Source organism: Enterobacter nematophilus, from assembly GCF_026344075.1.
Lineage (GTDB): Bacteria > Pseudomonadota > Gammaproteobacteria > Enterobacterales > Enterobacteriaceae > Enterobacter > Enterobacter nematophilus.
Map to the genome: position 1 here is coordinate 57,672 of NZ_JAPKNE010000003.1, position 224,589 is coordinate 282,260.

Sequence of the window (224,589 nt, forward strand, 5' to 3'; positions counted from 1 at the left end):
TGGAGACGTTTTTCGATGCGGCGACGGGCAATAAACAGACGACGTTCCATATCGCGCGGACGCCAGCCCGCAGGCGCGTTAACGAAAATCTGCTCAATACGAGGCAGCGAGGAGAGGGCGATTTCACCGAGCACCCCTTCGTTGGTTGGCACATCGCGCCAGCCGACAATCGACAGGGTTTCGCGCTGAAGTTCTTCTTCAACGATGCGGCGTGAGGCGGCAGCCTTTTCAGGATCCTGATTCAGGAACAGCATGCCGACAGCGTAGTTTTTGGCTAAACGCCAGCCGCGCTCTTCCGCCACGATGCGGAAGAAACGATCCGGTTTTTGCAGCAGCAGGCCGCAACCGTCGCCGGTTTTACCATCGGCCAGGATGGCGCCACGGTGCTGCATACGGGCCAGTGCGTGAATAGCGGTACGCACTACCTTGTGGCTAGGTTCGCCTTCTATGTGGGCGATCAGGCCGAAACCACAGTTATCCTTCTCAAGGGATTTATCGTACAACATATCAGTGAACCTCCCCAGGCTCGTCGGGCTTCCCACTGAACTTTACCGTGGCGCACAGGCGCAGAAAGAGCATGGCGACGGGGTTTGCGTTTCATACGCGGACCTCGCATTCGCCCTCTTTTTCATCCTTTCGCGCAGGTAAACAAGTTTGAGGACTTGCTTCAGAGGGAATCTCAATTACTGCATAAATATGATGAGCAGGCCGCTCATCCAGAAAGCTTCCAGCGGATTTCCAACTTATCGAGAATTGGTACACAGGTCAAATGGCAATCTTATTTATACAAATATGTGCTAAAGACTACTTATCGCTTTGTTTTTAAATGATATTTAACTGTTTTTATAACCATCGAAAGGCCAGGGGAGCCGTGAAGGAGTGTGATCTGACTCACTATATGAAAGCGGTATTATTGATGCAGCGTGCTGAAATGCTGATTTATAGCAGAATAATAATCTGGTGATGTATTCAAAGCCGCATAAAATCACTGTTTTTCAGTGTTGCCGCTATAAATGAAAAAAACAATCAGAACATAAGGAAAAGTAATCACAGATAGCGTGAATGAAATTGCAGTAATCCTGAGTATTTATTCATATAGATAAAGGCCGTCCAGGGCGATTGATCCAGGTCATCGCCGACAGAGGCTAAAAATGGCAGGCTTGTCCCCTTTCTTCGGGACGGTCTATCAGATTATGCAGTTACAGAAATTAGTCAATATGTTTGGTGGGGATCTTTTGCAGCGATACGGCGAAAAGGTTCATAAGCTGACGCTGCACGGTGGCTTTAGCTGCCCGAACCGCGACGGCACTATCGGGCGCGGCGGCTGCACCTTCTGTAACGTCGCGTCGTTTGCTGACGAAGCCCAGCAGCATAAATCCATCGCGGAACAGCTCGCCCATCAGGCAAGCCTGGTGAACCGCGCGAAGCAGTATCTGGCCTATTTCCAGGCCTACACCAGCACGTGGGCGGAGGTGCAGGTGCTGTGTTCCATGTATCAGCAGGCGGTCACCCAGGCCAATATTGTCGGTCTATGCGTCGGTACGCGCCCGGACTGCGTGCCGGAGGCGGTGCTGGATCTGCTCAGCGAGTACAAAGAGCAGGGCTACGAGATCTGGCTGGAGCTGGGCCTGCAGACCGCGCATGACAAAACCCTGCACCGCATCAACCGCGGCCATGATTTCGCCTGCTACCAGCGCACCACGCGGCTGGCCCGCGAGCGCGGCCTGAAGGTTTGTTCGCATCTGATTGTCGGCTTGCCTGGTGAAGGGCAGCAGCACGGCCTGGAGACGCTGGAAAAAGTCGTTGAAACCGGCGTGGACGGCATCAAGCTGCACCCGCTGCATATCGTTACGGGAAGCATTATGGCCAAAGCCTGGGAAGCCGGGCGGTTAAGCGGTATTGAGCTTGAGGAATATACGGTAACGGCAGGGGAGATGATTCGCCACACGCCGCCGGAAATTGTCTATCACCGTATCTCCGCCAGCGCCCGCCGCCCAACGCTTCTGGCACCGCTATGGTGTGAGAACCGCTGGACGGGGATGGTGGAAATCGACCGCTATCTTCAGGAAAACGGCGTGCAGGGGTCGGCGCTGGGCCGGCCGTGGGTTCCCCGCCTACCGGCGACGGCCGCCTAACAGACTTCCCAGCATGCCGCGCACAATCTGTTTAGTAACCTGCCGCGCGGCGCTTTTCGCCATGGTCTGTACCACGCCGTCGCGCTTGCCGCCGCGCGGCCCGGTTGTACCAAACAAAATGTCTTTTAGCCCGCCGAGAATGCCATCATCCACCGCGACTGACTGACCCTTCGCGGGTGGCGCATCCTGCGATTCGGCGGTTGCCTGTACCCCTTTTTGCAGCATCTCGAACGCGGATTCGCGATCCACCTCGTCCTCATACTTGCCGTACACCGGAGAGTGGTTAATCAGGCCGTTTCGCTCATCGTCGGTAACGGGCCCCATGCGCGAACAGGGCGCGATCACCATGGCGCGCTCGACGATGGAGGGGCTGCCCTTCGCATCAAGGAACGAGATCAGCGCTTCACCGGTGCCCAGCGCCTGAATCGCGGCTTCGGTATCAAAGGCCGGATTGGCACGCATGGTTTGCGCGGCGGCTTTCACCGCTTTCTGATCCTTCGGCGTAAAGGCGCGCAGGGCGTGCTGCACGCGGTTGCCGAGCTGGCCCAGCACATTGTCCGGAATATCCGACGGGTTTTGCGACACAAACCAGACGCCGACCCCTTTGGAGCGGATCAGGCGAATGACCTGCTCGATTTTATCCAGCAGCACCTGCGGCGCGTCGTTAAATAGAAGGTGCGCTTCGTCAAAGAAGAAGACCAGTTTGGGTTTTTCCAGATCGCCCGCTTCCGGTAACTGCTCGTACAGTTCGGAAAGCATCCACAGCAGGCTGGCGGCGTAAAGCTTTGGCATCTGGTAGAGCTTCTCTGAGCTCAGAATGTTGATGATGCCTTTGCCGCTGCTGTCGGTGCGCATCCAGTCCTTGATATCCAGCATAGGCTCGCCAAAGAAGTGTTCGGCGCCCTGTTGCTCCAGCGTCAGTAGCCCACGCTGAATGGCACCGACGGAGGCGCTGCTGATATTGCCGTACTGGTTCTGGAAAGATTTTGCGTTATCGCCGATGTACTGGGTAATGGCGCGCAGATCCTTGAAATCGAGCAGCAGCAGCCCCTGATCGTCAGCGATACGGAAGATGATGTTCAGCACCCCGGACTGCACGTCGTTGAGGTTGAGCAGGCGGGCCAGCAGCAGCGGGCCGAGATCGGAAACGGTGGCGCGCACCGGGTGGCCTTTCTCACCGAAGATGTCCCAGACCACCACCGGGTTGCCGTGCGGCGTCCAGTCCGTAATGCCAATATTCTTCAGCCGTTCGAGCAGTTTTTCAGAAGCGGTACCCTCCTGAGCCACACCGGTTAAATCGCCTTTTACGTCAGCCATAAAGACCGGCACGCCAATCTCTGAAAGTGACTCCGCCAGCTTCTGGAGAGTGACTGTTTTCCCTGTGCCGGTGGCGCCGGTAATCAGACCGTGGCGGTTCGCCATCGCGGGCAGTAGATACAGCTCTTTTTCCAGCGTCCGGGCAATTAACAATGGTGTACTCATGATGCGCTTCCTCTCTTAGTCCTGGGTGGAGTATAGGCAACCTGACGGCAAAATGGTTGAGTAAATTGATGACTTTGCGGCGCATTGTCCAGCGCGGGCTATGCTTTTGCATACGGTTCATAAAATAGTGGAAAACAATGTCCAGATTCTTCTTTAACGATCGCAAACAGCTGGTCAACGACGCCATTGAAGGCATACTGCTTTCTGCGCCACATGCGAATCTCGTCAAACTTGATATCGATCCCGCCATCAGGGTTGTCGCCCGCGGTGACTGGGATAAAAGCCGCGTGGCGGTGATCTCCGGCGGTGGCTCCGGGCACGAACCGGCGCACGCCGGATTTGTCGGTAAAGGCATGCTGACGGCGGCAGTGTGTGGCGATCTGTTCGCCTCCCCAAGCGTGGATGCGGTGCTGAACGCTATTGTGGCGGTGACGGGCGATCGCGGCTGCCTGCTGATCGTCAAAAACTATACAGGAGACCGCCTGAACTTTGGTCTGGCGGCAGAGAAGGCCAAACGCTACGGCCTGAAGGTCGAGATGGTCATTGTGGCGGACGATATCGCGCTGCCCGACAACAAGCAGCCGCGCGGCATTGCCGGCACGGCCCTGGTGCATAAGATTGCGGGCTATGCGGCGGAGCACGGAAAATCGCTGAGCGAGGTGCGGGATATTGCGCAGCAGGCCTGCGATAACCTCTGGAGCCTGGGCGTTGCGATGCAAACCTGCAACCTGCCGGGCAGCGACGATGAAGAGGGGCGCATCAAGCAGGGCCATGTCGAGCTGGGGCTGGGGATCCACGGGGAGCCGGGTGCCTCGGTGGTTGATACGCAAAACAGCAAAGCGATTATCGACACGCTGGTGACGCCGCTCAAAGCGCAGGCGGGCGAGGGGCGTTTCGCGGTGCTGATTAACAACCTCGGCGGCGTCTCTGCGCTGGAAATGGCGCTGCTGACCAAAGAGCTGGCGCACTCGGCGCTAAAAGAGAACATTGCCTATCTCATTGGTCCGGCACCGCTGGTGAGCGCCCTGGACATGAAGGGCTTTTCTCTGACGTTGCTGAAGCTCAACGATCTGTTCGAAAAAGCGCTGCATGAAGAGGTGGAAACGCTGGGCTGGCAGAAACCCGTGGCGTTTGCCCCTCTGCGTACCGTTCCGCAAACGGCTATTCACGATCGCGTGGAATATACCCCCTCTGACAATCCGCAGGTGAAGGAGTCTGTTTCACGGGTGACGAAGACGCTCATAGAGCTGGAAAACCGCCTGAACGCGCTGGACGCCAAAGTGGGCGACGGCGATACCGGCTCCACCTTTGCGCAAGGGGCGCGGGATATTGCGCAGCGTCTGGAGGAGAACGCGCTCCCGCTTGATGATGTGCCTGAGCTTCTGCTGCTGGTGGGGGAACGGCTGGCTACGGTCATGGGCGGATCGAGCGGCGTACTGATGTCGATCTTCTTTACGGCGGCCGGGCAAAAGCTTCACGAAGGGCAGCCGCTACCTGAAGCCTTGCTCAGTGGGCTGGCGCAGATGAAGCAGTATGGCGGGGCAGATCTCGGCGATCGCACGCTGATCGATGCGCTGCAACCGGCGCTGGAAGCGTTGCAGAAAGGCGATCTTCAGGCGGCGGCGCAGGCTGCGCAGCAGGGTGCCGAAGCAACGGCAAAAATGGCAAAAGCCGGAGCAGGGCGTTCATCGTATGTGAATAAAGAGAATCTGGACGGGGTAATGGACCCGGGGGCGGTTGCGGTGGCAGAGGTGTTTAAGGCCATGGTAGAAGCAAAACGGTAACAACCGTTACCGTTTTTAGTGTTTGCGCCCTCTCCCTGTGGGAGAGGGTTGGGGTGAGGGCATCAGGCTGCACATTCCCCGGCAATGTCACATCAAAAATCCGCTTTCAACACCACGCGGTAGCGGGCTTTGCCGTCGCGCACGTGCTGGATGGCTTCGTTGATTTTCGACATCGGATACAGCTCGGTGGTTGGCGCCACTTTGGTGCGTCCGGCGAACTTCATCAGCTTGCGCAACTCGTACGGCGTACCGGTCGCTGAGCCGGACACGCTGCGATCTCCGCCGATCAGGGTAAAGGCCGGAACCGGCAGCGGCTTCATCACCGCACCCACGGTGTGGAAGTTACCGCCGTAGGCCAGCGCTTCAAAGTACGGCTGCCAGTTGAGATCGACATTCACGGTGTTGATGATCAGGTCAAACTGGCCCGCCAGCGCGTTCAGCGCGTCCGGATCGCGGCTGTTCACGACTTTGTCCGCGCCCATGGCCAGCACTTCTTTTTCCTTCGACGGGTTAGAGCTGAACGCCGTGACTTCACAGCCCATCGCGTGCAGCAGCTTGATGGCGATATGGCCCAGACCGCCGATACCGATCACGCCCACGCGGCTGGTGGCGGTGACGTGGTGCATCAGCAGCGGTTTAAAGACGGTGATCCCGCCGCACAGCAGCGGACCGGCAGATTCAATATCAATGCTGTCCGGCAGCGGGATGACCCATTGCCAGTCGGCGCGCAGCTTATCGGCGAAACCGCCCTTATTCAGGATGGTGGGCACCGCGCCTTCAAGGCAGTTGATCTGGTTGCCGCTGATGCAGGCATCGCAGTGGCCGCAGCTGCGTGCCGTCCAGCCAATGCCCACGCGCTGGCCAACCTTCAGCCCTTTGTCCTGCGCGGCGCTGCCGAGCGCGACGACGCGGCCAATGACTTCGTGCCCGGCAACCAGCGGATAGCTGGAGAAGCCCCATTCGTTGTCGATCATCGAGAGATCTGAGTGGCAGACCCCGCAGTAATCAACCTGTACTTCGACGTCTTCTGCTTTTAGTTCGCCCGCATCGTACTCGTACAGCTCAAGTTCTGCACCCGCCTGCGGTGCGGCGTAGCTTTTTATCTTCGACATCGTGTTTCCCCCGTTGTGGTGTGAACTGAGAGTGTAGAGCATTCAGTTTACAGCCGCTTAACAGAAGGGGGCAGGAACGAAACTTACAGACTTTTCAGCATTCTGACTTCGCAGTCAACGTGGCCCGTGCAGCCCAGCGGCGCATCAATATGCTCAAAGCCCAGATGTTCATACAGGCCGATGGCCTCTTTGAGGAAGGCGGTGGTTTCGAGGTAACAGCGTTTAAACCCATGAGCGCGCGCGTGCTCCAGGGCGACCAGCGCCAGCTTTTTCGCCAGGCCCTGTCCACGAACCGACGGCAGGAAATACATTTTCTGCAGCTCACAGATATCCGGCTCGCTGCAGCTCAGCGGCGCTATGCCGCCGCCGCCCACGACATTACCGTCCTGTTCGATGACCCAGTAGGCATGTCCCGGCTGGCTATAGAGTTGGAAAAGTTCGTCCAGGTTTGGGTCGGCAACGGTGTAACCTTTATCCGCTGTCAGCCCATACTCTGCAGATACGGTGCGGATAACGGCGGCGATAGCCGGATTGTCCTGCTCAGTGATCCGACGCATCGTCGTCGCGACGGGGGTAATCACGCTCATGGCATTACTCATTACAAAAATTGACACACAGTTGCTGTTAATAGCACCGCGGAAAAGGGAGTGCAAGCGAGGAGTTTTCAGGAAGGTTACCCCTTACGCCCTGAAGCGTAAGGGGTAAAAGCATTACAGGGCTGCAATAACCGCCTGCTGCTCGATCAGCTTGGTCTTCGCATCGGCAAAGGCAACCAGACGCTCACGCTCTTTGGCGATGACCGCTTCCGGCGCGCGGGCAACAAAGCCTTCGTTCGCCAGCTTGCTTTCAATTTTGCCAATTTCCACGTCGACTTTCGCCACTTCTTTCGCCAGACGCGCCAGCTCCGCGTCTTTGTCGATCAGGCCCGCCATCGGGATCAGCAGCTCGGCGCCGTCGATGATTTTGGTCACGGAAACCGGACCTTTGTCATCCGCAGGCAGCACGGTGATGCTCTCCAGACGCGCCATAGTTTTCAGGAAGGTGTTGTTCTCGGTGACGCGACGAACGGCAGCCTCGCTGCAGCCGCGCAGCAGCAGTTCAAGCGGTTTACCAGGGGCGATGTTCATTTCGGCACGGATGTTACGTACCGCAACGATCGCCTGTTTCAGCCACTCGGTATCCGCAGACGCCGCTTCATCAACCTTAGCCGCATCGAATTCCGGGAACGGCTGCAGCATGATGGTATCGGCGTTGATGCCCGCAATGACCTTCACGCGCTGCCAGATGGTTTCGGTGATGAATGGAATGACCGGATGCGCCAGGCGCAGCAGACCTTCCAGAACCGTAATCAGCGTGTTGCGCGTGCCGCGCAGCTCCGCCTCAGAACCGCCGTTCATCACCGGCTTCGCCAGCTCCAGATACCAGTCGCAGAACTGGTTCCAGGTGAATTCGTACAGGATGCCCGCTGCGATATCGAAGCGGTAGCTGTCCAGCGCCTCGCGGAAGGCTTTCACCGTCTGGTTGAATTCCGCCAGGATCCAACGGTCTGCCAGAGACAGGGTCATTTCGCCGCCGTTGAAGCCGCAGTCCTGATCTTCGGTATTCATCAGCACGAAGCGGCTGGCGTTCCACAGCTTGTTACAGAAGTTACGGTAACCTTCCAGACGCTTCATGTCCCAGTTGATGTCGCGGCCGGTAGAGGCCAGCGCCGCCAGGGTGAAGCGCAGGGCGTCGGTACCGTGAGATTCGATCCCGTTCGGGAACTGCTTCTCGGTACGCTTGCGGATTTTCTCAGCCAGCTGCGGCTGCATCATGTTGCCGGTACGTTTTTCCAGCAGGTCTTCCAGGGAGATACCGTCAACCATGTCCAGCGGGTCAATCACGTTGCCCTTGGACTTGGACATCTTCTGGCCTTCGTCGTCGCGGATAAGGCCGGTCATGTAGACGGTATGGAACGGAACCTGCGGCTTGCCGTCTTCGTCTTTGATGAAGTGCATGGTCATCATGATCATGCGGGCAATCCAGAAGAAGATGATATCGAAGCCTGACACCATCACGCTGGTTGGGTGGAACTGACGCAGCGCGTCGGTGTTCTCTGGCCAGCCGAGAGTGGAGAAGGTCCACAGCGCGGAGGAGAACCAGGTATCCAGCACGTCTTCATCCTGACGCAGGGCTACGTCAGCGCTCAGGCTGTTTTCCTGACGCACTTCGTCTTCGCTACGGCCAACGTAGACGTTGCCTTCGTTGTCGTACCATGCCGGGATGCGGTGACCCCACCACAGCTGACGGGAGATACACCAGTCCTGAATGTCGCGCATCCAGGAGAAGTACATGTTTTCGTACTGCTTCGGCACGAACTGAATGCTGCCGTTTTCAACCGCTTCAACAGCCGGTTTCGCCAGCACGTCGGCACGTACGTACCACTGGTCGGTCAGCATTGGCTCAATAACCACGCCGCCACGGTCGCCGTACGGCACGGTCAGATCGTGAGGCTTAATCTCTTCCAGCAGGCCGAGCGCGTCAACGGCAGCTACGATAGCTTTACGTGCGGCAAAGCGCTCCAGCTTCTGGAACTCCGCCGGGATCTCGCTGGAATAGACGTCGGATTCGTTGCCTTTGGTGTCGTACACTTCTGCGCTTTCGCGGATATCGCCGTCGAAGGTCAGAATGTTGATCATCGGCAGGGCGTGACGACGACCCACTTCATAGTCGTTGAAGTCGTGCGCAGGGGTGATTTTCACGCAGCCGGTGCCTTTTTCCATGTCGGCGTGTTCGTCGCCAACAATTGGAATACGGCGGTTTACCAGCGGCAGCACCACGAATTTGCCGATCAGATCTTTATAGCGCGGATCTTCCGGGTTAACGGCCACGCCGGTATCGCCCAGCAGGGTTTCCGGACGGGTGGTCGCCACCACCAGGTAATCTTTACCGTCTGCGGTTTTCGCGCCGTCGGCCAGCGGGTAGCGGATGTGCCACATGGAGCCTTTGGACTCGCGGTTTTCCACTTCCAGGTCAGAAATTGCGGTGCGCAGTTTCGGGTCCCAGTTTACCAGGCGTTTGCCGCGGTAAATCAGGTCTTCTTTGTACAGACGGACGAACACTTCTTTCACGGCGTTGGACAGGCCTTCGTCCATGGTGAAGCGCTCGCGCTCCCAGTCCACGGAGTTGCCGAGACGGCGCATCTGACGGGTAATGGTGCCGCCGGATTCTGCTTTCCACTGCCAGATTTTGTCGATGAACGCCTCGCGACCGTAGTCGTGACGGGTTTTACCTTCTTCAGCGGCAATTTTACGCTCAACCACCATCTGGGTCGCGATACCCGCGTGGTCAGTCCCCGCCTGCCACAGGGTATTTTTGCCCTGCATGCGCTGGTAGCGGATCATGGTGTCCATGATGGTCTGCTGGAAAGCATGCCCCATATGCAAACTGCCGGTGACGTTCGGCGGCGGGATCATGATGCAGAAGGACTCTTTGCTTTCGTCGCCGTTAGGCTTGAAATAGCCCTGCTGTTCCCAGTGCTCGTAAAGCGGCTGTTCGATATCGCGTGGGTTATATGTCTTTTCCATTATTTCCAGGTTGCCGTATTCAGGTTAAAACCAGCCAGGCGGTACGCTTTATAGCGTTCGCGCGCCAGTTGTTTCAAGGATTCTTCGTAAGGGACAAAGTCTACCACTTCTGTGAAAGCGGTGGCAAAATCTGCAAAGTCTGTCCGCAGGCTAATGAGAATATCGCGCGCGCTGCTGTTGCGCTTTTGCGGCCAGGCTATTTCGACCGGGGCCCCGCCTCGCGGACCTTCGCCCGACAGGTTATGCGGCACAAAGCTCTCAGGCGGGCGCGCCCACAGCGCTTCATCAAGGCGAATCGCCTGCTGTTCATCTTCACAGGCAATCAGAACGCGTTTACCTGCGCGCCAACGTTCTGCGGCAATTTCACACACCAGCTGTTCAACGGCGCTGAGGCCATCCTGATGGGTGTCGTTGTCCAGAAGGTAGAACGTTGCATTCTTCATATATGGGGCTTCTTGTGCTCGCTTTAAATGCTTAAGCCGGGTGGCGGCTTCGCCTTACCCGGCCTACGGTTTACTGCCGTTTTGACTTACTCGTCGCCGTTGAAACCCGCACGATTGAGCAGGAACTGCGACAGCAGCGCCACCGGACGGCCGGTTGCGCCTTTGGCTTTACCGGAGCGCCATGCGGTGCCGGCGATGTCCAGGTGCGCCCAGTTGTACTTGCGGGTAAAGCGCGCCAGGAAGCAGCCCGCGGTAATAGCCCCGCCAGGACGACCGCCGATGTTCGCCATATCCGCAAAGTTAGACTCCAGCTGTTCCTGATACTCGTCGCCCAGCGGCAGACGCCATGCGCGGTCGCCGGCCTGCTCAGACGCGCCGATAAGCTCGTGCGCCAGCGGGTTGTGGTTCGACATCAGGCCGGTGATGTGGTGGCCCAGCGCAATCACGCAGGCACCGGTCAGGGGGGCCACGTCAATCACTGCTTCAGGCTCGAAGCGCTCAACGTAGGTCAGCACGTCGCACAGCACCAGACGGCCTTCGGCGTCGGTGTTCAGCACCTCAACGGTCTGGCCGGACATAGTCGTCAGGACGTCGCCCGGGCGATACGCGCGACCGCCAGGCATGTTTTCGCAGCCTGCCAGCACGCCAATGACGTTAATCGGCAGCTGAAGTTCCGCGACCATGCGCATCACGCCATATACCGCCGCCGCGCCGCACATGTCGTATTTCATCTCGTCCATGCCTTCGGCAGGCTTGATGGAGATACCGCCGGAATCGAAGGTCAGGCCTTTACCCACCAGCACGATCGGACGCGCATCTTCGGACGGGTTGCCTTTGTATTCGATGACCGACATCAGGGATTCGTTCTGCGAGCCGTTACCCACCGCCAGATAAGAGTGCATGCCCAGCTCTTTCATCTGCTGTTCGCCGATGACGCGGGTGATGACGTTTTTGCTGTAGGAATCAGCCAGCTGGCGCGCCTGAGAGGCGAGGTAGGCGGCGTTACAGATGTTTGGCGGCATGTTGCCGAGATCTTTTGCCGCTTTGATACCGGCGGCAATTGCCAGACCATGCTGGATGGCGCGCTCGCCGCTGGTCAGTTCGCGACGGGTTGGCACGTTAAAGACCATTTTGCGCAGCGGACGACGCGGCTCGCTTTTGTTGGTCTTAAGCTGATCGAAGCTGTACAGGCTCTCTTTTGCGGTTTCGACTGCCTGACGCACTTTCCAGTAGGTGTTACGGCCTTTGACGTGCAGCTCGGTCAGGAAGCAGACGGCTTCCATTGAACCAGTATCATTCAGCGTATTAATGGTTTTCTGAATAACCTGCTTATACTGACGTTCATCCAGCTCGCGCTCTTTGCCGCAGCCAATCAGCAGAATACGCTCTGACAGGACGTTCGGAACATGGTGCAGTAACAGCGTCTGCCCAGGTTTGCCTTCCAGTTCGCCACGGCGCAGCAGGGCGCTGATATAGCCGTCACTGATTTTATCGAGTTGCTCGGCGATCGGGGAGAGTCGGCGCGGTTCAAAGACGCCCACAACGATGCAGGCACTCCGCTGTTTCTCCGGGCTACCGCTTTTTACACTGAACTCCATGCACTACGCTCCTGAATCTTAAAGACAACGGCGGCTGCTACGGATAGAATTGAAACCTTTCGTAACTCATGTCCGCTGTTGTGGTGACTTCGTGTTAATCTTACGTTACTACGGTTTCGACACGTCAGAAAAAGTCCTGAAGCGTGAATCCGCCGGATGTTTTAATCTTAGCGACGATTTCGACGACTCAAGAGAATAAATGACGTTTAAGCCATGAAACAAGCGATTTTCCAGCAAAGAGACGGGTTTTTACGGGCGTATTTAAAGTGATAATCATAAGATATCTGGTGCGGGAGACGCTCAAAAGCCAACTGGCGATCCTCTTCATCCTGCTGCTGATTTTTTTCTGTCAGAAGCTGGTGAAGATCCTCGGTGCGGCCGTTGACGGCGAAATTCCAACGAATCTGGTGCTTTCCCTGCTTGGGCTGGGGATCCCGGAAATGGCGCAGCTTATTCTGCCGCTGAGTCTATTCCTCGGCCTGCTCATGACCCTCGGTAAGCTGTACACCGAGAGTGAAATTACGGTGATGCATGCCTGCGGCCTGAGTAAAGCCGTACTGGTGAAAGCGGCGATGATACTGGCGCTGTTCACGGGCATTGTTGCGGCGGTGAATGTGATGTGGGCGGGCCCTATGTCTTCCCGTCATCAGGACGAAGTGCTGGCCGAAGCGAAAGCAAACCCCGGCATGGCGGCGCTTGCGCAGGGGCAGTTCCAGCAGGCGACTGACGGAAACTCCGTGCTGTTTATTGAGAGCGTTGACGGCAGTAAATTTAACGATGTCTTCCTGGCGCAGCTGCGTCCTAAAGGTAACGCGCGTCCGTCCGTAGTGGTTGCCGATTCTGGCCAGCTTTCCCAGCGCAAAGACGGTTCTCAGGTCGTCACGCTGAATAAAGGCACCCGTTTCGAAGGCACCGCGATGCTGCGCGACTTCCGCATTACGGATTTCCAGAACTATCAGGCCATTATTGGTCATCAGGCGGTGGCGCTCGATCCGACGGATACCGAGCAAATGGATATGCGCACGCTGTGGAATACCGATACCGACAGAGCGAGGGCTGAGTTCCACTGGCGTATTACGCTCGTATTCACCGTGTTTATGATGGCACTGATTGTCGTTCCGCTGAGCGTGGTGAACCCGCGCCAGGGGCGCGTGCTCTCTATGCTGCCAGCGATGCTGCTTTACCTGATCTACTTCCTGCTGCAAACCTCGATTCGCTCTAACGGCGCGAAGGGTAAGCTGGATCCGATGGTCTGGACGTGGTTCGTTAACAGCCTGTACATCTTACTGGCGCTGGGATTAAACCTGTGGGATACGGTGCCTGTGCGCCGCATACGTGCCCGATTCTCGCGTAAAGGAGCCATCTAATGCAGGCGTTTGGCGTTCTTGATCGCTATATCGGTAAAACCATTTTCACCACCATCATGATGACGTTGTTCATGCTGGTGTCGCTCTCCGGCATTATCAAATTTGTCGATCAGCTGAAAAAAGCCGGGCAGGGCAGCTATGACGCGATGGGGGCGGGGATGTACACCCTGCTCAGCGTGCCAAAAGATGTGCAGATCTTCTTCCCGATGGCGGCCCTGCTGGGTGCGCTGCTGGGGCTGGGGATGCTGGCTCAGCGCAGCGAGCTGGTGGTGATGCAGGCCTCAGGCTTTACCCGTATGCAGGTTGCGCTGTCGGTAATGAAAACCGCCATCCCGCTGGTGCTGTTGACCATGGCGATTGGCGAGTGGGTGGCACCGCAGGGCGAACAGATGGCGCGTAACTATCGTGCTCAGGCTATGTACGGTGGTTCACTGCTCTCGACTCAGCAAGGTTTATGGGCGAAAGACGGTAAAAACTTCGTCTACATCGAACGGGTAAAGGGCAATGATGAACTGGGCGGGGTGAGCATTTATGCTTTCAATGATCAGCGCCGTCTGGAGTCTGTCCGACACGCCTCTTCAGCGAAGTTTGACGCGGAACATAAGCAGTGGCGTTTGTCGCAGGTTGATGAATCTGACCTGACCGATCCAAAACAGATTACCGGGTCACAGACGGTGACCGGCACCTGGAAGACCAACCTCACGCCGGATAAGCTCGGGGTTGTGGCGCTGGATCCTGACGCGCTCTCTATCAGCGGCTTGCATAACTATGTGAAGTACCTGAAGTCGAGCGGGCAGGATGCGGGACGCTATCAGCTCAACATGTGGAGCAAAATCTTCCAGCCGATGTCCGTGGCGGTGATGATGCTGATGGCGCTGTCGTTTATCTTCGGCCCGCTGCGTAGCGTGCCGATGGGCGTGCGCGTCGTGACCGGTATTAGCTTCGGCTTTGTCTTCTACGTACTCGATCAGATCTTCGGTCCGCTGACGCTGGTTTATGGCATCCCGCCGATTATCGGTGCGCTGCTGCCGAGCGCCAGCTTCTTCCTGATCAGCCTCTGGCTGCTGCTGAAACGCTCCTGATTGACCTCTCCTCGCTTCCGGTGAACCGGGAGCGAGGCTAATCTCCTGTTTCACCCCGCACTTTTTCTCACAACCTTCAACGTCCCGCCTCGAATTTGAGTATTATTGAGCGATAAAGTCGTGAAGGGATCCTCTATGAAGCAAATTCGAATGCTTGCCCAGTACTACGTCGACCTGATGATGAAGCTTGGGCTGGTGCGTTTCTCCATGCTGCTGGCGCTGGCGCTGGTCGTGCTGGCCATTGTCGTGCAGATGGCCGTTACGATGGTTCTGCATGGTCAGGTCGAGAGTATCGACGTTATCCGCTCTATCTTCTTCGGCCTGCTCATTACCCCCTGGGCGGTCTATTTCCTTTCCGTGGTGGTCGAACAGCTGGAGGAGTCCCGTCAGCGCTTATCAAAACTGGTCGATAAGCTCGAGGAGATGCGCGAGCGCGACCTGAAGCTCAACGTTCAGCTTAAAGACAACATTGCGCAGCTGAATCAGGAGATTTCAGATCGTGAGAAGGCAGAGGCAGAGCGTCAGGCCACGCTGGAACAGCTGAAAATCGAAATGAAAGAGCGCGAGGTGACGCAGATCCAGCTTGAGCAGCAATCCTCCTTCCTGCGTTCGTTCCTGGACGCTTCGCCGGATCTGGTGTTCTACCGTAACGAAGATAAAGAATTTTCCGGCTGTAACCGGGCGATGGAGCTCCTCACCGGGAAAAGCGAGAAGCAGCTGATTCACCTCAAGCCGCAGGACGTTTACTCCGAAGAGGCGGCGGCCAAGGTTATGGAAACGGATGAAAAAGTGTTCCGCCATAACGTCTCGCTAACCTACGAACAGTGGCTGGATTACCCGGACGGGCGTAAAGCCTGCTTTGAGATCCGCAAGGTGCCGTACTATGACCGCGTCGGGAAGCGCCACGGCCTGATGGGCTTTGGCCGCGATATTACCGAGCGTAAGCGCTACCAGGATGCGCTGGAGCGCGCCAGCCGCGACAAGACCACCTTTATCTCGACAATCAGCCACGAACTGCGTACGCCGCTCAATGGCATCGTGGGGCTGAGCCGCATTCTGCTGGACACCGACCTGACCGCAGAGCAGGAAAAATACCTCAAAACGATTCATGTCTCGGCGGTCACGCTGGGTAATATCTTCAACGATATTATTGATATGGATAAGATGGAGCGCCGTAAGGTTCAGCTTGATAACCAGCCGGTTGATTTCACCAGCTTCCTTGCCGATCTGGAAAACTTGTCTGGTCTGCAGGCGCAGCAGAAGGGGCTGAATTTTGTCATGGAGCCCACCCTGCCGCTGCCGCATAAAGTTGTTACCGACGGCACGCGGCTGCGTCAGATCCTGTGGAACCTCATCAGCAACGCGGTGAAATTTACCCAGAAGGGGCAGGTGGCGGTGCGTATCCGCTATGACGAAGGCGACATGCTGCACTTCGAGGTGGAGGACTCCGGGATTGGTATTCCGCAGGAGGAGCAGGACAAGATTTTCGCGATGTACTACCAGGTGAAGGACAGCAACGGCGGAAAACCGGCCACCGGCACCGGGATCGGCCTCGCGGTCTCTAAACGGCTGGCGAAGAGCATGGGCGGTGACATCACCGTTGCCAGCCAGGCGGGCAAAGGGTCAACCTTCACGCTGACGGTGCATGCGCCGGCGGTGGCGGAAGAGGTAGAGGATACCTTCGAAAACGACGATATGCCGCTGCCTGCGCTGCACGTCCTGCTGGTGGAGGATATTGAGCTTAACGTGATTGTAGCGCGCTCGGTGCTGGAAAAACTGGGCAACAGCGTGGATGTCGCGATGACCGGTAAAGCCGCGCTGGAGATGTTTAAGCCGGGCGAATATGACCTCGTTCTGCTGGATATCCAGTTGCCGGATATGACCGGGCTGGATATCTCGCGTGAACTGACGCGTCAGTACGCGGCTGATGAACTGCCGCCGCTGGTGGCGCTGACGGCAAACGTGCTGAAAGATAAAAAAGAGTATCTCGACGCCGGTATGGACGATGTACTCAGCAAGCCTCTGGCGGTGCCTGCTCTGACCGCCATGATCAAGAAGTTCTGGGATACCCACGATGAAGAGGAGAGCACCATGACGTCTGTTGATAGCGCAAAAGCCCAAACGATACTCGATACCGCGATGCTGGAGCAGTATATCGATCTGGTCGGCCCGAAACTGATTACCGACGGTCTGGCGGTGTTTGAAAAAATGATGCCGGGCTATCTGAGCGTGCTGGAGTCAAATCTGACGGCGCGGGACCAGAAGGGCATTGTGGAAGAAGGGCATAAAATCAAAGGCGCGGCCGGCTCGGTCGGGTTACGCCACCTGCAGCAGCTGGGTCAACAGATTCAGTCGCCTGATTTACCAGCTTGGGAAGATAACGTGGGTGATTGGGTTGAAGAGATGAAACAAGAGTGGCAGAACGATGTTGCGGTGCTTAAAGCCTGGGTGGACGCCAGAAAAAAATGACCCCGGCTAGACCGGGGTGCGCGAATACTGCGCCAACACCAGGGAAATCGTGGCTGCGCCTGTTTTTTAAAGTAATTTTCTAATGGGCGCCGCCGTAAAAATTTAGGCCGCACGCAGATAAGATAGCAAATCTTAAATGGTTTGTTACATGAATCAGTGAAATGTGTGAAGCATAGCGTTTTAATCAAAATTATTAATGTGCTTCAGCGAGTTGCAAAGAAGGATCGTCAAGATGAAAAAAATTGGTGTCGTCCTGAGCGGATGCGGTGTTTTTGATGGTTCAGAAATACATGAAGCCGTAATCACGCTGCTGGCCCTGGCGAAACAGGGAGCAGAGGTTATCTGTTTTGCGCCCGACAAAAATCAGGCGGATGTGATTAACCATCTGACCGGCGAGCCGATGGCCGAAACGCGCAACGTGCTGATTGAAGCCGCGCGTATTGCCCGGGGAGAGATTCATCCGCTGGCGCAGGCAGATGCCGCTGAGCTGGATGCACTCATTGTGCCGGGCGGCTTCGGCGCCGCGAAAAATCTCAGCACCTTTGCTGCCGAAGGCGCCGCATGCAAGGTGGACCCTGATTTAAAAACGCTGACGCTGGCGATGCATGCCGCGGGCAAGCCGCTGGGCTTTATCTGTATTGCGCCGGCCATGCTGCCAAACATTTTCGATTTCCCGTTACGGCTGACGATCGGAACCGATATTGATACCGCAGAGGTCGTCGAAGATATGGGTGGCGAACACGTTCCGTGCCCGGTCGATGACATTGTGGTGGATGAAGACAATAAAGTTGTCACCACGCCCGCGTATATGCTGGCGAAGAATATTGCGGAAGCCGCCGTGGGTATTGAAAAGCTGGTCGCCCGGGTACTGGTGCTGACGGAATGAGGCGTCAGTTTTCCGCAGGCGCATGGGTGAAACGCCTTCTTCTACGCATCGTTCTCGTGCTGGCGGTGTTATGGGGAGGCGGGCTGGCGGTGTTCAGCATTTTGCCGGTACCGTTTTCAGCGGTCATGGTTGAGCGCCAGCTTAGCGCGTGGTTCTCCGGTGATTTCGGCTACGTTGCCCATTCTGACTGGGTGAGCATGGATGAAATTTCTCCGTTCATGGGGCTGGCGGTTATCGCGGCGGAAGATCAAAAATTCCCGGAGCACTGGGGGTTCGATGTGGCCGCGATTGAAAAGGCGCTGGCCCATAACGAACGTCACGAAAACCGCGTACGCGGTGCGTCAACGCTGTCGCAGCAGACGGCTAAAAACCTGTTCCTGTGGGATGGCCGAAGCTGGGTGCGAAAAGGGCTGGAAGCGGGCCTGACCCTGGGAATGGAAACGGTCTGGAGCAAAAAGCGTATTCTGACCGTTTATCTTAATATCGCCGAGTTCGGCGACGGGGTATTTGGTGTCGAAGCTGCATCACAACGCTATTTTAATAAACCTGCCAGCAGGCTGAGCATGTCGGAGGCGGCGCTGCTCGCGGCTGTTCTGCCTAATCCTATCCGCTTCAAGGCCAGCGCCCCGTCAGGGTACGTGCGAAGCCGTCAGGCGTGGATCATGCGCCAGATGCGCCAGCTGGGTGGGGAAGGGTTTATGGAGAGAAATGCGTTAATGTAGGGCGGGTAAGCGCAGCGCCACCCGCCAGAATAGCAGGCCTAATCTTCGTCGAAGCCGGCGTTAAACAGCGCAATTACCGCCGCCAGGGCTTCCTCTTCCTGAGGTCCGGTGGCTTCTACCTCGATCTGACGCCCCTTGGCGGAGTCCAGCATCAGCAGCGCAATCACGCTGTTGGCTTCCGCTTCGGTGCCTTCGTCATTACGCAGCAGCACTTCTGCATCGAAACCCTGCATCAGCTCAAACAGCTTCATCGCCGGGCGCGCATGCATGCCCAGCTTGTTGGTGATCTCAACGGTTTGTTTTACGGTCATGTTTTACGTTTTTCCAGCGTGCGATGACGGGACTGAACGTTCTTACCGCGCGAGCGGAAATAGTCGGCCAGCTGTTCGGCGATATAGACCGAACGATGTTTACCGCCGGTACAGCCAATCGCTACCGTCAGGTAGCTACGATTGTTTGTCTCCAGCATAGGTAACCATAGCTCAAGGTAGCTTCGCGTCTGGTAGATAAAATTGTGAACTTCTGTGTGTCGGTCGAGGAACGCCGCCACGGGCTTATCCAGACCGGTCATTGGACGCAGTTTTGGATCCCAGTGCGGGTTCGGCAGGAAGCGCACGTCGAAAACATAGTCCGCATCAATCGGAATACCGTGCTTAAAGCCGAAGGATTCGAATACCATCGTCAGCTCGCGCTCGCGTTTACCCAGCAGGCGGGTACGCAGCATTTCCGCCAGCTCGTGAACGGACATCTCTGAGGTGTCGACAATCAGATCGGCACGAGATCGCAGCGGCTCAAGCAGATCGCTCTCTTCGTCGATGGCGCTCTCCAGCGAGAGATTCTTGCTGGAAAGCGGGTGCAAACGACGGGTGTCGCTGTAGCGGCGGATCAGGGTATTGCGGTCGGCATCAAGGAACAGCAGCTGAGGCGAGAACGCGTCAGGCAGGTTACTCATTGCCTGTTCGAAGATCTCCGGGGATTCCGGCATGTTACGCACGTCGATACTGACGGCAGCGGAGGTTTGTCTCTCCGCTAACGTGCGTGCCAGATCGGGCAATAACACGACCGGCAGGTTATCGACGCAGTAAAAACCCATGTCTTCCAGCGCGCGCAGGGCAACGGATTTACCCGACCCTGAACGACCGCTGACAATCATCAGCACCATGTTCCGTTTCTCCTCAGGACAACAGATGTGAAGGCCATCACCTGGTTATGCGTCATCCTGATTGCCTTCTGCTTCAGTGATAATTTGATAAAGCTCTTCATCACTTTGGGCTGAGCGCAGTCGACGGCAGATGGTTTTATCCGCCAGACGTTTAGCAACCAGCGAAAGCGTATGCAGATGGGTCTTGGTCTGGTCGGCAGGCACCAGCAGCGCGAAGAGGAGATCGACGGGCTGGTTATCAATGGCGTCAAAAGCGATTGGCGTTTCCAGCTGCACAAACACACCGACGGCACGCAGGGTGTCCTCTTCCAGCTTGCCGTGCGGGATCGCGATGCCGTTGCCGATACCGGTACTGCCCATCTTTTCACGGGTCAGAATTGCTTCGAACACCACCTGCGGCGGCAGGCCCAGCTGTTTTGCAGCCAATTCACTGATGATCTCCAGCGCACGTTTTTTGCTCTGGCAGTGAACGGCACTGCGGGTACATTCCTGGTTAAGGACATTGCTCAGTTGAAGAGCGGAATCGTTGTTCATCATAATTTCACCTAAGCGCTAACTGTACAAATGGCCTGTTGTGTTTCACAACAGGCCGTCCTGCACCCGTTAACTGCCCGGACAATTAGTGTTGTTTCAGTTTATCTTTATGTTTATTGAGCTGTCGCGCAAGCTTGTCAATCAAGCCGTCGATAGCCGCGTACATGTCCTGCCCTTCCGCACTGGCATGGAGCTCACCCCCGTTTACATGCAGGGTCGCATCCGAGATATGAGTCACTTTCTCCACTTTTAACACAACGTAGACCTGGTTGATCCTTTCGAAATACTGCTCGAGTTTCGCGAACTTAGCGTTCACGAAGTCACGTAAGGCCTCAGTAATCTCGACGTTGTGTCCTGTGATATTGAGCTGCATAGTGTCTTCCTTATCGGTTGTGTCAGACCAGCTGTTTACGCTGGTTAGACGGCGGAATGGATAAAGACTCTCGATACTTCGCAACAGTACGACGTGCCACCATAATACCCTGATCGGACAGCATGGAGGTCAACTTACTGTCACTTAGTGGCTTCGCGGGGTTCTCCGCGGCGATCAACTTCTTCACCAGGGCGCGAATCGCCGTTGAGGAGGCTTCGCCGCCACCCTCGGTGTTCACATGGCTGGAGAAGAAATACTTAAGCTCAAAAATACCGCGCGGACTGTGCAGATACTTCTGCGTGGTAACGCGGGAAATGGTGGATTCATGCATCTCGACGGCCTGGGCGATATCCGCCAGCACCATCGGTTTCATATACTCTTCGCCCTGCTCAAAGAATGCCTGCTGCTGTTCAACGATGCAGCGGCTCACGCGAAGCAGGGTATCATTCCGGCTCTCCAGGCTCTTTATCAACCATCGCGCTTCCTGAAGATTGCTGCGAATGTATTGATTGTCGGAGTCGTTGCGCGCGCTGGTACACATGGAGGCGTACTGCTGGTTGATTTGCAGGCGAGGGATGCTGTCAGAGTTCAGTTCAACGACCCAGCGGTCATTGTGTTTTCTGACCAGCACGTCCGGGATAACGTACTCGGGTTCGCTGGTCTGGATCGACTGACCGGGACGCGGATCGAGGGACTGGATGAGATTTACCGCCTCTTTCAGCACCTCTTCCTTCAGGCGCGTCACGCGCATCAGGGTGCGGAAATCGTGGTTAGCCAGAAGATCCAGATGATCGCTGATGATTAAGCGTGCCTCGTCGAGCCACGGTGTTTCTTTGCTGAACTGAGAAAGCTGGATCAGCAGGCAATCGCGCAGATCTTTCGCGGCCACCCCGACCGGATCGAAGCGCTGAATGCGTTTCAATACCGCTTCAATCTCCTCAATCTCAATCTCTTCATCGCCCATGCTTTCCAGAATGTCGTCCAGCGTGACGGTCAAATAGCCGGTGTCATCAACGGCGTCGACAATCGACGTGGCAATGGCGCGGTCGGTATCGGAGAAGGGGGTAAGCTCTACCTGCCACATCAGGTAATCCTGCAACGACTGGGTGGTTTCACCCTGGTAGACCGGTAGCTCGTCGTCCTGGTAGTCTGCACGCGTGCCGGAAGGGGTGCCGGCGGTATAGATTTCATCCCAGCTGGCATCCAGCGGAAGCTCGTCCGGCATCTCTTTTTGTTCGAGTGCATCCGCGGTGTCGAGCGCTTCTGTGTCCTGCAACTGCTGGGTATCTACCTCGTCATGAAGATCGGCTTGCTCCAGCAGGGGGTTGCTGTCCAGCGCCTGCTGGAGCTCCTGCTGGAGTTCTAAGGTGGACAGTTGCAACAGACGAATTGCCTGCTGTAACTGCGGCGTCATCGCCAGCTGTTGGCTGAGCCTTAATTGCAAACCTTGCTTCATGTTCAGAGCATTTTTCTCCGGTTCGGCGTTACGTTACCTCTACCCTATCAGAGTCTGAAGTCTTCCCCAAGATAGACGCGCTTAACATGATCGTCTTCGAGGATCTGCTGTGGCGTACCGTGAGCGATCAGATTGCCCTGGCTCACGATATACGCGCGTTCACATACCGCCAGCGTTTCACGAACGTTGTGGTCGGTGATCAGCACGCCAAGCCCGCTGTCACGCAGATGCTCGATAATGCGTTTAATGTCGATAACGGAGATCGGGTCAACGCCCGCAAACGGTTCATCCAGAAGGATAAACTTCGGATTGGCGGCCAGCGCGCGCGCAATCTCAACACGACGACGTTCACCCCCGGACAATGCCTGGCCCAGGCTGTCGCGCAGGTGCTCGATGTGAAACTCTTCCATCAGCTCGTTGGCGCGATCCTGACGCTGTTCGTTGGTCAGGTCGTCGCGAATTTGCAGGACCGCCATCAGGTTATCAAAGACGCTCAGACGACGGAAAATAGAGGCTTCCTGCGGCAGATAGCCGATGCCACGGCGCGCGCGCGCGTGCAGCGGCAGCAGGCTGATATCTTCATCGTCAATAATAATGTTGCCGGCATCGCGCGGCACAATGCCAACCACCATGTAGAAGGTGGTGGTTTTACCCGCACCGTTCGGGCCAAGCAGGCCCACAATTTCGCCGGAGTTGACGGTCAGACTGACATCTTCTACGACACGGCGGCCCTTATAGGCCTTCGCGAGATTTTTTGCAGTTAATGTTGCCATAGCGAATTAGTTACTCTTCTTCTGTGCCGGGGCCTGGCCCTTGCCTTTGTCCTGCAGCTGCGACGGAACCAGCACGGTGGTTACGCGTTTGCCTTTCTCGCTGGAGGCCTGCATTTTTTGCTCTTTCACCAGATAGGTAATCTGGTCACCGGTAATATTGCTGTCCAGCTGTTCCAGGTACGCTTTTCCGGTCAGGATGACCAGATCCTTCGCCAGCTCATAGTGCATATGCGAGGCGTGGCCCTTCACCGGCTTGCCGTTGTCCTGCATCTGGTAGAAGGTGGCCGGGTTGCCGTAACCATCAATGATCTCTTTGCCCTGCTCGCCGCCCGGACGGGTAACGACCACTTTATCGGCGTTGATTTTGATGGTGCCCTGCGTCACGACGACGTTACCCGTGAAGGTGACGACGTTACCCTGCATATCGAGAGACTGGGTGTCGGACTCGATATGGATCGGCTGGTCGGTATCGCCCGTTACAGCAAGCGCGGGGAGACTGGCCGCCAGCATCGCGCTGGCGATAATTACTTTAAGGCTGAGTTTGTTTGTTTTGAATTTCATAGGAGGTTCTAACCTTTTCAATCAGCTCGGCGTTCTTGCTGCGTAAGTTCCCGCGCATTCTTAAACCGCTGGAATTAAATGTTGTGCCATACAGTGTGACCAGATCCTGCGACGTCACGTCCTGGGTTACCAGGTTGATCTGGGCATTATCCGTCGTAATTTTTCGCAGTTGCGAGTCAGCGGTCAGGGCGTTGACTTCAACGTGGCCATACAGATAAAGCATACGGTCATTTGTCAGTTTGGCCCGATCTGACTTAATTGACCACGTCGGCACTTTGTCTTTATCGAAAGTGGTCATGACAGGTTGGGTAAACCACGAAACGCCGTCATCGGAAAAGTATTCAACGTGCTGGGCAATCAGGCGATAGTTCAGCGCACCTTCCGGGCTATAGACCACGGTGTCGCTGTGATCGCTTTTATAGGTTGGATCGTTATTGTTGACGACTTCCGTTTGCGTATCGTCGCGATCGGCAAGGTTAACGCCAATCAATACCAGTGCGACAAGCGAAAGCAGAATGATAACCCAACGTCTGGTTTTACTCATATCGATTGCCCTTTGGCTTCATCAAGCTTGCCCTGCGCCAGCAGAAGCAGATCGCAGACTTCACGGACGGCACCCCGGCCACCGTTGATGTGGGTAACGTAGTCAGCGCGTGGGATCAGCAGCGGATGAGCATCAGCAACCGCGATGCTAAGACCGACTTCAGCCATCACCGGCCAGTCAATCAGGTCGTCCCCGACGTAGGCCACGTTTTCCGGTGCGATAGCCAGTTTACCCAGTAAATCGTTGAACGCTGCCATCTTATCGGATTGACCCTGGTAAAGATGGGTAATGCCTAAGGTTTCACAGCGGTCTTCTACCAGTTTAGCTTTTCGTCCGGTGATGATAGCAACCTCGATACCTGAGGTGAGCGCACAGCGGATACCGTAGCCGTCGCGAACGTTAAACGCTTTCAGCTCTTCACCGTTATTGCCCATGTAAATCAGGCCATCGGAAAGTACGCCATCCACATCCAGAATGAGCAGACGAATATTTTCCGCCTTTGCCATCATCTGGGTACTGACCGGACCATAACAGGTTGCAAGGGATGCACCCGCATTACTCATTGTCTTATCCTTTATTACACTACGCCAGCGCGCAGCAGATCATGCATATGTACCACACCCAGCAACTGGTCGCCATCGGCAACCATAACGGAGGTGATATGGCGGGACTGCATCAGGTTCAGCACATCCACGGCCAGCGTACCCGGACGCACGCGAATGCCGCCGGGCGTCATCACATCGGCAATGCCGAGCGTGCGGACATCTACACCCATGTCGAACACGCGACGCAGGTCGCCATCGGTGAAGATACCCTGAATTTTCATCAGATCGTCGCACACGACCGTCATCCCCAGATTCTTGCGGGTGATTTCCAGCAGGGCATCACGCAGGGAGGCTTCTTTACTGACGTGAGGGATCTCATCCCCGGTGTGCATAATATCGTTTACCCGCAGCAGCAGTTTGCGCCCCAGCGCGCCGCCCGGGTGGGAGAGCGCGAAATCTTCCGGCGTAAAACCGCGGGCTTCGAGCAGCGCGACGGCAAGCGCATCGCCCATGACCAGCGCGGCGGTGGTGCTGGACGTTGGCGCCAGGCCGAGCGGGCAGGCCTCTTTCGGTACTTTAACGCACAGGTGAATATCGGCCGCACGCGCCATGCTACTTTCCGGACGGCTGGTCATGCAAATCAGCGGAACCTGCAGACGCTTCAGTACGGGGATCAATGCCAGAATTTCATTGGACTCACCGGAGTTGGAAAGCGCGATAACGATATCCTGCGGCGTGACCATCCCCAGATCGCCGTGCGCGGCTTCCCCCGGGTGTACAAAGAAGGACGAGGTTCCGGTGCTGGCAAACGTTGCCGCCATTTTGCGCCCAATGTGGCCGGACTTGCCCATCCCCATCACCACGACTTTCCCGGCACAGTAGAACATCTTCTCACATGCCAGACTAAAATCCTGATTAATGTACTGATCTAACTGCGCCAGACCTTCACGTTCAATCTCCAGAACCTCTTTGCCTGCTTTCTGAAAGTCAAAACCCGGCTGCAATTCTATTTGCGACATAATGCGTTTCCGTTTACCCAGAGAGAAGAGGCGAGAGCCAGTACAGCATCGCCATCCATACGATAAATCCACCCGTCAGCAGCGCGCCTGCGCCTTTGCCGATCTGGCGTTGCCGCCGCCAGCAGAGCAGGGCAAATATCACGCTGACCAGCAGCATCACCCCGTAATCGCGTGAAAACGCCAGGGGGTTAAACGGCCCCGGCGTAATCAGAGCCGGCAGGCCCATGACAATCGCGATATTAAATATGTTGGAGCCGATGATATTACCAATGGCGATGTCATCTTCCCCTTTACGCGCCCCCGCAATGGCGGTGGCCAGCTCCGGCAGGCTGGTGCCGATAGCAATCACCGTCAGGCCAATCGTCAGTTCGCTCATGGCGAAATAGTTCGCCAGCACCGTCGCGTTATCCACGACCATGCGCGTTGCCATCGGCATGATGATCAGCGCAACGCCAAGCCAGAGCAGGGCGACCGGCAGCGTACCTTCACGCGGGAGTTCGGCAACCTGCTCACGCGTCAGGCTATCCTGACCCTGCTTTTCCGCCTGGCGGGCAATTTTAACACTATACAGTAACCAGATGACGGCCAGCGCCAGCAGGAAAATGCCGTCGCTATAGCTCAGTACGCCATCATAGAATACGCATCCTGCCAGCAGGCTTACGACTAACATTAGCGGCAATTCACGTCGCAGAACATCAGAATGGACGCGAAATGGATGGAGCAGTGCCGCAAGGCCTAAAATCAGTAATATATTGACGATGTTAGAGCCAATTGCGGTACCAATTGCCAGGTCCAACTGACCATGCAGCGACGCCGAGACGGAGACGATGATTTCAGGAAGTGACGTGCCAACGCCGACCACGGTCATCCCGATGACAACAGGCGGTACGCCCGTCAGGCGACACAGGATAGATGCAGCAAAGACTAAACGGTCAGCACTGTAGACCACTAACAGTAAACCAATGATTAACAGTGCTGTTGCTAAAAGCATCAAAAGTCCTTTCTTCAGGTATACTTGTCGGTCCATCGCGCGGGAATGGCTGGACTGCATACGGTCTGAGGCGTAACGAATTCCTAATTTTGACTTTATGCGCCGGAAAAGTAAAACAAATGCCAGCTTTCGCTAACCTCAACGGCTAATATTCTGTAAAAATGCGGGGTTAAGGGCTGATTCAGGCTGCACGCCTTAACGTGAGCAGGGTAAGAAAGGAACTATAAATGAGCCAAACGATGGCGAATATTGTCGATGTCCGCGGTGTGAGTTTTTCTCGTGGCAATCGACTGATATTCGATGATATTTCGTTGACCGTACCGCGTGGCAAAATCACCGCCATCATGGGGCCGTCCGGGATCGGTAAAACGACTCTCCTGCGCCTTATTGGTGGTCAGATCCCACCGGATAGCGGTGAAATCCTCTTCGATGGCGAAAACGTCCCGGAGATGTCGCGCTCGCGCCTGTATACTGTCCGCAAACGTATGAGTATGCTCTTTCAGTCAGGGGCGTTGTTCACCGACATGAACGTCTTTGATAACGTGGCCTATCCGCTACGCGAGCATACCAGCCTGCCGCCTGAGCTTCTGAAAAGTACGGTGATGATGAAGCTTGAAGCCGTGGGGTTGCGGGGAGCCGCGAAGCTGATGCCTTCGGAGCTGTCCGGCGGGATGGCGCGCCGCGCCGCGCTGGCGCGAGCCATTGCATTAGAGCCCGATTTAATCATGTTCGACGAACCGTTCGTCGGGCAGGATCCCATCACGATGGGCGTGCTGGTAAAGCTCATCTCTGAACTGAACAGCGCGCTCGGCGTCACCTGTATCGTGGTGTCTCACGATGTACCGGAAGTATTGAGCATTGCCGATTACGCCTATATCGTGGCGGACAAAAAGATCGTTGCACACGGTAGCGCCCAGGCGCTGCAGGAAAATTGCGATCCGCGCGTGCGGCAGTTCCTTGACGGTATTGCTGACGGACCCGTACCGTTCCGCTACCCGGCGGGCGATTATCGTGACGATTTACTGGGAATAGGGAGTTAAGCCACTCATGCTGTTAAATGCGTTGGCCGCTCTCGGACACCGTGGCATAAAAACCATCAGGACGTTCGGGCGTGCCGGATTGATGTTATTCAACGCGCTGGTCGGCAAGCCGGAGTTTAGCAAGCACGCCCCTCTGCTGGTGCGTCAGCTTTATAATGTCGGCGTGCTGTCGATGCTCATCATTATTGTTTCCGGTCTGTTTATCGGCATGGTGCTGGGGCTGCAGGGCTACCTCGTCCTGACAACCTACAGTGCGGAAACCAGCCTCGGGATGCTGGTGGCGCTCTCGCTGTTGCGCGAGCTGGGGCCGGTTGTGGCGGCGCTGCTGTTCGCCGGGCGTGCAGGATCGGCATTAACGGCTGAGATTGGCCTGATGCGTGCCACCGAGCAGCTCTCCAGCATGGAGATGATGGCGGTCGATCCGCTGCGTCGCGTGATCTCGCCGCGTTTCTGGGCGGGGGTGATCTCGCTCCCGCTACTGACTATTCTGTTTGTCGCCGTGGGGATCTGGGGCGGTTCGCTGGTTGGGGTCCACTGGAAAGGCATTGATGCCGGTTTCTTCTGGTCCGCGATGCAGGACGCCATCGACCTGCGAATGGATTTGGTTAACTGCCTGATTAAAAGCGTGGTATTTGCCATTACGGTCACCTGGATTGCATTGTTCAATGGTTACGATGCCATCCCGACCTCGGCGGGCATTAGCCGTGCAACTACACGTACTGTCGTACATTCGTCGCTGGCCGTACTGGGTCTGGATTTTGTGCTCACCGCACTGATGTTTGGGAATTGAGTTCATGCAAACGAGAAAAAATGAAATTTGGGTCGGCGTTTTCCTGCTGCTGGCGCTGCTGGCGGCGCTGTTTATCTGCCTGCGAGCGGCGGATATCACGTCTGTGCGCACCGAGCCGACGTATCGCATCTATGCCACGTTCGATAACATCGGCGGGCTGAAGGCGCGTTCACCGGTCCGCATTGGCGGTGTGGTGATCGGCCGCGTATCTGACATTACGCTCGATGAAAAAACGTATTTGCCGCGCGTCGCGATGGATATCGAAGAACGTTACAACCACATTCCGGACACCAGCTCCCTTTCTATCCGTACTTCCGGCCTGCTGGGTGAACAATATCTGGCCCTTAACGTGGGCTTTGAAGACCCTGAGCTGGGAACGACTATCCTTAAAGACGGTAGCGTTATCCAGGATACGAAGTCCGCGATGGTGCTGGAGGACATGATTGGTCAGTTCCTTTACAACAGTAAAGGGGATGATAAAAAGTCTGACGATGCCCCTGCGCAGAGTGAAGACCATACCAACGTTGCGCCGACCCCTGGTGCTGCGAATTAATTCAGGAGAAGTCATTCATGTTTAAACGACTGTTAATGGTTGCCATGCTGGTCATTGCCCCTCTCACTGCGGCGCATGCTGCGGATCAGAGCAACCCGTACAAACTGATGGACGAAGCTGCGAAGAAAACCTTCGACCGTCTCAAAAACGAACAGCCAAAAATTCGCGCGAATCCTGACTATCTGCGTGACGTGGTTGACCAGGAACTGCTGCCGTATGTGCAGATCAAATATGCGGGAGCGCTGGTACTGGGGCGTTATTACAAAGACGCGACGCCTGCTCAGCGTGAAGCCTACTTTGCTGCATTCCGTGAATACCTGAAACAGGCTTACGGCCAGGCGCTGGCGATGTACCACGGTCAAACCTATCAGATTGCGCCAGAGCAGCCGCTGGGCGATGCCACCATCATTCCTATCCGCGTGACGATCAACGATCCTAACGGCCGTCCGCCGGTGCGTCTGGATTTCCAGTGGCGTAAAAACAGCCAGACCGGCCACTGGCAGGCGTATGACATGATCGCCGAAGGGGTGAGCATGATCACCACTAAACAGAACGAGTGGAGCGACCTGCTGCGCACCAAGGGCATTGATGGCCTGACCGCACAGCTGCAGTCTATTTCTCGTCAGAAAATTACCCTGGACGAGAAGAAGTAATGTCGCAGCAACTCCGCTGGTCGCGTGAAGGTGAGACGTTAAGGCTGTCCGGTGAACTGGACCAGGATCTGCTGAACCCGCTGTGGGATAAACGCCATGAAGCGATGCAGGGCGTGACGCTTATCGACTTAACCGACGTCACGCGGGTGGATACGGCAGGCGTTGCGTTGCTTGCCCATCTGGTTGCCGTGGGTAAAAAGCAGGGAACAAGCGTCATGCTTCATGGCGCGAGTGACAATGTCGTTACCCTTGCGCAACTCTACAATCTGCCTCAGGACGTACTGCCTCGTTAATATTTTCAGTGCGTTACTTCCGAAAGCCCTGACAGTTTCATCGTCGGGGCTTTTTGCTTGTTTAAGACGACGCCACTTTGCTCTAAGATGTTGGGCTTGTTTTCACTATCAGATGATTAAGAGCCCATGGAAAATCATGAAATCCAGACAGTGCTGATGAATGCACTCTCCCTTCAGGAAGCCCACGTCACTGGCGATGGCAGTCACTTCCAGGTTATTGCTGTGGGTGAGATGTTCGACGGTATGAGCCGTGTGAAGAAGCAGCAGGCTGTGTACGCGCCGCTGATGGAATATATTGCGGATAACCGCATCCACGCCCTGTCGATTAAAGCGTTCACCCCGCAAGAATGGGCACGCGATCGCAAACTAAACGGTTTTTGAGCTGAGGGCGACAGGCCCGCAGCACGGTTGAATTTATAAGAGAGCACACAATGGATAAATTTCGTGTACAGGGGCCAACGCGTCTCCAGGGCGAAGTCACAATTTCTGGCGCGAAGAACGCCGCGCTGCCAATCCTTTTTGCTGCGCTGCTCGCGGAAGAGCCGGTAGAAATTCAGAACGTACCGAAGCTGAAAGATATCGACACGACCATGAAGTTGCTCACCCAGTTGGGCACGAAAGTTGAGCGCAACGGTTCCGTCTGGATCGACGCCAGCAACGTGAACAACTTCTCTGCACCTTACGATCTGGTGAAAACCATGCGTGCATCTATCTGGGCGCTTGGCCCGCTGGTGGCACGTTTCGGTCAGGGTCAGGTTTCGCTGCCGGGCGGCTGCGCCATCGGCGCGCGTCCGGTTGACCTGCATATCTTTGGCCTGGAGAAACTGGGCGCAGAGATCAAGCTGGAAGAAGGTTACGTTAAGGCCTCCGTCAATGGCCGTCTGAAAGGCGCGCATATTGTCATGGACAAAGTGAGCGTTGGCGCTACGGTCACCATCATGTCTGCGGCGACGCTGGCAGAAGGTACCACCATCATCGAAAACGCCGCGCGTGAACCGGAGATCGTGGATACCGCCAATTTCCTCGTGGCGCTGGGTGCGAAGATTTCCGGCCAGGGGACTGACCGCATCACCATCGAAGGCGTTGAGCGTCTGGGCGGTGGTGTGTACCGCGTTCTGCCGGACCGTATCGAAACCGGCACCTTCCTGGTGGCTGCGGCGATCTCTGGCGGTAAGATTGTCTGCCGTAATGCACAGCCAGACACTCTGGATGCCGTTCTGGCGAAGCTGCGTGAAGCAGGTGCCGATGTTGAAACCGGTGAAGACTGGATCAGCCTCGACATGCACGGCAAGCGTCCTAAAGCGGTGACCGTGCGTACGGCGCCGCATCCGGCATTCCCGACCGATATGCAGGCGCAGTTCACCCTGCTGAACCTGGTTGCCGAAGGAACCGGTGTGATCACCGAGACGATTTTCGAGAACCGCTTTATGCACGTCCCGGAGCTGATCCGTATGGGTGCACATGCTGAGATCGAAAGTAACACCGTGATTTGCCATGGCGTTGAGAAACTGTCCGGCGCTCAGGTAATGGCAACGGATCTGCGTGCGTCTGCAAGCCTGGTGCTGGCGGGCTGTATCGCGGAAGGCACAACGGTGGTGGATCGTATTTATCACATCGATCGTGGCTATGAACGTATCGAAGACAAACTGCGCGCGCTGGGTGCCAATATCGAGCGTGTGAAGGGCGAGTAATCGTTCCGGCAGCCCCCTGCCAGAAATGACCGGGGGGTTGCTATTCCTGTCAAAAAAACCGTTATTCCTGCGGTTCTGTTTTTACTTTTCTCTGGCGCATCATGCGCGTTCTGTCGATAAATTCATGGGTAACAGGATCGTGATAACGCGAAGGCCAGATCACCCACGGGTGCGTTTCCAGCGCCGTCGCGATAATTAATTCCCCCTTTGGCCAGGGGCGGGTCAGGGCGTTGGCCAGGGTGGAAGAACTCAGACCATGGCGGCGCGACTCTGCTGCAAGTGACGTACCTCTTTTGCGCAGTGCCGCAATGATATCTGCCGTATGCCAGTCGATAAATTTCGTATCCATAACGCTGTCCTTAAGTTCGGATTCACCTACGCCGTTTCTTCTGAAACGACTGGCTTACTATACCCATTTCACATTCGTGTTCTAAAAAGTTCGCGTTACTTGAAGGGATATTCAGAATAAGACATGGCTTTATTCATGCGGGCTCTAACCCGATGAATTTACATGAATGCGGAATTTACTGGTGCGTTTTTGAACCTCCCCGTGAAGGATGCGGGGAGGTGGGGGGCAAGATTAACGGTCGCGCTGAACAGCGATGTGGGCAAGACCAATCAGGGCATCGCGCCACGGGCTGTCTGGAATAACCTGGAGAGCTTCGATGGCTTTGTCAGCCTCTTCTTCAGCACGCTGACGGGTCCATTCCAGCGAGCCGCAGATGGCCATGGTTTCCAGTACAGGTTCAAGAAGATGGCGACCATTTCCCTGTTCGATCGCCTCACGGATCATTTTCGCCTGGTCGGCCGTTCCGTTGCGCATAGCGTGCAGCAGCGGCAGGGTCGGTTTGCCTTCGTTCAGGTCATCGCCAACGTTTTTGCCGAGCGTTTCGCCGTCCGCGCTGTAGTCCAGCAAATCATCAATCAGCTGGAAGGCGGTACCCAGATAGCGTCCATAGTCCTGCAATCCTTTTTCCTGTGCCTCAGAACAGCCGGCCAGAATGCCGGAGCACTGGGCGGCCGCTTCAAACAGGCGCGCTGTTTTGCTGTAAATAACGCGCATGTAGTTTTCTTCGGTGATATCGGGGTCATTGACGTTCATCAGCTGCAGCACTTCGCCTTCAGCGATGACGTTGACGGCTTCGGACATCACCTCCAGCACTTTCAGAGAGCCCAGGCTGGTCATCATCTGGAAGGCGCGGGTATAGATAAAATCCCCCACCAGAACGCTGGCGGCGTTCCCGAAGGCAGCGTTTGCCGTGGCTTTGCCACGACGCATATCGGATTCATCCACAACATCGTCATGCAGAAGCGTCGCGGTGTGAATAAATTCGATCAGCGCGGCGATCGTCACGTGGGCATTTCCCTGATAGCCAACGGCTCTGGCAGCCAGAATGGCAATCATCGGGCGAATGCGTTTACCGCCGCCGCTGACAATGTAATAGCCCAACTGATTGATCAGCTGAACGTCAGAGTTGAGTTGCTCCAGGATTGCTGCATTTACACCCGCCATATCTTGCGCGGTTAACTCGTTGATTTTTTCTAAATTCATCGCAAAAGCCGGGCTTTTTATCCTGTTGATCCCATCTTCAATGGGGTAACGAAGGGTTTCGGTTTATCAATAGTAGTGCTGATTGTACTGAAAAAACGGCTCAGATAAACGTTACCGTACGTGTTGTGTTTTTTTTCTTCATGTATTGACGGTAGCACTTGTCAAAGGCTCGCGTTTTGCGTAATATTCGCGCCCTATTGTGAATATTTATAGCGCACTCTGATTCATACGAGGACGTGCGCGGAAGCGGAGTTTATATGTACGCGGTTTTCCAAAGTGGTGGTAAACAACACCGAGTAAGCGAAGGTCAGACCGTTCGCCTGGAAAAGCTGGACATCGCAACTGGCGAATCTGTTGAGTTCGCAGAAGTTCTGATGATCGCAAACGGTGAAGAAGTCAAAATCGGCGTTCCTTTCGTTGATGGCGGCGTTATCAAAGCTGAAGTTGTTGCACACGGTCGTGGCGAGAAAGTTAAAATCGTTAAGTTTCGTCGTCGTAAACACTACCGTAAGCAGCAGGGCCACCGTCAGTGGTTCACTGATGTGAAAATTACTGGCATCAGCGCCTAAGACCTGAGGAGAGATTTAAATGGCACATAAAAAGGCTGGCGGCTCCACACGTAACGGTCGCGATTCAGAAGCTAAACGCCTGGGCGTTAAGCGTTTCGGTGGCGAATCCGTTCTGGCGGGTAGCATCATCGTTCGTCAACGTGGTACCAAATTCCACGCTGGCAACAACGTAGGTTGCGGTCGTGACCACACTCTGTTTGCTAAAGCAGACGGTAAAGTGAAATTTGAAGTTAAAGGCCCGAACAACCGTAAATACATCAGCATCGTTGCTGAGTAAGGTTTTCTCGGTCCGGTAACGGATTAAAGCCCCGCAACGTGTTGCGGGGCTTTTTACATTGGAAACCCGGAAAATTTTCTGTAGGGAAAACGGGCATGAAGCAGCAGGCCGGCATTGGTATTCTTTTGGCGCTCACGACCGCAATGTGCTGGGGTGCGCTGCCAATTGCAATGAAGCAGGTACTGGAAGTGATGGAGCCGCCTACGGTGGTCTTTTATCGCTTTCTGATGGCAAGCATTGGTCTCGGGACCATCCTTGCAATTAAAGGTAAGCTTCCACCGCTGCGACTCTTCCGCAAACCTCGCTGGCTGGTGCTACTGGCCATTGCGACGGGCGGTCTGTTCGGTAACTTCATCCTGTTCAGCTCTTCCCTGCAGTATTTGAGCCCTACGGCGTCTCAGGTGATTGGTCAGCTTTCGCCCGTGGGCATGATGGTCGCGAGCGTATTCATCCTCAAGGAGAAGATGCGCGGGACGCAGGTTATCGGGGCAAGCATGCTGCTATGCGGCCTGGTGATGTTCTTCAACACCAGCCTGATCGAGATTTTTACCCGGCTTACGGATTACACCTGGGGCGTGATTTTCGGCGTGGGTGCAGCAACGGTCTGGGTGAGCTATGGCGTCGCGCAAAAGGTGTTATTGCGTCGCCTGGCCTCACAGCAGATCCTTTTTTTGCTGTACACTTTGTGTACAGTGGCATTATTGCCGTTAGCGAAGCCGGGCGTCATTACCCAGCTGAGCGACTGGCAGCTGGCGTGCCTCATTTTTTGTGGGCTTAACACGCTGGTCGGTTATGGCGCGCTGGCGGAAGCGATGGCGCGCTGGCAGGCAGCACAGGTGAGCGCATTGATCACGCTTACCCCGCTGTTTACGCTGTTATTTTCAGATTTGTTATCAATGGCCTGGCCCGATGTCTTCGTCAGACCGATGCTCAACCTGTTGGGCTATCTCGGTGCGTTTGTCGTGGTTGCGGGCGCGATGTATTCCGCCATTGGTCATCGTCTTTGGGGACGTTGGCGCAAAAATGAAGCGGTCGTAGTAGTCCCCCGCTCAGGCGAATGAGTTACGGAGAGTAAAATGAAGTTTGTTGATGAAGCGACGATTCTGGTCGTGGCAGGTGATGGCGGTAACGGTTGTGTAAGCTTCCGCCGTGAAAAATATATTCCTCGTGGCGGCCCTGACGGCGGTGACGGTGGCGATGGTGGTGACGTGTGGCTGGAGGCGGATGAAAACCTCAACACGCTGATCGACTACCGCTTTGAAAAATCCTTCCGCGCTGAGCGCGGCCAGAACGGCCAGAGCCGTGACTGCACCGGTAAACGCGGTAAAGACGTGACCATTAAGGTTCCGGTCGGTACGCGCGTTATCGATCAGGGCACCGGTGAAACCATGGGCGATATGACTAAGCACGGTCAGCGCCTGATGGTCGCAAAAGGTGGCTGGCACGGTCTGGGCAACAGCCGTTTCAAATCTTCCGTTAACCGTACCCCGCGCCAGAAAACGATGGGTACGCCGGGCGATAAGCGCGATTTGCAGCTGGAGCTGATGCTTCTGGCAGACGTTGGCATGCTGGGTATGCCAAACGCCGGTAAATCGACGTTTATTCGCGCTGTCTCTGCGGCGAAACCCAAAGTGGCGGACTATCCGTTTACCACGCTGGTGCCAAGCCTCGGCGTTGTCCGCATGGATAACGAAAAGAGCTTCGTCGTGGCTGATATCCCTGGCCTGATTGAAGGCGCTGCGGAAGGGGCTGGCCTGGGTATTCGCTTCCTGAAGCACCTTGAGCGCTGCCGCGTCTTGCTGCACCTCATTGATATCGATCCAATCGACGGTTCCGATCCGGTTGAGAACGCCCGCATTATCATCGGCGAGCTGGAAAAATACAGCGAAAAACTGGCGAGTAAACCACGCTGGCTGGTCTTCAACAAGATCGACCTGATGGATAAAGCGGAAGCCGAAGCGAAAGCCAAAGCGATTGCCGAAGCGATGGGCTGGGAAGATAAATACTACCTTATCTCCGCGGCAAGTCAGGTTGGCGTGAAAGATCTCTGCTGGGATGTGATGACCTTCATCATCGAGAACCCGGTCGTTCAGGCTGAAGAAGCGAAACAGCCAGAGAAAGTCGAATTCATGTGGGATGACTACCACCGCCAGCAGCTCGAAGAGCTGGAAGCGGAAGAGGAAGACGACTGGGACGATGACTGGGATGAAGACGACGAAGAAGGCGTCGAGTTCATCTACAAGCACTAATATCTGCCCAAAGCCCCCATCAGGGGGCTTTTTTTATTCCAGCGTTGAGGGCAGCCAGCAGCTTGCTATCAGCCCGCCTTCAGCACCGTTCTCCAGCATCAGCCTACCGTGATGAAGCTGCAGGATGCGCTGTACGATACTCAGGCCCAGGCCGCTGCCGCCGAAACGCTGATCAAGACGACGGAACGGCTCCGTGATCGACTGTCGGTGCGCTTCGTCAATACCAGGCCCCTGATCGATTACGCTGAGCTGCGTACCGCCTTCGACCTCGGTGAGCGTCACGGTAATCGTGGTGCCCGTTGGGCTGTAGCGCCCGGCATTCTCCAGCAGGTTGCGCAGCATCAGCCGCAGCAGTACCGCGTCTCCCTGTACCGTGAGCGGACTTTTGTCCGGCCATATCACCGTGTGCGCTTTGGCTTCATGCTCAAGACCAAGAGGCGTGATGATAGTCTCCATCCAGTTGATGGTTTCATAGTGGCCGCTCGCCATCGCCTGGCCGGCACGGGCCAGCATCAGCAGTTGCTCAACGGTATGCATTAGCTGGTCGATACGACTGATGAGCGTCGTAGCCTGCGGAGAGCCTGACTGGGCCATGAGCTCCAGATGGAGCCTGATTCCGGCAAGGGGCGTTCGCAGTTCGTGGGCGGCGTCAGCCGTAAAGAGACGCTCCTGCTGAATGGTACTGTCCAGCCTGGCGAGTAGCTGATTGAGCGAGGTGGTCACGGCGCCGATTTCTTCCATGTCGGAATACATAGGAAGCGGGGTTAAGTTATCCGCCGAACGGTTAGCCAGGCTCACGCGCAGTTTGTTCAGTGGTCGGGTTATCCAGGTGACCGCCCAGAACGAGAAAAATAGCGTAAAGCCAACCATCACCAGAGATGGAACCAGCAGCGAGGCAATCGCTTCACGGATCTCTTTCTCGACGTGGTTGTTACGTGATTTTGCCGACAGCGTTTCGTTCACCAAAAAGCCAATCTGCTCGCGGCTTTCGTGCCATAACCAAATCACGCTTATCAGCTGGAAAAATAACAGAATGACCGCCAGCAACACCATTAATCGCCGACGCATGCTGTTCATTTCTGGCTCTCCAGGCGGTAGCCAACGCCGCGGACGGTTTTAATTCGATCTTTGCCAAGCTTACGACGCAGGTTGTGGATGTGGACTTCCAGGGTATTTGACCCCGGATCGTCCTGCCAGGAGTAGATATCCTGCTGAAGGGTTTCTCTGTGTACCGTTTGTCCGCTTCGCATGATCAGACGCGTCAGCAAGGCGAACTCTTTTGGTGTGACTTCAACGGGCTGGGACTGGCGCAGTACCTGCTGGGTTTGCAGATTCAGGGTAATATCCCCGTCGGTTAGTAAGTTATCACTATGGCCCTGATAGCGGCGTATTAACGCTCGCACCCGAGCCTGAAGCTCTGCAAGCGCAAAGGGCTTCACCAGGTAATCATCAGCGCCAGCATCAAGGCCGGTAATACGATCTTCAATGGCGTCGCGTGCCGTCAGGATCAACACCGGATTAGCGATGCCGCGGCGACGCCACTGGGTGAGCAGCGTCGCGCCGTCTTTGTCCGGCAAGCCCAGGTCAAGGATCACCAGGCTGTATTCGCCGCTCTGGATCAGGGCATCGGCTTCTGCCGCGGTGCCGGCACAGTCCAGGGCATAGCCTTCATTGGCGAGTCCCAGAGCCAGTCCTTCCTGTAATAACAGATCGTCTTCAACTATAAGGAGTTTCATCGCTAGTTATTCTGGTAGATGTCTTTATAAAGCCTGCTTTCGAAGCGAACCAGCGGTATACGGCGGTTGCGCTGGTCGGTCGGTTCGACGGCATAGCCGGAAAGATACTGCACGAATGCCATGCGCTGTCCGCTGGCGGTCGTGATGAAACCTGCAAGGTTATACACCCCCTGCAGTGAACCTGTTTTAGCGGAGACTTTGCCGTCCACACCCGCCGCGTGAAGCCCGGCGCGGTACTGCAGCGAACCGTCGTGTCCGGCAAGCGGCAGCATTGAGATAAAGTTTAGCTCAGCGTCATGCTGTGCAATGTACTGAAGCACCTGCATCATGGTGGCCGGGGCAATCAGGTTATGACGCGATAATCCGGATCCGTCGACGGCGATAGTGTTGCCCAGATCGATCCCCGCCTGCTGGCGCAGGATCTGACGAACAGCGTCTGAGCCCGCGCGCCAGGTTCCCGGCACGCCGAAGCGCGCGTGACCAATCATGCGGAACACGGTGTCGGCAATCATGTTGTCAGACTTTTTCAGCATAATTCGCAGCAAATCGTGCAGCGGTGGCGACTGTTTGCTGGCAATGACCGTACCCGGCTGGTTGACCTGCGTCTGGCGTAGCAGCGTGCCGGAGTAGGTTATTCCCGCCTGCTTCAGCTCATCCTTGAGAATCGCACCCGCATAGCTTGCGCCATCCTGAATCGCGAAGGCCAGCGGCAGGGGATCGGCGCGCTGCGTCAGGCAGCCGGTGAGGGTGTAGCGGTTAAGATCGCCAGGCACCACGTCCAGTTCGCAGTACTGGGCATCCGGGGAGCCTTTTGCCAGCGTACGCACCTGGCTAAACATCGTCACCGGATAGTAAGATGCCACGCGAATAAACGCTAAATCATCCGGCTTGGGCGCACTGTAAAGGGAGATCGAGAAGCAGTTGCGGTCAACAATCGCGGCGGCTGGCGGGGCGCTAAAGCACTGCGTCATGTCGTTCCACGGCCAGCCTGGCGCTTTATCGTGGCTAGCAAAAATGGAGGTATCGATCAGCACGTTGCCATCGATTTTTGTCACGCCGGATTTTTTTAACACCGCCACCATGTTGCGGATATCCTGGCGCTTAAAGGTGGGATCGCCGCCGAAACGGGCGATAAGATCGCCTTTAAGTTCGCCACCCTCGATGTTACCTTTGGTTTCAAGCGTGGTAGTAAAACGGAAGTCAGGCCCGAGCTGGAGCAGGGCGGCGAGGGCAGTGATCACCTTCTGGGTACTGGCAGGCAGCGCCATCTGTTGACTGTGATAGTCAATCTCGGGAGCCTGTGCGCCAACCTTCTGCACCATCAGGGCAAGGTTCGCGCCTGCGGGGAGCTGATTAATGTATTCATCAACATTCGCGGCCTGGGCGGTGAACGTTATACTGGTAGTCAATCCGATGATAAAACTGGAAAATCGCATAATCTCGCGCTAACAACCCGAAAACAAACCGTCATACTACGGTGCATGGCACTGCAAAGTAAACGATGACCCATAGTGAACTTCGCGGTAAAATGCGTATCAAATTGAAAAATTGCTGCTGACCTGGGGCGTCGCTCCCGGGTCGGTTTTCTTTTTGCTTCTTGCCCGCTTCGGGGGGCAGGAGCAGGGAACACTGCTCCCAACAGGAATGTTTAAGAGGTATAACAAATGCAAGCTATTCCGATGACCTTACGTGGTGCCGAAAAACTGCGCGAAGAGCTGGATTTCCTGAAATCCGTGCGTCGCCCTGAAATCATCGCCGCTATCGCGGAAGCCCGTGAGCATGGCGATCTGAAAGAGAATGCTGAATACCATGCGGCGCGCGAACAGCAGGGTTTCTGTGAAGGGCGCATTAAAGATATCGAAGCGAAGCTGTCTAATGCGCAGGTTATCGATATCACCAAAATGCCTAACAATGGCCGCGTGATTTTTGGTTCTACCGTCAGCGTTCTGAACCTGGACAACGACGAAGAGCAGACCTATCGCATCGTGGGCGATGATGAAGCCGACTTCAAACAGAACCTGATTTCGGTGAACTCACCGATTGCTCGCGGCCTGATTGGCAAAGAGCAGGACGATGTTGTCACCATCCGTACCCCTGGCGGTGAAGTGGAATACGAAATTATTAAGGTTGAATACCTGTAATTCGCTTCTCCACTAAGATGTTGATACATTGTAAAGAAAAGAAAAAGGCCGCGTAGCGGCCTTTTATCAACTCAAGGAGCATGGCATTTTGCTCGCCTGCTGAAAGAAATCCCTCGTTTCACACAGAAAATGTGATTGATTCAGGATATCCTTAGCGTGGCAGCGAGATTTTACGCTCTTTAGATGGGCGATAGAGCACCAGCGTTTTACCGATGACCTGTACATTACAGGCGCCGGTTTCGCGCACGATGGCTTCCACGATCAGGTTTTTAGTGTCTCTGTCTTCAGAGGCGATTTTCACCTTGATCAGCTCGTGGTGTTCCAGCGCTTGTTCAATCTCGGCAAGCACCCCTTCGGTCAAACCATTGTTGCCAAGCATCACTACAGGCTTGAGCGGATGTGCCAGACCTTTAAGGTGCTGTTTTTGTTTAGTACTCAGATTCATCGTATATTTTTGCTTACGTTGGGATTGAAAACGGTTCATTCTACCGCCATCTCCCTTATATCGCCAAATAGCTGCGTAGAAATTTACGTCACAGGCAAGCAACGATGAACCAGGACGGAAATGTTAAATGACAGGTAAAAAGCGTTCTGCCAGTTCCAGCCGCTGGCTTCAGGAACACTTTAGCGATAAATATGTTCAACAGGCACAGAAAAAGGGGTTACGTTCCCGTGCCTGGTTTAAACTTGATGAAATACAGCAAAGTGACAAACTTTTTAAGCCGGGGATGACGGTTGTTGACCTCGGTGCGGCACCTGGCGGATGGTCTCAGTATGCGGTAACGCAGATCGGCGGAACGGGCCGAATCATCGCGTGCGATCTTTTACCAATGGATCCCATCGTCGGTGTCGACTTCCTTCAGGGCGACTTTCGTGATGAATTAGTGCTGAAAGCGTTACTTGATCGTGTTGGTGATAGTAAGGTCCAGGTTGTCATGTCGGATATGGCACCAAATATGTGCGGAACACCGGCGGTGGATATCCCCCGCGCCATGTATCTGGTGGAGCTAGCGTTAGAAATGTGTCGTGATGTACTAGCGCCTGGTGGTAGTTTTGTTGTGAAGGTGTTTCAGGGCGAAGGTTTCGAGGAGTATCTTAAGGAAATTCGCTCCCTGTTTGCGAAGGTCAAAGTTCGTAAGCCGGACTCTTCCCGGGCCCGTTCCCGAGAAGTGTATATTGTAGCGACCGGGCGAAAATGATAACCGGTAGATTTCAGGCGAAAGTTTGAATGAAACTGGATATAGAGTATCCTGACGCTGTTTTTAACACAGTTGTAATATGAGGTTAATCCCTTGAGTGACATGGCGAAAAACCTAATACTCTGGCTGGTCATTGCCGTTGTGCTGATGTCAGTATTCCAGAGCTTTGGGCCCAGCGAGTCGAATGGCCGCAAGGTGGATTATTCTACCTTCCTGCAAGAGGTCAATCAGGACCAGGTTCGCGAAGCGCGTATCAACGGACGTGAGATCAACGTTACCAAGAAAGATAGTAACCGTTACACGACTTACATCCCGGTGAACGATCCTAAGCTGCTTGATAACCTTCTGACCAAAAACGTCAAAGTGGTAGGCGAGCCGCCAGAAGAACCAAGCCTGCTGGCTTCAATCTTCATTTCCTGGTTCCCGATGCTGCTTCTTATCGGCGTCTGGATCTTCTTTATGCGTCAGATGCAGGGCGGCGGTGGCAAAGGTGCCATGTCGTTCGGTAAGAGCAAGGCGCGTATGCTGACGGAAGACCAGATCAAGACCACGTTTGCTGACGTCGCCGGTTGTGACGAAGCAAAAGAAGAGGTGGGTGAACTGGTTGAATACCTGCGCGAGCCGAGCCGTTTCCAGAAACTGGGCGGTAAGATCCCGAAAGGCGTTCTGATGGTCGGCCCTCCGGGTACCGGTAAAACCCTGCTGGCGAAAGCCATCGCGGGTGAAGCGAAGGTGCCGTTCTTTACTATTTCAGGTTCTGACTTCGTGGAAATGTTCGTGGGTGTCGGTGCATCTCGTGTGCGTGACATGTTCGAGCAGGCCAAGAAGGCAGCACCGTGCATCATCTTCATCGATGAAATCGACGCCGTAGGCCGCCAGCGTGGCGCAGGTCTGGGCGGTGGTCACGACGAGCGTGAGCAGACCCTGAACCAGATGCTGGTTGAGATGGACGGCTTCGAAGGTAACGAAGGTATCATCGTTATCGCGGCAACTAACCGTCCGGACGTACTTGACCCTGCGCTGCTGCGTCCAGGACGTTTCGACCGTCAGGTTGTGGTCGGTCTGCCGGATGTTCGCGGTCGTGAACAGATTCTGAAAGTGCATATGCGTCGCGTACCGCTGGCGCCGGATATCGACGCGGCAATCATTGCGCGTGGTACCCCGGGCTTCTCCGGTGCGGATCTGGCTAACCTGGTCAACGAAGCTGCACTGTTTGCCGCACGCGGCAACAAGCGCGTAGTCTCCATGGTGGAGTTCGAGAAAGCGAAAGACAAAATCATGATGGGTGCGGAACGTCGCTCCATGGTGATGACGGAAGCGCAGAAAGAGTCCACCGCATACCACGAAGCGGGCCATGCGATTATCGGCCGCCTGGTACCGGAACACGATCCGGTGCACAAAGTGACGATTATTCCGCGCGGCCGTGCGCTGGGTGTGACCTTCTTCCTGCCTGAGGGCGATGCGATCAGCGCCAGCCGTCAGAAGCTGGAAAGCCAGATTTCAACCCTGTACGGCGGTCGTCTGGCGGAAGAGATCATCTACGGGCCAGAACACGTTTCTACCGGTGCGTCGAACGATATTAAAGTGGCGACAAACCTGGCGCGTAACATGGTGACTCAGTGGGGCTTCTCCGACAAACTCGGTCCGCTGCTGTATGCAGAGGAAGAGGGTGAAGTATTCCTGGGCCGCTCCGTGGCGAAAGCGAAACATATGTCCGATGAGACGGCACGTATCATCGACCAGGAAGTGAAAGCGCTGATTGAACGTAACTATGGTCGCGCTCGTCAGATCCTGAACGACAATATGGACATCCTGCATTCGATGAAAGATGCGCTCATGAAATATGAGACCATCGATGCACCGCAGATTGACGACCTGATGGCTCGCCGCGAAGTGCGTCCGCCAGCAGGCTGGGAAGACCCTGGCGCTTCCAACAATTCTGACAACAATGGCACCCCGCGCGCGCCGCGTCCGGTTGATGAACCGCGTACGCCAAACCCGGGCAACACCATGTCAGAACAGTTGGGCGACAAGTAAGTCACTGCTGTTGAAGCGTTTGTCTGTACCTCAAACCCTGGAGCTTGCTCCGGGGTTTTTCTTTTCCGTTAAACCATACTAAAGGCAGGGATTTAACCATGAAACTCTTCGCCCAGGACTCGCATCTCGATCTTTCACATCCGCATGTGATGGGGATCCTGAATGTTACCCCTGACTCCTTCTCTGACGGCGGCACGCACAACACGCTTATCGACGCGGTTAAGCACGCAAATTTAATGATCAACGCGGGTGCCACCATCATTGACGTTGGCGGTGAATCGACGCGTCCCGGCGCGGCAGATGTTTCGGTGGAAGAAGAGCTGGCGCGCGTGGTGCCGGTGGTTGAGGCCATCGCGCAACGTTTCGAGGTATGGATCTCCGTCGACACGTCCAAACCAGAAGTGATCCGTGAAGTGGCGAGAGTGGGTGCTCACATTATTAATGATATCCGCTCGCTGACCGAACCGGGCGCGATCGAGGCCGCTGCAGAAACCGGCCTGCCGGTATGCCTGATGCATATGCAGGGGCAACCGAAAACCATGCAGGAAGCGCCGAAGTATGATGATGTCTTTGTCGACGTGAATCGCTTCTTTATTGAGCATATTGAACGCTGTGAGCGTGCAGGCATCCCAAAAGAGAAATTGCTGCTCGACCCGGGGTTCGGTTTCGGTAAAAATCTCTCACACAATTATGCGTTGCTTGCGCGCTTATCGGAATTTCATCACTTTGGCCTGCCGCTGCTGGTGGGGATGTCGAGAAAATCGATGATTGGCCAATTGCTGAATGTGGGACCGAGCGAACGCCTGAGTGGCAGCCTGGCCTGCGCGGTAATTGCGGCGATGCAAGGCGCGCACATTATCCGTGTCCATGACGTCAAAGAAACAGTAGAAGCCATGCGTGTGGTAGAAGCCACACTGGCAGCGAAGGAAAACAAACGCTATGAGTAATCGTAAATATTTTGGTACCGATGGTATCCGTGGGCGCGTAGGCGATGCTCCAATCACCCCTGATTTTGTTCTGAAGCTCGGCTGGGCTGCTGGTAAGGTACTGGCGCGTCATGGCTCACGTAAGATCATTATTGGTAAAGATACCCGTATTTCGGGCTATATGCTGGAATCTGCGCTGGAAGCGGGTCTGGCGGCTGCAGGGCTTTCAGCCTCTTTTACTGGCCCAATGCCAACGCCTGCGGTTGCCTATCTTACGCGCACCTTCCGCGCAGAAGCGGGAATTGTGATCTCGGCGTCTCATAACCCGTTCTACGACAACGGCATCAAGTTCTTCTCCATTGACGGCACCAAGCTGCCGGACGAAGTGGAAGAGGCCATTGAAGCCGAAATGGAAAAAGAGATCACCTGTGTTGATTCCGCAGAACTGGGTAAAGCGAACCGTATCGTCGATGCGGCGGGCCGTTATATCGAATTCTGCAAAGGAACCTTCCCGAACGAGCTGAGTCTGGCGCATCTTAAAATTGTGGTGGACTGTGCGAACGGTGCGACCTATCACATTGCGCCGAATGTCTTCCGCGAGCTGGGTGCGAAGGTGATCGCCATCGGCTGCGAGCCGGATGGTCTGAACATTAACGAAGAAGTCGGGGCGACGGACGTGCGCGCCCTGCAGGCGCGCGTGCTGGCGGAAAAAGCCGATCTGGGCATTGCCCTTGACGGCGACGGTGACCGCGTGATCATGGTTGACCACGAAGGCAATAAAGTCGACGGCGATCAGATCCTGTACATCATTGCCCGTGAAGGCCTGCGTCAGGGTCAGCTGCGCGGCGGCGCGGTTGGGACGCTGATGAGCAACATGGGTCTGGAACTGGCGCTGAAACAGCTCGGTATTCCTTTTGTTCGCGCGAAAGTGGGCGACCGCTACGTGCTGGAAAAGCTGCAGGAGAAAGGCTGGCGTATTGGTGCCGAGAACTCCGGTCACGTTATCCTGCTCGACAAAACCACTACCGGTGACGGTATCGTGGCCGCGCTGCAGGTGGTTGCCGCGATGGCGCGCAACCATATGAGCCTGCACGATCTGTGCAGCGGGATGAAAATGTTCCCGCAGATCCTGGTGAACGTGCGCTTCACTGCCGGTAAAGGCGATCCGCTGGAAAATGACAACGTGAAAGCGGTAATGGCTGACGTTGAAGCGGCTCTGGGCAGCCGCGGACGCGTGCTGCTGCGTAAGTCCGGTACCGAGCCACTGATCCGCGTGATGGTGGAAGGTGAAGACGAAGCGCAGGTCGCCGAATTTGCGCACCGTATTGCGGATGCCGTAAAAGCTGCATAATCCTTCACAGTAAGTGTTTAAAAAGGCGGCGCTTGTCGCCTTTGTTTTAAGCAATTAATGGCTTTTTGCTGTTTTTTTCCGCAGTTGATACAATGCGTCGAAAATGCCCTTGCGAAGGTGATTCGCTTTGGTTAGTATTCACACCCGCTTCAGTGGGAAACAAAAATCCTGCTAATTGGTCGAAGCATTGGTATGCGGCAAATCCGCAAGGAACAGGTTGATTATGTACGAAGCTCTTTTAGTTGTTTTCCTTATTGTAGCCATCGCTCTCGTAGCGTTGATCATGCTGCAGCAAGGTAAAGGCGCTGATATGGGAGCCTCCTTCGGAGCAGGCGCTTCCGGTACGCTGTTCGGTTCAAGTGGTTCTGCGAACTTCATGACCCGCACAACGGCGATTTTGGCTACGCTGTTCTTCATCATCAGTCTGGTACTTGGCAATATCAACAGCAACAAGACCAGCAAAGGAAGCGAGTGGGAAAATCTGAGCGCGCCAGCAAAAACTGAGCAGACTCAGCCAGCTGCACCGGCTAAGCCAACCAGCGATATCCCGCAGTAAGTATTCCGTACCGAGGTGGTGGAATTGGTAGACACGCTACCTTGAGGTGGTAGTGCCCTAACGGGCTTGTGGGTTCGAGTCCCATCCTCGGTACCAATATTCCAGAAGAAAGACGTCGAAAGACGTCTTTTTTTTCGTCTGTATATTGTGGTGGCTGGCAAAATGGCGGGTGGAGCTACGCTTGCCCGCCCTACAAATGCCCAATAAAAAAGGCGCCCGTGGGGCGCCTTTTGCATGTCTTGCTGTCGATTATTTCTTATCGCTGTGTTCCAGGTTCTCAACCTGCGGCAGGCCGTTACCGGAATTCGCGGAGAGCAGACCATTCTCAACGTAGTTGAACAGCTTCTCACGGGTATCGGTGATATCCAGGTTACGCATGGTCAACTGGCCAATACGGTCGTCTGGAGAAAACACAGACTCACCTTTCTCCATGGTCAGACGCTCTGCTTTATAGGTCAGGTTGTCCGACACGGTGTTCAGGATGGAGTAGTCGTTACCGCGACGCAGTTCCAGCGTCACTTCACCGGTGATTGCGCTCGCTACCCAACGCTGCAGCGCGTCACGCAGCATCAGCGCCTGCGGATCGAACCAGCGACCCTGATACAGCAGTTTGCCCAGCTGACGACCATGAGAGTGATACTGCTCGATGGTGTCTTCGTTGTGAATACCGGTCAGCAGACGCTCGTAAGCGATGTGCAGCAGCGCCATCCCCGGAGCTTCATAGATACCGCGGCTTTTCGCCTCGATGATACGGTTTTCAATCTGATCGCTCATGCCCAGACCGTGGCGACCGCCGATGCGGTTTGCTTCCAGCATCAGTTCAACGTCGTCAGAGAAGGTCTTGCCGTTCAGGGCAACCGGATGGCCACGTTCAAAACGCACGGTCACTTCTTCCGCCGGGATCTTCACGCTCTCGTCCCAGAACTTCACGCCCATGATCGGGTTAACGATCTTCACGCTGGAGTTCAGGAATTCCAGGTCCTTGGCTTCGTGCGTCGCGCCCAGCATGTTGGAGTCGGTAGAATAGGCTTTCTCGACGGACATCTTATAGTCAAAACCGCAGGCAATCATGAATTCAGACATCTCATGACGGCCACCCAGCTCGTCGATGAAGTCGGTGTCCAGCCACGGCTTGTAAATCTGCAGCTCCGCGTTGGTCAGCAGGCCATAACGATAGAAACGTTCGATATCGTTACCTTTATAGGTGCTGCCGTCACCCCAGATGTTCACGCCATCTTCTTTCATGGCGGCAACCAGCATGGTGCCGGTAACGGCACGACCCAGCGGGGTGGTGTTGAAATAGGTCAGGCCGCCCGTGGTGTTATGGAACGCACCGCACTGAATAGCGGCAATACCTTCAGCAACCAGTTGCTTACGGCAGTCAATCAGTCGCGCGTTTTCTGCGCCATACTCTTTAGCGCGACGAGGAATAGCATCATAGTCGTCCTCATCCGGCTGACCCAGGTTCGCAGTATATGCATACGGAACCGCTCCCTTCTGGCGCATCCACAGCAGTGCAGCGCTGGTATCCAGGCCGCCTGAGAAAGCGATGCCAATACGTTGTCCTACCGGAAGATGCTTGAGAATCGTCGTCATAGAATAAAACCCTGCTTGATTGACTGATTAGAGACCGCTTTCGCTCTCTTGTGCATTTTTATGCAAAATAAGTGAGTATTCATTTAATCATCTTTTATCGAATACCGGAAGAGACTCGTGCGTTTTTTGTAAAAAATTTGGTCTGTTCTGTCTGGCGGAAGCTGGGTTGACAGGTGGGGTCAACTATCAATATACTAAACGCCGATTTTACGTCCCGTCTTCGGTACCAAATCCCAGCATTATTTGCAAATTCTGTCCAAAACGCGTAGAATTTGCCACGTTTCAGGCGCGGGGTGGAGCAGCCTGGTAGCTCGTCGGGCTCATAACCCGAAGGTCGTCGGTTCAAATCCGGCCCCCGCAACCACTTTCCCATAAAGTTCTTTTTCAAATATACTGTGAAGACTTAGAGCCTTCGTAGCTGGATTTGAAAAAATTCTTTCGGAGAGTGCTCCAGGCCACAGTTGTGGCTATAGGGTTCAGTTATCTAAAGCCCCGATTTATCGGGGTTTTTTGTTATCTGACTACAGAATAACTGGGCTTTACGCCCTTTTTTTATGTCTTGGGGGTGGGCTTGTCCACATTAGAGCAAAAATTAACAGAGATGATTACTGCACCGGTCGAAGCACTGGGCTACGAACTGGTCGGCATCGAATTCGTTCGCGGCCGTACATCGACGCTGCGCATCTATATTGATAGTGAAGATGGCATCAATGTTGATGATTGTGCTGATGTCAGCCACCAGGTGAGTGCGGTTCTTGATGTTGAAGACCCAATTACCGTTGCGTACAACCTGGAAGTTTCCTCACCTGGCCTGGATCGCCCGATGTTCACGGCCGAGCACTATGTGCGCTTTACCGGTGAAGAAGTGGCTCTCGTTCTGCGTATGGCCGTACAGAACCGCCGTAAATGGCAGGGAATTATCAAAGCCGTTGATGGTGAAATGATCACGGTGACAGTCGAAGGCAAAGATGAAGTGTTCGCGCTGAGTAATATCCAGAAGGCGAACCTGGTTCCCCACTTTTAACAGTCTGGATTGAGGTGAAAAGCCCGCGATGAACAAAGAAATTTTGGCTGTTGTTGAAGCCGTCTCCAACGAGAAATCACTGCCGCGTGAGAAGATTTTCGAAGCGCTGGAAAGTGCACTGGCTACAGCAACCAAGAAAAAATACGAACAAGAGATCGATGTTCGCGTAGAAATCGATCGTAAAAGCGGTGACTTCGATACATTCCGTCGTTGGGTAATCGTAGAAGAAGTGACCCAGCCGACCAAAGAGATCACCCTGGAAGCCGCACGTTTCGAAGACGAAAGTCTGAACGTGGGTGACTACGTTGAAGATCAGATTGAATCTGTCACCTTCGACCGTATCACCACCCAGACCGCTAAGCAGGTTATCGTGCAGAAAGTGCGCGAAGCCGAGCGCGCGCTGGTTGTCGATCAGTTCCGCGATCAGGAAGGCGAAATCATCACCGGCGTGGTGAAGAAAGTGAACCGCGACAACATCTCTCTGGAAATTAAATCCGAAGGGATGCCGGGCAACGCTGAAGCCGTGATCCTGCGTGAAGACATGCTGCCGCGTGAAAACTTCCGCCCGGGCGACCGTATTCGTGGTGTTCTGTACGCCGTGCGCCCTGAAGCGCGTGGTGCGCAGCTGTTCGTGACTCGTTCTAAACCAGAAATGCTGGTTGAACTGTTCCGCATCGAAGTGCCTGAAATCGGCGAAGAAGTTATTGAGATCAAAGCAGCAGCTCGCGATCCAGGCTCTCGTGCGAAAATTGCGGTGAAAACCAACGACAAGCGTATCGACCCGGTCGGTGCTTGCGTCGGTATGCGCGGCGCGCGCGTTCAGGCGGTTTCTACCGAACTGGGCGGCGAGCGTATTGATATCGTTCTGTGGGACGACAACCCGGCGCAGTTCGTAATCAACGCAATGGCTCCGGCTGATGTTGCGTCTATCGTTGTTGACGAAGACAAACACACCATGGATATCGCTGTTGAAGCGGGCAACCTGGCGCAGGCGATTGGCCGTAACGGTCAGAACGTACGCCTGGCGTCACAGCTGAGCGGCTGGGAACTCAACGTCATGACCGTTGATGACCTGCAGGCTAAGCATCAGGCTGAAGCCCATGCGGCGATCGATACCTTCACCAAATATCTCGACATTGACGAAGACTTCGCCACCGTTCTGGTAGAAGAAGGTTTCTCTACGCTGGAAGAACTGGCCTATGTGCCAATGAAAGAGCTGCTGGAAATTGACGGTCTGGATGAGCCAACCGTTGAAGCCCTGCGTGAACGCGCTAAAAACGCACTGACCACCCTGGCACTGGCTCAGGAAGAAAGCCTTGGCGATAAGAAGCCGGCTGATGACCTGCTGAATCTGGAAGGTCTTGATCGTGCGATTGCGTTCAAGCTGGCTGCCCGTGGTGTTTGTACGCTGGAAGATCTCGCTGAGCAAGGCGTTGATGACCTGGCAGATATCGAAGGTTTAACCGACGAGAAAGCCGGCGAACTCATCATGGCCGCACGTAATATTTGCTGGTTCGGCGACGAAGCGTAATAAACTGTAGCAGGAAGGAACAGCATGACTGATGTAACTGTAAAATCGCTGGCTGCTGAGATTCAGACCTCCGTGGACCGCCTGGTACAGCAATTTGCTGATGCAGGGATCCCGAAGTCCGCTGATGACTCGGTGACCGCGCAAGAAAAACAAACCTTGTTAACGCACCTGAACCGCGAACACGGTTCTACGCCTGACAAGTTAACGCTGCAGCGCAAAACGCGCAGCACGTTAAACATTCCTGGTACCGGTGGCAAAAGCAAATCGGTACAAATTGAAGTCCGCAAGACGCGCACCTTTGTAAAACGTGATCCGCAAGAGGCAGAACGCCTTGCCGCGGAAGAGCAGGCACAGCGTGAAGCGGAAGAACAAGCTCAGCGTGAGGCGGAAGCAGCCGCCAAACGTGAAGCAGAATTAAAAGCTGAACGTGAGGCCGCAGAAAAAGCGAAACGCGACGCCAGTGATAAAGTGAAGCGTGACGCTGCGGAAAAAGACAAAGTGAGCAATCAACAGACAGACGAAATGACCAAAACCGCCCAGGCTGAAAAAGCCCGCCGTGAAAATGAAGCTGCCGAGCTGAAGCGTAAAGCGGAAGAAGAAGCCCGCCGTAAGCTGGAAGAAGAAGCTCGCCGCGTCGCTGAAGAAGCGCGCCGTATGGCAGAAGAAAACGAGAAGAATGGCGTGAATACCGCTGAACCGACTGAAGATACCAGCGACTATCACGTGACCACTTCTCAGCATGCGCGTCAGGCTGAAGATGATAACGACCGTGAAGTAGAAGGCGGCCGTGGCCGTGGTCGTAATGCAAAAGCCGCGCGTCCGGCGAAGAAAGGTAACAAACACGCTGAATCTAAAGCTGACCGTGAAGAAGCACGTGCAGCGGTTCGCGGTGGTAAAGGCGGTAAGCGTAAAGGTTCTTCTCTGCAGCAGGGCTTCCAGAAGCCAGCTCAGGCGGTTAACCGTGACGTCGTGATTGGCGAAACCATCACCGTTGGCGACCTGGCGAACAAGATGGCGGTTAAAGGCTCTCAGGTCATCAAAGCGATGATGAAGCTGGGCGCAATGGCAACCATCAACCAGGTCATCGACCAGGAAACCGCACAGCTGGTTGCCGAAGAGATGGGCCACAAAGTTATCCTGCGTCGTGAAAACGAGCTGGAAGAAGCAGTAATGAGCGACCGCGACACTGGCGCTGCGGCTGAACCGCGTGCACCGGTTGTGACCATCATGGGTCACGTTGACCACGGTAAAACCTCTCTGCTTGACTACATTCGTTCTACGAAGGTTGCCTCCGGCGAAGCGGGTGGTATTACCCAGCACATCGGTGCTTACCACGTAGAAACCGAAAACGGCATGATCACCTTCCTGGATACCCCAGGCCACGCAGCGTTCACCTCAATGCGTGCTCGTGGTGCCCAGGCTACGGATATCGTTGTACTGGTTGTTGCAGCAGACGATGGCGTTATGCCACAGACCATTGAAGCTATCCAGCACGCGAAAGCGGCGCAGGTGCCTCTGGTTGTTGCGGTCAACAAAATTGATAAGCCAGAAGCCGATCTGGACCGCGTGAAGAACGAACTGTCTCAGTACGGCGTTATGCCGGAAGAGTGGGGCGGCGAAGCGCAGTTCATCCCTGTATCTGCAAAAGCGGGTACCGGTATCGACGACCTGCTGAACGCTATCCTGCTTCAGGCTGAAGTTCTGGAGCTGAAAGCTGTTCGTAAAGGTATGGCGAGCGGTGCGGTAATCGAATCCTTCCTGGATAAAGGTCGTGGTCCGGTTGCAACGGTTCTGGTTCGCGAAGGTACGCTGAACAAGGGCGACATCGTTCTGTGTGGCTTCGAATACGGTCGCGTTCGTGCGATGCGTAACGAACTGGGTCAGGAAGTGCTGGAAGCAGGTCCGTCCATTCCAGTGGAAATCCTGGGTCTGTCCGGCGTTCCGGCTGCCGGTGATGAAGTGACCGTTGTGCGTGACGAGAAGAAAGCGCGTGAAGTGGCACTGTATCGTCAGGGCAAATTCCGTGAAGTTAAGCTGGCGCGTCAGCAGAAATCTAAACTTGAGAACATGTTTGCGAACATGGCTGAAGGCGAAGTTCACGAAGTGAACGTCGTTCTGAAAGCGGACGTTCAGGGTTCTGTGGAAGCGATCTCCGACTCCTTGCTGAAACTGTCTACCGACGAAGTGAAAGTGAAGATCATCGGTTCTGGCGTAGGTGGTATCACCGAAACCGACGCAACCCTGGCTGCGGCATCCAACGCTATCCTGGTTGGCTTCAACGTGCGTGCTGATGCATCTGCTCGCCGCGTGATCGAAGCGGAAAGCCTGGATCTGCGCTACTACTCCGTCATCTATAACCTGATCGACGAAGTGAAAGCTGCGATGAGCGGTATGCTGTCTCCTGAGCTGAAACAGCAGATCATCGGTCTGGCTGAAGTGCGTGACGTGTTCAAATCACCGAAATTCGGTGCTATCGCGGGCTGTATGGTTACCGAAGGTACCATCAAGCGTCACAACCCAATCCGCGTACTGCGTGACAACGTGGTTATCTACGAAGGCGAGCTGGAATCCCTGCGCCGCTTCAAAGATGACGTTAACGAAGTCCGTAACGGCATGGAATGTGGTATCGGCGTGAAGAACTACAACGACGTTCGCGTTGGCGATATGATCGAAGTGTTCGAAATCATCGAGATCCAACGCAGCATCGACTAATCCTTCAGGGATAAGTCCATATGTAGGCCGGGATCGCCTCGTGCCACCCGGCAATAATTTTAAAAGGGGCTTTTAGCCCCTTTTTTGTCTGGAGAATTTATTATGGCGAAAGAATTTGGTCGCCCACAGCGCGTGGCGCAGGAGATGCAGAAAGAGATCGCACTCATCCTGCAACGCGAAATTAAAGACCCGCGTATCGGTATGATGACCACCGTATCTGGCGTGGAAATGTCTCGTGACCTGGCCTATGCCAAAGTGTTCGTAACCTTCCTGAACGATCAGGACGAAGCGGCGGTTAAAAACGGCATTAAAGCACTGCAGGAAGCCTCTGGTTTCATCCGCTCTCTGCTCGGCAAAGCGATGCGCCTGCGTATCGTGCCAGAGCTGACCTTCTTCTACGACAACTCGCTGGTCGAAGGTATGCGCATGTCCAACCTGGTGACCAGCGTGGTGAAACATGACGACGAACGTCGTGTTAACCCGACGGACGACAGCAAGGAGGACTGATGAGTCGTCCTCGTCGTCGCGGTCGCGACGTGCATGGCGTGCTGCTGCTGGATAAACCGCAGGGTGCATCCAGCAACGACGTGCTGCAAAAAGTGAAGCGTATTTATAACGCTAACCGTGCGGGCCACACCGGCGCGCTGGATCCGCTGGCGACCGGCATGCTGCCGATTTGCCTGGGTGAAGCGACAAAGTTTTCCCAGTACCTGCTCGATTCCGATAAACGCTACCGCGTTATCGCTAAACTAGGCCAGCGTACGGATACCTCCGACGCGGATGGTCAGGTAGTAGAAGAGCGCCCGGTGACCTTCAGCGCCGAACAGCTTGATGCGGCCCTGGAGAGCTTCCGCGGGGACACAATGCAGGTGCCGTCGATGTATTCGGCGCTGAAATATCAGGGCAAGAAGCTCTACGAATATGCGCGACAGGGAATTGAGGTCCCGCGCGAAGCCCGCCCGATTACCGTGTATGAGCTACTCTTCATTCGCCATGAAGGCGATGAGCTGGAGCTGGAAGTCCACTGTTCGAAAGGGACCTATATTCGCACCATCATTGACGATCTGGGTGAAAAGCTGGGCTGCGGCGCGCATGTGATCTACCTGCGTCGTCTGGCGGTCAGTAAATATCCGGTGGAACGCATGGTGACGCTTGAGCAGCTGCGCGCGTTGGCTGAGCAGGCACAAGCGCAGGGAGTGGAACCAGCAGATTTGCTGGATCCACTGCTGATGCCAATGGACAGTCCGGCAGCGGACTTCCCAATCGTTAATCTTCCTTTAACATCGTCCGTTTACTTTAAGAACGGAAACCCGGTTCGTACGGCGGATGCGCCGCTGGATGGACTGGTACGCGTGACGGAAGGTGACGAAGGGAAATTCATCGGTATGGGCGAAATGGACGGTGAAGGGCGCGTTGCGCCGCGTCGTCTGGTCGTCGAATATCCGGTCGACGCGTGACGGCGATAACGGCTCACCTTGCGATAAGCAGGGGAGACGAGTAGAATATCGCCGCTTAACGCCCGGTAAATTGTTTAACAATCTGCGGGGCGTACATGGGGTCGCTGAATTAGAGATCGGCACCCTTACATTCTTTATACTTTGGAGTTTGAAAATGTCTCTAAGCGTTGAAGCTAAAGCTAAAATCGTTTCTGAGTTTGGTCGTGGTACTAACGACAGCGGTTCTACCGAAGTTCAGGTTGCACTGCTGACTGCACAGATTAACCACCTGCAGGGTCACTTTGCAGAGCACAAAAAAGATCACCACAGCCGTCGTGGTCTGCTGCGCATGGTTTCTCAGCGTCGTAAACTGCTCGACTACCTGAAGCGTAAAGATGTTGCACGCTACACCGCGCTGATCGAGCGTCTGGGTCTGCGTCGCTAAGTCTTGCGAGTTTCAGAAAAGGGGGCCTGATGGCCCCTTTTTTCAACCAGACGGCAGCAATTCAATGGAAACTATTGTATTGTTGCTATAAATGATCTTCATTGCAGAGGTTCGCGCGGCTAATGAGAGGCTTCACCCATGGGGGTGTCGGTTGTCATTAGTCGCGAGGATGCGAAGAAGGTCGGGTTAAATCGACAGCACGCCGGCGGTGTGCTGTCATACATTTAAGAAAGGACAGAATTTTGCTGAATCCGATCGTTCGTAAATTCCAGTATGGTCAACATACCGTCACGCTGGAAACCGGCATGATGGCACGTCAGGCGACTGCTGCCGTTATGGTAAGCATGGATGACACCGCGGTATTCGTTACCGTAGTTGGCCAGAAAAAAGCTAAACCAGGTCAGGACTTCTTCCCGCTGACCGTAAACTACCAGGAGCGTACCTACGCTGCCGGTAAAATCCCGGGTGGCTTCTTCCGTCGTGAAGGCCGTCCAAGCGAAGGCGAAACCCTGATCGCGCGTCTGATTGACCGCCCGGTTCGTCCGCTGTTCCCGGAAGGCTTCGTTAACGAAGTTCAGGTTATTGCGACCGTTGTTTCCGTTAACCCACAGGTTAACCCGGACATCGTTGCGATGATCGGTGCTTCCGCTGCCCTGTCACTGTCTGGTATTCCATTCAATGGCCCAATCGGTGCCGCGCGCGTCGGTTACATCAACGACCAGTACGTGCTGAACCCAACTCAGGAAGAGCTGAAAGAGAGTAAGCTGGACCTGGTTGTAGCCGGTACTGAAGCGGCTGTGCTGATGGTTGAATCCGAAGCTGAACTGCTGAGCGAAGACCAGATGCTGGGCGCTGTGGTGTTCGGTCACGAGCAGCAGCAGATTGTTATCCAGAACATCAACGACCTGGTGAAAGAAGCCGGTAAGCCACGTTGGGACTGGCAGCCAGAAGCGGCAAACGACGCGCTGAACGCACGCGTTGCGGCACTGGCAGAATCTCGTCTGAGCGATGCATACCGCATCACCGACAAACAGGAGCGTTACGCTCAGGTTGACGCGATCAAAGACGAAACCATCGCCACCCTGGTCGCTGAAGACGAAACGCTGGACGCTAACGAGCTGAGCGAAATTCTGCACGCTATCGAGAAAAACGTTGTTCGTAGCCGCGTACTGGCAGGCGAGCCACGCATCGATGGCCGTGAAAAAGACATGATCCGTGGTCTGGACGTGCGTACTGGCGTACTGCCACGTACTCACGGTTCCGCGCTGTTCACCCGTGGTGAAACGCAGGCGCTGGTTACCGCAACCCTGGGTACCGCACGTGACGCGCAGATCATCGACGAACTGATGGGCGAGCGTACTGACAACTTCCTGTTCCACTACAACTTCCCTCCGTACTCTGTGGGCGAAACCGGTATGGTTGGCTCACCGAAGCGTCGTGAAATTGGTCACGGTCGTCTGGCGAAGCGCGGCGTGCTGGCAGTGATGCCAGAAGCTGACAAATTCCCGTACACCGTTCGCGTGGTTTCTGAAATCACCGAATCTAACGGTTCTTCTTCCATGGCTTCCGTATGTGGTGCCTCTCTGGCGCTGATGGATGCAGGCGTGCCGATCAAAGCCGCTGTTGCGGGTATCGCAATGGGTCTGGTGAAAGAAGGCGACAACTTCGTTGTTCTGTCTGACATTCTGGGTGACGAAGACCACCTGGGCGATATGGACTTCAAAGTAGCGGGTTCCCGCGACGGTATCTCTGCCCTGCAGATGGATATCAAAATTGAAGGTATCACCAAAGAGATCATGCAGGTTGCTCTGAACCAGGCTAAAGGTGCGCGTCTGCACATTCTGGGCGTGATGGAACAGGCTATCAACGCGCCACGCGGTGATATCTCTGAATTCGCTCCGCGTATTCACACCATCAAGATCAATCCAGACAAGATCAAAGATGTTATCGGCAAGGGCGGTTCCGTAATCCGTGCGCTGACCGAAGAGACTGGCACCACCATTGAAATCGAAGATGACGGTACTGTGAAGATTGCAGCTACCGACGGCGAGAAAGCGAAATTCGCAATCCGTCGCATCGAAGAAATCACTGCTGAAATCGAAGTGGGCCGCGTCTATGCGGGTAAAGTGACCCGTATCGTTGACTTTGGCGCGTTCGTTGCCATCGGTGGCGGTAAAGAAGGTTTGGTTCACATCTCTCAGATCGCTGACAAGCGCGTTGAGAAAGTGACCGATTACCTGCAGATGGGTCAGGAAGTGCCGGTTAAAGTTCTGGAAGTTGATCGCCAGGGCCGTATCCGTCTGAGCATTAAAGAAGCAACCGAGCAGTCTCCTGCCGCTGCGCCAGAAGCGCCAGCCGCAGAACAAGGCGAGTAAGGTAGCATTTGCCCTCCGCTTCGGCGGAGGGTTTATTATCAGGCAGGACGCCTTGTTAAGCCGCCGGGGGACAGGACGTTCATCCAATAGTTGTCTTCGGGAGTGGGAAATGAAGCCTTTTTTGCGCTGGTGTTTCGTTGCGACAGCTTTAACGCTGGCAGGATGCAGCAACTCTGCCTGGCGTAAGAGCGAAGTCCTCGCAGTGCCATTGCAACCGACTTTGCAGCAGGAAGTGATTCTGGCACGCATGGAACAAATACTTGCCAGTCGGGCTTTAACCGATGACGAACGCGCACAGCTTTTATATGAGCGCGGAGTGTTGTATGATAGTCTCGGTCTGAGGGCATTAGCGCGAAATGATTTTTCACAAGCGCTGGCTATCCGACCTGATATGCCTGAAGTATTCAATTACTTAGGCATTTATTTAACGCAGGCAGGCAATTTTGATGCTGCCTATGAAGCGTTTGATTCTGTACTTGAGCTTGATCCAACTTACAACTACGCGCACTTGAATCGCGGTATCGCATTGTATTACGGCGGTCGCGATAAGTTAGCGCAAGATGATCTGCTGGCGTTTTATCAAGACGATCCTAATGATCCTTTCCGTAGCCTGTGGCTTTACATCGTTGAGCGGAAGCTCGATGAGAAGCAGGCAAAAGAAGCCCTGAAACAGCGCTTCGATAAATCGGACAAGGAACAGTGGGGATGGAACATTGTCGAGTTCTACCTGGGCAACATTAGCGAAGCAACGCTGATGGAACGCCTCAAGGCGGACGCAACGGATAACACCTCGCTCGCTGAGCATCTCAGTGAAACCAACTTCTATTTAGGTAAGTACTACCTAAGTCTGGGGGATATGGACAGCGCTACGGCACTGTTCAAATTAGCGGTTGCTAACAACGTACATAACTTCGTTGAGCACCGTTATGCATTGTTGGAATTATCGCTCTTGGGCCAGGAGCAAGACGACCTGGCAGAATCGGACCAGCAATAGCTGACGACATAAACATCAGCCCGTAATCTTTTGATTGCCATCACCTTCACTGGTGAGGGCGTTGTTGTTCGTCAATACACCTACTTTGAGCCGGTTCACACTTTTCAATGAAAATTGCTAATCATTTTCACGATGAGCTAAGTAGACTGGCCGCCATTGACATTGAGGCACTCGTACTACATGGCTGAATTCGAAACCACTTTTGCAGATCTGGGCCTGAAGGCTCCTATCCTTGAAGCCCTTAACGATCTGGGTTACGAAAAACCATCTCCGATCCAGGCAGAATGTATCCCGCATCTGCTCTCTGGTCGTGACGTGCTGGGCATGGCCCAGACTGGTAGCGGTAAAACTGCAGCGTTCTCGCTGCCGCTGCTGAACAACATCGATCCGGACCTGCGTGCACCGCAGATCCTCGTCCTGGCTCCAACCCGTGAACTGGCTGTTCAGGTTGCTGAAGCAATGACGGAATTCTCTAAACATATGCGCGGCGTAAACGTGGTAGCCCTCTACGGCGGCCAGCGTTATGACGTGCAGTTACGCGCCCTGCGCCAGGGCCCACAGATTGTCGTCGGTACGCCGGGCCGTCTGCTGGATCACCTGAAGCGCGGTACTCTGGACCTCTCTAAACTGAGCGGCCTGGTACTGGATGAAGCAGATGAAATGCTGCGTATGGGCTTCATCGAAGACGTAGAAACCATCATGGCGCAGATCCCGGAAGGTCACCAGACCGCTCTGTTCTCTGCCACCATGCCAGAAGCGATCCGTCGCATTACCCGCCGCTTCATGAAAGAGCCGCAGGAAGTGCGTATTCAGTCCAGCGTGACCACTCGCCCGGACATCAGCCAGAGCTACTGGTCCGTGTACGGCATGCGCAAAAACGAAGCGCTGGTCCGTTTCCTGGAAGCGGAAGATTTTGATGCGGCGATTATCTTCGTGCGTACCAAAAACGCGACCCTGGAAGTGGCTGAAGCGCTGGAGCGTAACGGCTACAACAGCGCAGCGCTGAACGGCGACATGAACCAGGCTCTGCGTGAGCAGACGCTGGAGCGTCTGAAAGACGGTCGTCTGGATATCCTGATTGCAACCGACGTGGCAGCACGTGGTCTGGACGTTGAGCGTATCAGCCTGGTTGTAAACTACGATATCCCGATGGACTCCGAGTCTTACGTTCACCGTATCGGTCGTACCGGTCGTGCGGGTCGTGCTGGCCGTGCGCTGCTGTTCGTTGAGAACCGCGAGCGTCGTCTGCTGCGCAACATCGAACGCACCATGAAGCTGACCATTCCAGAAGCGGACCTGCCAAACGCAGACCTGCTGGGCAAACGCCGTCTGGAGAAATTCGCCGCAAAAGTACAGCAGCAGTTGGAAAGCAGCGATCTGGATCAGTACCGTGCACTGCTGTCGCAGATTCAGCCTGTCGCTGAAGGCGAAGAGCTGGACATGGAAACCCTGGCTGCAGCACTGCTGAAAATGGCTCAGGGCGAACGTAGCCTGATCGTGCCACCAGATGCACCGATGCGTCCTAAGCGCGAGTTCCGTGACCGTGACGATCGTTTCGAACGTCGTGGCGACCGCAACGATCGTGGTCCACGCGGCGATCGTCCAGAGCGTGGTGGTGAAGACCGCCCACGTCGTGAACGTCGTGACGCGGGTGATATGGAACTGTACCGCATTGAAGTGGGCCGTGATGATGGTGTTGAAGTTCGTCACATCGTTGGCGCGATTGCTAACGAAGGCGACATCAGCAGCCGTTACATCGGTAACATCAAGCTGTTCGCATCCCACTCTACCATCGAGCTGCCAAAAGGCATGCCGGGCGAAGTACTGCAGCACTTTACTCGCACCCGCATCCTGAACAAGCCGATGAACATGCAGCTGCTGGGCGATGCACAGCCACGTCCTGACCGCGGCGGTGAACGTCGTGGCGGTGGTCGCGGTTTCGGCGGCGAGCGTCGTGAAGGCGGTCGCAGCGAAGGTCGCGGTGGTGAAGGTCGTCGTTTCTCCGGCGAGCGCCGCGAAAGCCGTGGCCCACGTCGTGAAGAAGGCACCAGCCGCCGTCGTTTCGGTGACGCGTAAGCATTACGCTTCTGACGTAAAGTAAAATATACAGCCCCGATACACGCTATCGGGGCTTTTTTTATTCCCTTTGTACTCTTGTACTGGTACAGTGCGTCACACTAAAATGCAGAACCGCATGATTAACTGGAGACAAGGCTGTATGGCGACACTAACCACCACCCAAACGTCACCTTCGCTGCTTGGCGGCGTGGTGATCATCGGCGGAACCATTATAGGTGCCGGGATGTTCTCCCTGCCCGTGGTCATGTCCGGTGCGTGGTTCTTCTGGTCGCTGGCGGCGCTGGTCTTTACCTGGTTCTGTATGCTCCATTCCGGGCTGATGATCCTTGAAGCGAACCTGAACTACCGCATTGGCTCCAGCTTCGACACCATCACCAAAGATCTGCTGGGCAAAGGCTGGAACCTGGTGAACGGCCTTTCCATCGCGTTTGTGCTCTACATTCTGACCTACGCGTATATCTCGGCGAGCGGCTCGATTCTGCATCATACCTTTGCTGAGATGTCGCTGAACGTTCCGGCGCGTCTGGCGGGGCTGTGCTTTGCCCTGGGCGTGGCGTTTATCGTCTGGATGAGTACCAAAGCGGTGAGCCGCATGACGGCGATTGTGCTGGGCGCGAAGGTCATCACCTTCTTCCTGACCTTCGGTAGCCTGCTGGGGCACGTGACCCCCGCCACGCTGTTTAACGTCGCGGAAGTAAATACCTCCTACACGCCGTACCTGCTGATGACCCTGCCTTTCTGCCTGGCGTCGTTCGGCTACCACGGCAACGTGCCGAGCCTGATGAAGTACTACGGCAAGGATCCGCGCACCATCGTGAAATGCCTGGTCTACGGCACGCTGCTGGCGCTGGGGCTGTATGTGATTTGGCTGCTGGGGACGATGGGCAACATCCCGCGTCCGGAATTTATCGGCATTGCGCAGAAGGGCGGTAACATCGACGTGCTGGTGCAGGCCCTGAGCGGCGTGCTGAACAGCCGCAGTCTGGATCTGCTGCTGGTGGTCTTCTCGAACTTTGCGGTGGCGAGTTCATTCCTCGGCGTGACGCTGGGCCTGTTTGACTACCTGGCGGATCTGTTCGGCTTTGATGACTCCGCGATGGGGCGCTTCAAGACGGCGCTGCTTACTTTCCTGCCGCCGATTGTCGGTGGCCTGCTGTGGCCGAACGGCTTCCTGTACGCCATCGGCTATGCAGGGCTGGCGGCAACCATCTGGGCGGCGATTGTGCCGGCGCTGCTGGCGCGCAAATCACGTCAACGCTTCGGCAGTCCAAAATTCCGCGTCTGGGGCGGAAAGCCGATGATTGCCCTGATCCTGGTGTTTGGGGTGGGTAACGCGGTGGTTCACGTGCTGTCGAGCTTTAATCTATTACCTGTGTATCAATAAATACCTCTTTTCACCCTCTCCCTGTGGGAGAGGGCTGGGGTGAGGGCAACAAAACGCACTACATTTCTTCTTTCACCTGCATCGCCAAATCAAACGAGTGCAAGCGCGCCTGGTGATCGAAAATCTGGCCGTTGACCATAATCTCATCCGCCTGCGTTTCACGCAGCACCGCTTCCAGCCCGTGACGCACTTTCGCCTTATCGCCCACCAGCGACATGCTCAGCGCCTGCTGTACGCCATACTGCTCGGAGGCGGACCACAGCTGATGCATATTCTCTACCGGCGGCGGAAGCTGTCCCGTCTCGCCGCGACGCAGCTTCACAAACGCCTGCTGCATGGAGGTGAAGAGGAATTCCGCGTCGCGGTTGCTGTCGGCGGCAATGATGTTGATACACACCATCGCGTACGGCTTCTCCAGACGCTCGGACGGTTTGAAGTTCGTGCGGTAGAGGTGCAGCGCCTGATGCAGCATATCCGGCGCGAAGTGGGAGGCGAACGCGAACGGCAGCCCCAGCTGCGCGGCAAGCTGCGCACTATAAAGGCTTGAGCCTAAAAGCCACACCGGAATTTTCTCGCCGTAGCCCGGCACCGGGCGCACGTGCGGGTTCGGATCGCGCGCGTCGAACCAGTCCACCAGCTCCGCCACGTCGCGCGGGAAGTTGTCGATATCGCCGCTCATATGGCGGCGCAGGGCGCGCATGGTCGGCTGATCGCTGCCCGGCGCACGACCAAGCCCCAGGTCAATACGGCCCGGAAAGAGAGTATTCAGCGTGCCAAACTGCTCGGCAATCACCAGCGGGGCGTGGTTCGGCAGCATTACGCCACCGGAGCCCAGGTGCAGGGTGGTGGTATTTGCTGCCAGATAGCCAATCAGTACCGAGGTCGCAGCGCTGGCGATGCCCACCATATTGTGGTGTTCGGCCAGCCAGTAGCGGTGATAGCCACGCTTTTCGGCCAGTTGAGCCAGATCGAGAGAGTGCGAAAAGGCTTCTCGCGCGGAGGAGCCTTGTGGGATCGGCGCCAGATCCAGCACTGAAAACGGAATGGTTTTGTCAGTCATAACAGCTCACTTTGTCGACGGTCAATCTTTAATACTGCATTAAAAAATGATAACCGTTGTTAACAAAGTGAGCCTTTTTTAGGCCTGAAGTTCCAGCCCGGCCAGACGTTTCCAGTAACCGTTGCAGTCGCTGTTTGCCGTCAGCGGCAGCGGCGACGCGCCGTTTTCGTTGGCGCGGAAGGCGTCCAGCATCGCGAACACGCTGGTATCCAGCGGCGAAAGGCGCACCATGTCCACCAGCCCGTCCATCGACGCCAGCTCGTTACCGAGGTTATAGACATAGCCGCTCATGGTCTGAATACCGTTCAGAACAAATACCTGCTGATTTTCCTGCGACAGCATGCTGCGCCCGTTCGGGTATTTAATGCAGCAGGTTTCGCATTCGTCTTTCGGGCGATCCTCCGAGCGCGCGGTGAAGCAGCGGGCGGAGTAGGCCAGCGGCAGATGGCCATAGCTCAGCACTTCCACTTCGAACTGATGGCGAATGCCCAGCTCGTCGCACTGGTTCAGCAGGTTTGCCAGCCAGTCGCGGGAGAGCTCCACCGGCATGCACCAGCGCGTCATTCCCTGTTTGAGCAGCAGGCGCAGGGTGACGGCGTTATAGCAGTTCAGCGCATGGCCCGCGACAAACGGCAGCCTGCGTTCGGCGCACATGTTCACCACGCCCAGATCGCTCGCTTCCAGCAGAAACTCACCGTTTTCGACGTAGCGCTTCAGCTCGCCCAGTTCGGACGAGGCCTGCACCAGCGCGAGCGTTGACAGCACAACCTGTTTGCCGCTGCTGGCCAGGCTTTTCGCCATGTCCAGCCAGTCGCCCACTTTGGTAGCGCGGCGTTTGCTGCATACCGCTTCACCGAGGTAAATCACATCGGCGCTGCTGGTGGCGGCCTGTTGGTAAAAATCTTCCAGCGTCTCTTTTGGCCAGTAGTAGAGCACCGGCCCTAATGAATATTTCATGGTTATCTCACTGCCATTTACGGTGATACGCGCCAAGCGTGGTTTGCGTACCTTCGGACATCGATCCGAGCGTCTCCATCCACGCCGCTTGCGGGGCATAGTTCTGCGGGTCCGCCATGCAGCGGTCGATGGCCTGACGCCACACTTTCGCCACCTGGCTCACGTAGGCCGGGCTGCGCTGACGACCTTCAATTTTCACCGAGGCAATATTGGCGGCCAGCAGCTCCGGCAGCAGCTCCAGCGTGTTAAGGCTGGTGGGCTCTTCCAGCGCGTGGTAGCGCTCGCCGTCGACCAGGTAGCGGCCTTTGCACAGCGTCGGATAACCCGCGTTTTCACCGTCCTGATAGCGGTCAATCAGCACTTCATTCAGACGAGACTCCAGCCCCTGCGGGGTTTGCTGCCAGCGGACGAAGCGGGCAGGGGAGCAGGCCCCGACGGTATTCGGCGATTCACCGGTTAAGTAAGAAGAAAGATAGCAACGGCCTTCGGCCATGATGCACAGGCTACCAAAGGCAAAAACCTCCAGCGGTACTGGCGTGACGCGCGCGAGTTGCTTAACCTGATGAATAGAGAGCACGCGCGGCAACACCACGCGGGCGACGTCAAAGTGTTGATGGTAAAAACGCACCGCCTCTTCGTTGGTGGCAGATGCCTGAACAGAGACATGGCGCTCAATATGCGGATAGCGTTCTGCCGCATACTCAAGCATGGCGAGGTCGGCCAGGATTAACGCATCGGCACCCAGCTGTGCTGCCATATCTACCGCGCGCTGCCAGCGGGCGTAACCGTCAGGATGGGCAAACGTGTTGATGGCAATATGCAGCTTGCGGCGGTGCTGATGAACGAAGTTAACGGCTTCCTGAAGCTTTTTCTCCGTAAAGTTGAGGCCAGCGAAATGGCGGGCGTTAGTGTCATCTTTCAGCCCGATATAGACCGCATCGGCCCCATTTTCGATGGCCGCCTTAAGCGCCGGAAGGTTTCCGGCAGGGCAGAGCAGCTCCATAAATTATCCTGATGTAGTCGATAGCAAAATTGTTAACGAGCTGGGATTTTAATTAACCCATACGCGACAATTTTTGATTTAAGGCAGCTAATGGCGTATTGATGGCACCAATAATGAGGTACATCGGACGACGGTTTGTTGATTTACGCCGCTATGTTCTGGAATGGATGTGGCAAAATAGCGGGACTATAGCTATCAGGGAGTAAAGCTCGTGCTGGATAAACTGCGTTCACGTCTCGTACAATTCGGTCCATCAATGCTGAGCGTGCCGGTCAGGCTGGCGCCGTTCGCGCTTAAACGCCAGGTGCTGGAGCAGGTCCTGAGCTGGCAGTTCCGTCAGGCGCTGCAGGACGGTGAACTGGAGTTTCTTGAAGGCCGCTGGTTAAGCATTGAGGTACGTGACATCGGGCTGCGCTGGTTTACTTCGGTTGAGAACGACCAGCTGATCGTTCGGGAGTCCGCCGAGGCGGACGTGAGCTTTAGCGCCAGCGCCAGCGACCTGCTGATGATTGCCGCGCGCAAGCAGGATCCGGATACGCTCTTCTTCCAGCGACGTCTGGTGATTGAGGGCGACACGGAGCTTGGCCTGTACGTTAAGAATTTAATGGATGCCATTGAGCTGGAGCAGATGCCGAAAGCGCTGCGCGTGATGTTAATGCAAATGGCAGATTTCGTTGAGGCGGGGCTGAAATCCCCGCCGGACAGTAAACACACTTCAGTAGGTGAGCCATGCTGATTCGAGTCGAAATAGGGATTGATGCACCGGGTATCGATGCGTTATTACGCCGCTCTTTTGAGAGCGACGCGGAAGCCCAACTGGTCCACGATCTCCGTGAAGACGGCCTGATCACGCTGGGGCTGGTTGCCACCGATGACGAAGGTCAGGTTGTCGGCTATGTCGCCTTCAGCCCGGTGATCGTTCAGGGTGAAGATCTTCAGTGGGTGGGCATGGCACCGCTGGCGGTGGATGAAAACTACCGCGGGCAGGGCCTGGCGCGCCAGCTGGTCTATGAAGGACTGGACTCGCTGAATGAGTTTGGCTATGCCGCCGTGGTCACGCTGGGCGACCCGGCGTTCTATGGCCGTTTAGGCTTCGAGCAGGCCGCCCATTACGATCTGCGCTGCCGCTGGCCGGGTACCGAATCCGCCTTCCAGGTGCACCGCCTGGCGGATGATGCCCTGAACGGCGTAAATGGTCTGGTGGACTACCACGATCATTTCAATCGCTTTTAATCAGGCTCTCGCGTAGCGCCTCAAAGGAGCCGTCACCGGTCACGAGGCGCTCTTTCTGGCGCTTCGTCAGCTGCTTGATGCGATACTCCAGCCTGAGCGCCAGCGATCTGTCCCCCACGGCGGCAGAAAAAGCCAGCTGCAGTTCGCCTTTCCCCCGCAGCGCTTTTGCCCCTTTCCCCGTTTGATGTTGTAAAAAACGCCGCGCCACATCAGTGGTGATCCCGGTGTAGAGTGCGTTATCAGCGGTTCGGACAAGATAGAGAAACCAGCACACGGTAAACAGATTCAGTATGTTAAGGTGAACGCACCATAGCATGAGAGAGAACGAAAATGGAAACACTGGCCGCCATTAACCGCTGGCTGGCGAAGCAGCATGTCGTGACCTGGTGCGTATATCGCGAGGGCGAAATGTGGTGCGCCAACGCCTTTTACTACTACGACCCTGAGCGCGTCGCTTTTTATGTGATGAGCGAGGACAAAACGCGGCATGCACAGATGACCGGCCAGCAGGCAAAGGTGGCGGGCACGGTGAACGGCCAGCCGAAAACGGTCGCGCTGATCCGCGGCGTGCAGTTCAAAGGTGAGATTCGTCGTCTGGAAGGGGAGGAAAGCGACGCGCAGCGTAAACGCTACACGCGCCGCTTCCCGGTTGCCGCTGCGCTAAAAGCCCCGGTGTGGGAAATCCGCCTCGATGAGCTGAAATTTACCGACAACACCCTGGGCTTCGGCAAGAAGCTTCACTGGCTACGCGCCGAGCAGGCGTAGCGCCTCGCGGTTAAACGCCGGGAGATCGTCCGGGGTCCGGCTGGTGATCAGCTGGTCGTTGTCGTTGACCACCTCCTGATCGTAAAACTCGGCGCCTGCGTTTTTCAGATCGATAACGATCGGTTTCACCGCCGTAAGCTTACGCCCGCGGACCACTTCGGCGCTGATCAGCAGCTGCGGGCCGTGGCAGATGGCAAAGACCGGCTTGCCGGTGCCGACAAAGTCACGGGTAAAGGTCACGAAGCGCTCGTCCCCGCGCAGGGAATCCGGTGAATGGCCGCCTGGCAGCAGCAGGGCGTCGAAATCAGACGGGCTAACGTTATCGATGGTTTCGTCGATGGTCACGCTGGCTTCGCCCTTATGGCCTTTCACCGTTTTGCCCGCTTCTTTCTCAATGGTGATAACCTCGTGTCCCGCCTTGCGGAACGCCTCTGCAGGAGAGGTGAATTCTGAATCTTCAAACTCGTCGGTAATCAAGACTGCGATTTTCTTGCCCATGCTTCCTCCGTTGTTTTGGCTTCAGACTGATTTTTCTCCGCTTGTGGTAAATACTTACCTGTAACAGACTTCTAAGTGTGGTCGACCACGCTGAGTTCGCAAACGGACAATTCTGTAAAGGGGATAAGATGAGTCAGGTATTGATTACAGGCGCAACCGGGCTGGTGGGCGGGCATCTGCTGCGGCTGCTGATCCAGGATCGCCATATTAACTTCATCGCCGCACCGACGCGTCGCCCGCTGTTGGACATCTCCGGCGTCTTTAACCCGCACGATCCACAGCTCACCGACGCGCTGGCGCAGGTGCAGGACCCGATAGATATCGCCTTTTGCTGTCTGGGCACGACGCGGCGTGAGGCGGGCAGTAAAGAAGCCTTTGTTCATGCGGACTACACGCTGGTGGTGGATACCGCCCTGACGGCGAAAAAGCTGGGGGCAAAACATTTCCTGGTGGTCAGCTCGCACGACGCCAGCACCGGCTCACCGTTTTTTTACAATCAGGTGAAGGGCAAAATGGAAGAGGCGCTGATTGCCCAGAAGTGGGAGCGTCTGACAATCGTGCGGCCTTCCATGCTGATGGGGCACCGCGACGAACGGCGTTTTAACGAATCCTTCTTCGCCCCGCTGTTTCGCATCCTGCCGGGTAACTGGAAGTCCATTGAGGCGCGGGACGTTGCGCAGGCGATGCTGAAAGAGGCGCTGGCACCGTCGCAGGAGGGCGTCAATATTATCCCTTCGGCAAAACTGCGTGAAATCGCGCAGGGCGAGGCGTAAACTTCTCCGGCTTATTAAATAACACTCTCCGGGGAATGGTATGACTGGTCAGTCTTCATCTCAGGCGGCAACACCTGTCCAATGGTGGAAGCCCGCACTCTTCTTTCTCGTGGTCATCATTGGCCTCTGGTATGTGAAATGGCAGCCGTACTACGGCAAAGCCTTCACCGCTGCCGAAACGCACAGCATCGGTAAATCTATTCTCGCTCAGGCTGATGCCAGCCCGCTGAAGGCGGCGTGGGATTACGCCATGGTCTACTTCCTGGCGGTGTGGAAAGCTGCCGTCTTAGGGGTGATCCTGGGTTCGCTGATTCAAGTGCTTATTCCGCGAAACTGGCTGGTGAAAACACTCGGGCAGCCGCGCTTTCAGGGCACGCTGCTGGGGACGATTTTCTCTCTGCCGGGCATGATGTGCTCCTGCTGCGCCGCACCGGTTGCGGCGGGCATGCGCCGCCAGCGCGTATCCATGGGCGGCGCGCTGGCGTTCTGGATGGGGAACCCGCTGCTCAACCCGGCGACGCTGGTATTTATGGGCTTTGTGCTCGGCTGGCATTTTGCCGCTATCCGTCTGGTTGCCGGACTGCTGACGGTGCTGGTGGTGGCGACGCTGGTACAAAAACTGGTGAAGGATACTGCCGTCGAACCTGCAGTCGTTGAACTGGACGTCAGCGAACCGCAGGGCGGTTTCTTCACTCGCTGGGGTAAGGCGCTGTGGCAGCTTTTCTGGAGCACCATTCCGGTCTATATCCTGGCGGTACTGGTTCTGGGCGCGGCGCGCGTCTGGCTCTTCCCGCATGCGGATGGCGCTATCGACAACACGCTGATGTGGGTGATTGCGATGGCCGTTGCAGGCTGCCTGTTTGTGATCCCCACGGCGGCAGAAATTCCGATTGTTCAGACCATGATGCTGGCCGGTATGGGGACCGCACCGGCGCTGGCGCTGCTTATCACCTTGCCGGCAATCAGTCTGCCGTCGCTCATCATGCTGCGTAAGTCTTTCCCGGCGAAAGCGCTGTGGCTGACGGCGGGGCTGGTGGCGTTGAGCGGGGTGATGGTGGGAAGTATTGCGTTGATGTAAAAAAAAGCCCGGTGGCGCTCGCGCTCACCGGGCCTTCAGTCAGGTGTGGATTACTTAATGTAGGTAAACGCGGTGGTGACGTGCTTCACGCCGCTCACCCGGCTGGCGATATCCGCCGCCGCTTTCCCTTCACGGTCGGTCACCAGACCCAGCAGGAACACTTCACCGTTTTCGGTCGTTACCTTCACGTTGGAGGATTTCACTTGGTCTGAACCCAGCAGCTGGGAGCGGACTTTGGTGGTGATCCAGGTGTCAGATGACGCGGTGCCCAGGCTGATTGGCTGACCCTGACGGATTTCATTGAAGACTTCCGTGGTGCCCTCAACGCCCATCGCGATCTGTTTCGCGCGGCTGGAGAGCTCGGTATTCGGTGCCTGACCCGTCAGCAGGACTTTGCCCTGATAGGCCGTCACGTTGATACGCGCTTCTTTCTTGATTTGTTCGTCTTTCGACAGCGCGCTGTTGACCCGCAGCTCCAGCGTACCGTCATCCACCTGCGTTCCCACAGAGCGCGGATCGGTCGCCGCTTTGGTGCCCACTGCGGCAGTACCCACAACGGCCGCAGCGATACATCCCTGAAGCAGTAGTGCAGACATAAGGACTGCGAGGGTCGATAAAGCCTTCATAAAAACTCCTTAATCATCCTGGTGAGGGAAAAGCGTGTTATCGATCAAATCGCATAAGCAGTTTACCGTTAGCATATGCATCTCCTGAATACGTGCGCTACGGTGAGACGGAATGCGGATTTCCACATCCTGCGGCCCGAGCAGACCCGCCAGCTCACCGCCGTCGTAGCCGGTTAAGGCGACGATGGTCATATCGCGGGTAACGGCGGCTTCAACGGCTTTGACGATGTCCCGGCTGTTGCCGCGCGTGGAGATGGCCAGCAGCACATCGCCGGCATGCCCAAGGGCGCGCACCTGCTTTGCGTAAATTTCGTCATGCAGACGATCGTTAGCAATCGCTGTTAAGACCACATTATCGGTATTAAGTGCAATGGCAGGTAAACTTGGGCGTTCGGTTTCAAAACGGTTAATCATGCTGGCAGCAAAATGCTGTGCGTTGGCGGCTGAGGTTCCGTTGCCACAACAGAGGATTTTGTTGCCGTTAAGCAGGGATTGCACCAGCGTCATTGCAGCGCGAGAGATCGCGTCCGGAAGGGCTTCCGCCGCGGCAATCTGAGTCTGGATGCTTTCTGTGAAGCACACTTTAATTCTTTCGAGCACGTTATCCCTTTTAAATCTTAATTATGCGTCTTCGCCAAAAGCGTTTTTAAGCCATTCGATCTCATTTCCGGTGAAGGCTATCACATCGAAACGGCAATCCACAGTATCAAAGCTCCCATTATGGCGGGCAAGCCACAAGTGGGCAGTCTGTAATAATTTATGTTGTTTGGCGAGCGTCACGCTGGCGGCAGCACCGCCAAAACGGGAAGACTGTCGAAAGCGGACTTCTACAAACACAATCACCTGACCGTCTTTCATGATCAGATCAATTTCGCCGCCGCGCCCGCGGACGTTAGCGGCGATAAAGCGCAGTCCTTTGCCTTCAAGCCAGCGACGCGCTTTTAACTCCCACGCATCGCCGGTCTCTTTACGGCTTAGCTGGCCGGGACGATTTGCCCCTGCTGGTATTTGAGCCATGATAACTTCCTGTTAATCACACAGTCCTGAGTGGCGGTCAGATCGCCGGTGTTGCCGTTAAGCTCAAAGCCCGGCACCTGACGCATCTGAGTAAAGTGGTTCGCCAGCGCCCACGCATCTACACCCATCGCATACAGACGCGCCAGAGAATAGTCGTTACGCACCGAGCTTAGCGCCTGCTGCATCAGCGCCGGGTTGCTGCCCGCCAGCATCGGGATTTCGCTGTACTGCAGGCCGTCCATTTCCAGACGGAAATCCGGGCCTGCGGTGCCCTGTGCGCTGCGGGAGCTGGCGTAGAGCGTTGCGCCGCTCTGGCTGCCGTTACGCATCGCAATCATCGGTTTGATAAAGGCGATCTCCTGCGGCGTGGCAACGATATAGGCCGCATCCACTTTACCACCGCCGCTTATCTGCGCGTCGGTAGGCGGGGCAGGGATGGTCAGGCCGCCAATGGTCACGCTCTGCTGCTGCGGCAGGCTGGCGGAAACCGGGCTGCCGCTGAGCGCGATACCCGCTCCACCGTTAACGCCCGCACGCAGTTCTGAGACGGAACCGAATTTCTGCTGCAGCACAATGCCGCCGCCCAGCTTCTGCCACTCGTCGGCAAAGGCATTAGCCACGCGATCGCCCAGCGTACTGCGCGGGATCAGCAGCAGCGGAGCCTGTTTACCCTGCTCGTGGATATGACGCGCCGCATCGCGGGCTTCATCTTCCGGAGAGAGTGCGAAGTAGCAAATATTGGCCCGGTTCTGAACCTGTTCCGGCTGGTTGAGCGCCAGCACGTTCAGCGTGGTGTTGCTCTTCATCAGCTCTTCCACGTTGTTCTTAAGCAGCGGGCCGACAACGATGCTTGCCCCGTCCTGCTGAACCTGCGCCAGCACCTGGTCAAGCGGCTTCGAACTGGTGTCGTAGATTTTCAGCTCAGCGCCAGGGTTCGCGCTGGTGGTCGCCACGGCCTGCGGCTGAGCGGCAGGCTGAGACGCTGGTTGTGCAGGCTGCTGTTGAGCCTGTTCTGCCGTTGCCTCTGGGGCAGGTGTCGCTTGTGTCTCCGCCGGGGCCTGTGTTGCCGGTGCGGCAGTCGCTGGAGGGGTAGTCGGTGCGGTAACCGGGTTTTGCATTGTGCCCTGCGCCGGGGTTTGCGCGGTGGTCAGGTCACTGGTCTCGGCCGCGGAGGGGCTGACAACGTCGTTTACGTTGGCCGCCTGCGCTGCCTGCACCGGTACCGCACTGCCCGTTACAGGCGTGGTGCCGTTTTTCGCCGCTTCAAAGCCCTGTTGAATCGTACGGCCAAACACGGCCGCCTGGCCGTTTAGCGGCAGAAGCAGCGCAATTTTGCTTGTCGACGCAGGTTTAAAGTTCTGCACGTTTACCAACTGGGTTGGCAGCATTTTCGCCCCCGGGTTCTGCGGGTAACGGGTCTGCCAGTCGGTAATACCGGCTTTCAGCATCTTAGGATCGTTGCGGTTGTTAAACCACATCTGCTGCAGATCGAGCCAGCCCTGAAGCACGTTTTCGTCCGCGTTAATGACCAGCGCCTTTGCCTGATCCTGGGTCATCGAGGCAAGCGCCTGCCAGGTGGCATCAATGTTTTTCTGCTTGTCGGCACCGGCGAGCAGCGGCTCCTGGGCAATCAAGGCGCGCAGCAGGGTCAGGGAAGGGCGACCCTGTTCAGCGGTGATGCCAGCCTGCCAGAAGCGCGCCTGCTGGTTTTTATCCAGCGCGCTCAGGTCGATGCTCCCCAGGATCTTTTTCGCGCCATCATAATCTTTCTGCGCGACCTTCAGCTCGGCAGAGAGCAGGCTCTGCTCAAGATGCTGGGTATCGTTAAGCTCTTTCGGCAGTTGGCCGAACAGCTCGGCAGCCTGCTGGGTTTTGCCCTCTTTCAGCAGTGCACGAATGGCGAGTAATTGCCAGTTGATCCTGGTATCATTTGTACTCTGCGACATTTGTTGCAGATAAAAGCCAGAATCAGCCTGAGCGGAGCCCTGAAGATGGGCGGTGCTCTGGTCAGGTGCCTGGGTGCCACAGCCTGCAAAAATCAGGGCTGCGAGCAGCAGCGGCACGCTGCGCGTGGCTTTTTTTCGAAGAAACGTTAACGGTACCATACTGTATCCAGTGATTTTTTTACGCAATGCTCAATATTAAATCGGCAATACGGACGAAACAATGAAACAACACGAAACGGCAGATAATTCTCAAGGCCAGCTTTATATTGTACCTACTCCTATCGGGAATTTGTCTGATATTACCCAACGTGCGCTGACCGTATTGCAAGCTGTTGATTTAATTGCGGCTGAAGACACCCGACACACCGGTTTACTGCTGCAACATTTCGCGATTAACGCCCGTTTGTTTGCTCTGCACGATCACAATGAGCAACAAAAAGCCGAAACGCTGGTGGCGAAGCTCAAAGAGGGGCAGAGCATCGCGCTGGTCTCCGATGCCGGGACGCCGCTGATTAACGATCCTGGCTACCATCTGGTGCGCACCTGTCGCGAAGCCGGTATTCGCGTTGTGCCGCTGCCGGGGCCGTGCGCCGCCATTGCTGCATTGAGCGCGGCGGGTCTGCCGTCCGATCGTTTCTGCTACGAAGGTTTCCTGCCCGCCAAATCCAAAGGCCGTCGCGATGTGTTAAAGGAACTGGAAGCCGAGCCGCGTACCCTGATCTTCTACGAATCCACTCACCGTCTGCTGGAAAGCCTGGAAGATATGGTCACCGTCTGGGGCGAATCCCGCTACGTGGTGCTGGCGCGCGAGCTGACCAAAACCTGGGAAACCATTCACGGCGCGCCGGTAGGAGAACTGCTGGCGTGGGTGAAGGAAGATGAAAACCGCCGTAAAGGCGAAATGGTGCTGATTGTCGAAGGGCATAAGGCGGAAGAAGATGCCCTGCCTGCCGATGCGCTGCGCACGCTGGCGCTGCTGCAGGCGGAACTGCCGCTGAAGAAAGCTGCGGCGCTGGCGGCGGAAATACACGGCGTGAAGAAAAATGCGCTGTATAAGTATGCGCTGGAGCAGCAGGGGGAGTGATCCATACTCCGCTTTTTTTGCCGGGAGGCGCTGCGCTTGCCCGGCCTACAAAATCTAGAGTGTCGGAATAAATGTCGTAATAAATGTCGGAAAAGAAAATTGCGCAGGTCATCCGCCGATCTGCGTCTTTCGCTAAACCGTAATGATCTCGGTGCCCGTTTTACCCAACAGTTCTTTTTCGTGCTTTCCGATCCCATCATCCGTAATCACACAGTCGATTTTTTCCATCGGCAACACCTGGTTGAACCCGCGGCGGTTGAACTTGCTGGCGTCCAGCACGGCAATCACCTTATGCGCGGCTGCAGCCATCACGCTGCTAATCGAATAGCCTTCATTGAACGTTGTAATGCCGTTGGTGGCATCAATACCGTCCGCGCCGACAAACATCAGATCCGCGGTTATCCCGGTCAGAGAGCGCTCGGCGATGGTGCCATGCATAGAGTGGGTTTTATGGCGCACGGTACCGCCACAGACCACTAGCGTAATGTCTTTGTTTTCCGAGAGGGCAAACGCGGCAGGCAGGCTATTGGTGATGACGGTGATATTGGCGCGTTTGGTCAGCGCTTCGGCGATGAGCATGGTGGTGCTCCCGCTGTCCAGAATGATCGTCATTCCCTCTTCGATCATGGCCGCGGCAGCCTGCGCGATGCGCTTTTTCGGGTCGCTCGCCAGCTGATAACGATCTTCCAGCACCACTTCCTGATTTTCGCTTTCTGCCAGGCTGCTACCGGGCCTTGCGGCGCCACCGTGAAAGCGGGTGACCAACCCCTTTTCTTCCAGAAGGCGCAGGTCCGTTCGGATGGTGACTTCCGAAATGCCAAACTTATTCGAAAGATCCAGCACCATGACGCTGCCCTGATCGTTGACCAGATCAACGATTTTGTTGCGACGCTCAAATGAGTTCATATTGAATTGCCTGATTATTAACTGCCTCTATTCTAATCGAAGGTATGCGAAAGATGTATGGTAATATTCGAAAGTAAATGTGAGCCAGCTCAGGTTGCTGGCTCGAAGCACTACGCGAAGCGCAGCATAATTTTGCCCTGCATTGGCGCACCGTTTAGTTCCTGCACGGCCTGAGCAAAGCTGTCGCTATCGCCGATATGAGCAATAAGGGGCTTAAGCTGCAGTTTTTTCTCTGTGAGCAGACGGGCCGCGGTTTCCCATTCTTCCCCCGGCCACGGGGCCGAATAATTCATCCAGCTTCCCAGAAGCGTCAACTCCTTACGCAGTATCTTGCCAAATGTCGCCGCCGGTAAGTTCAGGTCGTGATGCAGCGTACCCACCAGAGCGACCTGGGCGCGCGGCCCGGCGATATCAATGGCGAGCGTGACGGTTTGCGGTGTGCCAGCAGTCTCCAGAACCAACTGATCAAACGGGTTGTCGCTCAAGGCGTTGAGGATGTCGTCTGCGGCCAGAGCGCGGCTATTAAACACCTGAGTTGCTCCCAGCGCTGTTGCCAGCGCGAGCTTATCGTCATTGATATCGATCGCGGTAACGCTGTTGGCGCCCAATGCCAGCGCACATTGCATCGCCAGCAGGCCGATAGTTCCTGCGCCGACAATGATGACGTTCTTACCCTCGCAGCCGGAAGCGAGATGAAACGCGTGTAGCCCTACGGTTATGGGCTCAATAAATGCACCATCTTCAATTGCCATCTCTGCAGGAAGGCGGAACAGGTTTGCGCGCTTCACCACGATATATTCCACGTTGCCGCCTTCGCTGCGAGATCCGACAAACTGATACTGCTTGCAGAGCGAGTAGTAGCCTTTTTCACACGCCGAACAGGAAAAGCAGGGCAGTAATGGCACGCAAGCAACTGGATCGCCTGCCTTGAGATCGTGCACTTCGGTACCACAAGCTTCGACATAACCGCTAAATTCATGTCCCAGGGTGATGGGATAATAATGTGCTCCTCCGGCAAAAATTCGCGGGATATCGGAGCCACACAGTCCTGAGCAGGCAATGCGCACCTGCACATCATCCGCAGCCTGAATGTGAGGGATTGGGCGTTCTTCAACGCGCACGTTGCCCTCAGCGTGAATTACCACTGATTTCATATTCACTCCAGAAAAAGAGGGGGAGCTTGGCTCCCCGGATATCAAGACACCGTCTGGCTTTGTGGGTTAGCGACGTTCTTTTCTGCCGCGTTAAATACGCGGGCGCGTCGCCAGGTGAGCAGGACGCCGGTGAAGTAAATCGCGCCAATCACGATGAACCCCACCACGTTTTGCCAGGTGAACAATTGGATGAGCAGCCAGGTGACGGGTGAACCGCCCTGGTCCATGGAGGCCACCAGTCCGCCTGCTTTCAACGCGCCAGCATTTTGCGCAAGCTGGGTATGCAGGCCGATGGTCTGGGTCGCAATCCACAGCGTAATGCCCATGATGATGACGCCAGAGATAAGCGTGCGGAACAGGTTGCCCTGATGCACCGCAACCGCCATCGCCACAAAGAAGCCGATGGTGGCAAGGTCACCGAACGGCAGCACCTGGTTGCCAGGCACTAGAACAGCAATCAGGATAGTGAGCGGAATGAAAATCAGGCTGGCGGAGACGACGGACGTATGGCCCAGCAGGAGTGCCGGATCGAGACCGATCAAAAACTCCTGCCCACCAAACTTCGCCTGCAGACGTTTACGGGCATGTTTAGCAATCGGCGTCAGGCCATCCATGATCGGTTTGATAACGCGTGGCATCAGCAGCATCACGGCCGCGGTTTTTACGGCCAGCTGGAGAACGGATTTGGCATCGTAGCCTGCCAGCATGCCAATAGCCAGCCCCATAACAAACCCAACCGTGACCGGTTCGCCAAACGGGCCAAAGCGTTTTTGCACATCGTCAGCGCTAAAATGAATACGCTTCAGGCCTGGGATTTTATCGATAATCGTATCGACCAGAACGGCGATTGGGCCGAGGTAAGCTGACGAGCCGTGAGGGATGGCAATCCCTTCCAGACCGAAGAAGTCCCGGGTGTCTTTGGCAAACCAGTCTCCAAGCTTGTAAACAAAGGCTGCGTGCACCACAACGCCCAGGATCCCCAGCCAGTAAGAGCCGGTTGCCAGGTGCAGCATCGCACCGGTGAAGGTCATGTGCCAGATGTTCCAGATATCGACGTTTACCACCCACGTCATCCGGGTCACCAACATGACAACGTTGACGACAATCGCAACAGGGATTGCGATAAGTGCAATCTGTGATGCCCAGGTCATTGGGGATGAACCCGGCCAGCCGACATCTACCACGTGCAGGTTAATCTGGAACTGCTCAGCCATCGCTTTGGCCGCCGGGCCGATGGAGTCAAGCATCAGGCCGATAACCAGCCCGATCCCGACGAAGCCAATGCCGATATGAAGGCCGGATTTAAAGCAATCGCCCAGCTTCATCCCCAGAAGCTTCGAGAAGATAATGATGACGATTGGCAGCATTACGGTTGGCCCCAGATCGAGGATGTACCGCATGATTTCGGTAAACATGATCTTACCCCTCGAGGATGGTCAGAATTTTTTGCTGCAGGGCTTCGATACCGACGCCGGATACAAACGGCATGCCGTGCACCACCGGGATGTCGCCAAAGGCTCTGTCAACTTTCGCCGTGGTACAAATTAGGTCTGCGCCGTCCATATAGGTTTCGATTTCAGTCACCCGACACTGGACCAGATCCAGTTCAATGTGGTGGGTTTCACACAGCTCTTTGATCTCTTCTGCTGCCATGGTTGAGGTGGCGACAGCGCCGCCGCAGGCAACAATAATTTTGCGTTTCATAGGGCACTCCTTTTTTTATTATCAGTATGTTATGAAGCCTTGGCACAGGCGACAGGCTCAAGGATCGTCTCCCGGAAACGATCGGCCAGGCGCTCTGCGGGCACCGCCAGCAGCATGTCCAGCGTGTCCGGGTTTTGTAGCTCACTGAAAAGGCGGCGCAGCAATTTCATTTGCGCCGCAGGGTTTTCAACGATTAACGCGATGATGAGTGAGACGGCGACCTCGCCATCATCGTCAGCCTGCTGAAAATGCACCGGTTTGGCCGGGCTAATCAGGTAGATTGCGGGGCGTTTCGCATGTATGGCTTCGCAGTGCGGAATAGCGACCGCATGGCGTTCAAGAGCAATGCCGGTGGGATAGTTCACCTCCCTTTCCAGAAGGGCGGCGGGGTAGGTGGCGTGAACAACACCGTTAGCCAGCATCTCCTCGCCAATATGCGCCAGCGCCTGCTGGCAGGTTTCAAACTCAATTCCGGTACGGACAAAAATGTGACTCATACACTCTCCGGCATCAGAAGGGTTCAGGGGTGCAGCCAAATCGATAGGCGCGTAATACATCCTGTATTTTGTCGATGATGAGATTTTGCGGTGTTGCGGCGATCTCATTCATCGACAATCGTTCGAACTGGACGGGCATAAACTGGCTGATCAGCCCCAAAGGCAAGGAGGTTGCGCTCAGATTAGCGATTAACTTCTCAACGCTCTGGCGAATGCGCGGATGCGGCCAGTAGTAGCGAATGCGATCGGACAGGCTAAAGTGAATATCCACCATTGCCTGGCTCCAGGTGGGGCGGTAGTACTTCTTCCAGTAATCCGGTTCGTTCAGCATCACTTCGTCAATCACCTCCAGCACGTGGCTGCGTTGCTCAGGGGCGATGAGAGCCTTCTCCATTTGTGCGAGGGCAAAAATGGCTTCTCGCAGGGCAAAGGTAAGCGCCGGGCCGACTTTCAGGATCGCGAAGTGATCGCGAACCAAAGCGCGATAGGCCTGACGAGTCTGGTAGTCCGTTGAATGCGCCTCATAGACCATGGGTGTCTGGCGGATCCAGCCGGAAAGCGCCTCTGCCGCGTACGGCTGGTAGTGAATAATTTGCGTATGATCGAACTCCACGCCCGGTTGCACCACGATAGCTATCACGCGCGTCATAGCCTCATCCAGACCGAGCGCGGCAAAGGCCTCACGATGCGTTTCCAGCGTCTGCGCGGCATCTTCCACACGGGTAACATGCACGCTGTTAATGCTGCTGGCTTCACCGCCTGGAACGGGAACCTCAGTACCAATCACGTAGGTTAGCGCCGCTTTTTGTTCTTCAGTGGCCGTCTCTTCTGCCGCTTTGCACAGTCGGGCAGCACGCTGTGCCACCACCCCTGGCGGGAGTGGGACAGGATCGTCGGCACAGGACATTGAGGCGTCCAGGTGGATCTTTCTAAACCCTGCCGCAACATAGGCTTTGATCAATGCTATGGATTTCTCCATCGCCGCGTCTGCCGGTTCGTTTTGCCAGCAGTTTGGCCCCAGATGATCGCCGCCCAGGATCAAACGTTCATGCGGAAAGCCCACCTCTTCAGCGATCTTCAAAACAAAATCACGGAAATCAGCGGGTTTCATACCGGTGTAACCGCCGAACTGGTTCACCTGATTTGAGGTGGCTTCAATCAGTACCTTGTTGTCGGTATGCAGATCGAACCGCAATGCGGCTTCAATAACCAGCGGGTGCGCTGAGCAAACTGAGCAAATACCGAGATCTTCTCCCGCCTTATGGCGGGTAATAATATCTTTCACGTTTCCTCCGGGTCAGGACTTCAGGCTTTCGTATTTAGAGCTTTCCTTCACAACCACAATCGTTGATTACTTTACGCACCACCTCTTTCATGGCGCGTTTGGCGGGTACCATGTAATGTCGCGGGTCACTGGTTTCGGGATGTGAATCGAGATAGGTTTTCAGGGCATTCGAGAAGGCGATTTTGAGTTCTGTGGCAACGTTGACCTTGCAGATACCGAGGCGAATGGCCTGAAGGATATCGGCCGTAGATAAACCGGAAGCGCCGTGCAGCACCAGTGGGATATCGACCTGATTGCGGATCTCTGCCAGACGTTCAAAATCAAGTTTCGGCGTGGCAGTGTAGAGGCCATGCGCGGTACCGATGGCGACGGCCAATGAGTCGATACCCGTTAATTCAACAAACTCGCGTGCCTGTAGCGGGTTGGTGTAAAGCGCATCTTTGCTGTCGACCACAAGGTCATCCTCCTGCCCGCCAAGACGGCCAAGTTCAGCCTCCACGCTAACATCGTAACGGTGGCAGTAGTCTGTCACTCTCTTCACCAGCGCCACGTTTTCAGTGAACGGATGATGAGAGCCGTCGATCATTGCAGAGCGGATTCCACTCTGTACTTTTTGCGCGATATCGTCGAAATTTTCGTGATGATCGAGGTGGATCGCCAGTGGTTGGTTATACGTTTTGGCCAGATCGCTGGCAATGGCGACCACGTTCCCGGTTCCGGCATAACTGAATGTGCCGGGCGTACCCGCCACGATCAGCGGAGATCGCATCTCAGAGGCCGTTTCAACGACCACCTGCAGCGTTTCAAGATTATGAATATTGAATGCCGGTACGGCGTAACCTTCGCGCTGTGCTTTTTGCAGCATTGCTTTCGACGAGATGATGAACATCTTTCCTCCGAAACCTTTCGTTTTGTTTATGCGAAAGACAATATAGGGTTTCGGAATGTTATTTTGTGATTGGTATCTTAAAAATGAAAGAATCGAAATGAAAGGTAAGGATGCGAAAGAAATGAAAGAAAAAAAAGCATGGCCGAAGCCATGCTGAGCGAGGTTTACAGCAAACTCACGTCACCGGTGCCGGGTTAAACACCGCCAGCTGATTGTGCAGCCCCCACTGGTCCGAGAACGTTTTCTTCCGACCGCTCGCCACGTCCAGAATAAAATGGAACAGCTTCCAGCCCACGTCTTCAATACTCTCTTCCCCGGTGGCAATGGTGCCCGCGTTGATATCCATTAAGTCGTACCAGCGGTTGGCCAGCTCGGTGCGGGTCGCCATCTTGATCACCGGGACCGCCATCAGGCCGTATGGCGTGCCGCGCCCGGTGGTAAAGACCTGTACCGTAATGCCGGAGGCCACCTGCTGGGTGCCGCAAACAAAGTCGCTGGCAGGCGTAGCCGCATAAATCAGGCCGCGCTTCGTCGGGCGCTGGCCCGGAGAGAGCACTTCCACAATCGCGCTCTGGCCGGATTTGGCAATCGAACCGAGGGCTTTTTCCACCACGTTCGCCAGGCCGCCTTTCTTGTTGCCCGGCGAAGGATTGGCGCTGCGGTCGGTTTTGCCCATATCGAGATAGTTATCGTACCAGGCCATCTCCTCAAGCAGGCGTTTGCCCACCTCTTCATTAACGGCGCGTGGCGTGAGCAGGTGGATTGCGTCACGCACTTCAGTGACTTCGGAGAACATCACCGTGGCGCCGCAGCGAACCAGCAGATCGGACGCATAGCCCACCGCCGGGTTAGCCGTCACGCCGGAAAACGCATCGCTGCCGCCACACTGGGTGCCCACCACCAGTTCCGACGCCGGGCACGTTTCGCGCTGGCGGCGGTTGAGTTTATCCAGATGACGCTCTGCCACCTGCAGAATATCGTCGACCATTGACCGGAAACCAACGTGGCGTTCGTCCTGCAGGCGCACGATGCTGGCCCCGTCAGCCGGGATGGCTTTGACATCTTCGGTGCCCTGCAGCAGGCGCTCTGGCTGCAATTTTTCACAGCCGAGACCGATTACCATCACCTCGCCGCCAAAGTTCGGGTTAAGGGCGATATTGTGGATAGTACGGATCGGCACGACCGCCGCCGGGGCGTTGATCGCCACGCCGCAGCCGTACAGGTGGTTAAGACCCACCACGCCGTCGACGTTCGGATACTTCGGCAGCAGATCGCGCTCAATGATTTTCACCACGTAATCCACCACGCCCGCCACGCAGTGCACGCTGGTGGTAATGCCGAGCAGGTTTTTGGTGCCGACGCTACCGTCCGCGTTGCGGTAGCCTTCAAAGGTATAGCCCTCCAGTGGCGGCAAAGGTTCAGGGACGCGGGTCGCCAGCGGGAGCGTATTCAGCGGCGGTGCTTCTGGCAGCGCCACCAGAGACTCCTCAATCCAGCTACCCTGCGGGATAGCGCTTACCGCATAGCCGATGACTTCACCGTAACGGACGATTTCACCGTGGGCGGGAATATCGACCAGCGCGACTTTGTGCCCCTGCGGAATATGCTCAATCAGCTCCAGCCCGTCCGGGAAGCGGGTGCCTGCTTTTAAGCCATTGTCGTTGACAATAATCGCCACGTTATCCGTATCGTGAACTTTAATATAAAACGCCGTCGGCGATGCCTCTCTGATTGCAATATCGGCCATTATTCACTCTTCTCCGGCAAAGTTTCAGCTATGAAAAATAACTCGTTGGATAATCGTTTTCTTAACGCAGAAATAAAGCATGTCAGGAGAAGAAAAGTGAAAATGTGATCGCGATCGTTTCGGGCGGACTAATCCTTGATTCTGTGCATTAGCGCCCACTGCTTTGTGCATATGCTCAAAATAGCGTTGAGATGTAGCGTGATACTTGAGCATCAAAACAATGTGCTGCCGTGCAGAGCCGATTATACTGAATGACGATTTTATAACGCCAATATTCAGTCAGAGAAATAAATATAAAGAATCTGTTCTGGAAAAATAATACTGGCTAAAACTGCGGAATTAAAAAGGGTTAAGTGATGAATAACGATATCTTCCCGAATAAGTTTAAAGCTGCCCTCGCGGCGCACCAGATTCAGATTGGCTGTTGGTCCGCGCTGGCAAACCCTATTAGCACCGAAGTGTTAGGCCTAGCCGGGTTCGACTGGCTGGTGCTGGACGGCGAACATGCGCCGAACGATATCAGCACCTTTATTCCGCAGCTGATGGCGCTGAAAGGCAGCCCCAGCGCTCCGGTGGTGCGCGTGCCAACTAACGAGCCGGTGATTATCAAGCGTCTGCTGGATATTGGTTTCTACAATTTCCTGATCCCGTTTGTGGAAACGGAAGAACAGGCGGCGCTGGCCGTGGCCTCAACGCGCTATCCGCCGGAGGGGATCCGCGGCGTCTCGGTGTCACACCGCGCCAACATGTTTGGCACCGTGCCGGACTACTTCGCCCAGTCCAATAGCAATATCACCATTCTGGTTCAGATCGAGAGCCAGCAGGGCGTTGATAACGTCGATGCGATTGCAGCCACAAACGGCGTGGACGGTATCTTCGTTGGCCCAAGCGATCTGGCTGCCGCGTTTGGCCATCTGGGCAACGCCAGCCACCCGGACGTGCAGCGCGCTATCCAGCACATCTTTGCCCGCGCCAAAGCGCACGGCAAGCCGTGCGGCATTCTGGCACCGATTGAAGCTGATGCTCGTCGCTATCTGGAGTGGGGAGCCACGTTCGTTGCCGTCGGCAGCGACCTCGGCGTGTTCCGCTCAGCGACGCAGAAATTAGCGGACGCTTTTAAAAAATAACCATCATTGAGGAAACAGATTATGACGCTGAAAGTGGGGTTTATTGGTCTTGGGATCATGGGTAAACCAATGAGTAAGAACCTGATTAAAGCGGGTTACTCACTGGTGGTATCCGATCATAATCCGCAGTCTGTGGCTGAGGTGATGGCGGCGGGCGCGGAAACGGCCACCACCCCTAAAGCCATTGCTGAGCAGTGCGACGTCATCATCACCATGTTGCCCAATTCCCCGCACGTTAAAGAAGTCGCGCTTGGGGAGAACGGCATCATCGAGGGGGCGAAGCCGGGCCTGGTGCTGATTGATATGAGCTCTATCGCCCCGCTCGCGAGCCGTGAAATCAGCGAGGCGTTAAAAGCGAAGGGCGTAGAGATGCTGGATGCACCCGTCAGCGGCGGCGAGCCGAAAGCCATCGACGGCACGCTGTCGGTGATGGTGGGCGGCGATAAGGCCGTGTTCGATAAATACTATGACCTGATGAAAGCGATGGCGGGCTCCGTAGTGCATACCGGAGACATTGGCGCGGGCAACGTCACCAAGCTCGCGAACCAGGTGATTGTGGCGCTGAACATTGCCGCCATGTCTGAAGCGCTGACGCTGGCAACCAAGGCGGGCGTCAATCCGGACCTGGTTTATCAGGCTATTCGCGGCGGCCTGGCGGGCAGTACGGTGCTGGATGCCAAAGCGCCGATGGTGATGGATCGTAATTTCAAACCCGGTTTCCGCATTGACCTGCATATCAAAGATCTGGCGAACGCGCTGGATACGTCTCACGGCGTGGGGGCGCAGCTGCCGCTGACCGCTGCGGTCATGGAGATGATGCAGGCGCTGCGTGCGGATGGCCTGGGCACGGCCGATCACAGCGCGATTGCGTGCTACTACGAAAAACTGGCGAAGGTGGAAGTGGCGCGTTAATAGCATCTTGCCTGCGCCTGAGGGTGACAGCGGCGCGCAAACCCTCTATACTGCGCGCCGAAGCTGACCAGACAGTCGCCGCTTCGTTGTCGTCCCTTTCGGGGGAGACGGGCGGAGGGGAGGAAAGTCCGGGCTCCATAGGGCAGGGTGCCAGGTAACGCCTGGGGGGGAAACCCACGACCAGTGCAACAGAGAGCAAACCGCCGATGGCCCGCGCAAGCGGGATCAGGTAAGGGTGAAAGGGTGCGGTAAGAGCGCACCGCGCGGCTGGTAACAGTCCGTGGCACGGTAAACTCCACCCGGAGCAAGGCCAAATAGGGGTTCACATGGTACGGCCCGTACTGAACCCGGGTAGGCTGCTTGAGCCAGTGAGCGATTGCTGGCCTAGATGAATGACTGTCCACGACAGAACCCGGCTTATCGGTCAGCTTCAACTTCTTCCAGAACCCCGCTTCGGCGGGGTTTTTGCTTTTAGGGGGTCGTAGCCAGATAAGCGCATCGCCACCCGGCAACTCTCACAAACGACATCAATTCTCATATTTGCGACATTAAGCACATTTCACTGCATTACCCTTTCCATCGTCGATATGCATCCCGCAGACGATCGCCATCACAAAATTTCGCGCTAAAAAAGAGCGAATTTACAGTATTGTTAATTTGTTGCGAATGTTAACTGAACGATCGCAAATATTTTCTTATTTGATATAAACATATTGAAATTAAAAACATTCAGGCTGTGAATGTGTGACGTATTCCACTATTTATAAAAAGCTGTCCAAAAATCCTCTGCAAAATTTGATAATTTGAAAGAATGTTTCAAAGGAATAACGGTTATTTATTGGCCTTTAATTGCCTGAAAGATCGTCTTTATTGATTTATTTAACCCAGAAAAATTTATCAAGGTTATCGCCATAAAATAATTTTATTACTGCTGCTTTTATTGATCGATATCAGCGTAATGGTGTGCTTTTATTTTTCTATGGTATTGATTACATGATGTTTTTTAGGTTGATGTTGTTCCCGTGAAATGCGCGGGAAAGCAAATTGTGAGTAACAGCACATAACCCCTTAAACAATATTAGGTAGAATCCGCTGCGTCATAGGGAAATAAGCGCAGAATATTATGAACACTATTATTCTACCGAAAACACAGCACCTCGTGGTATTTCAGGAAGTCATTAAAAGTGGCTCCATAGGTTCTGCTGCAAGACAACTGGGCCTGACGCAACCCGCCGTCAGCAAAATCATCAGCGACATCGAATCTTACTTCGGCGTGGAAGTGATGGTGCGTAAAAACACCGGCGTCAAACTGACTGCTGCGGGGCAGGTGCTGCTTTCATACTCTGAGTCGATCACCCGCGAGATGAAAAACATGGTGAGCGAGATTAACAGCCTCAGTTTCAGCACCGTCATGGACGTCTCCTTTGGCTATCCGTCGCTGATTGGCTTCACCTTCCTGTCTGAGATGATCAAAAAATTCAGGGAAGTGTTCCCGAAAGCGCGCGTATCCATGTATGAAGCCCAGCTCTCCTCTTTCCTTCCGGCCATTCGCGACGGTCGGCTGGATTTTGCCATCGGCACGCTGAGCGACGAAATGCTGCTGCAGGATCTTCACGTCGAGCCGCTGTTTGAGTCAGAGTTTGTGCTGGTCGCCAGTAAATCACGAACGTGCACCGGCCCGACGGCACTGGCATCGCTCACGCACGAGCAGTGGGTGATGCCGCAAACCGATATGGGCTACTACAAAGAACTCCTGACCACCCTGCAAGACAACCACATCAGCATTGAAAACATCGTCCAGACCGATTCCGTCGTCACCATTTATAACCTTGTCCTGAATGCCGATTATCTGACGGTGATTCCCCGCGACATGATTGCGCCGTTCGGCTCGGACCAGTTTATTGTGCTGCCCGTGGAAGACGAATTGCCCGTGGCGCGCTATGCCGCCGTGTGGTCGAAAAATTACAGAATTAAAAAATCGGCGTCTGTATTAGTTGAGCTGGCAAAACAATATTCTTCGATGAATATCGAAAGACGACGATAAAAATAATCACGCTTTAAAACACCCGGGGCGCTGATTTTTAACGCTCTGATACCCTGACTTTGCCTGAAAAGAATGAATTATTATAACGAGGATATTATGCACATTACTTACGATCTCCCGGTTACCATTGAAGATATACAGGATGCCAGAAAGCGGCTGGCAGGAAAAATCTATAAAACCGGCATGCCGCGCTCAAATTATCTCAGCGAACGGTGTAAAGGTGAGATATTCCTGAAGTTTGAAAATATGCAGCGTACCGGCTCGTTTAAAATTCGCGGTGCGTTTAATAAATTAAGCTCGCTGACCGATGCGGAAAAACGCAAAGGCGTCGTCGCCTGTTCCGCAGGAAACCACGCGCAGGGCGTGTCGCTCTCCTGTGCGATGCTCGGTATCGACGGCAAAGTGGTGATGCCAATAGGCGCGCCAAAATCCAAGGTGGCCGCGACGCGCGACTATTCCGCCGAAGTGGTGCTGCACGGCGAGAACTTTAACGACACCATCGCCAAAGTGAGCGAAATCGTTGAGTTGGAAGGGCGCATATTTATCCCGCCTTATGATGACCCGAAAGTGATCGCCGGGCAGGGCACCATCGGCCTGGAAATCCTCGAGGATTTATACGACGTGGATAACGTGATTGTCCCTATCGGCGGCGGCGGATTAATTGCCGGGATTGCAACGGCGATTAAATCCATCAACCCGACCATTAATATTATCGGCGTACAATCTGAAAACGTTCACGGCATGGCGGCCTCTTATCAGGCCGGAGAAATAACCAATCATCGCGTTACCGGCACGTTAGCCGACGGCTGCGACGTGTCTCGTCCGGGTAAATTAACCTTCGAAATTGTCCGCGAATTAGTTGACGACATTGTGCTGGTGAGCGAAGACGATATTCGCAACAGCATGATTGCCCTTATTCAGCGAAATAAAGTGGTGACGGAAGGCGCGGGCGCACTGGCCTGCGCGGCGTTATTAAGCGGCAAGCTAGACCACTATATTCAGGGCCGTAAAACCGTCTGCATTATTTCCGGCGGCAATATCGATCTCTCCCGTGTTTCCCAAATTACCGGCTTCGTTGACGCATAAAGGTGACCTATGAGCAACACAGAAAGCATTATCGTTGGCCAGACAAAAACGTCCTCCTGGCGTAAGTCTGACACCACATGGACGCTCGGCCTGTTTGGTACCGCCATTGGCGCAGGCGTGCTGTTCTTCCCCATTCGCGCAGGCTTTGGCGGACTGATCCCCATCCTGCTGATGCTGGTACTCGCCTTCCCGATTGCCTTTTACTGCCACCGGGCGCTGGCGCGCCTCTGTTTGTCCGGCAGCAACGTCTCCGGCAACATCACCGAAACGGTGGAAGAGCACTTCGGGAAAACCGGTGGGGTGGTAATTACGTTCCTCTACTTCTTCGCCATTTGCCCGCTGCTGTGGATTTACGGCGTCACCATTACCAACACCTTTATGACCTTCTGGGAAAACCAACTCCAGATGCCAGCGCTGAACCGCGGCGTGGTGGCGCTGTTCCTGCTGCTGCTGATGGCCTTTGTTATCTGGTTCGGTAAGGACCTGATGGTAAAAGTGATGAGCTACCTGGTGTTCCCGTTCATTGCCAGCCTGGTGCTGATTTCCCTGTCTCTGATCCCGTACTGGAACTCGGCGGTAATCGACCAGGTCAACCTGAGCGATATCGCCTTCACCGGTCATGACGGCATTCTGGTTACGGTGTGGCTGGGGATCTCCATCATGGTCTTCTCCTTCAACTTCTCGCCTATCGTCTCCTCGTTTGTGGTTTCCAAGCGTGAAGAGTACGAGCCGGAGTTCGGGAAAGAGTTTACCGAGCAGAAATGTTCCAAAATCATCGGTCGCGCCAGCATGCTGATGGTTGCCGTGGTGATGTTCTTCGCCTTCAGCTGCCTGTTTACGCTCTCTCCGCAGAACATGGCGGACGCCAAGGCGCAGAACATTCCGGTGCTCTCTTACCTTGCAAACCACTTCGCGTCGATGTCCGGAAGCAAATCGACGTTCGCGACGGTGCTCGAATACGGCGCCTCCATCATCGCGCTGGTGGCTATCTTCAAATCCTTCTTCGGCCACTACCTGGGCACGCTGGAAGGGCTGAACGGCCTGATCCTTAAGTTCGGCTACAAGGGCGACAAGAAGAAAGTCTCTGTTGGCAAACTGAATACCATCAGCATGGTGTTCATCATGGGCTCCACCTGGGTTGTGGCCTACGCCAACCCGAACATTCTGGACCTTATTGAAGCCATGGGCGCGCCAATCATCGCCTCTCTGCTGTGCCTGCTGCCGATGTACGCCATCCGCAAGGCACCGGCGCTGGCGAAATACAAAGGCCGCACCGAGAACATCTTCGTTACCGTGGTCGGCCTGCTGACCATTCTGAATATCGTTTACAAACTGTTCTAACCCAAAGCTCAGGAAGAGCGGAGCCATATGATGATTGAGTTTCCGGTTGTACTGGTTATTAACTGCGGATCGTCCTCTGTTAAGTTTTCGGTGCTGGATGCAGCAGGCTGCGATGCCCTGATGACGGGCATTGCGGACGGTATCAACACCGAGAAGGCCTTTATTTCCGTGAACGGGGGTGAGCCGGTCAGACTGGCTCACCAGGACTACGAAGGGGCGCTGGCCGCCATCGCCCTCGAGCTGGAGAAGCGTAACCTAATGAGCAGCGTGGCCCTGATTGGCCACCGCATTGCCCACGGTGGCGACCTTTTCAGCGAGTCGACCCCGATCACGGAAGAGGTGATTGAGCAGATCCGCCAGGTCTCCCCGCTGGCGCCGCTGCATAACTACGCCAACCTGAGCGGCGTGGAAGCGGCAGAGCGTCTCTTCCCGGGCGTGCAGCAGGTGGCGGTGTTTGATACCAGCTTCCACCAGACGCTGCCGCCGCAGGCCTATCTGTACGGTCTGCCGTACCGCTATTTTGAAGAGCTGGGCGTGCGCCGCTACGGCTTCCACGGCACCTCTCACCGCTACGTGGCCGGGCAGGCGCACGCGCTTCTCGGGCTGTCCCCCGATGACAGCGGCCTGGTGATTGCCCATCTCGGCAACGGGGCGTCCATCTGCGCGGTGCGCAACGGCGAGAGCGTAGACACCTCCATGGGGATGACGCCGCTGGAAGGGCTGGTGATGGGCACGCGCTGCGGCGACGTGGATTTTGGCGCGATGGCGTGGATTGCCCAGCAGACCGGCCAGTCGTTTGAAGATCTGGAGCGCGTGGTGAATAAAGAGTCCGGGTTGCTGGGGATCTCCGGCATTTCTTCAGACCTGCGGACATTAGAAAATGCCTGGCACGAAGGTAATGAGCGGGCACAGCTGGCAATACACACCTTTGTTCACCGCATTGCGCGGCATATTGCCGGTCACGCCGCGTCGCTGCACCGTCTGGATGGGGTGGTCTTTACCGGCGGCATTGGCGAAAACTCGACGCTTGTCCGCGCGCTGGTGGCCGAACATCTGAAAGTGTTCGGCATCATCCTCGACGACGCTAAAAACGCCCTGCCGGGCAGCGCGGGTGAGCGCGTCATCTCCACCGAGTCGTCCCGCGTGGCCTGCGCGGTTGTCCCTACCAACGAAGAAAAAATGATCGCGCTGGACGCCCTCCGTCTTGGAAAGGTCACTCCGGCTGCGGCTTACGCCTGATAAAGCGAGAATCACATGAAAGTAATAATCGATACGGGCGTCGTGCCCTACAGCGACGCATGGGCCGGGTTTCGCGGTAAAGAATGGAAAAACGCCGTCAACGTCCGCGATTTTATTCAGCATAACTACACCCCTTATGAAGGCGATGAAGCTTTCCTCGCGCAGGCGACGCCAGCAACGACGGCGCTGTGGCAGAAGGTGATGGTCGGCATTCGCCAGGAGAATGCCACCCACGCCCCGGTGGATTTCGACACCAACATTGCCACCACCATTACCGCCCACGGACCGGGCTATATCGACCAGGATCTGGAGACGATCGTCGGCCTGCAAACCGACAAGCCGCTCAAGCGCGCTCTGCATCCATACGGCGGGATCAACATGATCCGCAGTTCGTTCGAAGCCTACGGCCGGGAGATGGATCCGCAGTTCGAATACCTGTTTACCGACCTGCGCAAAACCCACAACCAGGGGGTGTTTGACGTCTATTCACCGGAGATGATGCGCTGCCGCAAATCCGGCGTGCTCACCGGCCTGCCGGACGGCTATGGGCGCGGGCGCATCATCGGCGACTATCGCCGCGTGGCGCTGTACGGCATCAGCTATCTGGTGCGCGAGCGCGAACTGCAGTTTGCCGATCTGCAGGGCAGGCTGGAGCGCGGTGAAGATCTTGAAGCGACGATCCGCCTGCGCGAGGAGCTGGCGGAGCATAGGCGCGCGCTGCTCCAGATCCAGCAGATGGCGGCAAGCTACGGCTTTGATATCTCCCGCCCGGCGATGAATGCCCGGGAAGCGGTGCAGTGGGTCTATTTTGCCTACCTTGCCGCTGTAAAATCCCAGAACGGCGGAGCGATGTCGCTGGGGCGCACGGCGTCGTTCCTCGATATCTACATCGAACGCGACATGCAGGCAGGAAGGCTGGACGAAGTCCAGGCCCAGGAGCTGATCGACCACTTCATTATGAAGATCCGCATGGTGCGCTTCCTGCGCACGCCGGAGTTCGACACGCTCTTCTCCGGCGATCCGATCTGGGCCACGGAAGTGATCGGCGGCATGGGGCTGGACGGGCGCACGCTGGTGACCAAAAATAGCTTCCGCTATCTGCACACCCTGCACACCATGGGGCCCGCGCCGGAGCCGAACCTGACGATCCTCTGGTCTGAACAGCTGCCGATCGCGTTCAAGAAATACGCCGCGCAGGTGTCGATCGTCACCTCGTCGCTGCAGTATGAGAACGACGATCTTATGCGCGCGGACTTCAACAGCGACGACTACGCCATCGCCTGCTGCGTCAGCCCGATGGTGATCGGCAAGCAGATGCAGTTCTTCGGCGCGCGCGCTAACCTCGCCAAAACGCTGCTGTACGCGATCAACGGCGGGGTGGATGAGAAGCTGAAGATCCAGGTCGGCCCGAAAACCGAGCCGCTGCTTGATGAGGTGCTGGATTACGACACCGTGATGGCGAGCCTCGACCACTTTATGGACTGGCTGGCGGTGCAGTACATCAGCGCGCTGAATCTCATTCACTACATGCACGATAAGTACAGCTACGAAGCCTCGCTGATGGCGCTGCATGACCGGGACGTCTATCGTACCATGGCCTGCGGCATCGCCGGGCTGTCGGTGGCGGCGGATTCCCTCTCGGCCATTAAATACGCGACGGTGAAGCCGGTGCGCGACCATACCGGTCTGGCAGTCGATTTCGTAATAGAAGGGGACTACCCGCAGTACGGCAACAACGACGATCGCGTGGACAGCATTGCCTGCGATCTGGTGGAGCGTTTTATGAAGAAAATTCAGGCGCTGCCAACCTACCGCAACGCGGTGCCGACCCAGTCGATCCTGACCATCACCTCCAACGTGGTTTACGGCCAGAAGACCGGCAACACGCCGGACGGACGCCGCGGCGGCACGCCGTTTGCGCCTGGCGCGAACCCGATGCACGGGCGCGACAGAAAAGGTGCGGTGGCTTCGCTAACGTCGGTCGCCAAGCTGCCGTTCACCTATGCGAAGGACGGGATCTCCTACACCTTCTCCATCGTGCCGCAGGCCCTGGGTAAGGACGAACTGGTGCGCAAAACCAACCTGGTGGGACTGCTGGACGGGTACTTCCATCATGAAGCGTCCATTGAGGGCGGGCAGCACCTGAACGTCAACGTCATGAACCGGGAGATGCTCCTGGATGCGATCGTGCACCCGGAGAACTACCCGAACCTGACGATCCGCGTATCCGGCTACGCGGTGCGGTTTAACGCCCTGACGCGGGAGCAGCAGCAGGACGTGATTTCGCGGACGTTTACGCAGGCTATGTAATTCAAATTGCCATTGTGCCTCCTCGTGTGAGGAGGCTTTTAATTTCGTGAATATCGTCACATTTAGAAAATAGCTTTCTCACTTACACATCCAGTAGCAAGTTTTCCTACAGCGTCAGAAAATCCTTATAAAACTTGTGACTTTTTTCTCCCTCGCTCCGGCTATGATTTTCTCACATCAACTATAAACACCTGCTGCTCTCTGAATCGCAATCGCTGGCGATCTGAACCTAATAAAAACAACTGTTTACCCTACAAAATAAGCGAGTGCCCAATGAATACGGCAACAAACAGCAGTGTGATTGTGAAGGATTCCCCTGCGGCAAGGCGGGCGGGAATGAGCGAAAGCGAATGGCGAGAGGCAATTAAATTCGACAGCACCGACACGGGCTGGGTCATCATGAGTATCGGGATGGCCATCGGCGCGGGGATTGTTTTTCTCCCGGTTCAGGTGGGATTAATGGGGCTGTGGGTCTTTTTGCTCTCGTCGATTATTGGTTATCCGGCCATGTACCTGTTCCAGCGGCTGTTTATAAATACGCTGGCGGAATCGCCGGAATGCAAAGACTACCCGAGCGTGATCAGCGGTTATTTAGGTAAAAACTGGGGCATCTTATTAGGTGCGCTCTATTTCGTGATGCTGGTGATCTGGATGTTTGTCTATTCCACTGCCATCACCAACGACAGCGCCTCGTATTTGCATACCTTCGGTGTGACCGACGGTTTGCTCTCGGAGAATCCGTTCTACGGCTTATTCCTGATCTGCATCCTGGTCGCCATTTCGTCGCGCGGTGAAAAGCTGCTGTTTAAAGTCTCCAGCCTGATGGTGCTGACTAAATTATTTGTGGTTGCCGCGCTGGGTCTTTCAATGATTGGTCTCTGGCATTTAGCCAACGTGGGCATGCTGCCGCCGATGGGGCTGCTGATAAAAAATGCCATTATTACGCTGCCCTTTACCTTAACCTCCATTCTGTTTATTCAGACCTTAAGCCCGATGGTGATTTCATATCGTTCACGGGAAAAATCCGTTGAGGTAGCGCGCCATAAAGCGCTGCGGGCGATGAATATCGCCTTTGGCATACTGTTTGTCACGGTCTTCTTCTACGCCGTCTCTTTCACCCTGGCGATGGGACACGACGAGGCGGTGAAAGCCTACGAGCAGAACATTTCAGCCCTGGCGATTGCGGCGCAGTTTATCAGCGGCGACGGCGCGGGCTGGGTCAAAATCGTCAGCGTGATCCTCAATATTTTTGCCGTGATGACCGCCTTCTTCGGCGTTTACCTCGGCTTTCGCGAGGCCACGCAGGGGATCGTGATGAATATCCTGCGCCGCAAAATGCCGGCTGAACGTATTAATGAAAGCACCGTCCAGCGCGGGATCATGCTGTTCGCTATCCTGCTGGCCTGGAGCGCGATCGTCTTAAACGCGCCGGTACTGAGCTTCACCTCTATCTGTAGCCCCATCTTCGGCATGGTGGGCTGCCTGATCCCTGCATGGCTGGTCTATAAGGTACCGGCGCTGCATAAATATAAAGGCGTCTCGCTGGTGATTATCGTCATCACCGGGCTGCTGCTTTGTGTTTCTCCTTTCCTCGCATTTTCCTGAGGGCAAATAAGGTCGTAACGATGTCTGAGCAAACTCATCCTTTATGGAATCAATTTATTCGCGTAGTGCAGGAAGAAGTTAAGCCTGCGCTGGGGTGCACCGAGCCCGTTTCTCTGGCCCTTGCCTGTGCGATTGCCGCAGAGCAGTTGACTGGCGACGTCACGCAGATTGAGACGTGGGTATCGCCGAATCTGATGAAGAACGGGCTTGGCGTAACGGTGCCGGGTACCGGCATGGTCGGGTTGCCCATTGCGGCGGCGCTGGGCGCCATCGGTGGCAATGCGCAGGCGGGGCTGGAGGTGCTGAAAGATGTCACCGCCGATGCGCTGGCGCGGGCCAAAGCAATGCTTAGCGCCGGTCTGGTGCAGGTGAAATTGCAGGAGCCCTGCGAGGAGATCCTCTACTCGCGTGCCTGCGTTTACGCCGGTGAGTCCTCGGCCATGGTGACCATTGCGGGCGGACATACCCGCGTGGTGGAGGTGGTTTGTCAGGGCGAAACGCGCTTCAGGCTTGGCGATCGGCAGGCTGAGGTATGTAACGATCCGCTGGCGGTACTGTCAAACACCACGCTCTCGCAGATCCTTGAGTTTGTGGAGCAGGTACCGTTCGAGGCGATCCGCTTTATCCTGGAAGCAGGGCAATTGAACGACGCGCTCTCTCGTGAAGGGCTCAGCGGGAAGTGGGGGCTGCACATTGGCGCGACCCTCAATAAGCAGCGCGCACGCGGATGGATGGGGCAGGATCTGGGTTCAGACATCGTTATCCGCACCAGCGCGGCCTCGGATGCCCGCATGGGCGGCGCGACGCTGCCGGCGATGAGCAACTCTGGCTCCGGGAATCAGGGGATCACGGCCACCATGCCGGTTGTCGTGGTCGCCGGGCACGTTCAGGCCGATGATGAACGGCTGGCGCGGGCGCTGATGCTTTCGCATCTGTCGGCGATCTATATTCATTACCAGCTTCCGCGCCTGTCCGCGCTGTGTGCGGCGACAACGGCGGCGATGGGTGCTGCGGCGGGGATGGCGTGGCTGATGGGCGGTTCTTACCAGACCATTTCTATGGCGATCGGCAGTATGATCGGTGACGTCAGCGGGACGATCTGCGATGGGGCGTCTAACAGCTGCGCCATGAAGGTCTCAACCAGCGTCAGCAGCGCCTGGAAAGCGGTGATGATGGCGCTGGATAATACTGCCGTGACGGGCAACGAGGGCATAGTGGCGCACGACGTGGAGCAGTCGATCGCCAACCTGTGCGCGCTGGCGTGCCGTTCGATGCAGGCTACGGACCGGCAGATCATTGAGATTATGGCGAGTAAGGTGTAGCGATTGACCTTCACCCCTCACCCTAGCCCTCTCCCCAAAGGGGAGAGGGCTAGGGTGAGGGGTAAGGGCGAGTGGGTCTTTAAACCGGCAAATCAATCAGCAGCGCGCGCAGCGGCGTATCCGCCACCAGGGTAATATTCGCTTCATCACGAATAAACGCCCCGTCGCCGCAGGTGAGCGCTTCTTTCTCTTCCGTATGCGTCACCGCATGCACCGTACCGTGAATGGACTGCAAATAGGCGCGCGGACCGTGCAGCTGGAAGCTTGCCTGTTCGCCTTTCTTCAGTTCGATATGGTGCAGCCATACCTGCTGACGCAGCTGCAAACTGCCTCTGCTGCCGTCAGGCGAGGCAATCAGCTGCTGTTTATCACCTTTCAGATCTAATTTCTGCACCAGCGGATTTTCCCGCTCAGGGCAGGCGTCCAGCCACAGCTGCATGCGGGTCAGCGTTTTGTCTTTGCTGAGGTTATGCTCGCTGTAGCTGATGCCTGGCTGCGTGGAAATTAACAACGCTTCGCCAGCCTTTGCCTGGACATGATTGCCCTCGCTATCGCGGTATTCTGCCTCGCCTTCCAGGATCAGGTTCAGGATATCGACTTTCGGGTACGTACGCGGCTGGAAGGAGGCGCCCGGGGCGAGCACTTCCTGATTCAACACGCGCAGTGAAGCGTAACCGAGGAGTTTAGGGTCAAAGTAGTGTCCAAAGGAAAAGGTGTAGCGGGCCTGCAGCCAACCGAAATCGGCTTGTCCGCACTGTTTAGCTGTTCTTGTCGTAATCATAAACTTGACCTCTCTTTACACTAAAACAATGGTAAAGGTATGGACGCTGCATTGTTAGCCAGATATTCTGCCCGGTATGTTCAAATTTCCTGAATGAGAACGAGATGGCTAAAGAGAGAGCATTGACGCTTGAGGCGCTGCGCGTCATGGACGCGATTGACCGGCGCGGCAGCTTTGCCGCGGCGGCAGATGAACTGGGGCGCGTTCCGTCTGCGCTGAGCTACACCATGCAGAAACTGGAGGAAGAGCTGGACGTGGTGCTTTTCGATCGCTCCGGTCATCGAACAAAATTCACCAACGTGGGGCGGATGCTGCTGGAGCGCGGTCGCGTGCTGCTGGAAGCGGCGGACAAGCTCACCACGGACGCCGAAGCGCTGGCACGAGGCTGGGAAACCCACCTGACGTTAGTCACCGAAGCGCTGGTGCCAACTGAAGCGCTGTTCCCGCTGGTGGACCGCCTGGCGGCAAAGGCCAACACGCAGCTGTCGATCATCACCGAGGTGCTGGCCGGGGCGTGGGAGCGTCTGGAGACGGGCAGGGCGGATATCGTCATTGCGCCAGACATGCACTTCCGCTCATCCTCGGAAATCAACTCCCGCAAGCTTTACAGCGTCATGAACGTCTACGTTGCCGCGCCGGATCACCCGATTCACCAGGAGCCGGAACCGCTTTCTGAGGTCACGCGCGTGAAGTATCGCGGCGTGGCGGTGGCGGATACCGCGCGCGAGCGTCCGGTGCTGACGGTTCAGCTGCTGGATAAACAGCCTCGTCTGACGGTCACGTCACTGGAAGACAAGCGGCAGGCGCTGCTGGCCGGTTTGGGCGTAGCGACGATGCCCTACCCATTTGTGGAAAAAGATATTGCGGAAGGGCGACTGCGGGTGGTGAGCCCGGAGTACACCAGCGAAGTGGACATTATTATGGCGTGGCGCCGCGACAGCATGGGCGAAGCCAAATCGTGGTGCCTGCGCGAAATTCCAAAGCTCTTTGCGCATCACAACAAATAAGCGTGCAGGCCCGGTAAGCGTAAGCGCTACCGGGCAGGAATTTACGCGTCGATTTTAGGATCCGGACCAAAGCGGTTTTCGCCCGGCGTGCCGCTCTGACAGTTGAAAATCAAAATCACGATCCAGCCGACGAGCGGGATCAACAGCAACAGCAGCCACCACGCCGAACGATCGGTATCGTGGAGACGACGAAACAGCACGGCCCATGAAGGCAGCAATACCAGCAAGCCATAAATCGTAGTGAGTACGCCTTCACCGCCGGCGCGTTCCCAGCCGAGGATTTTATCCACGATGCCCAGCACCATAATCAGGACGAAGTTCACCAGAACGAACATCCAGTACTCTTTGCGGCGGGCGCGGCCACCAAATCCAATGTAGTTGCGCAGTACTTTTAAATACCAGTCCATTTTTTCCTTGCCTCAATAATCGGTCAATCACTTGTTTTTTAAGCGATCGAGATAAGGATAGATGGAGATTGTGAATTAAAAAAGGGCATCTGCTGATGCCCTTCGTATTTATCCAAAACGAACGTCGCGCCCGTGCGGTTCATCCAGGTCCTGCCACGGGCCGATGGAGATAATGCCCGTCGGGTTAATGGTTTTGTGGCTGCGGAAATAGTGGGTGCGAATATGGTCAAAATCGACCGTCTCCGCGATCCCTGGCATCTGGTAGATGTCGCGCAGGAAACCGTGCAGGTTCATGTAGTCGCTGATGCGGTGCTTATCGCACTTGAAGTGGGTGACGTAAACGGGGTCGAAGCGGATAAGCGTGGTCCACAGGCGAATGTCCGCTTCCGTCAGCCGATCGCCCGTTAAATAGCGGTGCTGGCCGAGGATTTGCTCCAGCCGTTCCAGGGATTCAAAGACTTTTCCGACCGCTTCGTCGTAGGCTTCCTGGCTGGTAGCAAAACCGGCCTTATAGACCCCGTTGTTCACGTTGTCGTAAATCCAGCCGTTCAGCTCGTCAATTTTATCCCGCAGCTCGACCGGGTAATAATCTCCGGCGCGGGCACCGTGCGCGTCAAACGCGGTGTTAAACATGCGGATGATTTCCGCGGACTCATTGCTGACGATCGTCTGGTTTTTCTTATCCCAGAGTACCGGCACCGTAACGCGTCCGGTGTAGTGCGGATCGGCACGCAGGTAGAGCTGGTAGAGGAAATCGTGGTGATACAGGTCGTCACCGGTCGCGGCGGGGAAATCACTGTCGAACGTCCAGCCGTTTTCCAGCATCAGCGGGTTTACCACCGAAACCGGAATCAAAGATTCGAGACCTTTAAGCTTGCGCACAATCAGCGTGCGGTGCGCCCACGGGCAGGCAAGAGAAACGTACAGATGATAACGATCTTTCTCCGCCGCGAAGCCGCCTTCGCCGCTCGGGCCAGCCGCGCCGTCTGCCGTCAGCCAGTTACGGAAGGCCGAAACAGAGCGCTTGAAGCGTCCTCCGGTGGATTTAGTGTCATACCAGACATCCTGCCAGACGCCGTCTACGAGTTGTCCCATTTTTTGTCCTCCGTCAGATAGCAAAAGCGAGGAGATATCTCCTCGCTTTGGGTTCAATCAGTATAGCGTGCTTACCACTTCTTATTCAGAAGGCGGTCGATGCTGTATGCGCCTGGACCTGTGATAGCCAGCAGCAGGAAGCCACCCGCGATGGTCAGGTTTTTCATGAACATCAGTGAGTTCACGCCTTCAGCAAAGTTGCTGTGGAACAGGAACGCGGTCAGCAGGGTAAAGCCCGCGGTAAACAGCGCGGTGGTGCGGGTCAGGAAGCCGAACAGAACCGCCAGGCCGCCGCCGAACTCAAGCAGAATAGTCAGCGGCAGCAGGAACCCCGGAACGCCCATGGCTTCCATATACTGCTGGGTACCCGCATATCCGGTGATTTTGCCCCAGCCTGCCACGATAAACAGAATTGGCATCAGAATACGCGCAGCCAGTACACCAACATCTTCTAATTTTTTCATTTTACTCTCCAGGAAACCACATGCGTGGCTGAACATTATTTTTGTGCAATTCCGGGTAGATACCGCGGCTCTGCTGTCGATGGAGAGGATAATAAACGGGGCGGGTAGCAATTGTTAGCAAGGAAAACTGTCAATCTTCTTCAAAGATATTGAGCAAAGGAGTGTGCGCAAAAATAAAAAACGGTAACCTGAGTTACCGTTTTGCGTTTATCACCGCAGCTGCTGTTGTCGCAACGTCGCCTTCACCAGACGCCAGGCGCTCCAGGCACCAAAACCGCGTCGGGCCCAGCGGATGAGCATATTCGGATGACGAACCGTCCAGATAGCCATCACGCTGCTGCCGACCAGCGCCCACGAACGCAGGCTCAGGAAGGTATTCCAGCCACGGTCAAACCGTCGCGTCGCGTCGATCCAGTCACGGCGGCTGGCAGACAGATCCAGCCGCTGCTGCTGGATCTGACTTAACAGGTACGCTTTTCGCTTCTGACGTTCCGCTTTATCGCTCACGGCTTGTCATCCTCCAGCAGGGCGCGATCGTTAGCCAGTTCCTGGCGCGTGTGGCGCAGGAAAGTGGACTTGCGCGCTTTACGCATCGTCCATATGCCGCCAATCAACGCCGCGACCAGCAGAACGACGGTCGTGGCAATCATCGCGTTGAGTCGATACTGCGGGTCAATGGCCCAGATGATTAACACCATCAGGCTCATCAGACCAAACGCGGCGAAGAGCATGGTCAGCCCGAGCATCAGCAGCATCTGGAAGAGGTTCGCTTTCTCCTCTTCCAGTTCGACCACTGCCAGCCGGACGCGCGTTTCGGCAATCCCAACCAGCGTCGTCAAAATACGCTGGCCGATGCCGAGGACGTTATTAGCAGGCCCTTGTGCGTGACGAGGATCTTCCATATCAACGACGCGTCAGCAGGACACCCAGCACCACACCCACTGCGGCACCAATACCAACACCCGTCCATGGATTGTCGCGCACATATTCATCTGCACGGGCAGCCGCTTCACGGGTCTGTTTCGCCAGCGCATCACCGGTTTCACCCAGGCGGTAGCGGCTCTCTTTCAGCGCCTGCTCCGCTTTGCTGCGCAGCTTGCTCACTTCTTCTTTCGACTTATCGGCAGAGGAGTTCAGCACCTCTTCAAGGGTATCGGCCAGGGATTTCAGTTCAGCGCGCAGATGTTCAGACGTCGTATCTTTTGACATGATTCTCTCCTGTTGAGATTTCCGTTAACTCAATAATCGCGAGCTTCCAGCGCTTTCAGGTCGTCCTGCGCCTCTTTCAACTTCTTCTCGCGCTTAGCAATTTTTTCCGCATCCCCTTTCTCTTTCGCTTCCTGCAGGTCTTGACGGCGCTCGGCTATCTCGTCCTTCTGTTCAGCGATTTTCTTCTGGTGATCGGCACGTAGCTTGCTGTCTGAACAGTTTGCTTTCACTTCGCTCAGCGCTTTTTTGAGACCATCAACACGGTGCTGGTTGTTATGCTTTTCGGCATAACCGATCTCACGCTGAATATCCTGTTCTTTCTCCTGACAGAGAGAGTTTGCGAAGGTCGCCGTGCTTAAAGAAAAAAGGGCCAGAGCCAGGGTCATGCGGAATTTCATTATCGAAACCTTCCATTGTGTTGCGGGGTTAGCCGCTATCCAAAATTATGCGGAGTACATTCGAGGGGTGCTCCGCGTACTTAAGCATAGTAAGTAAACGGGGGATTCACCAAAGTGAGTGAAAAGATTCGGAATCCAGGAAGTTATCCAAACCGATGCGACGTATCGCGAATCAATGATAACCACGCGGCTGGCGGGTTGTCATCTTCCTGCTGGGCAATGATATATCCGTGCGGCAGCGTTCGGTCAAGAACCGCTTTCGCGGCAGCGCTCTGCGCACGGGAATCAAACTTAATCAGTAAAACATCGTCCTGCGGGGTGATGCTCTTAAAGCGGATGCCGTTTGCATCCAGATGATGCCAGACAGAAAAACCGTCAGGCACACCGCCCCCCTGGTTTACCGGGCGAATGGCCAGCGTAGCGTCCTGGTGTGAAAGCGTGTTCCAGGCCAGCAGTACGGCGCTGAGCATCACCAGTGCAATAAAGGCACAGGCAAAGCGGCGCATGGCGAGCGGTGAGATAACCATCGTTAACCTCGCGCTCCGTATTTTTTCTTCCACAGGACAACCAGCGAGCCAATCAGGCCGAAGATCAGCAGAACAACAGGCAGCAGCATCAGGCATGACATCAGCTGATCTTCATATTTCATGAAGACCGGCGTTTTACCCAGCGCATAGCCCAGCGTCGTCAGGATCAGCACCCATAACAGGCCGCTCATCCAGTTGAAGAACTGGAAGCGTGCGCTGCTCAACCCGGACAGCCCGGCAATGGTGGGCAGCAGGGTGCGTACAAAGGCGATAAAGCGGCCAATCAGCAGCGCGGAAAGCCCATGCTTATGGAACAGGTGGTGCGCCCGCTGGTGATAGTGCGCAGGCAGATGGGAAAGCCAGTTCTGTACTATTCGGGTATTGCCCAGCCATCTTCCCTGAATATAACTCACCCAGCAGCCAAGGCTGGCCGCGACGGTCAGTAATAAAATGGTCTGTGGGAACGCCATTGCGCCTTTGGCACACAGCACGCCGACAAGCACCAGCAAACTGTCACCCGGTAAGAAGGCCGCAGGCAGCAAACCATTCTCGAGGAACAGAATCATAAACAAGACGAAATAGAGCATGCCAATCATGGAAGGGTTGGCCAGCGTTTCAAAATCCTGCGCCCAAAGGGCATGCAGCAGTTGGGTCAAAAGTTCCATTCAGTGTTCCTGGAAATCGGTTAACGTCTCGCCTGTTATCCGGGACAAACAGCACGGCGACATTGTTGTGATTTCATTATGGTCGCTCGCGGACACATTGCGGTGTGGCCAACACTGTTCCCTGTTAATTGGCTGGTTAGCAAGCACTAACTTTCAAAATAACGAAGTGAATCCAATTGTAACAAAGCCCGACGTTCTGCGTCACAGAATTTGCAGGGTGAGGTGATTTTGGCGTAAGCCCAGAAAGTGAGCGAGGGATTTTACAAAGGCTGACACTATATATGTTTTGCTTACCCACTCAGACGGGAAGGCGCAGCGAAGCGCCTGCCGGAAGAAAGGTCGCCTATTTTGCGCCGCTCGGGGCCGTATCGAGATGAACGACAGGATTATCGGCAAAAAGATAGCGGTCAGCGTTAAATTCAAAGTCGTCACTGGTTTCATTGAACAGCATCTGTTTGGTGTTTTCCAGATGTTGCCACATGGCCAGTTTTGCGGCGTGGGGATCTTTACGAATCAGCGCCTTAAGGATTTGGTCGTGATCGTCACACCAGTTGTCGACCGTGCGGGAATCGATGTGATCGTGCAGTTTTTTCCAGTAGGGGTTGTGAACGCGCTGAGTCCACATTTTCTCAACGATTGCCGCCAGCGCCGTATTCTGGGTGGCCAGGGCAACCTGAACGTGAAACTGCAGGTCCCACTCGGAGTCACGGAAACATTTTTCCTTGCGGGCGTTCTCCTGAATCTCCATCAGCTTCATGATGTCTTGCTTGGTCACCTGCGTGGCGGCAAATTCGGCAATATTGCTTTCGATCAGCTGGCGAGCCTGGAGCAGCTCAAACGGACCGTAGCTGGCGAATTCCAGACTTTCATCCGCCACCGGAGAATGTTTCGGCTGATTAGAAATAACGTGAATGCCGGAACCTTTGCGTACCTCGACGTAGCCTTCCACTTCCAGCATGATAATCGCTTCGCGCACCACGGTGCGGCTCACGCTTTTTTCATCCGCGATAAAGCGCTCGGCGGGAAGTTTATCACCGACAAGATAGACCCCTTGCTCGATGCGATCTTTCAGCTCGGCAGCAAGTTGTTGATATAAACGACGTGGTTCGGTGATTTCCATATGCGCTCCAGGCAGGGTACGGCAGATGATTTGTTATACCACTTTCACGGAATACTCTCCAGATTTTGCCATTAAAAAAGCCGCCCGGAGGCGGCTTCGGTGAAACGCATTTTCGCTAACTCTGCGTGGCCGGTCGCCCAAGAGACTCTTTCGCCAGCTCGTCTGCGGATTTGCTTTTCAGCACCGTCCAGATAACCACCGCACCCATCAGGTCGAAGATTGCCAGCACCGCGAACAGCGGGCTGAAGCCGATGGTATCCGCCAGCGCGCCGACGACCAGCGCGAACATCGTACTTGCGGTCCACGCGGCCATACCGGTCAGGCCGTTGGCGGTTGCCACTTCGTTACGGCCGAAGACGTCAGAGGAGAGTGTAATCAGCGCGCCGGAGAGCGACTGGTGCGCAAAACCACCGATGCACAGCAGCGCGATAGCGACGTAGGGGCTGGTGAACAGGCCGATCATGCCCGGGCCAATCATCAGCAGCGCGCCCATGGTCACCACCATCTTACGGGAAACGATCAGGTTTACCCCAAACCAGCGCTGGAACAGCGGCGGCAGGTAGCCGCCCACGATGCAGCCCAGGTCAGCGAACAGCATCGGCATCCAGGCGAACATCGCGATCTCTTTCAGGTTAAAACCGTAGACTTTAAACATAAACAGTGGGATCCACGCGTTGAAGGTGCCCCAGGCCGGTTCAGCCAGGAAGCGCGGCAGGGCGATACCCCAGAACTGACGGGTGCCCAGGATCTGCCAGACGGACATCTTCTTGCCATTGTTGGTCTGATGCTGCGCTTCCTGACCACCAATAATGTATTCGCGTTCTTCCTCGGAGAGTTTCTTCTGATCGCGCGGGTGCTTATAGAAAACCAGCCACGCCATTGCCCAGGCAAAGCTCAGCACGCCAGAGATAATGAACGCCATCTGCCAGCTGTGCATCACGATGGCCCACACCACCAGCGGCGGCGCAATCATCGCGCCGATGGACGAGCCCACGTTGAAGTAACCTACCGCAATGGAACGCTCTTTTGCCGGGAACCACTCGGAGCTGGCTTTCAGCCCCGCCGGGATCATTGCGGCTTCTGCCGCACCGACCGCGCCACGCGCCAGCGCCAGACCGCCCCAGCTGCCTGCCAGTGCGGTTGCGCCGCAGAATACCGCCCAGGCGATGGCGAAGAAGGCATAGCCGATTTTTGTACCCAGAATATCGAGAACATACCCAGCAACAGGCTGCATTACGGTGTAAGCGGCAGAATACGCCGCGATGATATAAGAGTATTGCTGCGTGGAGATATGCAGCTCTTCCATCAACGTCGGCGCCGCGGCTGCCACGGTGTTACGTGTCAGGTAGCCCAGCACGGTGCCCAGCGTCACCAGCGCGATCATATACCAACGTAACCCTTTAATTTTACGCATCTAAAACCTCATCGTTATGTTATTTCCGCGCCAGAGCACGGCAACCTCTCAACCGTTGCCGGGAGCAGTTGTGTAACGGGAGGGGCGTAGCCGGGAGAATGTCCCGGAACGGCCCGAACCTTGCCATAAGTAAGCGTGCATAAGTCGGCATCCGTACCGTTAAATCCGATGTTTCTCACACCGGTAATGCATTCCGTCGGCTTAGTGTTTGCGACGGCGAAAAGATAACTTGTCATACAACTTTAAAAGGTGAGTGACATCACAAATGTATGATCCTTTGTAGGGGCATTATTCGTTGCGGCTGAAGCCAGTACCGACGCGGTCTGTAGAGTGGTTTACCCCAATTTGGGTAATTTATTTGTCGACGTTTATTGATCTGACTCACGAAAAAAACGTCGGCTGGTGGAAATTGGTGTGATAACTTTGCAGCATATGAACATACGCTTTCTGACGCTCCCGTAATGAGGAAGACGATAATGACGCCGTTTATGACCGACGATTTTCTGTTAGATACCGAATTTGCCCGCCGCCTGTACCACGACTACGCAAAAGACCAGCCGATTTTCGACTACCACTGCCATTTACCGCCGCAGCAGGTTGCCGAAAATTATCGTTTCAAAAACCTGTATGATATCTGGCTAAAGGGTGACCACTACAAATGGCGTGCGATGCGCACCAACGGCGTGGCCGAGCGCCTGTGTACCGGCGACGCGAGCGATCGCGAGAAGTTTGACGCCTGGGCGGCGACCGTTCCGCACACTATCGGCAACCCGCTTTACCACTGGACGCACCTCGAACTGCGCCGTCCGTTTGGCATCACCGGCAAGCTGCTTTCTCCCGCGACGGCGGATGAGATCTGGGACCAGTGCAATGCGCTGCTGGCGCAGGATAACTTCTCCGCGCGCGGCATCATGAAGCAGATGAACGTGAAGATGGTGGGCACCACCGACGATCCGATTGACTCCCTGGAGCATCATGCAATCGTCGCCAAAGACACCTCTTTTGACATCAAAGTGCTGCCAAGCTGGCGCCCGGACAAAGCCTTCAACATCGAACAGGCCACCTTCAACGACTATATGGCGAAGCTGGCGGAAGTGTCCGATACCGACATCCGTCGTTTCGCGGACCTGCAAACCGCGCTGACCAAACGACTGGATCACTTCGCGGCGCACGGCTGTAAAGTCTCCGACCACGCGCTGGACGTGGTGATGTTTGCGGAATCAAACGAAGCGGAACTGGACAGCATCCTGGCGCGTCGCCTGTCCGGTGAATCGCTTAGCCAGCATGAAGTGGCGCAGTTCAAAACCGCGGTGCTGGTGTTCCTCGGTGCGGAATACGCCCGTCGCGGCTGGGTACAGCAGTACCACATCGGTGCGCTGCGCAATAACAACCAGCGCCAGTTCAAGCTGCTGGGCGCGGACGTGGGATTTGACTCCATCAACGACCGCCCGCTGGCGGAAGAGCTGTCCAGACTGCTGAGCAAACAGAACGAACAAAACCTGCTGCCGAAAACCATTCTTTACTGCCTGAACCCGCGCGATAACGAAGTGCTGGGCACTATGGTTGGCAACTTCCAGGGCGAGGGGATGCCGGGCAAGATGCAGTTCGGATCCGGCTGGTGGTTCAACGATCAGAAAGACGGCATGGAGCGACAGATGACGCAGCTGGCGCAGCTTGGCCTGCTGAGCCGCTTTATCGGCATGCTGACCGACAGCCGCAGCTTCCTCTCCTACACTCGCCATGAATATTTCCGCCGCATTCTGTGCCAGATGATTGGCCGCTGGGTGCATGCGGGCGAAGCGCCAGCGGATCTCCAGCTGCTGGGCGAAATGGTGAGAAACATCTGCTTTAACAATGCGCGCGACTACTTCGCCATTGAACTGAACTAAGGCCGTCTGAGGTTGATATGCAATACATCAAAATCCATTCGCTGGATAACGTGGCCGTCGCGCTGGCAGATTTAACCGAAGGCACGGAAGTGACCTTCGACAACCAGTCGGTCACGCTGCGCCAGGCCATTGGACGTGGACACAAGTTTGCCCTGATCCCCATTGCAAAAGGGGAGAACGTGGTGAAGTACGGTTTGCCCATCGGCCATGCGCTGGCGGATATTGCGCCGGGTGAATATATTCATTCCCACAACACCCGCACCAATCTCAGCGATCTGGACGAGTACAGCTATCAACCTGTTCTACCGAAAGAAGAAGTGCAGGCGGGGGATCGCGAGGTGCAAATCTACCGTCGCGCGAACGGTGAGGTGGGGATCCGCAACGAGCTGTGGATCCTCCCGACCGTCGGCTGCGTGAACGGCATCGCGCGTCAAATTCAGACGCGTTTCCTGAAAGAGACCCACGATGCCGAGGGCACCGACGGCGTGCATCTGTTCAGCCACACCTACGGCTGCTCCCAGTTGGGTGACGACCACATCAACACCCGCACCATGCTGCAAAACATGGTGCGCCACCCGAACGCGGGTGCGGTGCTGGTGATCGGCCTCGGCTGCGAGAACAACCAGGTCGACGCCTTCCGCGAGACGCTGGGTGAATTCGACCCTGAGCGCGTTCACTTCATGGTGTGCCAGCATCAGGACGACGAGGTGGAAGCGGGCGTTGAGCAGCTGCACCAGCTGTACGAGGCGATGCGCCACGACAGGCGCGAGCCGGGCAGGCTGAGCGAGCTGAAGTTTGGGCTGGAGTGCGGCGGGTCTGACGGTCTTTCCGGCATTACCGCCAACCCGATGCTGGGCCGCTTCTCGGATTACGTGATTGCCAACGGCGGCACGACGGTGCTGACCGAAGTGCCGGAAATGTTCGGCGCGGAGCGCATTCTGATGAGCCACTGCCGCGACGAAGAGACGTTCGAGAAGACCGTCACCATGGTGAACGACTTCAAACAGTACTTCATTGCCCATAATCAGCCGATTTATGAAAACCCGTCGCCGGGTAACAAAGCGGGCGGGATCACCACGCTGGAGGAGAAATCTCTCGGCTGCACCCAGAAAGCGGGCGCCAGCCAGGTGGTGGACGTTCTGCGCTACGGCGAACGCCTGAAAACCCACGGTCTGAACCTGCTGAGCGCTCCGGGCAACGATGCGGTCGCCACCAGCGCGCTGGCGGGGGCGGGCTGTCACATGGTGTTGTTCAGCACCGGTCGCGGTACGCCGTACGGCGGTTTTGTCCCGACGGTCAAAATCGCCACCAACAGCGAGCTGGCGGCGAAGAAAAAGCACTGGATTGATTTCGACGCGGGCCAGCTGATCCACGGCAAAGCGATGCCGCAGCTGCTGACGGAGTTCGTGGACACTATCGTGGAGTTTGCTAACGGCAGGCAGACCTGCAACGAGAAGAACGACTTCCGCGAGCTGGCGATCTTTAAGAGTGGTGTGACGCTTTAATCGGTGCGGCCTGATGCCCTCTCCCACGAGGAGAGGGTACAAACACTAAAAACGGCAACCTCAGGGTTGCCGTTTTGCTGTTAACCTCGCAATGCGTTCTTCGCTAAACGCGCGTCTTCCGCCTGACAGGCCGCTGCGGTGAACAGCACGTCGGTAGAGGAGTTCAGCGCGGTTTCGCAGGAGTCCTGCAGCACGCCGATGATGAAGCCGACGGCCACAACCTGCATCGCAATCTCGTTCGGGATGCCGAACATATTGCACGCAAGCGGGATCAGCAGCAGCGAACCGCCCGCCACGCCGGATGCGCCACAGGCACACAGCGACGCCACCACGCTCAGCAGCAGCGCCGTAGGCAGATCCACCGGAACGCCCAGCGTATGCACTGCCGCCAGGGTCAGCACGGTGATGGTAATAGCCGCACCCGCCATGTTCACGGTTGCACCCAGCGGGATCGACACGGAATAGGTATCGCGGTCCAGGTTCAGCTTCTCCGCCAGCGCCATGTTCACCGGAATGTTCGCCGCCGAGCTGCGGGTGAAGAAGGCGTACACGCCGCTTTCGCGCAGGCAGGTCAGCACCAGTGGATAAGGGTTACGGCGGATCTGCCAGAACACCAGCAGCGGGTTGATCACCAGCGCCACCAGCAGCATACAGCCGACCAGAACCACCAGCAGCTGGGCGTAGCCCCACAGCGCGTCAAAACCGGTGGTTGCCAGCGTGGAGGAGACCAGACCGAAGATCCCGATTGGCGCAAAGCGAATCACCAGTTTCACCATAAAGGTGACGGCGTTCGACATATCGTTCACCAGGTTTTTCGTGGTTTCGTTGCCGTGACGCAGCGCGAAGCCCAGACCAATCGCCCAGACCAGAATACCAATGTAGTTTGCATTCATCAGCGCGGTGATGGGGTTAGAAACCATGCTCATCAGCAGACCGCGCAGCACTTCTACAATCCCGGACGGCGGCGTGACATCACCGGCGGCGCTGGTCAGGTGCAGCGTGGACGGGAACAGGAAGCTGAACACAACGGCCGTTAAGGCAGCAGAGAAGGTTCCCAGAAGATACAGGAACAGAATAGGGCGAATGTTGGTTTTTTGTCCGTGCTGGTGGTTGGCAATCGACGCCATCACCAGCATCAGCACCAGTACCGGTGCGACGGCCTTCAGCGCGCCAACGAAAAGGGTGCCGAGCAGCCCCGTGGCTTCCGCGGCAGGTTTTGACACCATCGCCAGCAGAATACCCAGTACCAACCCGACCAGAATTTGTTTTACAAGGCTGCCCTGCGCCAGGCGCGCGAACAGACCGCGTGATTGTGTGCTCATACGTTATTCCTGAGTGAAATTGCGTTCCATCCTGGATGTGCTCTAAGTCACATTTGTGTCCGGATGTAAGTTTTTGTTTGCCTGGTTGAGTATCAGGGAAAGCAGCGAAAGGCGGAAGAGTAAAATGCTGGATTTTACGTGTCACATCATATTTTTTAACTATTGCGTCACAAAAGTGTGTCCACCCTCTCCCTGAGGGAGAGGGCCGGGGTGAGGGGATTACTCCACCTGCTGCTTCTTATCGTGCTGGCGGTTAACCCAGGTATTGATAAGCAGCGTCACCAGCAGAATGCCGAACACCACGCCAAGCGAGATAGCGATCGGGATATGGTAGAAATCGACGATCAGCATCTTGATACCGATAAACACCAGGATCACCGACAGGCCGTACTTCAGCATCGAGAAGCGCTCAGCCGCGCCTGCCAGCAGGAAGTACATGGCACGCAGACCAAGGATCGCAAACAGGTTAGAGGTCAGCACGATGAACGGGTCGGTCGTCACCGCGAAGATCGCCGGGATGCTGTCTACGGCGAAAATCACGTCGCTCAGCTCGACCAGAATCAGCACCAGCAGCAGCGGGGTGGCGAACAGCAGGCCGTTCTTACGCACGAAGAAGTGTTCGCTCTCGATCTTGTCCGTCATGCGCAGATGGCCGCGGATCCACTTCACCAGCGGCTTATCGCCGATACCGGTATCGTCTTCTTTCGCCAGCGCCATCTTGACCCCGGTGAACAGCAGGAACGCGCCGAACACGTACAGCAGCCATTCGAACTGGGCAATCAGCCAGCTGCCGGCGAAGATCATGATGGTACGCAGGACAATGGCACCCAATACGCCGTATACCAGCACGCGGCGCTGCAGGGCAGCAGGCACGGCAAAGTAGCTGAACAGCATCAGCCAGACGAAGACGTTATCAACCGCAAGGGCTTTTTCAATCAAATAGCCGGTGAGGAAAGCGAGCGCCTGAGGATCGGCCACCGCACGGCCTTCGGTCGAGGCCAGATACCACCAGAAGGCGGCGCAGAAAAGGAGTGAGAGGCTAACCCACACCAGTGACCAGACGGCGGCCTGCTTGACGCTCATGCCGTGCTCGCCGCGACGACCCTGCAAAAAGAGGTCGATCGCCAGCATGATGAGCACGACAACCGCGAATCCGCCCCACAGCATTGGAGTGCCGACAGAATGCATACTATTTTCCTTACACATAAAAAACAAAAACGGCTATGGTCAGAAGACGATAGCCGTTAGCTTTTTATGCATAGACCTCGCCTCCCGGCAAGGTCTCACTTACAACCATAAAGGTTGCCCGGCGACCGGATGCGGTTTTGCACGCATCGTAATGACGATCCACCGGCGAAGAAGTTACTCCCCTTTGCAGGTAACAAAATATGTCAGACCATCGGTTTCGTCAATGGTCTGCGCCGTTTCATTACACAGCTTTACGCGATAGCTTCTGCGCCGACGCCGTCTGCCGGGAACACCACGCCGGTCTGGCGGCGGATCTCGGTCTGCAGCTTCGCCGTGGTGCGGCTTACCGCAAGGCCAGGGTGATTCACTTCATTATCTTCCACCAGACGGGCGAAGACCTCTGCCTCATAGAGCATAGTGTTAATATGCTGAGGCTGCGTCAGCTCCTGCGCTTTTCCGCCGCGCGGCACAAAACTCACCTTCTGGCATTCGGAGATTTTTTCGATGACCAGCGACCCGGCTTCGCCCTGAATTTCGCTCGGCAACACGGAATCGCTCACCTTGGAGTGCTGTAGCGTGACGCTAAAATCACCGTAGTCCAGCACCACCAAACCGTGCGCATCCACGCCGCTCTCCAGCAGGCTGGCGGTGGCCGTGACGCCGTGCGGCTCGCCCCACAGGGCAACCGCAGAGGCCAGGCAGTAGAAACCGATGTCCATGATCGAGCCGTTCGAGAAGGCCGGGTTAAAGGTATTCGGGTTTTCACCGTCCAGATAGCGCTGATAGCGCGACGAGTACTGGCAGTAGTTGATAAAGGCTTTACGCACTTTGCCAATTTTCGGCAGGGACTGCTGCAGCAGCAGGAAGTTCGGCAGGCTGGCGGTTTTGAACGCTTCGAACAGCACCACCTGGTTTTCGCGAGCAAGCGCAATGGCCGCTTCCACTTCCTCAATATTGGAGGCCAGCGGCTTCTCGCAGATCACATGCTTTTTGTGGCCGAGAAACAGCGCCGTTTGCGGGAAGTGCAGGGAGTTCGGGCTGGCGATATAGACCGCGTCAATGGCGTCGCTTTGCGCCATTTCATCCAGGGAGGTGAAGAGATGCTCGACAAGGTAGTCGTTAGCAAAGCTCTGCGCCTGCTCAAGGCTGCGGGAATAGACTGCGGTGAGCTTAAGTTTGCCGGTTTCGTGGGCGGCGTCGACGAACTGGCGCGTGATCCAGTTCGTTCCAATGACTGCGAAACGTATCATAAACGTTTACGTACTCCGTAGCAGGGAACCTTTAGCCACTGTAGCACGGGATTATTGCAAAACCAGTGCGCTATTCCGCATTACCATTTAACGATAAATGCGTAAGCCACAGGCGGGTGTCAAACTCCAGCTGGTGGTACTGCGGCTCCATGTGGCAGCACAGGGAATAGAACGCTTTGTCGTGCTCTTTCTCCTTCAGGTGCGCCAGCTCATGGACCACGATCATCCGCAGAAACGCTTCCGGCGCGTGACGAAACACGGTCGCCACGCGGATCTCGGCCTTCGCTTTCAGCTTGCCGCCCTGCACGCGGGAGATAGCGGTGTGCAGGCCGAGCGCGTTTTTAAGCACGTGGATCTTGTTGTCGTACATCACCTTGTTTATCGGCGGCGCGCTCTTCAGATACCGGCTTTTTAGATCCTGCGTATACTGCCAGAGGGCCTTATCGGTCGCGAAATCGTGCGTGCCGGGGTAGCGTTTTTCCAGCACCGCGCCGAGCTTCTGCTCGGCAATCAGGCTTCGAACCTGGGAAAGTAAATGCTCCGGATAGCCCTGGAGATAAGTAAGTTGGTTCATCAAAAGCCCAAATTAATGCGAAAACGGGTATACTCACGCACCCTTTTCAGGGATACGCCAAATTTTACCATTCAGGAGGGCCGATGAGCCACTTAGACAACGGTTTCCGTTCACTCAACCTTAAACGTTTCCCGGAAACGGACGACGTTAACCCGCTTCAGGCGTGGGAAGCGGCGGATGAATATCTGCTGCAGCAGTTGGATGAGACTGAAATCCGCGGCCCGGTTTTGATCCTGAATGACGCGTTTGGCGCGCTCGGCTGCGCCCTGGCGGAGCACGCGCCTTACAGCATCGGCGATTCCTACCTGAGCGAGCTGGCGACGCGTGAAAACCTGCGCCATAACGACATCGACGAGTCCAGCGTGAAGTTCCTCGACAGCACCGCGGACTACCCGCATGCGCCGGGCGTGGTATTGATCAAGGTACCAAAAACCATGGCGCTGCTGGAGCAGCAGCTGCGCGCGCTGCGTAAGGTCGTGACGCCGGAAACCCGCATTATCGCGGGTGCTAAAGCGCGCGATATCCATACCTCAACGCTGGAGCTGTTCGAGAAAGTGCTCGGCCCGACCACCACGACGCTGGCCTGGAAAAAAGCGCGCCTGATCAACTGCACCTTTAGCGCACCGGAGCTGGCCGACGCGCCGGAGACGCTGAGCTGGAAGCTGGAAGGCACCGACTGGACCATCCACAACCATGCGAACGTTTTCTCCCGCACCGGGCTGGACATCGGGGCGCGTTTCTTTATGGAGCACCTGCCGGAAAATCTGGAAGGGGAAATCGTCGATCTGGGCTGCGGCAACGGCGTGATTGGCCTGACGCTGCTGGCGAAGAACCCGGAAGCCAGCGTGGTGTTCAGCGACGAATCGCCGATGGCGGTGGCCTCCAGCCGTCTGAACGCGGAAACCAACATGCCGGAAGCGGTGGATCGCTGCGAGTTTATGATCAACAACGCGCTCTCCGGCGTAGAGCCATTCCGCTTCAACGCCGTGTTCTGCAACCCGCCGTTCCACCAGAAGCACGCCCTGACGGATAACGTCGCGTGGGAGATGTTCCACCACGCGCGCCGCTGCCTGAAAATCAACGGCGAGCTGTACATCGTGGCGAACCGCCACCTGGACTACTTCCACAAGCTGAAGAAGATTTTCGGCAACTGCGTCACCATTGCCACCAATAACAAGTTTGTGGTGCTGAAATCGGTGAAGCTGGGTCGCCGTCGCTAAGATTGTTTGCCCGGTAGCGCTTCGCTTACCGGGCTTTTTCATTCTTTTAACAAACTTATGATGCAGTTTCCTGAGTCATAGCATTAGTTTCAATTTCTATTGGAGTAACCGAGTTAGTAATCTGCACTGCCGTTAAGCGAGCTGTGACTGCCTCAGCAATATCTTCTAGTTTTGACCAAACTAGTGCCCCAGGAGGAAGACAGCTGCCTTCTATTTCGAGAATGCCATCCAAAAGATCTTTTATTTTATTGTACAAATCATCCTCTTCTTTCATATGTTTTATACAATTATCAGGTTTTTCACTACCAATCGTTTCATCAAAATATGCCTCTTCGAAATTTATGATTGATGCGATTACTCGTGAATTCTCGCTTTGATTAGCTAATATTTTATTATTATTAGTCCATGCAGGATTTACACTTTCGAATGTCTCGTAAACAATCAAATCTGGAGTGCTCAATTTTTTATTCTTTCTTTTGGAAATTATTAATGGTGTGTCAGTGTCGTGCAAAACATAGTATTTTACTCCAAAATGATTGAGAACTTTCATCATCGAAGCAACAGTAACTTTACCTCTGGCTCTGATAATGTTTAGGTCCTGATATTCAAAGTTGTTCCTAGATTTTTCAGTTTGTTTGATGTAATTAAATGCTGAGTATTCAGTGTCTCCCTCAACAATCATAATCCTTCCGCCGAAAAAAGCTTCCGATATGTGAGAATCGAATAGATTAATTAATTTAAGATTTTCTTTATCATTATTATCAAGTTGCGCTTTGTCGGGTCTAAACAAGGTTGTTGTTTTTATGTTATTGTCTGAATTTTTATCAACTCTAATAATTGTTGTATGATCTTTTGTAAGGTCTATAAAGCTCGGTGAATGTGTGGCGATCATTATTTGCCAGTTTTCATTATCAGGTAAACTATAAAGAACATCTCTCGCAAGAGCAGTTGCTTGTGGATGTAAACTTACTTCTGGTTCATCTAGTAATAAAACATGGGCTATGTTGGGACCTAATTTTTCGTGATATGTTTTAGCTTTTGATGACGCAGGCTTAGCAGCTACTCCTTTATCGGCCAGCAGCTTCAATATCGTCCACAGAGCTGTTCTTCTACTTCCACTCCCTTGTTTCTCTAATGGGAAAGTAGTACCATCAGTTGGACCCATTTCTAATAAAAACTCATCTCCTAATAAATCAATTTTAATCGGGGCTGTGCTTTCTGGTGAGTAAATCTTCAATGAATGGCTAGGGAATATTTGTCCAATTATTTGATTCGCTTCTTGTTCTAATGCATTAATGTTTTCACTTTGTAATTGTTTAGAGGAGTTTCGAAGTTCTCTTAATTCATCTACAAGTTTTTCATATTTACTAAATTCATCCTCATCATGTTGTTTTATAGTTTTTATCCCATCTTCAAGTAAGTTTTTCAACAAAGAGGTTATTGCCTTCGTTTGAACATCAGGATCATCAAATGTGTTAACTCTATGTGGTTTCGGTCTGCGGGATTTTGCAACGTTGTTAACACCCCAAGGCATAGTTTCTTCATCGCTTGGTTCAGCCCAGCGATTTGCATTTATATTATAACCAACTCTAATTGGATCCGAGTTTATATTCATCCATTTCCATTTTTCTTTAACCATGAAATTATCACTTCCATCTATTGGATGACACCATTTATCACCGGGCTTGTTTTCATTTGTAACGATTGAATGCACGATAATTTCAGGTAGGTGATTAACATCCACAGTTTTATTATGAAAATCTTCAATTGAGAGTTTTAATCCATCTGTAACGGCTTCATATGCTCTGAGAATAGTACTTTTACCAGCGTTGTTTGGTCCTACCAAAATGACAATTTTATCAATATCTAGAGCAATTTTCTCACTACCAATACAACCAAAGTTTGAAACTTCCAGTCTGCATATTTTGGGTACTGTTGACATGTGAAATCCTTTTTAAAAGTAGTTGATGGAATGATTTTTGAATCATTCTATATACTTACTGTTTGTATTGTATTTAGCAATATGTATTTAATTAGATATGCTATTAAAATCCAGAAAATTTTAAAAATGAGATCTAAATATCATTTTAAATAATAAAGGCCTAATATTAAATGAAAGGGGTATACAACTTAAAATTAAATTGCCCGATAAATTAAGCATTACCGGGCAGTGCCGTTAAATACTCAAAGCTAATGTCGTCCCCTGCGCAATTGCCCGCCGCGCATCCAGCTCCATCGCTACGTCACACCCGCCGATCAAATGCACCGTTTTACCCGCCTCGCGCAGCGGATCGGCCAGATCCCGCTTTGGCTCCTGTCCGGCACATAGAATCACATGATCCACGCGCAGCAGCTGCGGCTCGCCGCCGATCGTGACGTGCAGACCCTCGTCGTCGATCTTCTGATAGCTCACTGCCGGGATCATCTTCACCCCGCGCGAGAGCAGGGTGGCGCGGTGGATCCAGCCCGTGGTTTTGCCCAGCCCTTCGCCCGGCTTGCTGGCCTTACGCTGGAGCATCACGATCTGGCGCGGGCTTTTCGGCAGCTGCGGCCCTTCCGGCCGTAATCCGCCGGACTGGCTCAGGCTGGTATCAATGCCCCATTCTACGCAGAACTCGGCAATGTTCTGGCTGGTGGCTTCGCCCGGCTGGCTTAAGTACATCGCGGTATCAAATCCGATCCCGCCGCAGCCGATAATCGCCACCTTCTCGCCAACGGGCGCTTTGTCACGCAGCACGTCGAGATAGCTCAAGACTTTCGGATGATCGATGCCCTCGATCGCAGGCGTGCGCGGTACGATCCCGCTCGCCAGGATCGTCTCATCGAAACCGATCAGATCCGCCGCGCTGACAAGCTGGTTAAGCCGTAGCTCGACGCCCGTTAGCTCGATCATCCGGCGGTAGTAGCGCAGCGTTTCATAAAACTCCTCTTTGCCGGGGATCTGTTTGGCGATATTAAACTGCCCGCCAATCTCCGCCAGCGCATCAAACAGCGTCACGCTGTGCCCGCGCGAGGCGGCATTCACCGCAAACGCCAGCCCTGCGGGGCCAGCGCCCACCACGGCCAGGCGTTTTTTATTGACCGCCGGAACCACCGGCATTTTGGTTTCATGGCAGGCGCGCGGGTTAACCAGGCAAGAGGTGACCTTCCCGACGAAGATCCGATCCAGACAGGCCTGGTTACAGCCGATGCAGGTGTTGATCTCATCCGCGCGGCCGCTTTGCGCTTTGGAGAGCAGTTCCGCATCCGCGAGGAACGGACGCGCCATCGACACCATATCGGCATCGCCGCGTGAGATCACATCGTCCGCCACCTGCGGGTCGTTAATGCGGTTAGTGGTGACCAGCGGAACGGAAACTTTGCCCTTCAGCTTGCGCGTCACCCAGCTGAACGCCGCGCGCGGCACCGGCGTGGCAATGGTCGGAATGCGCGCCTCGTGCCAGCCGATGCCGGTGTTGATAATCGTGGCGCCTGCGGCTTCAATCGCCTGCGCCAGCTGCACGGTTTCGTCGAACGTGCCGCCGCCCTCTACCAGGTCGAGCATCGACAGGCGGAAGATGATAATAAAATCCGCGCCCGCACGTTCGCGCACCGCGCGCACCACCTCCACGGCAAAGCGCATCCGGCGGGCATAGTCGCCTCCCCATTCGTCGTCGCGCTGGTTGGTGCGGGCGGCGAGGAATTCGTTAATCAGATAGCCTTCGGAGCCCATCACCTCGACGCCGTCGTAGCCCGCCTCACGCGCCAGCGCGGCACAACGGGCGAAATCGTTTATCAGCGTCAGGATCTCGTCGTGGCTGAGGGCATGGGGCTTGAAGCGGTTAATCGGCGCCTGGAGGGCCGACGGTGCGACCAGGTTTGGCTGGTAGCTGTAGCGTCCGGTATGCAGGATTTGCAGGGCGATTTTGCCGCCCTCGCGGTGTACCGCGTCGGTCACAGTGCGGTGGTGCGGCAGCTGTGAGGCATCGTTCAGCACCGCGCCGCCCTCCATGCCCACGCCGGAAGGCGCAGGGGCCACGCCGCCGGTGACAATCAGCGCCACCCCGTGGCGGGCGCGCTCGGCGTAGAAGGCCGCCAGACGCTCGGCCCCATCCGGATGTTCCTCCAGCCCGGTGTGCATCGAGCCCATCAGCACGCGGTTTTTAAGGGTGGTAAACCCCAGATCGAGGGGGGCGAATAACGACGGGTAGCGGCTCATAGTCTCTTCCAGTGTAAAATTATTGTTATGTGGTCGGATGAGTTACTAATTTAGCCAGCGGAGAGTAAAAGGGAAAAGGGGAATGCGGTGATTGTGATGGGATTCAAATATTGGTGCGGCCTGATGCCCTCACCCTAACCCTCTCCCACAGGGAGAGGGGACGTAATCTCCCTCTCCCTTAGGGAGAGGGCCGGGGTGAGGGGGATGCCCGCACTAACCCCGGTGCCTGCCACATCGACGTCGTCAGCCCGCTGTCCACCAGCCCGAGCTGGTCGGCGTACACCGCCTGCCATTTCTGCATCATGCCGTCGTACAGCTCGCGGTGCTGCGGGTTTGGCGTGAACTCATGGCTCCACTTCACCAGCCGCTCGCCCGTCGAGGCCATATCCGCAAACAGCCCCGCGCCAGCACCTGCCGCAATGGCGCACCCCAGCGCCGTCGCCTCCTTCACTTCCGGCACGCGCACCGGCAGCCCGGTGACGTCGCTTAATATCTGGCTCCACAGCGCCCCTTTCGAACCGCCTCCGGCAAACACCAGGCTTTCGAAGTTAACGCCGGAGAAGCGCGAGATCTGCGCCAGGTTGCAGGCCGAGACAATCGCCGCGTTCTCCTCCAGCGCGCGAAACAGCGTCGCTTTGTTGCACTTTTCCGGGTCGATGGAGAGGTTAATAAACGACGGCGCGGCGTGGTACCACTGCTTGAAATGCATCGCGTCGGAGAATATCGGCATCACCCCGTGGGAGCCCGCCGGCACGCGGCTCGCCATCTCTTCCAGCAGGGAGTAGGTGTCCATCCCCATACGCTCGGCAATCAGCTTCTCCTCCGCGCAGAAGGCATCGCGGAACCAGCGCATGGTCAGCCCGGTAAAGAAGCTGATCGACTCCGCCTGCGCCATGCCGGGAATGACGTGCGGGTTCACGCGGATGTTCATCTCGGGGTCGGTGCGCACCTGCGGCAGGTTCACCACCTGCTGCCAGAAGGTGCCGCCCAGCACCGCCGTTTGCCCGGCGCGGACCACCCCCAGCCCCAGACAGCCCAGCTGCACGTCGCCGCCGCCCATCACAACCGGCGTGCCTTCGCGCAGGCCGCTCTGCTGCGCGGCCTCTCTGGTAATTGCCCCCAGCACGGTGCCGGTCTCTTTCACCGGGGAGAGGATATCGGCGCGCAGCCCGGCCATGTCGAGCAGCGCCGGACGCCAGTCGCGGGAGAAGAGATCGAGCATGCCGGTGGTGCCCGCGTTAGACGGGTCGACCGCCAGCTCGCCGGAGAGCTTCGCCGCCAGCCAGTCGCTGATCATGGTGATGGTCGCAGCCTTGCGGTAGATGTCCGGACGGTGGTGCGCCAGCCACAGCAGGCGCGGCATGGCGCTCAGCGCCAGCGTCTGGCCGGAAACGTCATACACCTCGGATTCAAAACGATAGTCGTGGATCTCTTTGAGTTCGGCCACCTCGCGGCTGGCGCGGGCATCGACGTTGGCGCAGGCCCAGATGGCCTCGCCGTTGCGGTCATACAGCACGATCCCTTCGCGCATCGAGCAGCAGGCAACGGACTGAATATCCGCCGCGCTCAGGCGCGCGCGTTCCAGCGCCTGATGAATACACCGGCAGGCCAGCTGCCAGTTGGTGTCGAGGTCGAACTCCATCGACCCCGGCACGTTCTCCACGCTCAGGTGCTTCCACTCGGCCTGGCCGACGGCAACCTGGTTGCCCTGTAAATCGAAAATCACGGCGCGAACGCTGCCTGTCCCTGCATCTAACGCTAAAAGGTAACTCATGAGCTTGCCTCGTTGTTAGCGCAGGGCGACTCTTATTCGGCCAGAGCCAGCACCGCGCGGGCTGTCGTCTCTTCCGTCACCAGGCCATTAATACGGCGACCCTTCAGTGCGGCATAAATCGCATCGGCTTTCTCTTCCCCTCCGGCCACGCCAACGATGGTGGGCAGCTGCGCCAGTTCATCGAGCGTGACGCCCAGCAATTCTTTATGGATCTCCAGCTCCTCAACGCACTCGCCCTCCGCATTGAGGAAATAGCCGAGAATGTCGCCGACCGCCCCTTTGCGGGCGTACATCAGCTGTTCACCTTCGCTGATATAGCCGGAGCGCAGTATCGTGGCGTCACGGCGCTGGTTCACCGAACCAATGCCGACCACCGCCACGTCGGCGGCAGTCGCGGCGAGGATCACATCCCGCACGCTGGTCTCGCGTTTTAAGATCCCGGCCACCTCGGCGGATGAGACGCGAAGCGGGGCGGGGATCATGCTGACGCTGCAGGCCGCGTCGAGCTGGCCGATGCCGGTCATATACGGCCCGACGCCGCCGGAGAGCGTCACCAGGCGGATCTGCTGCGAGCTGATAAAGCCGCTCAGGTGCTGCAGGCTGCTCATGGTGGTTTCACCGAAGCCCACCGCTAACAGCTGGCCGGGCTCCAGCACGCCCATCAGCGACTGCGCCGCACCAATGCCAAGCCGCACGTTCATCGGCGGCGTATTGAGGGCGGGCATCACGCGCACCAGCTTCAGCCCAAAGCGCTGCTGTAGCTCGGTTTCCAGCGACAGGCAGCCCTCGTAGCGGGAGTTGATCTGCACGCGGATCACCCCGGACTGACGGCCCTTCTCCAGCAGGCGGGAGATCTTCAGGCGCGGCAGCCCGAGTCGCTCGCCGATGTCGTTCTGGGTCAGCCCGTCGTGGTAGTAGCACCAGGCCACGCGCGCTACCAGCTCCTCTTCCGCCAGCGCCAGCCCGGCAAATCGTCCTTCTTCCGCAGTGCGTTTATCGCTCATAGTTGAACTCTTATAAAAATTTAGATCATATGTTCGTGATGGCGCGGAGGGAAAATGTGAGCCACGCGACAAAACGGATCTTTTAGATCGTTTCTGGTTTATCTGAATCTCAATCGGTAAAACTGTGATCCCTGCACGGTTGTAAATATAGTTCACCGTCTACGCTTTTGAACATTATTAAATCTAAAAATCATTTGTTCAATAGCGGAGCGATGATGACACCACTTCTCGACGCGCGGAATATCAGCAAGCAGTTCTCGGGCGTGCCGGTTCTGAAAGGCATTGATTTCACGCTGCTTGCGGGCCAGGTGCACGCCCTGATGGGCGGGAACGGCGCGGGGAAATCGACGCTGATGAAGATCATCGCCGGGGTGGAGACGCCGGATGGCGGTGAACTTTCGGTTGCGGGGGAGTCTTTTGCGCGGCTCACGCCCGCGCAGGCGCATAAGCTCGGCATTTACCTGGTGCCGCAGGAGCCGCTGCTGTTCCCCAACCTGACGGTGCGGGAAAACATCCTATTCCGCCTGCCGCGCGAGCGCGATCTGGAAACGCGGCTGGCGGAGAAACTCCAGCAGCTCCAGTGCCAGCTTAACCTCGACGCCACCGCCAGCACCCTGGAAGTGGCGGATCAGCAGATGGTGGAAATCCTCCGCGGGCTGATGCGCAACGCCAGGATCCTGATCCTCGACGAGCCCACGGCCTCCCTCACGCCCGGCGAAACCGAGCGGCTGTTTCGCCAGATCCGCGCCCTGCAGGATCTTGGCGTCGGAATTGTTTTTATCTCGCACAAGCTCCCTGAAATCCGAATGCTTTCCAGCCACGTCTCGGTCATGCGCGACGGCGCGGTAGTGTTGAGCGGCGAAACCGCACAGTTTGACGACAGCGCCCTGATCGCCGCCATGACGCCGGTGAGCCGGGAGAAGTCCCTGAGCGATACGCAAAAGCTGTGGCTGGCGCTGCCGGGCAACCGCCGCACCCAGGCGCAGGATTTTCCGGTGCTGCGGGTGGAGGATCTTACCGGGGAGGGGTTTATCGATCTCAGCCTTGAGATCTACGCCGGAGAGATCGTCGGCCTGGCCGGGCTGGTGGGATCCGGGCGCACTGAATTTGCGGAAACGCTCTACGGCCTGCGTCCGGTGCGCGGTGGGCGGATCTGGCTGGAGAATCAGGAGATCGCCAACGAGCCGGCCAGTTCCCGTCTGGAGAAAGGGCTGGTCTACCTGCCGGAAGACAGGCAGGTGTCCGGCCTGTTCCTCGACGCGCCTGTCCGCTGGAACACCGTGGCGCTGAACGAACCGTCTATCTGGCAGCAGCGCGGGCGGGAGTCTGCGTTAGTGGAGCGCTATCATAGGGCGCTCGGGATCAAGCTCAACCACGCGGATCAAACCGTGCGCACGCTCTCCGGCGGCAACCAGCAGAAGGTGCTGCTGGCGCGCTGCCTGGAGGCCAACCCGCTATTGCTGATCGTCGATGAACCGACGCGCGGGGTGGACGTCTCGGCGCGCGCCGACATCTATCAGCTCATTAAAAGCGTGGCGGCGCAGAACGTGGCGGTGCTGATGATCTCAAGCGATCTTGATGAATTTCCCGGCCTCGCGGATCGCGTGCTGGTGATGCATCAGGGCGTACTCAGCGGCGAGCTGCCGCGCCACGCGGTCAGCCTCGACAAGATGATGGCGCTGGCGTTTGGAGGGCAATCATGAAGACCTTACTCAAAAACCGCGAGCTGAGCGCGTTTCTCGCCATTCTGGCGCTGTTCGCCGTGCTGGTGGCGCTGAATCCGTCCTACCTGAGTTTACAGACGCTGGGGATGATCTTCGCCAGCTCGCAGATCCTGATCCTGCTGGCCATCGGCGCTGCGCTGGTGATGCTGACCCGCAATATCGACGTGTCCGTGGGTTCCACCGTCGGGCTGTCCGCCATTGCCGTGGGCGTGGCGCTGAATAGCGGCTACAGCCTGCCGGTTTCCATTCTCTTCGCGCTGTCGATTGGCGCGCTGGCCGGGGCGTTCAACGGTTTTCTGGTGGTGGGGCTGCGCATTCCGGCGATTGTCGCCACCCTCGGGACGCTGGGGCTGTACCGCGGGGCGATGCTGCTCTGGACCGGCGGGAAGTGGATTGAGGGGCTGCCGCCGGGGCTGAAATCCCTCTCTGAGCCTGCCGCCGTCGGCATTTCGCCGCTCGGCATGCTGGTGTTGATTATCGCGGCCACAGGCGCCTGGGCGCTGTCGCGCACCGCGTTTGGGCGTGATTTCTACGCGGTGGGGGATAATCTCGCTGCCGCGCGCCAGCTGGGCGTGGCGGTCAACCGCACCCGCATGATTGCCTTTACCCTGAACGGCATGCTGGCGGCCTGCGCCGGGATCGTCTTTGCCGCGCAGATTGGCTTTGTGCCCAATCAGACCGGCAGCGGGCTGGAGATGAAGGCCATCGCCGCCTGCGTGCTCGGGGGGATTTCGCTGCTGGGCGGCACGGGCACGCTGATTGGCGCGCTGCTCGGCGCCTTCTTCCTGACCCAAATCGACACCGTGCTGGTGCTGTTCAGGCTCCCGGCGTGGTGGAACGACTTTATCGCCGGGCTGGTGCTGCTGGGCGTGCTGGTGCTCGACGGGCGCCTGCGTCAGGCGCTGGCGCGCCATCAGCGGGCGCTGAAGTACGGCCGCTTCCAGCCGGGTAACAGAGGGGGAAAGCACGTTACCCCGTTTCCAGAACGCAAAAAAGAGGTGGCGTAAATGAGGCTTAACTGGGAAAGCGCGCTGCTCATTTTACTGGTGCTGGAGATCCTGCTCTTTGGCGCCATCAACCCGCGCATGCTCGACATCAACATGCTGCTGTTCAGCACCAGCGACTTCATCTGCATCGGCATCGTGGCGCTGCCGCTCACGCTGGTCATCATCAGCGGCGGGATCGACATCTCCCTCGGTTCGACCATCGGCCTCTGCGCCATCGCGCTGGGGGTGATGATGCAGGCGGGGTGGCCGATGGCGGCGGCTATTCCACTGACGCTGCTGCTCGGCCTGCTGTGTGGATTATTTAATGCCGCGCTTATTCACTACACCGGCATCAGCCCGCTGGTGATCACCCTCGGCACGCTCTACCTCTACGGCGGCGGCGCGCTGCTGCTCTCCGGCATGGCGGGCGCGACGGGCTATGAGGGCATCGGCGGCTTCCCGGACAGCTTCACGGCGTTCGCTAACCTCACGGTGCTGGGCCTGCCGATCCCGCTGGTTTTGTTCGCGGTGATTACCGTCTTCTTCTGGCTGATTACCCACCGCGGGCGCTTTGGCCGTCATCTGTTTTTAATCGGCCAGAACCCGCGCGCGGCGCGCTATGCGGCGCTGTCGGTGAACGGCATGCCCTACGCCCTGTACGGCCTGGTGGGCGTGGCCTCGGCGATTGCCGCGCTGGTGATGGTCTCCTATTTCGGCTCCGCGCGTTCGGATCTGGGGCGCGATTTGCTCATGCCTGCGCTCACCGCCGCCGTGCTCGGCGGAGCCAATATCTACGGCGGTTCAGGTTCGGTTGTCGGTACGGCGCTGGCGGCGCTGCTGGTGGGCTACCTGCAACAGGGTTTACAGATGGTCGGCATCCCCAACCAGGTATCAAGCGCGCTCTCAGGTGCGCTGCTGGTTGTGGTGGTGATGGGACGTTCGCTGAGTCTGCACCGCGAATGGGTGCGTTCTCTCTTTAGAAAACTATCCGGAGCGTAAGATGAAAACAAAACTGCTCGTCCTGGCAATGGCCCTCAGCTTCGCCTCGGCGCAGGCGGCTGACCGCATTGCCTTTATCCCGAAGCTGGTAGGCGTGGGCTTCTTCACCAGCGGCGGCAACGGCGCGAAAGAGGCGGGGAAAGCGCTCGGCGTGGACGTCACCTACGACGGCCCGACCGAGCCGAGCGTCTCCGGCCAGGTGCAGCTCATCAATAACTTCGTCAACCAGGGCTATAACGCCATCATCGTCTCCGCCGTGTCGCCGGACGGCCTCTGCCCGGCGCTCAAGCGCGCGATGCAGCGCGGCGTCAAGGTTCTGACCTGGGACTCCGACACCAAACCGGAGTGCCGCAGCATCTACATCAACCAGGGGACGCCGGAGCAGCTCGGTGGCCTGCTGGTGGAGATGGCGGGCAAGCAGGTCACCAAACCGAATGCGAAAGTGGCGTTCTTCTACTCCAGCCCCACCGTCACCGACCAGAACCAGTGGGTGAAAGAGGCGAAGGCCAAAATCGAGAAAGATCATCCCCAGTGGCAGGTCGTGACGACCCAATTTGGCTATAACGACGCCACCAAATCCCTGCAAACCGCCGAGGGGATCTTAAAAGCCTATCCGGATCTGGATGCGATCATCGCGCCGGACGCCAACGCTTTGCCGGCCGCGGCGCAGGCGGCGGAAAACCTGAAGCGCGAAGGGGTGGCAATCGTTGGGTTCAGCACGCCGAACGTCATGCGCCCGTACGTTGAGCGCGGCACGGTAAAAGCCTTCGGCCTGTGGGATGTCGTACAACAGGGCAAAATTGCGGTCAATGTCGCCGATCGTCTGCTGAAAAAAGGCGATCTTAACGTTGGCGACAGCGTGGATGTAAAAGACATCGGTGCGCTGAAGGTCGAGCCGAACAGCGTTCAGGGCTACCAGTATGAGGCGAAGGGCAACGGCATCGTGCTGCTGCCGGAGCGCGTGGTGTTCACCAAAGAGAACATCAATAAATACGATTTCTGACGGGGGAGCAAATGGCTGATTTAGACGACATCAAAGACGGCAAGGATTTTGGCATCGGCACGCCGCAGGTTAACGCGCCGTACACCCTGAAGGGCTGCGGCTCGCTGGACTGGGGCATGCAGTCCCGGCTTGCGCGCATCTTCAACCCGCAGAGCAACCGCACGGTGATGCTGGCCTTTGACCACGGCTACTTTCAGGGGCCGACTACCGGCCTTGAGCGTATCGACCTCTCCATCGCGCCGCTGTTTGGCGAAACCGACGTGTTGATGTGTACTCGCGGCATTCTCAGGAGCCAGGTGCCCGCCGCGACAAACAAGCCGGTGGTGCTGCGCGCCTCCGGCGGTAACTCGATTCTGGGTGAGCTGTCGAACGAGTGCGTGGCGGTGGCGATGGAGGACGCCCTGCGCCTGAACGTCTGCGCGGTGGCGGCGCAGGTGTACATAGGCAGCGAGTTTGAGCATCAGTCGATCAACAACATCATCAAGCTGGTGGATGCGGGGACACGCTACGGGATGCCCGTGCTAGCGGTGACGGGCGTCGGCAAGGAGATGGCGCGCGACGCGCGCTACTTCTCGCTCGCCAGCCGCATCGCCGCCGAAATGGGGGCGCAGTTCGTCAAAACCTACTACGTGGACGAAGGTTTTGAAAAAGTGACCGCCAGCTGCCCGGTGCCGATTGTGATCGCCGGGGGCAAAAAGCTGCCGGAGCACGAGGCGCTGGAGATGTGCTGGCGCGCGATCGACCAGGGCGCGTCCGGCGTGGACATGGGGCGCAATATCTTCCAGTCCAGCGCGCCGCTCGCCATGCTGAAGGCGGTGAAGAAAGTGGTTCATGAGAACTGGAACGCCCGCGATGCGTTCCAGTACTGGCAGGAAGAGAAACAGGGAGAAGTGAAATGAACGTGACGTTAGTGGAGATCAACATCAAGCCCGAGCGGGTGGACGAGTTTCTGGAGGTGTTTCGCGCCAACCACGAGGGGGCAATCAGGGAGCCGGGGAACCTGCGCTTTGACGTCTTGCAGGACCCGCGGGTGAAAACCCGGTTCTTTATCTATGAGGCCTACAAAGATGAAGCGGCGGTGCTGGCGCACAAGCAAACCCCGCACTACCTGGCGTGCGTGGATAAGCTTGAGGAATTGATGTCAGAGCCGCGTAAGAAACGCAGTTTTGTGGGGCTGTTGCCGGAGTAACAGCCTTGCCCGGTGGCGCTAACGCTTACCGGGCGTTGTTCAGGCCAGCTCCATCAGTTGAACCTGAGCAGTGGCTCCCGGCATCAGCCGCTGCAGGTTGTAGACCAGTTCTTCCCCTGCCTCTTCCAGTGCCGCAAGCGGCATAGACGGCAGGCTTTCAAGAATAAACCACATGGATTGCGCCTGGCTGTCCAGACGAGTCCGTATCCCCTGTCGCCAGTTCCAGCGGCGGCAGGTCACGCCGAGGTCGTCGCGCCAGATAACCTCGCCCGGTTCCGGATGTTCCACCACTGGTTGTCCCTCTTTGAAAGTATCAAACGGCTCGCTGCCGTCGGCCAGGGTCAGACGGGGCGCACCCGAGTACGCCGAGAGATTTTCCCCACCCACCGGAATGGCATAGCGAATACTCACCGCGTTATAGATATCCACGACAGGATCCAGCGATGGCAGCGAACCGTCTTTCAATACCCGCTTGCGCAGGGCAGCCGCCGAGCAGGGCGTGCGTTTCGGTTTCGCGCCGAAGGCTTTAAACACCTCATCCCAGTCTGAAAGGTGCGCATTAGCCCAGGGCACATCATCATTCAACATCTGCTGACAGGCCTGCGCCAGCGCGGCGGGCGCAACCTCCGGGTGGCTAATCGGCGTGGCTTCAACCAGAATGCTCAATGCCCGAAAGCCGGGCGCAATGTCGGCAAGTTGCGGATCTATTGACGGCGTTATGAGAGACATAAATAATCCTGTATTGACTGTTTTATACCATGGTAGTGACCAATGACTGATAAAGTCAATATAATGACTGATTCGGGTGCCGATGTTGCCCAGGTAAGCCTGGCCGTGGCAAACCGCATACGCAACTGGCGTAAAGAGAAAAAGCTGTCGCTGGACGAACTGTCCCGCCGCGCAAGCGTCAGCAAAGGGATGCTGGTAGAGATCGAAAAGGGCGCAGCCAATCCCAGCATCGCCATTTTGTGCAAGCTGGCCGCCGCGCTCGGCATCTCCGTGGCGGATATCGTCAACGTCTCCAGCGAGCCGCTGGTGCATGTTATCGAAGAAACGGCGATTCCGGTGCTGTGGCAGGGCGCACAGGGCGGTTACGCCAGGCTGCTGGCGGGCACCGCGGGCCCGGACATGATTGAGTTGTGGCAGTGGGTGATGCATCCTGGGGAGTATTTCACCTCGACAGGGCATCCGGCGGGAACCTTTGAGCTGCTGCATGTAAACGAGGGCGTTTTAACGCTGACGGTGGATGAGACGGTGACCCATGTTAACGCTGGCGCATCGGCGGTGGCGAAAACCGAAGCGGCGCACGGCTATGCGAACGAAGGCGATACCGTGCTTCGCTTCACCATGACGGTGGCGGAATTTCACCAATAAAAAACCGGGCCTACAGCCACCTGTAGGCCCGGTGATTTTTTACACCTCTTCCACTCTTACCCGCAGCGCCACCAGTGCTTTACGCGCCGCCTTCAGCACCTGCTCACACTGCTCAATGGTCAGCGTCAGCGGTGGCTCAATGCGGATGGTTTTCGAGTTGTTGAGCGTGCCGGCCACCAGCACCCGCTGGCGGAACATCTCGCTCGCGAAGCTGTAGCCGATTTCGTTGTCGACAAACTCTATTGCCATCAGCATCCCTTTGCCGCGCGCCTCCTGCACCAGATCCGGGTACTCACGCCCCAGCTGGCGGAAGCCGTCCAGCAGCATGTCGCCTTTCTGCTCCGCCTGCGCAGGCAGGTTTTGCTCCAGCAGCACGTTGATGGTGGCCAGCGCCGCCGCACAGGCCAGCGGGTTGCCGCCAAAGGTGGTGGTGTGCAGGAACGGATTGTCGAACAGCACCGAGAACACCTCCTCGGTGGCAACCGTCGCGCCAATCGGCATGACGCCGCCGCCGAGCGCCTTCGCCAGACACAGAATGTCCGGCTGAACGTTCTCGTGCTCGCAGGCAAACATCTTGCCGGTTCGCCCCATCCCGGTCTGCACTTCGTCGAGGATCAGCAGCGCGCCAAACTCATCGCACAGCTGACGCACGGCGGGCAGATAGCCCTGTGGAGGCAGGATCACGCCGCCTTCACCCTGAATCGGCTCCAGGATCACCGCCGCCACGTCATCGCCGGTTTTACGGCATTCGCTCAGCACGGTGCGCATGGCGTTGATGTCGCCAAACGGCACGTGGCGGAAGCCCGGCAGCAGCGGCATAAACGGTTTGCGGAAGGTGGATTTAGCGGTAGCAGACAGTGCGCCCAGGGATTTACCGTGGAACGCGCCGCTGGTGGCAACGAAGGTGAATTTCCCGCGCGGCGACTGGTACGCCTTGGCGAGCTTAATCGCCGCCTCGACCGACTCGGTGCCGCTGTTGCTGAAGAAGCTGTATTTCAGTTTGCCGGGGGTTAAGGCCGCCAGCGTTTTCGCGAGCATGGCGCGAAGCGGGTCGAGCAGTTCCTGGCTATGGAGAGGTTGTTTCGCAAGTTGATTCTGTACGGCGGAAACCACTACTGGATTACGGTGCCCCACGTTGAAGATACCAAAACCACCCAGGCAATCTATAAACTCCTGTCCCTGGGTGTCGACAAGCGTGTTCAGACTTCCCGCTTGCCACTCTACGGCTCCGTAATCCCCGCCGGCGGTAACAGATTTGCGATACTCCAGAAAACCAGGATTTACATGCTCTTTAAAGTAATCGATGACCTCTCGGTTAAGTTGTTTCATCTCCTCATGATCGAGCGTTCGCTTCTCAATGAGATTCAGTGCGTGCGCGGTACAGGCAAGAGCCGAGGCGCTGGAAGGTAACCTGTTCAAAATATGCTCCCGGGGATCGCGTATCACATGATACTGAGTTAAGTATTGCAGGGATTACGCCACTTCAGATGACTTAACGAAAATCGGGATAAACGCCAGGTTAACATTATGTTGAGCAATATTTAATCATGCCGGAGATACCGAAACGGGATTTAGCGGTACAGGGCAACCCGCATTCTCAGGTGCGGATAAGGGCAACTGCACTAAAGGAGTGCATGGCTTGCGGCTTAAGTGGGCGTTAACAGGTCGTGCTTTATAGGTAATTTCTTTACGAAAGTATTTGGAATCAATGAATTATAAAATCTCATAAAAAGTGCGGTTTAAGCGAAATCTGCGATCTCCATCATGTTTAACAACTAAAGATAAATTGTTTACCGCCGAAAAAACAATAAACCACAAAATTAACATTCGAATAACCTGCAAGGAATGCCCGTCATGTCTTCTCCTTCCTATGTCACCCAGAATAACTATCCTCTGGACGATGACACCACCTTAATGTCGACCACAGACGTCCACAGCTATATGACCCATGCAAACGACACCTTTGTGCAGGTGAGCGGCTATCAGCTTGATGAGCTGATGGGCCAGCCGCACAATCTGGTGCGCCATCCCGACATGCCAAAAGCGGCGTTTGCCGATATGTGGTACACCCTGCAGCAGGGGGAGCCCTGGAGCGGGATTGTCAAAAACCGACGTAAAAATGGCGATCATTACTGGGTGCGCGCGAATGCGGTGCCGATGGTGCGAAACGGGCAGGTGACGGGCTATATGTCGATCCGCACCAAAGCCACGGAGGAGGAGATTGCCGCCGTAGAGCCGCTCTACCGGGCGCTGAATAACGGAAGCTGTAAAAAACGCATTCAAAAAGGACTGGTGGTGCGTAAGGGCTGGTTGGGTAAACTTCCTGCCATGCCGCTGCGCTGGCGCGTGCGCAGCGTGATGGCGGTGCTCTTTGCCGCGCTTGCCGCTACCCTGGTGACCACCTCCGCAGGCTGGGCACCGCTCGCAGCGGCCGCCGTGGTCATGCTGCTGGGAACGCTGCTGTTTGAGCAGCAGATTGTCCGCCCGATCGAAAACGTCGCGCATCAGGCGCTAAAGGTGGCGACCGGCGAGCGCAACAGCGTGCAGCATCTGAACCGCAGCGACGAGCTGGGGCTGACCCTGCGCGCGGTAGGGCAGCTGGGGCTGATGTGCCGCTGGCTAATCAATGACGTCTCAAGCCAGGTGATGAGCGTCCGCGACGGCAGCGACAGGCTGGCGCAGGGGAATGAAGCGCTGAACGATCGTACGCGTCAGACCGTGGCGAACGTGCAGCAGACCGTCGCAACGATGAACCAGATGGCCGCATCCGTTCAGAGCAACTCAGAAACCGCCGCCGAAGTGGACAAACTCTCCGTAGCCGCGAGCAGCGCGGCGACGAAAGGCGGCAACGCGATGCAGACCGTCGTCAAAACCATGGACGACATTGCCGACAGCACGCAGCGAATTGGCTCGATTACCTCCCTGATTAACGACATCGCTTTCCAGACCAATATTCTGGCGCTGAATGCGGCCGTTGAAGCGGCAAGGGCCGGCGAGCAGGGGAAAGGCTTTGCCGTGGTCGCGGGGGAAGTTCGCCACCTTGCCAGCCGCAGCGCGAATGCGGCGAACGATATCCGTAAGCTGATTGATGCCAGCGCCAGCAGGGTGCAGTCCGGCTCCGAGCAGGTGCACGCCGCAGGCCGCACGATGGATGATATTGTCGAGCAGGTGAAAAACGTGACGCAGCTTATCGCGCAGATCAGCCACTCGACGTCCGAACAGGCCACCGGACTGTCAGAGTTAACCCGCGCGGTGGCGCAGCTGGACGGCATCACGCAAAAAAATGCTGACCTGGTCGAGGAGAGCGCGCACATCTCTGCCATGGTGAAACACCGTGCCGGGCGTCTTAAGGATGCGGTGACGGTGCTCCATTGAGCCAGTAATGTTCCGGAAAAGTCGTTTATACCGTAAGGAATAAACGGCTTTTTTTATTTCTGGCTGTGACTATTAATGGCTTTTATTGTTAATGAGATATTAAATAACTAAAGAAAGTGCCTCAGTTATTTATCCCTGCCTAAGTCAGTTTTCCGCGATGCTATTTTGCAAAACCCTGTTCTGGTGGTCTGGTAACGATCGATGGGGCGTAATTAATAGCCTCTACCTATCCATTGTGATGGTTATGAAATAAAAAAACGATCAAAGTCATAAAGTTAGCGGATTCGTTACCGATAACAGCGATCGTCTGAGAAATAATCACATCGATGGAGAAAATATGTTCTTACATGACGTAAAGATCGGCACGAAATTATTTCTGGCGTTTGGATTCTTTATTGTCCTGATGGTGGTCAGCGCCAGTATGTCCTTACTGAGCCTGAACCGGGCTAACAACGGGATGCAATCCATCATTACCCATGATTATCCCACCACGGTAAAAGCGAACCAGTTAATCGACAACTTCCAGGAATTTATTAGCACTCAGCAGCTCATGCTGCTGGATGAACAGGGAACGTACACGGCACAGTCGCAGCAGCATCTTAAAGCGATCAGCGAGCATATTACGGTGATTTTGGGCGAACTGAATACGGTGTTGCAGGACCCGAAATCGCAGCAGGTTCTTGCCGAGATCCGCGACGTTCGTCAGCAGTATCTGGACTCGCGCTATCGCATTTTGCAGGCGGTGCAGAATAACGACCGTGCGGGTGCTATCCAGGAGATGATGACCCATACCCTCACCGTGCAGCAGGCCTATAAAGCCAAAGTGCAGGAGCTGATTGCGATTCAGAACCAGGAGATGCAGAACGCCGGGGCGCTGGTGGAAGGCGACTTCAGGTCTAGCCGACTGCTGCTAATCCTGATCACCCTCTTTAGCGTCGCGGCTGGCAGCCTGATTGGCTGGTTTATCGTGCGCGCTATCACCCGTCCGCTCGGCGAGGCGGTGAATTTTGCCAATGCCATTTCGGAGGGCGACCTGACGGGCAGCATCACGCCGCACGGCAAAGACGAAACGGGCCTGCTGCTGCACGCGCTGATGGAGATGAAAAACCGCCTGCTGGACATTGTGCAGCAGGTGCAAACCGGCTCGGAGAACATCTCCAGCGCAGCCGCGCAGATTGTCGCCGGTAACCAGGATCTTGCCGCGCGCACCGAGGAGCAGGCAAGTTCCGTTGAACAGACCGCCGCCTCGATGGAGCAGATCACCGCGACGGTGAAAAACACCGCCTCGCACACCGGGGAAGCGACCAACCTCTCGGCAGATGCCGCTACGGTGGTCAAAAACAACGGGGAGATGATGAAGCAGGTGACCAGTAAAATGCGCCTGATTAACGAGACGTCGAACCGGATGTCCGACATTATCGACCTGATCGACGCCATTGCGTTCCAGACCAACATTCTGGCGCTCAACGCGGCGGTGGAAGCGGCCCGTGCCGGTGAGCACGGTCGCGGCTTCGCGGTGGTGGCCGGCGAGGTGCGCCAGCTAGCCCAGAAGAGCGCGTCGTCTGCCAGTGAAATCCGCGAACTGATCGAGAGCTCCACCAGCCAGACCCAGGACGGGATGAATCTGGTGGAAAAAGCGAGCGCGTTGATCAACGGCATGGTCGGCAACGTGGAGGAGATGGACGCGATCCTGCGCGAGATCCGCCAGGCCAGCCACGAGCAGACGGAGGGGATCTCGCAGATCAACAGCGCGATTGGCCTGATTGATGCCACCACCCAGCAGAACTCTGCGCTGGTGGAGGAGTCCGTCGCGGCGGCGGCATCCCTTAACGAACAGGCGATGCACCTGAAAGAGCTGGTACGCGTCTTCCGCGTGAGCGAGCGCGCGCCGGCTTAATCCAGCTGGGAGATCTCCAGCGCCGCGCGGTCGATTACGCCGATAATCTGCCTGAGCTGCGCGTCGCTGAGCTCTCCCTGATTCACCTTCAGGTCCAACACCGCTTTAAAGTTATCCAGCGCCCGCTTCATCTGCGGGTTTTTGCGCAGCTGAAACCCGACGCTGCGCGCCTTAATACGCCTCTGGATCTGTTCCAGCTGTTCCCGGTTTTCGTCCAGCCAGCGTTGTCCTTCAGCGGTAATCGCAATCTTCTTACGACCGCTCTCTTCTTCCGTAATGGTGATAAACGTCTGATCCTGCAGATAATCCAGCGTCGGGTAGATCACGCCGGGGCTCGGGGTATAGTTCCCCTGGGTCAGGTTCTCGATCTCTTTGATCAGCTCATAGCCGTGGCTCGCGCTGCGGGTCAGAATATCCAGAATCACCAGCCGCAGGTCGCCGTGGCCGAAAAAGCGCGGTCGGCGTCCGCCGCCGTCGTGTTCGTGTCGCATGTTATGTCTCTCAATTTGATATATCTAAACTATATCTAAGATATATTCAGATGCAATCTAAAAGAACTTGCATTTTTACTGACTAGTAATCATTATCATTTAAAAATCAATTTCGATATATCGTATTCACCAGAGAAGAGGCTAAAAATGGCATCTACCCGTTACCCACAGCGCGTGCGTAATGACCTGCGCTTTCGCGAGCTGACGGTGCGCCGCGTTGAACGCATTAGCGCAGGCTTTCAGCGCATTGTTTTAGGCGGCGAGGCGCTGGAGGGCTTTAGCTCCCGCGGCTTCGACGACCACACCAAAGTCTTTTTCCCGGCGCCTGGCACCACGTTTGTCCCGCCGAAGGTTACCGATGACGGCATCGACTGGGGTGACGGCGTGCGTCCGCAGGCGCGCGACTATACGCCGCTGTACGATGAGGCAAATCATGAGCTGGCGCTCGATTTCTTCATTCATGACGGCGGCATTGCCAGCAGTTGGGCTGTCGGGGCGAAGGGGGGCGACAGGCTGACCATCGGCGGACCGCGCGGTTCGCTGGTGGTGCCGGAGGATTACGCCTGGCAGCTGTACGTGTGCGACGAGTCCGGCATGCCCGCGCTGCGTCGACGTTTAGAGGGCATTGCTAAACTGCCGGTTTGTCCGGAAATTCACGCGGTAGTGACCGTAGGTGACGAATCTTATAAGGACTATCTGGCGCACCTGAGTAAATTCAACATCACCTGGGTGGTGGGCCACAGCGAGCAGGCGGTGGCTGACCGTCTTGCGGCGCTGGCCGTGCCGGCGGAGGATTACTTTATCTGGCTGACCGGAGAAGGGAAGGTGGTAAAAAGCCTGAGCCGCCAGTTTGAAACCGACGCGATTGACCAGCAGCTGGTGCGTGCCAGCGCATACTGGCACGCTAAATAATCAGGCTGCTGAATCCATCTGCGCTTCGTTCACCTGATGTTCGAGCGAGGCGCGGACCTCGTGCAGCGCTTTCTCCTGCTGGGCAAAGTACGCTTCCATATTGCTCAGCGACGACACCAGTAGCCAGGACTCCTCTTTTTCCAGCTCCGCCAGCTCGTTCACTAAGGTGTCGATTTGCTCGCGGACCTGCGCCATTTTTTTGCGGATACGCTCCAGATCGTTCAGCCTGTCGCTCGCCATCAATGGCTCGAACCCCTGCTGCAGACGGGCCACCAGCGAGCGAATGGTCTTGACGTCGCCGCGCTGTTTGGCCTGGTTGAGCTGCACCATCATCGCGTTGGCTTCCTCTTTCAGGTCGTCTGCGACTAAATCCGGATGGCAGAGCTTGCTCGCCTGCCGCCAGAGCCGCTTGAGTTCGTTCCGATCTTCTTCCGAGAGCTGCTTACCCTTGCGCAGCCGCGCTTCGGCATCGTGATGCTGCTCGCGATACTTCTCGTACTCTTCGTTGGCCTCGTCGCGCGCCTGACGCGCGGGCTCTTCTTCGCGGGTTAAGCCGCTTTCCAGTTCGAGCGCCTCGGCCAGCAGGTTGGCAATCAGATTGCTTTGCTGCTCCAGATGCTTGCGCGCCTCAGCGGCCTGCACGGAGTCGGCCGGGAGATCGCGCCAGCGCTGGGTGAGCGTTGCCAGCACCTCCACCGCCTGCGCCATATAGCGCTGGCAGCGGCGGTAATCTTCTTCCCGACGACGCGCTTCCGCCTGCTGACGACGCAGGTTCAGCTCCGCCAGCGTTTTACGCAGGGCGAGGATCTGCTGCATCAGCGGCCCGAGGCGGGAGAAATAGAGATCGTTGAACTCATCAAGCTGCTGCACGCGCGCGTTGCGGCGGTCAATCAGATCGCGCAGACGCTCTTCCAGCGCCTTCAGCTCCAGCTTGCTGGCGGCTACCTGCGGATCGCGCCACTGGGTCACGGCGCGCTGGCCCTGCAGCCAGGCGGTTATGGCCGCCATGGCCGCGGTGTAGTTCTTTTCCTCAAGCGCCACGACGATTGCCTGTAGCTCATCGTCAAACGCTTCATTTTTCAGGCGTGTCAGCTGGCTCTGGATGATGTCGTCATCTTCCAGTTCAATGGCATTTTTAATGATTTCTAGCCGTTTGATCGGTGTGCTCATGATGCCTTTCGCTTTGGCGCTTAAGTATTTGAGTTAAGGGTAGTTGTTGTAAAAGCTACAGGAAATAATACACACGGATGATGATCGGCGCGATGGGGGATTTCTTTAGATTTGCAGTTTGTGAAGACGTGCGGGTGGTGATGGTCTTCGCGAGGCTCGCTGAAAGCGCTCGTTTTAGTCTATTGAAATAACGATCAATTATTATTAAAACAAGACCAATCCCTACGTAAAATTACCTGGTGAAACCCGTAATCGCCCGAATAGTTTGCCTGGGCCGGGCTGTTTATTATCCCTCTCACTGACTGTTTTCCTGACATCGGCGGACGACTGTTCGACGTGCGGAATATTTTTTCAACGGAGTAGAGATGAATATGAAAGCTATTTTAGCCGCCCTGCCGATCGCGGTGATTCCGGTCACTGTTCTGGCAGCAAATACTGAGGAAGGGTATTACGGTTCCGCAAAATATCTTCAGGTTGAACAGCGTGCAAAGGAGATGGATACCAGCGCACGTCCTGGGGTAGGGCAGTTTGTGGGCGGTAAAGAGAAAGAGCACTTCGGCGGCGCGGCGATTGCTGCGGGCTATCAGTTTGGTAACGGCTGGCGTACAGAGGGTGAATATACCTTTAAGCAGAAGGGCGAATATACCAGCGGCTCCAGTACCTTTGCCAACAGCTATAACCACCTGAAAACTGAAACCGAGCGGCTGATGGTTAACGTTTATCGCGACTATGAGCTGGGTTATGGCGTTTCCCTGTACGGTACGGCAGGTCTTGGCGTGAGCAAGATTAAAGCCAACGGCTGGCAGGGTAACGCGGGCCGCGAATATGCTTCTACCACGCAAAGTAACCTGACCTACGCTTTAGGGGCTGGCGTGAGCTATACGCCGGTTGAACGCCTGTACGTTGACCTGGGCTACCGCTATATCGATATGGGCAAGATCGAAAGTGGATATAACAACTTCACTAACGCGCGTGGCTTAAAAGATGAACAGATGAAGGCACACATCGTCTCTAATGAATTTACCCTTGGCATGCGTTATGTCTTTTAACCTGTTGTAAGTTTCACTGCTTTAAAAACAGGGCCAACGCCGCGGTAGTGCGGGGTTGGCTTTTTTGTGGGTTTTTACAGCTCGGCTTTTGCGGGAATAGAAATCTTAACCCGGCGAAGTAAGTACAGAAAAGTTGAAGCACCCATTCAAGCCGTAGGTGATTTAGCGGAATTATTTTTAACATTTTTTTCAGTATATAAACCGTCATACCATCTGGAATGTCTTTGTCACAAATAACATGGCGCAGATGAGTGGTCATAAATTAACCATAAATCACTATGGTTACCGTTTGAATGTATCCCCAGAAAAAGGAAAGGGCCGACGATTTCTCGTCAGCCCTTGCGGTGTTTGGTGGCCCCTGCTGGACTTGAACCAGCGACCAAGCGATTATGAGTCCCAATCTTAAAGCTTTAAAAACAATAAGTTACTCTAATTTCAAAGCGTTGCGGTGTTGAATAGTGGGGAATATGAAAGCATAGTGGATAGTTCTGCTGCCATTTTGCTGCCAACGTCGAACGTTCATATTAGAGGTGAATTTTTTTGCTGAGGCAGTGATCACATTATGCGTAGGATCAAGGCTGCATTGAGGTTTGCCGATTAAGTGTACAGTACTTTGTATGATATGATGAAATTTTTGTAAGGTTCAAATAAGGAGTTAGTATGTCAAGTTTGAGGGACATGGAAGAGCTTATAAGTGATATTGTTGATGTGGAGCTCAAGGAGTATATGCGCGAAGCACTAACTTGTTACATGACAGGGGCCCATCGAGCATGTGTTGTATTATCTTTCATTGCCATATTTGAAGATTTATTAAAAAAACTAGATGGAATGGCATCAACAAATAAAGCGGCTAGAGCCATATTTACCGAAATAAACAAAAAAAGGGAGGAGCAAAAAGTTTATGAAAATGATTTACTAAATCGTTTAAAAGCTGAAAGAATTATTACTGAAATAGATGCCGACTTCCTAACAGTACTGAAAACCCTAAGAAACAAAGCAGCGCACCCTTCAGGTCATAAACCAACAGCTGAAGAAGCAAGATATGTCTTTTCAGAAACAATTAGTAGATTCCTTTCAAAACCAGTTCTTTCAACAACTCAAGTTGCAGATCAAATTTTATCAAAATTAACAAATATATATTTATTTCCTACTACAAATATACAAGATCATGCTACGGTAGTAAATGAAGGTGTAAAGAATCTTCATCATGATGGTTATTCCTATCTATTAAAAAAACTACTCGAATCTCTTGATAATCCAAACGAACAGATACAAGTTAATGCTAAACGATACCTTCTTGGGTTGTCGAGTAATCCATTAAATACTGATGTTCTTGAACAAATAAAAAAACAGGTTTTAGAAGCGTGCAGTTCAGATGAAACTAAAACCCAACTGCTAATGGAATGTATTTCAACAAATGGAAACCTTATAAAATGTTTAGATGATATAGTTTATTTAAGAATAAATAAAATGTTTGAAAGTATAATATCAACTACAAAAACGGCAGATCAGCATACATATTTGAGACATCCCGTCCAAATAGTAAGAAGCATTCTTTCATTAGAAAAGGCTGTAGTGGATAAGTTTTTCAAGGATAATGTTTATGATGTCTTGAATAAATATAAGTTTAGTCCGTTATTAATGAAAATAGTTAAAAACAAAGAATGGGCTAGAGCTGAATTAATTAATAATATTTTTGAAAAAGCAGGGTCATCAACATTTGATGAGGCTAACTCCTTCGCTAGAAGTGCCAGTGTTTATGATAAAGACATTGCGGTTATAATGAATGAAACAGAATGTTTTGAATTAATTATGCATGTGTGTGATGCAGGGGTTTGGGGGGCATATGGGGCGGAAGGAATGATGAAAGGTAAGTTTAATAATATTCCAGAAATAAAGAGTAAGGCTTTGAAAGCTCTTCAGAATGAACCTGCGGAATGTGAAGGGATAATTGAGAAAATAAGGCCGGGATTCTCTAATAGTAGCGACTTTGAAAAAGATTTATTTTGAATGATTGATAAAAAAGGGCGTTAGAATCGCCCTTTATTTAATTAAATAAGATTTAAAGGATTCAACTCAACTGCTTCTGTCAGATGGTCGGGAGCAAAATGTGCATAGCGCATTGTTACTTTGACTTTGATATCAGTGTGTCCAAGGATGCGCTGAAGTACAAGAATGTTGCCCCCACGCATCATAAAGTGGCTTGCAAATGTATGCCGTAGTACGTGTGACAGTTGCCCATCGGGTAGTTCGATTCCAGCTCGCTTAACTGCTCCACGAAACGCCGAATAGCACCTAGTAAAGACTGGTTTTGACGATCTTACTTTGGGGAGTATTTCGTAAACCTCATCACTTATTGGTACGGCGCGGTTTTTCTTGCCCTTGGTTTTGATGTAGGTGATTTTGCCAGGACTTATCTGTTTGCCAGTTAAGTTCTCCGCCTCTCCCCATCTTGCGCCGGTCGCAAGGCAGATTTTAACAATCGTGGCTAAATCCTCTGCTTTGCTTTTCTCGCACTCTTTAAGCAAGCGTGTCACTTCCTCAACTGTAAGCCAAGCCAGCTCAACTTCTGCGATCTTAAACTCTCTGATGTTTTCGAGAGGGTTTGGTGCTGTCCAGTCATCAAGTCTTTTCAGCTCGTTGAACATAGCCCGAAAGTAAGCCAGTTCAAGGTTTACCGTGCGAGGGGTCACGGACTTGACGCGATCTGAGCGGGTTATTTTTCCGCTTAACCGCTGTTCTCTATACGTTGAGAATAATTTGGCGTTGAATTCAGTTGCGAGGGGGTCGCCCATAGCGAGACAGGCAAACTCCATTGCACCTTTACGCTTTTCACCATCAGCAAGCGTTACACCATGTGCGTTATACCAAGCTGTAACCAAATCCCGAGCACGGCGTTTGTCTGTCTTCTCACCCAGCCAAGGCTTATCCTGGGCTTGTTCCTTTACATGGCGCTCGAATGCCATGGCCTCGCCCTTAGTGGCAAACTGGCGCCGGATGCGTTTACCATCGCGGCCGTTTGGGAAAACTTGCGCCTGCCACTTTCCATTACTTAATTTAGCAACTGCCATCACGAATTATCTCTAGAAAGGTATATCTTCCGTCAAGTCATATACTTGAGAGGAATCTGTGGGGATGTGAGTGTGTTTGTTTTTATTAACAAAAACATAAACCCTTTTCCCGTCAACTGTTGCTTCACCTTTGAACTTGCCTAAATTATTATTATTCTGATCTCTATATTCTAATTCTAATAATTGTTCAACGCCGTATCTTTGTAGTTGTCTATAGAATCGCCAGTCGTATTCACTTCCATTTGCGCTGTTAGAGGAATTATTGGTAATGCTGTTTTCAGTCCTCATTGAACTGTCAATTTTTTTGCTAATTTCTTGAATGGCTTCAAAAATCAGAGTGTCCTGTGTACTCAAAACAGTTTTTTCACCGACGCTAGCAGGTTGTATTTTTAACAGTTGCACAATTGAATTCACTTCGTCATTATCGGCTTGGAAGGTTGAAGTTAATGCTTTTGTAATGGAGTTTATATTGGCATAAGCATTATCGATACGTAATGAGCTATCATATTCTACATGTCTAAAAGCCTGCACATCAAATGGGTTAGTTGTCTTTTCATCCTTGATAAGCACGGTCTTTTTGTTAAATGCTTGTCTAAGTCCTAACTCATACATTGCGTTAGGGTTGCGGCCACTTAGATCACATATCGCAATATCATACTCCACGATTTTTCGTAATATATCTAAAACGATAAAATTAGAATTTGTGACGTCATCGGCCCTTACTGGTTCAAAACCTGCCTTAATGCAGGCGGGTTTAATTATGTGATTATACACACGATCAAAGTGGCGTGTTTCATACCCAGGCATGTCAGCAATGGGCATTATTATGAAGCATTTGGGTTGACTGATGTTCTCCTGCTCTGTTGGCAGATTATTGTCTGTTTCTTTATTTTCGGTTGTTTTTTTTGACATTGTAGTCCCTTAAATAATGAATTCAGTTTTCGTAATAATTTTACCTAAAACTTTTACATCCGAAGCATTGCATTCAAACGATGCTTTTCCATTTTCGATCCTTACTCGTCCGCCGGGAAATCTATAAACTTCTCTTACACTTGAAATTCTATCGATTTCAATGAACCAGTAACCGTCAACTAGTTCTCCGTCGTACGAGTCTGCAAGAAAGAATGTTTTGTCCAACGTTAGTAAAAATGGTGCATTTAGTCCTTCGGGTAATAAGGCCTTATCTATGAAGACGTCACTTTTGGGATTAATAATCCCATTTGTGATATCGATGTGTTTTATAGAAACAGTCTGCTTTTCTTCGTTACTTGCATGCACAGCTCCCTGTCCAGTACTGAGCCACTGCAAAGATGCTCCCGTTTCGAGATGACAAACGATCACCCAATCAGCTGGAAATGTATCTCGTGAATATCTATTTGCCATGGTGCTCTGTGATACGCCCAGTTGCTTGCAAAGAGAAATCCTCGTGCTGAAGCCATACGCCTTCAAAATGCGCTCTATCACTTCTCTGCCACCCCTGTTATTAGCGATGGCATCCCGAATCGAAGAAAAATCATCTTGTTTCGTTAATTTTTGTGTTGACATGGTTTTTTTTGTGATCCTAACATCTCGATTCAAGATGTTTTGTATAGTGTCTAAAAGTGCTGAATAGTGGGTTCAGCTCATAAACTTTGGGATTTTGCATCATGAATCGTAATTTTTCAATGCGTCCAAGTATCAATCTGGTTGTATCTGAGCCTTTCATCACACTGGATGAATTCTGCCGCCGTACGGGTTACAAGCCCGGATATGTGCGCCAAATGATCCGTGAAAATCGTCTGCCAATACGCAAAAAATCAGGTGTCAACAGCCTTATCGAAATCAACATGTTCGCATTGACGATGGAAGCAGCTCTAGGCTGTGAAATCTCAATACAAGCCTGATAGTTCCATTTTGGGATAGTTAGGGATTAACCACATGTTTGTTTACGTCGTTTCCAAACATGCTGCAGATGAACCCTGAATCGTTTGCATAAGGAAAAGTAACTTTATGGCTTCTGAAATCACCATCTTAAAAATACCTGCAGCAATAGTCACTTTGCAGCACTTTGCGGAACTGGAGGGTATTTCTGTGCGTACAGCTTATCGCTGGACAACAGGGGACAATCCTTGCGTTCCCATCGAGCCACGTAAAATCCGCAAGGGATGCAAAAAAGCCGGAGGGCCAATCCGTATTTATTACGCTCGCTGGAAAGAGGAGCAACTGAGAAAAGCTCTTGGGCATTCCCGTTTTCAACTTGTCATTGGTTCTTAATTCACGGTGAGAATTGTAAGGATTTAATATGTTTGATTATCGCATTTCTCAGCATCCACATTTTGATCAAGCTTGCAGGGCTTTCGCTTTGCGTCACAACATGGCGAAGCTGGCACAGCGTGCGGGAATGAACGTCCAGACACTGCGCAACAAGCTGAACCCGGAGCAACCGCATCAGCTTACGCCACCTGAAATCTGGCTGCTGACGGATATCACTGAGGACTCCACGCTGGTTGATGGTTTCCTGGCTCAAATTCATTGCCTGCCATGCGTGCCACTGAACGAAGTGGCAAAAGAGAAATTGCCGCACTACGTCATGAGCGCCACCGCTGAGATCGGGCGCGTTGCCGCCGGTGCCGTTACTGGTGATGTGAAAACAACCGCCGGACGCCGTGACGTGATCAGCAGCATCAATTCAGTAACTCGTCTGATGGCACTAGCTGCCGTTTCCATGCAGGCCCGCTTGCAGGCCAACCCCGCTATGGCAAGTGCGGTGGACACCGTAACGGGCCTTGGCGCTTCGTTCGGCATCATCTGAGGTGATTATGTTGACTAATAAACCGTCATTCGCATCGCTTTTAGTTAAACAAAGCCAGGGTATGCACTGCGGCCATGGCTGGATTATTGGGAAAGATGGCAAGCGCTGGCACCCGTCCCGCTCTCAGGATGAACTGCTGGCAGGGCTGACCACAACCAAACGGGGGAAACCATGGCTATTGAAGGCGCTGCAGCGACTGTTCCATTAAGCCCGGGTCAACGTATGGAAGGGCTGAACCGAATAGCGGAATTAAGGGCAAATGTGTTTGGTCTGAATATCGAGCCAGAGCTTGAAAGGTTTATTAAAGATATGCGTGACCGCCGCGATATAAACCATAAACAAAATGAGCGGGCACTGGCAGCAATATTCTTTATGGCAAAAATTCCGGCAGAACGTCACGGCGTCAATATTAGTGATCTGACTACTGACGAAAAGCGGGAACTGGTTAAAGCAATGAATCATTTTCGTGCAGTGGTGAGCTTATTTCCCAAACGGCTAACCATGCCGAATTAACCCACAACAGAAATTAATGGCGTAAACCCGCCGGGCATTCTTTTGCCCAAATTCAGGAGAAAGAGAAATGCAGAAAGAATTACCAAAAATGGTTTTGCCAGAAAACGACCAGCTTATGGCGGTGATCGATATTGCCAAACGTGAGGAGCGCAAAGGCCGCGCACTCGCTGTTTCAATCCGCCTTGAGGCGCTGGCAACCCATATCACCTACAGAGGGTTAAACGGTATTGAAGCGGCTGAACTGTTGCGCCGCGAAGCAACCCGCTACGAAAACGAATCTCAGGAGCTGCACTGATGGCTGACTCTATGGACCTCGTACAGCAGCGTGTTGAAGAACAGCTGCAGCGCCATATCCACAATGCCCGCAGCCGAAAGGTTGGGGATTCTTCACTGGAGTGTGAAAGCTGCGGAATTGTCATTCCAGAAGAACGCCGGGCCGCCGTGCCGGGCTGTGATCTCTGCGTTACCTGTCAGGAAATCGCAGAGCTTAAAGGCAAACACTACAACGGAGGTGCTGTATGAGCACCATCCTGAAATGGGCGGGCAATAAAACTGATGTCATGCCCGAATTGATTAAGCACCTTCCTGCTGGCCCGCGACTGGTTGAACCTTTCGCGGGTTCCTGCGCTGTGATGATGGCGACAGACTATCCCAATTATCTTGTCGCGGATATTAACCCTGATTTAATAAATCTATATCGGGAGATAGCAACAAACGCATCAGATTTTATTGAGCGTGCTAAACATCTGTTTAAAACATTCAATAATGAAGATGGTTATTATGATAGCCGGGATTCTTTCAATCACGATAAAGACCCTGAATGGCGCGCGCCGCTGTTTTATTCTTAAATCGCCACTGTTACCGTGGTCTTTGCCGTTATAACAAAAAGGGTGAGTTTAACGTCCCTTACGGTAATTATAAAAAACCGTATTCCCTGAAAATGAAATACGCGCTTTTGCTGAAAAAGCTACCCGCGCCACGTTCATTTGCGCCAGCTATGACGAAACTTTGGCATTGTTAGTGCCTGGGGATGTTATTTATTGCGATCCGCCTTATGACGGTACTTTCAGTGGCTATCACACTGCCGGTTTTACTGAGGACGATCAGTATCATCTGGCCTCTATTCTCGAGCGCCGTGCATTAGAAGGCCATCTGATCATCGTTTCGAACAGCGACACTTTCCTGACCCGTTCCCTGTATCGCAATTTCACTCATAACCGCATTAACGTAAAACGCAGCATTGGTATTGCTGCAGGCGAAGGGAAAACCGCAGACGAACTGATTGCTGTACTCAAACCGAAAGTATGGGCTGGCTTTGATCCAGCTGGCGGCCCTGATTACTCGGTCGTGCATGAGGTGCGCGCGTGAGTCATCACGAAGTTGAAAAGCACGGCGGTGCAGAAGATTCCGCCGCTGCTTTTGCCTGGAATGTACCTAAAAAGGCGATTAACCCCTACATGGACCCGGCGGAAGTAGCGCCGGTTTCTGCGCTTTCAAACCTGATTACTCACTATGCTGCGGATAACGAGCAGGAGCAGCTGCGCCGCGAGGCCCTGAGTAATGAGGTCTGGGAACGCTATTTCTACAATGAATCCCGTGATCCTGTTCAGCGAGAAATGCAGCAGGATCAGCTGATAAGCAGCGCCAAAATGGCCCGCGAGCAGCAGCAATTCAATCCCGATCTGGTCATCGTTGCTGACGTGAGCGCCCAACCGGCGCACATCAGTAAGCCGCTGCTTGAACGGATTAAATATTTCGAGGGCCTGGGCAAGCCGAAGGCTTATTCCCGCTATCTGCGTGAAACCATCAGGCCGTGCCTTGAACGCCTGGAGCGCGTGCGTACCAGCCAGATTTCTGCGTCATTCCGTTTTATGGCGAGCCACGACGGGCTGGAGGGCCTGCTGATTCTGCCGGAAATGAACCAGGAGCAGGTCAAGCGGTTATCTACCCTGGTGGCGGCACACATAAGTATGTGTCTGGATGCTGCCTGCGGTGAGCTGTTTACGGATGAAGACGTTACGCCGGAAGAGATCCGCCGGTCATGGGAAAGGGTGGCCGCTGAGGCCATGCGCCTTGATGTTATCCCGCCTGCTTTCGAGCAGCTGCGCCGTAAAAAGCACCGCCGTAAGCCGGTCCCATACGAGCTTATTCCGGGCTCGCTTGCCCGTATGCTTTGCGCAAACTGGTGGTATCGCAAGCTATGGCAGATGCGGTGTGAATGGCGGGAAGAACAGCTGCGCGCTGTCTGTCTAGTCAACAAAAAAGCGTCCCCGTATGTCAGCTATGAAGCCGTGATCCACAAACGCGAGCAGCGCCGCAAATCGCTGGAGTTCTTCCGCTCGCATGAGCTGATCAATGAAGACGGCGATACGCTGGACATGGAAGACGTGGTGAACGCCAACAACAGCAACCCGGCACACCGCCGTAATGAAATGATGGCCTGTGTTAAGGGGCTGGAGCTGATCGCGGAAATGCGCGGAGACTGTGCGGTGTTTTATACCATCACCTGCCCGTCACGCTTCCACGCAACCCTTAACAATGGCAGACCTAATCCGAAGTGGACCAGTGCCACTGTCAGGCAGAGCAGTGACTATCTGGTTGATACATTCGCCGCTTTCCGCAAGGCCATGCACAAGGCCGGGCTGCGCTGGTATGGCGTCCGCGTGGCAGAGCCGCACCATGACGGCACCGTGCACTGGCATCTTCTGTGCTTCATGCGCAAAAAAGACCGCCGTTCCATCACTGCGATGCTGCGCAAGTTTGCCATCCGTGAAGACCGCGAGGAGTTGGGCACCAATACGGGGCCGCGCTTCAAGTCCGAGCTAATCAACCCGCGCAAGGGCACGCCGACCAGCTACATTGCCAAATACATCAGCAAGAACATTGACGGGCGGGGGCTGGCTAAAGAAATCAGCAAAGAAACCGGCAGATCACTGCGCGACAGCGCCGAGCATGTCAGCGCCTGGGCGTCACTGCATCGTGTCCAGCAGTTCCGTTTCTTTGGTATTCCGGGGCGTCAGGCATACCGAGAGCTGCGCTTGCTGGCTGGTCAGGCGGCGAGAGTGCAGGGTGAACGCAAAGCGGGCGCACCAGTACTGGATAACCCACGTCTGGATGCGGTGCTGGTGGCAGCTGATGCGGGCTGCTTTGCCACCTACATCATGAAGCAGGGCGGTGTGCTGGTTCCCCGCAAACATCACCTTGTCCGCACAGCTTATGAGCATAACGACGAACCGAGCGCCTACGGCGATCACGGTATCCGTATCTATGGTATCTGGTCCCCGATTGCAGAGGGCAAGATTTGCACGCACGCGGTGAAGTGGAAAAAGGTTCGCAAGGCCGTTGACGTTCAGGAGGCGGAAGCCGACCAGGGCGCTTGCGCCCCTTGGACTCGTGGCAATAACTGTCCCCCTGTTGAAAAAACGTACCAGACAGGGGGCCAACTACCGGGCAGCGAAGAACCTGCAGCGCTGCCGGACTTCGAAAACATGAGCAAAAAGGAACTGCGCGAGCTGACGGCAAGGCTGCGGCTGGTTAAACCGAAGCGCCGAAAAGGCTACAAACAAGAAATTACTGAACACCAACGGCTACAACTCGATGCGGAGTTGCTGTCCAGAGGCTTTGACGCCAGTGAAACGGAAGTGGATTTGCTTCTGCGTGGCGGCAGCCTGCCATCTGGAGCCGGGCTGCGCCTGTTCTACCGGAACCAGCGCCTACAGGAGGATGACAAATGGCGTCAGTGGTACTGACGGCTCAGAGAAATGGCATATCTATTAATCAAAGAGTTAGCTGAGTAAAAAACTATTTCAGCTTTAAAATCATATGATGTACTGTATGTATAAACAGTAATATTGGGAGGGAGTTGTGAACGATTTGTTCATGGAGTCACTTGCACTGCAGCGGATAGAACTTATGGCCCGGTTGGTCGCCAGCTCAGATTGTAGCGATGACGACAAGGAGGTTGCGATTTCGTGGCTTTCGGAGCTGACGAGCGACCTGGTTACCAGGCTGAATGAGTATGGAGTGAGGCAAGATGAAAGCACGCATTAGTAATGTTGCACCCTGGGAAACTCCCTCCCGCACGGCATTAAGCGGCATGACGGTGCTGTGCATGTCTATGGTGCATGGATTCGCATGATCCAAATAGGATCGCAACTGGTCGGAGCCGCCAGAACTGGCGCGCTTCCCGGCCCGTCATGCACCTGCATGAAAACCACTACATAAAGCGGGCAGGCGTGGCGGGGATACGAGCGCGCGCACAAGCAAAAATCTATAGGTTGTGTTTTTTTTAAGAAAAAATTCTATATGTAGTATTACCTTCAAGATGAACATAATATTTAGGACGAACGGAACTTATAAGCTATATTATGTCTAAAAAAGTGTCTAACCAGATGAGGCATGATGAATGAGTGGAAGATACATACAGGCACCCCTATCATATGTTGTAGGGAGAATTACAACCAGTGCTTTGGCTGACTTAAAGTCAGAACAGATGGCTGAACTGCAGCAAAGTTTAACTATGCTTGGTTTCATTAACAAGGAAATATCTACTGTTCATGAATTGGATTTTGCAGCATTAAATCCAAGTCTGGATAGCGGTGCACCTTTCAATCAAGTAAAGAGGACCGCTTTTTTAAATATAGATAGTACTAAAGTTATTATTTTTGATTCTGATTCAATTGAATTAAGGACGACTTCTTACATAAAATACGATTATTTTATGGATGATTTTGATTCAGTATTGAAAGCCTTCATTAAATCAGTTCCTGCTTATGGAAAAGCTGCTATTAATGAAGCTATTTTAGCTTACGTAGATGTGATTGTTCCCGTGGGTGAATATCAATTATGTGATTTTTTCAAATACGGAGAAAATGCTTTACCAATGTCTTCTTTCGGTCAAAGAAAGAATATATTCGCTGTAGCAAAGACAGAATTAAATGAGATCATTGATGCAACACATAGAGTCTATGTTTCATTAGAACAGTTACCTCAGCGTATAAGACGCCTCCTTCCTGATGCTATGATGGAGCCTGAATCTAAATTTGTGATGCCAATTTCTATAACACATGAACCAAAAAAAGAAAGCTCTGAGCCATATATTATATTGACCACTCAGGCGGCTCAGCTACATGTAGGCAAAGTTCTTGAAGAAATGAGTGCGCAACAATTGTTTAGTGATTCTCACTTAAATTGTGGAAATGCTTTTAAAGAAATGATAAATAAAGATGTGTGTAACATGGTTTGGGAATATTCAGAAGAGTAAGGAGGGCATATGTCAGCAATTTCTTTTAATGATTTTAATAATGGCTACTTAAGTCCGTTTGCTGGGAAGAATATTGATGCTGCACACGGTAATATAAATAGAGAAGAGCTTTATTTACACGCATATACAACTGAAAATGATAACCCAGTTGGCAGAAAACGTTTTTTCAAAAACATGAGTCTGGATAGAATATTACGTCATCAGTATAGCGACAGGCATGCATTAACATTTATTGAGAATTACGCTCCCGGCGACATAAAGCGTATGCTTCATGGCGACTATTTTTCTCTAATTCAAACGTTTATAGTTGATTCTGCTAACGATTTGGATTGTTATGTCGTTTCAGATATGGTTGAAAAAATCAAAAAGACTTTTGGATTATCAACTTCAAATGTCGCTGTTATAGTTGGTGTCTCGAGAGCTACTATTTATAACCATATTTCTTGTTCATCTAAAGTTGATGTCAGTGATTACCAGAATCTTTTTCACTTAGCAAAAGCTGTGGAAGAAAGAGGGTATAATGTTTCAAAAGGATTGAAATCCGTTTCTGTAGAGGGTAAGACTTTATTGAAACATTTAACTACGGAACCTTTTGAATTTGAAAAACTTATCGAAGTATGTAAAATTGTTTCTTCCAAGCTATCAAGCATGAATACCGCTAGAGCTGCGACTATTTATGATCAAAAATTAACATCAATAATAAGTAATAAATAATTAGAGGTTAATGATGAGCATTTTGATTGATTTAGGGGTCAGGCAGTTCAAGTTTATGTCGCTAGAATTTTGTGACGCTGACTTCATTGCATCTCTGTCGCAACACCGTGCGACAGAGTCTTTTCGTGGTAAGGTTGCCAAGAAAGAGGATTTTCTTTTAATAATCAGCCAAGATTGCGATATAGCTAGCAATTCCTTTGATTATATTGAAGTGCTTGTTTTCAGAAAGGCCAAATCAAAAGATCGTCGCGGGGCAAAATCTATTGAGTATGCTAGGAATGTCCATAAAATTTTCTTGAAAGATAGCGATGATTACGTCTTAAAGAAAGAAGAGGTTAGTCTTTTATCAAAACAATTTTTTATTACAGAATTGGAAAGGTTGAAGCTCAAAGAACAGCTTTATTTGAACGAGTTCAACATTGAAAATAATAAAAGCATCCTATTGTCATGGTTAGTAAACTACTATGCTAGAAGACCTCTGCCTGATGGATTTAATCGGTCGCTCTTTGATAAGTACATAAAAAATCCTGAAGGTCATCCTTTACAGAATTTTTTGATTAAGTATTATAATGAAATTTTAGATGTTTATGCTTTCGTTTATCCTATGGACGAAGAAGATGCATCTGAATATGACGTAACTTTGACTGCATTACTAAGTCAAACTTGTACTGAAGATCAAGGAGAGGCAATTTCAAAAGAACTAGAATTGATTATAAGTGATATCAATAAACAAGATGAAAAGCTAAATATGATGCAGGCCACAGGGAATTGCCTACATGATGCGGCTTTGATGGATTATGCATTAATGCCTCATGAATTTTCAATGGAAAACGAGATTCAAACAAGAAAACTTACATTAGATTTTCTTTGTTGGATGCCTAAAGATGAAGATGAACCCTGAAATTACTCAGGGTATAATTCGATAGGTTAGCATTGATTATCAGTTTTTCACATCTAGTATATAGGGTGAAAAAGTGATAATTTCGTCCTCTATCCATTCATTAAACTCAGTTATTCTTTTTTGTAATGGAATCAATTCGTTGCGAACAAAAACATGGCTAGCCTTTTCGATATCCCCAAACCCCCCAATATTGTTGGGCATAATACCCATCATTTGTGGCGGAACCCGGTGCGCTGCCAACATATCATCACGGCTAACATTTTTGATATTCAGAAACTCATCCTTCGCAGCGACCTCTGACAGCGGGATAATTTGAATCCCGTCTTTTTTCCCGTTCGGAGAGTACATAAATAGGTTGCGGAAATTACCTGGTCCTTTGGCGCTTTTCATGGCCTGGCGGATGTTATTTACGTCCTCTTGGTTCTGCGCAGCGTCGGTCATGTACATGATAAAGCCTGCATGGCTGCCGTTGATGTAATATTTTCGCCGGAATAAAGTCGCGGACTCATTCAACAGGGCGGAAGGTATGGCGGACAGGTATTCCGGTAGGCCATAAATTCCCTGGTTTAAATCTGGTTCCATCAGGTGAAAAATGCTGCCCTTAGTGAACTCATACGGCTGTGTTGTCATCCCATACTGCACAAACCAGTAAGTATCAAGATCCAGGCCACGGCGGGTATATTTCGCCAGTGATGGCTCCAGTGACAGAATGCCGCCGAGGCGGTTAGTACGCTTCTCCAGGTAGGCGTTACCGAATACCAGATAATCTTGCACAAATCGGCTGAATGCCTGCTGGCTAAGCAGTGGATGCGGGATAAAAGTACTGGTCAGGATGTTGCGCTTCACCGCAATCGGTGAACTATGATGTACCGCGGCGCGGTAGGTACGCGCCAGGCGGCGCACGGCGGCGCTGGCTTCGGTTGTGGCCGGAACCCTGGGCATGGCGGCGGCACCTGCAGAAGCTGCGCCCCTGCATCCGTTCAGCCTTCCCGCCATGGCATATCAACAGAGCCAGCCCGCGAAGACTGACCGCGCACCCGCAGTGATGCACTTTGAGACGCACGCGCCGATCACGATTTATGCGCAGCCAGGGCAGAAGCCGTTGCCGGTAGTGACCATCACCCGAAAGGACGGTGACGGGCACCGCTTTACTCTGGCAGACCGTGGCGCTTATACCGGGGTAATTGCCAGCTGGCTGCACACCCGGGAGCCAAAGAAAAAAGAAGTGACGAAAGTTAAGCGCCGCCGCCGGAAGAAAACCGCAAAACCAAAGGAGCCGGAGGCAAAGCAGGGGGACTACCTGGTGGGAACGGACGAAAACGTGCTGGTACTTATGGTCCATTCCGCATCATCTATTGGCTGTTTAAAGCCGCTGACCTTTACCGGCATTTCCGTATAGAGATCGGCCCGGCCTTCTGCGAGCTGCAGCGAGAATGAAGCCACCCCGCGCTGCAGCCGTTCCCACTGCATTTTTGCAGCACGCTCAGCGTTAGCCCTGTTTGCATAGGTCCGGTTAACCACGCTGACCCACACTATCGGCTCGGATAACGGCTTTGTTACCAGCCTTGAGCTTGAAATGAAAATAGATTATTTAGAAATGGAATGAATTTGTTCACAAAATGGAAGTTGGTGTATCATTGTGTGATTGAAAGGGGCTGGAGCGGAGAGAACGGAAATGATGAATTGCCCGAAATGTGGACACGCGGCACATACTCGGAGCAGCTTTCGGGTATCTGAACAGACAAAGGAACGTTACTGTCAGTGCCAGAATATAAACTGCGGCACCACTTTTGTAACGCATGAAACGGTTGTACGTTATATCGCCGCTCCAAACCTAATAAATCAGGCCCCGCCGCATCCAACAGCTGGCGGCCAAGGACATATGAACTTCTAAAGAAACCCGCTTCGGCGGGTTTTTTAATGGCACTATAAAAAAATCTGCTGCCATTTTGCTGCCAATGGCGATAACGTAAACAAAAAAGCCACTCGCGAGAGTGGCTTAAATGGATGATTCTAAAGCTAAAATTTGGTGGCCCCTGCTGGACTTGAACCAGCGACCAAGCGATTATGAGTCGCCTGCTCTAACCACTGAGCTAAGGGGCCGTGGCGGTGAATTATAAAGTAACTCCCCGCAGCAATCCAGCCATTCACTCCTGCTTGCTGTTTTTATAAACAACGCATAATCAATCCTTTATACTTCTCTAACGATGTATCGATCGGGAGTAAAGATGATCAACGATATTCTTGCACCAGGCCTGCGGGTGGTGTTTTGCGGTATCAACCCGGGCAAGTCCTCGGCGCACACCGGTTTTCACTTTGCCCATCCGGGAAATCGCTTCTGGAAGGTGATCTACCAGGCCGGGTTTACCGACAGGTTACTCAAGCCGGAAGAGGAGCAGCATCTGCTGGATACGCGCTGCGGGATCACCATGCTGGTCGAGCGGCCTACGGTGCAGGCGAGCGAGGTCAACCTGCATGAACTGCGCAGCGGCGGGCGGGAGCTGGTTAAGAAAATTGAAGACTATCAGCCCGCCGCGCTGGCGATCCTCGGTAAGCAGGCCTACGAGCAGGCGTTTAGCCAGCGCGGGGCTAAGTGGGGTAAGCAGAATATAAGCATCGGCGTGACGCAGGTGTGGGTGCTGCCGAATCCGAGCGGGCTCAACAGGGCGACGCTGGATAAGCTGGTGGAGGCGTATCGGGAGCTTGATGAGGCGCTGATGGTGCGGGGGCTTTAGCTCCTCTGCGGCCTGATACCCTCACCCTGGCCCTCTCCCACAGGGATAGGGAATAAACAAAAAAAAAGCTCCCGATTGGGAGCTTTTTGCTGTTTACCTGGATTAGTCGTCCAGGAAGCTACGCAGCACTTCAGAGCGGCTTGGATGACGCAGCTTACGCAGCGCCTTCGCTTCGATCTGACGGATACGTTCGCGGGTCACGTCGAACTGTTTACCCACTTCTTCCAGCGTGTGGTCGGTATTCATGTCGATACCGAAACGCATACGCAGCACTTTTGCTTCACGGGCGGTCAGGCCAGCCAGGACGTCGTGCGTGGCAGCACGCAGGCTCTCGGTGGTGGCAGAGTCCAGCGGCAGCTCGAGGGTGGTATCCTCGATGAAATCACCCAGATGCGAATCTTCATCATCACCGATTGGCGTTTCCATGGAGATTGGCTCTTTGGCGATCTTCAGCACTTTACGGATCTTGTCTTCCGGCATCAGCATGCGCTCGGCCAGCTCTTCCGGCGTCGGCTCGCGGCCCATCTCCTGCAGCATCTGGCGGGAGATACGGTTGAGCTTGTTGATGGTCTCAATCATATGCACCGGAATACGGATGGTGCGCGCCTGGTCTGCGATAGAGCGGGTAATCGCCTGACGGATCCACCATGTTGCGTAAGTGGAGAACTTGTAACCACGACGGTATTCAAACTTATCTACCGCTTTCATCAGACCGATGTTGCCTTCCTGAATCAGATCCAGGAACTGCAGACCGCGGTTGGTGTATTTCTTGGCGATAGAGATAACCAGACGCAAGTTCGCTTCAACCATCTCTTTCTTCGCACGGCGGGCTTTCGCTTCACCGATGGACATACGACGGTTGATGTCTTTGACCTGCTCGATGGTCAGGCCGGTCTCTTCTTCAATCTGCTGCAGCTTCTGCAGACCGCGATAGACATCGTCCTTCACATCGTGAAGTTTTTCAGACCACGGCTTGTTCATCGCGATAGCCGCGTTGAACCAGGTTTCGCTGGTTTCGTTGCCGGTGAAGAGGGTGATGAAGTTCTTCTTCGGCATTTTGCACTGCTCAACGCACAGCTTCATGATGATGCGTTCCTGGGTGCGTACGCGATCCATCATCACGCGCATGCTGTTAACCAGGTAGTCGAACTGTTTTGGCACCAGGCGGAACTGTTTGAACACTTCAGACAGCTTCAGGATCTCTTCCTGAGCGGCGGCATGGCTGCGGCCTTTCGCTTTGATGGTGTCACGCGTTACTTCGTACTGGGTGCGCAGCTCGGCAAACTTCTCACGCGCCAGTTCCGGGTCGATGCTGTTGTCATCATCCGCGCTGTCGTCGTCTTCTTCCTCATCTTCGTCTTCGTCGTCATCCATCTCTTCCTGAGACAGCTCAGAACCGACGTGAGTGGCGGTAGGCGCCATATCTTCTTCAGCGTTCGGGTCGACAAAACCGGTGATCAGATCGGACAGGCGCGCTTCTTCCGCTTCAACGCGATCGTACTGCTCCAGCAGATAGGTGATCGCTTCCGGGTACTCAGCAACAGAGCACTGAACCTGGTTGATCCCGTCTTCGATGCGTTTTGCGATGTCAATTTCGCCTTCGCGGGTCAACAGTTCAACGGTACCCATTTCGCGCATGTACATGCGGACCGGGTCAGTGGTACGCCCGATTTCAGATTCCACGCTGGACAGTACCTGTGCAGCAGCTTCTTCCGCATCTTCGTCAGTGTTGTTGGAGGTTTCAGCCAGCAACAGATCATCGGCATCCGGTGCTTCTTCCATCACCTGAATGCCCATGTCATTGATCATTTGGATGATGTCTTCGATTTGATCTGAATCGACGATATCTTCCGGCAGATGGTCATTGACCTCGGCATAGGTCAGATAGCCTTGCTCCTTACCGCGTTGGACAAGAAGTTTCAGCTGTGACTGCGGGTTTTGCTCCATAAGACGGTATCCACACTTAATTCGTTTGATTGGTGTCGGCGATGGGGCTGCCAACCTTTAAAGCGAGGGCGTACTTATATTTTTGCCGCTGCCTCTCAGTGCGGCTGCCGGGGGCTTCCCGATCGATATTCGGCACTTAAGCCGTTAAATTTTTTATTTCTTCGCCAGTTCCTGGTTAATCATCCAGAGCTCTCGGCGTTCTTCGCTGCTTAAGCCGTGCGTGCGCTCGCGAGCTATCAACTCTTCCTGGCGCAGCTCAAGCATCGAATCAAACATATGGTTGAGCGAGTCGGTGAACGTTTTTTCTGCAATATCCTTATCTGCTATATCGTCCCACATCGACAGTTTTTCAAGGGTAGCGGCCTCTTTTGTGCCGCGATAATGCTCTAAAAGTTGTCCGGTGGTCAGACCTGGCTGAGACAAACAAGTGTTGACCAGTTCTGAAAATAAGCCAAGTCCGGGCAACTTTTCATGGTTCAAACCCGCCAGCGACGGCACTTGCGGAGCAAGCTCGGGGTTTTGTACCAGCAACCCTATCAGTATACGCATGGTTGTGCGTTTTAGCTGAGGCGCGGGGCGAACCGTGCCGTTTTCAGCCTGTTTAGGCATTAAACGTTCAAGCTGGCTATCATCCAGAATGCCAAGCTTGTTGCCTAACTCCTGACGCAGGTAGATGCGCAGCGTTTCGCCAGGCACCTGGCTGATTAACGGCAGCGCCAGCGTACTGAGCTGCGCGCGCCCGTCAGGGGTACTCAAATCAACCTGCGGCATCAGGCTGTTAAACAGAAACGTGGAGAGCGGCTGTGCCTGCTCCATCCGCGCTTCAAATGCCGCTTTGCCCTCTTTACGCACCAGCGTATCCGGGTCTTCACCGTCGGGCAGGAACATAAAGCGTAGCTGACGCCCGTCGGTCATATACGGCAGCGCGGTTTCCAGCGCTCGCCAGGCGGCGTCGCGTCCGGCCCGGTCACCGTCGTAACAGCAGATGACGTTGTTGGTCACCCTGAACAGCAGTTGAATATGATCGGCGGTGGTGGACGTACCTAGCGACGCAACGGCGTAGTTAATGTCGTACTGCGCCAGCGCAACGACGTCCATATAGCCTTCGACGACCAGCAGACGCGGAGGTTCCGCGTTGTCCTGCTGCGCCTCATAAAGACCGTAAAGCTGGCGGCCCTTATGGAAAATATCGGTTTCCGGAGAGTTGAGGTATTTCGGCAGGGCGTCACCCAGCACGCGACCACCAAAACCAATTACCCGGCCACGCTTGTCGCGGATCGGGAACATCACCCGTTCACGGAAGCGGTCGTAGCTTCGTCCCTGGTCGTTGGTGACCAGCATGCCTGCGTCGATGAGAGATTTACGATCTTCGCTATTGCCGCCAAAACGCTTTAACACGTTGTCCCAGCCGGGCGGGGCGTAACCAATAGCGAAACGCGCAATTACATCGTCGCTCAGTCCGCGCTTGTTCAGATACTGACGCGCAGGCTCAGCCGCAGAGTGCTTAAGAGACTGTTGGTAAAACGAATTCAGGCCATCCATCAGTTGATACAGCGTTTGCCGCTGATGGCGCTCGATCTGACTTGGCCCACTGCCTGCTTCATAAGGCACTTCAAGGTTATGCATCGCCGCCAGCTCTTCGACGGTTTCAACGAACTCGAGCTTGTCGTAGTTCATCAAAAAATCGACGGCATTACCGTGTGCGCCACAGCCGAAGCAATGGTAAAACTGCTTTTCACCGTTTACGGTGAAGGAGGGGGTTTTTTCGTTATGGAACGGACAGCACGCATGGTAGTTCTTGCCCTGCTTTTTCAGCTTTACCCGCGCGTCGATGAGATCGACGATGTCGGTTCTGGCGAGCAGGTCATTGATGAAAACGCGTGGGATTCTTCCGGCCATATGCCCCAAAAATTTAAGCGACTTATAAACGAAAACAAGCCGCGCATTCCTTCCGGAAGCACGGCCTTACGACTACTACTCTGTCTGTCAATTGAGGGCGTTGACCCTCAAGAGATTAGTACAGACGAGTACGGCGTGCGTTTTCGCGAGCCAGTTTCTTCGCGTGACGTTTCACAGCGGAAGCTTTAGCGCGCTTACGTTCGGTCGTTGGTTTTTCATAAAACTCACGACGACGAACTTCAGCCAGAACACCTGCTTTCTCGCATGAACGTTTGAAGCGACGCAGTGCTACGTCGAACGGCTCGTTTTCACGTACTTTAATTACCGGCATGTAACTCTCACCTTTAATAAATTCGGTTTGCCGCTGGCATCAACGCCAGCTTATTTCAAAATGGTGCGGAATTTTACTGCAAATGCTGCTGCTTTGTAAAGCACCGATGCGATTTTGAAAGGGACTTTAATAAGGGTGAGGAGTATACACGAGCCTTCTTCCTGGGGCGAACAAAGTTTTACATCAACCCGCCCAGGCTCTACACTGCGCGGTATTGAAACGAGGTAAAACAAGTCATGCGTGTACTGGGTATTGAAACATCCTGCGATGAAACCGGCATCGCCATTTACGACGACGAAAAAGGGCTTCTGGCCAACCAGCTGTATAGTCAGGTGAAATTGCACGCTGACTACGGCGGCGTCGTACCTGAACTGGCCTCTCGTGATCACGTGCGTAAAACGGTTCCCCTGATTCAGGCGGCGCTGAAAGAGGCCGGATTAAGCTCAACCGATATTGACGCCGTGGCCTATACCGCGGGGCCTGGCCTGGTCGGCGCGCTGCTGGTTGGCGCGACGGTTGGCCGTTCTCTGGCGTTTGCGTGGGATGTGCCGGCAATCCCGGTTCACCATATGGAAGGGCATCTTCTGGCGCCGATGCTGGAAGAGAATCCGCCTGAATTCCCGTTTGTGGCGCTGCTGGTCTCGGGTGGGCATACGCAGCTGATTAGCGTAACGGGCATTGGCAAGTACGAGCTGCTGGGCGAGTCGATCGACGACGCCGCTGGTGAAGCTTTCGACAAAACCGCCAAGCTGCTGGGTCTGGATTACCCTGGCGGCCCAATGCTGTCAAAAATGGCGTCGCAGGGAACGGAAGGGCGCTTTGTCTTCCCGCGTCCGATGACCGACCGTCCAGGGCTGGACTTCAGCTTCTCCGGGCTGAAAACCTTCGCGGCGAATACCATCCGCAATAACGATGACAGCGAGCAGACCCGCGCCGATATCGCCCGCGCGTTTGAAGACGCGGTGGTGGATACGCTGATGATCAAGTGCAAGCGCGCGCTGGATCAGACCGGCTTTAAGCGCCTGGTGATGGCGGGCGGCGTGAGTGCCAACCGCACGCTGCGCGCGAAGCTCGCCGAGATGATGCAAAAGCGTCGCGGGGAAGTGTTCTATGCCCGTCCGGAATTCTGTACCGATAACGGGGCGATGATCGCCTACGCCGGGATGGTGCGCCTCAATGCGGGTGCAACGTCCGACCTGAGCGTGTCCGTGCGTCCGCGCTGGCCGCTGGCGGAACTGCCGGAGGCGTAACCCCCTTATCCTGGCCCTCTCCCCACCGGGGAGAGGGCCATTTACGACTACACCCGCAGCATCCCTTTCTCTTCCAGAAACGCAATAATCGTTGCCAGGCCGTCACCCGCTTTAAGATTGGTAAACGTCCACGGACGCTCGCCGCGCATGCGGTTGGTATCGCGCTCCATCACCTCCAGCGACGCCCCCACGTACGGCGCGAGATCGGTTTTGTTGATCACCAGAAAATCGGATTTAGTGATCCCCGGCCCGCCCTTGCGCGGGATTTTTTCCCCTTCGGCCACGTCGATCACGTAAATGGTCAGATCCGCCAGCTCCGGGCTGAACGTCGCGCTCAGGTTGTCCCCGCCGCTTTCCACGAAGATCAGATCCAGATTGCCGAACTTCTCGCTGAGTGCTTCCACCGCCGCCAGGTTCATCGAGGCATCTTCGCGGATGGCGGTATGCGGGCAGCCGCCCGTCTCCACGCCCACGATGCGCTCCGGCTCCAGCGCGCCCGCTTCGGTGAGGATGCGCTGATCCTCTTTGGTGTAGATATCGTTGGTCACCACCGCCAGATGGTAGGTGTCGCGCATTGCCTTGCAAAGCGCTTCCAGCAGCGCGGTTTTGCCCGACCCTACCGGGCCGCCCACGCCCACGCGCAGGGGATGTTTGTAATCAGCCATGTTGACTCCTCAGGAACGGAATAGTCGTGAATATTGGGTTTCGTGGCGCGCGGAGGCGATGGCGGAGAGCGGCGTCGCCGCGCCTGTCTCGTCATCTCCGCGCAAAAATGCCTGTTCAAGCCCGGCGGCGAAATGGTCGCTCAGCTCGATAATCAGCTGCTGCGCGGCCTGTTGCCCGAAGGGGACCAGCTTGACGCCCGCCATCACCGCGCTTTCAATCCAGCTGTAGCCGAGGCTCAGCGCCAGCTCGCGCGCGGCAATGCCCCAGCGCACGCCGAGCCACGCCATGCCGCAGAGCTGGCTCTGCGCAAACAGCGGCAGCCACTCTGCCGGGCAGTTCGGCTCCCAGCTTTTAATCAGACGCGTAAAGGCCGCCCCACGGTTGCGCTCCTCTTCGCGCAGCTCGCGCGTTTCCCGGCAGGCGAGCAGGTATGCCGTCCAGCGTTTGGCCGTCGCCAGATCCTGCTGCTCGCAGGCCCGGAACAGCCGGATAAACAGCGGCACATCGACGCAGAAAAAGCTCTGCTCCATCTGCTGGATCTGCCAGCGTCTGAACGCGTCGGCGTTCGTGACCCAGCCCGCCTCCACGGCCCACTCCAGACCCTGAGACCAGGTAAACGACCCGACCGGCAGGCTGCTGCTCGAGAGCTGCATCAGGCGCAGCCACTGGCGGGTGAGTTCCATCAGCTCATCAGCGCCAGCAGGGCGGAGACGATCAGCCCGCCGCCGAAGGTTTTACGCAGGCCGTCGTGACGGCGCAGCAGCAATCCCGCCGCGAAGCTCGCGCACAGCACCGTGGCGCTGGCGAACATAAACCCGCTGGTGAAAAGCCAGAAGCTGTGGCCGGACATCTCCACGCCGTGCGCCCAGCCGTGGAACATCGCCAGGGCAGGCACCGCCAGCAGCAGGCGGTTTTCGGTTTTAAACATCATCACGCCGCAGACCGCCAGCGAGGCGATAATCAGCATCTCCATGCCGCTGAAGCCGCCGAGCAGGCTTCCCGCAATGGCGCCAGCGAGCATCATCCCGAGGGTGGCAAACGGCAGCAGGAGCTTGCGGCCGCTCAGCGCCGAGAGAACGCCTGCCCCCGTCAGCATCAGCAGGTGATCGAGCCCGGTCAGCGGATGGAGAAAGCCGGCCTGGAAGCTGTCGGTACCGTGTCCCGGATGCGCGAGCGCGGGAACGGAAACGGCCAGCAGTAACAGCGGTAAATACTTGCGCATGATGAGTCCTTAATGTGAATGGGCGTGAGAATGGCTATGGCTGTGGGCATCGCTGGCGTAAGCGCCCGCTTCCGGCTCAAACGGCAGGCTGGCGGAGGTTACCTCCAGCCCGAACTGGCGCAGCATGTCGTCGAGAACGTGGTCGTGGTGATAGCGCAGCTCGCCGGGCATGACCTGCAGCGGCACGTGGCGGTTGCCCAGGTGATAGCAGGCGCGGGCCAGCAGGAACGGATCGACGCAGCGCACCACGGAAACCGACTCCGGAGCGGCGATCACTTCTATGACCTCGCTGCCGTCGTCGGTGGTCAGCAGGTCGCCCCCGCGCAGCAGCAGGCCGCGCGGCAGCATCAGCCCGGCTTCGCGACCGTCGTTCAGCGACACGCGGGCGCGGCTTTTTACCCGCACGTCAATCGGCAGCGTGACGCTGGCGGTGATCGGGTGCGCGTGGTCCAGGCGTTGGGTTAAGTAGATCATCTTCACTCCTTAAAACAGGAAATAGCGTTGCGCCATCGGCAGAACGTCGGCCGGTTCGCTGGTTATCAGTTCGCCGTCGACGCGCACCTCGTAGGTTTGCGAATCGACGGTGATATTCGGCTGCAGGCCGTTGTGGATCATGTCCGCCTTTTTCACCGTCCGGCAGCCTTTCACCACCGCCGTGGCGCTTTGCAGGTTGAGCTGCTGCGGGATGCCGTTCGCACTGGCGGCCTTTGAGATAAACGTCAGGCGCGTGGCGTGGCGGGCGGCGCCCAGCGATCCAAACATCGGGCGGTAATGGACCGGCTGCGGAGTGGGGATCGAGGCGTTGATGTCGCCCATCGGCGCGCAGGCGATCATCCCGCCCTTGACGATGGTGGCGGGCTTGACGCCGAAGAACGCCGGGGACCAGACCACCAGATCCGCCAGCTTGCCCGCCTCAACCGAACCGACCTCATGGGCGATGCCGTGGGTCAGCGCCGGGTTAATGGTGTATTTGGCGACATAGCGCTTCACGCGGAAGTTGTCGTTTTCGCCCGTCTCTTCCGGCAGCGCGCCGCGCTGAACCTTCATGCGGTGCGCCACCTGCCAGGTGCGGATTATCACTTCCCCCACGCGGCCCATGGCCTGTGAATCTGACGAGGTAAGCGAGAACGCGCCGATATCGTGCAGCACGTCTTCCGCGGCGATGGTCTCCCGGCGAATGCGGGATTCGGCAAACGCCACGTCCTCGGCGATATCCGGATCGAGGTGATGGCAAACCATCAGCATGTCGAGATGCTCGTCGATGGTGTTCACCGTGTAGGGCAGGGTCGGGTTGGTGGAGGAGGGCAGTATATTCGGGTGCGCGCAGGCGGTGATGATATCCGGCGCGTGGCCGCCGCCTGCCCCTTCGGTGTGGAAGGTGTGGATGGTGCGCCCGGCAATAGCCGCCAGCGTGTCTTCGACAAACCCGGACTCGTTCAGCGTGTCGCTGTGCAGCGCCACCTGAATATCCATCTCTTCGGCCACCTCCAGCGAGCAGTTAATCGCCGCGGGCGTCGCGCCCCAGTCTTCGTGGATCTTCAGCCCGATGGCGCCGGCGGCGATCTGCTCGCGCAGGGCGTCCGGGTTGGAGCCGTTACCTTTGCCGAGCAGGCCAATATTCACCGGCAGCGTATCGGCGGCCTGCAGCATGCGGGCGATATACCACGGCCCCGGCGTGCAGGTGGTGGCGTTGGTGCCCGCCGCCGGACCGGTACCGCCGCCGATCATGGTGGTGACGCCGGAGACCAGCGCCTCTTCCGCCTGCTGGGGGCAGATCCAGTGGATGTGGGTGTCGATCCCGCCGGCGGTGACGATCTTCCCCTCGGCGGCAATCACTTCCGTCGCGGCGCCGATCGGGATCGTGACGCCGGGCTGAATGTCCGGGTTCCCGGCTTTGCCGACGGCGAAGATCCGTCCGTTCTTCACGCCGATATCGGCCTTCACGATCCCCCAGTGATCGACGATCAGCGCGTTGGTGAGAACCAGATCCACACAGTCTTTTGCGGTCATCTGCCCCTGACCCATGCCGTCGCGGATCACCTTCCCGCCGCCGAATTTCACCTCTTCGCCGTAGACCGTGAGATCGTCTTCCACTTCGATCCACAGCTCGCTGTCCGCCAGCCGCACCTTGTCCCCGGTGGTTGGGCCGAACATGTCGGCATACGCCCGGCGTGAAATCTCAGCCATGTTTCACCTCGCCCATTACCTCGCCGCGAAAGCCGAAAATGCGCTGCGCGCCCGTGACCTGAACCAGCGTCACTTCCCGCTTCTGCCCCGGCTCGAAGCGCACGGCGGTGCCCGCCGGGATGTTCAGCCGGTAGCCTTTGGTGGCTTCCCGGTTAAACTTCAGCGCCGGGTTGACCTCGTAGAAGTGGTAGTGCGAGCCGACCTGGATCGGCCTGTCGCCGTGGTTTTCGACAACGACGCTTTGGGTTTCACGCCCGACGTTGATCGCAATAGTGCCGGGCTGGATCTGGTATTCCCCTGGGATCATCACGCGCTCCTTACACGATCGGGTTGTGGACGGTGACGAGCTTGGAGCCGTCCGGGAAGGTGGCTTCCACCTGAATATCCGGGATCATCTCCGGCACGCCCTCCATCACCTGATCCCGCGTCAGGACGTGGCGGCCCGCCTCCATCAGCGAGGCGACGGTTTCGCCATCACGCGCGCCTTCCATAATAAAGGCGCTGATCAGCGCGACCGATTCCGGATAGTTGAGCTTTACCCCGCGCGCAAGGCGGCGTTCGGCAACCAGCGCGGCGGTGAACAGCAACAGCTTGTCTTTTTCTCTGGGGGTCAGTTCCATAACGGTTCTCTTATGTCTGCCAGATACGCGGCGAACAGGCGGTTTTGGTAGTGAGAAGCGGGCGAAGCGACTGCCAGATGTCGCGCATCGCCCGCTGGCAAATCAGATTGTCGTGGGCGAGAAAACGCACCGACAGCAGATCGTCGGTGAGCGTTGCCCCCGCAAAATGGCCCAGAGGCGCGAGCAGCGCGCGCGCCGTGTTGAGATGTTCTTCCCGGGCCGGATAGAACAGCAGGGTGCCGATCCACGGGTGTCCGGCAACGGGCGTGAGATCGCCGTCGCTGAGGTGCTGGCGCTCAATCAGGCGCGGTTCGTCATCCACCCACACCTCAAGGCGGCTCTCCAGCGTGCCGTGGCTGAAGGTTTCGTTTATCACCGGGCGGCCCAGGCAGTACAGCTCCCACGCCAGCAGCGTGCTGGAGGCCTTCAGGTGGAAGACGGAACGCAGCGCGGCGTTCGCGCCGGGAAAGATAATGGTGTCCTGCGGCAGCCACTCCAGCGTGGCGTTTTCATCAAGATAAAAGTGCTGGCTCAGACGCGCCTGCGGGCCGCTGCTGCGGTAGAACTTGCTGGCGCCGGGCATGGTGATAAGCGCGTGGCTTTTGGCGTCGAGCCGAACGGAAATGTCCAGCGTATCGCCCCCCACAACGCCGCCGGGCGGGTGCAGCAGGTAAAGGTGGCACGTTTCCCCTTCAGGGTAAAACGGCCGCTGAACGGTAAGCGGCCCGACGTGACGCGCGGAACGCAGGAGGGTTTTCTCAGGGGCGTGACAAAACTGCAGGGCAAGCGACGCCTGCCAGCCTTTATACGTATTATCAGTGACCTGAGCTGCTAACATGCTGCTTCCATCTGCGCATCATCGGGGTCGTTTCAGTATGCCCTGGTGGAAATGAAGGCTGTCATATGAGTCGCTTATGGATAGAGGAAATAAAAAAGCACGGCCCGGGGCCGTGCTCAGCGTGAAGCATGAGGATCCTATTTCAGGTGGTCATGCAATGCTGCACCTGCCTGCTCAAGGGCGACTTTAACCGTTGGCTCCTGGCTCAGCGGGTTAAGCAGGCCGTAATCGTGGATCATGCCGTTATAGCGCGTGACGGTCACCGGGACGCCAGCCGCATCCAGTTTACGTCCGAAAGCTTCACCTTCATCCCGCAGAACGTCCAGCTCAGCTGTCTGAATCAGCGTCTCCGGGAAGCCTTTCAACTGTGCAGTGCTGGCGCGAAGCGGAGAGGCAAGGATATTGTTGCGGTCGGCAGCGCTGGTGGTGTAGTTATCCCAGAACCATTTCATCATGTTTTTCGACAGGAAATAGCCGTTTTCGAACTGGTGATAGGAAGCCGTATCAAAGCTGGCGTCCGTCACTGGCCAGAGCATCACGTTGTAGCGAATTTTTGGCCCATTGAACTGTTTGGCCTGCAACGCCACGGAGGCCACCATGTTGCCGCCCACGCTGTTACCAACCAGGCCCAGACGGCTACCGTCCACGCCAATTTCCTGGCCGTGCTCGGCGACCCATTTTGTCGCTTCATAGGCCTGATTGATTGCCACCGGGAAATGGGCCTCAGGTGACGGTGTGTAGTCAACGTAAACCGCTGCGGTGCCAGACGCGCGAACCAGATCGCGGATTAAACGTTCGTGGGTTGGAAAATCACCCAGCACCCAACCGCCACCGTGGAAGAACATAAATACCGGGAGCGTACCGGCAGCATGTTCAGGCTTCACAATTTTAAGGGCGATCGTCTGGCCATTGACCTGGATCGTTTTTTCAGTCACCTGAGCGGGCGGCAGTTTTGCACCTTGCTGTGCGCCAATAAGTACCTGGCGGGCCTCCTGCGGGGTCATCTGTTCCATCGGTTTCCCTTTGCCCGCATTCAGGACATCAAGAAATGCCTGTACGCCTGCTGTCGGGGCTGGAGTATTGGTGGTTTGAGCGGATGCCGCGGCTGACGCGAAGACGGAAGAAACCAGTATGGCAGTTAATGTTTTCATGGTGGTACCCCTTTTAACGTATTTGATCGGATAACTAAGTAGTGCGCTACTTAGTTGTTGATATAATACTTGCGCGCAAGATACTTTTAGTCAAACATTATTTATAATTTTTTTTAGACAACAGATTCAGGGTTGAAAGAAAAATGAAAGAAAACAAAACGCTAGATGATTTATTGTGCTTCTCGCTGTACTCGGTCACCAATGCGTTCGTGCGCCAGTATCGCCCCCTGCTGCAGGAGATGGATCTGACCTATCCGCAATTTGTTGTTTTGATGGCGCTTTATGAAAAAGACAACATCCCGCTTCGCGATCTCAGCGATAAAACCTATTTTGATTCAGGCACGTTGACCCCGCTGGTTCAGAAGCTTGAGGCAAAAGGGTTTCTCAACCGTATCGCGGTTTTGGGGGATGAAAGGATGAAAAATGTCGTATTGACCGATAAGGCGAACGAACTGAAAAAGCAGGTGATGGCGCTGCCGGACCAGATTCGCTGCAGCATGCGGATGAATGATGATGAGCTGGAAATGCTAAAAAAACTCTCCCGAACGCTGCTGGAGGATTTATAAGCGCACTTCGGTGGGGGGGAACCCACCGAAGCGATGTGTCGTTACCGGTAGTCCTCCGCATCCACGTCATAGCCGGACGGCTCCCAGCGGATCGCCAGCAATGACGCCAGGCCGATAAACGGCGCCAGCGCAATCACCCAGAACACGGCGGTGTCGAGCGACGCGACCAGCAGCGGGAACAGGAACAGCGACAGCGTGGAGCTGCTGCGCATCAGCGTCTGGTTGAGACCCACGCCCACGCCGCGCAGGGAGGTCGGGTAGCTCAGCGAGGCAAACGTCATGGTATGCGCGCCCGGGCCAAATCCCTGACCGAACAGGAACAGCGCCAGCATCGCCACGGCAAGCACCCCTTCAGAGGCACCTTCCGGTCGGCCAATCAGCGCCAGCCCTAGCAGCGCCACAAGCTGGCAGGCGTAACCCGCCAGCGACATCCGCCACGCGCCGAAGCGCGGCACGTAGCGCACCGCCAGTAATCCGCCGACAAACGCAAACAGCAGGTTAAGCGCCAGCGAGATCAGAATGGTGGTCAGCATCGACTGCACAAAGAAGCTTGAAATAATCACCGGCAGGCCAAAGGCCACGGCGTTATAGGCGAACGAGGAGACGACGGATAGCAGCGTGGCGAGCGTGGTACGCCGCAGGTATATGCCGCGGAACAGGTTCAGATAGTTCGACCATTTGGCTTTATTCACGACAGGCGCTGGCTGGGTGAGCGCATCCTGCGGGACGTGGGCGTTAATATTGTACGACTGCCGCAAAATGGACGCCGCCTCTTTCAGGTTGCCCTGATTCGCCGCCCAAACCGGCGATTCGCTCATGTAGCGGCTGCGGATGGCGATAATCACCAGTGCGGGCACCGCGCCAAAGCCGAGAATCAAACGCCACAGCCAGTCGCTGTGGCTTTCCGGCAGCACGGCGTAGAAGAACAGCACCAGCAGGTAGGAAACGCTGATGGCCGCATACCAGGTGGGACACCACATCGCGACGCTGGAGGCCTTGTTTCCGGGCCCTTTGAGCCTGGCAAATTCGCTCAGGAACGCCATCGCCACGGGAAGATCGATCCCCACGCCGAGCCCCATCACAAAGCGCGCGCCCGCCAGCACATATTCATTCGGAGCGAGAGCACAGGCGATAGCGGCCACCACGAAGAACACCATATCAGCCATAAACACGCGGTAGCGCCCGATTTTATCCGTGAGGTAACCACCGAGCAGCGCCCCGACAATGGCTCCAAAGGTAATCGCCGAGGCCACCATGCCGGTACCGGCGGGCGTCAGGTTAAATTCGCGGGTGATGTCTTTAATGCCGAACGCCAGCGCGCCCAGATCGTAGGCATCGAGGAAAATCCCGCCCAGCGCGATACCCACCACGATCCGGGCGTTGGCCCGGCCCTGTGAGCCGTCGTTTACGAGACGGGATACGTCCGATGCGCTGCGCACCCACTTGATGTCGCCATCCGGGGTGCTTCCTGCCGTTGAAAGGGGAGTTGTATCTGTGATTTCTGTCATTTTTCTTTTTGTGTGGTTGTGTTGTGTCTCTAACAGTTACCACAGGCAGAAGGTGACCAAAATCACATTTGGTTATAAGGCATAACGAACGCTTTATTTAGCGTCTTTCTTCTTACGCTTGAGCTTCGTCCAGATCTTGGTTTCCTGACGACGCCACAGGCGCTGAATATTGTCGTGATGACGCAGCAGGATCAGGCAGGAGAGCATCGACACCGGGAAGGTGAACTGGGGTTTGAACCACCAGACGTAGAACGGCGCGATCAGCGCGCTGACGATGGCCCCCAGCGACGAATAGCCGCTCAGCAGAATGGTCAGCAGCCAGGTCCCGGCCATGACGCCGGTTAAGTCCCAGCCGATGGGCGCAATGGCACCAAAGGCGGTCGCCACCCCTTTGCCGCCTTTAAAACCAAAGAATACGGGCCAGATATGGCCGACGCAGGCGGCGATGGCGATAAGACCAAGCCAGAACGGCGTGACGCCCAGCGCATAGGCGCCCCAGACGGGCAGCATCCCTTTCAGAACATCAAAAATCAAAACCGCTACGGCTGCTCCCTTGCCGCCAATTCGAAGCACGTTGGTCGCTCCCGGATTCCCGGAACCACTTTCACGCGGGTCAGGTAACCCGGCAATGCGGCAGACCAGAATGGCGCTGGAGATTGAGCCGCAAAGATAGGCGAGGAGGATCATTCCAGGCGCGATTGCACTCATAACGCTGTTCCGTTTTGAAAATGTATCTGTATTCTCAGCATCTGTGGATAATACGCATAATTCGCCGGAAGTGGTATCCGGTTTAGCCAAAAAGCAGGCAGGTCGTGATGGATATTGTATTTATAGAGCAACTTTCGGTAATCACCACAATTGGTGTTTACGACTGGGAACAGACCATCGAGCAGAAACTGGTGTTCGATATCGAAATGGGATGGGATAACCGCAAATCGGCAAAAAGCGATGACGTGAATGACTGTCTGAGCTATGCCGACATCAGCGAAGCGGTGATCGGCCACGTGGAAGGGCAGCGTTTTGCACTGGTGGAACGCGTGGCGGAAGAGGTGGCGGACCTGCTGCTGACCAAATTCAACTCACCGTGGGTACGCATCAAGCTGAGCAAGCCGGGTGCGGTGGCGCGCGCGACCAACGTGGGCGTGATTATCGAGCGTGGCACAAATCTGAAAGGGAAGATTTAACGTCATAATAGCTAAACCATTTTAGGTTATATCGGTCTTAAGGCTGTATCTTTCACGGTGGTCCGCGTGGACACCGTTTTTTATATCTTTTTTTAGGGGTTTATAGATGAGCGATATGCACTCGCTGCTGGTGGCGGCAATTCTGGGTGTGGTCGAAGGATTGACGGAGTTTTTGCCGGTTTCCAGTACGGGCCATATGATTATCGTTGGCCATCTGCTGGGCTTTGAAGGCGATACCGCAAAGACGTTTGAGGTGGTGATTCAGCTGGGCTCTATCCTGGCGGTGGTGGTGATGTTCTGGCGTCGCCTGTTTGGCCTGATCGGCATCCATTTTGGCCGTCTGCCGCAGCGTGAAGGAGAGGGCAAGGGCCGCCTGACGCTGATCCACATCCTGCTCGGGATGATCCCGGCGGTGGTGCTGGGGCTGGTCTTCCACGACACGATTAAATCGCTGTTTAACCCGATTAACGTCATGTACGCGCTGGTGGTGGGGGGCTTCCTGCTGATTGCCGCCGAAGTGCTGAAGCCAAAAGTCCCGCGTGCGGAAGGCCTGGACGATATGACCTACCGTCAGGCATTTATCATTGGCTGCTTCCAGTGTCTGGCGCTGTGGCCGGGCTTCTCTCGTTCAGGTGCGACCATTTCAGGCGGGATGCTGATGGGCGTGAGCCGTTACGCGGCGTCTGAGTTCTCGTTCCTGCTGGCGGTGCCGATGATGATGGGCGCCACCGCGCTGGACCTTTACAAAAGCATTGGCTTCCTGACCACAGGCGACATTCCGATGTTCGCCGTGGGCTTCATCACCGCCTTTATCGTGGCGCTGATTGCCATCAAAACCTTCCTGCAGCTGATCAAGCGTATCTCGTTCATTCCGTTCGCAATTTACCGCTTTATCGTTGCCGCTGCGGTGTACGTGGTCTTCTTCTGATAACGGGTTGCCCTCACTCTTTCGGCTGAGGGCAACGCTTTTCCTTCCACGCGGTAACCGCGTCAATTCGCCGTTTGGTCAGCTCCTCGCGAATCTCCGGGCCTTTAAATCCTGCCTCAACCACGTCTTTCGTTGGCACCGCTTTTGCGACTTCCCACGCTTCGCGCAGCAAGCACCCCTGCGGGTAATCGGACGCTTCAAACCCGGTGCGGCCGCGAACGTCGGCTTCGCTGGTGAGCGCAATCTGCTCCACGCGCTGCGGCTTGCGCCAGGCGTCGATATTATCGAACAGCTTCACGATGGTGGCGGGCTTCAGGATCGGGAAGGTATGGATCAGGTCGTGGAACTCGGCGACCAGCTTTGCCAGATCGCGGATGTCATTCGGCACGCGCAGACGCTGGCAGAGCCCGTCAACCAGCTTTACGCCCGCCGGACCGTGCCCGTGATGGCGCGGCCAGAACTCTTTCGGCGTTAAGCCTTTGCCGAGATCGTGGCACAGGGTGGAAAAGCGTACGTCCACCTCAGGGCTGAGCATGGCGGCCATGCTCAGGGTCATCAGCGTGTGCACGCCCGTATCAATTTCCGGGTGCCATTTCGCCGGCGCGGGGACGCCAAACAGCGCGTCGATTTCCGGGAACAGCACCCTCAGCGCGCCGCAGTCGCGCAGGACCTGGAAAAAGACCTGCGGGTTGCGGGTGGTGAGGGCGTTTTCCGTCTCTTTCCAGACGCGCTCCGGCGTCAGGTGTTCCAGTTCGCCCGCCTCGGTCATGGCCGTCATCAACGCCATCGTCTCATCCGCAATACGGAAGCTCAGATGGGCGTAACGCGCGGCAAAGCGCGCCACGCGCAGCACGCGGAGCGGATCTTCAGAAAATGCCGGGGAGACGTGACGTAAAAGACGGTCGCGCAGGTCATCCTGCCCGCCGTAGGCGTCGATGATATGACCGTTTTCGTCCTGGGCCAGGGCGTTAATGGTGAGATCGCGGCGCAGCAAATCCTGCTCCAGCGTCACATCCGGCGCGGCGTAGCAGGTGAAGCCCGTATAGCCGGAACCGGATTTCCGCTCGGTACGCGCCAGGGCGTACTCTTCCCGGCTTTTCGGGTGCAGAAACACGGGAAAATCGCGGCCTACCTGCTGGTAGCCCGCGTCGAGCATCTCTTCCGGGGTGGCGCCCACCACCACCCAGTCTTTATCTTTGACCGGCAGACCTAACAACGCATCACGTACCGCACCACCGACCAGATAACTCTTCACGCCCAACTCTCCCGTTTTCTCTTTTCCAGAATGATACGTAAGTCTGGCAGAGAAGACGAATTAGTTCATCCAGCGATCTTTACGCTTACGGCTTGGGATCAGATGCGGCAGGACCAGGCCCAGCACCAGACCAACGCCCAGCACGCCGCCGCCATACATAAACCACTGCATGATAATGGTGCGCTGTTTGTCATCAAGCTGCAGGTTCGCGGCGTTCACTTTTTTCTGCGCGACGATCAGCTCGTTTTTGAGCTTCTGATTTTCTTCTTTCAGACCGTTGATCACGCCGTCGCTCTGCGCCACTTTCTGCTGCATTTCGGCGGTGCGCTGGTTCCAGGTCCCGTCGATGTTGTTCAGCTTGTCGGTCAGGGTCTTCACCTGGTTTTCCAGATCCGGCACGCGGGTGCGCAGGCTTGGCACGGTGCTCAGCTCTTTCATCGGGATCCAGGAGGTACGGCCGGAACTGTCGCGAACCTGACCGTAATTGGTCTCCGCGTTGGTCTGTAACAGGGTAACTTCCTCGCCGGCATTCACCGTGCCCACGAGGCGATAATTATCTCCGGGGCCACTGCGTACCCAGGTGTTCAGTTCGTCAGAAACGTAACGCTTCTCTTCAGCGTGCACTGCGGTTGCGGCGCTAAAAGCGAGTAAAGTAAGTCCAATCAGGCGTAATTTAAGCATCATTAGTCGTTATTTTCATAAAAAGTGGAACGATAGTAGTGGCAACAGTGTCTCTACGCAAAGCATTCATCAGCAATCAGAATCATCTGTGTCACGACTCTACACATTTACGCCCGACAAATTGCTCATTGCATGGCAATTTGGCGCAAAATACTATGTACTGACAAACAAATGGCGAGGAAGTTCGCCCTCATTGACGCGTCTGTGACGCCCGCAAAAGTACAAGGCTATGGCTCAGGAAATCGAATTAAAATTTATCGTCGAAAAAGACAGCGTTGACGCGCTCCGTCAGCATCTGAATACCCTCTCCGGCGAGCACCATGAACCCGTACAGTTGCTCAACATCTACTACGAAACGCCGGACAACTGGCTGCGCAACCACGATATGGGGCTACGCATCCGCGGCGCAAACGGACGCTACGAGATGACGATGAAAATCGCCGGCCGCGTGGTCGGCGGTTTGCATCAGCGCCCGGAATACAATATCGACATCAGTAAGCCAGAACTTGAGCTGGAACGTTTCCCGGCGGAAGTCTGGCCGGAAGGCGAACTGCCCGCCACGCTGGCAGGGCAGGTGCAGCCGCTGTTCAGCACCGATTTCGCTCGCGAGAAATGGCTGGTGACGGAAGGCAAGAGCCGCATTGAAATCGCGCTGGATTTAGGCGAGGTGAAGGCGGGTGAGTTCCAGGAACCGATCTGCGAGCTGGAGCTGGAACTGCTGGAAGGGGATGCGAGCGACGTGCTGAAGCTGGCGCGCAAGCTGGTAAGCCAGCCGGGTTTACGCCAGGGCAGCCTGAGCAAAGCGGCGCGCGGCTACCACCTGGCTGCCGGAAATGCGCCACGCGCGCTGAGAGAGACCCCGATTCTTCGCGTCGTCCCGAAATCCAGCATTGAGCAGGGCATGGAAGCGGCGCTGGAACTTGCGCTCTCTCAGTGGCAGTACCATGAGGAGCTGTGGGCGCGTAACGTGAAAAATGCCAGGAAACAGGTGCTGGCCGCTATTGGTCTGGTGCGTCATACCCTGACGCTGTTTGGTGGTATCGTTCCACGTAAAGCTAGCGCTCACTTACGCGATCTGCTGACCCAGACCGAGACGCTGCTGCTTTCCGACGTGTCGGCGCAAACCGCGCTTTACAGCCCGCAAAATGCCGCGGCAAAACTGGCCCTGACCGAGTTTCTGGTGACGCGCGGCTGGCGCGCCTTCCTCGATGCAAAAGCGCAGACCAAAATCGCGGACAACTTTAAACGCTTCGCGGATATCCATCTTTCCCGCCACGCCGCCGAGCTGAGAACCACCTTCGCGCATCCGCTGGGCGACCAGTATGGCGACCAGCTTCCCCGCCTGGCGCGTAACATCGACAGCATGTTGCTGCTGTCCGGTGCGTATGAGGGCGTGAAGGCGCAGGCCTGGCTGGAGAACTGGCAGGGACTTAAGCATGCCATTGAGACCCGTCAGCAGATTGAGATCGAGCATTTCCGCAACGAAGCCATTTCGCAGGATCCGTACTGGCTGCACAGCGGAAAACGTTAATTCTGGCAAGGAACCCCTGATATGCCGCTTTCTTCGCAGTTACAGCAGCACTGGCAGACCGTTTGCGAACGTCTGCCCGAGTCGTTACCCGCATCATCGTTAAGCGAGCAGGCGAAAAGCGTGCTTACGTTCAGTGATTTTGTGCAGGAGAGCGTCAGCGCCAATCCGGACTGGCTGGCCGAGCTGGAAAGCGCGCCGCCGCAGGCTGACGAGTGGCGGCACTATGCCGGCTGGCTGCAAACCGCGCTGGCGGAGGTGGCGGATGAAGCCACGCTGATGCGCGTTCTGCGTCAGTTCCGCCGCCGGGTGATGGTGCGCATTGCCTGGGCGCAGGCGCTGGAGCTGGTGAGTGAAGCGAGCACCTTGCAGCAGCTGAGCGAGCTGGCGCAGACGCTGATTGTCGCCGCGCGGGACTGGCTCTACGCCGCCTGCTGTAAAGAGTGGGGCACGCCGTGCAGCGAAGAAGGGGTTCCGCAGCCGCTGTTGATTCTGGGAATGGGCAAGCTGGGCGGCTGCGAGCTGAACTTCTCCTCGGATATCGACCTGATCTTTGCCTGGCCGGAGAACGGCTCCACGCGAGGCGGTCGTCGCGAGCTGGATAACGCCCAGTTCTTTACCCGGCTCGGGCAGCGTCTGATTAAGGCGCTGGACCAGCCGACGCAGGACGGCTTTGTTTACCGCGTGGACATGCGCCTGCGTCCGTTTGGCGACAGCGGCCCGCTGGTGCTGAGCTTCGCCGCGCTGGAAGATTATTACCAGGAGCAGGGGCGCGACTGGGAGCGTTACGCGATGGTCAAAGCGCGGATCATGGGCGACAGCGACGACGCTTACGCCAACGAGCTGCGCGCCATGCTGCGCCCGTTTGTGTTCCGCCGCTACATTGACTTCAGCGTGATCCAGTCCCTGCGCAATATGAAAGGGATGATCGCCCGCGAGGTGCGCCGTCGCGGCCTGAAGGACAACATCAAGCTTGGCGCGGGCGGCATCCGCGAAATCGAATTTATCGTTCAGGTCTTCCAGCTGATCCGCGGCGGGCGCGAGCCGTCGCTGCAGTCCCGCTCGCTGCTGCCGACGCTGAGCGCCATTGAGCAGCTGCATCTGCTGCCGGACGGCGACGCGCAAACCCTGCGCGAGGCCTATCTGTTCCTGCGCCGCCTGGAAAACCTGCTGCAAAGCATCAACGACGAACAGACCCAGACCCTGCCGGGCGATGACCTTAACCGGGCGCGCCTGGCCTGGGGCATGCGCGTGGACGGCTGGTCAACGTTGACTGAACGGCTGGATGCCCATATGGCAGGCGTTCGCCGCATCTTTAACGATTTGATCGGCGACGACGAAAGCGAATCGCCGGACGATGCGCTTTCCGAGCACTGGCGCGAGCTGTGGCAGGACGCGCTTCAGGAAGATGACACCACGCCGGTACTGGCGCACCTAAGCGACGACGCCCGCCACCGCGTGGTGGCTTTAATTGCCGATTTCCGTCTCGAACTGAACAAGCGCGCCATTGGGCCGCGCGGTCGTCAGGTGCTGGATCACCTGATGCCGCACCTGCTGAGCGAGGTCTGCTCGCGCGAGGATGCGCCGGTGCCGCTGTCGCGCATGATGCCGCTGCTGAGCGGGATCATCACCCGTACTACCTATCTTGAGCTGCTAAGCGAGTTTCCGGGGGCGCTGAAGCACCTGATTTCCCTCTGCGCCGCGTCGCCGATGGTGGCCAACAAGCTGGCGCGCTACCCGCTGCTGCTGGACGAACTGCTCGACCCGAACACGCTCTATCAGCCGACGGCGACGGACGCCTATCGCGACGAGCTGCGTCAGTACCTGCTGCGCGTGCCGGAAGAGGACGAAGAGCAGCAGCTGGAGGCGCTGCGTCAGTTTAAGCAGGCTCAGATGCTGCGCGTGGCGGCAGCGGATATCGCCGGTACGCTGCCGGTGATGAAAGTGAGCGATCACTTAACCTGGCTGGCGGAAGCGATTATCGATGCGGTTGTCCATCAGGCGTGGGTGCAGATGGTGGCGCGCTACGGCCAGCCGAAGCACCTTGCCGACCGTGAGGGGCGAGGGTTCGCCGTGGTCGGTTACGGCAAGCTGGGCGGCTGGGAGCTGGGCTACAGCTCCGATCTGGATTTAATTTTCCTGCACGACTGCCCGGCGGACGTGATGACCGACGGCGAGCGCGAGATTGACGGGCGTCAGTTCTATCTGCGCCTGGCCCAGCGCATCATGCACCTGTTCAGCACCCGCACCTCGTCAGGCATTCTGTACGAAGTGGACGCGCGCCTGCGCCCGTCCGGCGCGGCGGGTATGCTGGTGACCTCAACGGACGCGTTTGCCGATTACCAGAAGAATGAAGCCTGGACGTGGGAGCATCAGGCGCTGGTGCGCGCTCGCGTGGTCTACGGCGATCCGCAGCTTCACGCCCGGTTCGATGCCATTCGCAAGGCCGTCATGACCACCCTTCGCGAGGGCAGCACGCTGCAAACCGAGGTGCGGGAGATGCGCGAAAAAATGCGTGCCCATCTCGGGAATAAACACCGCGATCGCTTTGATATCAAAGCCGATGAAGGCGGAATTACCGATATTGAATTTATCACTCAGTACCTGGTGCTGCTGCACGCCCACGACAAGCCGAAGCTGACGCGCTGGTCCGATAACGTGCGCATTCTGGAGCTGCTGGCGCAAAACGACATTATGGACGAGCAGGAGGCGCAGGCCTTAACCCGCGCCTACACCACGCTGCGCGATGAGCTTCATCACCTGGCGTTGCAGGAGCAGCCGGGCCATGTGGCGCTGGCGTGTTTCGCTGAAGAACGCGCGCAGGTCACCACAAGCTGGCAGAAGTGGCTGGTGGAACCGTGCGTAACAAAACAAGTGTGATATTATCGCGCGCAAATTGTGAATCTTTCTGGAGTCAGGAATGAAAGTAACACTGCCAGAGTTTGAACGTGCTGGAGTAATGGTTGTCGGGGATGTGATGCTGGATCGCTACTGGTATGGGCCTACCAGCCGCATCTCCCCGGAAGCGCCGGTACCGGTGGTTAAGGTCGACACCATTGAAGAGCGTCCCGGCGGCGCGGCAAACGTGGCGATGAACATTGCCTCTCTGGGCGCGCACTCGCGTCTGGTGGGCCTGACCGGTATCGACGATGCGGCGCGCGCGCTGAGCAAGTCGCTGGCGGACGTGAACGTGAAGTGCGACTTCGTTTCTGTTCCGACCCACCCAACGATTACGAAACTGCGCGTGCTGTCGCGCAACCAGCAGCTGATCCGCCTCGATTTTGAAGAAGGCTTTGAAGGCGTTGATCCTGAGCCGCTGCACGAGCGCATCAATCAGGCGCTGGGTAATATCGGCGCGCTGGTGCTGTCTGACTACGCCAAAGGCGCGCTGGCGAGCGTGCAAACGATGATTCAGCTGGCGCGCAAAGCCAGCGTACCGGTGCTGATCGACCCAAAAGGCACCGATTTTGAACGCTATCGCGGCGCGACGCTGCTGACGCCAAACCTCTCCGAGTTTGAAGCGGTGGCGGGCAAGTGCAAAACCGAAGATGAACTGGTTGAGCGCGGCATGAAAATCATCGCTGATTTCGAGCTGTCCGCGCTGCTGGTGACCCGCTCCGAGCAGGGGATGACGCTGCTGCAGCCGGGCAAAGCGCCGCTGCATATGCCAACCCAGGCGCAGGAAGTGTACGACGTGACCGGCGCCGGCGATACGGTGATCGGCGTGCTGGCGGCGACGCTGGCGGCGGGTAACTCCCTGGAAGAGGCGTGCTACTTCGCTAACGCCGCGGCGGGCGTGGTGGTGGGTAAACTGGGTACTTCAACCGTTTCGCCAATCGAGCTGGAAAACGCGGTGCGCGGCCGCGCCGACACCGGTTTTGGGGTGATGACCGAAGACGAGCTGAAGGTGGCCGTCGCCGCCGCGCGCAAGCGTGGTGAAAAAGTGGTGATGACCAACGGCGTGTTCGACATCCTGCACGCGGGCCACGTGTCGTATCTGGCGAACGCGCGCAAGCTGGGCGATCGCCTCATTGTGGCAGTGAACAGCGATGCGTCGACCAAACGCCTGAAGGGCGAAACGCGTCCGGTGAACCCGCTTGAGCAGCGTATGATTGTGCTTGGCGCGCTGGAAGCGGTGGACTGGGTGGTGTCGTTTGAAGAAGATACCCCGCAGCGCCTGATTGCCGGCATTCTGCCAGACCTGCTGGTGAAGGGCGGGGATTACAAGCCGGAGCAGATCGCGGGCAGCGAAGAGGTCTGGGCCAACGGCGGTGAGGTGATGGTGCTCAACTTCGAGGACGGGTGCTCAACCACCAACATCATCAAGAAGATCCAGAAAGACAGTCAGTAAAAAACGGGCCAGTTGGCCCGTTCGTTTTTCTCCCTCTCCCTGTGGGAGAGGGCTGGGGTGAGGGCATCAGGCCGCAGTTATGCCTGGTCATCCACCGGTGGAATAGCCGGTGCCGGCTTCACGTCTTCCGGCGCATTACGGTTTTCCAGCTCGCTCAGACGCTGTTCCAGCAGCGCCAGCTTCTCGCGGGTGCGCAGCAGAACCTGGGTCTGCACGTCAAACTCTTCGCGGCTGACTAAATCAAGGCGAACCAGCTGCGCCTGCAGCGTCTGGCGGATTTTCTTCTCAACGTCATCACCAAATTCACGAATGCCTTTCGGCATGGACTCATGAACCTGACGCGCGATCTGCTCAATTTTTTTCGGGTCAATCATAATGGCTTCCCTTGATAAGTCGGTGTTGATGAACATTGTAGCGCGTCATGACCCAGGATAAAGCAGATTTGTTTGAAGCTTATGCATTGCCCAGGTTAATCAATAGCGTTATAGTTATCTCGCTTATTCTCAGGGCGGGGCGAAATTCCCCACCGGCGGTAAATCAGCCTAACGCTGAAAGCCCGCGAGCGCTTTGGGTGAATTCTCAAAGGTCAGCAGATCCGGTGTAATTCCGGGGCCGACGGTTAAAGTCCGGATGGGAGAGAGTAACGATCCAGTCGGGCATGGCCCGCTCACGTTATTTTTTTGCCGCTTGTACGGCGCTCCTAAGACTGCCCTGATTCTGGTAACCATAAAGTTAATGAGGTTTTTTTACCATGAATCAGACGCTACTTTCCTCTTTTGGCACTTCAATTCAACGTGTTGAACATGCACTGGATGCACTGCGCGAAGGCCGCGGTGTGATGGTGCTTGACGATGAAAATCGTGAAAACGAAGGCGACATGATTTTTGCCGCCGAAAATATGACCGTTGAGCAGATGGCGCTGACTATTCGTCACGGCAGCGGCATCGTATGCCTGTGCATTAACGAAGACCGCCGCCAGCAGCTCGATCTGCCGATGATGGTTGAAAACAACACCAGCGCCTTCGGAACCGGTTTTACCGTGACCATTGAAGCGGCGCACGGCGTGACTACCGGCGTGTCGGCGGCTGACCGTCTGACTACCGTACGTGCAGCGATTGCCGATAACGCAAAACCATCCGATCTCCACCGTCCAGGCCACGTTTTCCCGCTGCGTGCGCAGCCGGGCGGCGTGCTGACCCGTGGTGGCCACACCGAAGCGACCATCGACCTGGTGACGCTGGCTGGCTTCAAACCGGCTGGCGTGCTGTGCGAACTCACCAACGATGACGGCACCATGGCGCGCGCGCCGGAGTGCATCACCTTTGCCCGTCTGCACAACATGCCGGTGGTGACGATTGAAGATCTGGTGGAGTATCGCCAGGCGCACGAGCGCAAAGCCAGCTGACATTGCTGATGTGAAAAAGCCGGGGAAACCCGGCTTTTTTGTCTCTAGTGGTAGTTAATTTTAAACAGCACCACGGTTTCAAACGGGCCGGACTGGATCGCTTTTCCTTCTACGGGTGATAGCTCTGCGGTGTAATCCTGCTGATATTGCAGCGTGCTGCCCGTAAAATCGGCATATTCTTCATAGTGGTTGAAGGTATAAGGCTGAGCGCCATTGAGTATCCGCAACTTCAGGCCATTTCCAATGAGTAATGCCGTGTCCTCAGCGGTGAGCGATTCCGTAGTATAGAACGACGAATCCATTTTGAACCCATCTGAACATTGAGCATCCTGCACCTTTGTCGTTTTCACCGAAAACGTTCGTTTACGCGTCTGCTGATTCACAATATCGCGGGCGCTGAAGGTGCCAAAGTCGATCTCCTGATTCTCCGGGAAAATACTGAAGGTCGCCCCACAGTCCAGCACGGTGATGTTTTGTAGACCGTTGATGTGATATTTGAGGTTTTTTGCGTCCGACATCTGGTTCACGCCGCCTTTTCCGTCAAACTGAACGACGATGTAATCGGTCAGCGAGCTGACGTAGCCGTGGGGCGGCATCGCTTTGATTTTTACGTATAAGCGCAGACGCGCAACAAAAGTGCGCGAGGTATGGATATCGTCCGGGTTACCGGAGCAGATAAGGTTTTCCCAGCCCATTTGCCGGATCTGCGCCGGGGTATAAATTGTGATGTTTTGGTTGTCCAGACACTGGCGGGTATCGACGCCGTTAGGCTGGCCTGTTGCATCGTAGTCCATTCCCTCATAGGTCACGCCGAGCTCATAATAGGGATCCGATGCGGCAGGGTAAGGGTTCACCCAGGCGAAAACATCTTCCTGTTCAAAACCGCCGACAACGTTGTGGTCGCACGTTACCGGGATTTTAATGTCATCCGACTCCCAGATTTTTTCTCCCACCTGCGCATTGCTGGGGATAGCAAACGGCGAGATCGTTTTGGTTTCTTCGACGGGGCCGCCGGAACCGCCCAGATAGCAGTCGAGGGCCAGCGCCTCTTTTAACGGCAGTGCAGAAACCAGCAAAATAAACAGGACGTTAGCGAGCTTTCGCATCTTTTTCGATCTTCCGTTCGCTGAGCGTGCACTGCGCCGTTCCTGCGCACTGCACGTCGACTTTTTTCAGGGCACCGTAGTCGTCGATATAGCCGATGCTGTAATAATTCCCGTGGTAGTCGCCTGTGGAGGTCGTCGCCGTCGCGAAGGGGGCAAGCATCAGGCTGTCGAAGCCCGGCAGCATGGTTTTGGCATTCTTACTGAGCCAGGCCAGGGTGATGTAGTACGGCGTCGGGTTATGTATAGTCAGCCCTTTCGCGGTGGCTGAAATTTCCATCCGCATTTCCGCCTGCTCGCCGGGCTTTTTGGTAATCGCTTTAGGACGCCAGAACAGTTTGATCCTGCTCTGCATCGCCACCTGCATGACGCTGCGCTCTTCGCTGGCGCTGGTACTTTTTGGCGGCACTTCGCGCAGGTTGAAATAGAAGAGGGATTCCCTGTCTTTCGGCAACTGGCCGGTGGCCGCTTGCTTAACGATCCTGACCTGGGACGCGGAACCTGCTTCGATGCGTTGAATCGGAGGCAGCGCCATAAAGTGCGTATCTTCCTTACGGCCTTTCTCATCTTCAATCCAGGAGAGCGCCAGATAGGGCAGCGCTTTGCTCTGGTTTTCAATCTTCAGGCTGCTGGCCTTGTCGCTTTCCGGAAAAACTATGCGCGTGCGGTCCAGGTTAACGGCTGCGTGGCTGGCAAAGGCGGTGCCGATCAACATCAGGCACAGGCTTTTAAGTGGGGTGAATTTCATCATGGTTTCTTACTGACATGGCAGTATCAACTGCATACTGTTTTCAAGGTGTGAAGGTAACGCGAAGCGACACTGCTGATTGTCCCCCCACGTTACGCGGAACTGCTGTTCTGGCTCTACGGCGCCCAGCCAGACGTGGCCATCATCGGCGACCATTCCAATCTGTCGATCGTTTTCCAGCAGACGAACAACTGCGCCCAGCGGTGGCGTGCCGGACGGGGTGCGTAAGATGCCTGTGATATCGTTGCCCGCGCGGGTGGCAATCTGACGGAACCCGATAGCCCCCTCTGTCCAGGTTGAGGTCACGACGCGGGTGTCCACGTCTACGCCATCGGGCAGATTGTTCATATTGACCTGCACGCTGGAGGGCGAATAGCTGGAAATCGACGGTAAAACGCCGATGCCAAATCGGTTGGTTTCATCCCGCGACATGTTCAGCGGGATGTTGCCTACGCCGTCGGTACTGACCATCACGCGCGGCTCGTTACCGTAGCTGCGACGATGCAGAGCAGCGCCTTTGGCCGTTGAGGTAAAGGATCCATTCCAGCTGGCGCTCAGGGAGTTGTATTCATTAGCCTTATAACTCCCGGAGATATTCAGATCGCCATAAGGGGAATAATGCTGATAGTTGCCGCTTACCTGCGCGCCGGCATCTGACTTCTCGCTCTCGGTGCCTGCGGAAACGCCCCAGGTATTATTGCGATCGGATGTGTCATACCACGAAACGTTCTGGCTCAGGCTGTCGCTGTTGCGCAGGTCGTAATTCAGACGATGATCGGGATCGAGCGGGACGCTCAGTGAGAGGTAGAACTGCGTATCGTCGTCTTCGTCCTCATAGTGCGTTTTACTCCACGACACGGTGACGCCCAGGTTTTTCCAGCGACCGATGTCAAAGTTATAGCCCGCGGTCACGCTGCCCGTTGTGGAGGGCGAATCATCCCACCAGGTTTGACGCAGCATGTTGACATAGAGGTTGAGCGATAGCGCCGAAATGTACTGGCTGGCCGTCACGCTGAGCGTCTGCTTCTCAGACTGGCGGTCATCGTTGTCATCATCCAGAAAACGGGCGTAGCTCAGGAACTGCGGGTCGGAGTAGCGATAGCTGGCAAGCGTAAGCTGGCTGCCGGTGGTATCGAAACGCTTACTGTAGTTAAAGCGGTAGCTGTAACCTGTTTGGCTGGCCTGGTGAGGCAGCTGGCTGGTTGCCTGGGTCACGTCAAATGAGAGGGCACCCAGGTACTCCATGTTTTGCCCGATCCCGGCGGCAACGGAGCGGTAACGATCGCCATCGGCGAGCGTGCCGCCATAAAGGGAGGTTTGTGACAGCATGCCCCAGGAGAATTCACCGCTCATAAAGGCGTTATCCTCAACGTCATGAGAGGCATCTTTCCGCGCTTTTCCGGTCGCCAGCTTATAGCGAACCTGACCTTTGCGCGTTAAAAACGGCACCGATTCTGCAGAGACCTGGAAGGTGCTGACGCGCCCGTCTTCTTCCGTCACTTTGACGTCCAGCGTGCCCTGTACCGACTGGTTAAGATCCTGAATAACAAACGGCCCAGGCGGAACTTTACTTTGATAGATCACGCGATCGGCCAGGCTGACCGTAACCGTAGCGTTGGTTTGTGCTATCCCGGTAATTTGTGGCGCGTAGCCCCGCAGAGACCATGGCAGCATGCGTTCATCACTGATCAGGGAGGCGCCGGTATAGGTAAACGCATCAAAAATGGCGGACTGAAAATCCGTTTCGCCCAGGGTCAATTTCGCCCCGAGTGAAGGCAAGGGGCGGAACATGTAAACGCGTGAAAAGCGCCCATCATTTTTAGAACCGGCGTCGGTATGCGTTTGCGTGTACTGATAATCGCTGCGCAGCCGCCACGCACCCAAATTGGTGCCGGCGGTCCCGTAGGTGTTGGCGTTATCCGAGGATGAGCCATTATTGGGCTGATAATGGCTGGCGAACAGGTTGTAATCCAGCATTACGCCAGGGACGCCGTTATCCCATGTGGAGGGCGGCATCCAGTCTGCTGCGCGGTACTGTAGCCATGCCTGCGGAACGGTAACCTTCAGCGTTTGGGTTGCTTGCTCGAACTTAAAGGTAATATCGGGTCTGGAGGCGAAATCAAGGCATCCGTCTTTTTCGGGTAAGGTGTTACGAATATCATCTTTGAGCGCAAAGGAATCAGCCAGTTCAGGCGGAATACACACCTGAACTGAATGATTGATCTCTTTCCAGTTAAGTTGCCAGCCGTTAGCAAGTGGGACGTCATTAATGGAAACAATAACAAAGTAGCTGCCAGGGATGACGGCTATCTCATCTTTAAAAAGAGAAAGATCGACGCTGCCTCGCTGGTCTTTATCAATAGCATTGATATTAAACTCAGTGGCAAAAGTGAATTTCGTCATTAACAGGGACGCTATGATGATTATTGATTGTAATTTATATGTCATCATCCTGTTACTCAAAATAATATTGCTAACCGACTGGCTTATTTAGCCAGTCGGTTTATTTTGCAGAGTAATCTTATTTGTACATCAGAACATAGTTGGCGGTGGCTTCAACCTGGCCAGCAGTCGCGGTTTTACCGGCAGGGACTTCCATTAACGCTTTAAAGTGCAGCGTCTGGGTGGTGGAACCAGCCAGAAGGTCAACTTCATTAGCCGCGCCCAGCGTAATGTTGGATTCGGCGTTATCCAGCAAACGAACGCCCACGTTCTGTGCGCCGCTGGCATAGGTGTTGGTCATGAGGCTGGTGTCAGTCGCGTCTGTTGCTGCGCTGGTGAACGTGACATCAACTTTGGTAATTGGCGTATCGGTCTCATCAGCAGGATCGTCAAGCTGGCAGTTCTCCAGGTTGATATCAACCGGAACAGCTGTAGATTTTTTATTGGCATTGATAACGGCAGTGGTTACTTCACCCAGGTCAACTTCTTTGTCAACGCTGTCAGGTGCGATGCTGCATGGCGCATCAATAACCACGCCTTTAAATTTGATTTTGCCTGAGCCCTGGTCTTCCGCAAAAGCAGAACCCGATACAATGGCAGCCATCGCAACCGCTAACAGTACTTTTTTACCCATATACATGAAAATATCCTTTTTCAAATGAATTCATACTCTGAATATTAATTTCAGGATGCGAATGGAGTATACGGGAGGAGATAGGCATAATGCGATTAATGTAACTTAAAGCTATTTTAAGATCGTTTTAATATATAACGCTTGTTGATTGTAAGGGCCCGTTTGTTCTCATAATTCAGGCGTAAGCCTGCAATGAATCCATCAGTTTATATTATAGAATAATGGTCAATAAAAATATTGCAATGAAGGGTAAATTATGTGTTGGTATTAGGGTGGATTATTAATTTCAGCATATTATTGAGTTATCCTGCCTCCGTAGTAAACGGAGGCAGATAAATTTTAACCAATACCCGCTGATTGCAAAAGTACCAGACTTAACCCCATCACCGACATGCCGCACAGTACGCCATAGCTGGGATTGTTATTGGGATCGATCTCTTTTGCCAGCGGCATCAGCTCATCGACGGAGAGCGCCACCATAATCCCGGCCACGGCAGCCATAATCGCCGCCATCACGACAGGGGACACGAGGCTTCCAAGGATCAGCCACGCCAGCACGCCGCCGAGAATTTCGGCCATCCCGGAAATCCCCGCCCAGAAGACGGCAGTACGTTTTGAACCCGTTGCGGCATAAACCGGCCCGGCCACCGCAAGTCCTTCAGGAATATTGTGCAAGGCGACCGCCAGCGCGACACCAAACCCCATCTCCAGGTTGCTGCTGGCCGTGACGTACGTGGCGACACCTTCCGGGAAGTTGTGCAGGCTGATACCCAGCGTTAGCAGGATCGCCGTGCGCTTGATGTTGCCCGGGATCGGAGTAACACTTTTCTGCATCAAATCCTGAGGGTGCGCGTGGGGCAGCATACGGTCGAGCGCAAAATAGCCCAGCAGCCCGACGATGAACATACCGTAGCCCAGAACCGGGGACATTCCCTCGGTGTGAAGCGCTGCGGGCAACATCTCCATCAGCGAGATAAGCAGCATGATCCCGGCGGCGAAGCCCAGCGAGAAGGCCAGCAGGCGATTAGACGGTTTTTGCCCGAGCACGCCGAGGAACGCGCCGATAAAGGTCGCGGCGCCCGCAAGCACGGTCAAAATTAAGGGTACTGACATGCACTCTCCTTAAGCAATATCGTACGTTCAAATTTCCTGATGATGATCTTCACGGTTATCTGCGTTCATCTTCATCTGAATGCGCGTAATGTAGAACCATCAAACTGACACCTTCTCTAAGGATACCACCATGTCTTCTTCTCGTATGCCAGCACTGTTTTTAGGCCACGGCAGCCCAATGAACGTTCTGGAAGACAACGTCTATACCCGCGCCTGGCGTCATCTGGGTGAGACGTTGCCGCGTCCGAAGGCGATTGTGGTGGTGTCCGCGCACTGGTTTACCCGAGGCACCGGCGTGACGGCCATGGAAGCGCCTAAGACCATTCATGATTTCGGCGGCTTCCCGCAGGCGCTGTATGATACGCATTATCCGGCTCCCGGCTCGCCTGAGCTGGCGCAAAAGCTGGTGGATTTGCTGGCACCTGTCCCGGTCGCTCTGGATAAAGAAGCCTGGGGCTTTGACCACGGCTCGTGGGGCGTGCTGATCAAGATGTACCCAGATGCGGATATTCCGATGGTGCAGTTGAGCATCGACAGCACTAAACCGGCTGCCTGGCATCTGGAGATGGGCCGCAAGCTGGCGACCCTGCGCGATGAGGGCATCATGCTGGTGGCAAGCGGCAACGTGGTGCACAACCTGCGTACGGCGCGCTGGCACGGTGAGAACACGCCATACCCGTGGGCCACCGCTTTTAACGACTACGTCAAAGCGAACCTGACCTGGCAAGGCCCGGTTGAGCAGCATCCGCTGGTGAACTATCTGGATCACGAAGGCGGTTCGCTCTCTAACCCGACGCCGGAGCACTTCCTGCCGCTGCTGTATGTATTAGGCGCATGGGACGGTCAGGAGCCGGTTACGATCCCGGTCGACGGTATTGAGATGGGGAGTCTGAGTATGCTGTCGGTGCAGGTAGGGTAATAAAAGCAAAACGGCAACGTCAGTTTGCCGTTTTTAGTGTTTGCACCCTCTCCCACGGGGAGAGGGCATCAGGCCGCAGTCTTATTCAACAAAAATATGCGGATAGAACCGTGACAGATCCTGCGTGATCAGCGCGCGATCTTCGCGAATGCCAATCCCGGCTGGCCGATCGTTGATGAGCCAGCTGCCAATCAGCGTATAGCTGTCGCCAAACTTCGGCAGTTGATAAAACTCCTGGACGATCATCCCTTCTTCGCCGTACGGCCCTTCAACGGCTTCCAGCGTTTTACCGTTTTCAATGATTGAGACGTTCGCACCTTCGCGGGAAAAAATTGGCTTAACGACGTATTTTTCCATCGGCGGGAAATCATCTTCGGCAAAGTACGCAGGCAACAGGTTCGGGTGGTTCGGGAACATCTCCCACAGCATCGGCAGCAGGGCTTTGTTGGAGATAATGCTCTTCCACGCCGGTTCCAGCCAGCGCACGCCCGCGTCTTCCAGCTTGGTGGAGAACATCTCGCGCAGCATGTATTCCCACGGATAGAGCTTGAACAGGTTGCTGATCACCTGATCCTGCATATCCGTAAACTGACCTTTTTCCCCCAGGCCAATATCTTCGATATAGAGGAACTCGGTCGCCACGTCTGCTTCGGCCGCACAGTCCTGCAAATACTGAACCGTACCACGGTCTTCCTCCGTGTCGCGGCAGCAGGCAAGATGCAGCAGATTGAAGCCAAACTGCTCCCGCAGTTCGGCGAAACGCTCAATCAGCTTTTCCTGCAGGCTGTTGAACTGGTCGCTGCCTTCCGGCAGGTTTCCGGCGTTCATCTGATCTTCCAGCCAAATCCACTGGAAGAATGCCGCTTCGTAAAGAGAGGTTGGCGTATCCGCGTTGTTTTCTAAAAGCTTCGGCTCACCCACGCCGTCCCACGCCAGATCGAGGCGAGAGTAAAGCGACGGCTGATTCGTTTTCCATGACTGACGGACGAAACTCCAGGTGTGCTTCGGAATACGGAATTTAGTCATCAGCTCGTCGCTGTCGATGACCTTTTCCACAACCTTCAGGCACATCTGGTGCAGCTCGGCCGTCACCTCTTCCAGTTTTTCCACCTGGTCGAGCGTCAGTTTGTAGTAAGCATCTTCACACCAGTACGGCTCGCCGTACATAGTGTGAAAGTTAAAACCGTATTCAGTGGCTTTTTCGCGCCAGTCCGGGCGCTCGGTAATACCGACTCGTTCCATGATCAGCCGCCCATTGAGCGAGTAGAAGTGCCTGTCGCACTACGCTGCATGCTGGTCTGTTTCGCCACAGACTCACCGAACCCACCGCGGGTTATGGTGCTGGTGGTCGCAGGCTTCGGCGCCATCGCGGTTTTTGGGACGGTCACGGTGCGGCCCGGGGTCGCTGCGCCGTAGCCTTTGCCGCTGGCATCGGTATATTGACCATAAGCCGGGCTGGCCGGATTTTTCGAGCTAAACAGCGGTTGCTGCTGATAGCCTGCACCGCCACCCATCAGGCGGCCCATCATGTAGCCTGCCATTAATGGCATCCAGAAGCTGCCGCTGGACTGCGCCTGCGCCTGCGCCTGATTTTCCGGCGCAGTACCTGCCTGAGCTGGCGTCTGCTGACACTGACCTTCACCAAATTCCGCCACGCAGTCTTCGCGTGAGGCGTATTTCGGCGCGGTGCGTTCCGCTTCTTTCAGCGCGTTGGTATAGGCGGTTTTACACTCTGCTGCCTGGCCGGTTGCGGCGGAGCAGTCGTCCGCGTTTTGATACAGCGAAACCGTTTCGTCGTTTTTCTCACAGCCTGCCAGCATAAAGACCGCGGTAACGGCCAGCGCAACAGGGGTGAGATGACGTGCGTTCCAGCTTTTGCGGAACGACGCGTGATTAATCGTTTTTGTCCGTTTCATGTTTGTCTTCCTGGACCCAGTGGTAATAACGCTCAGGATAGTGGATGAGTGGTTGAAAATGAAGCGAAGAGGGGCGGAATCAGGGGGATCTTTACGTTGGCTTACGTTCGGGGGGAATTCAGATGCGCCCTCTCCCGGTGGAAGAGGGCGTGATAACAATCTTAGTTACGGAACGGGTTAGAACCGCTGCTTGCAGGTGCCGTGCTACGCGCGGCCGCTGGCTGTGCAGCAGGGGCGCTGCCGTTAGCGTTGAAGTTATCAACGGCGGCAACCTGCTCCGGGTTCTCCGGCGCAACGCTGTCCGGAGAAGTGGAGACCGGTTTGCCCAGCGCGCTGTTCAGCATCTGCAGATCCTGCTCGTTCAGCGTACCCAGCGCCTGCTTGATGTTCAGCTGGTTAATCAGGTACTGGTAACGTGCGCTGGAGAGCTGCTGCTTCGCGTTGTACAGCGTGGTGGTCGCGTCCAGCACGTCAACGATGGTGCGGGTACCCACGGAGTAACCGGCTTCCATCGCGTCCAGTGAGCTCTGGGCAGACACTACGGCCTGTTTATAGGCGTTGATGCTGCTGATGGAGGCATTCACGTTGTTGAAGGAAGAACGAACGGTCTGCACCACGTTGCGGTGCGCGCTTTCCAGCTGCTCGCTCGCGCCAACAAAGTTGTACTGCGCCTGTTTCACCTGAGAGTTTACCTGACCGCCCTGGTACAGCGGCAGGGAGAAGCTCAGGCCCACTTTGTTCTGACCCATATTGCTGTCGTCATACTGGGAAGTATTGGTCTTAGAGCCGCTATAGGTAGTATCAGAGACGCCGGTCGACGCGCTCAGGCTCAGGGTTGGCAGGTGGCCATCCTGCGCCTGACGAATTTGCTCGCGTGCCAGGTCCTGGCTCAGACGCGCCTGCAGCAAGGTCAGGTTACGGTTTTCCGCCTCTTTCAGCAGGGTGTTAACGGCCTGCGGCTTATCCGTTTTGAAGCTGTCCACGTTCAGGGAGGCCAGCTCAGGGTAGTAGTTACCGGTCACCTGACGCAGGGATTCCAGCGCGTTGTCGAGGTTGTTACGCGCGGTCACTTCGTTAGCCAGCACGGTGTCGTACTGTGAACGGGCGTTCTGCACGTCGGTGATCGCCACCAGACCCACGTTGAAGCGCTGGGTGGTTTGATCTAACTGGCGGTAGATCGCCTGTTTCTGCGCTTCGGTGTAGGAGAGCGCGTCAATGGCGCTCAGCACGTTGAAGTACGCGGTGGCAGTGTTCAGGATCAGCGTTTGCTGGTCGGTCTGATAGGTCACATCCTGGATGCCCGCGCTCTTTTCCTGCAGGGTCAGGGCGCGCCATTTGGACATATCAAACAGCGTCTGTGTTAATTGCAGTGAGGCGCTGGTAGCATTGGAGTTAACGCCGTTAGCGTCGCGGAAACCGTTGCTGTAGGTATAATCTGCACCTAAACCTAACTGCGGCAGCAGTGGGCTACGCGCTTCGTTAATCTTTTCAAACGCAGCATCACGATCGGCCGCTGATTTACGTAAATCAGGGTTGCCCAGACGTGCCTGCTGGTAGACCTGTAACAGGTTTTCCGCCTGGCTCATTGCACTGAAGCCCGTCAGGCTCAGGCCGATAAGGATGGGGAGCAATTTCTTCATTTGCATTCCTTGTTGTGAAGCAGTATTAGCGCTGATCTAATTAAAAAATAATTGCCGATTCTAACAGAATCATCCACACCAAAAGGTTGGCGTTACGTGCCATCTGGCGGTAATTTGCACCAATCTACCATATAGCCTTACAAACGGCAGCCAAACAGCCTTGAAATTCACAATTTCATCACCATTGCTACCAGGACTCGACTCATGCAAAAACCAGAAAAGTTGCCCGTGACATTCGCCAAAAACGATGTAGAAATTATTGCACGAGAAACGCTTTATAGCGGTTTTTTTTCGATGGATCTTTACCGTTTCAGGCATCGCCTGTTCAACGGTGAAATGAGCGGCGAAATCAGACGTGAAATTTTTGAGCGCGGGCATGCGGCTGTCTTGCTACCCTTTGACCCAGTGCGTGACGAAGTCGTGCTGGTGGAGCAGATCCGCATTGCCGCGTATGACACCAGTGAAAGCCCGTGGCTGCTGGAGATGGTGGCCGGGATGATCGAAGAGGGCGAGTCGGTTGAAGACGTCGCTCGACGCGAGGCGCTGGAAGAGGCCGGGCTGGTGGTAGGCCGCACAAAACCGGTGTTGAGCTATCTGGCAAGCCCCGGGGGCACCAGCGAGCGCTTGTCCATTATGGTGGGCGAAGTGGACGCCACGACGGCGGAAGGGATCCACGGTCTGGCTGATGAAAACGAAGATATTCGGGTTCATGTGGTAAGCCGGGAACAGGCTTATCAGTGGGTAGAAGAGGGGAAAATCGACAACGCAGCGTCTGTCATCGCCCTGCAATGGCTGCAGCTGCATTATCAGACATTACGAAACGAGTGGAAAAAATGAAGCGCTATACGCCTGACTTCCCAGAAATGATGCGCCTGTGCGAAACCAATTTTGCACAGCTGCGCCGCCTGCTGCCGAGAAACGACGCACCCGGCGAAACGGTAAGCTATCAGGTGAGCAACGCGCAGTATCGGTTAACGATAACAGAATCAACGCGCTACACTACGCTGGTGGACATTGAGCAAACGGCGCCCAGCATCAGCTACTGGAGCCTGCCGTCAATGACGGTGCGCCTCTATCATGACGCGATGGTCGCTGAAGTGTGTTCAAGTCAGCAGATCTTTCGCTTCAAGGCGCGGTATGATTATCCGAATAAAAAGTTGCATCAACGCGACGAAAAGCATCAAATTAACCAGTTTTTAGCCGACTGGCTAAGATATTGTTTAGCACATGGAGCAATGGCGATTCCGGTTTGTTAGCGTCATAAACCTACCTAAGGACACCATTTGGAAAGCCTGTTGAACCTGACTGTTGCTGGTGGGGCGCCAGTCAGGATATTACAAATCACCGATACCCACCTTTTTGCCGAAAAGCATGAAACTTTACTGGGGGTTAATACCTGGGAGAGTTATCAGGCGGTACTGAGCGCCATTCACGCTGAACATCGCGACTGCGACCTGATTGTCGCAACGGGCGATCTGGCGCAGGACCAGTCCTCCGCGGCCTACCAGCACTTTGCTGAAGGCATCGCGAGCTTTAGCGTGCCTTGCGTCTGGCTGCCAGGAAACCACGATTTCCAGCCCGCAATGTACAGCTCCCTTCAGGATGCGGGGATCTCTCCGGCGAAGTGCGTATTTGCGGGTGAACAGTGGCAGATCCTGCTGCTGGACAGCCAGGTATTTGGCGTCCCGCACGGTGAATTAAGCGAGTTTCAACTCGACTGGCTGGAGACCAAACTGGCTGCCGAACCTGAGCGTTATACGCTGCTGCTGCTCCATCATCATCCGCTGCCGGCTGGCTGCAGCTGGCTGGATCAACACAGCCTGCGTAACTCCGCGGCGCTGGATAGCGTTCTGGTGAAATACCCGCGGGTGAAACACCTGCTGTGCGGACACATCCATCAGGAACAGGATCTCGACTGGAACGGACGCCGCATGCTGGCGACGCCGTCAACCTGCGTGCAGTTTAAGCCGCACTGCGCCAACTTTACGCTGGATACTATCGCGCCAGGCTGGCGCTGGCTGGAACTGCATGCCGACGGCACGCTGACCACGGAAGTCTGCCGTCTGGCAGGCGCAGAGTTCCGCCCGGATACCGCTTCAGAAGGCTACTGATGTCTACGCTCCTTTATCTGCACGGATTCAACAGCTCGCCGCGCTCCGCAAAAGCGACGCAGTTTCGCCAGTGGCTGAGCGAGCATCACCCCCACGTTGAGATGCTCATCCCGCAGCTGCCGCCTTACCCGGCGGAGGCGGCGGAAATGCTCGAATCGATCGTGCTTGAACACGGCGGTGAATCATTTGGCGTGGTCGGCTCATCGCTGGGCGGGTACTACGCCACCTGGCTCTCACAATGCTTTATGCTGCCCGCCGTTGTGGTTAATCCGGCGGTACGGCCATTTGAGCTGCTGAGGGACTTTCTTGGCGAAAACGAGAACCCCTACACCGGGCAGCAATATGTGCTAGAGTCACGCCATATTTACGATCTCAAAGTTATGCAGGTCGACCCGCTTGAAGCGCCGGATCTCATCTGGCTGTTGCAGCAGACGGGTGATGAAGTGCTGGATTACCGCCAGGCAGTGGCGTATTACGCCTCCTGCCGCCAGACTATAGAAGAGGGCGGAAACCATGCTTTCACGGGCTTTGAGGATCATTTCACCCAGATTGTCGATTTTCTTGGACTGCACAGCCACTGACAATCAATGCGAATTGCTAGTTTAAATCATGACGCAAACCTATAACGCTGATGCCATTGAGGTACTCACCGGGCTTGAGCCGGTTCGCCGCCGCCCGGGGATGTATACCGATACGACGCGCCCAAACCATCTGGGCCAGGAAGTTATTGATAACAGTGTGGACGAAGCGCTGGCGGGCCATGCCAAACGCGTTGACGTCATCCTGCACGCCGATCAGTCGCTGGAAGTTATCGACGACGGCCGCGGCATGCCGGTGGACATCCACCCGGAAGAGGGCGTGCCTGCCGTTGAGCTGATCCTCTGCCGTCTGCACGCGGGCGGTAAGTTCTCCAACAAAAACTACCAGTTCTCTGGCGGTCTGCACGGCGTGGGGATTTCCGTGGTGAACGCCCTGTCCAAACGCGTGGAAGTGAACGTCCGTCGCGACGGCCAGGTCTACAACATCGCGTTTGAAAACGGCGAGAAGGTGCAGGATCTGCAGGTTGTCGGCACGTGTGCTAAACGCAACACCGGCACCAGCGTCCATTTCTGGCCTGACGAAAGCTTCTTCGACAGCCCGCGCTTTTCCGTTTCTCGCCTGACGCACCTGCTGAAAGCCAAAGCAGTGCTCTGCCCGGGCGTAGAAATCACCTTTAAAGATCACGTCAACAACACCGAGCAGACCTGGTGCTACGCCGATGGCCTTAACGACTACCTGTGCGAAGCGGTAAACGGCCTGCCGACGCTGCCGGAAAAACCGTTTGTCGGTAACTTTAGCGGCGATACCGAAGCCGTGGACTGGGCGCTGCTGTGGCTGCCGGAAGGCGGCGAGCTGCTCACCGAAAGCTACGTCAACCTGATCCCGACCATGCTCGGCGGTACGCACGTCAACGGCCTGCGTCAGGGCCTGCTGGACGCGATGCGCGAGTTCTGCGAATACCGCAACATTCTGCCGCGCGGCGTGAAGCTCTCGGCGGAAGACATCTGGGACCGCTGCGCCTACGTGCTCTCCGTGAAGATGCAGGATCCGCAGTTTGCCGGTCAGACCAAAGAGCGTCTGTCATCGCGCCAGTGCGCGGCGTTCGTCTCCGGCGTGGTGAAAGATGCCTTTACTCTGTGGCTGAACCAGAACGTTCAGGCGGCTGAGATGCTGGCTGAAATGGCCATCTCCAGCGCCCAGCGTCGTTTGCGCGCCGCGAAGAAAGTGGTGCGTAAAAAGTTGACCAGCGGCCCTGCGCTGCCGGGCAAGCTGGCGGATTGCACCGCGCAGGATCTCAACCGCACCGAGCTGTTCCTCGTGGAAGGGGACTCGGCGGGCGGGTCGGCCAAGCAGGCGCGCGATCGTGAATATCAGGCGATCATGCCGCTCAAGGGTAAGATCCTGAACACCTGGGAAGTCTCTTCAGACGAAGTGCTGGCATCGCAGGAAGTGCACGATATTTCCGTTGCGATCGGTATCGATCCTGACAGCGAGGATCTGAGCCAGCTGCGCTACGGCAAGATCTGTATCCTCGCGGATGCGGACTCCGATGGTCTGCACATCGCCACGCTGCTGTGCGCGCTGTTTGTGAAGCACTTCCGCACGCTGGTGAAAAACGGTCACGTCCACGTGGCGCTGCCGCCGCTCTACCGTATCGACCTCGGCAAAGAGGTTTACTACGCGCTGACGGAAGAAGAGAAAGCGGGCGTGCTGGAGCAGTTGAAGCGTAAGAAGGGCAAACCAAACGTGCAGCGCTTTAAAGGGCTGGGCGAAATGAACCCGATGCAGCTGCGCGAAACGACGCTGGATCCGAACACGCGCCGCCTGGTGCAGCTGACGATCAGCGACGAAGACGAACAGCAAACCAACGCCGTGATGGATATGCTCCTTGCCAAGAAACGTTCGGAAGACCGACGCAACTGGCTGCAGGAGAAAGGGGATATGGCGGATATTGAGGCCTGATGAGTCCCCTCACCCTAACCCTCTCCCCAAAGGGGAGAGGGGATTGCACGGAGCCGTCTTTTCACCCTCGCGCTAAAATCAAAACTCCATCTTCACCGTAAACTGCACTTCGCGCGGATCGCCAATCTGGTTGCCCAGGTTGTTGGTCGCAATCGACGACGTGTAGTAGGTCTTATCAAACAGGTTCTTCACGTTCACCTGCAGCGTCACCGGATACTGTAGCTTCATCTTATACGCCGCAAACGCATCCGCCACGAAATAGCCCGGCAGATAATAATCCGCGCCGTTGGTCGCCGAGCGGCGGCTTACGCCGTGCCCGCCGCCGCCGAGCGTCAGGGTATTCCCGGCAAACGCATTGTGAATATCGTAGGTGAGGAACAGGGAGCCGGTATGGCGCGGTACGTTCGGCAGCGGTTTGCCCGCGTAGTCCGGGTCTTCCAGCACTTTCGCGTCGGTATAGCCGTAGCTGGCGATAATGTTGGTGTTCTCCGTCAGCGATCCGGCAAGATCCACCTCCACGCCCTGAGAGCGCACGCGGCCCGCCGTTTTGGCGATGGTTTCGCCGCCGATGCTTTCGGTGTACAGCACGTTGCGCTTGTGGATATCAAACAGCGCGATGTTAGCAGTAACTCCGTCGAACAGGTCGAACTTTGCGCCTACTTCGTACGCGTTTGAGGTTTCCGGCGGCAGATCGCCAATGTAGCTCGCAATGGACGACTGCGGCATAAACGTCTGCGAATAGTTGGCAAACAGCGAGACGGCTGGCGTCAGTTTGTAAACCAGCCCCAGCTTTGGCGTCCACTGCTCGTCGCGGCTGTCGGTATTGACGCTAAACGGGCGGCCTTTGCCTGCGTACTGGGTGTAATACTGGTAGCGCAGCCCGGCGACGGCGATCCATTTATCCGTCAGGTAAAGGGCATCCTGGGCATAGGCCGAGTAGCTCTCCTGCTTGAGCGTCTGGTCGCTGTCAGCGGCGGAGACGGTTGTACACTCGTCGAGCTTGCCGTAAACCGGATTATAGATATTAAAACCTTTGACGTTCTTACAGCGCATCATGTCCGTGCGCAGCAGATCGTAATTTTCATACGACACGCCGGTGAGGATCTCATTATAAAAGCCCGCGATATCCACGTTCCCCTGCAGATCCGCACGGGTGCTGTGCATGCGCTGGGTTGAGCCCTGGGTTGCATCCACCCGGCGGGTCAGGGTGCCGGTTTTCGAATCGTAGGCCATGACGCGGGCCTGGTTGTCGCTGTATTTATCCTGGCTGTAGCTGTAGTCGAACTTCGCGGTCCACTGGCTGTTGAGGCGATACTCCGCGTTAAGCTGAGCGAGATCGGACTGCCCGTCGGTCACGTTAAACGGCTCGTCAAAGCGGGTTTTGCGATCGACGTCCACGGCCTTTTTAGTGTTGAGATCGAAGATCGTTCCGCGATCGAACGGGGTCTTATAGTCGCGATGCGAATAGAGCACGGTCACGGTGGCATCGTCGCCGAACCAGGTCAGCGATGGGGCGATAAACGTGCTGCGTTCGTTGCCGAAGTTGCGCCAGTAATCCTCGTCCTGATATTCGCCCGTGAGGCGATACGCCAGGCGCGTGCCGTCAATCGGACCGGTAACATCAACCTGTCCGGTGCCGCCGCCAAAGCTGGAAGAGGTGGCAGAAATCGAGCCGCCGAAGGTTTTCTCCGGGCGCTTCGTGACGACGTTAATCAGGCCGCCCGGATCGAGAATGCCGTACAGCGTTGAGGCCGGGCCTTTCAGCACCTCCACGCGTTCGGTTGCGGCGTTAAAGCTGCGCGGCAGCACGGTGCGCAGGCCGTTGGTCATGATCGAGCCGTCGCGGTTTGCGCCGAATCCGCGGCGCACGAAGGCATCCTGCGTGCCGCCCAGGGTGTTGGTCTGCACCACGTTGCTGACGTTATACAGCGCTTCATCGAGCGTGGTGGCGTGCTGATCCTCCAGCACCTTATCGCTGACGGTATTGACCACCTGCGGGATATCCAGCATCGGCATGTTGGTTAGCGTGGCGGTGGAGGTTTTCAGCGGCTGGTAGCCGTTAGTGGCCTCCGCCGTAGCATTTGGATCGGCGGTGACGGTAAGCGTTTCGCCGTCTTTAGCCGTGGTGTCTGCTGCCTGCACCAGCGGCGCCATAAACAGCAGTGAAAAGAGCGCGTGCCCTTTTACCCCAGAGAGTGAAGGTGTGAACGTAGCCATTACATCTGTTATCCCAAAATATCCGTGAAGCACCTTCACGGAAGAACATGTGAGTCATTGCCCTTTATGGTCTGCTCGTTAGCCAGAACCGGCATCGAACATGTAATTGAGAATCATTCAAGCATGCGGAAATGTAGTAGTAAATGAAAAAATCCAAAAATCGGCTACACCTAAGAAACGTAACGAAAAAGCGCAGTGAAATCCAATTAACTAATTGAAAATAAAATCTTTATTGTTTTTACGATCGGTGTAGTAACGCTCCGTTACCCCTGGTTTTTTCAGGGTGTTTCTTCTCTTGACTACTACATGGCGCGGCCTCAAACTCTCAAAAGAGAATGATTTTTATTTATATTTGTTTCCCTTTTTTATTACGTTGGCATGCACGTGGCTCACAACACGACAAAACCGGGGCTGGTTCTGGAGAATCTTTCTGCCGGTTATCAGAAAAAAATCATCGTTGATGATATTTCCCTTGCGATCCCCCAGCAGAAAATCACCGTTCTGGTGGGGGCGAACGGCTGCGGAAAATCCACGCTGCTGAGTACCATCGCGCGTTTGCTCCAGCCGCTTGGCGGCGCGGCGGTTCTCGACGGCAAGGCGATCCACGCGCAGCCGACGAAAGCCGTCGCCCGCCAGCTTGGCATCCTGCCGCAGTCTCCGCTGCTGCCGGAAGGGTTAACCGTCTTTGAGCTGGTCTCGCGCGGGCGTTTTCCCTGGCAAAATTTTATGCGCCAGTGGAGCGACGAGGACGAGCGGGCGGTGGAGGAGGCCCTGCGCCTGACCGGCACGGCAGAGTTTGCCCACATGCCCGTCGAAAGCCTGTCCGGTGGCCAGCGTCAGCGCTGCTGGATCGCCATGGCGCTGGCGCAGCAAACGCCCTATATCCTGCTGGATGAACCCACCACGTTCCTCGATCTCCGCTATCAGGTGGAGATCCTCGAACTGCTGCATACGCTGACGCGCGAGCATGGGCGTACCGTGGTGGTGGTACTGCACGATCTTAACTTCGCCGTGAACTACGGGGATTCGCTGGTCTTTTTACGCCAGGGAAAAGTCGAGGGCGTACTGCATGAGGGAGATGTCTGCACGCCGGAGCTGATTAAAGCGGTGTTTGATGTCGACGTGCATATGTCCATCAATCCGCTGACCGGTAAACCGTTCTTTATGCCGTTTCGCCAGGCCACAAAACAGCCATGATGCGCACCTCTCTCGCTTTCCTGATTTTCGCCCTGCTGCTGGCAACGGGCGCGATTGCCCATCTGGGGATCGGCGCACGCTTTATCGCCCCGCAAACGGTGGTGGAGGCCTTTCTCCACTTCGATCCGCGCAATTTCGACCATAACATCATCATCAAACTCAGACTGTTGCGCCTCTGCGCCGCGATGGTGACAGGCGCCGCGCTCGGCGTGGCGGGCGTGCTGCTGCAATCCGCGATCCGCAACCCGCTCGGCGAACCGCATATTCTGGGGCTCAACGCCGGGGCGGCGCTGGCGGTAGTGCTGACAAGCGCGTTAGGGTTAACGCTGCCATTTGGCCGCCCGCTGATTGCCGCAACCGGTGCCGCGGCGCTGTTTCTGCTGGTGCTCACGTTCTCCTCGTCCGGGCGTACCGGGCTGACGCCGATGAAGGTCACGCTGTGCGGCGTGGCGATGTCGGCGTTTGCCTCGTCGATTACCGCCACGGTGCTCATCCTGGATGAACAGACGCTGCTCGCCATGCGCACCTGGCTGGCGGGGGATTTGGCGGGGGTTAGCGGTGACACGATTGCCGCTGCCCTGTGGGTGGCGGGTGTGGGCTTTGTGCTGGCGCTCTGGCTGTCGCCCTCGCTCAACATGCTGGCGCTGGGCGACAGAATGGCGCAGGGGCTTGGCGTATCGCTGCTGAAAACGCGGCTGCTCGCCCTGCTGGCCATCGCGCTGCTCTGCGGTGCGGCAGTCTCCCTCGCTGGGCCTGTCGGCTTTATCGGGCTCGTGGTGCCGCAGCTCGTTCGCCGTCTGGTGTCGGTCGATCTGCGCGTGATGGTGCCGCTGTCCGCCCTGTGCGGGGCGCTGGTTCTGCTGCTGGCGGATATCGCTGCCCGCACGCTGTTTTCGCCCTGGGAGCTGGCAACCGGCATCATGACCGCGCTGGTTGGCGCCCCGGTCTTTATCTTCATGGCCTCGAGGATGTTCAAATGAACCGCGCCGGACTGCGTGCGCTACGCGTTGGCGCCTTCTCGGCGCTGGTCCGCCCAAAGGCGCTGGTATGTCTGGTCATCCTGACGCTGGCCGCCTGCCTGCTGACGGCTTTTGGCCTGACGCACGGCTCTCTGCCCATCCCCACTTCCGCCATCGGGCGCGCGCTGTTTTATCCAGAAAGCCTGACGGCGGAGACGCGCTACATCGTGATGGATATCCGCCTGCCGCGCCTGCTGATGGCGGCGCTGTGCGGTGGGATGCTCGGCATGGCGGGGGCGGCAATGCAGTCTATTACCCGCAATGGCCTGGCCGATCCGGGGCTTATCGGCGTGAAAGAGGGCTGTAGCGCGGCGGTACTGCTGCTGATATTTCAGTTCCCGGCGCTGGGCCTGGCCTGGCGGCCGCTGGTTGGCATGGTCGGTGGGCTGCTTACCGCGCTGCTGGTGGTGGCTCTGGAGCGCGATGTCTCACGTCCGCGATTCATCCTGATCGGCATTGGCGTGTCGTGGGTTTTTGCCGCCGCAATGGGTGTTTTTATGACCACGGCGGACGTGCGCGACGTGCAGACGGCGATGCTGTGGCTGGCGGGCAGCCTGCACGCGGTAAACTGGACGCTGGTCTGCATTGCCGCTTTCTGGGCGCTTCCGGCGTTTGCGCTGCTGCTGTTTACCGCCCGCGCTGCGGACGTGGCGCTGCTCGGTAATCATGCCGCAGCGGGCCTTGGCGTTCGCACAAACCGGCTGGCGCTGCTGAGGGTTCTCGCCCCGGTAGTGCTCACGGCGGCCTGCGTCTCCTGCGTGGGCAGCATTGGTTTTGTCGGGCTGATTGCGCCGCATATGGCACGCCTGCTGCTTCGCGGCGGGCAAACGGCGCTCCTGACGGGAAGCGCCGTGCTGGGGGCGCTGCTGGTGCTGCTGGCGGATAACGTCGGGCGGCTGGCATTCCTCCCGCTGCAGCTGCCGGCGGGAATTGTGATTTCACTGATTGGCGGACCGTTTTTCCTGCTGCTGCTCTGGCAGCGTCGGGACAGATTTTAGGGGATTAACATGCGCATACTGTTTTCGATGCTGTTGCTGGTGGGGCTTACGGCGAGCGCGGCCGAGCCGACGCAGACGTTTACTGACGATCTGAACCGTAAGGTGGTGGTGCCGGTGCATCCGAAACGGATCGTCTCGCTACACGACCTGGACATTACCATTCCGCTGATTGAGCTTGGCGTACCGCCGGTGGCGAGCCATGGCCGCACCCGGCCGGACGGCAGCCACTTTCTGCGCTCCAGCGGCATGTTGACCGGCGTCGACTTCGATAATTCCGACATCAAATTTATCGGCACTGCGGATATCGACATTGAAGCCATCGCCGCCGCAAAACCGGACCTGATCGTTACCGAGCCGACCCGCAACACCCCGGTGGAACAGCTGGAAAAAATTGCCCCGACGGTGAGCATCGATCATCTCGACGGCGGCGCGCCGGAGATCTACCGCAAGCTGGCGCAGCTGACGGGCACGCAGGCGCGGCTCAAGGTTCTGGAGCGGCGCTATCAGGAGCAAATTAAGGCGCTGAAAGCGACTATTGATACCCGCAAGGTGAGCGTATCGGTGATTCAGGCCAATCAGGGGAAAATCAACGCCATGCACAGCTACCACTCGCTGGGCCGCGTGCTGCGTGATGCCGGGTTCACCTTCCCGCCGCTGATTGAGTCTATCCCGGAAGGGGGGCGAATTGACGTCAGCGCCGAGCGGCTGCCGGAGCTGGATGCGGATTTCGTTTTCGCCACCTGGCGCGGGGATACGGGCGGCAAACCGCAGGACGAGCTGGCGGCGATGGATGCGGTAATGCCGGGCTGGTGCCAGTTCCTGAATGCCTGTCGGACCGGACGCTACGTGCTGATCTCGCGTGAAGAGGCCATCTCGAACTCGTTCGCCTCGTTAGGGCTGATGGTCGCGCAGGTCCAGTCGCAGATTGCCGGACGTCCGCTGCCGGAGGCGTCACGATGAGCCGTAAAGTTGATCTCTTCGGCGACCGCCTGCGCTCCCGGTCGCACCAGCTCACGCCGCGGCTGCTGCAGGTGGCGCGCTATATCAATGAAAATCGGGAAGCGGTGATGGAGCAGACGGCCATGGAGATTGCGACGCTGCTGAAAACGTCGGACGCCACCGTCGTTCGCGCCATCCAGGCGCTGGGTTTCGCCGGGCTGCGCGATCTCAAGCAGACGCTGGAGCAGTGGTTTGGCCCGGTCGTGACCTCCAGCGAAAAGATGTTCACTACGGTGAATACGCTGACCAGCGACGTCAATGCGAGCATTGATTTCGTGCTGGAGGGGCATCAGCACACCTGTGAAGTGTTGTCTGAACCCCATAACCGCTTCGCGATGGCACAGGCGGTCTCGCTGCTGGCGCAGGCGAGGCAGGTCGCCATATTTGGGATTGGCGCGTCCGGCATTCTGGCCGAATACACCGCCAGGCTGTTCAGCCGAATGGGGCTACCCGCCACGCCGCTTAACCGTACCGGAATAGGGCTGGCCGAGCAGCTGATCGGGCTCCAGCGCGGGGATGTGCTGATCATGATGGCGCAAAAATCCGCGCACCGGGAAGGGCAAACCACGCTGCGCGAAGCAAAACGTCTGGGTATTCCCACGATTTTGCTGACCAATGCCACCGACTCGCGATTCAGCAAAGAGGCCAGCGTGGTGATCCACGTCCCGCGCGGCGGCGAGAAGGGCAAAATTCCGCTCCACGGCACGGTGCTGCTGTGCCTGGAGATGATTGTTTTATCCGTCGCCTCCACCGAGCCGCAGCGCACCATCAAGTCGATGAAGCGCATCAACGAGCTTCACCGCGGGTTAAAGCCGGGGAAGAAGAGCAGCTGATTTCCCCGGCTCGCGGATCGCTATTTAGGAATACGCAGCGTCTGGCCGGGATAGATTTTATCCGGGCTGGAGAGCATCGGGCGGTTAGCCTCAAAAATCTTGTTGTACTGGTTGGCATCGCCGTACACGGTTTTTGGAGATAGCGCTCAGGGTATCGCCGGATTTTACCGTGTAGTAGGTGGCTTCATCTTTGGCATCGGTCGTGGTGATGTTGTTTTCCACCTCGCTGACGCCCGCGATGTTGCCGACGGCGACCTGGATTTTTTCTTTCTGCTCCTGGGTCAGTCCGTCACCCGTCACGCTGGCCTTGCCGTCGGTAACGTTAACCTGAACTTTGTCTGAACCGGGAATGTTGAGTTTCTTGAGGTGCTCGGTGATTTTGTCGCTCTGACCTTTGTGGTCGGTCAGGTTATCCCATAGCTTTTCGCCTGCTTCTTTCACGAAGTTAAAAAGACCCATTCCATCCTCCTGTTAATCATGAAGTCAGAATAAGCATAGCAGGTCAGAGAGAATTCCCTCCCCGGAAGGAGAGGGAAGGCAGGTTTTAAACCCCTTGCTCCAGAATACGGATGTGGGTCTCCAGCACGTCACCCTTCACCGCATCGCTCCACGCTTTCATGTGAGCGGTCTGCAGGTGTGCTTCAAGGTGCGCGACGGTTTCCCACTGCTCAACCATGATAATGGAGTCTGGCGCAGTGGCCTGGAAGCTTGCGTCGGTAGCGGCGTCCACCATCGGCGCGTAGCCGTGGCAGCCTTCTTCTTTCAGTACGGTTGGGATGATTTTCGCGAACTGATCCAGCACCGCCTGGCGGTGATGTTGACCTGGACGAGTACGGATTTCTGCGATTACTGTAAGCATGGTTACTACTCCTTTAATTCCAGGCTACCAGTTAAGCAAAAATTTTCGCGAGATGCTTGCGATATTCTGCGATATAGCTCGGGACGTCAGGCATTTTAATCACGTCGTTGACGATAAAGGTCGGCAGCGGATCCATCCCCAGGAACTGGTTCGCCTTGTGGAACGGCAGATACGCGCCGTCTACGCCCACGCCTTCGAAGAACTGATCTTTTTCGGTGAAGGCTTCCAGAGGGGCGTTCCAGGTCAGGGAAAGCATATATTTTTTGCCCTGAATCAGGCCGCCGGAGCCGTATTTTTTAGAGGCGTCTGAGCGGGTGCGCCCGTCGCTGGCATACAGCGAACCGTGACCTTCGGTGAAGACGTCGTCCATGTACTTTTTCACGGTCCACGGCGCGCCCATCCACCAGCCCGGCATCTGCCAGACAACCACGTCGGCCCACAGGAAGTTCTGCACTTCGGCCTTCACGTCATAGCTGCTGTCCGCGCGCACGACCTTAACATCATGCCCGGCGTCGCGCAGGAAACCGTCCGCGACCTCGGTCAGGGTGTCATTCAGCTGGCCTTTAGAGTGCGCGAACTCTTTCGCGCCGTTGATAATCAGAATGTTGCTCATTTTTTGTCCTCGATGCTGAGAGTATGCCGGGTATTCTACGCGCGAGGACGGAGCGGAAAAATGAGCAAAATGTGCAAAGTCTTTTGCGCTAAATGCAATAATCCCTTACCAGCTAACCTTCACTTCAAAGCCGCCTTCTGGCGCATTGCCGAGCGAGACGCGCATGCCGTGCAGGGCGGCAATGCGTTTCACAATGGATAACCCCAGCCCGCTGCCCGTGGCGTTCTGGCCCGGCGGGCGATAAAAGCGCTCGCCGAGACGCGCCAGCGCATCGGGTGAAATGCCCGGGCCGTTGTCGCGCACGGTAAAGCTACGGGTGTTCAGCGTCACGTCTACCACGCTGCCGCGCGGGCTATAGCGGGTGGCGTTATCCAGCAGGTTACGCACCAGCAGGCTCAGAAGCAGCTGCTGACCCGTGCGGGTCACCTCCGGCGCGTTGATGTGCAAACGAACATCAATACCCGCCTGCTGCGCCGGAGGGTAGATATCCATCACCGCAGACTGCAGCAGGTCGGCCATCGCTATTTGTTCTACGCCGTCCAGGCTATCCAGCGAGTCCAGGCGCGACAGCGTAAGGAGCTGATCCACCAGCCGGGAGGCGCGGTCGATACCCGCGTGCAGCTGCGCCAGCGCTTTTTCCTGCGCCTGCGGATCGTCCTGAGAAAGCTGCGCCACGTCGGTTTGCACCTTCAGCGCCGCCAGCGGGCTGCGCAGCTCGTGGGCGGCGTCGGAGGTGAAGCGGCGCTCGCGGATCATCATCTCCTGGGTACGGGCAAAGAGATGGTTCAGCGAGTCGAGCAGGGGGCGCACTTCCGCCGGCACGCCCTGCGTGGGCAGGGCATCGGTGGCATCCGGCGAGCGGGAACGCAGGGTCTGGGCCAGCTTTTTCAGGGGCTTCAGCTCCCGGCTCAGCAGGACGATCAGCAACAGCAGCATCACCGGCAGCGCCACCAGCCACGGCGTCAGCTGCGAGCTGACCACGTCCAGCGCCATATCCTGCCGGTACTCCCACTCCTGGCCGACCACCACGCGGTATTTTCCGTCTGGCGACGTCAGCCATAAAAAGCGCCATTCGTCGTTGTCATCCTGAAGCCGTCCGTCATCAAAGCCGTCACGACGATAGTGATACGGGATATCGCGCCCGTTTTCGCCGTCGTTAAGGATCATCGTGCCGTCTGCAGCGTAAATAGCGAAGGCCAGCGCGTCATCGTCCAGATGCCCGTGTTTGGCCTTTTTCGGCACCTCGCGCATGCGCTCCGGCGCGCGGATCTCGTCCAGGTCCATCGTCAGCAGCCGTTTGGCAAACAGCATCTGCTGCGTGTCGAACAGCTTATCGAGCTTGTCGGTAGTCTGCTGCCACGCCACCAGGCTGGCGGCAAACCAGGCCGCCAGGGACAGCGCTAAAAAGAGGAGCGTCAGGCGCAGCTTCAGGCTCAGCTTCATGCGTCACCCAGGGTGTAGCCGATGCCGTGCACGGTGCGGATAAACTCGCTCCCGAGCTTGCGGCGTAAATGATGAACGTGGACTTCCACGGCGTTGCTTGAGACGTCATCGTCCCAGGTATAAAGCTTTTCCTCGATCAGCTTGCGCGGCAGCACCCGGCCCGCGTTACGCATTAACAGCTCCAGCAGGGCAAACTCTTTCGGCTTGAGCGTCAGCGTTTCGCCCTCCAGCGTGGCGACGAGGCTGGCCGGGTCGAGCGTCACCTTGCCGTGACGCAACTCGCTGCGCGTCTGTCCGTGGCTGCGGCGCACCAGCGCTTCCAGGCGGGCGGCCACTTCTATCAGCGCGAACGGCTTGCAGAGATAATCGTCCGCACCGAGGCGCAGCCCTTCAACGCGCTGGTTCAGCGCATCCCGCGCCGTCAGGATCAGTACCGGCTCGCTGCGCCCGCTTTCGCGCCAGGCGCGCAGGATCTCCAGACCGTCCATTCCCGGCAGGGTCAGGTCAAGCACGACGGCATCATAGGGCGCAGAGGCGAGCGCGGCCTGCCCGGTTTTCCCGTCGGTAAACCAGTCCACGCTAAAGCCCAGTTTGCTTAAGCCCGCTTTGATGCCATCGCCAATTAACCCGTCGTCTTCTACCAGTAAAATGCGCATGTTCCCTCCTTGATGCCGTCAGTAAACCCTCTGCAAGCGCCTGCTGTACAGTAAAAATAAATAAATTTTCCCCTTAAGAAGTTGTTAAGGTTTACCCTGTTTAATGGATTGTGAAACGACATTAAAGGGAGAGATTACGATGAAAAAATTCGCTGCAGTTGCTGCCATCATGATGATGACCACCGCGCCGGTCTTTGCTGCACAGGGCGGTTTTACTGGCCCATCTGCGACACAAACTCAGACGCAAACCCAGCAGGGCGGCTTTGTCGATAACAACGCCAACCTCACCACCGCGGCTAAAGTCAAAGATCTGAAGGACGATGCCTGGGTGAAGCTGCGCGGTAACATTACCGAGCGCCTGTCCGACGACCGCTACACCTTCCGCGACGAGTCCGGCACGGTGGTGGTCGAGATTGACAACAAGCGCTGGAACGGCGTGACCGTCACCCCGCAGGATAAAGTCGAGCTGCAGGGTAAAGTCGACAAAGACTGGAACGAGTTTGAAATCGACGTGAAGCAGGTTATCAAGCTGAACAAATAACCCAAAAAGGGCCGCATACGCGGCCCTTTTTCTTTGTGACTCAATTCGCCAGATGAGGTAGTATCTGCGGCAATATTGCCTGAAACCCTTCGGTTTCTGAGTTGAGGAATCACACGTAATGAGCGATATGGCAGAGCGCCTCGCGCTACATGAATTCACGGAAAACGCCTACCTGAACTACTCCATGTACGTCATCATGGACAGGGCGTTGCCGTTTATCGGGGATGGCCTGAAGCCCGTTCAGCGCCGCATCGTCTATGCGATGTCCGAACTGGGGCTGAACGCCACCGCCAAGTTCAAGAAATCCGCCCGTACCGTGGGTGACGTACTGGGTAAATACCATCCGCACGGCGACAGCGCCTGCTATGAAGCGATGGTATTGATGGCCCAGCCGTTCTCCTACCGCTACCCGCTGGTGGACGGGCAGGGGAACTGGGGTGCGCCGGACGATCCGAAATCCTTCGCGGCGATGCGTTATACCGAATCCCGCCTGTCCAAATACGCCGAAGTGCTGCTGGGCGAGCTGGGTCAGGGAACCGTTGACTGGGTGCCAAACTTCGACGGTACGCTGCAGGAGCCGAAGATGCTGCCTGCGCGTCTGCCAAACATCCTGCTGAACGGCACCACCGGTATCGCCGTCGGCATGGCGACGGACATTCCGCCGCACAACCTGCGTGAAGTGGCGAAAGCTGCCATCACCCTGATCGAGCAGCCAAAAACCTCGCTGGACGAGCTGCTGGATATCGTGCAGGGGCCGGACTACCCGACCGAAGCCGAGATCATCACCTCGCGTGCGGAAATCCGCAAAATCTACCAGAACGGTCGCGGCTCCGTGCGCATGCGCGCGGTGTGGAATAAAGAGGACGGCGCCGTGGTGATCACCGCGCTGCCGCACCAGGTTTCCGGTGCCAAAGTGCTGGAGCAGATCGCCTCCCAGATGCGCAACAAAAAGCTGCCGATGGTGGACGACCTGCGCGACGAATCGGACCACGAGAACCCGACCCGTCTGGTGATCGTGCCGCGCTCCAACCGCGTGGACATGGAGCAGGTGATGAACCACCTGTTCGCCACCACCGATCTGGAAAAAAGCTACCGCATCAACCTGAACATGATCGGCCTCGACGGCCGCCCGGCGGTGAAAAACCTGCTGGAGATCCTCTCCGAATGGCTGACCTTCCGCCGCGATACGGTGCGCCGTCGTCTGAACCATCGTCTGGAGAAAGTGCTTAAGCGCCTGCATATCCTCGAAGGTTTGCTGGTGGCGTTCCTCAATATCGACGAAGTGATTGAGATCATCCGCACCGAGGACGAGCCGAAGCCCGCGCTGATGTCGCGCTTCGGCATCAGCGAAACCCAGGCCGAAGCGATCCTCGAACTGAAGCTGCGCCATCTCGCCAAACTGGAAGAGATGAAGATCCGCGGCGAGCAAAGCGAGCTGGAAAAAGAGCGCGATCAGCTGCAGGCGATCCTCGCGTCCGAACGCAAGATGAACACCTTGCTGAAGAAAGAGCTGCAGGCGGATGCAGACGCATTTGGCGACGACCGTCGTTCTCCGCTGCACGAGCGCGAAGAAGCGAAGGCGATGAACGAGCACGACATGCAGCCGTCCGAGCCGGTGACCATTGTGCTGTCGCAGAGCGGCTGGGTGCGCAGCGCCAAAGGCCACGATATCGACGCGCCGGGTCTGAGCTACAAAGCGGGCGACAGCTTTAAAGCGGCGGTGAAAGGCAAGAGCAACCAGCCGGTGGCGTTTATCGACTCCACCGGTCGCAGCTACGCCATCGACCCGATCACGCTGCCTTCCGCGCGCGGCCAGGGCGAACCGCTGACCGGTAAGCTGACGCTGCCGCCGGGCGCAACGGTTGACCACATGCTGATGGAGGCCGACGACCAGAAGCTGCTGATGGCGTCCGACGCGGGCTACGGCTTTATCTGTACCTTTAACGACCTCGTGTCGCGCAACCGTGCCGGTAAAGCGCTGATCAGCCTGCCGGACAACGCCCACGTGATGACGCCGCTGGTGATTGAGAACGAGAGCGACATGCTGCTGGCGATCACCTCTGCCGGGCGTATGCTGATGTTCCCGGTCAGCGACCTGCCGGAGCTGTCGAAAGGTAAGGGCAACAAGATCATCAACATCCCGTCGGCGGAAGCCGCGAAAGGTGAAGATGGCCTGGCGCACCTCTTCCTGCTGCCGCCGCAGAGCACGCTGACCATTCACGTCGGCAAGCGTAAGATCAAGCTTCGCCCGGAAGAGCTGCAAAAAGTGGTGGGCGAGCGCGGTCGCCGCGGTTCGCTGATGCGCGGCCTGCAGCGTATCGACCGCGTGGAGATTGATTCGCCTGCGCGCAGCAGTGCGGGCGACAGCGAAGAGTAATGTCGTGACACCCCCTCTGTCCGGAGGGGGATTTCAATAAAATTTCCCGTAAAATCGTTGTTAATTCGTGCGTTGCGATTAACAATACGCGCTCGTAATAAAGTCCTTACCTGGCCACAGGTGAAGTATAATTGTCAGCTGTTGGGGCTTCAGAGGTCGCTATGCTATATATTGTTCGTCTTATTCTTACCGTTTTCTACTGCATTCTGGTCTGTATTTTCGGCTCTATTTACTGCCTGTTCAGCCCGCGTAATCCGAAGCATGTTGCCACCTTTGGCCATATGTTCGGCCGCCTTGCGCCGCTGTTTGGCCTGAAGGTTGAAAAACGCCTGCCTGAAGGGGCGGAGAATTTCGGTAACGCCATCTATATCGCTAACCATCAGAACAACTACGATATGGTGACGGCCTCCAATATCGTTCTGCCGCCGACCGTAACGGTGGGGAAAAAAAGCCTGCTGTGGATCCCGTTTTTTGGCCAGCTGTACTGGCTGACCGGTAACCTGCTGATCGACCGTAACAACCGTGCAAAAGCGCACGGCACCATTGCGGAAGTGGTGAACCATTTTAAAAAGCGCAAAATATCCATCTGGATGTTCCCGGAAGGGACGCGCAGCCGCGGTCGCGGCCTGCTGCCGTTTAAAACCGGCGCGTTTCATGCCGCAATTGCGGCAGGTGTTCCAATTATTCCCGTGTGCGTTTCCAATACTTCTAATAAGATTAATCTTAATCGCCTGAATAATGGTCTGGTGATTGTCGAAATGCTGCCACCCGTCGATACCAGCAAATACGGTAAAGACCAGGTGCGCGAGCTGGCAGCGCACTGCCGCGAGCTGATGGCTCAGCATATTGCGCTGCTGGATAAAGAAGTCGCAGAAAGAGAAGCCGCCGGTAAGGTTTAATCCGGCGTTAAAGGGAAAAAGAATTCCCGCGTTGTTAGTCGTTTCAGATGGAGCTTATATGTCACTCAGTCGGCGTCAGTTTATTCAGGCTTCGGGGATTGCCCTTTGTGCGGGTGCGATGCCGCTGACAGCCAGCGCCGCCGGGCAGCAGCAGCCGTTGCCCATTCCGCCGTTGATTGAATCCCGTCGCGGGCAGCCGCTTTTCCTCACGCTTCAGCGCAGCCACTGGTCCTTTACCCAGGGCACGCGCGCGCAGGTATGGGGCATTAACGGACGCTACCTCGGGCCGACCATCCGCGTGTGGAACGGCGATGACGTTAAGCTCATTTACAGCAACCGGACGACTGAAAATGTCGCGATGACCGTCAGTGGATTGCAGGTTCCTGGCCCGCTGATTGGCGGCGCGGCGCGAATGATGTCCCCCAATGCCGACTGGGCGCCCGTCCTGCCGATCCGCCAGAGCGCGGCAACCCTGTGGTATCACGCCAATACCCCTAACCGTACGGCGCAGCAGGTCTATAACGGCCTGGCCGGCATGTGGCTGGTGGAAGATGAGGTCAGCAAATCGCTGCCGATCCCGAACCACTACGGCGTGGATGATTTCCCGGTCATCATTCAGGACAAACGTCTGGATAACTTCGGCACGCCGGAGTACAGCGAGCCGGGGAGCGGTGGCTTTGTCGGCGATACTCTGCTGGTTAACGGCGCGCAGAGCCCGTACGTGGAAGTGTCTCGCGGCTGGGTGCGCCTGCGCCTGCTCAACGCCTCTAACTCGCGTCGCTATCAGCTGCAGATGAGCGATGGCCGCCCGCTGCACGTGATCTCCGGCGACCAGGGCTTTTTACCCGCGCCGGTCTCCGTTAAACAGCTGGCGCTGGCGCCGGGAGAGCGCCGTGAAATTCTGGTGGATATGACCAACGGGGATGAAGTCTCCGTCACCTGTGGTGAAGCCGCGAGCATCGTTGACCGTATTCGCGGGTTCTTTGAGCCGTCGAGCATTCTGGTCTCCACGCTGGTGTTAACCCTGCGTCCAACCGGCCTGCTGCCGCTGGTCACCGACAGCCTGCCGATGCGCCTGCTGCCGCAGGAGATCATGAGCGGTTCGCCGGTGCGCAGCCGCGATATCAGCCTTGGGGACGACCCCGGCATCAACGGTGCGCTGTGGGACGTGAACCGTATTGATATCACCGCCCAGCAGGGTACCTGGGAGCGCTGGACGGTGCGTTCAGATATGCCGCAGTCGTTCCATATTGAAGGAGTGTCATTCCTGATCCGCAACGTCAACGGCGCAATGCCGTTCCCGGAAGATCGCGGCTGGAAAGATACCGTCTGGGTGGACGGCCAGGTTGAACTGCTCGTCTACTACGGCCAGCCCTCATGGCCGCACTTCCCGTTCCTGTTCCACAGCCAGACGCTGGAGATGATGGACAGGGGCTCCGTAGGGCAGATGCTGGTTAACCCCGCGCCGTAACCCCCTTACATTCCCGGTTCGCCGGGAATGTTTTATGCCCGCCAGAAAAAGCGCGAGAACAGAATCAGCACCGGGTAAATTTCCAGACGCCCCAGGATCATCGCCGCGCACATCAGCAGCTTCGCTCCCTCTGTTAACGTGCCAAACGTCGACGCCGTCTCGCCAAACCCCAGCCCCATGTTGTTGATACAGGCGGCAACCGTTGCGAATGACGTAAACAGGTCGTAGCCCATCAGATTAAGCGCCCAGACAAAAAAGCCCGTGATCATCACGTAGAGAAAGAAGAAGCTCCATACCGAGCGCAGGACGCGTTCATTCACCACGCTTTTGCCCACCTTAATGCTCAGCAGCGCTCTCGGATGCGCCAGCTGGTTCATCTCCTGAATACTCTGCTTGAACATAATGAGAAAACGCAGGGCTTTGATCCCGCCGCAGGTCGAGCCTACGCAGCCGCCAAAAAAGCTGGCGCTTAATAGCAGGAAGATCGTATGCGCGGGCCACTGGGCGTAGTCGGCGGTCGAAAGGCCGTTATCGGTCATCATCGAGCTGGCAAGGAAGAAGGCGTGCACCAGGCTATCGACAGGGTTGTACATTCCCGCGTGCCAGACCTGCCAGGCGGTGATGATGATGATCACCGCGGCGGCGCTCAGAAAAAATTTCACCTCCGGGCTGCGGCGAATCGGCTTCAGGGTGCGGCGGACAATGGCGACGTACCAGAGGGTGAAGTTAAACGCGGAGAGCAGCGAAAACGCCCCGGCGACCAGCTCAATCGCGTGGCTGTCATAAAACCCAATGCTCTCGCTGCGGGTGGAGAACCCGCCCAGCGACACGGTCGAAAGCCCGTGGCAGAGGGCATCAAAAAAGGACATCCCCGCCAGCCAGTAGGCCAGGGTACAGGCCACGCCCAGCGCGAAATAGGTCATCCACAGGGTGCGCGCGGTATCGGCAAGGCGGGGCGTCAGGCGCTCCTCCTTGAACGGGCCCGGCATCTCTGACTGATAGAGCTTCATGCCACCAATGCCCAGCAGCGGCAGAACCGCGACGGCCAGCACGATGACGCCTAGCCCGCCGATGAAATTGAGCTGCGCGCGATAATAAAGGTACGACTTCGGCAGGGCGCTGACGTCCCCGATCACCGTCGCCCCGGTGGTGGTGATCCCGGAAACCCCTTCAAAAAGCGCGTCCGCAAAGGAGAGGTGCAGGCCATCGTCCATCCACAGCGGCATGGCGCTTATCAATGAAAACAGCAGCCAGAACAGCACGATGATCACGAAACCGTCGCGGGTGCGCAGCTGTATGCCGGCGTAGCGGGTTGCCCGCCAGGTTAACCCCCCGAGGCTGAAAAAAGTCAAAAAGGTGGTCAAAAAGGCAAAGTAGGTCCGCTCTTTATTAAGCAGGGCGATGACCATCGGCGGCAGCATCGAGAGGCTGTACAGCAGAACCAGAAAACCGCAGAGGTGGAGCACAACCCGCAGCTGAGACACATGTAACGAATCGTTGAACTTCACAAAGCAACTCCACGCCAGAATTCCTCCCGGCGGCTGAGGACCGGGAGAGTCAGGGGTAATTATGATGCAAAATTAACAGGGCGCTGTATTTTAACGACTTCCACGAATATCTGCCCGCTTCCTGCATCCTTTTCTTCAAATTGGGCGGATGAACAGCGTATAATCCCGCTCCTTTTGTCTATTTTTTCTTCGGAAGCATTATGAGCGCAATCTCCCTGATCCAGCCGGATCGTGACCTCTTCTCCTGGCCCCAGTACTGGGCGGCCTGCTTTGGACCGGCGCCGTTCCTGCCGATGTCCCGGGAAGAGATGGACCAGCTGGGCTGGGACAGCTGCGACATCATTCTGGTCACGGGCGATGCCTACGTTGACCACCCGAGCTTCGGCATGGCCATCTGCGGCCGCATGCTCGAAGCGCAGGGCTTCCGCGTGGGGATCATCTCCCAGCCCGACTGGAACAGCAAAGACGACTTTATGCGTCTGGGAAAACCGAACCTGTTCTTCGGCGTGACCGCAGGCAACATGGACTCGATGATCAACCGCTATACCGCCGACCGCAAGCTGCGCCATGACGATGCCTACACGCCGGATAACGTGGCGGGCAAACGTCCGGACCGCGCGACCCTGGTCTATACCCAGCGCTGCAAAGAGGCCTGGAAAGACGTGCCGGTGATCCTCGGCGGCATCGAGGCGAGCCTGCGCCGCACCGCGCACTACGACTACTGGTCAGATACCGTGCGTCGATCGGTGCTGGTGGACTCCAAGGCCGACATGCTGATTTACGGTAACGGCGAGCGTCCGCTGGTGGAAGTGGCGCACCGCCTGTCGCAGGGCGAGCCGGTGAGCAGCATCCGCGACGTGCGCAATACTGCGATCATGGTGAAAGAGGCGCTGCCGGGCTGGAGCGGGGTGGATTCTCGCATCATTGATATGCCGGGCAAAATCGACCCGATCCCGCACCCGTACGGTGAAGATCTGCCGTGTGCCGATAACAAGCCGGTTGAGCCGAAGAAAGCGGAAGCGAAGGCTATCGTCGTGCAGCCTCCGCGCCCGAAGCCGTGGGAAAAGACCTACGTGCTGCTGCCGTCCTACGAGAAGGTGAAAGCCGACAAGGTGCTTTACGCGCACGCGTCCCGTATTCTGCACCATGAAACCAACCCGGGCTGCGCCCGCGCGCTGATGCAGAAGCACGGCGAGCGCTTTATCTGGATCAACCCGCCGGCGATCCCGCTTTCCACCGAAGAGATGGACAGCGTCTTTGCGCTGCCGTACAAGCGCGTGCCGCACCCGGCGTACGGCAACGCCCGTATCCCGGCGTATGAGATGATCCGCTTCTCGATCAACATCATGCGCGGCTGCTTCGGCGGGTGCTCGTTCTGCTCCATTACCGAACACGAGGGGCGCATTATCCAGAGCCGCTCTGAAGATTCGATCATCAATGAGATCGAAGCCATTCGCGACTCGGTGCCGGGCTTTACCGGCGTGATCTCCGATCTCGGCGGCCCAACCGCGAACATGTATATGCTGCGCTGCAAGTCGCCGCGCGCGGAACAGACCTGCCGTCGTCTCTCCTGCGTCTACCCGAGCATTTGCGAGCACATGGATACCAACCACGAGCCGACGATCAACCTCTACCGCCGCGCGCGCGATCTGAAGGGCATCAAGAAGATCCTCATCGCCTCCGGGGTGCGTTACGACATCGCCGTGGAAGATCCGCGCTATATCAAAGAGCTGGCGACGCACCACGTCGGCGGCTATCTGAAGATTGCGCCGGAGCACACCGAAGAAGGCCCGCTGTCGAAGATGATGAAGCCGGGCATGGGCAGCTACGATCGCTTTAAGCAGCTGTTCGACACCTACTCGAAACAGGCGGGTAAAGAGCAGTATCTGATCCCGTACTTCATCTCCGCGCACCCGGGCACGCGCGATGAAGACATGGTGAACCTGGCGCTGTGGCTGAAGCAGCGTCGCTTCCGTCTGGACCAGGTGCAGAACTTCTATCCTTCTCCGCTCGCCAACTCGACGACCATGTATTACACCGGCAAAAACCCGCTGAGTAAGATTGGCTACAAGAGTGAAGAGGTGGTGGTGCCGAAAGGGGATAAACAGCGCCGTCTGCATAAGGCGCTGCTGCGTTACCACGACCCGAAAAACTGGCCGCTGATCCGCCAGGCGCTGGAAGATATGGGGAAAAAGCATCTGATTGGCTCGCGCCGCGACTGTCTGGTGCCGGCACCAACGCTGGATGAGATGCGCGAAGCGCGCCGCCAGAACCGCAATACGCGCCCGGCGCTGACCAAGCACACGCCGATTGTGCATCAGCGTTCGAACGGTGGGGCTACGGGAACGAAAAAAACGGGAAAACGTAAGATCGGATAACGATGAGGTCATTGCCCCTCACCCTGCCCTCTCCTCTTTGGGGAGAGGGCAGGGTGAGGGGGAGGGGGAAAACTACCCGCCAAACTGATCCGGGTCCGGCCCAAGCCGCTTGCCCTTATCCAGCTTCGCAATCTCACCCAGCTCGTCTTTGTCCAGTCGGAAATCCCAGACGTCGAAGTTCTCGGCGATGCGCGACGGCGTGACCGATTTCGGAATGACCACCAGGCCGTTGTCCAGATGCCAGCGAATGACGATCTGCGCCGGGGTTTTACCGTATTTATCCGCCAGGTCGCGGATGATTTTCTGATCGAACACGCCTTCACCGCCCTGCGCCAGCGGGCTCCAGGACTCGGTCTGGATCTTGTGGGTGGCGTTCCAGGCGTGAAGCTGACGCTGTTGCAGCAGCGGGTGCAGCTCGATCTGGTTAATCACCGGTGCGACGCCCGTTTCGTCAATCAGGCGCTGCAGGTGATGCACCTGGAAGTTACAGACGCCGATGCTTTTCACCAGCCCCTCTTTCTGCAGGTCAATCATCCCTTTCCAGGCGTCAACATAATGGTCAATGGCCGGAACCGGCCAGTGCATCAGGTAGAGATCGACGAAATCGAGCTGGAGTTTCTCCAGGCTCTCCTGCAACGCTTCACGGGGGCGCTTTTGATCGTCGTTCCACAGTTTGGTGGTGATGAATAGCTCATCGCGGGGGACGCCGGCGCTGGCCAGCGCGGTCCCCACGCCGTCCTCGTTTTTGTACGCGGCGGCGGTATCAATCGACCGATAGCCGACTTCGAGTGCTTTATGAATGGCGGAGACGACCTCGTCGTTACCGGCTTTCCATACACCTAGCCCCAGCTGGGGCATCACGTTGCCGTCCTGCAGCTTGATTACGGTTTGGTTTGCCATTTTTCCTCCTTCAGGTGCGCATCGTCGGAGGGGGACTCCGACGATGGGGTGTGCATTAAGTCTGGACGAAATGTCAAAAAACGAAAGTCGCGAGACAAAAACGCTTAGCGTGCCGCTTCGTAGATACGACGGCTCACGTCAAGCGTAATGTCGCCGTGCTCGCCCAGCTGGGTCATGCCGTGCTCTTCGAGTTTTGCCAGCAGGGCAGGGATGGAGCTGCCGTCCAGGCCGTAGCCGGAAAGACGCGTTGGCACGCCCAGGCTTTCAAAGAAGTTACGGGTTGCTTCAATGGCGGCATCAATACGCGCATCGTCAGAACCCTCGGTGATGTTCCACACGCGCTCGGCGTACTGCAGCAGTTTAGCGCGCTTGGTATCCCGTTTTTCGTTCCACAGGGCAGGCAGCACAACGGCCAGCGTCTGAGCGTGATCGAGGCCGTGCATCGCCGTCAGCTCGTGGCCCAGCATATGGGTTGCCCAGTCCTGCGGCACGCCAGCGCCGATCAGGCCGTTCAGCGCCTGCGTCGCGGCCCACATAACGTTGGCACGCACGTCGTAGTTTTCCGGCTCTTTCAGCGCTTTCGGGCCGTCTTCAATCAGCGTCAGCAGAATGCCTTCCGCGAAGCGATCCTGAATTTTGGCATTTACCGGGTAGGTCACGTATTGTTCAACGGTATGAACAAAGGCGTCGACCACGCCGTTCGCGACCTGGCGCGCGGGCAGGGTGTAGGTGTACACCGGATCCAGAATAGCGAACACAGGCTGAACGTGTTCGTTCATAAAGGCCTGCTTGTCGCCGGTGGTTTTGCGGGAGATCACCGCGCCTTTGTTGGATTCAGAGCCGGTGGCCGGCAGGGTCAGCACGGAGCCCATCGGGATTGCGCTTTTAATGTCGCTGCCGCGGGTTTCCAGAATATGCCACGGGTCAACGCCGTCAGCGTAGTGCGCTGCCGCCGCGATGAACTTAGTGCCGTCCAGCACGGAGCCGCCGCCGACCGCCAGCAGGAAGGTGATGTTTTCTTCGCGGGCGATTTTCACCGCGTTCATCAGCGTTTCGTAAGACGGGTTTGGCTCAATGCCGCCGAACTCACGCACGTCCAGTCCGTCCAGGGCGCTGTAAACTTGGTCCAGCACGCCGGTTTTTTTCACGCTGCCGCCGCCGTAGGCGATCAGCACGCGGGCGTCAGCAGGGATCTGCGCGCGCAGGTCGGCGATGGCGTCTTTACCAAACAGAATGCGGGTTGGGGTGTGAAGATTAAAGTTGTTCATTGCTCGTTCCCTTTAGTGGGTGAAAAACCGTGGTGGCGCTGATGGCTACCTGATGCTGCTCATTGTGGCCGTCCGGGGCCAGGCTCTCAATGCACATTCCTGCCGATGTCTTGCCCATTTCTACAGAGCGCTGGAGAAACTTCGTAAAAATGCGCAGACTGTGAGGGTCGGAAACCGTACCCGGAGTAACGTAAAATGAACCGCGAAGCAATCTGCCATCAGCTCACGGCGCAGATTAAAAGACTGATAGATAAAGAAAATAGCGTCAGCGACCTGCTGCCGGACATTCGCCTGCTCTACGGCACGCAGCCCGGCACGCGCACGCCGGTGATGTACCAGCCGGGCATCGTTTTTCTCTTTTCAGGCCATAAGATTGGCTATATCAACGAGCGCGTGTTCCGCTACGACACCAATGAATATTTGCTCCTGACGGTACCTTTACCCTTCGAATGTGAAACCTTCGCGACAGAGGCGGTCCCGCTGGCGGGTATTCGCGTCAACGTCGATATTCTTCAGCTGCAGGAGCTGCTGATGGAGATTGGCGAAGACGAGCTTTTCCAGCCGTCGATGGCCTCCAGCGGGATTAACTCGGCGACGCTGTCCGAAGAGATCCTCTGCGCCATTGAGCGCCTGCTGGACGTGATGGAAAGGCCGCTGGACGCGCGTATTCTGGGCAAGCAGATTATCCGCGAAATTCTTTACCACGTGCTGCTGGGGCCGGGCGGCGGGGCGCTGCTGGCGCTGGTGAGCCGACAGACCCACTTCAGCCTGATCAGCCGCGTGCTCAAGCGTATTGAAAGCCAGTACACGGAGAACCTCAGCGTTGACCAGCTGGCGGCGGAAGCGAACATGAGCGTTTCGGCGTTTCACCATAACTTTAAGTCGGTGACCAGCACCTCGCCGCTGCAGTACCTCAAAACCTACCGCCTGCATAAGGCGCGGATGCTGATGATCCACGACGGCATGAAGGCCAGCGCGGCGGCCATGCGCGTCGGGTATGAGAGCGCGTCGCAGTTCAGTCGGGAGTTTAAGCGCTATTTCGGCGTCACGCCGGGAGAAGATGCATCACGCATCCGAACCATGCAGGGAGCTTAGGCTTTTTTCCCTCTCCCCTGTGGGGAGAGGGTCAGGATGAGGGGGTTATGCACTGCAATACTTTTTCTTAATCACCACCGCAATAGTCCCTACCAGGCCAGCCACCAGCAGGAAGATCGGCAGCACCATCAGGAAGGTCATCACCTGATCTTCGTGATGTTTCACAAACGGGATCATATTCAGCGCGTAGCCTAACGTGGTCACGACACCGACCCACAGCAGGCCGCTCAGCCAGTTGAAGAACTGAAAGCGGCGGTTAGACAGCCCGGAAATACCCGCCATGGTGGGCAGAAGGGTGCGAACAAACGCTAGGAAACGCCCGGCCAGCAGCGCCAGCAGGCCGTGTCGGTCAAACATACAGGTCGCGCGCTGATGGTATTTATGGGGTAACTGCGCCAGCCAGCCTTTCACCACGCGCGTGTTACCCAGCCAGCGGCCCTGCAGATAGCTCAGCCAGCAGCCCAGGCTGGCGGCGGAGGTGAGGATAACCATCGTGGGCGCAAAGTCCATGACGCCTTTGCCGATCAACGCCCCGGCAAGCAAAAGCAAACTGTCACCGGGTAAAAACGAGGCTGGCAGTAATCCATTTTCCAGAAACAGCGTCGCGAACATCACGAAATAGACGACGCCTACAACGTGGGGATCCGCCAGGGCGGCAAAATCATGTTGCCAGAGCGCCGCGATAATATCTTGAATAACAGCCATGGACTTTCCTGTGGAACAGCAGAGATAACGCTATTGTACTCCCAATTTCACCTGTCGGGATTGATCGCAGGCGCAACTCATGCAGACTTTTCTGCTTGCAGTGTTCACAAAAGCGTCCGGGGAGTACATTTTAAGCCCGCACTCTACACGATACGTTCAAACCCTGCAGATAAATCCGCAATTAAATCGTCCACATTTTCTAAACCGATATGCAATCTAATCAGCGTGCCGCTGAAGTCCACCTCACCGCCGGGGCGCAGGGCCGCGATCTGCTCCGGCTGATTCGGCAGGATCAGGGATTCAAAACCGCCCCAGGAGTAGGCCATGCTGAAGAGGGTAAAATTATCCAGATAGCTTGCCAGCTCGTCATTACTCAGCCGTTTTTTAAGCACAAACGAGAACAGCCCGCTGCTGCCCGTAAAGTCACGTTGCCAGAATTCGTGGCCTTTACTTCCCGGAAGCGCCGGATGGTTCACGCGCTCAACCTGCGGATGCTGCGCCAGCCATTCAGCAATTTTCAGGCTACTTTCATGATGCTGACGCAGGCGAACCCCCAGCGTGCGGAGACCGCGGCTGGTCATGTATGCCGTGTCTGCGTCGACCATCTGGCCCATCAGGTAGGCATTTTCCCGCAGCTGGTCCCAGCAGCGCGCGTTGGAAACCGCGGTGCCAATCATCCCGTCAGAGTGGCCAATCAGGTATTTCGTTGCCGCCTGAATCGAGATATCAATATCGAATTCCAGCGCCTTAAACAGCACGCCTGCCGCCCAGGTGTTGTCGATCATGATGATCGCCTCTGGCGCTTTGCTGCGCACGGCCTTCACGATAGCCGGAACGTCGTGCACTTCCATGGTGATGGAGCCGGGAGATTCCAGGAACACAATGCGCGTGTTTGGCTGGATAAGTTCAGCAATGCCTTCACCAATCAGCGGGTCAAACCAGCCGGTGGTCACGCCGAGCTTGCTGAGAATTTTGGTGCAGAAATCCTGGCTGGGTTCATAGGCGGTGTTGGTCATCAGGATATGGTCACCCTGTTCCACAAACGCCAGAATAGTGTTGGCAACCGCTGCCGCCCCGCACGGGAACAGCGCGCAGCCCGCGCCGCCTTCCAGCTCGCACATCGCTTCCTGAAGTGAAAAATGGGTTAGCGTGCCGCGACGACCGTAGAACAGCCCGCCTTTTGCGCGGTTACGCGTGGCGATTTTCTTCTCCTCAACGGTATCAAACACCAGCGAGGAGGCGCGTTGAATCACGCTGTTGACCGATCCCTGAGTGTATTTCTTGCTGCGTCCCGCCTGCACCAGCGTGGTATCAAGATGCTTCTTCGTCATGTTCGCTAACCCTGTTTTTATACGTCTGGACGTCCAGACTACCACGATTGTAAAAAACTGCACCCGCATGCTTATCGAATAAGCAGAAAATATTAGCAAAAAAGCGCATAAGAAATTTTTACTGCGTAAGCGCAAGGAAACTGAGCGAAAATTACGGCACCATGTAAATACTAATGAGAACGACTATCAATTCGACGACTTTTTGATATTATTACGTTCAGATTTTGTGATTTGCGTCCTGGAGATACAGAGTGGGTAATAATTTGATGCAGACGGATCTCTCCGTTTGGGGCATGTATCATCATGCTGACATCGTGGTTAAGATTGTGATGATCGGCCTGATTCTGGCGTCCGTTGTCACCTGGGCTATCTTCTTCAGCAAAAGCGCCGAGCTGCTTTCGCAGAAGCGTCGCCTCAAGCGGGAACAGCAGCAGCTGGCTGAAGCCCGCTCTCTGGATCAGGCTTCTGAGATGACCTCATCCTTCCACGCGAAAAGCCTGACCACCCTGTTAGTGAATGAAGCTCAGAACGAGCTGGAACTCTCCGCCGGCAGTGAAGATAACGAAGGCATTAAAGAGCGTACCGGTTTCCGTCTGGAGCGTCGCGTTGCGGCCGTTGGCCGACACATGGGACGCGGCAATGGGTATCTGGCGACCATCGGCGCGATTTCACCGTTCATCGGTCTTTTCGGTACGGTCTGGGGCATCATGAACAGCTTTATCGGCATTGCCCAGACCCAGACCACCAACCTGGCGGTAGTTGCGCCGGGTATCGCGGAAGCGCTGCTGGCGACGGCAATCGGTCTGGTCGCGGCAATTCCGGCGGTAGTTATCTACAACATTTTCGCGCGTATGATCGGCAACTACAAAGCCACGCTCGGCGACGTTGCCGCTCAGGTTCTGCTGCTGCAAAGCCGCGATCTCGACCTGAATGCCAGCGCCGTGAAGCCGGTGCATGCGGCGTCTAAACTGCGCGTAGGTTGATTGTATGGCAATGCGTCTCAACGAAAATCTGGACGATAACGGCGAAATGCACGAAATCAACGTGACGCCGTTTATCGACGTCATGCTGGTACTGCTGATTATCTTTATGGTGGCAGCCCCCCTGGCGACGGTCGACGTGAAGGTGAATCTGCCTGCCTCCTCCAGCCAGCCGCAGCCGCGTCCGGAAAAGCCAATTTATTTGTCGGTGAAAGCGGATAAATCCATGTTCCTGGGGAACGACCCGGTAACGGATGCTTCCGTTATTCCGGCGCTGGATCAGCTTACCGGCGGCAAGAAGGACACTACCGTCTTCTTCCGGGCGGACAAAACCGTCGACTACGAAACCATGATGAAGGTAATGGACACGCTGCATCAGGCGGGTTATCTGAAGATTGGGCTGGTCGGGGAAGAGAAAGCGGCCTCGAAGTGATAAAGAAGCTGGCGAAAGCCGGCTTTTTTTATACCTGTTGGTTTATGCGCTTTTGTTGTCCGTCGGTGCGGAAGAGGGGGCTGCCAGCGCGTCTTCATCGAGCGCAACGCAGGTGACGTTGGACGTACGGTACTCACCGGCTGACAGTTTGCGCGTCAGGCGCAGGGTGGCGACTTCTCTGGCAAGCAGATACTGATAGTTAGCCTCAAGACGTCCCAGCAGTTTCTCTTTCAGTTCCGGAAGCTGTTCAATGATGGCGTTCATCACGGTGCCGTAAATCTCTTCTTTGACCTGTAGCGGATAAATTTCGCGGCGATTCTGCCATTTCAGACGCACCAGCGTTGCCGGGATCGATACCAGGTCTTGTGTAATACGCGTCATCTCGGCATTTTTTGCATTTCTCAGCGCCTCGATATTTTGCTTTAAGATAAATTCATCACTTTTTTTATCATCTAAAGTCAAATAAACGTCATTGTCTTTAACTTCTTTCACGTTAATCTTCCCCCAGGGTATAAAAAATAGGGTTGTTTTTTTCTCGCGTAATTAGATTAAGCCAAATTTCATTGCCGGCCTCATTTATTTCTTTCGTTTTTTCGGCCATTATTTGACTTAGTTTCTGGGCATCTATTTCGCCTTCTGCCTGCAGGTCATTCAGCAGGTGGACAAAAGCTTCAATTTTTATAGCCCGAAATAAGCGGTCTTTTATATGGCGATCGTGCTCTTCCAGCAGCATATTACGGGATTTGCCAGTGCGGGAAACGCCAATTAATATATCAGGCTCGAAATCAGAGAGCTTTCTTTTCCCCTGAGTGAAACTGGCCTTTTTTTCTTCTTCCGTCGGTTGCTGTTCCACAGGCGTAATGTGGTACTTAGCCGGGACGAGATAGTCGGGCAGCATTTTTAATTTCCTTTAATTTCAACAGGGTGGGGTTGGTAAAGGCGTGAGATTCGTTGACAATATCATGAGGCAATTTTAAAATCAAAAAAAATGGAGCCAACCCATGAACAGCATCTTTTTTACGGTCATCACATTACTATTACTGACCGCTGGTGTGCTTTTATTGATGCAGGAGTTCAATAAAACGAAAGTGTCGAAAGACACCAGTGAACCGCCACAGCCTGAACTGATGACAAAAGAGGAAGGAGAAGATCATTTCTCTGTTTTGATGAACTCCGTTACGCCTGTCTGGTACTGGCGGGTGAATCATGAATATATCGATTTCTTACACGCGACAATTAAGCGCATGAAAATGTCGGAAATTAACGACACGCCCGGTCTGTTTGAGGCGCAGCGTCGCTGTAGCGATCTGAATTCAGCGGTTTATAAATATTACGACAACATCAAAAAGCGCTGTCTTAACGGTGAGAAGGTCTCGTATTCCGACCTGGACGTATTAAACCTTCGCCAGTGTTTTCGCGAGTTTAGCCTGGAAGCCTACCCGGAGCTGGTGGTGCTGGTCTGGCCGGAGTATGCGCGTCCAGAGGTTAACCCGGACGACATCTGAGTGACGTACTGGTTAGTTCTTGCAAACAGTCAGCGCCGTTGAGATATACTGAGCGCTGGTTTCGTTTGCAGACAGGATTTTATGGAACGCTTCTTTGAAAACGCAATGTATGCCTCTCGCTGGCTGCTCGCACCCGTCTATTTCGGTCTTTCCCTGGCCCTGGTCGCCCTGACGATCAAGTTCTTCCAGGAGATTTTCCACGTATTGCCTAACATTTTCTCCGTGGCGGAAGCCGATTTAATTCTTGTTCTGCTGTCGCTGGTGGATATGACGCTGGTGGGCGGCTTACTGGTGATGGTGATGTTCTCCGGTTACGAGAACTTCGTCTCTCAGCTTGATATCGCCGAGCATAAAGAAAAGCTCAACTGGCTCGGGAAAATGGATGCGTCATCGCTGAAGAATAAAGTTGCGGCATCTATAGTGGCGATCTCCTCTATCCACCTGTTACGCGTGTTTATGGACGCGAAAAACGTCCCGGATAATAAGCTGATGTGGTATGTGATTATCCACCTGACGTTTGTGCTGTCGGCGTTCGTGATGGGGTATCTGGATAAGATCAGTAAGAAATAAGGTACACATCCCCCCTCACCCTGCCCTCTCCCCAGAGGGGAGAGGGTTAGAGTGAGGGGCGAAAGCATCGGACTGCACTATTTATCCGACGACGCCTGCCACAAATTCAGTTCCCCATCCGCCACGTGCTGGTCAATCCGCGTCAGTTCATCTTCCGTAAAGCGCAGGTTATCCAGCGCCCGAACGTTCTCAGCAAGCTGTTCAGGGCGGCTCGCGCCAATCAACACTGAAGTAACGCGTGCATCTTTCAGCAGCCAGCTTAGTGCCATCTGCGCCATCGTCTGCCCGCGCGCCTGCGCCATCTCATTGAGCAGACGAAGACTGTTCAGGTTAGCTTCGGTCAGCATTTTCTGCGTCAGGCCGCGCACTTTGTTCCCTTCGCGCTGCATGCGTGAACCTTCCGGAATACCGTTCAGGTATTTTCCGGTCAGCAGACCCTGCGCCAGTGGGGTAAAAGCGATACACCCCGTGCCGTTTGCTTCCAGCGTATCCAGCAAGCCGGTCTTATCGACCCAGCGGTTAAGCAGGTTATAGGACGGCTGGTGGATCAGCAGCGGGATCTTCCACTCGTGCAGCAGCGCGGCCATTTTTTGTGTGCGCTCGGTGGAGTAGGAGGAAATGCCTACGTACAGCGCTTTCCCACTCTGAACCGCGTGAGCCAGCGCGGAGGCCGTCTCTTCCATTGGCGTATTTTCATCCACGCGGTGAGAGTAGAAAATATCCACGTATTCCAGACCCATGCGCTTCAGACTCTGGTCGAGGCTGGCGAGCAGATACTTGCGTGAGCCGCCCGAACCGTACGGCCCCGGCCACATGTCGTAACCGGCTTTGGTGGAGATAACCAGCTCGTCGCGATACCCGGCAAAGTCCTCACGCAGCAGGCGGCCAAAGTTCTCTTCCGCGCTACCCGCAGGCGGGCCGTAGTTGTTGGCAAGATCGAAATGGGTAATCCCGAGGTCGAAGGCTTTACGCAGCAGCGCGCGCTGGGAATCAAGGGGCTGAACGTGGCCGAAGCTATGCCACAGGCCCAGCGACAGCGCGGGCAGGCGCAGGCCGCTCTTGCCACAGTAGCGGTACTGCATATTCTCGTAGCGGGTAGCGTCAGGGTACCAGGACATGATGTCTCCTTTCTTATTTAATGAATTTTCGAAACAACGTTTTTATTCTGTGTTTATCAAATCATAAATCATCCGGATAAGCGACGACATGCCCAAACCCTGTGATGTTGAAAGGGAATGCTTAATCGTGGCTGTGCTACCTGTGAAGCCACGCTAACGAAAAATAATCACAAAAGGTTATAATTTCCCCGCACCCTGCCGATAACGAGAGTAGCACTCGCCTCTGGGCGAATTCACCCTCACGGCAAGGAAGACTTATGAATATGCTCCGTAATTTCACGATCCGTTTCGTCATGCTGACGATCCTCGGGATTTTTTGTTTAATGTGGGCGGGCGTCGGGCTGTACAGCACCTGGTCCCTTTCACGGGTATCAGACGGTAATGAAGTCGATCGCCAGCTGGTCAAACAGATGATGGTGCTCAGCCAGGGCAACGATCAGTATTTCCGCTTTGTCACCCGGCTGAGCCGCGCCATGGAGGTCAAAGCCGCTGGCGGCACGCCGGATTTATCCTCTGCCCAACAGGCGCTGGACAACATGGGTAAGAAACTGGCCGAGATGAAGGCGATCTCGCCTGGCCCAATGGATGAGCGGATCTCTGCGCAGGTAATAGGGGCCTGGCAGGCGCTGCTCGATCGGGGCGTGACGCCGCAAATGGAACAGGCGAAGCAGGCGACCCTGGACGGCTACCGCCAGCAGGCCAACAACGTTACGCCGCCGCTGAGCCGTGCGTTCGGTGCCGCCGCCGAAGAGTTCAACAATGCCGCCGCGAAGACGCTCGACAGCACCCGCGTGGTGGTGGACGGCCTGACCAGCATGACCCGCACGGTTATTATCGTCGCCACCATTATCGGCCTGCTGATCCTGCTCTTTACCGACCGCTACCTGGTGGCGATGCTGGTCAAACCGCTGGAGCGTATTCGCCAGCAGTTCCGCCAGATTGCCCAGGGCGATCTCAGCCAGCCCATTGCGCCTTTCGGCCGCAACTGCGTGGGACAGCTGGTGCCGCTGCTGAGCGCCATGCAGGACAGCCTGCGTGAAGCGGTCAGCACCATTCGCTCCGGCAGCGAGAATATCTGGCGCGGCGCGACGGAGATCTCCAGCGGCAATAACGATCTCTCTTCCCGTACCGAAGAGCAGGCTGCCGCGCTGGAGGAGACGGCTGCCAGCATGGAACAGCTGACCGCGACCGTGAAGCTGAACGCGGAAAGCGCGCGTCAGGCCAGCCAGCTTGCCGATGTGGCCTCAACCACCGCCAGCCGCGGCGGCTCGCTGGTGGAAGAGGTGGTTACCACCATGAGCGGTATTTCTGAAAGCTCGAAGAAAATTGCTGAAATTACCAACGTTATCAACAGCATTGCCTTCCAGACCAATATTTTGGCGCTCAATGCGGCCGTAGAAGCGGCGCGCGCGGGCGAGCAGGGGCGTGGTTTCGCCGTGGTGGCGGGTGAAGTCCGCAACCTGGCAAGCCGCAGCGCCAACGCGGCAAAAGAAATTGAAGGGCTGATCGCTGATTCCGTTACCCGCGTCGAGCAGGGGGCGCAGCTGGTGAGCGACACGGGCACCACCATGGACGCGATTTTGCGCGACGTGACGGAAGTGACGACCATTATGAAGCAAATCGCTTCCGCCTCTGAAGAGCAAAGCAAGGGCATTTCGCAGGTCGGGATTGCTATTACGCAGATGGACGGCGTCACCCAGCAGAACGCCTCGCTGGTTGAAGAGGTTTCCGCGGCGGCCGCGGCGCTGGAGCGCCAGACCGAAGAGCTTCAGCGCTCGGTGCAAAAGTTCCGCCTGACGGCCTGATCTTCCCTACTAAGGCCGCTGCGTGCGGCCTTATTGTCGACGTTGGTGGGTACCGCA

At 55.8% G+C, this 224,589-nt stretch carries 217 protein-coding genes, 3 tRNA genes, 1 other RNA gene, 5 pseudogenes and 1 riboswitch (1 of these 227 cut by a window edge); of the genes and pseudogenes, 116 read left to right on the forward strand and 110 right to left on the reverse strand.

All coding sequences use genetic code 11. From position 1 onward, the window contains the following. Positions 1 to 506: the 5' portion of a glutamate synthase large subunit gene (gltB, locus tag OSH03_RS09975; RefSeq protein ID WP_253543353.1), read on the reverse strand. It extends 3,955 nt beyond the left edge of the window; only the first 506 of its 4,461 coding nucleotides appear in the window; it begins with the start codon at positions 504 to 506; its stop codon lies beyond the left edge, outside the window. Positions 507 to 1,193: 687 nt separating this feature from the next. On the opposite strand from gltB, the gene mnmL reads away from it, so the two are divergent. Continuing rightward, positions 1,194 to 2,135, forward strand: coding sequence for a tRNA modification radical SAM protein MnmL/YtqA (mnmL, locus tag OSH03_RS09980; RefSeq protein ID WP_266179207.1), 942 nt, complete (start codon positions 1,194 to 1,196; stop codon positions 2,133 to 2,135). On the opposite strand, the gene OSH03_RS09985 is transcribed toward mnmL, so the two are convergent. Beyond that, a complete protein-coding gene (locus OSH03_RS09985; RefSeq protein WP_266178951.1) occupies positions 2,115 to 3,617 on the reverse strand; it encodes a helicase HerA-like C-terminal domain-containing protein in 1,503 nt (500 codons plus the stop codon). The genes mnmL and OSH03_RS09985 overlap by 21 nt on opposite strands. Positions 3,618 to 3,754: 137 nt before the next feature. Here OSH03_RS09985 and OSH03_RS09990 point away from each other — a divergent pair, with 137 nt between their 5' ends. Continuing rightward, positions 3,755 to 5,401, forward strand: a complete 1,647-nt coding sequence (locus OSH03_RS09990; protein ID WP_266178952.1) for a dihydroxyacetone kinase subunit DhaK — start codon at positions 3,755 to 3,757, stop codon at positions 5,399 to 5,401. A 92-nt stretch (positions 5,402 to 5,493) separates the two neighbouring features. Here OSH03_RS09990 and ahr read toward each other — a convergent pair whose 3' ends face one another. The 5 genes from ahr to pepA all read right to left on the reverse strand — a co-directional run bounded on the left by ahr (position 5,494) and on the right by pepA (position 12,120). Beyond that, positions 5,494 to 6,513, reverse strand: coding sequence for an NADPH-dependent aldehyde reductase Ahr (gene ahr, locus OSH03_RS09995; RefSeq protein WP_151412463.1), 1,020 nt, complete (start codon positions 6,511 to 6,513; stop codon positions 5,494 to 5,496). A gap of 83 nt (positions 6,514 to 6,596) precedes the next feature. Continuing rightward, positions 6,597 to 7,100 (reverse strand): GNAT family N-acetyltransferase, encoded by a 504-nt coding sequence (locus tag OSH03_RS10000; protein ID WP_061096943.1) that lies wholly within the window; start codon positions 7,098 to 7,100, stop codon positions 6,597 to 6,599. A 123-nt stretch (positions 7,101 to 7,223) separates the two neighbouring features. After that, complete coding sequence (locus OSH03_RS10005; protein ID WP_061096944.1) at positions 7,224 to 10,079, reverse strand: valine--tRNA ligase; 2,856 nt, start codon at positions 10,077 to 10,079, stop codon at positions 7,224 to 7,226. Beyond that, positions 10,079 to 10,522 carry a DNA polymerase III subunit chi gene (holC, locus tag OSH03_RS10010; RefSeq protein WP_003861884.1) on the reverse strand — a complete coding sequence of 148 codons (444 nt, stop codon included), beginning with the start codon at positions 10,520 to 10,522 and terminating at the stop codon, positions 10,079 to 10,081. Before holC ends, OSH03_RS10005 begins: the two co-directional genes overlap by 1 nt. Before the next feature lie 86 nt (positions 10,523 to 10,608). Further along, positions 10,609 to 12,120, reverse strand: coding sequence for a leucyl aminopeptidase (gene pepA / locus OSH03_RS10015; RefSeq protein WP_266178953.1), 1,512 nt, complete (start codon positions 12,118 to 12,120; stop codon positions 10,609 to 10,611). A 143-nt stretch (positions 12,121 to 12,263) separates the two neighbouring features. Between pepA and OSH03_RS22100 the strand changes: the two genes are divergently transcribed. The 6 genes from OSH03_RS22100 (at position 12,264) to mtgA (ending at position 18,646) form a co-directional block, all read left to right on the forward strand. After that, on the forward strand, positions 12,264 to 12,323 hold the full coding sequence (locus tag OSH03_RS22100) for a hypothetical protein (RefSeq protein ID WP_213743486.1): 60 nt from the start codon (positions 12,264 to 12,266) through the stop codon (positions 12,321 to 12,323). Between the two features lie 63 nt (positions 12,324 to 12,386). After that, complete coding sequence (lptF, locus tag OSH03_RS10025) at positions 12,387 to 13,487, forward strand: LPS export ABC transporter permease LptF (RefSeq protein ID WP_028014576.1); 1,101 nt, start codon at positions 12,387 to 12,389, stop codon at positions 13,485 to 13,487. After that, the gene (lptG, locus tag OSH03_RS10030) at positions 13,487 to 14,569 is read left to right on the forward strand and encodes an LPS export ABC transporter permease LptG (protein ID WP_028014575.1); all 1,083 of its coding nucleotides are present in this window, start codon (positions 13,487 to 13,489) and stop codon (positions 14,567 to 14,569) included. Before lptF ends, lptG begins: the two co-directional genes overlap by 1 nt. A gap of 135 nt (positions 14,570 to 14,704) precedes the next feature. Next, positions 14,705 to 17,038 (forward strand): aerobic respiration two-component sensor histidine kinase ArcB, encoded by a 2,334-nt coding sequence (arcB, locus tag OSH03_RS10035; protein WP_061096945.1) that lies wholly within the window; start codon positions 14,705 to 14,707, stop codon positions 17,036 to 17,038. Positions 17,039 to 17,270: 232 nt separating this feature from the next. Further along, positions 17,271 to 17,924: an isoprenoid biosynthesis glyoxalase ElbB gene (gene elbB / locus OSH03_RS10040; protein ID WP_266178954.1), complete on the forward strand. Its 654-nt coding sequence runs from the start codon at positions 17,271 to 17,273 to the stop codon at positions 17,922 to 17,924. Next, the gene (gene mtgA, locus OSH03_RS10045) at positions 17,921 to 18,646 is read left to right on the forward strand and encodes a monofunctional biosynthetic peptidoglycan transglycosylase (RefSeq protein ID WP_266178955.1); all 726 of its coding nucleotides are present in this window, start codon (positions 17,921 to 17,923) and stop codon (positions 18,644 to 18,646) included. Before elbB ends, mtgA begins: the two co-directional genes overlap by 4 nt. Before the next feature lie 38 nt (positions 18,647 to 18,684). Here mtgA and npr read toward each other — a convergent pair whose 3' ends face one another. The 11 genes from npr to OSH03_RS10100 form a co-directional block, all read right to left on the reverse strand. Next, the gene (gene npr / locus OSH03_RS10050; protein ID WP_003861872.1) at positions 18,685 to 18,957 is read right to left on the reverse strand and encodes a PTS phosphocarrier protein NPr; all 273 of its coding nucleotides are present in this window, start codon (positions 18,955 to 18,957) and stop codon (positions 18,685 to 18,687) included. Beyond that, complete coding sequence (gene rapZ / locus OSH03_RS10055; protein WP_014885397.1) at positions 18,954 to 19,808, reverse strand: RNase adapter RapZ; 855 nt, start codon at positions 19,806 to 19,808, stop codon at positions 18,954 to 18,956. The genes npr and rapZ overlap by 4 nt, the downstream gene beginning before the upstream one ends. Before the next feature lie 45 nt (positions 19,809 to 19,853). After that, positions 19,854 to 20,345 carry a PTS IIA-like nitrogen regulatory protein PtsN gene (gene ptsN / locus OSH03_RS10060; protein WP_008501443.1) on the reverse strand — a complete coding sequence of 164 codons (492 nt, stop codon included), beginning with the start codon at positions 20,343 to 20,345 and terminating at the stop codon, positions 19,854 to 19,856. Positions 20,346 to 20,427: 82 nt separating this feature from the next. Beyond that, positions 20,428 to 20,715 carry a ribosome hibernation promoting factor gene (gene hpf, locus OSH03_RS10065; RefSeq protein WP_014171818.1) on the reverse strand — a complete coding sequence of 96 codons (288 nt, stop codon included), beginning with the start codon at positions 20,713 to 20,715 and terminating at the stop codon, positions 20,428 to 20,430. A gap of 22 nt (positions 20,716 to 20,737) precedes the next feature. Continuing rightward, positions 20,738 to 22,171 (reverse strand): RNA polymerase factor sigma-54, encoded by a 1,434-nt coding sequence (gene rpoN, locus OSH03_RS10070; protein ID WP_266178956.1) that lies wholly within the window; start codon positions 22,169 to 22,171, stop codon positions 20,738 to 20,740. Positions 22,172 to 22,218: 47 nt separating this feature from the next. Next, positions 22,219 to 22,944 carry an LPS export ABC transporter ATP-binding protein gene (lptB, locus tag OSH03_RS10075; RefSeq protein WP_028014570.1) on the reverse strand — a complete coding sequence of 242 codons (726 nt, stop codon included), beginning with the start codon at positions 22,942 to 22,944 and terminating at the stop codon, positions 22,219 to 22,221. 6 nt (positions 22,945 to 22,950) lie between these two features. Further along, positions 22,951 to 23,505: a lipopolysaccharide ABC transporter substrate-binding protein LptA gene (gene lptA / locus OSH03_RS10080; RefSeq protein WP_061096949.1), complete on the reverse strand. Its 555-nt coding sequence runs from the start codon at positions 23,503 to 23,505 to the stop codon at positions 22,951 to 22,953. Then, positions 23,474 to 24,049, reverse strand: coding sequence for an LPS export ABC transporter periplasmic protein LptC (gene lptC, locus OSH03_RS10085; RefSeq protein ID WP_028014568.1), 576 nt, complete (start codon positions 24,047 to 24,049; stop codon positions 23,474 to 23,476). The genes lptA and lptC overlap by 32 nt, the downstream gene beginning before the upstream one ends. Next, positions 24,046 to 24,612, reverse strand: a complete 567-nt coding sequence (gene kdsC / locus OSH03_RS10090) for a 3-deoxy-manno-octulosonate-8-phosphatase KdsC (RefSeq protein WP_025756695.1) — start codon at positions 24,610 to 24,612, stop codon at positions 24,046 to 24,048. The genes lptC and kdsC overlap by 4 nt, the downstream gene beginning before the upstream one ends. Before the next feature lie 14 nt (positions 24,613 to 24,626). Next, positions 24,627 to 25,613, reverse strand: a complete 987-nt coding sequence (gene kdsD, locus OSH03_RS10095; protein WP_023333606.1) for an arabinose-5-phosphate isomerase KdsD — start codon at positions 25,611 to 25,613, stop codon at positions 24,627 to 24,629. Between the two features lie 13 nt (positions 25,614 to 25,626). Further along, the gene (locus OSH03_RS10100; RefSeq protein ID WP_266178957.1) at positions 25,627 to 26,604 is read right to left on the reverse strand and encodes a calcium/sodium antiporter; all 978 of its coding nucleotides are present in this window, start codon (positions 26,602 to 26,604) and stop codon (positions 25,627 to 25,629) included. Positions 26,605 to 26,831: 227 nt separating this feature from the next. Here OSH03_RS10100 and mlaF point away from each other — a divergent pair, with 227 nt between their 5' ends. The 7 genes from mlaF to murA all read left to right on the forward strand — a co-directional run bounded on the left by mlaF (position 26,832) and on the right by murA (position 31,624). Continuing rightward, positions 26,832 to 27,644, forward strand: coding sequence for a phospholipid ABC transporter ATP-binding protein MlaF (gene mlaF / locus OSH03_RS10105; protein ID WP_028014565.1), 813 nt, complete (start codon positions 26,832 to 26,834; stop codon positions 27,642 to 27,644). A gap of 7 nt (positions 27,645 to 27,651) precedes the next feature. Next, positions 27,652 to 28,434: a lipid asymmetry maintenance ABC transporter permease subunit MlaE gene (gene mlaE / locus OSH03_RS10110; protein ID WP_028014564.1), complete on the forward strand. Its 783-nt coding sequence runs from the start codon at positions 27,652 to 27,654 to the stop codon at positions 28,432 to 28,434. Positions 28,435 to 28,438: 4 nt separating this feature from the next. Next, the gene (mlaD, locus tag OSH03_RS10115) at positions 28,439 to 28,987 is read left to right on the forward strand and encodes an outer membrane lipid asymmetry maintenance protein MlaD (RefSeq protein ID WP_041911946.1); all 549 of its coding nucleotides are present in this window, start codon (positions 28,439 to 28,441) and stop codon (positions 28,985 to 28,987) included. Positions 28,988 to 29,004: 17 nt separating this feature from the next. Continuing rightward, complete coding sequence (mlaC, locus tag OSH03_RS10120; protein ID WP_061096951.1) at positions 29,005 to 29,640, forward strand: phospholipid-binding protein MlaC; 636 nt, start codon at positions 29,005 to 29,007, stop codon at positions 29,638 to 29,640. Then, positions 29,640 to 29,933 (forward strand): lipid asymmetry maintenance protein MlaB, encoded by a 294-nt coding sequence (gene mlaB, locus OSH03_RS10125; protein ID WP_045630728.1) that lies wholly within the window; start codon positions 29,640 to 29,642, stop codon positions 29,931 to 29,933. The genes mlaC and mlaB overlap by 1 nt, the downstream gene beginning before the upstream one ends. A 126-nt stretch (positions 29,934 to 30,059) precedes the next feature. Beyond that, positions 30,060 to 30,314 carry a BolA family iron metabolism protein IbaG gene (gene ibaG / locus OSH03_RS10130; protein ID WP_008501458.1) on the forward strand — a complete coding sequence of 85 codons (255 nt, stop codon included), beginning with the start codon at positions 30,060 to 30,062 and terminating at the stop codon, positions 30,312 to 30,314. A gap of 50 nt (positions 30,315 to 30,364) precedes the next feature. Further along, entirely contained in the window at positions 30,365 to 31,624 is a 1,260-nt protein-coding gene (gene murA, locus OSH03_RS10135; RefSeq protein ID WP_028014560.1) for a UDP-N-acetylglucosamine 1-carboxyvinyltransferase, read from the forward strand. A 61-nt stretch (positions 31,625 to 31,685) separates the two neighbouring features. Here murA and sfsB read toward each other — a convergent pair whose 3' ends face one another. Beyond that, positions 31,686 to 31,973 carry a DNA-binding transcriptional regulator SfsB gene (gene sfsB, locus OSH03_RS10140; protein ID WP_061096952.1) on the reverse strand — a complete coding sequence of 96 codons (288 nt, stop codon included), beginning with the start codon at positions 31,971 to 31,973 and terminating at the stop codon, positions 31,686 to 31,688. Positions 31,974 to 32,204: 231 nt separating this feature from the next. After that, positions 32,205 to 33,176 (reverse strand): octaprenyl diphosphate synthase, encoded by a 972-nt coding sequence (ispB, locus tag OSH03_RS10145; protein ID WP_028014558.1) that lies wholly within the window; start codon positions 33,174 to 33,176, stop codon positions 32,205 to 32,207. 257 nt (positions 33,177 to 33,433) lie between these two features. Here ispB and rplU point away from each other — a divergent pair, with 257 nt between their 5' ends. The 4 genes from rplU (at position 33,434) to cgtA (ending at position 36,271) form a co-directional block, all read left to right on the forward strand. Further along, on the forward strand, positions 33,434 to 33,745 hold the full coding sequence (gene rplU, locus OSH03_RS10150; RefSeq protein ID WP_003025032.1) for a 50S ribosomal protein L21: 312 nt from the start codon (positions 33,434 to 33,436) through the stop codon (positions 33,743 to 33,745). Between the two features lie 19 nt (positions 33,746 to 33,764). After that, positions 33,765 to 34,022 carry a 50S ribosomal protein L27 gene (rpmA, locus tag OSH03_RS10155; RefSeq protein ID WP_004385076.1) on the forward strand — a complete coding sequence of 86 codons (258 nt, stop codon included), beginning with the start codon at positions 33,765 to 33,767 and terminating at the stop codon, positions 34,020 to 34,022. 95 nt (positions 34,023 to 34,117) lie between these two features. After that, positions 34,118 to 35,083 (forward strand): DMT family transporter, encoded by a 966-nt coding sequence (locus tag OSH03_RS10160; RefSeq protein WP_266178958.1) that lies wholly within the window; start codon positions 34,118 to 34,120, stop codon positions 35,081 to 35,083. Between the two features lie 15 nt (positions 35,084 to 35,098). Next, a complete protein-coding gene (gene cgtA / locus OSH03_RS10165) occupies positions 35,099 to 36,271 on the forward strand; it encodes an Obg family GTPase CgtA (RefSeq protein WP_014885381.1) in 1,173 nt (390 codons plus the stop codon). A 33-nt stretch (positions 36,272 to 36,304) separates the two neighbouring features. On the opposite strand, the gene pmrB is transcribed toward cgtA, so the two are convergent. Genes pmrB through dacB form a run of 3 tightly spaced genes read right to left on the reverse strand, consistent with a single transcriptional unit; the run spans position 36,305 to position 39,443 of the window. Then, positions 36,305 to 37,348 (reverse strand): two-component system sensor histidine kinase PmrB, encoded by a 1,044-nt coding sequence (pmrB, locus tag OSH03_RS10170; protein ID WP_266178959.1) that lies wholly within the window; start codon positions 37,346 to 37,348, stop codon positions 36,305 to 36,307. After that, positions 37,345 to 38,007 (reverse strand): two-component system response regulator PmrA, encoded by a 663-nt coding sequence (gene pmrA, locus OSH03_RS10175; protein WP_028014555.1) that lies wholly within the window; start codon positions 38,005 to 38,007, stop codon positions 37,345 to 37,347. Before pmrA ends, pmrB begins: the two co-directional genes overlap by 4 nt. 2 nt (positions 38,008 to 38,009) lie before the next feature. After that, the gene (gene dacB, locus OSH03_RS10180) at positions 38,010 to 39,443 is read right to left on the reverse strand and encodes a serine-type D-Ala-D-Ala carboxypeptidase (protein ID WP_266178960.1); all 1,434 of its coding nucleotides are present in this window, start codon (positions 39,441 to 39,443) and stop codon (positions 38,010 to 38,012) included. A 228-nt stretch (positions 39,444 to 39,671) separates the two neighbouring features. On the opposite strand from dacB, the gene greA reads away from it, so the two are divergent. Next, positions 39,672 to 40,148, forward strand: coding sequence for a transcription elongation factor GreA (gene greA / locus OSH03_RS10185; protein WP_006812122.1), 477 nt, complete (start codon positions 39,672 to 39,674; stop codon positions 40,146 to 40,148). Positions 40,149 to 40,299: 151 nt separating this feature from the next. Here greA and yhbY read toward each other — a convergent pair whose 3' ends face one another. Then, positions 40,300 to 40,593 carry a ribosome assembly RNA-binding protein YhbY gene (gene yhbY / locus OSH03_RS10190; RefSeq protein ID WP_003861814.1) on the reverse strand — a complete coding sequence of 98 codons (294 nt, stop codon included), beginning with the start codon at positions 40,591 to 40,593 and terminating at the stop codon, positions 40,300 to 40,302. Positions 40,594 to 40,720: 127 nt separating this feature from the next. Here yhbY and rlmE point away from each other — a divergent pair, with 127 nt between their 5' ends. The 6 genes from rlmE to OSH03_RS10220 all read left to right on the forward strand — a co-directional run bounded on the left by rlmE (position 40,721) and on the right by OSH03_RS10220 (position 46,313). Beyond that, entirely contained in the window at positions 40,721 to 41,347 is a 627-nt protein-coding gene (rlmE, locus tag OSH03_RS10195; RefSeq protein ID WP_003861812.1) for a 23S rRNA (uridine(2552)-2'-O)-methyltransferase RlmE, read from the forward strand. A gap of 102 nt (positions 41,348 to 41,449) precedes the next feature. Beyond that, on the forward strand, positions 41,450 to 43,384 hold the full coding sequence (gene ftsH / locus OSH03_RS10200) for an ATP-dependent zinc metalloprotease FtsH (protein ID WP_013098921.1): 1,935 nt from the start codon (positions 41,450 to 41,452) through the stop codon (positions 43,382 to 43,384). Between the two features lie 98 nt (positions 43,385 to 43,482). Further along, positions 43,483 to 44,331 carry a dihydropteroate synthase gene (gene folP / locus OSH03_RS10205; protein ID WP_151412468.1) on the forward strand — a complete coding sequence of 283 codons (849 nt, stop codon included), beginning with the start codon at positions 43,483 to 43,485 and terminating at the stop codon, positions 44,329 to 44,331. After that, positions 44,324 to 45,661, forward strand: coding sequence for a phosphoglucosamine mutase (glmM, locus tag OSH03_RS10210; RefSeq protein ID WP_266178961.1), 1,338 nt, complete (start codon positions 44,324 to 44,326; stop codon positions 45,659 to 45,661). Before folP ends, glmM begins: the two co-directional genes overlap by 8 nt. Before the next feature lie 223 nt (positions 45,662 to 45,884). Further along, on the forward strand, positions 45,885 to 46,217 hold the full coding sequence (secG, locus tag OSH03_RS10215) for a preprotein translocase subunit SecG (protein WP_021242256.1): 333 nt from the start codon (positions 45,885 to 45,887) through the stop codon (positions 46,215 to 46,217). A 9-nt stretch (positions 46,218 to 46,226) separates the two neighbouring features. Then, positions 46,227 to 46,313 (forward strand) — tRNA-Leu (locus tag OSH03_RS10220). A gap of 153 nt (positions 46,314 to 46,466) precedes the next feature. Here OSH03_RS10220 and argG read toward each other — a convergent pair. Further along, entirely contained in the window at positions 46,467 to 47,813 is a 1,347-nt protein-coding gene (gene argG, locus OSH03_RS10225) for an argininosuccinate synthase (RefSeq protein WP_061096957.1), read from the reverse strand. Between the two features lie 287 nt (positions 47,814 to 48,100). On the opposite strand from argG, the gene OSH03_RS10230 reads away from it, so the two are divergent. The 12 genes from OSH03_RS10230 (at position 48,101) to mtr (ending at position 61,793) form a co-directional block, all read left to right on the forward strand. After that, positions 48,101 to 48,177, forward strand: a tRNA-Met gene (locus tag OSH03_RS10230). A gap of 207 nt (positions 48,178 to 48,384) precedes the next feature. Then, positions 48,385 to 48,837, forward strand: a complete 453-nt coding sequence (rimP, locus tag OSH03_RS10235) for a ribosome maturation factor RimP (RefSeq protein ID WP_014833432.1) — start codon at positions 48,385 to 48,387, stop codon at positions 48,835 to 48,837. Positions 48,838 to 48,865: 28 nt separating this feature from the next. Further along, positions 48,866 to 50,368, forward strand: a complete 1,503-nt coding sequence (gene nusA / locus OSH03_RS10240; RefSeq protein WP_014885374.1) for a transcription termination factor NusA — start codon at positions 48,866 to 48,868, stop codon at positions 50,366 to 50,368. A gap of 24 nt (positions 50,369 to 50,392) precedes the next feature. Then, entirely contained in the window at positions 50,393 to 53,080 is a 2,688-nt protein-coding gene (infB, locus tag OSH03_RS10245) for a translation initiation factor IF-2 (protein WP_041907885.1), read from the forward strand. 102 nt (positions 53,081 to 53,182) lie between these two features. Next, entirely contained in the window at positions 53,183 to 53,587 is a 405-nt protein-coding gene (rbfA, locus tag OSH03_RS10250; protein ID WP_041907887.1) for a 30S ribosome-binding factor RbfA, read from the forward strand. Beyond that, positions 53,587 to 54,537, forward strand: coding sequence for a tRNA pseudouridine(55) synthase TruB (gene truB / locus OSH03_RS10255; protein ID WP_266178962.1), 951 nt, complete (start codon positions 53,587 to 53,589; stop codon positions 54,535 to 54,537). The genes rbfA and truB overlap by 1 nt, the downstream gene beginning before the upstream one ends. A gap of 154 nt (positions 54,538 to 54,691) precedes the next feature. Continuing rightward, the gene (gene rpsO, locus OSH03_RS10260) at positions 54,692 to 54,961 is read left to right on the forward strand and encodes a 30S ribosomal protein S15 (RefSeq protein ID WP_003861789.1); all 270 of its coding nucleotides are present in this window, start codon (positions 54,692 to 54,694) and stop codon (positions 54,959 to 54,961) included. A gap of 242 nt (positions 54,962 to 55,203) precedes the next feature. Next, the gene (gene pnp, locus OSH03_RS10265; protein ID WP_061096958.1) at positions 55,204 to 57,336 is read left to right on the forward strand and encodes a polyribonucleotide nucleotidyltransferase; all 2,133 of its coding nucleotides are present in this window, start codon (positions 55,204 to 55,206) and stop codon (positions 57,334 to 57,336) included. A 109-nt stretch (positions 57,337 to 57,445) separates the two neighbouring features. After that, a complete protein-coding gene (gene nlpI / locus OSH03_RS10270) occupies positions 57,446 to 58,330 on the forward strand; it encodes a lipoprotein NlpI (RefSeq protein WP_061096959.1) in 885 nt (294 codons plus the stop codon). Between the two features lie 107 nt (positions 58,331 to 58,437). After that, complete coding sequence (gene yrbN / locus OSH03_RS22175; protein ID WP_100122156.1) at positions 58,438 to 58,518, forward strand: protein YrbN; 81 nt, start codon at positions 58,438 to 58,440, stop codon at positions 58,516 to 58,518. Next, entirely contained in the window at positions 58,511 to 60,406 is a 1,896-nt protein-coding gene (locus tag OSH03_RS10275; RefSeq protein ID WP_041907893.1) for a DEAD/DEAH family ATP-dependent RNA helicase, read from the forward strand. Before yrbN ends, OSH03_RS10275 begins: the two co-directional genes overlap by 8 nt. Positions 60,407 to 60,548: 142 nt before the next feature. After that, on the forward strand, positions 60,549 to 61,793 hold the full coding sequence (gene mtr, locus OSH03_RS10280) for a tryptophan permease (RefSeq protein WP_061096960.1): 1,245 nt from the start codon (positions 60,549 to 60,551) through the stop codon (positions 61,791 to 61,793). Between the two features lie 58 nt (positions 61,794 to 61,851). On the opposite strand, the gene OSH03_RS10285 is transcribed toward mtr, so the two are convergent. From OSH03_RS10285 to ubiU, 3 genes are all read right to left on the reverse strand, one after another. Beyond that, complete coding sequence (locus OSH03_RS10285) at positions 61,852 to 62,853, reverse strand: luciferase-like monooxygenase (RefSeq protein WP_266178963.1); 1,002 nt, start codon at positions 62,851 to 62,853, stop codon at positions 61,852 to 61,854. A 78-nt stretch (positions 62,854 to 62,931) separates the two neighbouring features. Further along, on the reverse strand, positions 62,932 to 63,810 hold the full coding sequence (locus OSH03_RS10290; RefSeq protein WP_151412470.1) for a U32 family peptidase: 879 nt from the start codon (positions 63,808 to 63,810) through the stop codon (positions 62,932 to 62,934). Between the two features lie 7 nt (positions 63,811 to 63,817). After that, complete coding sequence (ubiU, locus tag OSH03_RS10295; protein WP_014885366.1) at positions 63,818 to 64,813, reverse strand: ubiquinone anaerobic biosynthesis protein UbiU; 996 nt, start codon at positions 64,811 to 64,813, stop codon at positions 63,818 to 63,820. Positions 64,814 to 65,024: 211 nt separating this feature from the next. On the opposite strand from ubiU, the gene ubiT reads away from it, so the two are divergent. Together ubiT and OSH03_RS10305 are read left to right on the forward strand one after the other, a co-directional pair. Further along, complete coding sequence (gene ubiT, locus OSH03_RS10300) at positions 65,025 to 65,549, forward strand: ubiquinone anaerobic biosynthesis accessory factor UbiT (RefSeq protein WP_266178964.1); 525 nt, start codon at positions 65,025 to 65,027, stop codon at positions 65,547 to 65,549. Further along, a complete protein-coding gene (locus OSH03_RS10305) occupies positions 65,543 to 66,046 on the forward strand; it encodes a GNAT family N-acetyltransferase (RefSeq protein ID WP_041907900.1) in 504 nt (167 codons plus the stop codon). The genes ubiT and OSH03_RS10305 overlap by 7 nt, the downstream gene beginning before the upstream one ends. Here OSH03_RS10305 and OSH03_RS10310 read toward each other — a convergent pair. Beyond that, entirely contained in the window at positions 66,033 to 66,362 is a 330-nt protein-coding gene (locus OSH03_RS10310; RefSeq protein ID WP_045260079.1) for a GIY-YIG nuclease family protein, read from the reverse strand. The two genes, OSH03_RS10305 and OSH03_RS10310, sit on opposite strands and share 14 nt — an antisense overlap. A 14-nt stretch (positions 66,363 to 66,376) precedes the next feature. Here OSH03_RS10310 and OSH03_RS10315 point away from each other — a divergent pair, with 14 nt between their 5' ends. Next, complete coding sequence (locus tag OSH03_RS10315) at positions 66,377 to 66,811, forward strand: YhbP family protein (RefSeq protein WP_061096965.1); 435 nt, start codon at positions 66,377 to 66,379, stop codon at positions 66,809 to 66,811. On the opposite strand, the gene OSH03_RS10320 is transcribed toward OSH03_RS10315, so the two are convergent. After that, the gene (locus tag OSH03_RS10320; protein WP_061096966.1) at positions 66,791 to 67,309 is read right to left on the reverse strand and encodes a type 1 glutamine amidotransferase domain-containing protein; all 519 of its coding nucleotides are present in this window, start codon (positions 67,307 to 67,309) and stop codon (positions 66,791 to 66,793) included. The genes OSH03_RS10315 and OSH03_RS10320 overlap by 21 nt on opposite strands. 128 nt (positions 67,310 to 67,437) lie before the next feature. Here OSH03_RS10320 and OSH03_RS10325 point away from each other — a divergent pair, with 128 nt between their 5' ends. Together OSH03_RS10325 and OSH03_RS10330 are read left to right on the forward strand one after the other, a co-directional pair. Beyond that, positions 67,438 to 68,082: an NAD(P)H-binding protein gene (locus OSH03_RS10325; RefSeq protein ID WP_266178965.1), complete on the forward strand. Its 645-nt coding sequence runs from the start codon at positions 67,438 to 67,440 to the stop codon at positions 68,080 to 68,082. Positions 68,083 to 68,122: 40 nt separating this feature from the next. Beyond that, complete coding sequence (locus tag OSH03_RS10330; protein ID WP_266178966.1) at positions 68,123 to 69,160, forward strand: permease; 1,038 nt, start codon at positions 68,123 to 68,125, stop codon at positions 69,158 to 69,160. A 50-nt stretch (positions 69,161 to 69,210) separates the two neighbouring features. Here OSH03_RS10330 and dolP read toward each other — a convergent pair whose 3' ends face one another. The 4 genes from dolP to OSH03_RS10350 are packed head-to-tail and all read right to left on the reverse strand — an operon-like array spanning position 69,211 to position 72,908. Beyond that, positions 69,211 to 69,786 (reverse strand): division/outer membrane stress-associated lipid-binding lipoprotein, encoded by a 576-nt coding sequence (dolP, locus tag OSH03_RS10335; RefSeq protein ID WP_028014534.1) that lies wholly within the window; start codon positions 69,784 to 69,786, stop codon positions 69,211 to 69,213. 9 nt (positions 69,787 to 69,795) lie between these two features. Beyond that, positions 69,796 to 70,386, reverse strand: a complete 591-nt coding sequence (gene diaA / locus OSH03_RS10340) for a DnaA initiator-associating protein DiaA (RefSeq protein ID WP_003861754.1) — start codon at positions 70,384 to 70,386, stop codon at positions 69,796 to 69,798. A gap of 21 nt (positions 70,387 to 70,407) precedes the next feature. Next, positions 70,408 to 70,803: a YraN family protein gene (locus OSH03_RS10345; protein WP_028014533.1), complete on the reverse strand. Its 396-nt coding sequence runs from the start codon at positions 70,801 to 70,803 to the stop codon at positions 70,408 to 70,410. Next, entirely contained in the window at positions 70,761 to 72,908 is a 2,148-nt protein-coding gene (locus OSH03_RS10350) for a penicillin-binding protein activator (protein ID WP_266178967.1), read from the reverse strand. Before OSH03_RS10350 ends, OSH03_RS10345 begins: the two co-directional genes overlap by 43 nt. Positions 72,909 to 72,969: 61 nt before the next feature. Here OSH03_RS10350 and rsmI point away from each other — a divergent pair, with 61 nt between their 5' ends. After that, positions 72,970 to 73,833, forward strand: a complete 864-nt coding sequence (rsmI, locus tag OSH03_RS10355; RefSeq protein WP_266178968.1) for a 16S rRNA (cytidine(1402)-2'-O)-methyltransferase — start codon at positions 72,970 to 72,972, stop codon at positions 73,831 to 73,833. Between the two features lie 132 nt (positions 73,834 to 73,965). Here the strand turns inward: rsmI and OSH03_RS10360 are convergent, their stop codons facing one another. From OSH03_RS10360 to garD, 8 genes are all read right to left on the reverse strand, one after another. Further along, entirely contained in the window at positions 73,966 to 74,739 is a 774-nt protein-coding gene (locus OSH03_RS10360; protein WP_266178969.1) for a DeoR/GlpR family DNA-binding transcription regulator, read from the reverse strand. 110 nt (positions 74,740 to 74,849) lie between these two features. Beyond that, a complete protein-coding gene (gene gatD, locus OSH03_RS10365) occupies positions 74,850 to 75,893 on the reverse strand; it encodes a galactitol-1-phosphate 5-dehydrogenase (protein WP_266178970.1) in 1,044 nt (347 codons plus the stop codon). A 41-nt stretch (positions 75,894 to 75,934) separates the two neighbouring features. After that, on the reverse strand, positions 75,935 to 77,308 hold the full coding sequence (locus OSH03_RS10370) for a galactitol-specific PTS transporter subunit IIC (protein ID WP_266178971.1): 1,374 nt from the start codon (positions 77,306 to 77,308) through the stop codon (positions 75,935 to 75,937). A 4-nt stretch (positions 77,309 to 77,312) separates the two neighbouring features. Continuing rightward, positions 77,313 to 77,597, reverse strand: a complete 285-nt coding sequence (gatB, locus tag OSH03_RS10375) for a PTS galactitol transporter subunit IIB (RefSeq protein ID WP_266178972.1) — start codon at positions 77,595 to 77,597, stop codon at positions 77,313 to 77,315. A gap of 29 nt (positions 77,598 to 77,626) precedes the next feature. Next, positions 77,627 to 78,094, reverse strand: a complete 468-nt coding sequence (gene gatA / locus OSH03_RS10380; protein WP_266178973.1) for a PTS galactitol transporter subunit IIA — start codon at positions 78,092 to 78,094, stop codon at positions 77,627 to 77,629. Between the two features lie 13 nt (positions 78,095 to 78,107). Further along, entirely contained in the window at positions 78,108 to 79,379 is a 1,272-nt protein-coding gene (gatZ, locus tag OSH03_RS10385) for a tagatose-bisphosphate aldolase subunit GatZ (protein WP_266178974.1), read from the reverse strand. Positions 79,380 to 79,413: 34 nt separating this feature from the next. Further along, complete coding sequence (locus tag OSH03_RS10390; protein ID WP_266178975.1) at positions 79,414 to 80,268, reverse strand: tagatose bisphosphate family class II aldolase; 855 nt, start codon at positions 80,266 to 80,268, stop codon at positions 79,414 to 79,416. 175 nt (positions 80,269 to 80,443) lie between these two features. Continuing rightward, positions 80,444 to 82,015, reverse strand: coding sequence for a galactarate dehydratase (garD, locus tag OSH03_RS10395; protein WP_266178976.1), 1,572 nt, complete (start codon positions 82,013 to 82,015; stop codon positions 80,444 to 80,446). Positions 82,016 to 82,371: 356 nt separating this feature from the next. Between garD and garL the strand changes: the two genes are divergently transcribed. From garL to OSH03_RS10445, 10 genes are all read left to right on the forward strand, one after another. Next, on the forward strand, positions 82,372 to 83,142 hold the full coding sequence (gene garL / locus OSH03_RS10400; RefSeq protein WP_266178977.1) for a 2-dehydro-3-deoxyglucarate aldolase: 771 nt from the start codon (positions 82,372 to 82,374) through the stop codon (positions 83,140 to 83,142). Between the two features lie 21 nt (positions 83,143 to 83,163). Further along, positions 83,164 to 84,054, forward strand: a complete 891-nt coding sequence (gene garR, locus OSH03_RS10405; RefSeq protein ID WP_041907938.1) for a 2-hydroxy-3-oxopropionate reductase — start codon at positions 83,164 to 83,166, stop codon at positions 84,052 to 84,054. Between the two features lie 59 nt (positions 84,055 to 84,113). Beyond that, positions 84,114 to 84,490, forward strand: an RNA gene (gene rnpB, locus OSH03_RS10410) — RNase P RNA component class A. Between the two features lie 687 nt (positions 84,491 to 85,177). Then, a complete protein-coding gene (gene tdcA / locus OSH03_RS10415) occupies positions 85,178 to 86,098 on the forward strand; it encodes a transcriptional regulator TdcA (RefSeq protein ID WP_266178978.1) in 921 nt (306 codons plus the stop codon). 96 nt (positions 86,099 to 86,194) lie between these two features. Continuing rightward, a complete protein-coding gene (tdcB, locus tag OSH03_RS10420) occupies positions 86,195 to 87,184 on the forward strand; it encodes a bifunctional threonine ammonia-lyase/L-serine ammonia-lyase TdcB (RefSeq protein ID WP_266178979.1) in 990 nt (329 codons plus the stop codon). Positions 87,185 to 87,193: 9 nt separating this feature from the next. Beyond that, positions 87,194 to 88,525 (forward strand): threonine/serine transporter TdcC, encoded by a 1,332-nt coding sequence (tdcC, locus tag OSH03_RS10425; RefSeq protein WP_061096983.1) that lies wholly within the window; start codon positions 87,194 to 87,196, stop codon positions 88,523 to 88,525. A 30-nt stretch (positions 88,526 to 88,555) separates the two neighbouring features. Further along, entirely contained in the window at positions 88,556 to 89,764 is a 1,209-nt protein-coding gene (gene tdcD, locus OSH03_RS10430) for a propionate kinase (protein ID WP_266179208.1), read from the forward strand. Between the two features lie 15 nt (positions 89,765 to 89,779). Then, complete coding sequence (pflB, locus tag OSH03_RS10435) at positions 89,780 to 92,074, forward strand: formate C-acetyltransferase (RefSeq protein ID WP_266178980.1); 2,295 nt, start codon at positions 89,780 to 89,782, stop codon at positions 92,072 to 92,074. A 273-nt stretch (positions 92,075 to 92,347) separates the two neighbouring features. Further along, complete coding sequence (locus OSH03_RS10440) at positions 92,348 to 93,679, forward strand: SLC5/6 family protein (protein ID WP_266178981.1); 1,332 nt, start codon at positions 92,348 to 92,350, stop codon at positions 93,677 to 93,679. Between the two features lie 20 nt (positions 93,680 to 93,699). Continuing rightward, complete coding sequence (locus tag OSH03_RS10445; RefSeq protein ID WP_266178982.1) at positions 93,700 to 95,001, forward strand: L-cysteine desulfidase family protein; 1,302 nt, start codon at positions 93,700 to 93,702, stop codon at positions 94,999 to 95,001. A gap of 79 nt (positions 95,002 to 95,080) precedes the next feature. Here OSH03_RS10445 and OSH03_RS10450 read toward each other — a convergent pair whose 3' ends face one another. Next, positions 95,081 to 95,782 (reverse strand): pirin family protein, encoded by a 702-nt coding sequence (locus tag OSH03_RS10450; RefSeq protein WP_266178983.1) that lies wholly within the window; start codon positions 95,780 to 95,782, stop codon positions 95,081 to 95,083. A 104-nt stretch (positions 95,783 to 95,886) separates the two neighbouring features. Here OSH03_RS10450 and yhaJ point away from each other — a divergent pair, with 104 nt between their 5' ends. Then, entirely contained in the window at positions 95,887 to 96,789 is a 903-nt protein-coding gene (gene yhaJ / locus OSH03_RS10455) for a DNA-binding transcriptional regulator YhaJ (protein ID WP_003862655.1), read from the forward strand. Positions 96,790 to 96,830: 41 nt separating this feature from the next. Here the strand turns inward: yhaJ and OSH03_RS10460 are convergent, their stop codons facing one another. The 11 genes from OSH03_RS10460 to OSH03_RS10510 form a co-directional block, all read right to left on the reverse strand. After that, positions 96,831 to 97,196: a DUF805 domain-containing protein gene (locus OSH03_RS10460; protein WP_266178984.1), complete on the reverse strand. Its 366-nt coding sequence runs from the start codon at positions 97,194 to 97,196 to the stop codon at positions 96,831 to 96,833. Between the two features lie 108 nt (positions 97,197 to 97,304). Then, positions 97,305 to 98,291 (reverse strand): glutathione S-transferase family protein, encoded by a 987-nt coding sequence (locus OSH03_RS10465; protein ID WP_266178985.1) that lies wholly within the window; start codon positions 98,289 to 98,291, stop codon positions 97,305 to 97,307. 71 nt (positions 98,292 to 98,362) lie between these two features. Continuing rightward, positions 98,363 to 98,755: a DoxX family protein gene (locus OSH03_RS10470; protein ID WP_151414009.1), complete on the reverse strand. Its 393-nt coding sequence runs from the start codon at positions 98,753 to 98,755 to the stop codon at positions 98,363 to 98,365. Between the two features lie 210 nt (positions 98,756 to 98,965). Then, the gene (locus OSH03_RS10475) at positions 98,966 to 99,262 is read right to left on the reverse strand and encodes a YqjK-like family protein (protein ID WP_014885330.1); all 297 of its coding nucleotides are present in this window, start codon (positions 99,260 to 99,262) and stop codon (positions 98,966 to 98,968) included. After that, on the reverse strand, positions 99,259 to 99,657 hold the full coding sequence (locus OSH03_RS10480; protein ID WP_013098867.1) for a phage holin family protein: 399 nt from the start codon (positions 99,655 to 99,657) through the stop codon (positions 99,259 to 99,261). Before OSH03_RS10480 ends, OSH03_RS10475 begins: the two co-directional genes overlap by 4 nt. Position 99,658: 1 nt before the next feature. Continuing rightward, positions 99,659 to 99,964, reverse strand: a complete 306-nt coding sequence (locus tag OSH03_RS10485) for an ElaB/YgaM/YqjD family protein (protein ID WP_008503141.1) — start codon at positions 99,962 to 99,964, stop codon at positions 99,659 to 99,661. Between the two features lie 29 nt (positions 99,965 to 99,993). Next, on the reverse strand, positions 99,994 to 100,362 hold the full coding sequence (locus tag OSH03_RS10490; protein WP_061096991.1) for a DUF1090 domain-containing protein: 369 nt from the start codon (positions 100,360 to 100,362) through the stop codon (positions 99,994 to 99,996). 143 nt (positions 100,363 to 100,505) lie between these two features. Next, positions 100,506 to 100,889 (reverse strand): EnvZ/OmpR regulon moderator MzrA, encoded by a 384-nt coding sequence (gene mzrA / locus OSH03_RS10495; protein ID WP_028014507.1) that lies wholly within the window; start codon positions 100,887 to 100,889, stop codon positions 100,506 to 100,508. A gap of 2 nt (positions 100,890 to 100,891) precedes the next feature. Continuing rightward, entirely contained in the window at positions 100,892 to 101,554 is a 663-nt protein-coding gene (yqjA, locus tag OSH03_RS10500; protein ID WP_061096992.1) for a DedA family general envelope maintenance protein YqjA, read from the reverse strand. Positions 101,555 to 101,897: 343 nt separating this feature from the next. Further along, positions 101,898 to 102,674, reverse strand: coding sequence for a transcriptional regulator ExuR (exuR, locus tag OSH03_RS10505; protein WP_028014506.1), 777 nt, complete (start codon positions 102,672 to 102,674; stop codon positions 101,898 to 101,900). A gap of 115 nt (positions 102,675 to 102,789) precedes the next feature. Further along, positions 102,790 to 104,088 (reverse strand): MFS transporter, encoded by a 1,299-nt coding sequence (locus tag OSH03_RS10510; protein WP_266178986.1) that lies wholly within the window; start codon positions 104,086 to 104,088, stop codon positions 102,790 to 102,792. Between the two features lie 476 nt (positions 104,089 to 104,564). Here OSH03_RS10510 and uxaC point away from each other — a divergent pair, with 476 nt between their 5' ends. Both uxaC and OSH03_RS10520 read left to right on the forward strand, forming a co-directional pair. Continuing rightward, positions 104,565 to 105,977 (forward strand): glucuronate isomerase, encoded by a 1,413-nt coding sequence (gene uxaC, locus OSH03_RS10515; RefSeq protein ID WP_266178987.1) that lies wholly within the window; start codon positions 104,565 to 104,567, stop codon positions 105,975 to 105,977. Between the two features lie 17 nt (positions 105,978 to 105,994). Continuing rightward, positions 105,995 to 107,482 carry a UxaA family hydrolase gene (locus OSH03_RS10520; RefSeq protein ID WP_266178988.1) on the forward strand — a complete coding sequence of 496 codons (1,488 nt, stop codon included), beginning with the start codon at positions 105,995 to 105,997 and terminating at the stop codon, positions 107,480 to 107,482. Between the two features lie 80 nt (positions 107,483 to 107,562). Here OSH03_RS10520 and sstT read toward each other — a convergent pair whose 3' ends face one another. From sstT to OSH03_RS10540, 4 genes are all read right to left on the reverse strand, one after another. Next, positions 107,563 to 108,804: a serine/threonine transporter SstT gene (gene sstT / locus OSH03_RS10525; RefSeq protein WP_253543327.1), complete on the reverse strand. Its 1,242-nt coding sequence runs from the start codon at positions 108,802 to 108,804 to the stop codon at positions 107,563 to 107,565. A gap of 219 nt (positions 108,805 to 109,023) precedes the next feature. Continuing rightward, complete coding sequence (locus tag OSH03_RS10530; RefSeq protein WP_061096997.1) at positions 109,024 to 109,992, reverse strand: TerC family protein; 969 nt, start codon at positions 109,990 to 109,992, stop codon at positions 109,024 to 109,026. A 251-nt stretch (positions 109,993 to 110,243) separates the two neighbouring features. After that, positions 110,244 to 111,242 carry a Gfo/Idh/MocA family protein gene (locus tag OSH03_RS10535; protein WP_049000041.1) on the reverse strand — a complete coding sequence of 333 codons (999 nt, stop codon included), beginning with the start codon at positions 111,240 to 111,242 and terminating at the stop codon, positions 110,244 to 110,246. A gap of 70 nt (positions 111,243 to 111,312) precedes the next feature. After that, positions 111,313 to 111,816, reverse strand: coding sequence for a M48 metallopeptidase family protein (locus tag OSH03_RS10540; RefSeq protein WP_061096999.1), 504 nt, complete (start codon positions 111,814 to 111,816; stop codon positions 111,313 to 111,315). 83 nt (positions 111,817 to 111,899) lie between these two features. Here OSH03_RS10540 and rlmG point away from each other — a divergent pair, with 83 nt between their 5' ends. Continuing rightward, the gene (rlmG, locus tag OSH03_RS10545; protein WP_266178989.1) at positions 111,900 to 113,036 is read left to right on the forward strand and encodes a 23S rRNA (guanine(1835)-N(2))-methyltransferase RlmG; all 1,137 of its coding nucleotides are present in this window, start codon (positions 111,900 to 111,902) and stop codon (positions 113,034 to 113,036) included. A gap of 55 nt (positions 113,037 to 113,091) precedes the next feature. On the opposite strand, the gene OSH03_RS10550 is transcribed toward rlmG, so the two are convergent. From OSH03_RS10550 to lsrR, 4 genes are all read right to left on the reverse strand, one after another. Beyond that, a complete protein-coding gene (locus OSH03_RS10550; protein ID WP_266178990.1) occupies positions 113,092 to 114,978 on the reverse strand; it encodes an ATP-dependent nuclease in 1,887 nt (628 codons plus the stop codon). A 234-nt stretch (positions 114,979 to 115,212) separates the two neighbouring features. After that, positions 115,213 to 117,234: an NADPH-dependent 2,4-dienoyl-CoA reductase gene (locus OSH03_RS10555; protein WP_266178991.1), complete on the reverse strand. Its 2,022-nt coding sequence runs from the start codon at positions 117,232 to 117,234 to the stop codon at positions 115,213 to 115,215. Positions 117,235 to 117,412: 178 nt separating this feature from the next. Continuing rightward, positions 117,413 to 119,008, reverse strand: coding sequence for an autoinducer-2 kinase (lsrK, locus tag OSH03_RS10560; protein WP_266178992.1), 1,596 nt, complete (start codon positions 119,006 to 119,008; stop codon positions 117,413 to 117,415). Positions 119,009 to 119,040: 32 nt separating this feature from the next. Beyond that, complete coding sequence (gene lsrR, locus OSH03_RS10565) at positions 119,041 to 120,012, reverse strand: transcriptional regulator LsrR (protein WP_045260116.1); 972 nt, start codon at positions 120,010 to 120,012, stop codon at positions 119,041 to 119,043. Positions 120,013 to 120,227: 215 nt separating this feature from the next. Between lsrR and lsrA the strand changes: the two genes are divergently transcribed. From lsrA to lsrG, 6 genes are read left to right on the forward strand one after another with little or no spacing between them, the layout of a single operon-like run. Beyond that, positions 120,228 to 121,715, forward strand: coding sequence for an autoinducer 2 ABC transporter ATP-binding protein LsrA (gene lsrA, locus OSH03_RS10570; protein WP_266179209.1), 1,488 nt, complete (start codon positions 120,228 to 120,230; stop codon positions 121,713 to 121,715). Then, positions 121,712 to 122,743, forward strand: coding sequence for an autoinducer 2 ABC transporter permease LsrC (lsrC, locus tag OSH03_RS10575; protein ID WP_266178993.1), 1,032 nt, complete (start codon positions 121,712 to 121,714; stop codon positions 122,741 to 122,743). Before lsrA ends, lsrC begins: the two co-directional genes overlap by 4 nt. Then, entirely contained in the window at positions 122,744 to 123,721 is a 978-nt protein-coding gene (gene lsrD / locus OSH03_RS10580; RefSeq protein ID WP_266178994.1) for an autoinducer 2 ABC transporter permease LsrD, read from the forward strand. It begins immediately after the preceding gene. Position 123,722: 1 nt separating this feature from the next. Beyond that, positions 123,723 to 124,724, forward strand: coding sequence for an autoinducer 2 ABC transporter substrate-binding protein LsrB (lsrB, locus tag OSH03_RS10585; RefSeq protein ID WP_266178995.1), 1,002 nt, complete (start codon positions 123,723 to 123,725; stop codon positions 124,722 to 124,724). An 11-nt stretch (positions 124,725 to 124,735) separates the two neighbouring features. Then, positions 124,736 to 125,623: a 3-hydroxy-5-phosphonooxypentane-2,4-dione thiolase gene (gene lsrF, locus OSH03_RS10590; protein WP_266178996.1), complete on the forward strand. Its 888-nt coding sequence runs from the start codon at positions 124,736 to 124,738 to the stop codon at positions 125,621 to 125,623. Next, positions 125,620 to 125,913, forward strand: coding sequence for a (4S)-4-hydroxy-5-phosphonooxypentane-2,3-dione isomerase (gene lsrG, locus OSH03_RS10595; RefSeq protein ID WP_028014490.1), 294 nt, complete (start codon positions 125,620 to 125,622; stop codon positions 125,911 to 125,913). The genes lsrF and lsrG overlap by 4 nt, the downstream gene beginning before the upstream one ends. 39 nt (positions 125,914 to 125,952) lie before the next feature. Here the strand turns inward: lsrG and OSH03_RS10600 are convergent, their stop codons facing one another. Further along, the gene (locus OSH03_RS10600) at positions 125,953 to 126,642 is read right to left on the reverse strand and encodes a B3/B4 domain-containing protein (RefSeq protein ID WP_266178997.1); all 690 of its coding nucleotides are present in this window, start codon (positions 126,640 to 126,642) and stop codon (positions 125,953 to 125,955) included. A 42-nt stretch (positions 126,643 to 126,684) separates the two neighbouring features. Between OSH03_RS10600 and OSH03_RS10605 the strand changes: the two genes are divergently transcribed. Further along, positions 126,685 to 127,287, forward strand: coding sequence for a helix-turn-helix domain-containing protein (locus OSH03_RS10605; RefSeq protein WP_266178998.1), 603 nt, complete (start codon positions 126,685 to 126,687; stop codon positions 127,285 to 127,287). A gap of 39 nt (positions 127,288 to 127,326) precedes the next feature. On the opposite strand, the gene ygjG is transcribed toward OSH03_RS10605, so the two are convergent. After that, entirely contained in the window at positions 127,327 to 128,706 is a 1,380-nt protein-coding gene (gene ygjG, locus OSH03_RS10610; RefSeq protein ID WP_266178999.1) for a putrescine aminotransferase, read from the reverse strand. A gap of 435 nt (positions 128,707 to 129,141) precedes the next feature. Here ygjG and OSH03_RS10615 point away from each other — a divergent pair, with 435 nt between their 5' ends. Together OSH03_RS10615 and OSH03_RS10620 are read left to right on the forward strand one after the other, a co-directional pair. Beyond that, positions 129,142 to 130,662 (forward strand): methyl-accepting chemotaxis protein, encoded by a 1,521-nt coding sequence (locus OSH03_RS10615; RefSeq protein WP_266179000.1) that lies wholly within the window; start codon positions 129,142 to 129,144, stop codon positions 130,660 to 130,662. A 337-nt stretch (positions 130,663 to 130,999) separates the two neighbouring features. Further along, complete coding sequence (locus tag OSH03_RS10620; protein WP_266179001.1) at positions 131,000 to 132,559, forward strand: methyl-accepting chemotaxis protein; 1,560 nt, start codon at positions 131,000 to 131,002, stop codon at positions 132,557 to 132,559. Here the strand turns inward: OSH03_RS10620 and OSH03_RS10625 are convergent. Next, positions 132,556 to 133,050 carry a PadR family transcriptional regulator gene (locus tag OSH03_RS10625; protein WP_266179002.1) on the reverse strand — a complete coding sequence of 165 codons (495 nt, stop codon included), beginning with the start codon at positions 133,048 to 133,050 and terminating at the stop codon, positions 132,556 to 132,558. The two genes, OSH03_RS10620 and OSH03_RS10625, sit on opposite strands and share 4 nt — an antisense overlap. 147 nt (positions 133,051 to 133,197) lie before the next feature. Here OSH03_RS10625 and OSH03_RS10630 point away from each other — a divergent pair, with 147 nt between their 5' ends. Further along, the gene (locus OSH03_RS10630) at positions 133,198 to 133,962 is read left to right on the forward strand and encodes a siderophore-interacting protein (protein WP_266179003.1); all 765 of its coding nucleotides are present in this window, start codon (positions 133,198 to 133,200) and stop codon (positions 133,960 to 133,962) included. Here OSH03_RS10630 and OSH03_RS10635 read toward each other — a convergent pair whose 3' ends face one another. After that, a complete protein-coding gene (locus OSH03_RS10635; protein ID WP_061097015.1) occupies positions 133,963 to 135,132 on the reverse strand; it encodes a coiled-coil domain-containing protein in 1,170 nt (389 codons plus the stop codon). 365 nt (positions 135,133 to 135,497) lie between these two features. Between OSH03_RS10635 and OSH03_RS10640 the strand changes: the two genes are divergently transcribed. Both OSH03_RS10640 and OSH03_RS10645 read left to right on the forward strand, forming a co-directional pair. Further along, positions 135,498 to 136,181, forward strand: a complete 684-nt coding sequence (locus OSH03_RS10640; RefSeq protein WP_266179004.1) for an outer membrane protein — start codon at positions 135,498 to 135,500, stop codon at positions 136,179 to 136,181. Between the two features lie 660 nt (positions 136,182 to 136,841). After that, the gene (locus OSH03_RS10645; RefSeq protein ID WP_266179005.1) at positions 136,842 to 138,191 is read left to right on the forward strand and encodes a DUF4145 domain-containing protein; all 1,350 of its coding nucleotides are present in this window, start codon (positions 136,842 to 136,844) and stop codon (positions 138,189 to 138,191) included. 41 nt (positions 138,192 to 138,232) lie between these two features. Here OSH03_RS10645 and OSH03_RS10650 read toward each other — a convergent pair whose 3' ends face one another. From OSH03_RS10650 to OSH03_RS10660, 3 genes are read right to left on the reverse strand one after another with little or no spacing between them, the layout of a single operon-like run. Then, on the reverse strand, positions 138,233 to 139,252 hold the full coding sequence (locus tag OSH03_RS10650; RefSeq protein ID WP_266179210.1) for a phage integrase: 1,020 nt from the start codon (positions 139,250 to 139,252) through the stop codon (positions 138,233 to 138,235). Positions 139,253 to 139,264: 12 nt separating this feature from the next. Beyond that, on the reverse strand, positions 139,265 to 140,164 hold the full coding sequence (locus OSH03_RS10655; RefSeq protein ID WP_266179006.1) for a hypothetical protein: 900 nt from the start codon (positions 140,162 to 140,164) through the stop codon (positions 139,265 to 139,267). A gap of 9 nt (positions 140,165 to 140,173) precedes the next feature. Further along, positions 140,174 to 140,797, reverse strand: coding sequence for a phage repressor protein CI (locus OSH03_RS10660; protein ID WP_266179007.1), 624 nt, complete (start codon positions 140,795 to 140,797; stop codon positions 140,174 to 140,176). A gap of 101 nt (positions 140,798 to 140,898) precedes the next feature. Between OSH03_RS10660 and OSH03_RS10665 the strand changes: the two genes are divergently transcribed. The 12 genes and pseudogenes from OSH03_RS10665 to OSH03_RS10725 all read left to right on the forward strand — a co-directional run bounded on the left by OSH03_RS10665 (position 140,899) and on the right by OSH03_RS10725 (position 149,434). Continuing rightward, positions 140,899 to 141,135 carry a regulator gene (locus tag OSH03_RS10665; RefSeq protein ID WP_266179008.1) on the forward strand — a complete coding sequence of 79 codons (237 nt, stop codon included), beginning with the start codon at positions 140,899 to 140,901 and terminating at the stop codon, positions 141,133 to 141,135. Between the two features lie 106 nt (positions 141,136 to 141,241). Next, a complete protein-coding gene (locus OSH03_RS10670) occupies positions 141,242 to 141,505 on the forward strand; it encodes a hypothetical protein (RefSeq protein WP_266179009.1) in 264 nt (87 codons plus the stop codon). Between the two features lie 28 nt (positions 141,506 to 141,533). After that, entirely contained in the window at positions 141,534 to 142,043 is a 510-nt protein-coding gene (locus tag OSH03_RS10675) for a phage regulatory CII family protein (protein ID WP_266179010.1), read from the forward strand. A gap of 7 nt (positions 142,044 to 142,050) precedes the next feature. Continuing rightward, the gene (locus OSH03_RS10680; RefSeq protein WP_266179011.1) at positions 142,051 to 142,251 is read left to right on the forward strand and encodes a phage filamentation protein Fil family protein; all 201 of its coding nucleotides are present in this window, start codon (positions 142,051 to 142,053) and stop codon (positions 142,249 to 142,251) included. Beyond that, positions 142,215 to 142,556: a DUF5347 family protein gene (locus tag OSH03_RS10685; RefSeq protein WP_000963476.1), complete on the forward strand. Its 342-nt coding sequence runs from the start codon at positions 142,215 to 142,217 to the stop codon at positions 142,554 to 142,556. The genes OSH03_RS10680 and OSH03_RS10685 overlap by 37 nt, the downstream gene beginning before the upstream one ends. Before the next feature lie 88 nt (positions 142,557 to 142,644). After that, positions 142,645 to 142,851 (forward strand): DUF2732 family protein, encoded by a 207-nt coding sequence (locus OSH03_RS10690; RefSeq protein ID WP_266179211.1) that lies wholly within the window; start codon positions 142,645 to 142,647, stop codon positions 142,849 to 142,851. Beyond that, on the forward strand, positions 142,851 to 143,078 hold the full coding sequence (locus OSH03_RS10695; protein WP_266179012.1) for a TraR/DksA family transcriptional regulator: 228 nt from the start codon (positions 142,851 to 142,853) through the stop codon (positions 143,076 to 143,078). The genes OSH03_RS10690 and OSH03_RS10695 overlap by 1 nt, the downstream gene beginning before the upstream one ends. Then, positions 143,075 to 143,924: pseudogene (locus OSH03_RS10700) on the forward strand (DNA adenine methylase). Before OSH03_RS10695 ends, OSH03_RS10700 begins: the two are co-directional and overlap by 4 nt. Beyond that, the gene (locus OSH03_RS10705; RefSeq protein WP_266179013.1) at positions 143,921 to 146,305 is read left to right on the forward strand and encodes a replication endonuclease; all 2,385 of its coding nucleotides are present in this window, start codon (positions 143,921 to 143,923) and stop codon (positions 146,303 to 146,305) included. Before OSH03_RS10700 ends, OSH03_RS10705 begins: the two are co-directional and overlap by 4 nt. 656 nt (positions 146,306 to 146,961) lie before the next feature. Next, positions 146,962 to 147,819 (forward strand): TIGR04255 family protein, encoded by an 858-nt coding sequence (locus OSH03_RS10715; protein ID WP_266179014.1) that lies wholly within the window; start codon positions 146,962 to 146,964, stop codon positions 147,817 to 147,819. 9 nt (positions 147,820 to 147,828) lie between these two features. After that, on the forward strand, positions 147,829 to 148,533 hold the full coding sequence (locus OSH03_RS10720) for a hypothetical protein (RefSeq protein WP_266179015.1): 705 nt from the start codon (positions 147,829 to 147,831) through the stop codon (positions 148,531 to 148,533). Positions 148,534 to 148,588: 55 nt separating this feature from the next. Continuing rightward, positions 148,589 to 149,434: a hypothetical protein gene (locus OSH03_RS10725; protein WP_266179016.1), complete on the forward strand. Its 846-nt coding sequence runs from the start codon at positions 148,589 to 148,591 to the stop codon at positions 149,432 to 149,434. A 39-nt stretch (positions 149,435 to 149,473) separates the two neighbouring features. Here the strand turns inward: OSH03_RS10725 and OSH03_RS10730 are convergent. Continuing rightward, positions 149,474 to 150,328, reverse strand: a pseudogene (locus OSH03_RS10730) (phage portal protein); the annotation flags it as partial. A gap of 202 nt (positions 150,329 to 150,530) precedes the next feature. Between OSH03_RS10730 and OSH03_RS22180 the strand changes: the two are divergent. The 3 genes and pseudogenes from OSH03_RS22180 to OSH03_RS10745 all read left to right on the forward strand — a co-directional run. Beyond that, positions 150,531 to 150,774 (forward strand): annotated as a pseudogene (locus tag OSH03_RS22180) (phage late control D family protein); the annotation flags it as partial. A gap of 170 nt (positions 150,775 to 150,944) precedes the next feature. Then, positions 150,945 to 151,040, forward strand: a pseudogene (locus OSH03_RS22185) (late control protein D); the annotation flags it as partial. Positions 151,041 to 151,109: 69 nt separating this feature from the next. After that, positions 151,110 to 151,328: an ogr/Delta-like zinc finger family protein gene (locus tag OSH03_RS10745; RefSeq protein ID WP_266179017.1), complete on the forward strand. Its 219-nt coding sequence runs from the start codon at positions 151,110 to 151,112 to the stop codon at positions 151,326 to 151,328. 133 nt (positions 151,329 to 151,461) lie between these two features. Here OSH03_RS10745 and OSH03_RS10750 read toward each other — a convergent pair. Further along, a tRNA-Ile gene (locus OSH03_RS10750) sits at positions 151,462 to 151,537 on the reverse strand. A gap of 125 nt (positions 151,538 to 151,662) precedes the next feature. Here OSH03_RS10750 and mug point away from each other — a divergent pair. After that, positions 151,663 to 152,169 carry a G/U mismatch-specific DNA glycosylase gene (mug, locus tag OSH03_RS10755; RefSeq protein ID WP_151414041.1) on the forward strand — a complete coding sequence of 169 codons (507 nt, stop codon included), beginning with the start codon at positions 151,663 to 151,665 and terminating at the stop codon, positions 152,167 to 152,169. Positions 152,170 to 152,271: 102 nt separating this feature from the next. Here mug and rpoD read toward each other — a convergent pair whose 3' ends face one another. The 3 genes from rpoD to rpsU all read right to left on the reverse strand — a co-directional run bounded on the left by rpoD (position 152,272) and on the right by rpsU (position 156,346). After that, positions 152,272 to 154,116, reverse strand: a complete 1,845-nt coding sequence (gene rpoD / locus OSH03_RS10760) for an RNA polymerase sigma factor RpoD (protein WP_028014473.1) — start codon at positions 154,114 to 154,116, stop codon at positions 152,272 to 152,274. Positions 154,117 to 154,269: 153 nt separating this feature from the next. Then, the gene (dnaG, locus tag OSH03_RS10765; protein WP_003862574.1) at positions 154,270 to 156,015 is read right to left on the reverse strand and encodes a DNA primase; all 1,746 of its coding nucleotides are present in this window, start codon (positions 156,013 to 156,015) and stop codon (positions 154,270 to 154,272) included. Positions 156,016 to 156,130: 115 nt separating this feature from the next. Next, a complete protein-coding gene (rpsU, locus tag OSH03_RS10770; protein WP_001144069.1) occupies positions 156,131 to 156,346 on the reverse strand; it encodes a 30S ribosomal protein S21 in 216 nt (71 codons plus the stop codon). Positions 156,347 to 156,582: 236 nt separating this feature from the next. Here rpsU and tsaD point away from each other — a divergent pair, with 236 nt between their 5' ends. Continuing rightward, a complete protein-coding gene (gene tsaD / locus OSH03_RS10775; protein WP_024906472.1) occupies positions 156,583 to 157,596 on the forward strand; it encodes a tRNA (adenosine(37)-N6)-threonylcarbamoyltransferase complex transferase subunit TsaD in 1,014 nt (337 codons plus the stop codon). A 47-nt stretch (positions 157,597 to 157,643) separates the two neighbouring features. On the opposite strand, the gene ureG is transcribed toward tsaD, so the two are convergent. From ureG to OSH03_RS10820, 9 genes are all read right to left on the reverse strand, one after another. Further along, positions 157,644 to 158,261 (reverse strand): urease accessory protein UreG, encoded by a 618-nt coding sequence (ureG, locus tag OSH03_RS10780; protein ID WP_014071813.1) that lies wholly within the window; start codon positions 158,259 to 158,261, stop codon positions 157,644 to 157,646. 9 nt (positions 158,262 to 158,270) lie between these two features. Next, positions 158,271 to 158,945, reverse strand: coding sequence for an urease accessory protein UreF (locus OSH03_RS10785; RefSeq protein WP_266179018.1), 675 nt, complete (start codon positions 158,943 to 158,945; stop codon positions 158,271 to 158,273). After that, positions 158,945 to 159,484 (reverse strand): HupE/UreJ family protein, encoded by a 540-nt coding sequence (locus OSH03_RS10790; RefSeq protein ID WP_266179019.1) that lies wholly within the window; start codon positions 159,482 to 159,484, stop codon positions 158,945 to 158,947. The genes OSH03_RS10785 and OSH03_RS10790 overlap by 1 nt, the downstream gene beginning before the upstream one ends. A 9-nt stretch (positions 159,485 to 159,493) precedes the next feature. Continuing rightward, on the reverse strand, positions 159,494 to 159,958 hold the full coding sequence (gene ureE, locus OSH03_RS10795) for an urease accessory protein UreE (RefSeq protein ID WP_266179020.1): 465 nt from the start codon (positions 159,956 to 159,958) through the stop codon (positions 159,494 to 159,496). A 9-nt stretch (positions 159,959 to 159,967) separates the two neighbouring features. Further along, positions 159,968 to 161,671 carry an urease subunit alpha gene (ureC, locus tag OSH03_RS10800; RefSeq protein WP_266179021.1) on the reverse strand — a complete coding sequence of 568 codons (1,704 nt, stop codon included), beginning with the start codon at positions 161,669 to 161,671 and terminating at the stop codon, positions 159,968 to 159,970. Continuing rightward, positions 161,664 to 161,978 (reverse strand): urease subunit beta, encoded by a 315-nt coding sequence (locus tag OSH03_RS10805; protein ID WP_061097024.1) that lies wholly within the window; start codon positions 161,976 to 161,978, stop codon positions 161,664 to 161,666. Before OSH03_RS10805 ends, ureC begins: the two co-directional genes overlap by 8 nt. 10 nt (positions 161,979 to 161,988) lie before the next feature. Further along, on the reverse strand, positions 161,989 to 162,291 hold the full coding sequence (locus OSH03_RS10810; RefSeq protein WP_003862556.1) for an urease subunit gamma: 303 nt from the start codon (positions 162,289 to 162,291) through the stop codon (positions 161,989 to 161,991). Between the two features lie 10 nt (positions 162,292 to 162,301). Next, a complete protein-coding gene (locus OSH03_RS10815; protein WP_266179022.1) occupies positions 162,302 to 163,129 on the reverse strand; it encodes an urease accessory protein UreD in 828 nt (275 codons plus the stop codon). A gap of 137 nt (positions 163,130 to 163,266) precedes the next feature. Next, a complete protein-coding gene (locus OSH03_RS10820; RefSeq protein ID WP_266179023.1) occupies positions 163,267 to 164,280 on the reverse strand; it encodes an alpha/beta hydrolase in 1,014 nt (337 codons plus the stop codon). A gap of 143 nt (positions 164,281 to 164,423) precedes the next feature. Between OSH03_RS10820 and OSH03_RS10825 the strand changes: the two genes are divergently transcribed. Next, positions 164,424 to 164,846 (forward strand): MarR family winged helix-turn-helix transcriptional regulator, encoded by a 423-nt coding sequence (locus OSH03_RS10825; protein WP_151414043.1) that lies wholly within the window; start codon positions 164,424 to 164,426, stop codon positions 164,844 to 164,846. A 41-nt stretch (positions 164,847 to 164,887) separates the two neighbouring features. On the opposite strand, the gene OSH03_RS10830 is transcribed toward OSH03_RS10825, so the two are convergent. After that, a complete protein-coding gene (locus OSH03_RS10830) occupies positions 164,888 to 166,354 on the reverse strand; it encodes an MFS transporter (RefSeq protein ID WP_266179024.1) in 1,467 nt (488 codons plus the stop codon). A gap of 93 nt (positions 166,355 to 166,447) precedes the next feature. Continuing rightward, on the reverse strand, positions 166,448 to 167,062 hold the full coding sequence (gene plsY, locus OSH03_RS10835; RefSeq protein ID WP_061097029.1) for a glycerol-3-phosphate 1-O-acyltransferase PlsY: 615 nt from the start codon (positions 167,060 to 167,062) through the stop codon (positions 166,448 to 166,450). A 107-nt stretch (positions 167,063 to 167,169) separates the two neighbouring features. Between plsY and folB the strand changes: the two genes are divergently transcribed. Both folB and bacA read left to right on the forward strand, forming a co-directional pair. Next, positions 167,170 to 167,538, forward strand: coding sequence for a bifunctional dihydroneopterin aldolase/7,8-dihydroneopterin epimerase (gene folB / locus OSH03_RS10840; RefSeq protein ID WP_266179025.1), 369 nt, complete (start codon positions 167,170 to 167,172; stop codon positions 167,536 to 167,538). 106 nt (positions 167,539 to 167,644) lie between these two features. Beyond that, a complete protein-coding gene (gene bacA / locus OSH03_RS10845) occupies positions 167,645 to 168,466 on the forward strand; it encodes an undecaprenyl-diphosphate phosphatase (RefSeq protein ID WP_028014459.1) in 822 nt (273 codons plus the stop codon). 13 nt (positions 168,467 to 168,479) lie between these two features. Here bacA and OSH03_RS10850 read toward each other — a convergent pair whose 3' ends face one another. After that, positions 168,480 to 169,721 carry a multifunctional CCA addition/repair protein gene (locus OSH03_RS10850; RefSeq protein WP_266179026.1) on the reverse strand — a complete coding sequence of 414 codons (1,242 nt, stop codon included), beginning with the start codon at positions 169,719 to 169,721 and terminating at the stop codon, positions 168,480 to 168,482. A 60-nt stretch (positions 169,722 to 169,781) separates the two neighbouring features. After that, on the reverse strand, positions 169,782 to 170,402 hold the full coding sequence (locus OSH03_RS10855) for a TIGR04211 family SH3 domain-containing protein (protein WP_028014457.1): 621 nt from the start codon (positions 170,400 to 170,402) through the stop codon (positions 169,782 to 169,784). Positions 170,403 to 170,631: 229 nt separating this feature from the next. Here OSH03_RS10855 and OSH03_RS10860 point away from each other — a divergent pair, with 229 nt between their 5' ends. Genes OSH03_RS10860 through hldE form a run of 3 tightly spaced genes read left to right on the forward strand, consistent with a single transcriptional unit; the run spans position 170,632 to position 176,281 of the window. Further along, complete coding sequence (locus OSH03_RS10860; protein WP_266179027.1) at positions 170,632 to 171,933, forward strand: CYTH domain-containing protein; 1,302 nt, start codon at positions 170,632 to 170,634, stop codon at positions 171,931 to 171,933. A 21-nt stretch (positions 171,934 to 171,954) separates the two neighbouring features. Beyond that, entirely contained in the window at positions 171,955 to 174,810 is a 2,856-nt protein-coding gene (gene glnE, locus OSH03_RS10865; RefSeq protein ID WP_266179028.1) for a bifunctional [glutamate--ammonia ligase]-adenylyl-L-tyrosine phosphorylase/[glutamate--ammonia-ligase] adenylyltransferase, read from the forward strand. Positions 174,811 to 174,850: 40 nt separating this feature from the next. Next, positions 174,851 to 176,281 carry a bifunctional D-glycero-beta-D-manno-heptose-7-phosphate kinase/D-glycero-beta-D-manno-heptose 1-phosphate adenylyltransferase HldE gene (gene hldE, locus OSH03_RS10870; protein ID WP_061097033.1) on the forward strand — a complete coding sequence of 477 codons (1,431 nt, stop codon included), beginning with the start codon at positions 174,851 to 174,853 and terminating at the stop codon, positions 176,279 to 176,281. Between the two features lie 77 nt (positions 176,282 to 176,358). Here the strand turns inward: hldE and ubiK are convergent, their stop codons facing one another. Next, positions 176,359 to 176,655, reverse strand: coding sequence for a ubiquinone biosynthesis accessory factor UbiK (gene ubiK / locus OSH03_RS10875; RefSeq protein WP_266179029.1), 297 nt, complete (start codon positions 176,653 to 176,655; stop codon positions 176,359 to 176,361). 121 nt (positions 176,656 to 176,776) lie between these two features. Next, positions 176,777 to 176,927: riboswitch (FMN riboswitch) on the forward strand. A gap of 105 nt (positions 176,928 to 177,032) precedes the next feature. On the opposite strand from ubiK, the gene ribB reads away from it, so the two are divergent. After that, entirely contained in the window at positions 177,033 to 177,686 is a 654-nt protein-coding gene (gene ribB / locus OSH03_RS10880; protein WP_253543305.1) for a 3,4-dihydroxy-2-butanone-4-phosphate synthase, read from the forward strand. A 44-nt stretch (positions 177,687 to 177,730) separates the two neighbouring features. Here the strand turns inward: ribB and OSH03_RS10885 are convergent, their stop codons facing one another. The 5 genes from OSH03_RS10885 to zupT all read right to left on the reverse strand — a co-directional run bounded on the left by OSH03_RS10885 (position 177,731) and on the right by zupT (position 183,726). Beyond that, positions 177,731 to 178,792 carry a type 1 fimbrial protein gene (locus OSH03_RS10885; protein WP_266179030.1) on the reverse strand — a complete coding sequence of 354 codons (1,062 nt, stop codon included), beginning with the start codon at positions 178,790 to 178,792 and terminating at the stop codon, positions 177,731 to 177,733. Continuing rightward, positions 178,776 to 179,537 carry a fimbrial biogenesis chaperone gene (locus OSH03_RS10890; protein ID WP_266179212.1) on the reverse strand — a complete coding sequence of 254 codons (762 nt, stop codon included), beginning with the start codon at positions 179,535 to 179,537 and terminating at the stop codon, positions 178,776 to 178,778. Before OSH03_RS10890 ends, OSH03_RS10885 begins: the two co-directional genes overlap by 17 nt. A 9-nt stretch (positions 179,538 to 179,546) precedes the next feature. Beyond that, positions 179,547 to 181,985 (reverse strand): fimbria/pilus outer membrane usher protein, encoded by a 2,439-nt coding sequence (locus OSH03_RS10895; RefSeq protein ID WP_266179213.1) that lies wholly within the window; start codon positions 181,983 to 181,985, stop codon positions 179,547 to 179,549. A gap of 73 nt (positions 181,986 to 182,058) precedes the next feature. Continuing rightward, entirely contained in the window at positions 182,059 to 182,619 is a 561-nt protein-coding gene (locus OSH03_RS10900) for a fimbrial protein (protein WP_266179031.1), read from the reverse strand. A gap of 333 nt (positions 182,620 to 182,952) precedes the next feature. Beyond that, entirely contained in the window at positions 182,953 to 183,726 is a 774-nt protein-coding gene (zupT, locus tag OSH03_RS10905; RefSeq protein ID WP_061097039.1) for a zinc transporter ZupT, read from the reverse strand. A gap of 130 nt (positions 183,727 to 183,856) precedes the next feature. Here zupT and ygiD point away from each other — a divergent pair, with 130 nt between their 5' ends. Continuing rightward, the gene (ygiD, locus tag OSH03_RS10910; RefSeq protein ID WP_266179032.1) at positions 183,857 to 184,645 is read left to right on the forward strand and encodes a 4,5-DOPA-extradiol-dioxygenase; all 789 of its coding nucleotides are present in this window, start codon (positions 183,857 to 183,859) and stop codon (positions 184,643 to 184,645) included. An 81-nt stretch (positions 184,646 to 184,726) separates the two neighbouring features. Here the strand turns inward: ygiD and OSH03_RS10915 are convergent, their stop codons facing one another. The 3 genes from OSH03_RS10915 to tolC all read right to left on the reverse strand — a co-directional run bounded on the left by OSH03_RS10915 (position 184,727) and on the right by tolC (position 188,201). Then, a complete protein-coding gene (locus tag OSH03_RS10915; protein WP_061097041.1) occupies positions 184,727 to 185,887 on the reverse strand; it encodes a glutathionylspermidine synthase family protein in 1,161 nt (386 codons plus the stop codon). Between the two features lie 2 nt (positions 185,888 to 185,889). Continuing rightward, complete coding sequence (locus OSH03_RS10920) at positions 185,890 to 186,561, reverse strand: DUF1190 family protein (RefSeq protein ID WP_266179033.1); 672 nt, start codon at positions 186,559 to 186,561, stop codon at positions 185,890 to 185,892. Between the two features lie 161 nt (positions 186,562 to 186,722). After that, positions 186,723 to 188,201, reverse strand: coding sequence for an outer membrane channel protein TolC (tolC, locus tag OSH03_RS10925; RefSeq protein ID WP_266179034.1), 1,479 nt, complete (start codon positions 188,199 to 188,201; stop codon positions 186,723 to 186,725). A gap of 204 nt (positions 188,202 to 188,405) precedes the next feature. Between tolC and nudF the strand changes: the two genes are divergently transcribed. Genes nudF through parE form a run of 5 tightly spaced genes read left to right on the forward strand, consistent with a single transcriptional unit; the run spans position 188,406 to position 192,814 of the window. Continuing rightward, positions 188,406 to 189,038, forward strand: a complete 633-nt coding sequence (nudF, locus tag OSH03_RS10930; RefSeq protein ID WP_028014443.1) for an ADP-ribose diphosphatase — start codon at positions 188,406 to 188,408, stop codon at positions 189,036 to 189,038. After that, entirely contained in the window at positions 189,035 to 189,457 is a 423-nt protein-coding gene (locus tag OSH03_RS10935; protein ID WP_061097042.1) for a DUF1249 family protein, read from the forward strand. The genes nudF and OSH03_RS10935 overlap by 4 nt, the downstream gene beginning before the upstream one ends. 27 nt (positions 189,458 to 189,484) lie before the next feature. Further along, positions 189,485 to 190,312 (forward strand): 3',5'-cyclic-AMP phosphodiesterase, encoded by an 828-nt coding sequence (cpdA, locus tag OSH03_RS10940; RefSeq protein ID WP_061097043.1) that lies wholly within the window; start codon positions 189,485 to 189,487, stop codon positions 190,310 to 190,312. Further along, positions 190,312 to 190,893: an esterase YqiA gene (gene yqiA / locus OSH03_RS10945; RefSeq protein WP_059358356.1), complete on the forward strand. Its 582-nt coding sequence runs from the start codon at positions 190,312 to 190,314 to the stop codon at positions 190,891 to 190,893. The genes cpdA and yqiA overlap by 1 nt, the downstream gene beginning before the upstream one ends. Before the next feature lie 28 nt (positions 190,894 to 190,921). After that, a complete protein-coding gene (gene parE, locus OSH03_RS10950; RefSeq protein WP_028014439.1) occupies positions 190,922 to 192,814 on the forward strand; it encodes a DNA topoisomerase IV subunit B in 1,893 nt (630 codons plus the stop codon). A gap of 78 nt (positions 192,815 to 192,892) precedes the next feature. Here parE and OSH03_RS10955 read toward each other — a convergent pair whose 3' ends face one another. After that, positions 192,893 to 195,031 (reverse strand): TonB-dependent siderophore receptor, encoded by a 2,139-nt coding sequence (locus tag OSH03_RS10955; protein ID WP_266179035.1) that lies wholly within the window; start codon positions 195,029 to 195,031, stop codon positions 192,893 to 192,895. 384 nt (positions 195,032 to 195,415) lie between these two features. Between OSH03_RS10955 and OSH03_RS10960 the strand changes: the two genes are divergently transcribed. Genes OSH03_RS10960 through OSH03_RS10980 form a run of 5 tightly spaced genes read left to right on the forward strand, consistent with a single transcriptional unit; the run spans position 195,416 to position 200,077 of the window. After that, positions 195,416 to 196,228, forward strand: a complete 813-nt coding sequence (locus OSH03_RS10960; RefSeq protein WP_266179036.1) for an ABC transporter ATP-binding protein — start codon at positions 195,416 to 195,418, stop codon at positions 196,226 to 196,228. Then, positions 196,225 to 197,208 carry a FecCD family ABC transporter permease gene (locus OSH03_RS10965; protein ID WP_266179037.1) on the forward strand — a complete coding sequence of 328 codons (984 nt, stop codon included), beginning with the start codon at positions 196,225 to 196,227 and terminating at the stop codon, positions 197,206 to 197,208. Before OSH03_RS10960 ends, OSH03_RS10965 begins: the two co-directional genes overlap by 4 nt. Continuing rightward, positions 197,205 to 198,245 (forward strand): FecCD family ABC transporter permease, encoded by a 1,041-nt coding sequence (locus OSH03_RS10970; protein ID WP_266179038.1) that lies wholly within the window; start codon positions 197,205 to 197,207, stop codon positions 198,243 to 198,245. The genes OSH03_RS10965 and OSH03_RS10970 overlap by 4 nt, the downstream gene beginning before the upstream one ends. 9 nt (positions 198,246 to 198,254) lie before the next feature. Continuing rightward, positions 198,255 to 199,205 carry an iron-siderophore ABC transporter substrate-binding protein gene (locus OSH03_RS10975; protein WP_266179039.1) on the forward strand — a complete coding sequence of 317 codons (951 nt, stop codon included), beginning with the start codon at positions 198,255 to 198,257 and terminating at the stop codon, positions 199,203 to 199,205. After that, entirely contained in the window at positions 199,202 to 200,077 is an 876-nt protein-coding gene (locus tag OSH03_RS10980; RefSeq protein ID WP_266179040.1) for a MurR/RpiR family transcriptional regulator, read from the forward strand. The genes OSH03_RS10975 and OSH03_RS10980 overlap by 4 nt, the downstream gene beginning before the upstream one ends. A gap of 20 nt (positions 200,078 to 200,097) precedes the next feature. On the opposite strand, the pseudogene lysM reads toward OSH03_RS10980, so the two are convergent. The 5 genes and pseudogenes from lysM to qseB form a co-directional block, all read right to left on the reverse strand. Continuing rightward, positions 200,098 to 200,536, reverse strand: a pseudogene (gene lysM / locus OSH03_RS10985) (peptidoglycan-binding protein LysM). An 85-nt stretch (positions 200,537 to 200,621) separates the two neighbouring features. After that, positions 200,622 to 200,936, reverse strand: coding sequence for a putative quinol monooxygenase (locus OSH03_RS10990; protein ID WP_008502984.1), 315 nt, complete (start codon positions 200,934 to 200,936; stop codon positions 200,622 to 200,624). Positions 200,937 to 200,967: 31 nt separating this feature from the next. Then, positions 200,968 to 201,549 carry an NAD(P)H-dependent oxidoreductase gene (locus tag OSH03_RS10995; RefSeq protein ID WP_266179041.1) on the reverse strand — a complete coding sequence of 194 codons (582 nt, stop codon included), beginning with the start codon at positions 201,547 to 201,549 and terminating at the stop codon, positions 200,968 to 200,970. Positions 201,550 to 201,654: 105 nt separating this feature from the next. Then, positions 201,655 to 202,992: a quorum sensing histidine kinase QseC gene (gene qseC, locus OSH03_RS11000; RefSeq protein WP_266179042.1), complete on the reverse strand. Its 1,338-nt coding sequence runs from the start codon at positions 202,990 to 202,992 to the stop codon at positions 201,655 to 201,657. Further along, positions 202,989 to 203,648 (reverse strand): quorum sensing response regulator transcription factor QseB, encoded by a 660-nt coding sequence (gene qseB, locus OSH03_RS11005; protein ID WP_151414057.1) that lies wholly within the window; start codon positions 203,646 to 203,648, stop codon positions 202,989 to 202,991. The genes qseC and qseB overlap by 4 nt, the downstream gene beginning before the upstream one ends. 139 nt (positions 203,649 to 203,787) lie before the next feature. Here qseB and OSH03_RS11010 point away from each other — a divergent pair, with 139 nt between their 5' ends. The 4 genes from OSH03_RS11010 (at position 203,788) to ftsP (ending at position 208,936) form a co-directional block, all read left to right on the forward strand. Beyond that, on the forward strand, positions 203,788 to 204,189 hold the full coding sequence (locus tag OSH03_RS11010) for a YgiW/YdeI family stress tolerance OB fold protein (protein ID WP_061097057.1): 402 nt from the start codon (positions 203,788 to 203,790) through the stop codon (positions 204,187 to 204,189). A gap of 118 nt (positions 204,190 to 204,307) precedes the next feature. Then, the gene (gene parC, locus OSH03_RS11015) at positions 204,308 to 206,566 is read left to right on the forward strand and encodes a DNA topoisomerase IV subunit A (protein ID WP_266179043.1); all 2,259 of its coding nucleotides are present in this window, start codon (positions 204,308 to 204,310) and stop codon (positions 206,564 to 206,566) included. Between the two features lie 161 nt (positions 206,567 to 206,727). Beyond that, on the forward strand, positions 206,728 to 207,465 hold the full coding sequence (plsC, locus tag OSH03_RS11020) for a 1-acylglycerol-3-phosphate O-acyltransferase (protein WP_266179044.1): 738 nt from the start codon (positions 206,728 to 206,730) through the stop codon (positions 207,463 to 207,465). A gap of 58 nt (positions 207,466 to 207,523) precedes the next feature. Beyond that, a complete protein-coding gene (ftsP, locus tag OSH03_RS11025; protein ID WP_253543300.1) occupies positions 207,524 to 208,936 on the forward strand; it encodes a cell division protein FtsP in 1,413 nt (470 codons plus the stop codon). 32 nt (positions 208,937 to 208,968) lie between these two features. On the opposite strand, the gene OSH03_RS11030 is transcribed toward ftsP, so the two are convergent. Further along, positions 208,969 to 210,444: a TrkH family potassium uptake protein gene (locus OSH03_RS11030; protein WP_061097061.1), complete on the reverse strand. Its 1,476-nt coding sequence runs from the start codon at positions 210,442 to 210,444 to the stop codon at positions 208,969 to 208,971. A 200-nt stretch (positions 210,445 to 210,644) separates the two neighbouring features. Here OSH03_RS11030 and OSH03_RS11035 point away from each other — a divergent pair, with 200 nt between their 5' ends. After that, positions 210,645 to 212,822, forward strand: coding sequence for a YgiQ family radical SAM protein (locus OSH03_RS11035; protein ID WP_266179045.1), 2,178 nt, complete (start codon positions 210,645 to 210,647; stop codon positions 212,820 to 212,822). Positions 212,823 to 212,894: 72 nt separating this feature from the next. On the opposite strand, the gene dkgA is transcribed toward OSH03_RS11035, so the two are convergent. After that, complete coding sequence (gene dkgA, locus OSH03_RS11040; protein WP_061097063.1) at positions 212,895 to 213,722, reverse strand: 2,5-didehydrogluconate reductase DkgA; 828 nt, start codon at positions 213,720 to 213,722, stop codon at positions 212,895 to 212,897. A 104-nt stretch (positions 213,723 to 213,826) separates the two neighbouring features. Beyond that, positions 213,827 to 214,990: an alcohol dehydrogenase gene (yqhD, locus tag OSH03_RS11045; RefSeq protein WP_266179046.1), complete on the reverse strand. Its 1,164-nt coding sequence runs from the start codon at positions 214,988 to 214,990 to the stop codon at positions 213,827 to 213,829. 195 nt (positions 214,991 to 215,185) lie between these two features. Between yqhD and OSH03_RS11050 the strand changes: the two genes are divergently transcribed. Further along, positions 215,186 to 216,085 (forward strand): AraC family transcriptional regulator, encoded by a 900-nt coding sequence (locus OSH03_RS11050; RefSeq protein ID WP_253543298.1) that lies wholly within the window; start codon positions 215,186 to 215,188, stop codon positions 216,083 to 216,085. A gap of 45 nt (positions 216,086 to 216,130) precedes the next feature. Here OSH03_RS11050 and yghB read toward each other — a convergent pair whose 3' ends face one another. Both yghB and metC read right to left on the reverse strand, forming a co-directional pair. Next, positions 216,131 to 216,790 carry a DedA family general envelope maintenance protein YghB gene (yghB, locus tag OSH03_RS11055; RefSeq protein ID WP_266179047.1) on the reverse strand — a complete coding sequence of 220 codons (660 nt, stop codon included), beginning with the start codon at positions 216,788 to 216,790 and terminating at the stop codon, positions 216,131 to 216,133. Between the two features lie 143 nt (positions 216,791 to 216,933). Next, complete coding sequence (gene metC / locus OSH03_RS11060) at positions 216,934 to 218,121, reverse strand: cystathionine beta-lyase (protein WP_253543297.1); 1,188 nt, start codon at positions 218,119 to 218,121, stop codon at positions 216,934 to 216,936. Positions 218,122 to 218,372: 251 nt separating this feature from the next. Here metC and exbB point away from each other — a divergent pair, with 251 nt between their 5' ends. Beyond that, positions 218,373 to 219,104, forward strand: coding sequence for a tol-pal system-associated acyl-CoA thioesterase (gene exbB, locus OSH03_RS11065; protein ID WP_061097068.1), 732 nt, complete (start codon positions 218,373 to 218,375; stop codon positions 219,102 to 219,104). Between the two features lie 4 nt (positions 219,105 to 219,108). Next, positions 219,109 to 219,534, forward strand: coding sequence for a TonB system transport protein ExbD (exbD, locus tag OSH03_RS11070; protein WP_032643392.1), 426 nt, complete (start codon positions 219,109 to 219,111; stop codon positions 219,532 to 219,534). Positions 219,535 to 219,576: 42 nt separating this feature from the next. On the opposite strand, the gene OSH03_RS11075 is transcribed toward exbD, so the two are convergent. Both OSH03_RS11075 and OSH03_RS11080 read right to left on the reverse strand, forming a co-directional pair. Beyond that, entirely contained in the window at positions 219,577 to 220,026 is a 450-nt protein-coding gene (locus OSH03_RS11075; protein WP_266179048.1) for a cytoplasmic protein, read from the reverse strand. A gap of 1 nt (position 220,027) precedes the next feature. Continuing rightward, a complete protein-coding gene (locus OSH03_RS11080; RefSeq protein WP_014885230.1) occupies positions 220,028 to 220,432 on the reverse strand; it encodes a hypothetical protein in 405 nt (134 codons plus the stop codon). A 103-nt stretch (positions 220,433 to 220,535) separates the two neighbouring features. On the opposite strand from OSH03_RS11080, the gene OSH03_RS11085 reads away from it, so the two are divergent. Both OSH03_RS11085 and OSH03_RS11090 read left to right on the forward strand, forming a co-directional pair. Beyond that, the gene (locus OSH03_RS11085; RefSeq protein ID WP_266179049.1) at positions 220,536 to 221,039 is read left to right on the forward strand and encodes an ESA_00282 family adhesion-associated protein; all 504 of its coding nucleotides are present in this window, start codon (positions 220,536 to 220,538) and stop codon (positions 221,037 to 221,039) included. Positions 221,040 to 221,120: 81 nt separating this feature from the next. Further along, entirely contained in the window at positions 221,121 to 221,609 is a 489-nt protein-coding gene (locus OSH03_RS11090; protein WP_006811956.1) for a TIGR00645 family protein, read from the forward strand. A gap of 77 nt (positions 221,610 to 221,686) precedes the next feature. On the opposite strand, the gene OSH03_RS11095 is transcribed toward OSH03_RS11090, so the two are convergent. Continuing rightward, positions 221,687 to 222,727, reverse strand: coding sequence for an aldo/keto reductase (locus OSH03_RS11095; protein WP_266179050.1), 1,041 nt, complete (start codon positions 222,725 to 222,727; stop codon positions 221,687 to 221,689). A 257-nt stretch (positions 222,728 to 222,984) separates the two neighbouring features. On the opposite strand from OSH03_RS11095, the gene OSH03_RS11100 reads away from it, so the two are divergent. Next, entirely contained in the window at positions 222,985 to 224,532 is a 1,548-nt protein-coding gene (locus tag OSH03_RS11100) for a methyl-accepting chemotaxis protein (protein ID WP_266179051.1), read from the forward strand. The last annotated feature ends 57 nt before the right edge of the window (positions 224,533 to 224,589 follow it).

Excerpts from the sequence above, each read along its gene's own strand:
- bacA (WP_028014459.1), top strand. The coding sequence starts at position 167,645 with ATGAGCGATATGCACTCGCTGCTGGTGGCGGCAATTCTGGGTGTGGTC.
- lsrR (WP_045260116.1), bottom strand. The coding sequence starts at position 120,012 with ATGAGCGATAAACGCACTGCGGAAGAAGGACGATTTGCCGGGCTGGCG.
- gatD (WP_266178970.1), bottom strand. The coding sequence starts at position 75,893 with ATGAAATCAGTGGTAATTCACGCTGAGGGCAACGTGCGCGTTGAAGAA.
- yhaJ (WP_003862655.1), top strand. The coding sequence starts at position 95,887 with ATGGCTAAAGAGAGAGCATTGACGCTTGAGGCGCTGCGCGTCATGGAC.
- greA (WP_006812122.1), top strand. The coding sequence starts at position 39,672 with ATGCAAGCTATTCCGATGACCTTACGTGGTGCCGAAAAACTGCGCGAA.
- OSH03_RS10885 (WP_266179030.1), bottom strand. The coding sequence starts at position 178,792 with ATGCGAAAGCTCGCTAACGTCCTGTTTATTTTGCTGGTTTCTGCACTG.
- OSH03_RS10600 (WP_266178997.1), bottom strand. The coding sequence starts at position 126,642 with ATGTCTCTCATAACGCCGTCAATAGATCCGCAACTTGCCGACATTGCG.
- parE (WP_028014439.1), top strand. The coding sequence starts at position 190,922 with ATGACGCAAACCTATAACGCTGATGCCATTGAGGTACTCACCGGGCTT.
- ureG (WP_014071813.1), bottom strand. The coding sequence starts at position 158,261 with ATGGCTGATTACAAACATCCCCTGCGCGTGGGCGTGGGCGGCCCGGTA.
- OSH03_RS10645 (WP_266179005.1), top strand. The coding sequence starts at position 136,842 with ATGTCAAGTTTGAGGGACATGGAAGAGCTTATAAGTGATATTGTTGAT.
- OSH03_RS10625 (WP_266179002.1), bottom strand. The coding sequence starts at position 133,050 with ATGCGACACGAACACGACGGCGGCGGACGCCGACCGCGCTTTTTCGGC.
- mlaB (WP_045630728.1), top strand. The coding sequence starts at position 29,640 with ATGTCGCAGCAACTCCGCTGGTCGCGTGAAGGTGAGACGTTAAGGCTG.
- mtgA (WP_266178955.1), top strand. The coding sequence starts at position 17,921 with ATGAGGCGTCAGTTTTCCGCAGGCGCATGGGTGAAACGCCTTCTTCTA.
- hldE (WP_061097033.1), top strand. The coding sequence starts at position 174,851 with ATGAAAGTAACACTGCCAGAGTTTGAACGTGCTGGAGTAATGGTTGTC.
- npr (WP_003861872.1), bottom strand. The coding sequence starts at position 18,957 with ATGACCGTAAAACAAACCGTTGAGATCACCAACAAGCTGGGCATGCAT.
- tolC (WP_266179034.1), bottom strand. The coding sequence starts at position 188,201 with ATGAAGAAATTGCTCCCCATCCTTATCGGCCTGAGCCTGACGGGCTTC.
- ispB (WP_028014558.1), bottom strand. The coding sequence starts at position 33,176 with ATGAATTTAGAAAAAATCAACGAGTTAACCGCGCAAGATATGGCGGGT.
- OSH03_RS10720 (WP_266179015.1), top strand. The coding sequence starts at position 147,829 with ATGTCAGCAATTTCTTTTAATGATTTTAATAATGGCTACTTAAGTCCG.
- ygiD (WP_266179032.1), top strand. The coding sequence starts at position 183,857 with ATGTCTTCTTCTCGTATGCCAGCACTGTTTTTAGGCCACGGCAGCCCA.
- cgtA (WP_014885381.1), top strand. The coding sequence starts at position 35,099 with ATGAAGTTTGTTGATGAAGCGACGATTCTGGTCGTGGCAGGTGATGGC.
- OSH03_RS10550 (WP_266178990.1), bottom strand. The coding sequence starts at position 114,978 with ATGTCAACAGTACCCAAAATATGCAGACTGGAAGTTTCAAACTTTGGT.
- dacB (WP_266178960.1), bottom strand. The coding sequence starts at position 39,443 with ATGCGATTTTCCAGTTTTATCATCGGATTGACTACCAGTATAACGTTC.
- OSH03_RS10630 (WP_266179003.1), top strand. The coding sequence starts at position 133,198 with ATGGCATCTACCCGTTACCCACAGCGCGTGCGTAATGACCTGCGCTTT.
- mlaD (WP_041911946.1), top strand. The coding sequence starts at position 28,439 with ATGCAAACGAGAAAAAATGAAATTTGGGTCGGCGTTTTCCTGCTGCTG.
- OSH03_RS10275 (WP_041907893.1), top strand. The coding sequence starts at position 58,511 with ATGGCTGAATTCGAAACCACTTTTGCAGATCTGGGCCTGAAGGCTCCT.
- OSH03_RS10670 (WP_266179009.1), top strand. The coding sequence starts at position 141,242 with ATGGCTTCTGAAATCACCATCTTAAAAATACCTGCAGCAATAGTCACT.
- OSH03_RS10655 (WP_266179006.1), bottom strand. The coding sequence starts at position 140,164 with ATGTCAAAAAAAACAACCGAAAATAAAGAAACAGACAATAATCTGCCA.
- uxaC (WP_266178987.1), top strand. The coding sequence starts at position 104,565 with ATGACGCCGTTTATGACCGACGATTTTCTGTTAGATACCGAATTTGCC.
- OSH03_RS10715 (WP_266179014.1), top strand. The coding sequence starts at position 146,962 with ATGAGTGGAAGATACATACAGGCACCCCTATCATATGTTGTAGGGAGA.
- dnaG (WP_003862574.1), bottom strand. The coding sequence starts at position 156,015 with ATGGCCGGAAGAATCCCACGCGTTTTCATCAATGACCTGCTCGCCAGA.
- OSH03_RS10970 (WP_266179038.1), top strand. The coding sequence starts at position 197,205 with ATGAACCGCGCCGGACTGCGTGCGCTACGCGTTGGCGCCTTCTCGGCG.
- OSH03_RS10895 (WP_266179213.1), bottom strand. The coding sequence starts at position 181,985 with ATGACATATAAATTACAATCAATAATCATCATAGCGTCCCTGTTAATG.
- OSH03_RS10615 (WP_266179000.1), top strand. The coding sequence starts at position 129,142 with ATGTCTTCTCCTTCCTATGTCACCCAGAATAACTATCCTCTGGACGAT.
- qseC (WP_266179042.1), bottom strand. The coding sequence starts at position 202,992 with ATGAAGCTGAGCCTGAAGCTGCGCCTGACGCTCCTCTTTTTAGCGCTG.
- OSH03_RS10160 (WP_266178958.1), top strand. The coding sequence starts at position 34,118 with ATGAAGCAGCAGGCCGGCATTGGTATTCTTTTGGCGCTCACGACCGCA.
- OSH03_RS10530 (WP_061096997.1), bottom strand. The coding sequence starts at position 109,992 with ATGCATTCTGTCGGCACTCCAATGCTGTGGGGCGGATTCGCGGTTGTC.
- sstT (WP_253543327.1), bottom strand. The coding sequence starts at position 108,804 with ATGAGCACACAATCACGCGGTCTGTTCGCGCGCCTGGCGCAGGGCAGC.
- ribB (WP_253543305.1), top strand. The coding sequence starts at position 177,033 with ATGAATCAGACGCTACTTTCCTCTTTTGGCACTTCAATTCAACGTGTT.
- OSH03_RS10555 (WP_266178991.1), bottom strand. The coding sequence starts at position 117,234 with ATGAGCCGCTACCCGTCGTTATTCGCCCCCCTCGATCTGGGGTTTACC.
- OSH03_RS10815 (WP_266179022.1), bottom strand. The coding sequence starts at position 163,129 with ATGTTAGCAGCTCAGGTCACTGATAATACGTATAAAGGCTGGCAGGCG.
- rlmE (WP_003861812.1), top strand. The coding sequence starts at position 40,721 with ATGACAGGTAAAAAGCGTTCTGCCAGTTCCAGCCGCTGGCTTCAGGAA.
- OSH03_RS10100 (WP_266178957.1), bottom strand. The coding sequence starts at position 26,604 with ATGCTTTTAGCAACAGCACTGTTAATCATTGGTTTACTGTTAGTGGTC.
- folB (WP_266179025.1), top strand. The coding sequence starts at position 167,170 with ATGGATATTGTATTTATAGAGCAACTTTCGGTAATCACCACAATTGGT.
- tdcC (WP_061096983.1), top strand. The coding sequence starts at position 87,194 with ATGAGCAACACAGAAAGCATTATCGTTGGCCAGACAAAAACGTCCTCC.
- lsrG (WP_028014490.1), top strand. The coding sequence starts at position 125,620 with ATGAACGTGACGTTAGTGGAGATCAACATCAAGCCCGAGCGGGTGGAC.
- OSH03_RS10890 (WP_266179212.1), bottom strand. The coding sequence starts at position 179,537 with ATGAAATTCACCCCACTTAAAAGCCTGTGCCTGATGTTGATCGGCACC.
- lptA (WP_061096949.1), bottom strand. The coding sequence starts at position 23,505 with ATGAAATTCAAAACAAACAAACTCAGCCTTAAAGTAATTATCGCCAGC.
- mtr (WP_061096960.1), top strand. The coding sequence starts at position 60,549 with ATGGCGACACTAACCACCACCCAAACGTCACCTTCGCTGCTTGGCGGC.
- OSH03_RS10935 (WP_061097042.1), top strand. The coding sequence starts at position 189,035 with ATGAAGCGCTATACGCCTGACTTCCCAGAAATGATGCGCCTGTGCGAA.
- yghB (WP_266179047.1), bottom strand. The coding sequence starts at position 216,790 with ATGGCTGTTATTCAAGATATTATCGCGGCGCTCTGGCAACATGATTTT.
- OSH03_RS09990 (WP_266178952.1), top strand. The coding sequence starts at position 3,755 with ATGTCCAGATTCTTCTTTAACGATCGCAAACAGCTGGTCAACGACGCC.
- OSH03_RS10975 (WP_266179039.1), top strand. The coding sequence starts at position 198,255 with ATGCGCATACTGTTTTCGATGCTGTTGCTGGTGGGGCTTACGGCGAGC.
- OSH03_RS11035 (WP_266179045.1), top strand. The coding sequence starts at position 210,645 with ATGAGCGCAATCTCCCTGATCCAGCCGGATCGTGACCTCTTCTCCTGG.
- OSH03_RS10745 (WP_266179017.1), top strand. The coding sequence starts at position 151,110 with ATGATGAATTGCCCGAAATGTGGACACGCGGCACATACTCGGAGCAGC.
- rsmI (WP_266178968.1), top strand. The coding sequence starts at position 72,970 with ATGAAACAACACGAAACGGCAGATAATTCTCAAGGCCAGCTTTATATT.
- OSH03_RS10315 (WP_061096965.1), top strand. The coding sequence starts at position 66,377 with ATGGAAACACTGGCCGCCATTAACCGCTGGCTGGCGAAGCAGCATGTC.
- truB (WP_266178962.1), top strand. The coding sequence starts at position 53,587 with ATGAGTCGTCCTCGTCGTCGCGGTCGCGACGTGCATGGCGTGCTGCTG.
- OSH03_RS10725 (WP_266179016.1), top strand. The coding sequence starts at position 148,589 with ATGTCGCTAGAATTTTGTGACGCTGACTTCATTGCATCTCTGTCGCAA.
- holC (WP_003861884.1), bottom strand. The coding sequence starts at position 10,522 with ATGAAGAATGCAACGTTCTACCTTCTGGACAACGACACCCATCAGGAT.
- OSH03_RS11010 (WP_061097057.1), top strand. The coding sequence starts at position 203,788 with ATGAAAAAATTCGCTGCAGTTGCTGCCATCATGATGATGACCACCGCG.
- folP (WP_151412468.1), top strand. The coding sequence starts at position 43,483 with ATGAAACTCTTCGCCCAGGACTCGCATCTCGATCTTTCACATCCGCAT.
- infB (WP_041907885.1), top strand. The coding sequence starts at position 50,393 with ATGACTGATGTAACTGTAAAATCGCTGGCTGCTGAGATTCAGACCTCC.
- rbfA (WP_041907887.1), top strand. The coding sequence starts at position 53,183 with ATGGCGAAAGAATTTGGTCGCCCACAGCGCGTGGCGCAGGAGATGCAG.
- yhbY (WP_003861814.1), bottom strand. The coding sequence starts at position 40,593 with ATGAATCTGAGTACTAAACAAAAACAGCACCTTAAAGGTCTGGCACAT.
- OSH03_RS10450 (WP_266178983.1), bottom strand. The coding sequence starts at position 95,782 with ATGATTACGACAAGAACAGCTAAACAGTGCGGACAAGCCGATTTCGGT.
- OSH03_RS10640 (WP_266179004.1), top strand. The coding sequence starts at position 135,498 with ATGAATATGAAAGCTATTTTAGCCGCCCTGCCGATCGCGGTGATTCCG.
- OSH03_RS10520 (WP_266178988.1), top strand. The coding sequence starts at position 105,995 with ATGCAATACATCAAAATCCATTCGCTGGATAACGTGGCCGTCGCGCTG.
- zupT (WP_061097039.1), bottom strand. The coding sequence starts at position 183,726 with ATGTCAGTACCCTTAATTTTGACCGTGCTTGCGGGCGCCGCGACCTTT.
- OSH03_RS10900 (WP_266179031.1), bottom strand. The coding sequence starts at position 182,619 with ATGTATATGGGTAAAAAAGTACTGTTAGCGGTTGCGATGGCTGCCATT.
- ibaG (WP_008501458.1), top strand. The coding sequence starts at position 30,060 with ATGGAAAATCATGAAATCCAGACAGTGCTGATGAATGCACTCTCCCTT.
- OSH03_RS10305 (WP_041907900.1), top strand. The coding sequence starts at position 65,543 with ATGCTGATTCGAGTCGAAATAGGGATTGATGCACCGGGTATCGATGCG.
- ahr (WP_151412463.1), bottom strand. The coding sequence starts at position 6,513 with ATGTCGAAGATAAAAAGCTACGCCGCACCGCAGGCGGGTGCAGAACTT.
- garR (WP_041907938.1), top strand. The coding sequence starts at position 83,164 with ATGACGCTGAAAGTGGGGTTTATTGGTCTTGGGATCATGGGTAAACCA.
- OSH03_RS10980 (WP_266179040.1), top strand. The coding sequence starts at position 199,202 with ATGAGCCGTAAAGTTGATCTCTTCGGCGACCGCCTGCGCTCCCGGTCG.
- ftsH (WP_013098921.1), top strand. The coding sequence starts at position 41,450 with ATGGCGAAAAACCTAATACTCTGGCTGGTCATTGCCGTTGTGCTGATG.
- tdcA (WP_266178978.1), top strand. The coding sequence starts at position 85,178 with ATGAACACTATTATTCTACCGAAAACACAGCACCTCGTGGTATTTCAG.
- OSH03_RS10915 (WP_061097041.1), bottom strand. The coding sequence starts at position 185,887 with ATGGAACGAGTCGGTATTACCGAGCGCCCGGACTGGCGCGAAAAAGCC.
- rapZ (WP_014885397.1), bottom strand. The coding sequence starts at position 19,808 with ATGGTGCTGATGATTGTCAGCGGTCGTTCAGGGTCGGGTAAATCCGTT.
- OSH03_RS10445 (WP_266178982.1), top strand. The coding sequence starts at position 93,700 with ATGTCTGAGCAAACTCATCCTTTATGGAATCAATTTATTCGCGTAGTG.
- nudF (WP_028014443.1), top strand. The coding sequence starts at position 188,406 with ATGCAAAAACCAGAAAAGTTGCCCGTGACATTCGCCAAAAACGATGTA.
- exuR (WP_028014506.1), bottom strand. The coding sequence starts at position 102,674 with ATGGAAATCACCGAACCACGTCGTTTATATCAACAACTTGCTGCCGAG.
- rpoN (WP_266178956.1), bottom strand. The coding sequence starts at position 22,171 with ATGAAGCAAGGTTTGCAATTAAGGCTCAGCCAACAGCTGGCGATGACG.
- OSH03_RS10310 (WP_045260079.1), bottom strand. The coding sequence starts at position 66,362 with ATGCTATGGTGCGTTCACCTTAACATACTGAATCTGTTTACCGTGTGC.
- nlpI (WP_061096959.1), top strand. The coding sequence starts at position 57,446 with ATGAAGCCTTTTTTGCGCTGGTGTTTCGTTGCGACAGCTTTAACGCTG.
- OSH03_RS10635 (WP_061097015.1), bottom strand. The coding sequence starts at position 135,132 with ATGAGCACACCGATCAAACGGCTAGAAATCATTAAAAATGCCATTGAA.
- OSH03_RS11085 (WP_266179049.1), top strand. The coding sequence starts at position 220,536 with ATGAACAGCATCTTTTTTACGGTCATCACATTACTATTACTGACCGCT.
- garL (WP_266178977.1), top strand. The coding sequence starts at position 82,372 with ATGAATAACGATATCTTCCCGAATAAGTTTAAAGCTGCCCTCGCGGCG.
- arcB (WP_061096945.1), top strand. The coding sequence starts at position 14,705 with ATGAAGCAAATTCGAATGCTTGCCCAGTACTACGTCGACCTGATGATG.
- OSH03_RS10830 (WP_266179024.1), bottom strand. The coding sequence starts at position 166,354 with ATGACAGAAATCACAGATACAACTCCCCTTTCAACGGCAGGAAGCACC.
- gatA (WP_266178973.1), bottom strand. The coding sequence starts at position 78,094 with ATGAGTCACATTTTTGTCCGTACCGGAATTGAGTTTGAAACCTGCCAG.
- lsrF (WP_266178996.1), top strand. The coding sequence starts at position 124,736 with ATGGCTGATTTAGACGACATCAAAGACGGCAAGGATTTTGGCATCGGC.
- parC (WP_266179043.1), top strand. The coding sequence starts at position 204,308 with ATGAGCGATATGGCAGAGCGCCTCGCGCTACATGAATTCACGGAAAAC.
- OSH03_RS10990 (WP_008502984.1), bottom strand. The coding sequence starts at position 200,936 with ATGCTTACAGTAATCGCAGAAATCCGTACTCGTCCAGGTCAACATCAC.
- dkgA (WP_061097063.1), bottom strand. The coding sequence starts at position 213,722 with ATGGCAAACCAAACCGTAATCAAGCTGCAGGACGGCAACGTGATGCCC.
- OSH03_RS10290 (WP_151412470.1), bottom strand. The coding sequence starts at position 63,810 with ATGAAATATTCATTAGGGCCGGTGCTCTACTACTGGCCAAAAGAGACG.
- OSH03_RS10995 (WP_266179041.1), bottom strand. The coding sequence starts at position 201,549 with ATGAGCAACATTCTGATTATCAACGGCGCGAAAGAGTTCGCGCACTCT.
- OSH03_RS10650 (WP_266179210.1), bottom strand. The coding sequence starts at position 139,252 with ATGGCAGTTGCTAAATTAAGTAATGGAAAGTGGCAGGCGCAAGTTTTC.
- OSH03_RS10685 (WP_000963476.1), top strand. The coding sequence starts at position 142,215 with ATGGCTATTGAAGGCGCTGCAGCGACTGTTCCATTAAGCCCGGGTCAA.
- OSH03_RS11080 (WP_014885230.1), bottom strand. The coding sequence starts at position 220,432 with ATGCTGCCCGACTATCTCGTCCCGGCTAAGTACCACATTACGCCTGTG.
- nusA (WP_014885374.1), top strand. The coding sequence starts at position 48,866 with ATGAACAAAGAAATTTTGGCTGTTGTTGAAGCCGTCTCCAACGAGAAA.
- OSH03_RS10695 (WP_266179012.1), top strand. The coding sequence starts at position 142,851 with ATGGCTGACTCTATGGACCTCGTACAGCAGCGTGTTGAAGAACAGCTG.
- OSH03_RS11090 (WP_006811956.1), top strand. The coding sequence starts at position 221,121 with ATGGAACGCTTCTTTGAAAACGCAATGTATGCCTCTCGCTGGCTGCTC.
- OSH03_RS10855 (WP_028014457.1), bottom strand. The coding sequence starts at position 170,402 with ATGCTTAAATTACGCCTGATTGGACTTACTTTACTCGCTTTTAGCGCC.
- rpoD (WP_028014473.1), bottom strand. The coding sequence starts at position 154,116 with ATGGAGCAAAACCCGCAGTCACAGCTGAAACTTCTTGTCCAACGCGGT.
- OSH03_RS10490 (WP_061096991.1), bottom strand. The coding sequence starts at position 100,362 with ATGAAATTCCGCATGACCCTGGCTCTGGCCCTTTTTTCTTTAAGCACG.
- OSH03_RS10535 (WP_049000041.1), bottom strand. The coding sequence starts at position 111,242 with ATGATACGTTTCGCAGTCATTGGAACGAACTGGATCACGCGCCAGTTC.
- kdsD (WP_023333606.1), bottom strand. The coding sequence starts at position 25,613 with ATGTCGCAAATAGAATTGCAGCCGGGTTTTGACTTTCAGAAAGCAGGC.
- ftsP (WP_253543300.1), top strand. The coding sequence starts at position 207,524 with ATGTCACTCAGTCGGCGTCAGTTTATTCAGGCTTCGGGGATTGCCCTT.
- ureE (WP_266179020.1), bottom strand. The coding sequence starts at position 159,958 with ATGATCTACTTAACCCAACGCCTGGACCACGCGCACCCGATCACCGCC.
- pepA (WP_266178953.1), bottom strand. The coding sequence starts at position 12,120 with ATGGAGTTCAGTGTAAAAAGCGGTAGCCCGGAGAAACAGCGGAGTGCC.
- lptB (WP_028014570.1), bottom strand. The coding sequence starts at position 22,944 with ATGGCAACATTAACTGCAAAAAATCTCGCGAAGGCCTATAAGGGCCGC.
- gatB (WP_266178972.1), bottom strand. The coding sequence starts at position 77,597 with ATGAAACGCAAAATTATTGTTGCCTGCGGCGGCGCTGTCGCCACCTCA.
- ubiU (WP_014885366.1), bottom strand. The coding sequence starts at position 64,813 with ATGGAGCTGCTCTGCCCTGCCGGAAACCTTCCGGCGCTTAAGGCGGCC.
- OSH03_RS10820 (WP_266179023.1), bottom strand. The coding sequence starts at position 164,280 with ATGAAAACATTAACTGCCATACTGGTTTCTTCCGTCTTCGCGTCAGCC.
- OSH03_RS10660 (WP_266179007.1), bottom strand. The coding sequence starts at position 140,797 with ATGTCAACACAAAAATTAACGAAACAAGATGATTTTTCTTCGATTCGG.
- OSH03_RS10790 (WP_266179019.1), bottom strand. The coding sequence starts at position 159,484 with ATGCGCAAGTATTTACCGCTGTTACTGCTGGCCGTTTCCGTTCCCGCG.
- tsaD (WP_024906472.1), top strand. The coding sequence starts at position 156,583 with ATGCGTGTACTGGGTATTGAAACATCCTGCGATGAAACCGGCATCGCC.
- OSH03_RS10460 (WP_266178984.1), bottom strand. The coding sequence starts at position 97,196 with ATGGACTGGTATTTAAAAGTACTGCGCAACTACATTGGATTTGGTGGC.
- yrbN (WP_100122156.1), top strand. The coding sequence starts at position 58,438 with ATGAAAATTGCTAATCATTTTCACGATGAGCTAAGTAGACTGGCCGCC.
- secG (WP_021242256.1), top strand. The coding sequence starts at position 45,885 with ATGTACGAAGCTCTTTTAGTTGTTTTCCTTATTGTAGCCATCGCTCTC.
- tdcB (WP_266178979.1), top strand. The coding sequence starts at position 86,195 with ATGCACATTACTTACGATCTCCCGGTTACCATTGAAGATATACAGGAT.
- OSH03_RS10370 (WP_266178971.1), bottom strand. The coding sequence starts at position 77,308 with ATGTTTACCGAAATCATGCGGTACATCCTCGATCTGGGGCCAACCGTA.
- OSH03_RS10805 (WP_061097024.1), bottom strand. The coding sequence starts at position 161,978 with ATGATCCCAGGGGAATACCAGATCCAGCCCGGCACTATTGCGATCAAC.
- pflB (WP_266178980.1), top strand. The coding sequence starts at position 89,780 with ATGAAAGTAATAATCGATACGGGCGTCGTGCCCTACAGCGACGCATGG.
- OSH03_RS10920 (WP_266179033.1), bottom strand. The coding sequence starts at position 186,561 with ATGAAACGGACAAAAACGATTAATCACGCGTCGTTCCGCAAAAGCTGG.
- OSH03_RS10440 (WP_266178981.1), top strand. The coding sequence starts at position 92,348 with ATGAATACGGCAACAAACAGCAGTGTGATTGTGAAGGATTCCCCTGCG.
- kdsC (WP_025756695.1), bottom strand. The coding sequence starts at position 24,612 with ATGAGTAATGCGGGTGCATCCCTTGCAACCTGTTATGGTCCGGTCAGT.
- dolP (WP_028014534.1), bottom strand. The coding sequence starts at position 69,786 with ATGAAGGCTTTATCGACCCTCGCAGTCCTTATGTCTGCACTACTGCTT.
- OSH03_RS10470 (WP_151414009.1), bottom strand. The coding sequence starts at position 98,755 with ATGAAAAAATTAGAAGATGTTGGTGTACTGGCTGCGCGTATTCTGATG.
- pmrB (WP_266178959.1), bottom strand. The coding sequence starts at position 37,348 with ATGAACAGCATGCGTCGGCGATTAATGGTGTTGCTGGCGGTCATTCTG.
- OSH03_RS10675 (WP_266179010.1), top strand. The coding sequence starts at position 141,534 with ATGTTTGATTATCGCATTTCTCAGCATCCACATTTTGATCAAGCTTGC.
- hpf (WP_014171818.1), bottom strand. The coding sequence starts at position 20,715 with ATGCAGCTCAATATCACAGGACACAACGTCGAGATTACTGAGGCCTTA.
- ubiK (WP_266179029.1), bottom strand. The coding sequence starts at position 176,655 with ATGATTGACCCGAAAAAAATTGAGCAGATCGCGCGTCAGGTTCATGAG.
- mlaF (WP_028014565.1), top strand. The coding sequence starts at position 26,832 with ATGAGCCAAACGATGGCGAATATTGTCGATGTCCGCGGTGTGAGTTTT.
- lsrA (WP_266179209.1), top strand. The coding sequence starts at position 120,228 with ATGACACCACTTCTCGACGCGCGGAATATCAGCAAGCAGTTCTCGGGC.
- sfsB (WP_061096952.1), bottom strand. The coding sequence starts at position 31,973 with ATGGATACGAAATTTATCGACTGGCATACGGCAGATATCATTGCGGCA.
- lsrK (WP_266178992.1), bottom strand. The coding sequence starts at position 119,008 with ATGAGTTACCTTTTAGCGTTAGATGCAGGGACAGGCAGCGTTCGCGCC.
- OSH03_RS10345 (WP_028014533.1), bottom strand. The coding sequence starts at position 70,803 with ATGGCTCAAATACCAGCAGGGGCAAATCGTCCCGGCCAGCTAAGCCGT.
- plsC (WP_266179044.1), top strand. The coding sequence starts at position 206,728 with ATGCTATATATTGTTCGTCTTATTCTTACCGTTTTCTACTGCATTCTG.
- rpmA (WP_004385076.1), top strand. The coding sequence starts at position 33,765 with ATGGCACATAAAAAGGCTGGCGGCTCCACACGTAACGGTCGCGATTCA.
- rpsU (WP_001144069.1), bottom strand. The coding sequence starts at position 156,346 with ATGCCGGTAATTAAAGTACGTGAAAACGAGCCGTTCGACGTAGCACTG.
- elbB (WP_266178954.1), top strand. The coding sequence starts at position 17,271 with ATGAAAAAAATTGGTGTCGTCCTGAGCGGATGCGGTGTTTTTGATGGT.
- pmrA (WP_028014555.1), bottom strand. The coding sequence starts at position 38,007 with ATGAAACTCCTTATAGTTGAAGACGATCTGTTATTACAGGAAGGACTG.
- exbD (WP_032643392.1), top strand. The coding sequence starts at position 219,109 with ATGGCAATGCGTCTCAACGAAAATCTGGACGATAACGGCGAAATGCAC.
- lptC (WP_028014568.1), bottom strand. The coding sequence starts at position 24,049 with ATGAGTAAAACCAGACGTTGGGTTATCATTCTGCTTTCGCTTGTCGCA.
- rpsO (WP_003861789.1), top strand. The coding sequence starts at position 54,692 with ATGTCTCTAAGCGTTGAAGCTAAAGCTAAAATCGTTTCTGAGTTTGGT.
- OSH03_RS10390 (WP_266178975.1), bottom strand. The coding sequence starts at position 80,268 with ATGTTCATCATCTCGTCGAAAGCAATGCTGCAAAAAGCACAGCGCGAA.
- OSH03_RS10955 (WP_266179035.1), bottom strand. The coding sequence starts at position 195,031 with ATGGCTACGTTCACACCTTCACTCTCTGGGGTAAAAGGGCACGCGCTC.
- yqjA (WP_061096992.1), bottom strand. The coding sequence starts at position 101,554 with ATGGAACTTTTGACCCAACTGCTGCATGCCCTTTGGGCGCAGGATTTT.
- OSH03_RS10540 (WP_061096999.1), bottom strand. The coding sequence starts at position 111,816 with ATGAACCAACTTACTTATCTCCAGGGCTATCCGGAGCATTTACTTTCC.
- OSH03_RS10965 (WP_266179037.1), top strand. The coding sequence starts at position 196,225 with ATGATGCGCACCTCTCTCGCTTTCCTGATTTTCGCCCTGCTGCTGGCA.
- lsrD (WP_266178994.1), top strand. The coding sequence starts at position 122,744 with ATGAGGCTTAACTGGGAAAGCGCGCTGCTCATTTTACTGGTGCTGGAG.
- OSH03_RS10785 (WP_266179018.1), bottom strand. The coding sequence starts at position 158,945 with ATGGAACTCACCCGCCAGTGGCTGCGCCTGATGCAGCTCTCGAGCAGC.
- OSH03_RS10325 (WP_266178965.1), top strand. The coding sequence starts at position 67,438 with ATGAGTCAGGTATTGATTACAGGCGCAACCGGGCTGGTGGGCGGGCAT.
- OSH03_RS11100 (WP_266179051.1), top strand. The coding sequence starts at position 222,985 with ATGAATATGCTCCGTAATTTCACGATCCGTTTCGTCATGCTGACGATC.
- qseB (WP_151414057.1), bottom strand. The coding sequence starts at position 203,648 with ATGCGCATTTTACTGGTAGAAGACGACGGGTTAATTGGCGATGGCATC.
- mug (WP_151414041.1), top strand. The coding sequence starts at position 151,663 with ATGATCAACGATATTCTTGCACCAGGCCTGCGGGTGGTGTTTTGCGGT.
- mlaC (WP_061096951.1), top strand. The coding sequence starts at position 29,005 with ATGTTTAAACGACTGTTAATGGTTGCCATGCTGGTCATTGCCCCTCTC.
- OSH03_RS10690 (WP_266179211.1), top strand. The coding sequence starts at position 142,645 with ATGGTTTTGCCAGAAAACGACCAGCTTATGGCGGTGATCGATATTGCC.
- yqhD (WP_266179046.1), bottom strand. The coding sequence starts at position 214,990 with ATGAACAACTTTAATCTTCACACCCCAACCCGCATTCTGTTTGGTAAA.
- OSH03_RS11095 (WP_266179050.1), bottom strand. The coding sequence starts at position 222,727 with ATGTCCTGGTACCCTGACGCTACCCGCTACGAGAATATGCAGTACCGC.
- argG (WP_061096957.1), bottom strand. The coding sequence starts at position 47,813 with ATGACGACGATTCTCAAGCATCTTCCGGTAGGACAACGTATTGGCATC.
- OSH03_RS10480 (WP_013098867.1), bottom strand. The coding sequence starts at position 99,657 with ATGGAAGATCCTCGTCACGCACAAGGGCCTGCTAATAACGTCCTCGGC.
- murA (WP_028014560.1), top strand. The coding sequence starts at position 30,365 with ATGGATAAATTTCGTGTACAGGGGCCAACGCGTCTCCAGGGCGAAGTC.
- OSH03_RS10485 (WP_008503141.1), bottom strand. The coding sequence starts at position 99,964 with ATGTCAAAAGATACGACGTCTGAACATCTGCGCGCTGAACTGAAATCC.
- lptG (WP_028014575.1), top strand. The coding sequence starts at position 13,487 with ATGCAGGCGTTTGGCGTTCTTGATCGCTATATCGGTAAAACCATTTTC.
- OSH03_RS10285 (WP_266178963.1), bottom strand. The coding sequence starts at position 62,853 with ATGACTGACAAAACCATTCCGTTTTCAGTGCTGGATCTGGCGCCGATC.
- rlmG (WP_266178989.1), top strand. The coding sequence starts at position 111,900 with ATGAGCCACTTAGACAACGGTTTCCGTTCACTCAACCTTAAACGTTTC.
- mlaE (WP_028014564.1), top strand. The coding sequence starts at position 27,652 with ATGCTGTTAAATGCGTTGGCCGCTCTCGGACACCGTGGCATAAAAACC.
- mzrA (WP_028014507.1), bottom strand. The coding sequence starts at position 100,889 with ATGGTTATCTCACCGCTCGCCATGCGCCGCTTTGCCTGTGCCTTTATT.
- metC (WP_253543297.1), bottom strand. The coding sequence starts at position 218,121 with ATGACGAAGAAGCATCTTGATACCACGCTGGTGCAGGCGGGACGCAGC.
- yqiA (WP_059358356.1), top strand. The coding sequence starts at position 190,312 with ATGTCTACGCTCCTTTATCTGCACGGATTCAACAGCTCGCCGCGCTCC.
- glnE (WP_266179028.1), top strand. The coding sequence starts at position 171,955 with ATGCCGCTTTCTTCGCAGTTACAGCAGCACTGGCAGACCGTTTGCGAA.
- OSH03_RS10860 (WP_266179027.1), top strand. The coding sequence starts at position 170,632 with ATGGCTCAGGAAATCGAATTAAAATTTATCGTCGAAAAAGACAGCGTT.
- OSH03_RS10605 (WP_266178998.1), top strand. The coding sequence starts at position 126,685 with ATGACTGATAAAGTCAATATAATGACTGATTCGGGTGCCGATGTTGCC.
- lsrC (WP_266178993.1), top strand. The coding sequence starts at position 121,712 with ATGAAGACCTTACTCAAAAACCGCGAGCTGAGCGCGTTTCTCGCCATT.
- OSH03_RS10360 (WP_266178969.1), bottom strand. The coding sequence starts at position 74,739 with ATGAACTCATTTGAGCGTCGCAACAAAATCGTTGATCTGGTCAACGAT.
- OSH03_RS10350 (WP_266178967.1), bottom strand. The coding sequence starts at position 72,908 with ATGGTACCGTTAACGTTTCTTCGAAAAAAAGCCACGCGCAGCGTGCCG.
- OSH03_RS10320 (WP_061096966.1), bottom strand. The coding sequence starts at position 67,309 with ATGGGCAAGAAAATCGCAGTCTTGATTACCGACGAGTTTGAAGATTCA.
- ureC (WP_266179021.1), bottom strand. The coding sequence starts at position 161,671 with ATGGCTGAGATTTCACGCCGGGCGTATGCCGACATGTTCGGCCCAACC.
- OSH03_RS11050 (WP_253543298.1), top strand. The coding sequence starts at position 215,186 with ATGAACCGCGAAGCAATCTGCCATCAGCTCACGGCGCAGATTAAAAGA.
- mnmL (WP_266179207.1), top strand. The coding sequence starts at position 1,194 with ATGCAGTTACAGAAATTAGTCAATATGTTTGGTGGGGATCTTTTGCAG.
- OSH03_RS10825 (WP_151414043.1), top strand. The coding sequence starts at position 164,424 with ATGAAAGAAAACAAAACGCTAGATGATTTATTGTGCTTCTCGCTGTAC.
- OSH03_RS10680 (WP_266179011.1), top strand. The coding sequence starts at position 142,051 with ATGTTGACTAATAAACCGTCATTCGCATCGCTTTTAGTTAAACAAAGC.
- OSH03_RS10005 (WP_061096944.1), bottom strand. The coding sequence starts at position 10,079 with ATGGAAAAGACATATAACCCACGCGATATCGAACAGCCGCTTTACGAG.
- tdcD (WP_266179208.1), top strand. The coding sequence starts at position 88,556 with ATGATTGAGTTTCCGGTTGTACTGGTTATTAACTGCGGATCGTCCTCT.
- ptsN (WP_008501443.1), bottom strand. The coding sequence starts at position 20,345 with ATGATGAACAACGATTCCGCTCTTCAACTGAGCAATGTCCTTAACCAG.
- garD (WP_266178976.1), bottom strand. The coding sequence starts at position 82,015 with ATGGCCGATATTGCAATCAGAGAGGCATCGCCGACGGCGTTTTATATT.
- lsrB (WP_266178995.1), top strand. The coding sequence starts at position 123,723 with ATGAAAACAAAACTGCTCGTCCTGGCAATGGCCCTCAGCTTCGCCTCG.
- OSH03_RS10330 (WP_266178966.1), top strand. The coding sequence starts at position 68,123 with ATGACTGGTCAGTCTTCATCTCAGGCGGCAACACCTGTCCAATGGTGG.
- OSH03_RS10510 (WP_266178986.1), bottom strand. The coding sequence starts at position 104,088 with ATGCGTAAAATTAAAGGGTTACGTTGGTATATGATCGCGCTGGTGACG.
- plsY (WP_061097029.1), bottom strand. The coding sequence starts at position 167,062 with ATGAGTGCAATCGCGCCTGGAATGATCCTCCTCGCCTATCTTTGCGGC.
- glmM (WP_266178961.1), top strand. The coding sequence starts at position 44,324 with ATGAGTAATCGTAAATATTTTGGTACCGATGGTATCCGTGGGCGCGTA.
- OSH03_RS10000 (WP_061096943.1), bottom strand. The coding sequence starts at position 7,100 with ATGAGCGTGATTACCCCCGTCGCGACGACGATGCGTCGGATCACTGAG.
- OSH03_RS10465 (WP_266178985.1), bottom strand. The coding sequence starts at position 98,291 with ATGGGACAACTCGTAGACGGCGTCTGGCAGGATGTCTGGTATGACACT.
- rplU (WP_003025032.1), top strand. The coding sequence starts at position 33,434 with ATGTACGCGGTTTTCCAAAGTGGTGGTAAACAACACCGAGTAAGCGAA.
- OSH03_RS09985 (WP_266178951.1), bottom strand. The coding sequence starts at position 3,617 with ATGAGTACACCATTGTTAATTGCCCGGACGCTGGAAAAAGAGCTGTAT.
- OSH03_RS10810 (WP_003862556.1), bottom strand. The coding sequence starts at position 162,291 with ATGGAACTGACCCCCAGAGAAAAAGACAAGCTGTTGCTGTTCACCGCC.
- OSH03_RS10665 (WP_266179008.1), top strand. The coding sequence starts at position 140,899 with ATGAATCGTAATTTTTCAATGCGTCCAAGTATCAATCTGGTTGTATCT.
- OSH03_RS10620 (WP_266179001.1), top strand. The coding sequence starts at position 131,000 with ATGTTCTTACATGACGTAAAGATCGGCACGAAATTATTTCTGGCGTTT.